This window comes from Pannonibacter sp. Q-1 (genome assembly GCF_054073275.1).
Map to the genome: position 1 here is coordinate 225,327 of NZ_JBSXNB010000002.1, position 227,802 is coordinate 453,128.

General features: G+C 63.5%; 200 protein-coding genes, 4 tRNA genes, 3 pseudogenes and 1 other annotated feature (2 of these 208 running past the window's edge). Of the genes and pseudogenes, 84 read left to right on the forward strand and 123 right to left on the reverse strand.

The features are described 5' to 3' along the window. Positions 1–1,438 carry the 5' portion of a BTAD domain-containing putative transcriptional regulator gene (locus tag ACVNHC_RS05005; RefSeq protein ID WP_457166604.1) on the reverse strand. 695 nt of this gene lie to the left of the window's left edge, so only the first 1,438 of its 2,133 coding nucleotides appear in the window; it begins with the start codon at positions 1,436–1,438; its stop codon lies off the left edge, out of view. Between the two features lie 331 nt (positions 1,439–1,769). Here ACVNHC_RS05005 and ACVNHC_RS05010 point away from each other — a divergent pair, with 331 nt between their 5' ends. After that, positions 1,770–2,036, forward strand: coding sequence for a hypothetical protein (locus ACVNHC_RS05010; RefSeq protein ID WP_072242675.1), 267 nt, complete (start codon positions 1,770–1,772; stop codon positions 2,034–2,036). Positions 2,037–2,302: 266 nt separating this feature from the next. On the opposite strand, the gene ACVNHC_RS05015 is transcribed toward ACVNHC_RS05010, so the two are convergent. Together ACVNHC_RS05015 and ACVNHC_RS05020 are read right to left on the reverse strand one after the other, a co-directional pair. After that, a tRNA-Arg gene (locus tag ACVNHC_RS05015) sits at positions 2,303–2,379 on the reverse strand. 139 nt (positions 2,380–2,518) lie between these two features. Further along, the gene (locus tag ACVNHC_RS05020; RefSeq protein ID WP_186393530.1) at positions 2,519–2,824 is read right to left on the reverse strand and encodes an ETC complex I subunit; all 306 of its coding nucleotides are present in this window, start codon (positions 2,822–2,824) and stop codon (positions 2,519–2,521) included. Between the two features lie 395 nt (positions 2,825–3,219). Between ACVNHC_RS05020 and ACVNHC_RS05025 the strand changes: the two genes are divergently transcribed. Beyond that, positions 3,220–3,447: a hypothetical protein gene (locus ACVNHC_RS05025; protein WP_055456773.1), complete on the forward strand. Its 228-nt coding sequence runs from the start codon at positions 3,220–3,222 to the stop codon at positions 3,445–3,447. Positions 3,448–3,596: 149 nt separating this feature from the next. Further along, positions 3,597–4,106, forward strand: coding sequence for a hypothetical protein (locus ACVNHC_RS05030; RefSeq protein WP_094461673.1), 510 nt, complete (start codon positions 3,597–3,599; stop codon positions 4,104–4,106). On the opposite strand, the gene ACVNHC_RS05035 is transcribed toward ACVNHC_RS05030, so the two are convergent. The 5 genes from ACVNHC_RS05035 to ACVNHC_RS05055 all read right to left on the reverse strand — a co-directional run bounded on the left by ACVNHC_RS05035 (position 4,066) and on the right by ACVNHC_RS05055 (position 7,492). Continuing rightward, complete coding sequence (locus tag ACVNHC_RS05035) at positions 4,066–4,767, reverse strand: hypothetical protein (RefSeq protein ID WP_457166605.1); 702 nt, start codon at positions 4,765–4,767, stop codon at positions 4,066–4,068. The genes ACVNHC_RS05030 and ACVNHC_RS05035 overlap by 41 nt on opposite strands. A gap of 202 nt (positions 4,768–4,969) precedes the next feature. After that, positions 4,970–5,046: transfer RNA gene (locus ACVNHC_RS05040), tRNA-Pro, on the reverse strand. A gap of 125 nt (positions 5,047–5,171) precedes the next feature. After that, positions 5,172–5,711 carry a DUF192 domain-containing protein gene (locus ACVNHC_RS05045; protein ID WP_457166606.1) on the reverse strand — a complete coding sequence of 180 codons (540 nt, stop codon included), beginning with the start codon at positions 5,709–5,711 and terminating at the stop codon, positions 5,172–5,174. 255 nt (positions 5,712–5,966) lie between these two features. Then, entirely contained in the window at positions 5,967–6,551 is a 585-nt protein-coding gene (locus ACVNHC_RS05050; protein ID WP_050471622.1) for a cold-shock protein, read from the reverse strand. 170 nt (positions 6,552–6,721) lie between these two features. Beyond that, positions 6,722–7,492, reverse strand: coding sequence for an SIR2 family NAD-dependent protein deacylase (locus ACVNHC_RS05055; RefSeq protein ID WP_457166607.1), 771 nt, complete (start codon positions 7,490–7,492; stop codon positions 6,722–6,724). A 152-nt stretch (positions 7,493–7,644) separates the two neighbouring features. Here ACVNHC_RS05055 and ACVNHC_RS05060 point away from each other — a divergent pair, with 152 nt between their 5' ends. The 3 genes from ACVNHC_RS05060 (at position 7,645) to ACVNHC_RS05070 (ending at position 10,247) form a co-directional block, all read left to right on the forward strand. Next, positions 7,645–8,085, forward strand: coding sequence for a VOC family protein (locus ACVNHC_RS05060; protein ID WP_050471624.1), 441 nt, complete (start codon positions 7,645–7,647; stop codon positions 8,083–8,085). 240 nt (positions 8,086–8,325) lie between these two features. Next, a tRNA-Glu gene (locus ACVNHC_RS05065) sits at positions 8,326–8,400 on the forward strand. Between the two features lie 278 nt (positions 8,401–8,678). Further along, entirely contained in the window at positions 8,679–10,247 is a 1,569-nt protein-coding gene (locus ACVNHC_RS05070; protein ID WP_457166608.1) for a caspase family protein, read from the forward strand. Between the two features lie 18 nt (positions 10,248–10,265). Here ACVNHC_RS05070 and ACVNHC_RS05075 read toward each other — a convergent pair whose 3' ends face one another. The 4 genes from ACVNHC_RS05075 to ACVNHC_RS05090 form a co-directional block, all read right to left on the reverse strand. Next, entirely contained in the window at positions 10,266–11,135 is an 870-nt protein-coding gene (locus ACVNHC_RS05075; RefSeq protein ID WP_457166609.1) for a DUF296 domain-containing protein, read from the reverse strand. 20 nt (positions 11,136–11,155) lie between these two features. Next, positions 11,156–11,914: an SDR family NAD(P)-dependent oxidoreductase gene (locus ACVNHC_RS05080; protein ID WP_457166610.1), complete on the reverse strand. Its 759-nt coding sequence runs from the start codon at positions 11,912–11,914 to the stop codon at positions 11,156–11,158. A gap of 26 nt (positions 11,915–11,940) precedes the next feature. Next, positions 11,941–13,560, reverse strand: coding sequence for an acyl-CoA synthetase (locus tag ACVNHC_RS05085; protein WP_457166909.1), 1,620 nt, complete (start codon positions 13,558–13,560; stop codon positions 11,941–11,943). 80 nt (positions 13,561–13,640) lie between these two features. After that, complete coding sequence (locus ACVNHC_RS05090) at positions 13,641–14,450, reverse strand: IclR family transcriptional regulator (RefSeq protein WP_457166611.1); 810 nt, start codon at positions 14,448–14,450, stop codon at positions 13,641–13,643. A gap of 270 nt (positions 14,451–14,720) precedes the next feature. Here ACVNHC_RS05090 and ACVNHC_RS05095 point away from each other — a divergent pair, with 270 nt between their 5' ends. The 5 genes from ACVNHC_RS05095 (at position 14,721) to ACVNHC_RS05115 (ending at position 19,264) form a co-directional block, all read left to right on the forward strand. Further along, the gene (locus ACVNHC_RS05095; protein WP_457166612.1) at positions 14,721–15,725 is read left to right on the forward strand and encodes a DctP family TRAP transporter solute-binding subunit; all 1,005 of its coding nucleotides are present in this window, start codon (positions 14,721–14,723) and stop codon (positions 15,723–15,725) included. Positions 15,726–15,846: 121 nt separating this feature from the next. Further along, a complete protein-coding gene (locus ACVNHC_RS05100; RefSeq protein ID WP_457166613.1) occupies positions 15,847–16,332 on the forward strand; it encodes a TRAP transporter small permease in 486 nt (161 codons plus the stop codon). Then, the gene (locus ACVNHC_RS05105) at positions 16,325–17,665 is read left to right on the forward strand and encodes a TRAP transporter large permease (protein ID WP_164477545.1); all 1,341 of its coding nucleotides are present in this window, start codon (positions 16,325–16,327) and stop codon (positions 17,663–17,665) included. Before ACVNHC_RS05100 ends, ACVNHC_RS05105 begins: the two co-directional genes overlap by 8 nt. A 75-nt stretch (positions 17,666–17,740) precedes the next feature. Continuing rightward, positions 17,741–18,610, forward strand: coding sequence for a polyphosphate kinase 2 family protein (locus ACVNHC_RS05110; protein ID WP_094461670.1), 870 nt, complete (start codon positions 17,741–17,743; stop codon positions 18,608–18,610). 189 nt (positions 18,611–18,799) lie between these two features. Then, positions 18,800–19,264, forward strand: coding sequence for a DUF2147 domain-containing protein (locus ACVNHC_RS05115; protein ID WP_457166614.1), 465 nt, complete (start codon positions 18,800–18,802; stop codon positions 19,262–19,264). Between the two features lie 74 nt (positions 19,265–19,338). Here ACVNHC_RS05115 and ACVNHC_RS05120 read toward each other — a convergent pair whose 3' ends face one another. The 6 genes from ACVNHC_RS05120 to ACVNHC_RS05145 all read right to left on the reverse strand — a co-directional run bounded on the left by ACVNHC_RS05120 (position 19,339) and on the right by ACVNHC_RS05145 (position 25,636). Next, a complete protein-coding gene (locus ACVNHC_RS05120) occupies positions 19,339–20,055 on the reverse strand; it encodes a glutathione S-transferase N-terminal domain-containing protein (protein ID WP_186393541.1) in 717 nt (238 codons plus the stop codon). A 108-nt stretch (positions 20,056–20,163) separates the two neighbouring features. After that, positions 20,164–20,505, reverse strand: coding sequence for a HigA family addiction module antitoxin (locus ACVNHC_RS05125; RefSeq protein ID WP_457166615.1), 342 nt, complete (start codon positions 20,503–20,505; stop codon positions 20,164–20,166). A gap of 9 nt (positions 20,506–20,514) precedes the next feature. After that, positions 20,515–20,979, reverse strand: coding sequence for a GNAT family N-acetyltransferase (locus tag ACVNHC_RS05130; RefSeq protein ID WP_050471635.1), 465 nt, complete (start codon positions 20,977–20,979; stop codon positions 20,515–20,517). 81 nt (positions 20,980–21,060) lie between these two features. Beyond that, entirely contained in the window at positions 21,061–22,542 is a 1,482-nt protein-coding gene (gatB, locus tag ACVNHC_RS05135) for an Asp-tRNA(Asn)/Glu-tRNA(Gln) amidotransferase subunit GatB (RefSeq protein WP_123194206.1), read from the reverse strand. Positions 22,543–22,724: 182 nt separating this feature from the next. After that, on the reverse strand, positions 22,725–23,063 hold the full coding sequence (locus ACVNHC_RS05140; protein WP_457166616.1) for an EscU/YscU/HrcU family type III secretion system export apparatus switch protein: 339 nt from the start codon (positions 23,061–23,063) through the stop codon (positions 22,725–22,727). Next, a complete protein-coding gene (locus ACVNHC_RS05145) occupies positions 23,060–25,636 on the reverse strand; it encodes a hypothetical protein (protein ID WP_457166617.1) in 2,577 nt (858 codons plus the stop codon). The genes ACVNHC_RS05140 and ACVNHC_RS05145 overlap by 4 nt, the downstream gene beginning before the upstream one ends. Positions 25,637–25,771: 135 nt before the next feature. On the opposite strand from ACVNHC_RS05145, the gene ACVNHC_RS05150 reads away from it, so the two are divergent. After that, entirely contained in the window at positions 25,772–26,026 is a 255-nt protein-coding gene (locus ACVNHC_RS05150; protein ID WP_208977399.1) for a DUF6455 family protein, read from the forward strand. A 27-nt stretch (positions 26,027–26,053) separates the two neighbouring features. Here ACVNHC_RS05150 and ACVNHC_RS05155 read toward each other — a convergent pair whose 3' ends face one another. From ACVNHC_RS05155 to gatC, 10 genes are all read right to left on the reverse strand, one after another. Beyond that, on the reverse strand, positions 26,054–26,356 hold the full coding sequence (locus ACVNHC_RS05155) for a hypothetical protein (protein WP_050471639.1): 303 nt from the start codon (positions 26,354–26,356) through the stop codon (positions 26,054–26,056). Positions 26,357–26,462: 106 nt separating this feature from the next. Beyond that, entirely contained in the window at positions 26,463–26,759 is a 297-nt protein-coding gene (locus ACVNHC_RS05160; RefSeq protein ID WP_122519998.1) for a type II toxin-antitoxin system RelE family toxin, read from the reverse strand. Continuing rightward, positions 26,749–26,994, reverse strand: a complete 246-nt coding sequence (locus ACVNHC_RS05165; RefSeq protein ID WP_050471641.1) for a type II toxin-antitoxin system Phd/YefM family antitoxin — start codon at positions 26,992–26,994, stop codon at positions 26,749–26,751. Before ACVNHC_RS05165 ends, ACVNHC_RS05160 begins: the two co-directional genes overlap by 11 nt. A 138-nt stretch (positions 26,995–27,132) precedes the next feature. Next, complete coding sequence (gene mdoH / locus ACVNHC_RS05170; protein ID WP_457166618.1) at positions 27,133–28,926, reverse strand: glucans biosynthesis glucosyltransferase MdoH; 1,794 nt, start codon at positions 28,924–28,926, stop codon at positions 27,133–27,135. Positions 28,927–28,931: 5 nt separating this feature from the next. Beyond that, the gene (locus tag ACVNHC_RS05175) at positions 28,932–29,291 is read right to left on the reverse strand and encodes a hypothetical protein (RefSeq protein WP_050471643.1); all 360 of its coding nucleotides are present in this window, start codon (positions 29,289–29,291) and stop codon (positions 28,932–28,934) included. A 32-nt stretch (positions 29,292–29,323) separates the two neighbouring features. Further along, on the reverse strand, positions 29,324–30,901 hold the full coding sequence (locus tag ACVNHC_RS05180) for a glucan biosynthesis protein (protein WP_244274434.1): 1,578 nt from the start codon (positions 30,899–30,901) through the stop codon (positions 29,324–29,326). Positions 30,902–31,153: 252 nt separating this feature from the next. Beyond that, positions 31,154–32,254 (reverse strand): NAD(P)/FAD-dependent oxidoreductase, encoded by a 1,101-nt coding sequence (locus ACVNHC_RS05185; protein ID WP_457166619.1) that lies wholly within the window; start codon positions 32,252–32,254, stop codon positions 31,154–31,156. Positions 32,255–32,325: 71 nt separating this feature from the next. Beyond that, entirely contained in the window at positions 32,326–33,279 is a 954-nt protein-coding gene (locus ACVNHC_RS05190) for a hypothetical protein (protein ID WP_457166620.1), read from the reverse strand. Between the two features lie 500 nt (positions 33,280–33,779). Further along, the gene (gene gatA, locus ACVNHC_RS05195) at positions 33,780–35,252 is read right to left on the reverse strand and encodes an Asp-tRNA(Asn)/Glu-tRNA(Gln) amidotransferase subunit GatA (protein WP_186393548.1); all 1,473 of its coding nucleotides are present in this window, start codon (positions 35,250–35,252) and stop codon (positions 33,780–33,782) included. A gap of 21 nt (positions 35,253–35,273) precedes the next feature. Further along, the gene (gene gatC / locus ACVNHC_RS05200) at positions 35,274–35,561 is read right to left on the reverse strand and encodes an Asp-tRNA(Asn)/Glu-tRNA(Gln) amidotransferase subunit GatC (protein WP_019966277.1); all 288 of its coding nucleotides are present in this window, start codon (positions 35,559–35,561) and stop codon (positions 35,274–35,276) included. Positions 35,562–35,961: 400 nt separating this feature from the next. On the opposite strand from gatC, the gene ACVNHC_RS05205 reads away from it, so the two are divergent. After that, complete coding sequence (locus tag ACVNHC_RS05205) at positions 35,962–36,597, forward strand: TetR/AcrR family transcriptional regulator (RefSeq protein WP_457166621.1); 636 nt, start codon at positions 35,962–35,964, stop codon at positions 36,595–36,597. Between the two features lie 3 nt (positions 36,598–36,600). Here ACVNHC_RS05205 and ACVNHC_RS05210 read toward each other — a convergent pair whose 3' ends face one another. Genes ACVNHC_RS05210 through ACVNHC_RS05220 form a run of 3 tightly spaced genes read right to left on the reverse strand, consistent with a single transcriptional unit; the run spans position 36,601 to position 41,321 of the window. After that, a complete protein-coding gene (locus tag ACVNHC_RS05210) occupies positions 36,601–37,755 on the reverse strand; it encodes an osmoprotectant NAGGN system M42 family peptidase (RefSeq protein WP_457166910.1) in 1,155 nt (384 codons plus the stop codon). A 2-nt stretch (positions 37,756–37,757) separates the two neighbouring features. Next, the gene (gene ngg / locus ACVNHC_RS05215) at positions 37,758–39,542 is read right to left on the reverse strand and encodes an N-acetylglutaminylglutamine synthetase (RefSeq protein WP_457166622.1); all 1,785 of its coding nucleotides are present in this window, start codon (positions 39,540–39,542) and stop codon (positions 37,758–37,760) included. Positions 39,543–39,545: 3 nt separating this feature from the next. Then, positions 39,546–41,321 carry an N-acetylglutaminylglutamine amidotransferase gene (locus ACVNHC_RS05220; protein WP_457166623.1) on the reverse strand — a complete coding sequence of 592 codons (1,776 nt, stop codon included), beginning with the start codon at positions 41,319–41,321 and terminating at the stop codon, positions 39,546–39,548. 84 nt (positions 41,322–41,405) lie between these two features. On the opposite strand from ACVNHC_RS05220, the gene ACVNHC_RS05225 reads away from it, so the two are divergent. Further along, complete coding sequence (locus ACVNHC_RS05225) at positions 41,406–41,897, forward strand: MarR family winged helix-turn-helix transcriptional regulator (RefSeq protein WP_457166624.1); 492 nt, start codon at positions 41,406–41,408, stop codon at positions 41,895–41,897. A 97-nt stretch (positions 41,898–41,994) separates the two neighbouring features. On the opposite strand, the gene ACVNHC_RS05230 is transcribed toward ACVNHC_RS05225, so the two are convergent. The 5 genes from ACVNHC_RS05230 to ACVNHC_RS05250 form a co-directional block, all read right to left on the reverse strand. Further along, entirely contained in the window at positions 41,995–43,221 is a 1,227-nt protein-coding gene (locus ACVNHC_RS05230; protein WP_457166911.1) for a M24 family metallopeptidase, read from the reverse strand. A gap of 333 nt (positions 43,222–43,554) precedes the next feature. Then, on the reverse strand, positions 43,555–44,409 hold the full coding sequence (locus ACVNHC_RS05235; protein WP_050471653.1) for an ABC transporter permease: 855 nt from the start codon (positions 44,407–44,409) through the stop codon (positions 43,555–43,557). Positions 44,410–44,420: 11 nt separating this feature from the next. Next, complete coding sequence (locus ACVNHC_RS05240) at positions 44,421–45,746, reverse strand: ABC transporter permease (RefSeq protein WP_208977398.1); 1,326 nt, start codon at positions 45,744–45,746, stop codon at positions 44,421–44,423. Positions 45,747–45,968: 222 nt separating this feature from the next. Next, positions 45,969–47,066 carry an extracellular solute-binding protein gene (locus ACVNHC_RS05245; RefSeq protein WP_050471655.1) on the reverse strand — a complete coding sequence of 366 codons (1,098 nt, stop codon included), beginning with the start codon at positions 47,064–47,066 and terminating at the stop codon, positions 45,969–45,971. A 76-nt stretch (positions 47,067–47,142) separates the two neighbouring features. Beyond that, the gene (locus tag ACVNHC_RS05250; protein ID WP_050471656.1) at positions 47,143–48,237 is read right to left on the reverse strand and encodes an ABC transporter ATP-binding protein; all 1,095 of its coding nucleotides are present in this window, start codon (positions 48,235–48,237) and stop codon (positions 47,143–47,145) included. 587 nt (positions 48,238–48,824) lie between these two features. On the opposite strand from ACVNHC_RS05250, the gene ACVNHC_RS05255 reads away from it, so the two are divergent. Continuing rightward, a complete protein-coding gene (locus tag ACVNHC_RS05255) occupies positions 48,825–49,529 on the forward strand; it encodes a class II aldolase/adducin family protein (protein ID WP_457166625.1) in 705 nt (234 codons plus the stop codon). A gap of 40 nt (positions 49,530–49,569) precedes the next feature. Further along, entirely contained in the window at positions 49,570–50,466 is an 897-nt protein-coding gene (locus ACVNHC_RS05260) for an ROK family protein (RefSeq protein ID WP_457166626.1), read from the forward strand. A 103-nt stretch (positions 50,467–50,569) separates the two neighbouring features. On the opposite strand, the gene ACVNHC_RS05265 is transcribed toward ACVNHC_RS05260, so the two are convergent. The 8 genes from ACVNHC_RS05265 to hutI form a co-directional block, all read right to left on the reverse strand. Then, positions 50,570–51,169: a HutD/Ves family protein gene (locus ACVNHC_RS05265; RefSeq protein WP_457166627.1), complete on the reverse strand. Its 600-nt coding sequence runs from the start codon at positions 51,167–51,169 to the stop codon at positions 50,570–50,572. After that, positions 51,169–52,716: a TRAP transporter large permease gene (locus ACVNHC_RS05270; protein WP_050471660.1), complete on the reverse strand. Its 1,548-nt coding sequence runs from the start codon at positions 52,714–52,716 to the stop codon at positions 51,169–51,171. The genes ACVNHC_RS05265 and ACVNHC_RS05270 overlap by 1 nt, the downstream gene beginning before the upstream one ends. After that, positions 52,713–53,213, reverse strand: a complete 501-nt coding sequence (locus tag ACVNHC_RS05275; protein ID WP_019966381.1) for a TRAP transporter small permease subunit — start codon at positions 53,211–53,213, stop codon at positions 52,713–52,715. Before ACVNHC_RS05275 ends, ACVNHC_RS05270 begins: the two co-directional genes overlap by 4 nt. Positions 53,214–53,591: 378 nt before the next feature. Continuing rightward, positions 53,592–54,692 carry a TRAP transporter substrate-binding protein gene (locus ACVNHC_RS05280; protein WP_050471661.1) on the reverse strand — a complete coding sequence of 367 codons (1,101 nt, stop codon included), beginning with the start codon at positions 54,690–54,692 and terminating at the stop codon, positions 53,592–53,594. 54 nt (positions 54,693–54,746) lie between these two features. Further along, positions 54,747–56,432, reverse strand: a complete 1,686-nt coding sequence (hutU, locus tag ACVNHC_RS05285) for a urocanate hydratase (RefSeq protein WP_457166628.1) — start codon at positions 56,430–56,432, stop codon at positions 54,747–54,749. 60 nt (positions 56,433–56,492) lie between these two features. Beyond that, positions 56,493–57,308: an N-formylglutamate deformylase gene (hutG, locus tag ACVNHC_RS05290; RefSeq protein WP_457166629.1), complete on the reverse strand. Its 816-nt coding sequence runs from the start codon at positions 57,306–57,308 to the stop codon at positions 56,493–56,495. A 324-nt stretch (positions 57,309–57,632) separates the two neighbouring features. Then, the gene (gene hutH / locus ACVNHC_RS05295) at positions 57,633–59,159 is read right to left on the reverse strand and encodes a histidine ammonia-lyase (protein ID WP_457166630.1); all 1,527 of its coding nucleotides are present in this window, start codon (positions 59,157–59,159) and stop codon (positions 57,633–57,635) included. Next, the gene (gene hutI, locus ACVNHC_RS05300; protein WP_457166631.1) at positions 59,156–60,367 is read right to left on the reverse strand and encodes an imidazolonepropionase; all 1,212 of its coding nucleotides are present in this window, start codon (positions 60,365–60,367) and stop codon (positions 59,156–59,158) included. The genes hutH and hutI overlap by 4 nt, the downstream gene beginning before the upstream one ends. A gap of 75 nt (positions 60,368–60,442) precedes the next feature. On the opposite strand from hutI, the gene ACVNHC_RS05305 reads away from it, so the two are divergent. Together ACVNHC_RS05305 and ACVNHC_RS05310 are read left to right on the forward strand one after the other, a co-directional pair. Further along, complete coding sequence (locus tag ACVNHC_RS05305; protein WP_457166632.1) at positions 60,443–61,867, forward strand: formimidoylglutamate deiminase; 1,425 nt, start codon at positions 60,443–60,445, stop codon at positions 61,865–61,867. A 52-nt stretch (positions 61,868–61,919) separates the two neighbouring features. Continuing rightward, the gene (locus tag ACVNHC_RS05310; RefSeq protein WP_374628332.1) at positions 61,920–62,654 is read left to right on the forward strand and encodes a GntR family transcriptional regulator; all 735 of its coding nucleotides are present in this window, start codon (positions 61,920–61,922) and stop codon (positions 62,652–62,654) included. Positions 62,655–62,669: 15 nt separating this feature from the next. Here ACVNHC_RS05310 and ACVNHC_RS05315 read toward each other — a convergent pair whose 3' ends face one another. Then, complete coding sequence (locus ACVNHC_RS05315; protein ID WP_457166633.1) at positions 62,670–63,377, reverse strand: metal-dependent hydrolase; 708 nt, start codon at positions 63,375–63,377, stop codon at positions 62,670–62,672. A 373-nt stretch (positions 63,378–63,750) separates the two neighbouring features. Then, the gene (locus tag ACVNHC_RS05320; protein WP_050471669.1) at positions 63,751–64,287 is read right to left on the reverse strand and encodes a hypothetical protein; all 537 of its coding nucleotides are present in this window, start codon (positions 64,285–64,287) and stop codon (positions 63,751–63,753) included. A 286-nt stretch (positions 64,288–64,573) separates the two neighbouring features. Here ACVNHC_RS05320 and ACVNHC_RS05325 point away from each other — a divergent pair, with 286 nt between their 5' ends. The 7 genes from ACVNHC_RS05325 to dprA all read left to right on the forward strand — a co-directional run bounded on the left by ACVNHC_RS05325 (position 64,574) and on the right by dprA (position 71,147). Further along, on the forward strand, positions 64,574–65,281 hold the full coding sequence (locus tag ACVNHC_RS05325; RefSeq protein WP_082676054.1) for a GntR family transcriptional regulator: 708 nt from the start codon (positions 64,574–64,576) through the stop codon (positions 65,279–65,281). A gap of 192 nt (positions 65,282–65,473) precedes the next feature. Further along, complete coding sequence (gene ruvX / locus ACVNHC_RS05330; RefSeq protein ID WP_457166634.1) at positions 65,474–66,001, forward strand: Holliday junction resolvase RuvX; 528 nt, start codon at positions 65,474–65,476, stop codon at positions 65,999–66,001. A 12-nt stretch (positions 66,002–66,013) separates the two neighbouring features. Further along, positions 66,014–66,940: an AEC family transporter gene (locus ACVNHC_RS05335; RefSeq protein WP_457166635.1), complete on the forward strand. Its 927-nt coding sequence runs from the start codon at positions 66,014–66,016 to the stop codon at positions 66,938–66,940. Between the two features lie 103 nt (positions 66,941–67,043). Continuing rightward, positions 67,044–68,000: an aspartate carbamoyltransferase catalytic subunit gene (locus ACVNHC_RS05340; RefSeq protein WP_050471673.1), complete on the forward strand. Its 957-nt coding sequence runs from the start codon at positions 67,044–67,046 to the stop codon at positions 67,998–68,000. An 11-nt stretch (positions 68,001–68,011) separates the two neighbouring features. After that, complete coding sequence (locus tag ACVNHC_RS05345) at positions 68,012–69,313, forward strand: dihydroorotase (RefSeq protein ID WP_457166636.1); 1,302 nt, start codon at positions 68,012–68,014, stop codon at positions 69,311–69,313. Positions 69,314–69,337: 24 nt separating this feature from the next. Beyond that, entirely contained in the window at positions 69,338–69,991 is a 654-nt protein-coding gene (gene plsY / locus ACVNHC_RS05350; RefSeq protein ID WP_058899982.1) for a glycerol-3-phosphate 1-O-acyltransferase PlsY, read from the forward strand. A gap of 16 nt (positions 69,992–70,007) precedes the next feature. Further along, positions 70,008–71,147 carry a DNA-processing protein DprA gene (gene dprA / locus ACVNHC_RS05355; protein ID WP_457166637.1) on the forward strand — a complete coding sequence of 380 codons (1,140 nt, stop codon included), beginning with the start codon at positions 70,008–70,010 and terminating at the stop codon, positions 71,145–71,147. 30 nt (positions 71,148–71,177) lie between these two features. On the opposite strand, the gene ACVNHC_RS05360 is transcribed toward dprA, so the two are convergent. Then, entirely contained in the window at positions 71,178–71,576 is a 399-nt protein-coding gene (locus ACVNHC_RS05360) for a RidA family protein (protein ID WP_050471677.1), read from the reverse strand. Between the two features lie 117 nt (positions 71,577–71,693). On the opposite strand from ACVNHC_RS05360, the gene ACVNHC_RS05365 reads away from it, so the two are divergent. Continuing rightward, the gene (locus ACVNHC_RS05365; protein ID WP_457166638.1) at positions 71,694–72,293 is read left to right on the forward strand and encodes a TetR/AcrR family transcriptional regulator; all 600 of its coding nucleotides are present in this window, start codon (positions 71,694–71,696) and stop codon (positions 72,291–72,293) included. Between the two features lie 153 nt (positions 72,294–72,446). On the opposite strand, the gene ACVNHC_RS05370 is transcribed toward ACVNHC_RS05365, so the two are convergent. After that, complete coding sequence (locus tag ACVNHC_RS05370) at positions 72,447–72,890, reverse strand: Rrf2 family transcriptional regulator (RefSeq protein ID WP_457166639.1); 444 nt, start codon at positions 72,888–72,890, stop codon at positions 72,447–72,449. Positions 72,891–73,044: 154 nt separating this feature from the next. Here ACVNHC_RS05370 and ACVNHC_RS05375 point away from each other — a divergent pair, with 154 nt between their 5' ends. The 6 genes from ACVNHC_RS05375 to rpmG all read left to right on the forward strand — a co-directional run bounded on the left by ACVNHC_RS05375 (position 73,045) and on the right by rpmG (position 80,952). After that, entirely contained in the window at positions 73,045–73,959 is a 915-nt protein-coding gene (locus tag ACVNHC_RS05375; RefSeq protein WP_457166640.1) for an NAD(P)/FAD-dependent oxidoreductase, read from the forward strand. 309 nt (positions 73,960–74,268) lie between these two features. Next, a complete protein-coding gene (gene topA, locus ACVNHC_RS05380) occupies positions 74,269–77,019 on the forward strand; it encodes a type I DNA topoisomerase (protein WP_457166641.1) in 2,751 nt (916 codons plus the stop codon). Continuing rightward, entirely contained in the window at positions 77,016–79,388 is a 2,373-nt protein-coding gene (gene rnr / locus ACVNHC_RS05385; protein ID WP_457166642.1) for a ribonuclease R, read from the forward strand. Before topA ends, rnr begins: the two co-directional genes overlap by 4 nt. A 2-nt stretch (positions 79,389–79,390) precedes the next feature. Continuing rightward, positions 79,391–79,858 (forward strand): DUF983 domain-containing protein, encoded by a 468-nt coding sequence (locus ACVNHC_RS05390; protein ID WP_457166643.1) that lies wholly within the window; start codon positions 79,391–79,393, stop codon positions 79,856–79,858. Between the two features lie 15 nt (positions 79,859–79,873). Continuing rightward, a complete protein-coding gene (locus ACVNHC_RS05395; RefSeq protein WP_457166644.1) occupies positions 79,874–80,620 on the forward strand; it encodes an NUDIX hydrolase in 747 nt (248 codons plus the stop codon). A 164-nt stretch (positions 80,621–80,784) separates the two neighbouring features. After that, positions 80,785–80,952, forward strand: coding sequence for a 50S ribosomal protein L33 (gene rpmG, locus ACVNHC_RS05400; RefSeq protein ID WP_019966402.1), 168 nt, complete (start codon positions 80,785–80,787; stop codon positions 80,950–80,952). A gap of 123 nt (positions 80,953–81,075) precedes the next feature. On the opposite strand, the gene ACVNHC_RS05405 is transcribed toward rpmG, so the two are convergent. Next, positions 81,076–81,363: a hypothetical protein gene (locus tag ACVNHC_RS05405; protein ID WP_457166645.1), complete on the reverse strand. Its 288-nt coding sequence runs from the start codon at positions 81,361–81,363 to the stop codon at positions 81,076–81,078. Positions 81,364–81,635: 272 nt separating this feature from the next. Between ACVNHC_RS05405 and ACVNHC_RS05410 the strand changes: the two genes are divergently transcribed. Both ACVNHC_RS05410 and ACVNHC_RS05415 read left to right on the forward strand, forming a co-directional pair. After that, positions 81,636–82,016 (forward strand): NHLP leader peptide family RiPP precursor, encoded by a 381-nt coding sequence (locus ACVNHC_RS05410; RefSeq protein ID WP_457166646.1) that lies wholly within the window; start codon positions 81,636–81,638, stop codon positions 82,014–82,016. Positions 82,017–82,039: 23 nt separating this feature from the next. Next, entirely contained in the window at positions 82,040–82,459 is a 420-nt protein-coding gene (locus tag ACVNHC_RS05415; RefSeq protein ID WP_457166647.1) for a hypothetical protein, read from the forward strand. A 51-nt stretch (positions 82,460–82,510) separates the two neighbouring features. Here ACVNHC_RS05415 and ACVNHC_RS05420 read toward each other — a convergent pair whose 3' ends face one another. The 5 genes from ACVNHC_RS05420 to ACVNHC_RS05440 all read right to left on the reverse strand — a co-directional run bounded on the left by ACVNHC_RS05420 (position 82,511) and on the right by ACVNHC_RS05440 (position 88,367). After that, positions 82,511–83,011 carry a DUF4405 domain-containing protein gene (locus ACVNHC_RS05420; RefSeq protein ID WP_457166648.1) on the reverse strand — a complete coding sequence of 167 codons (501 nt, stop codon included), beginning with the start codon at positions 83,009–83,011 and terminating at the stop codon, positions 82,511–82,513. Positions 83,012–83,176: 165 nt separating this feature from the next. Then, positions 83,177–84,469 (reverse strand): RsmB/NOP family class I SAM-dependent RNA methyltransferase, encoded by a 1,293-nt coding sequence (locus ACVNHC_RS05425; RefSeq protein ID WP_457166912.1) that lies wholly within the window; start codon positions 84,467–84,469, stop codon positions 83,177–83,179. 70 nt (positions 84,470–84,539) lie between these two features. Beyond that, positions 84,540–86,042: an IMP dehydrogenase gene (gene guaB / locus ACVNHC_RS05430; protein ID WP_019966407.1), complete on the reverse strand. Its 1,503-nt coding sequence runs from the start codon at positions 86,040–86,042 to the stop codon at positions 84,540–84,542. Positions 86,043–86,247: 205 nt separating this feature from the next. Continuing rightward, positions 86,248–86,994: an RlmE family RNA methyltransferase gene (locus tag ACVNHC_RS05435; protein WP_019966408.1), complete on the reverse strand. Its 747-nt coding sequence runs from the start codon at positions 86,992–86,994 to the stop codon at positions 86,248–86,250. Further along, entirely contained in the window at positions 86,991–88,367 is a 1,377-nt protein-coding gene (locus ACVNHC_RS05440) for a Ppx/GppA phosphatase family protein (protein WP_457166913.1), read from the reverse strand. Before ACVNHC_RS05440 ends, ACVNHC_RS05435 begins: the two co-directional genes overlap by 4 nt. 987 nt (positions 88,368–89,354) lie before the next feature. Between ACVNHC_RS05440 and ACVNHC_RS05445 the strand changes: the two genes are divergently transcribed. Both ACVNHC_RS05445 and ACVNHC_RS05450 read left to right on the forward strand, forming a co-directional pair. Continuing rightward, positions 89,355–89,428 (forward strand) — tRNA-Gln (locus ACVNHC_RS05445). 304 nt (positions 89,429–89,732) lie between these two features. Then, positions 89,733–90,832 (forward strand): IS3 family transposase gene (locus ACVNHC_RS05450; RefSeq protein ID WP_457166649.1). Its coding sequence is split into 2 segments (ribosomal slippage): positions 89,733–89,985 and positions 89,985–90,832, totalling 1,101 coding nucleotides; the frame shifts between segments, so codons are not numbered across the junction. A gap of 267 nt (positions 90,833–91,099) precedes the next feature. Here ACVNHC_RS05450 and ACVNHC_RS05455 read toward each other — a convergent pair. Together ACVNHC_RS05455 and ACVNHC_RS05460 are read right to left on the reverse strand one after the other, a co-directional pair. After that, positions 91,100–91,786 (reverse strand): hypothetical protein, encoded by a 687-nt coding sequence (locus ACVNHC_RS05455; RefSeq protein WP_457166650.1) that lies wholly within the window; start codon positions 91,784–91,786, stop codon positions 91,100–91,102. A gap of 157 nt (positions 91,787–91,943) precedes the next feature. Beyond that, positions 91,944–93,174: pseudogene (locus ACVNHC_RS05460) on the reverse strand (IS3 family transposase). Beyond that, positions 92,775–92,891: a sequence feature (AL1L pseudoknot), on the reverse strand. It overlaps the preceding pseudogene by 117 nt. Positions 93,175–93,344: 170 nt before the next feature. Between ACVNHC_RS05460 and ACVNHC_RS05465 the strand changes: the two are divergent. Beyond that, positions 93,345–94,622, forward strand: coding sequence for an IS110 family RNA-guided transposase (locus tag ACVNHC_RS05465; RefSeq protein WP_457166651.1), 1,278 nt, complete (start codon positions 93,345–93,347; stop codon positions 94,620–94,622). Positions 94,623–94,789: 167 nt separating this feature from the next. Here ACVNHC_RS05465 and ACVNHC_RS05470 read toward each other — a convergent pair whose 3' ends face one another. Then, a complete protein-coding gene (locus tag ACVNHC_RS05470; RefSeq protein ID WP_457166652.1) occupies positions 94,790–95,443 on the reverse strand; it encodes a hypothetical protein in 654 nt (217 codons plus the stop codon). Between the two features lie 10 nt (positions 95,444–95,453). After that, a complete protein-coding gene (locus ACVNHC_RS05475) occupies positions 95,454–95,840 on the reverse strand; it encodes a hypothetical protein (protein WP_457166653.1) in 387 nt (128 codons plus the stop codon). A gap of 147 nt (positions 95,841–95,987) precedes the next feature. On the opposite strand from ACVNHC_RS05475, the gene ACVNHC_RS05480 reads away from it, so the two are divergent. The 4 genes and pseudogenes from ACVNHC_RS05480 (at position 95,988) to ACVNHC_RS05495 (ending at position 102,092) form a co-directional block, all read left to right on the forward strand. Then, on the forward strand, positions 95,988–96,347 hold the full coding sequence (locus ACVNHC_RS05480) for a hypothetical protein (protein WP_457166654.1): 360 nt from the start codon (positions 95,988–95,990) through the stop codon (positions 96,345–96,347). Further along, on the forward strand, positions 96,335–99,544 hold the full coding sequence (locus ACVNHC_RS05485; RefSeq protein ID WP_457166655.1) for a CHAT domain-containing protein: 3,210 nt from the start codon (positions 96,335–96,337) through the stop codon (positions 99,542–99,544). The genes ACVNHC_RS05480 and ACVNHC_RS05485 overlap by 13 nt, the downstream gene beginning before the upstream one ends. A gap of 444 nt (positions 99,545–99,988) precedes the next feature. Further along, positions 99,989–101,140, forward strand: a pseudogene (locus ACVNHC_RS05490) (IS3 family transposase). A 304-nt stretch (positions 101,141–101,444) separates the two neighbouring features. Continuing rightward, on the forward strand, positions 101,445–102,092 hold the full coding sequence (locus tag ACVNHC_RS05495) for a hypothetical protein (RefSeq protein ID WP_457166656.1): 648 nt from the start codon (positions 101,445–101,447) through the stop codon (positions 102,090–102,092). An 81-nt stretch (positions 102,093–102,173) separates the two neighbouring features. Here the strand turns inward: ACVNHC_RS05495 and ACVNHC_RS05500 are convergent, their stop codons facing one another. Next, the gene (locus ACVNHC_RS05500; protein WP_457166657.1) at positions 102,174–102,860 is read right to left on the reverse strand and encodes a class I SAM-dependent methyltransferase; all 687 of its coding nucleotides are present in this window, start codon (positions 102,858–102,860) and stop codon (positions 102,174–102,176) included. 109 nt (positions 102,861–102,969) lie between these two features. On the opposite strand from ACVNHC_RS05500, the gene ACVNHC_RS05505 reads away from it, so the two are divergent. The 3 genes from ACVNHC_RS05505 (at position 102,970) to ACVNHC_RS05515 (ending at position 105,605) form a co-directional block, all read left to right on the forward strand. Further along, positions 102,970–103,455: an Rrf2 family transcriptional regulator gene (locus ACVNHC_RS05505; RefSeq protein WP_050471691.1), complete on the forward strand. Its 486-nt coding sequence runs from the start codon at positions 102,970–102,972 to the stop codon at positions 103,453–103,455. A gap of 49 nt (positions 103,456–103,504) precedes the next feature. Beyond that, the gene (locus tag ACVNHC_RS05510) at positions 103,505–104,419 is read left to right on the forward strand and encodes a LysR substrate-binding domain-containing protein (RefSeq protein WP_457166658.1); all 915 of its coding nucleotides are present in this window, start codon (positions 103,505–103,507) and stop codon (positions 104,417–104,419) included. A gap of 193 nt (positions 104,420–104,612) precedes the next feature. Next, on the forward strand, positions 104,613–105,605 hold the full coding sequence (locus tag ACVNHC_RS05515; protein ID WP_457166659.1) for an MBL fold metallo-hydrolase: 993 nt from the start codon (positions 104,613–104,615) through the stop codon (positions 105,603–105,605). 60 nt (positions 105,606–105,665) lie between these two features. Here the strand turns inward: ACVNHC_RS05515 and ACVNHC_RS05520 are convergent, their stop codons facing one another. From ACVNHC_RS05520 to ACVNHC_RS05530, 3 genes are all read right to left on the reverse strand, one after another. After that, complete coding sequence (locus ACVNHC_RS05520) at positions 105,666–107,468, reverse strand: NAD(P)/FAD-dependent oxidoreductase (protein ID WP_457166660.1); 1,803 nt, start codon at positions 107,466–107,468, stop codon at positions 105,666–105,668. A 124-nt stretch (positions 107,469–107,592) separates the two neighbouring features. Continuing rightward, the gene (locus ACVNHC_RS05525) at positions 107,593–108,666 is read right to left on the reverse strand and encodes a 2,3-butanediol dehydrogenase (protein WP_123194146.1); all 1,074 of its coding nucleotides are present in this window, start codon (positions 108,664–108,666) and stop codon (positions 107,593–107,595) included. Positions 108,667–109,039: 373 nt separating this feature from the next. Continuing rightward, positions 109,040–110,926 (reverse strand): sigma-54-dependent Fis family transcriptional regulator, encoded by a 1,887-nt coding sequence (locus tag ACVNHC_RS05530; protein WP_457166661.1) that lies wholly within the window; start codon positions 110,924–110,926, stop codon positions 109,040–109,042. Positions 110,927–111,555: 629 nt separating this feature from the next. On the opposite strand from ACVNHC_RS05530, the gene ACVNHC_RS05535 reads away from it, so the two are divergent. The 3 genes from ACVNHC_RS05535 to ACVNHC_RS05545 all read left to right on the forward strand — a co-directional run bounded on the left by ACVNHC_RS05535 (position 111,556) and on the right by ACVNHC_RS05545 (position 112,581). Continuing rightward, positions 111,556–111,765 carry a cold-shock protein gene (locus ACVNHC_RS05535; RefSeq protein ID WP_026355832.1) on the forward strand — a complete coding sequence of 70 codons (210 nt, stop codon included), beginning with the start codon at positions 111,556–111,558 and terminating at the stop codon, positions 111,763–111,765. A gap of 133 nt (positions 111,766–111,898) precedes the next feature. Beyond that, positions 111,899–112,123: a hypothetical protein gene (locus tag ACVNHC_RS05540; protein WP_050471696.1), complete on the forward strand. Its 225-nt coding sequence runs from the start codon at positions 111,899–111,901 to the stop codon at positions 112,121–112,123. A gap of 77 nt (positions 112,124–112,200) precedes the next feature. Beyond that, on the forward strand, positions 112,201–112,581 hold the full coding sequence (locus ACVNHC_RS05545) for a DUF6481 family protein (RefSeq protein ID WP_050471697.1): 381 nt from the start codon (positions 112,201–112,203) through the stop codon (positions 112,579–112,581). A 401-nt stretch (positions 112,582–112,982) separates the two neighbouring features. On the opposite strand, the gene ACVNHC_RS05550 is transcribed toward ACVNHC_RS05545, so the two are convergent. The 6 genes from ACVNHC_RS05550 to ACVNHC_RS05575 form a co-directional block, all read right to left on the reverse strand. Further along, the gene (locus ACVNHC_RS05550) at positions 112,983–113,708 is read right to left on the reverse strand and encodes a ribonuclease activity regulator RraA (protein WP_457166662.1); all 726 of its coding nucleotides are present in this window, start codon (positions 113,706–113,708) and stop codon (positions 112,983–112,985) included. A 9-nt stretch (positions 113,709–113,717) separates the two neighbouring features. After that, positions 113,718–114,617, reverse strand: coding sequence for a dihydrodipicolinate synthase family protein (locus tag ACVNHC_RS05555; protein WP_457166663.1), 900 nt, complete (start codon positions 114,615–114,617; stop codon positions 113,718–113,720). Between the two features lie 9 nt (positions 114,618–114,626). Continuing rightward, positions 114,627–116,369, reverse strand: coding sequence for an L-arabinonate dehydratase (gene araD, locus ACVNHC_RS05560; RefSeq protein WP_457166664.1), 1,743 nt, complete (start codon positions 116,367–116,369; stop codon positions 114,627–114,629). A 97-nt stretch (positions 116,370–116,466) separates the two neighbouring features. Continuing rightward, positions 116,467–117,984, reverse strand: coding sequence for a tripartite tricarboxylate transporter permease (locus tag ACVNHC_RS05565; RefSeq protein ID WP_050471701.1), 1,518 nt, complete (start codon positions 117,982–117,984; stop codon positions 116,467–116,469). 12 nt (positions 117,985–117,996) lie between these two features. Next, positions 117,997–118,554 carry a tripartite tricarboxylate transporter TctB family protein gene (locus ACVNHC_RS05570; RefSeq protein ID WP_457166665.1) on the reverse strand — a complete coding sequence of 186 codons (558 nt, stop codon included), beginning with the start codon at positions 118,552–118,554 and terminating at the stop codon, positions 117,997–117,999. A 134-nt stretch (positions 118,555–118,688) separates the two neighbouring features. Further along, positions 118,689–119,651, reverse strand: coding sequence for a Bug family tripartite tricarboxylate transporter substrate binding protein (locus ACVNHC_RS05575; protein ID WP_457166666.1), 963 nt, complete (start codon positions 119,649–119,651; stop codon positions 118,689–118,691). 173 nt (positions 119,652–119,824) lie between these two features. On the opposite strand from ACVNHC_RS05575, the gene ACVNHC_RS05580 reads away from it, so the two are divergent. Continuing rightward, the gene (locus tag ACVNHC_RS05580; RefSeq protein ID WP_457166667.1) at positions 119,825–120,508 is read left to right on the forward strand and encodes a GntR family transcriptional regulator; all 684 of its coding nucleotides are present in this window, start codon (positions 119,825–119,827) and stop codon (positions 120,506–120,508) included. A gap of 51 nt (positions 120,509–120,559) precedes the next feature. Next, the gene (locus tag ACVNHC_RS05585) at positions 120,560–121,234 is read left to right on the forward strand and encodes a GntR family transcriptional regulator (RefSeq protein WP_457166668.1); all 675 of its coding nucleotides are present in this window, start codon (positions 120,560–120,562) and stop codon (positions 121,232–121,234) included. 32 nt (positions 121,235–121,266) lie between these two features. On the opposite strand, the gene ACVNHC_RS05590 is transcribed toward ACVNHC_RS05585, so the two are convergent. Continuing rightward, positions 121,267–122,388: a GGDEF domain-containing protein gene (locus ACVNHC_RS05590; RefSeq protein ID WP_457166669.1), complete on the reverse strand. Its 1,122-nt coding sequence runs from the start codon at positions 122,386–122,388 to the stop codon at positions 121,267–121,269. 292 nt (positions 122,389–122,680) lie between these two features. On the opposite strand from ACVNHC_RS05590, the gene ACVNHC_RS05595 reads away from it, so the two are divergent. Continuing rightward, positions 122,681–123,826 carry a diguanylate cyclase domain-containing protein gene (locus ACVNHC_RS05595; protein WP_457166670.1) on the forward strand — a complete coding sequence of 382 codons (1,146 nt, stop codon included), beginning with the start codon at positions 122,681–122,683 and terminating at the stop codon, positions 123,824–123,826. 36 nt (positions 123,827–123,862) lie between these two features. Here ACVNHC_RS05595 and ACVNHC_RS05600 read toward each other — a convergent pair whose 3' ends face one another. The 15 genes from ACVNHC_RS05600 to ACVNHC_RS05670 form a co-directional block, all read right to left on the reverse strand. After that, on the reverse strand, positions 123,863–124,777 hold the full coding sequence (locus ACVNHC_RS05600; protein ID WP_457166671.1) for a hypothetical protein: 915 nt from the start codon (positions 124,775–124,777) through the stop codon (positions 123,863–123,865). 2 nt (positions 124,778–124,779) lie between these two features. Further along, on the reverse strand, positions 124,780–127,530 hold the full coding sequence (locus ACVNHC_RS05605) for a vWA domain-containing protein (protein ID WP_457166672.1): 2,751 nt from the start codon (positions 127,528–127,530) through the stop codon (positions 124,780–124,782). 14 nt (positions 127,531–127,544) lie between these two features. Next, positions 127,545–128,531: a hypothetical protein gene (locus tag ACVNHC_RS05610; RefSeq protein WP_457166673.1), complete on the reverse strand. Its 987-nt coding sequence runs from the start codon at positions 128,529–128,531 to the stop codon at positions 127,545–127,547. 166 nt (positions 128,532–128,697) lie between these two features. Further along, on the reverse strand, positions 128,698–129,651 hold the full coding sequence (locus tag ACVNHC_RS05615) for an AraC family transcriptional regulator (protein ID WP_457166674.1): 954 nt from the start codon (positions 129,649–129,651) through the stop codon (positions 128,698–128,700). 238 nt (positions 129,652–129,889) lie between these two features. Beyond that, positions 129,890–131,521, reverse strand: a complete 1,632-nt coding sequence (locus tag ACVNHC_RS05620) for a methyl-accepting chemotaxis protein (RefSeq protein WP_457166675.1) — start codon at positions 131,519–131,521, stop codon at positions 129,890–129,892. 331 nt (positions 131,522–131,852) lie between these two features. Next, positions 131,853–132,563: a substrate-binding periplasmic protein gene (locus ACVNHC_RS05625; RefSeq protein ID WP_082205804.1), complete on the reverse strand. Its 711-nt coding sequence runs from the start codon at positions 132,561–132,563 to the stop codon at positions 131,853–131,855. A 501-nt stretch (positions 132,564–133,064) separates the two neighbouring features. Then, complete coding sequence (locus tag ACVNHC_RS05630; protein WP_457166676.1) at positions 133,065–134,003, reverse strand: restriction endonuclease; 939 nt, start codon at positions 134,001–134,003, stop codon at positions 133,065–133,067. Between the two features lie 520 nt (positions 134,004–134,523). Continuing rightward, on the reverse strand, positions 134,524–135,912 hold the full coding sequence (locus ACVNHC_RS05635) for a restriction endonuclease subunit S (RefSeq protein ID WP_457166677.1): 1,389 nt from the start codon (positions 135,910–135,912) through the stop codon (positions 134,524–134,526). Further along, a complete protein-coding gene (locus ACVNHC_RS05640; protein WP_457166678.1) occupies positions 135,909–137,441 on the reverse strand; it encodes an N-6 DNA methylase in 1,533 nt (510 codons plus the stop codon). The genes ACVNHC_RS05635 and ACVNHC_RS05640 overlap by 4 nt, the downstream gene beginning before the upstream one ends. A 74-nt stretch (positions 137,442–137,515) precedes the next feature. Further along, a complete protein-coding gene (hsdR, locus tag ACVNHC_RS05645; RefSeq protein WP_457166679.1) occupies positions 137,516–140,917 on the reverse strand; it encodes a type I restriction-modification system endonuclease in 3,402 nt (1,133 codons plus the stop codon). An 80-nt stretch (positions 140,918–140,997) separates the two neighbouring features. Further along, a complete protein-coding gene (locus tag ACVNHC_RS05650) occupies positions 140,998–141,798 on the reverse strand; it encodes a phosphodiesterase (RefSeq protein ID WP_457166680.1) in 801 nt (266 codons plus the stop codon). Between the two features lie 123 nt (positions 141,799–141,921). Continuing rightward, on the reverse strand, positions 141,922–143,214 hold the full coding sequence (locus ACVNHC_RS05655; RefSeq protein ID WP_457166681.1) for an ABC transporter substrate-binding protein: 1,293 nt from the start codon (positions 143,212–143,214) through the stop codon (positions 141,922–141,924). A 41-nt stretch (positions 143,215–143,255) separates the two neighbouring features. Beyond that, positions 143,256–144,077, reverse strand: a complete 822-nt coding sequence (locus ACVNHC_RS05660) for a carbohydrate ABC transporter permease (protein WP_058900027.1) — start codon at positions 144,075–144,077, stop codon at positions 143,256–143,258. Further along, positions 144,077–144,931: a carbohydrate ABC transporter permease gene (locus ACVNHC_RS05665; protein WP_208982593.1), complete on the reverse strand. Its 855-nt coding sequence runs from the start codon at positions 144,929–144,931 to the stop codon at positions 144,077–144,079. The genes ACVNHC_RS05660 and ACVNHC_RS05665 overlap by 1 nt, the downstream gene beginning before the upstream one ends. Positions 144,932–145,005: 74 nt before the next feature. After that, entirely contained in the window at positions 145,006–146,166 is a 1,161-nt protein-coding gene (locus ACVNHC_RS05670; protein ID WP_457166682.1) for an ABC transporter ATP-binding protein, read from the reverse strand. Positions 146,167–146,562: 396 nt separating this feature from the next. Between ACVNHC_RS05670 and ACVNHC_RS05675 the strand changes: the two genes are divergently transcribed. From ACVNHC_RS05675 to ACVNHC_RS05685, 3 genes are read left to right on the forward strand one after another with little or no spacing between them, the layout of a single operon-like run. Further along, on the forward strand, positions 146,563–148,785 hold the full coding sequence (locus tag ACVNHC_RS05675; RefSeq protein WP_457166683.1) for a caspase family protein: 2,223 nt from the start codon (positions 146,563–146,565) through the stop codon (positions 148,783–148,785). Next, on the forward strand, positions 148,782–150,743 hold the full coding sequence (locus ACVNHC_RS05680) for a CHASE2 domain-containing protein (protein WP_457166684.1): 1,962 nt from the start codon (positions 148,782–148,784) through the stop codon (positions 150,741–150,743). Before ACVNHC_RS05675 ends, ACVNHC_RS05680 begins: the two co-directional genes overlap by 4 nt. Positions 150,744–150,782: 39 nt before the next feature. Continuing rightward, a complete protein-coding gene (locus ACVNHC_RS05685) occupies positions 150,783–151,505 on the forward strand; it encodes a hypothetical protein (protein ID WP_457166685.1) in 723 nt (240 codons plus the stop codon). Positions 151,506–151,567: 62 nt separating this feature from the next. On the opposite strand, the gene ACVNHC_RS05690 is transcribed toward ACVNHC_RS05685, so the two are convergent. Together ACVNHC_RS05690 and ACVNHC_RS05695 are read right to left on the reverse strand one after the other, a co-directional pair. Next, positions 151,568–152,464, reverse strand: coding sequence for a SphA family protein (locus ACVNHC_RS05690; protein WP_457166686.1), 897 nt, complete (start codon positions 152,462–152,464; stop codon positions 151,568–151,570). 441 nt (positions 152,465–152,905) lie between these two features. Further along, a complete protein-coding gene (locus ACVNHC_RS05695; protein ID WP_457166687.1) occupies positions 152,906–153,817 on the reverse strand; it encodes a LysR family transcriptional regulator in 912 nt (303 codons plus the stop codon). Positions 153,818–154,005: 188 nt separating this feature from the next. On the opposite strand from ACVNHC_RS05695, the gene ACVNHC_RS05700 reads away from it, so the two are divergent. The 10 genes from ACVNHC_RS05700 (at position 154,006) to ACVNHC_RS05745 (ending at position 162,788) form a co-directional block, all read left to right on the forward strand. After that, entirely contained in the window at positions 154,006–155,172 is a 1,167-nt protein-coding gene (locus ACVNHC_RS05700) for an alpha/beta hydrolase family protein (protein ID WP_457166688.1), read from the forward strand. Positions 155,173–155,175: 3 nt separating this feature from the next. Next, complete coding sequence (locus ACVNHC_RS05705) at positions 155,176–155,853, forward strand: EthD domain-containing protein (RefSeq protein ID WP_457166689.1); 678 nt, start codon at positions 155,176–155,178, stop codon at positions 155,851–155,853. Positions 155,854–155,855: 2 nt separating this feature from the next. Then, positions 155,856–156,803, forward strand: a complete 948-nt coding sequence (locus ACVNHC_RS05710) for a VOC family protein (protein WP_457166690.1) — start codon at positions 155,856–155,858, stop codon at positions 156,801–156,803. 12 nt (positions 156,804–156,815) lie between these two features. Beyond that, positions 156,816–157,184, forward strand: coding sequence for a Rieske (2Fe-2S) protein (locus tag ACVNHC_RS05715; RefSeq protein WP_050471724.1), 369 nt, complete (start codon positions 156,816–156,818; stop codon positions 157,182–157,184). Further along, a complete protein-coding gene (locus ACVNHC_RS05720) occupies positions 157,181–158,311 on the forward strand; it encodes an FAD-dependent oxidoreductase (RefSeq protein WP_457166691.1) in 1,131 nt (376 codons plus the stop codon). Before ACVNHC_RS05715 ends, ACVNHC_RS05720 begins: the two co-directional genes overlap by 4 nt. 75 nt (positions 158,312–158,386) lie before the next feature. Next, a complete protein-coding gene (locus ACVNHC_RS05725; protein ID WP_457166692.1) occupies positions 158,387–159,505 on the forward strand; it encodes an MFS transporter in 1,119 nt (372 codons plus the stop codon). Continuing rightward, positions 159,502–160,083: a cupin domain-containing protein gene (locus ACVNHC_RS05730; RefSeq protein WP_094462968.1), complete on the forward strand. Its 582-nt coding sequence runs from the start codon at positions 159,502–159,504 to the stop codon at positions 160,081–160,083. The genes ACVNHC_RS05725 and ACVNHC_RS05730 overlap by 4 nt, the downstream gene beginning before the upstream one ends. Before the next feature lie 41 nt (positions 160,084–160,124). Further along, on the forward strand, positions 160,125–161,102 hold the full coding sequence (locus ACVNHC_RS05735; protein ID WP_457166693.1) for a fumarylacetoacetate hydrolase family protein: 978 nt from the start codon (positions 160,125–160,127) through the stop codon (positions 161,100–161,102). Next, positions 161,102–162,034: an NAD-dependent epimerase/dehydratase family protein gene (locus tag ACVNHC_RS05740; protein ID WP_457166694.1), complete on the forward strand. Its 933-nt coding sequence runs from the start codon at positions 161,102–161,104 to the stop codon at positions 162,032–162,034. The genes ACVNHC_RS05735 and ACVNHC_RS05740 overlap by 1 nt, the downstream gene beginning before the upstream one ends. Beyond that, complete coding sequence (locus ACVNHC_RS05745; protein ID WP_457166695.1) at positions 162,015–162,788, forward strand: cyclase family protein; 774 nt, start codon at positions 162,015–162,017, stop codon at positions 162,786–162,788. The genes ACVNHC_RS05740 and ACVNHC_RS05745 overlap by 20 nt, the downstream gene beginning before the upstream one ends. A gap of 108 nt (positions 162,789–162,896) precedes the next feature. Here ACVNHC_RS05745 and ACVNHC_RS05750 read toward each other — a convergent pair whose 3' ends face one another. The 7 genes from ACVNHC_RS05750 to ACVNHC_RS05780 form a co-directional block, all read right to left on the reverse strand. Then, entirely contained in the window at positions 162,897–164,027 is a 1,131-nt protein-coding gene (locus ACVNHC_RS05750; protein WP_457166696.1) for a M20/M25/M40 family metallo-hydrolase, read from the reverse strand. Between the two features lie 75 nt (positions 164,028–164,102). Next, complete coding sequence (locus ACVNHC_RS05755) at positions 164,103–165,263, reverse strand: M20 aminoacylase family protein (protein WP_457166697.1); 1,161 nt, start codon at positions 165,261–165,263, stop codon at positions 164,103–164,105. 91 nt (positions 165,264–165,354) lie between these two features. Beyond that, the gene (locus tag ACVNHC_RS05760) at positions 165,355–167,025 is read right to left on the reverse strand and encodes an ABC transporter ATP-binding protein (RefSeq protein WP_457166698.1); all 1,671 of its coding nucleotides are present in this window, start codon (positions 167,023–167,025) and stop codon (positions 165,355–165,357) included. 4 nt (positions 167,026–167,029) lie between these two features. Further along, positions 167,030–167,917 (reverse strand): ABC transporter permease, encoded by an 888-nt coding sequence (locus ACVNHC_RS05765; RefSeq protein WP_058900045.1) that lies wholly within the window; start codon positions 167,915–167,917, stop codon positions 167,030–167,032. Then, the gene (locus tag ACVNHC_RS05770) at positions 167,917–168,858 is read right to left on the reverse strand and encodes an ABC transporter permease (protein ID WP_457166699.1); all 942 of its coding nucleotides are present in this window, start codon (positions 168,856–168,858) and stop codon (positions 167,917–167,919) included. Before ACVNHC_RS05770 ends, ACVNHC_RS05765 begins: the two co-directional genes overlap by 1 nt. 130 nt (positions 168,859–168,988) lie before the next feature. Further along, the gene (locus ACVNHC_RS05775; RefSeq protein ID WP_457166700.1) at positions 168,989–170,623 is read right to left on the reverse strand and encodes an ABC transporter substrate-binding protein; all 1,635 of its coding nucleotides are present in this window, start codon (positions 170,621–170,623) and stop codon (positions 168,989–168,991) included. A gap of 131 nt (positions 170,624–170,754) precedes the next feature. Continuing rightward, positions 170,755–172,287, reverse strand: coding sequence for a M81 family metallopeptidase (locus tag ACVNHC_RS05780; protein WP_457166701.1), 1,533 nt, complete (start codon positions 172,285–172,287; stop codon positions 170,755–170,757). Between the two features lie 137 nt (positions 172,288–172,424). Here ACVNHC_RS05780 and ACVNHC_RS05785 point away from each other — a divergent pair, with 137 nt between their 5' ends. Next, positions 172,425–173,237 carry an IclR family transcriptional regulator gene (locus tag ACVNHC_RS05785; protein WP_055457143.1) on the forward strand — a complete coding sequence of 271 codons (813 nt, stop codon included), beginning with the start codon at positions 172,425–172,427 and terminating at the stop codon, positions 173,235–173,237. A 20-nt stretch (positions 173,238–173,257) separates the two neighbouring features. On the opposite strand, the gene ACVNHC_RS05790 is transcribed toward ACVNHC_RS05785, so the two are convergent. From ACVNHC_RS05790 to ACVNHC_RS05840, 11 genes are all read right to left on the reverse strand, one after another. Continuing rightward, positions 173,258–174,679: an amidase gene (locus ACVNHC_RS05790; RefSeq protein WP_457166702.1), complete on the reverse strand. Its 1,422-nt coding sequence runs from the start codon at positions 174,677–174,679 to the stop codon at positions 173,258–173,260. A 74-nt stretch (positions 174,680–174,753) separates the two neighbouring features. Next, positions 174,754–175,713, reverse strand: a complete 960-nt coding sequence (locus tag ACVNHC_RS05795) for a LysR family transcriptional regulator (protein WP_457166703.1) — start codon at positions 175,711–175,713, stop codon at positions 174,754–174,756. Between the two features lie 69 nt (positions 175,714–175,782). Then, positions 175,783–176,571, reverse strand: coding sequence for a putative hydro-lyase (locus tag ACVNHC_RS05800; RefSeq protein ID WP_457166704.1), 789 nt, complete (start codon positions 176,569–176,571; stop codon positions 175,783–175,785). A 15-nt stretch (positions 176,572–176,586) separates the two neighbouring features. Further along, a complete protein-coding gene (locus tag ACVNHC_RS05805; protein WP_457166705.1) occupies positions 176,587–177,960 on the reverse strand; it encodes an amidase in 1,374 nt (457 codons plus the stop codon). Beyond that, positions 177,960–178,646, reverse strand: a complete 687-nt coding sequence (locus ACVNHC_RS05810) for a DUF2848 domain-containing protein (RefSeq protein ID WP_162544410.1) — start codon at positions 178,644–178,646, stop codon at positions 177,960–177,962. Before ACVNHC_RS05810 ends, ACVNHC_RS05805 begins: the two co-directional genes overlap by 1 nt. Positions 178,647–178,689: 43 nt before the next feature. After that, on the reverse strand, positions 178,690–179,973 hold the full coding sequence (locus ACVNHC_RS05815) for a TRAP transporter large permease (RefSeq protein ID WP_050471740.1): 1,284 nt from the start codon (positions 179,971–179,973) through the stop codon (positions 178,690–178,692). Then, positions 179,970–180,590, reverse strand: coding sequence for a TRAP transporter small permease subunit (locus ACVNHC_RS05820; RefSeq protein ID WP_050471741.1), 621 nt, complete (start codon positions 180,588–180,590; stop codon positions 179,970–179,972). The genes ACVNHC_RS05815 and ACVNHC_RS05820 overlap by 4 nt, the downstream gene beginning before the upstream one ends. Before the next feature lie 74 nt (positions 180,591–180,664). Beyond that, positions 180,665–181,711 (reverse strand): TRAP transporter substrate-binding protein, encoded by a 1,047-nt coding sequence (locus ACVNHC_RS05825; protein WP_050471742.1) that lies wholly within the window; start codon positions 181,709–181,711, stop codon positions 180,665–180,667. Positions 181,712–181,935: 224 nt separating this feature from the next. Next, on the reverse strand, positions 181,936–182,868 hold the full coding sequence (locus ACVNHC_RS05830; RefSeq protein WP_457166706.1) for a LysR family transcriptional regulator: 933 nt from the start codon (positions 182,866–182,868) through the stop codon (positions 181,936–181,938). A 56-nt stretch (positions 182,869–182,924) separates the two neighbouring features. Further along, positions 182,925–183,692: a response regulator transcription factor gene (locus tag ACVNHC_RS05835; RefSeq protein ID WP_050471744.1), complete on the reverse strand. Its 768-nt coding sequence runs from the start codon at positions 183,690–183,692 to the stop codon at positions 182,925–182,927. Next, positions 183,673–184,956 (reverse strand): ATP-binding protein, encoded by a 1,284-nt coding sequence (locus ACVNHC_RS05840; RefSeq protein WP_457166914.1) that lies wholly within the window; start codon positions 184,954–184,956, stop codon positions 183,673–183,675. The genes ACVNHC_RS05835 and ACVNHC_RS05840 overlap by 20 nt, the downstream gene beginning before the upstream one ends. Before the next feature lie 254 nt (positions 184,957–185,210). On the opposite strand from ACVNHC_RS05840, the gene ACVNHC_RS05845 reads away from it, so the two are divergent. From ACVNHC_RS05845 to ACVNHC_RS05865, 5 genes and pseudogenes are all read left to right on the forward strand, one after another. Beyond that, complete coding sequence (locus ACVNHC_RS05845; protein WP_457166707.1) at positions 185,211–186,227, forward strand: substrate-binding domain-containing protein; 1,017 nt, start codon at positions 185,211–185,213, stop codon at positions 186,225–186,227. A 149-nt stretch (positions 186,228–186,376) separates the two neighbouring features. Then, positions 186,377–187,825, forward strand: coding sequence for an ATP-binding cassette domain-containing protein (locus ACVNHC_RS05850; protein ID WP_457166708.1), 1,449 nt, complete (start codon positions 186,377–186,379; stop codon positions 187,823–187,825). Continuing rightward, a pseudogene (locus ACVNHC_RS05855) lies at positions 187,822–188,765 on the forward strand (ABC transporter permease); the annotation flags it as partial. The gene ACVNHC_RS05850 and the pseudogene ACVNHC_RS05855, both read left to right, overlap by 4 nt. A gap of 9 nt (positions 188,766–188,774) precedes the next feature. After that, positions 188,775–189,749 (forward strand): ABC transporter permease, encoded by a 975-nt coding sequence (locus ACVNHC_RS05860; protein ID WP_457166915.1) that lies wholly within the window; start codon positions 188,775–188,777, stop codon positions 189,747–189,749. Positions 189,750–189,757: 8 nt separating this feature from the next. Next, entirely contained in the window at positions 189,758–190,723 is a 966-nt protein-coding gene (locus tag ACVNHC_RS05865) for an SMP-30/gluconolactonase/LRE family protein (RefSeq protein ID WP_457166709.1), read from the forward strand. A gap of 126 nt (positions 190,724–190,849) precedes the next feature. Here the strand turns inward: ACVNHC_RS05865 and ACVNHC_RS05870 are convergent, their stop codons facing one another. Then, on the reverse strand, positions 190,850–191,968 hold the full coding sequence (locus ACVNHC_RS05870; RefSeq protein ID WP_457166710.1) for a serine hydrolase domain-containing protein: 1,119 nt from the start codon (positions 191,966–191,968) through the stop codon (positions 190,850–190,852). On the opposite strand from ACVNHC_RS05870, the gene ACVNHC_RS05875 reads away from it, so the two are divergent. From ACVNHC_RS05875 to ACVNHC_RS05885, 3 genes are all read left to right on the forward strand, one after another. Further along, entirely contained in the window at positions 191,967–192,218 is a 252-nt protein-coding gene (locus ACVNHC_RS05875) for a hypothetical protein (protein WP_162544275.1), read from the forward strand. The genes ACVNHC_RS05870 and ACVNHC_RS05875 overlap by 2 nt on opposite strands. 24 nt (positions 192,219–192,242) lie before the next feature. Next, entirely contained in the window at positions 192,243–193,136 is an 894-nt protein-coding gene (locus ACVNHC_RS05880) for a LysR family transcriptional regulator (protein WP_457166711.1), read from the forward strand. A 225-nt stretch (positions 193,137–193,361) separates the two neighbouring features. After that, a complete protein-coding gene (locus ACVNHC_RS05885; protein ID WP_457166712.1) occupies positions 193,362–194,276 on the forward strand; it encodes a DMT family transporter in 915 nt (304 codons plus the stop codon). A 251-nt stretch (positions 194,277–194,527) separates the two neighbouring features. On the opposite strand, the gene ACVNHC_RS05890 is transcribed toward ACVNHC_RS05885, so the two are convergent. From ACVNHC_RS05890 to ACVNHC_RS05915, 6 genes are all read right to left on the reverse strand, one after another. Then, a complete protein-coding gene (locus tag ACVNHC_RS05890; protein ID WP_050471752.1) occupies positions 194,528–195,532 on the reverse strand; it encodes a DctP family TRAP transporter solute-binding subunit in 1,005 nt (334 codons plus the stop codon). A gap of 78 nt (positions 195,533–195,610) precedes the next feature. Continuing rightward, positions 195,611–196,888 carry a TRAP transporter large permease gene (locus ACVNHC_RS05895; protein ID WP_058900060.1) on the reverse strand — a complete coding sequence of 426 codons (1,278 nt, stop codon included), beginning with the start codon at positions 196,886–196,888 and terminating at the stop codon, positions 195,611–195,613. A gap of 3 nt (positions 196,889–196,891) precedes the next feature. Next, positions 196,892–197,425 (reverse strand): TRAP transporter small permease, encoded by a 534-nt coding sequence (locus tag ACVNHC_RS05900; protein ID WP_050471754.1) that lies wholly within the window; start codon positions 197,423–197,425, stop codon positions 196,892–196,894. Positions 197,426–197,432: 7 nt separating this feature from the next. After that, complete coding sequence (locus ACVNHC_RS05905; RefSeq protein WP_371328558.1) at positions 197,433–198,599, reverse strand: fumarylacetoacetate hydrolase family protein; 1,167 nt, start codon at positions 198,597–198,599, stop codon at positions 197,433–197,435. A 568-nt stretch (positions 198,600–199,167) separates the two neighbouring features. Next, a complete protein-coding gene (locus ACVNHC_RS05910) occupies positions 199,168–199,881 on the reverse strand; it encodes a FadR/GntR family transcriptional regulator (protein ID WP_050471755.1) in 714 nt (237 codons plus the stop codon). A 32-nt stretch (positions 199,882–199,913) separates the two neighbouring features. Next, the gene (locus ACVNHC_RS05915) at positions 199,914–201,374 is read right to left on the reverse strand and encodes an FAD-binding oxidoreductase (protein WP_457166916.1); all 1,461 of its coding nucleotides are present in this window, start codon (positions 201,372–201,374) and stop codon (positions 199,914–199,916) included. 232 nt (positions 201,375–201,606) lie between these two features. On the opposite strand from ACVNHC_RS05915, the gene denD reads away from it, so the two are divergent. Continuing rightward, positions 201,607–202,593, forward strand: a complete 987-nt coding sequence (gene denD / locus ACVNHC_RS05920) for a D-erythronate dehydrogenase (RefSeq protein WP_162544775.1) — start codon at positions 201,607–201,609, stop codon at positions 202,591–202,593. Next, positions 202,590–204,374: an IlvD/Edd family dehydratase gene (locus tag ACVNHC_RS05925; RefSeq protein ID WP_457166713.1), complete on the forward strand. Its 1,785-nt coding sequence runs from the start codon at positions 202,590–202,592 to the stop codon at positions 204,372–204,374. Before denD ends, ACVNHC_RS05925 begins: the two co-directional genes overlap by 4 nt. Positions 204,375–204,597: 223 nt before the next feature. On the opposite strand, the gene ACVNHC_RS05930 is transcribed toward ACVNHC_RS05925, so the two are convergent. From ACVNHC_RS05930 to ACVNHC_RS05950, 5 genes are all read right to left on the reverse strand, one after another. Further along, positions 204,598–205,395 (reverse strand): metallophosphoesterase, encoded by a 798-nt coding sequence (locus ACVNHC_RS05930; RefSeq protein ID WP_457166714.1) that lies wholly within the window; start codon positions 205,393–205,395, stop codon positions 204,598–204,600. A 19-nt stretch (positions 205,396–205,414) separates the two neighbouring features. Continuing rightward, positions 205,415–206,242, reverse strand: coding sequence for an ABC transporter permease (locus tag ACVNHC_RS05935; protein WP_457166715.1), 828 nt, complete (start codon positions 206,240–206,242; stop codon positions 205,415–205,417). Beyond that, a complete protein-coding gene (locus ACVNHC_RS05940; RefSeq protein ID WP_122521228.1) occupies positions 206,239–207,060 on the reverse strand; it encodes an ABC transporter permease in 822 nt (273 codons plus the stop codon). Before ACVNHC_RS05940 ends, ACVNHC_RS05935 begins: the two co-directional genes overlap by 4 nt. 448 nt (positions 207,061–207,508) lie before the next feature. Next, positions 207,509–208,654 (reverse strand): ABC transporter substrate-binding protein, encoded by a 1,146-nt coding sequence (locus ACVNHC_RS05945; protein ID WP_197717595.1) that lies wholly within the window; start codon positions 208,652–208,654, stop codon positions 207,509–207,511. Between the two features lie 33 nt (positions 208,655–208,687). Next, a complete protein-coding gene (locus ACVNHC_RS05950; protein WP_094462952.1) occupies positions 208,688–209,746 on the reverse strand; it encodes an ABC transporter ATP-binding protein in 1,059 nt (352 codons plus the stop codon). 135 nt (positions 209,747–209,881) lie between these two features. Here ACVNHC_RS05950 and ACVNHC_RS05955 point away from each other — a divergent pair, with 135 nt between their 5' ends. From ACVNHC_RS05955 to ACVNHC_RS05980, 6 genes are all read left to right on the forward strand, one after another. Continuing rightward, positions 209,882–210,871 carry a LacI family DNA-binding transcriptional regulator gene (locus ACVNHC_RS05955; RefSeq protein ID WP_457166716.1) on the forward strand — a complete coding sequence of 330 codons (990 nt, stop codon included), beginning with the start codon at positions 209,882–209,884 and terminating at the stop codon, positions 210,869–210,871. 175 nt (positions 210,872–211,046) lie between these two features. Continuing rightward, entirely contained in the window at positions 211,047–212,348 is a 1,302-nt protein-coding gene (locus tag ACVNHC_RS05960; protein WP_457166717.1) for an NAD(P)/FAD-dependent oxidoreductase, read from the forward strand. Positions 212,349–212,361: 13 nt separating this feature from the next. After that, positions 212,362–213,252, forward strand: coding sequence for a DUF1365 domain-containing protein (locus ACVNHC_RS05965; protein ID WP_457166718.1), 891 nt, complete (start codon positions 212,362–212,364; stop codon positions 213,250–213,252). Between the two features lie 11 nt (positions 213,253–213,263). Next, positions 213,264–214,535 (forward strand): SAM-dependent methyltransferase, encoded by a 1,272-nt coding sequence (locus tag ACVNHC_RS05970; RefSeq protein ID WP_050471886.1) that lies wholly within the window; start codon positions 213,264–213,266, stop codon positions 214,533–214,535. A 129-nt stretch (positions 214,536–214,664) separates the two neighbouring features. After that, positions 214,665–215,474 (forward strand): transporter substrate-binding domain-containing protein, encoded by an 810-nt coding sequence (locus ACVNHC_RS05975; protein WP_457166719.1) that lies wholly within the window; start codon positions 214,665–214,667, stop codon positions 215,472–215,474. Positions 215,475–215,593: 119 nt separating this feature from the next. Continuing rightward, a complete protein-coding gene (locus ACVNHC_RS05980) occupies positions 215,594–216,370 on the forward strand; it encodes an amino acid ABC transporter permease (protein WP_058900859.1) in 777 nt (258 codons plus the stop codon). Positions 216,371–216,566: 196 nt separating this feature from the next. On the opposite strand, the gene ACVNHC_RS05985 is transcribed toward ACVNHC_RS05980, so the two are convergent. Together ACVNHC_RS05985 and ACVNHC_RS05990 are read right to left on the reverse strand one after the other, a co-directional pair. Then, complete coding sequence (locus tag ACVNHC_RS05985) at positions 216,567–217,364, reverse strand: SDR family NAD(P)-dependent oxidoreductase (protein WP_457166720.1); 798 nt, start codon at positions 217,362–217,364, stop codon at positions 216,567–216,569. Between the two features lie 554 nt (positions 217,365–217,918). Then, on the reverse strand, positions 217,919–218,566 hold the full coding sequence (locus ACVNHC_RS05990; RefSeq protein ID WP_055456264.1) for a ChrR family anti-sigma-E factor: 648 nt from the start codon (positions 218,564–218,566) through the stop codon (positions 217,919–217,921). Between the two features lie 295 nt (positions 218,567–218,861). On the opposite strand from ACVNHC_RS05990, the gene ACVNHC_RS05995 reads away from it, so the two are divergent. The 4 genes from ACVNHC_RS05995 (at position 218,862) to sseA (ending at position 223,104) form a co-directional block, all read left to right on the forward strand. Beyond that, positions 218,862–219,896: a cysteine synthase A gene (locus ACVNHC_RS05995; protein ID WP_058900072.1), complete on the forward strand. Its 1,035-nt coding sequence runs from the start codon at positions 218,862–218,864 to the stop codon at positions 219,894–219,896. Positions 219,897–219,912: 16 nt separating this feature from the next. Then, positions 219,913–221,397 carry a cardiolipin synthase gene (cls, locus tag ACVNHC_RS06000; RefSeq protein ID WP_050471769.1) on the forward strand — a complete coding sequence of 495 codons (1,485 nt, stop codon included), beginning with the start codon at positions 219,913–219,915 and terminating at the stop codon, positions 221,395–221,397. 93 nt (positions 221,398–221,490) lie between these two features. After that, positions 221,491–222,204 (forward strand): alanyl-tRNA editing protein, encoded by a 714-nt coding sequence (locus tag ACVNHC_RS06005; protein WP_123194094.1) that lies wholly within the window; start codon positions 221,491–221,493, stop codon positions 222,202–222,204. A 57-nt stretch (positions 222,205–222,261) separates the two neighbouring features. Then, entirely contained in the window at positions 222,262–223,104 is an 843-nt protein-coding gene (gene sseA / locus ACVNHC_RS06010) for a 3-mercaptopyruvate sulfurtransferase (RefSeq protein ID WP_123194093.1), read from the forward strand. An 81-nt stretch (positions 223,105–223,185) separates the two neighbouring features. Here the strand turns inward: sseA and ACVNHC_RS06015 are convergent, their stop codons facing one another. The 5 genes from ACVNHC_RS06015 to ACVNHC_RS06035 all read right to left on the reverse strand — a co-directional run. Further along, entirely contained in the window at positions 223,186–223,629 is a 444-nt protein-coding gene (locus tag ACVNHC_RS06015) for an META domain-containing protein (RefSeq protein WP_123194092.1), read from the reverse strand. A gap of 436 nt (positions 223,630–224,065) precedes the next feature. Then, complete coding sequence (locus tag ACVNHC_RS06020) at positions 224,066–224,869, reverse strand: amino acid ABC transporter ATP-binding protein (protein WP_050471773.1); 804 nt, start codon at positions 224,867–224,869, stop codon at positions 224,066–224,068. A gap of 69 nt (positions 224,870–224,938) precedes the next feature. Next, a complete protein-coding gene (locus tag ACVNHC_RS06025; protein ID WP_094462947.1) occupies positions 224,939–226,108 on the reverse strand; it encodes an amino acid ABC transporter permease in 1,170 nt (389 codons plus the stop codon). Positions 226,109–226,110: 2 nt separating this feature from the next. Beyond that, positions 226,111–227,322: an amino acid ABC transporter permease gene (locus tag ACVNHC_RS06030; RefSeq protein WP_050471774.1), complete on the reverse strand. Its 1,212-nt coding sequence runs from the start codon at positions 227,320–227,322 to the stop codon at positions 226,111–226,113. Between the two features lie 219 nt (positions 227,323–227,541). After that, positions 227,542–227,802, reverse strand: the 3' end of a protein-coding gene (locus ACVNHC_RS06035; protein ID WP_457166917.1) for an amino acid ABC transporter substrate-binding protein. Its footprint extends 738 nt past the window's final position; the window shows 261 of its 999 coding nt (coding positions 739–999); its start codon lies off the right edge, out of view; it ends in the stop codon at positions 227,542–227,544.

Genomic DNA, 227,802 nt, shown 5'->3' on the forward strand with positions numbered 1-227,802 from the left:
GATCACTCGCCTGCAGATCCTGCATGATGGCCAGAGCCTTGCGGTCGGCAGCGGCGTTGAACTCCCAGATCAGCGCATCTGCTTGGCACCAGCGGCCAAAGGGGCTGCGGCCCGGCCGCTGGCGCAGGCGCCCGATAATATGGCTGTGGATGCGGCTGACCGTGCGGTAGACGGCTTCGTGAAGCTCGTGGCTGGACCTGACCAGATCGAGATCAATCAGTTCATGAAAAGCGATCTGCCCGCTGGTCCGGTTCTCCAGCTGGATGCCAAGCCGGTTGAGCGTCCGGTCCCGGTGAAACCGCAGCAGGAAGCTGCCCAGATCCCCGCCATCCACGCGCATCGGGGCTATGCTGCCGTCACCCGCCCAATAGGCGGCCTCATAGAGCTCGAACGACCGGTAGGCCGAAAGCCCCGTCACAACCTCTTCCCGGACAGCGAAAGCCGTCTCATCTCCTGCCGTCTCGTCCCAGGCCATGCTCGAAATCGAAATGACCGGCAAACGCAGCTCGCCGGGGACAGCGGCCTCGATGCTGCCAGCAGCAGAAAACCGGCCAGTCTCGCTGCCGGCCGCCGGCGCCATGGCCGGGGGCGGCGCAGACGCGATCCTCTTGCCCGTGGGAAAGGCTATGACGCTTTGCTGGACGGTCTCTGCACCGGCGCCAGAGGTTTGCGCGGGCGCAGCCAGATGCCCCTCAGAGCCGGCAACATCCGGCACGTCCTCCAGCAAGCGGCGCGTTTCTGCCGAGGGCTCGATGTCGAGGAGATTGCGCAGCTCCCGGGCACAGTCCCTGAACTGCTGCTGTGCTTTCTCCTTCTGCCCCTGACGCAGAAAATGCCGGATCAGTTCCTGGTGCCCATATTCATTGGCCGGATCAAGCAACAGGAGAAACCGCGCCAGCCGCTCGCGCTTGACACAGGCAACATGGCCAATCCCCGTCCGGCTTTCTTCCAGAACCTCCGTGATTTTCTTGCTCAGGACCGAGCGCACCCGTGCCTGCTCAACGGCAAGCCATTCGCCGAATGCCGGGTCAAGCACATCAAAGCCATGCAGGAAATCACCGGCCCAGAGCGAGCTGATGCGGTCCAGTTCACCGGGATCGGCCCCGCCCACGCCCCGTGTCAGCACATCGATGTCGGTCTGGATGTTTTCACGCAACAGCGACAAGGTGGAAGGTGTTGCCACCACCAGCCGCATCCCCGCCTCTTTCTCGGCCTGGCGGATGTGACTGAGGGCCTGACGCAGGGACATGGCGGAACGGGAGCGGTCGCCGTCGCTCCACAGCAAGGCAGACAGCTCGCCGCGCGTCTCGGTTCCTCCGGGGCAGCGCACCAGATAGCCGAGAATAGCCAGGGCCTTTCGCGTCTTCAGGCTCAGCACCCTTCCGCTGCTGTCCTCAAGCTGCGGCACCCCGAGCGTCCTGAAAAACAACCTCGTCATGCTGTTTGTCCCACAATCATTCCGGATCAGAAGCAAGAAATTCCGCTGCAGACACCCCGCCCCTCAGCCGTTCCCTTGCTATTTTTCCTTATGTACTAGGATAGGTTTCTCAAAGCACCCGCACAACCTGCAACTCAAGAGTGCCGATTCTTCAGCATTACCGCAATCATAGTCAACCTATCACGTTCATTTCACGCTACAACCCGATGATCAACGTACCGGTGCCGTGGCAGGCTGGCTTTCAGTGAGCCGGGAAACCAGCTGCCGCCCAAGAACTGGGTATTTCACGCAAGGCCGGAGAACCGGTCAATATCAGAACGGTAGGTTGCACATGTCGAAAGCTGCAGGACTGACGAAGGCTGAAGCAGCCGCGGAAACAGTGCATGGCCATGAAGCCATGCAGGATATGTCTGCGGAGTCCCTCAAGCGCATGATCTATTTCACCCGCCGTGAAGCTGAAAAGGATGGCCGCACGTTCTGCGCCTATCTGCTGACCATGGCGGCCAACGCACTGGACGATGATGCTGCCGATGTGAACGAGGCGCTCAGGGCAAAGCTGTCGCCGGGTGATCTGCTGCGGAGCACGAAAGCGGGCTGAACAAGGTTCGCTGCCGTTCCCTGCCGGCTGACCGTCCGGACATGGCATCGCAGCCATTCTTCGCATCTCAGCCATTCTTCGTATCTCAGGCATTCTTCCCGGGGCAGGCCAGCGACTGTTGGCCTGCCCCGTTCGTTCGACGACGACAGCAGGCCGCAAAGCGGCAGCCCAAGGCGGCAGCGAACGCCTGCAGAGCAGACTCTAAGTCGCACCCCATTCCCGGAACGGTCGCACCTATAGCAAAATCAATCGGTTGGATAATGGTTTGGCGACCCCTGCAGGATTCGAACCTGCGACCATTCGCTTAGAAGGCGAGTGCTCTATCCAGCTGAGCTAAGGGGCCGTTTGCGCGGATCAAGCCGCGCGGGGCATGCCGGAGGAACGGCCTTGCCCGGTGTCGATTTCAAAACCCGCCCGGAAGGCGGGACGGGCGGTATCAGTGCCCAGATCTCATTGAGGCAGGCTTGATCTGGTCAGGCGCCTCAATGCGTCCAGGGTGCATGCCGGTCGAAGCGGAAATTGTCCGAATAGCTTGCACCGCGAATGGTGCGGTCCTTCGGCTTTTCCACCCGGTAGGCGATGCCCTTGCGCTGTGCATAGGTTTCGGCTTCTTCACAGGTTTCGAAGAAGAGACGCACCTGCTGCTTCATGTCGGAAGAGGAGGTGTAGCCCATCAGCGGATCGATGCTGCGCGCAACCTCGGGCTCATAATCGAGCACCCAACGCTGCGTCTTGGCCTTGCCCGACTGCATGGCCGTCTTCGCCGGCCGGTAGATTCGCGCCACCATTGTGTCTGTCCCGTCTCGCATACGTGCTGCAAGCTGCTGGTTTGCCGGAGTTTTCCAGGCTGCAGCGCGACCGCGGCGCTGCACCAGCCATTCATGGCTGTTTTCTGCGGGAACGGAGCGAATGTCAACATCACTTGCGCATCGCGGGGGCCGCACAACCGGTTTTGACACAGGCACCGGCACGCAGGACCGGCAGCTGAGGTCAAGCGCTGACGCGATTTGGCACAATTTGCAACCTTAGGGATCACTCTTGATTGCTATGACAGCTTTGAATCTGGACCTATTCTAACAACCGCACTCAAGGATTGCACTTGATGCTGACGCAATCGCGGCCCGGTATTCCGTTCCAGGCATACCTTCGCCGCGCTGAACCGGACTTGACTGGAAAGGCTGTCATGCCCCGCTTTGACGTGAACAGACTGCAGCATGAGCACAAGATGCCGGCCGGTAACCGGGCCGGGCGGCTGCATGCGGAAGCACAGCATCAGGATCTTGCTGTTCTCTGGGACATGATCCTGGCGGTCGATTACCATGCAGCGAGTGTTGATGCCCTGTCACCGGATGCCCGCGAGGACTTCTGCGATGTGATTGAGGTGCTGTTGCGTACTCTGGCGCAGGACTGACCCCGCCGGAAGCCATAGGTACCAGCACGCATCATCTTCACTTCACGCTTCCGTTTGCAGGATGACTAGGGCATCTTTGTCCGTACATATGCCCTGCGGCAGACGCCCCGAGCCGGGAGGCGCATGCCCCAAGAAAGTTGACAGGCCCGATGCTCGCCAGACCCCGACAGCTCTTTGCCGACCTTGGCAGCAGTGCGATCGAACGCGGTCTTGCAGACCCCCGGCTGTCTCAATTCTATGAAGACATGCTCAGGGCCGGCTCTGTCGCAGGGCCGGAGTTGCAGAAGCATCTGCCCTATCTCAGCCTCTGCGCATTGCCGGATGACAGCGGAACTGCACCGCCGATCGTCTATGCGGGGCGGCTTTCCTCGCAGGTCCAGCTTTTCGGCAGCGTGTGGAGCGAGCAGCCCGGCGAGGCGCTGGTGACACCGGATCCCGAACTTGAGCGGGCCGCGGCAGCGGGCTACCTGAGCGCTCTGGAAGCCGGCACCTATTATGGTTATGGCCGCACCGGTATCCGGCTGGGTGGACGGATGCATGACGTGGCCTATGAACGGCTGATCATGCCCCTGCGCCCAAGACCCGATTCTCCGGTGCGGATGCTGGCCTATTTCGGCGTCATTCAGGCTCTGGAGCCGCAAGGCCCCGCGCCAGCGTGACGAGATCGGCCCGCGTCGCCCAGACGAGCCAGTCATCGGGCCGGATATGGGCGGGGGCTGAGATCCAGTGCGTTCCGGACGGCGCAAAGTGCCTGTAGCCGACCCGCACACCGAAGCCCTTCATCGCATTGGCCTGCGCCATCAAGCCATAGAGATAGTCGGGTGACCATTTGAGCAGCGCCAGCAGAAAGCCGGTCTGCGTCAGCAATTCGGCAAGGCCCCTGCCCCGGATGTCCTTTCTCAGCCACAGATTGCCGTGATAGACGATCCGGCCCCGCATCCGGAACGCTTCTGCGGCATGAGCAGTGCCAAGTCTTGCGTCCGCATGCGGATCTTCAAACAGGCGCCGCTGCTGCTGCTGCCAGAAGGCAGCAAGGCTCCTGTCCTTCAACTCGTCAATCTTGGCGGCCTGAACGGACACAAGCTCGCCCCGCCCGTTATAGGCTCCCACCCAGAAGGCTAGGCTGGCGTGCAGATCGACGAAGCGGATGGAGAAGTCCTCCATCAGATAGCGGTCCTCGGTCCGGGACACAGCCTCTTCAAAGGCCTGAAAGTCCGTGCTTTCCTGCAAGGACAACCCTTGCTCCCGGATACGCCCCGTGAGGGCGGCGAGAGCGTCAGCGACGACAAGCGTCGGATCTTCTTGAAGTATCAAGGTCATGCGTTTCCCCATCATGCAGATGCCGCGAAACCGCAGCACAACCATGAAGCGATGAAGGGCGCAAAAAAGCGAGCTTTGCCTTGCATAAACCGGCCCGTGCGGCACCTGAGCCATTTCAAGGCGTGATGCGTCAGCATCGGAAGCCTTGGTATCAGGCGGGGAAACCCGGAAGCTTCAAAGAGTGCAGGCTGGGGAAAGAAAGTGGTCGGGGCAGCAAGATTCGAACTTGCGACCCTCTGCTCCCAAAGCAGATGCGCTACCAGGCTGCGCTATACCCCGACGTCCGGTATGTGTGCGGGTGTACCGCCTTCCCCTGCACAGCGTCAAGCCCGAAGGCCGGGACAATGACAGCCTCTGCGCAGTTGCGCACCGCCGGTTTCCGGCCCGGCACCCTGCAGCAAATCTCAGGGCTTGATGCTGGGTGCCGAGACCTTCTGGCCCGGCGCAAAATGCAGGCGTGCGGAGGTGCCTGCGATCACTTCCAGAACATAACGGGCGCTGCCGTCAGAGGAGACGATCTTCTCCGACAGAGGTTCCGTGTCCCTGGCGATGGAAACGATACGGCCCGTCTCATCAATGAAGATCATGTCGAGAGAGATATAAGTGTTCTTCATCCAGAAGAACTTCTCGCCGCTGTCCGGAAAGACAAAGAGCATGCCCGCATCCGCGGCCATTTCCTTGCGGTTCATCAGGCCCGTGGCGCGGTCTGCCTCTGTGGCGGCAATTTCCACGGTGAAGCTCTGCGGGCCCGCTGCGGTTTCCACCGTCAGCTGTTCGGTGGGCAGTCCGGCCGCCTTGGCAAAGGCAGCAACTCCCAGAACGATCATGCCGACCAGAATGGCCCTGACGGCGATCCCGAAGGCTCCACGCAGACACGGCGCCGGAACACCTGTGCTCCGGACGCTCAAGGCACGCAAAGGTGCCGTGAAGTGGGCGATACGCATTACTTCCCCCTCCATACTCATACGCAACTGGTACAATATCCAATCCTTCAAGGCCGGTACAAGGCCACCTCAGGAGATCAGTCTTATCGAAAGCATCGCTTCTTCTGGCGTATGTCTTCCAGCCGGGTTTGCCAGAACCTGGCCGCCCTGCCCTTTCATTTCGCCCCGCACCCTAGGTGCAAGGTGTTCCCGCCGGATTAACGGACGGATATTTCCTTTGCAGCGCAACAGAGAGACGCTCTGCAAAGGAAATCCTCAATGGGAGGACGGAATATGGGAGCCACTGCCGAGCGGACGGATTTCGGCAGCCATGCGGCCCTTCGGGCCCTGACCGAAGCGGACCTGCACTTCCTGGCCCGGACGCAGTTCCGTGATGCCGAAGCGGCGCAGGGTCTCCATATGGATGAAGATGTCTTCGGAGGTTTCGCCCTGCGTCAGGAAGCCGAAGCCCTTGACGCGGTTGAACCACTTGACGGTCGCCCGCTCGAAGCCGCTTTCCGGCACCACCTGCACATGGGTGCGCGAGGGCGGCAGCTGGGAAGGATGCACGGCGGTGGATTCGTCCATCGACAGAACGCGCAGGGCCTGAAGGCCGCGCGGCTTGTCGAGAACCTCGCAGACGACGCGGGCACCTTCATAGGCGGTCTGGAAACCGTCCCGGCGCAGGCACGTCACATGCAGCAGGATGTCCGGCAGGCCATCATTGTCCGGCACGATAAAGCCATAACCCTTGGCAATATCGAACCACTTGATCGTCCCGGCCAGCTCGATCACGTCGACGCCGGCGTCCTCCGCCATCGCCTCAATCAGCCGGGGATCCTGAGCCGTCTTAGCCCCCATGTGTCCAAGCCCCATCTCTGTGCCGCTTACGTCAGCTTCGGGTGAACCATCCGACTCACCGCTTACTGATTCCTAAGAAAAGGATAACACTCACAGGGGGCTCGGCCAGTGCCTTTTGTTAACAAACCACAACCTCTCAGTCTTTGCCCACTGCAATTGCGGCATACCTGTCAATTTTTACCGGATAACAGGGCATCAAAAGTCGCGGCAGCCGGTGTGCGGATGAGAAGAGAGGCAAGATCATCCAGAGGCCCGGGCTGCTGATTGACGATCATCATTTCTGCCCCGGCCTCAACTGCAATCTCCGGCAGGCGCGCTGCGGGATAAACCTGCAGCGATGAGCCAACCACAACAAAGACATCGGCCTCACGGGATGCCGCAACAGCCCGCTGCCAGGGCTCTTCCGGCATGGACTGGCCGAAGCTGATCACGGCCGCCTTGAGCAGGCCGCCGCAAACAGCACAGCGCGGGCTGCGGCCCGCACTCGCCAGCTCTTCCTGCGCCATCAGGTCTGCCCGCTGACCGCAGGAAAGACAGGAGGCATAGGTGCCATTGCCATGCAGTTCCACCAGCCTGTCCTCCGGCAGCCCTGCCCGCTGGTGCAACCCGTCGATATTCTGCGTGATGACCAGTTGCACCCGCCCGGCCTCTGCCTCCTGCGCCAGGGCAAGGTGGGCGGCATTCGGGCGGGCGCGGGTGAAATCGCCGTGAAAGATGAAGCGGCGGCGCCAGTCTTCCAGCCGCTGCGCCTTGTCTTCAATGAAATCAGCATATTGAACAGGCGCCATCCTGGACCATATGCCTCCCGGAGACCGGTAGTCAGGAATGCCTGACTCGGTTGAAATGCCGGCGCCGGTCAGGACAACAATCCGCCCGCCGCCGGAAAACACCTCCCGGAGCGCGGCCTGCGCAGCGGTCAGGTCATCAATCTGTCTTGGCATTGCGGTGTCTTGTCATTTTGCAGTCTGGCCGTCACGCTGGTTCCGTTCAACGAACAGACCCCGAGAGTGGCGCAAGGCTGCAGCCCATGGCAAGTCCTGGCCGAAAGCCGGCACGGCCTGTGCCCTCCGGGACATCAGATAAGGGAATCAAGATGCGCTACCTGCACACCATGGTCCGCGTGACCGATGTCGACGCCTCTCTCGACTTCTATTGCAACAAGATGGGCATGACCGAGGTCCGCCGCATCGAGAACGAGGGCGGCCGTTTCACGCTGATCTTCCTCGCGGCCGCCGGCGACGTGGAAAGCGGCAAGGCTCATGCCGCCCCGCTGCTGGAGCTCACCTATAACTGGGATCCGGAAACCTACACGGGCGGGCGCAACTTCGGCCACCTCGCCTATGAGGTGGACGACATCTATGCCTTCTGCGCCAGCCTGATGGACAAGGGCGTCACCATCAACCGGCCGCCGCGCGACGGCCGCATGGCCTTTGTCCGTTCCCCGGATGGCATTTCCATCGAACTTCTGCAGAAGGGTGCGGCCAAGGCACCGGCAGAACCCTGGTCTTCCATGCCGAATACCGGCAGCTGGTAAGGCCTTTCAGACCCTCCTTGCGAGGGTCAGCGGCGTAGCCGGGCAGGAAATCATGGCCTGAAATCAAGGCTGTGGATATTTTGCCCGGCAAAAAGGCGCGGATTTCCGCGCCTGCCACCCTCTTCCTTCAGCGCCTCGTCCGGACCTGTGGAAAAACATGCAAATACCCTCTTGCAGCCTCCGAACAATCTGCCTATAAGCCTCCTCACACGACGCGGCCCACACGGGCCAGACAGTCAAGCGCCCATCGTCTAGCGGTCAGGACGTCGCCCTTTCACGGCGAAAACAGGGGTTCGATTCCCCTTGGGCGTACCACTCTCCTTCTGGAGAGTGACGGTATAAAAGACGCTTCGGCGTCTTTTTTCGTTTCAAGATCCCCACTCTTTTCACTAGCATCTGACGGCAGACACATTGGGCAGGCGCCGGACCTTCCTGGCTCTGAGGCCTGTGAGTTGCAGGCCGGGCTGGTCACGCCAAAAAAGCAGATACCCGGCGCGGGGGGCGCTTGCAGGCATGCGGCCAGCCGTGGCAGAACTTTCCCAGTGAAAACCTGACGAACTGCCGGTTTCGCTTCCCTGCGAAAGGTCCTGAAGATGCTTGCGCGCGCGCTCACCTGTCTTCTCCTGATTCTGGCCGGCATCAGCCCGGCTTTGGCCAAGCGCGTGGCGTTGGTCATGGGCAACGGCGCCTATGTCCACACCGTCGCGCTTCCCAATCCGGCCAATGATGCGCGTGCCATGTCGGCCAAGCTCAAGGGGCTCGGCTTCGAGGTGGTGGCAGGCTATGACCTCGACTATCAGGCCATGCGGCGCACCGTTGCCGACTTCGCAAAGGAAGCACGCGGCGCCGATGTGGCGCTGCTGTTCTATGCCGGACACGGCATGCAGGTGGGCGGCACCAACTATCTCGTCCCCGTGGATGCGAAATTCGATGACGAAACGGCGCTGGACTTTGAAACCATCTCCGCCGACTTCGTGCTGCGCCAGATGTCCAATGACGTGAAGGTGCGGATGGTGTTTCTGGATGCCTGCCGCGACAACCCGCTGGCGCGCACGCTGGCCCGCTCCATGAATCCCTCCCGTTCGGCCGGTGTCGGAGCCGGTCTTGCCGAACTGAAACTGCAGGATCAGGGCGGCGAAGGCTCCGTCATCGCCTTTGCCACCAGCCCCGGTGACGTGGCACTGGATGGCACCGGCAGCAATTCGCCCTTCACCAGCGCCCTGCTGCGCCACATCGATGCGCCGGACACACCAATCCAGACCGTGATGACCCGCGTGACGGGAGACGTGTTCAAGGAAACCGGGCAGAAACAGCGTCCCTGGGTCAATGCCTCGCTGATTGGCGAAGTCTATCTCAACCGCTCTGCCGCACCGGCCAATGCCACTACGGAAACCACCGTCTCGCAGGATGCAGCAGCCGTAGCCTCCGGCACGGTGCCCGCCAGTGCCACCCTTGCCTGGGAGCGGGAGAAGGCGCTGTGGGATGCAGCGGCGGCTGGCGGCACGGTGGAGGACTATAACGTCTATCTGGCCGCCTATCCCACCGGCAGCTTTGCCGATTTTGCCCGCAACCAGATCAAGCGGATTGAAGCGGCCAATGCCCCTGCGTCCGGCGAGGTTGCAGCAGAAGACGGAACGGCAGACACGCAAGCGGAAGAGGAAACGGCCGAAGGCGCCAGAACACAAAAGGCCGTCACGGCCAGCGCCTCCGCCACATCAGACCCGACGGACGACGAAGCGTCCTGGTCCCGGGTCAAGCGCCGCGAAATCCAGCTGCGCCTGAACCTTGCCGGCTATGATTCGGGAACGCCGGACGGTGTCTTCGGCGCCCGCTCACGCGCTGCCATCAAGGAATGGCAGAGCTACAATGAGTATGAGCAAACCGGCAGCCTGTCCGAAGAGGAATATGACCTGCTGAAGGAACAGACGCAGACCGAGTTTCTGGCCGCGACGGCGCAGGAGCAGCGGCCGCAGCGCCAGTTCCAGCGCCCGCCGCAACAGGTGCAGCGCGGCACCACGGCCGATGGCTCCCCCATCTACGCCGTCGAGCCGGAGCGCCTGCCGCCGGGAGGCGCTCCCGAGCATGATCCCATGATTGATGCAGCCGGAGCGGCGCTTCTGGGCGGCGCCATTGGCGGCATTCTCAACGGCATCCGCCGCTGATCCTGGCCGGAGCGGCGCTCACGCCACTTCGGTCAGCAGCAGCTCGAAGGTCACGCAGACCGGGTTGCAGCCCTGCCGCAGGATGCCGGTGCTGATCGCCCCGTCCAGTCCAACAAGGGCGATGTCCAGGCATGTGCCCTGTCCGCGCCGCCAGGAGCCGGAGCGCACCAGAACTTCCGTGGCGTAGGACGAGACGGAAGTTCCGTCCTCGTAGTCCGCCCCCACCAGCGAGCCGATGCCATGCACCGATGCGGCGGCAAAGCCTGCCGCCTCGCAGGCCTCTGAAATCATGGCGCAGACATCCACATTGGGCCGGATGGTCAGCAGCAGGCCGCGGGCGCTTCCCGCCCTTTCCCGCTCGGCTTCGCCGGGTGCAGGCGGGGCAGCCTCAGGCGCAAACAGCGGAAAGTTGGTCTCGGCATCGGGCCGCGTCACCAGATGCGCGCCGGAAATTGCCAGCACATCCACCTCCACCGGCCCGGCAAGCTCCGCCTCGAAGGGCAGAAGATGCCCCATGGCCTCGGACCTGCCTGCGGGTGTCCAGATGCCGTGGCAATGGAAAAAAGGCGCCCCATCCCTCTGCCCCAGATGCAGCCCGGCCCGGGAGATCCGGCTGCCCGGCCCGCCCTCATGCGTCGCGCTGTACCAGGCGGCGTGGCTGTCATCAGGGCTTGCGGCGGGGATCACGTAATTCATCCGCGCCATGGCGACGTCTTCAAGGCAGGCATAACCCGCCGCATAGCCGGCATCTGCAAAGGCGCGGGCGAGTGTCGTAAGGACCGTCTCTCCGGCAGCAGGTTCCAGCGTCAACCTCAGCGGCCGCACCCGGCAGGGCACGGCAGCAAGGCGTTCCCTTGCCACCGGCCCCGGATGAACGATCTGGCGCATGGGTTTTCCGGCATCCGGCCTCATGCGGACAGCCCCGCCATGACGAAGCCGCCATCCACCGCCAGCACCTGGCCATTCACATAGGATGCCTCGTCCGAGAGGAGAAAGGCAACCGCGCTGGCCACTTCCTCCGGCTGGCCATAGCGGTGCAGCGGCACGCGCTTGTGCCATTGCTCGCGCACATCCGGCGTATGCACGGCCCGGGCCAGCGGCGTGTCGATCGGCCCCGGAGCCACCGCGTTCACGCGTACGCCGCAGGGGCCGAGTTCATTGGCCATCACCAGCGTCATCAGGTTCAGCCCGCCCTTGGACGCGCCATAGGCCGAGCGGCCCTTGTTGCCGCAGATGCCGGAGATGGAAGTGATGTTGACGATGGCGCCCGTTTCATTGCGCTCCAGCCAGAGCCGCGCCGCAGAGCGGCAGACGATGAAACTGCCCGTGAGATTGATATCGACCACCTTGCGGAAGTCCTCGACGCTGGTCTCCACGGCCGGACGGTCAAAGCCGATGCCGGCGGAGTTGACCACACCGGCTAGGCTGGTGGCGGCTGCGATGCGGCGCATGGCCGCCTCAACCGACGTTTCATCTGCAACGTTACAGACAATGCCGCGCTCTACCGGAATCTCCAGTTCCGCACAGGCGCCAGCCAGCGCCTCGGGCTTCAGGTCCAGAAGCCAGGGCTCGTAGCCGAGGCTCTGCAGCTTGTGTGCGGTTGCCAGACCGATGCCGGACGCACCGCCGGTGATGGCTACAGCCTTGGCCTTGCCTTGATCGCTCATCCCAGTTCCTCCCTTGTCTGTCCTGCTCAGGCTCCGGCATCCGGCGCGGGGATTTCACCCCGGCGCAGAAGTTCCTCCCGGATCATTTTCTTGGTGATCTTGCCATAGGCCGATTTGGGCATGGCCTCCCAGAACACGGTGATTTTCGGCAGCTTGTAGCGGGCGACCTTGCCGTCCAGCCAGCCGCGCAGATCAATGGCCGAAGGGTCCGCACCCGGCCGCGCCACGCAGACCGCAACGCCTGCCTCGCCCCACACCGGATCGGGAATGCCCAGCACGGCCGTCTCGGTGATGTCCGGATGCAGGAGGATCTTCTCCTCGATCTCGCGCGGATAGATGTTGGAGCCGCCAGAGATATACATGTCCGAGGAGCGGCCGGTGATGTAGACGAAGCCCTGCTCATCCATGTGGCCAAGGTCACCGGTGCGGAACCAGCCATTGCGGAAAGCCTTGGCATTGGCTTCCGGGTTGTTGAAATAGCCTGCGAAAACAGCCGGCCCGATGACGCAGATCTCTCCCGTCGCGCCCGGCGCCACCGGCTCGCCGTTCTCGTCCTGGATTTCCACCTGCATGCCGGTGCGCTCGAAGCCGCAGGTGCCGATGCGCGCCTCAGGTCCATCCTCCAGAACATGCAGGGCGGGCGGCAGAACGGTGATGTTGCCGGTCACTTCGCCGAGACCGAAATATTGCACGATCACCTTGCCGAGCTTTTCCAGCGCCCGTTTCTGGTCGGCCCGGTACATGGGCGCCCCGGCATAGATGACATACCGCAGACTGGAATGGTCGTACTGATCCGCCGAAGGGTCTTCCGCCAGCATCTTCAGGATGGTCGGCACGGTGAAGGCATTGGTCACTTTCCAGCGCTCCACCAGCGCCCAGATGCCCGGCACGTCGAGTTTTTCGGACGCAGGCAGGATCGTCTTGGCACCATGAGCCACCTGCGTCAGCTGATGCACGCCTGCCCCATGCGACAGCGGCGCCACGACGATGGAGGCATCCTCCGGCCCCGTCCCCGGCATCAGATCGCACAGGTGATTGGTGATGACGAAAGCCATCTGGCCATGGGTGAGGATCGCCGCCTTCGGCCGTCCGGTGGTGCCGGAGGTGAAGAAGAACCAGCATGGATCATCGCGGAACACCGGCACGGGCGCCTGTTTGCGGCCCATGTTGCGCGCGGTGATGGCGTCATAATCCTCGGCGAACTCCGATGCGCCGATGGAGATGACAAAGCTGAGTGAAGCTGCTTGCGCCCGGCAGGCGGCGGCGTGGGCGGGAAACTGCGCGCCGCAGATCATGCCCTTCGCGCCGCTGGCCGCCGCCAGATAGGCCACCTCCTCCGGTGACTGGCGGAAGTTGGCCGGAACCCAGACGGCACCGGCCCGGAAGCAGGCGAACATGGATTCGAACATCTGGTTGCAGTTGGCCGACTGGATCAGCACCCGGTCGCCCTTGCGAACGCCGAATTCATGCACCAGCGCATGGGCCATCGCCTCTGCGCGGGCCTCCATCTCCGCCCACGTCCAGTGCTGCTCCCCCCAGACAAAGCCGATGGCACCCGGATGGCGGCGGGCGGCCTGGGTGAGGAACTGGCTGAGGTTCATCACCCGCGTGGTGGCCGGAGCCACCCCGGCCGAAAGATCCTGCATCTGGCTTGTTCCTGTCACTTGCGCTTGTCCTCCCAAACAACGAACTGCGTGCCCGCCTCTCCTCAAGGCGGATGAAAAATTCAGGCGCTTATGGCCCGCACTGCGGCCTTTTGCTCCCGGCTGGCGAACATGGCAGCGAGCTTCTCCTCCACCCGCAGCACTTCCTCATGCAGGTATCCGGCCAGCTCCTGCTGGCGCGGCTCCTGCATGCGGCTGTCGATGGCCGCAATGCTCAGTGCGCCGATCACCTGCCCATCCGGGTGGCGCAAGGCAGCGCCGATGCCCCAGGAATTGGCAAAGATCAGCCCCGGATTGACCGAGAAACCGCGCTTGCGCGTCTCCTCAACCCGCTCAAGAATCCGCTCCGGCGGCAAGGCCGGATAGCGCTCGGCAAGGATCTGGGCATTCTCGGCCAGCACCTGCGCCACCTCCTCATCCGGCAACGCGGCGAGCATGGCCAGCGACCCGGCCCCCACACCAAGGGGATGCTCCTGCCCCGCCAGCAGCGCATGGGTGCGCACCGGATAGGCTCCCTCCTCCCGGTGCAGGCACACCGAAAACAACCCGCGCCGCAGCGACACGAAACTCGTGTCCTCCGAGCGGCGGGACAGGCGCCGCAGGCTCTCCAGGCAAATTTCCACCAGACTGAACCGCCGCGCCGCCATGATGCCCAGCACATAGGCCTCCGCACCCGGATAGTAGCGGCGCGTGACCAGGTCCTGCTCGACAAGACCGGCACGGATCAGCGCCAGCAGCAGGCGGCGCACCGTCGGCTTGTTGAGGCCGCTTTCCTCGACAAGCACGGACAGCGGCGCACCCGCTGCCGCATGCCGCCCCACCCTCGACAGAAGCGACAGGGCACGATCGACGCTTTGTGAGCCATTCAGCATCTGGAGGTTGCCATCAAGTGGTTCATATTATGGACCTTAAATCCGCCCTTTCTGCATCATCACAAAAGCCAGCTTATTTCTTCTTGCTCAAGAGCCGCAAGAGGCTATTGTCATGGAACGGATTGGACTTGCAGATGATCCACATTATGGACCTTTTGGCGATGCGGGAGGGAAACAGCAACGCCAAAAGGACCGGATAAAGCTGCAGGTAGCATGACGGCACGCTCACGGAACGAACATCGCTGAGCGGCAAAAAGTGGAGGAGAGACAATGAAGTTCGAGAAGCTGAACCGGCTCGCACTGACGGCCACCGTTGCCCTTGCAGCCCTCATGGGTACGGCATCGGCAGAAACCCTGCGCCTGTCGCATAACACCGGCGACGCCACGTCGTGGCACAAGGGCGCGGAAAAGTTCAACGAGCTGCTCAGCGCAGCGACCTCTGGCGCCTATGACGTCAAGGTCTTCCCGAACGCGTCCCTCTCTGGCGGCGACCAGATGAAACAGGCAGAGATGGTCAGCCGCGGCTTCCTCGACTTCGTCGTCACCTCGGCCATCAACGTGACGCCGCTGGTGCCGGAAATGGCGGTCTTCTCCCTGCCCTATCTCTATTCGGGCTACGAGGCCGTCGATGCGACCACGGACGGCGCGCCGGGCGAGAAGATGAAGGAAATCATGGCCACCCACGATATCATCGTGCTGGCCTGGGGCGAAAATGGCTTCCGCGAAGTCACCAACAACGTGCGGCCCATCAAGTCTCCCGAAGACATGAAGGGCCTGAAGATGCGCGTTGCAGGCCCGATGTATATCGACGTCATGAACGCCCTGGGCGCCAACCCGCAGCAGATGCAGTGGACCGAGACCTTCACCGCGCTGCAGCAGGGCGTCGTGGACGGACAGGAGAACCCGATCGGTGCCGTGATCATTCCCCAGCGCGTCTATGAGGTGCAGAAATACCTCTCCACCTGGCACTATTCCTATGACCCGGTCTTCCTCGGCATCAGCCGCAAGCGCTGGGAAAGCTTCGATGATGCCACCAAGGCCAAGGTCCAGCAGGCAGCCAGCGAAGCCATGGCCTATCAGAAGGACATCACCCGTCAGGCAACCGCCAGCGGCATCGAGCTGCTGAAGGAAAAGGGCATGGAAATCTATGAGCCCACGGCCGGGGAACTCCAGGTCTTCCGTGATGCCACGAAGCCGGCCTTCGACAAGTGGTCGGAGAAAGTCGGCCCCGAGCTGGTGAAGACCTTCACGGACACCATCGCCGCCAAGCAATAGGCAGCCCGTGCGGTGCGTCTGCCCCTTTGGCAGGCGCACCGCTCCCCCTCGCCTTGTGTCTGATCCCTGATCCGCCGGGCCTGCCCGGAGATCCGGTCTGCCAGCCGTGGAGCCCGTCCGCATGTCCTTCCTGCTGCGTGAGGCAGAAAAACTCATCTGCGCCGTCATCTTCGCCGGCATGACATTGCTTGGCTTCGTCAATGTGGTGGTGCGCTACGCCACCAGCTATTCCCTCGCCTCGACGGAAGAGATCCTGACGAACGGCTTCCTGCTGCTCACGGTGTTCGGCGCCGCCGTTGCTGCGCGCAAGGGCGACCATCTGGCCGTTACCCTGATCTACGAGATGGTGCCGCAACCGCTGCGCCAGGCAATGCTGATCTTCGCCACGCTCATGTCCGCCGTGCTGCTGGCCCTCTCGGCCAAATACACATTCGATCTCGTCCAGAGCCAGATGAAGAGCGGTGTGCGCTCCTACGCGCTGCAGATCCCGGCCTGGTATTACAGTTTCGCCCTGCCCATAGGCTTTGCCTTCATTCTGCTGCGCCACCTCCAGTACAGCCTGGACTGCTGGCGCACGCTCTGTGCCGAAGGAAAAGCCCATGCTTGAATTCTGGTCAGATATGGGCGCGGGCACGCAGATGATCGTGATCTTCTTCCTGCTGCTGGCCCTGCGCCTGCCCGTCGCCTTCGCGCTGGGGCTATCCGCCTTCTATGCCATGTGGTCCATCGGCTTCGGGCTGGAAATGGCGGGCGATCTCATCGCCACCGGCATCGCCAAATATTCGCTGCTGGCGATCCCCTTCTTCATTCTCGCCGGCACCCTGATGGGCAGCCTTGGCATTGCCGAACGGATGATCCGCTTCTTCCGCGTGCTCATCGGCGGCCTGCCGGGCGGCATGGGCATTGTCGGCACCACCGTCTGCCTGTTCTGGGGCGCAGTCAGCGGCTCGGGGCCTGCCTCCGTTGCCGCCATCGGCCCGCTGATCATCAAGGGCATGGAGGAGGACGGCTATCCGAAGGCCTTTGCCGCCGGGCTCGTGTGCACCGGCGCTGCGCTTTCCATTGTCATCCCGCCCTCCATCGGCCTTGTCATCTATGGCGTCATTGCCGAAGCCTCGATTTCGAGCCTCTTCATCGCCGCCATCATTCCCGGCCTGTTTCTCGGCCTGCTGATGCTCGCCGCCCTGCCCTTTGCGCGCAGCGGCGATGCGGCCAAGGGAGCCGAAGCACTGAAGCGCCTGCTGCCGGCCGATCCGGATGCAGGCCTGCCCTATGGCCAGCGCCTGCGCCGCTCCTTCGTCTCCAGCTTCTGGGGGCTGCTGACGCCGGTTGTCATCCTCGGCGGCATCTATTCCGGCGCCTTCACGCCGACGGAAGCCGCGCTCGTCGCCACCGTCTATGCCCTTCTCGTGGGCGGTCTCATCTACCGGACGCTCACCTTGCGCGGGCTCTACCAGTCGCTGGCCGATGCGGCCGCCTCCTCGGCGGTGGTGATGCTCGTCGTCACCTATGCCAGCCTCTTCGGCTGGGTCGTCACCGTGGATGATGTCATCGGCAAATATTCCGCGGCCCTTCTCGGCCTGTCGGACAATCAGTGGGTGATCCTGCTGGTCATCATGGCCATTCTGCTGATTGCGGGCATGTTCATGGATGCGGTGACGATCATGTTCATCTGCCTGCCGATCTTCCTGCCGGTGGCTCAGCATCTGGGCTGGGACCCGGTGTGGTTCGGCGTCGTGGTGATGATCAATCTCGCCATCGGCCTGTTCACACCGCCTGTCGGCATCAACCTCTATGTGGCCGCCAACATTACGAAACTGCCGCTGGAGCGGGTGGCGCAGGGCGTGCTGCCCTTCCTCGTCACCAGCCTCATCGGCCTTGCCGTGGTCTGCGCCGTGCCGGGCATGTCGCTCCTGCTGGTGGAATGGCTGAGACCCTGAGACAGCTGCCGCCTTGTTGCCTTTGACGGCAGCGGCAGTCATTGTCAGCCGGCAACGCAAATACGGGAGACCAGCATGGCCGGCAGTCAGGAAGAACGCGATTGGCTTGAATCCCTCAGGGTGAAGCCGGGCCAGAAGGTGGATCTGTCCGCACTGCCCACGGCAGACAAGCCCAACGGGCACGACAAGGACGCGGCAGAGGCGCGCACGGCGGAAGTCACGCAATCGCTCGCGCGGCTTCAGTTCCTGCTCTATGCGGACGCCCGCTCCTCCCTGCTTGTCGTGTTGCAGGGGCTGGATGCGGCGGGCAAGGACGGGACCATCCGCAAGGTCATGTCCGGCCTCAACCCGCAAGGGGTGAAGGTAACCTCCTTCAAGCAGCCGACGGCGCAGGAACTGGCGCATGACTTCCTCTGGCGCGTGCACAGGGCCGTGCCGGGCAAGGGCGAAGTCGGCATCTTCAACCGCTCCCACTATGAGGACGTGCTGGTGGTGCGGGTGCATGAGATGGTGGAGGAAAAGGTCTGGCGTGCCCGCTATGACCAGATCAACGCCTTCGAGCAGCTTCTGACGGCCAGTGGCACGCGCATTCTCAAGTTCTTCCTGCACATCAGCCCGGAAGAGCAGCTGGAACGCTTTGCCGTGCGGCTGACCGACCCCACGCGGCAGTGGAAGATCAGCGAGGCCGATTATACCGAGCGCAAGCATTGGGACGCCTACACCAAGGCCTATGAAGAGGCGCTGGAACGCACCTCCACCAAGGACGCGCCCTGGTACGTAATCCCGGCTGACCGCAAGTGGGTGCGCAACTTTGCCGTCGCAAGGATCATCGAGGAAACGCTTCTGTCGATGGACCTGAAGACGCCGAAGGTGAGTGTCGATCTGGAGGACATCCGCCGCCATTATCACGCGGCCGTTGCGGCTGCCGATGCTGAGGCCCGATGAACCTGTGCCATTGGAAACAGCTCATGCCCGCGTGGAACACGGGCATTTTCTAACCGCGAAAATTTAGCTGCCGCCTTCCCTAACGGCACGGCTTTTCAGCAGACAGGAAACAGCATAGCCTTCCCTTTGCGTAAAGGGCATCCAGCCTGTTTGAGGAGACAGCGGGATGCCACTGGGAGGAGACACGCAATGATGCTTTCACTTGTCCGCAACACATCAGCCCGCAGCCTGTCCGCAACGCTCGGCGGCGGCCTGATGCTGGCTGCTTCCCTGATGCTGATGCTTCCGGCCACCTCTGCTCATGCTGCGGATGCTTCAGGCGAATGGACGCGCCCCAGCGGTTCGTCGCGCATCAAGATCGGCCCCTGCGGCGGCAATCTCTGCGGTACCATCATCTGGCTGAAAGAGCCGCGCAACGACATCAAGAACCCGGATCCGGCCAGGCAGAGCAAGCCCCTGCTCGGCACACAGATCGTGCTCGGCATGAAGCCGACCGGCAAGGATGGTCAGTGGAAGGGCGAGGTCTACAATGCCGAGGACGGCAAGACCTACACGGGTTTCATCCAGATGGACGGCGCCGACAAGATGACGCTGGAAGGCTGCGTCATGGGCGGCCTCATCTGCAAGGGCGAAACCTGGTCACGGGTAAAGTGACGCCGTGATGTCTTGAACTTATGCAGGCCGGTCTATCCACTGAGAGACCGGCCCGCTCTGTCTGAAGTATGTCTTCAGCGGGCGCGCTGGCCGAACAGAACCTTCTGCGCGTCCTTGTCATCGGCCAGCGAAGCCTGACGCTCGCGTTCCTCACGGCCAACCGCAAGCCCGCGCTGCACGGCAGGACGCTCTTCCAGCCGGGCTTTCCAGGCCTTCACATGGGGGAACTCTTCAAGGTCCATGCCCTGGTTCTTCCAGCCCTGCGCCCAGCCAATGATGGCCATGTCGGCGATGGTGTATTCATCTGCCGCAACATAGGCGCGCCCGTCCAGCCGCTTGTTGAGAACGCCGTAAAGCCGGTGCGTCTCGTTGAGATAGCGGTCCATGGCATAGGGGATCTTTTCGGGCGCATAGATGCGGAAATGGTGGTTCTGGCCGAGCATCGGACCGAAGCCGCCCATCTGCCACATCAGCCACTCGTCCACCTCGACCCGCTTGCGCTCGTCTGCCGGATAGAACGCGCCGAACTTGCGGCCGAGATATTGCAGGATGGCGCCGGATTCAAACACGGAAATGGGCGCGCCGCCCGGCCCTTCCGGATCGACAATCGCCGGCATGCGGTTGTTCGGGGCAATGGCCAGAAACTCGGGACGGAACTGCTCGCCCTTGCCGATATTGACGTATTTCACCTCATAAGGAACGCCGAGCTCCTCCAGAAGGATCGAGATCTTCCAGCCGTTCGGCGTCGGCCAGTAATGCAGTTCGATGGGCGCAGTCTGGGTCACAGGCATCATGGGCTCCAGGCATGGTATCCGGTCGGGGGATCCAGTCAGGGGATCATTGCGGGCACGCGCCCGCTCTCACCTGCCAAGCTAGGCCAGCCGCTCCCGCCCGGCAAGTCATGCGTCCGGGATACCGCCTTCGTAACGGGTCACCATAATCTCGTTAGACTTCAGCCGCGTCCGCGCAATGTCGAAGCTGTTCTGCATGCGCATCAGTGTCTCCATCGAAACACCGAAGGCCTTTTCAATACGCAACGCCATCTCAGGCGATAGCGCGGCACGCTCGTTCAGAAGGGCCGAAAGCGCGGGCCTTGTCACCTCCAGCACCTTTGCCGCATCCGTTACCGACAATTTCAGCGGCTCAATTATTTCATGCTTCACAAACCCACCGGGATGCGCCGGTGTGTTCATGCGGATGCTCACTGTTGTACCTGTTCCTATTTCAACTGCCTCGGTCATCGCAGCACCTCAAAGCATCTTCTTGAACCCGAGATGGCTCTGCTCATAGCCTTCGCGCAGGTAGAAGCGGTGGGCATCGAGGCGGATGCGGTTGGAGGAAAGCTGGATCAGGGCAACGCCCCTCGCCCGCGCCAGAGCCTCGGCATGTTTCACCATCGCCTTGCCGATGCCTTGCCCTCGCATATCCGACCGCGTGTGGACGCTTTCAAGGCTCGCCCGGCCGCGGCCGCGAAAGGCCAGACCCTTCTCGAAGGTCAGCTGATAGGTGGCCAGAACCTCCTCACCGCTTGTCCCGCCGAGCACGACGTAGATGTCCGTTTCGGGTGCGGTCAGGATCTCATCGAAGGCGGCGCGATAGTCTTCCGGATCGCCGCTTTCATAGTTTTCTCTTGCGCCGACAGCACCGGCATTGATGATGGCGAGAATATCCGCCAGATGCTCAGAGCGCGCCTTTTCAATCCGGAACCCGTCCATAAACTCCACTCCACATGCAAACGCCCCGAACCATGGTCCGGGGCGCAGAACTTAAGAAACAGGCGTCATCACATGGCGCGATTACTCGATGCCGATCTTGGCCTTGAGCAGGTCGTTCACCGCCTGCGGATTGGCCTTGCCCCTGGATTCCTTCATCACCTGACCGACGAACCAGCCGAGCAGCGTCGGCTTTTCCTTGGCCTGGGCCACCTTGTCCGGGTTGGCGGCGATGATCTGATCGACGACGGCCTCGATGGCGCCAAGATCGGTCACCTGCTTCATGCCGCGCGCTTCCACGACAGCTGCCGGCTCGCCGCCCTCGGTCCAGATGATCTCGAACAGATCCTTGGCGATCTTGCCCGAAATCGTGCCTTCCTTGATCAAATCAATGATACCGCCGAGCTGGCCGGCATTCACCGGGCTGGTCTCGATGGTCAGGCCTTCCTTGTTGAGGCGGCCGAACAGCTCGTTGATCACCCAGTTCGCCGCCATCTTGGCGTCGCGGCCCTTGGCAACGGATTCGAAGAAGTCCGCCGACACCTTCTCGGCCACCAGCACGTCGGCGTCATAGGGCGTCAGGCCATAGTCCGCAACAAAGCGGGCCTTCTTGTCGTCCGGCAGTTCCGGCAGGTGCTGTGCCAGCTCATCGACATAGGCCTGCGTGAACTCCAGGGGCAAAAGGTCCGGGTCCGGGAAATAGCGGTAGTCATGCGCCTCTTCCTTGGAGCGCATGGAGCGGGTCTCGCCCTTCACCGCATCATAGAGGCGGGTTTCCTGATCGATGGAGCCGCCGTCTTCCAGAATGGCGATCTGGCGGCGGGCCTCATAGTCGATGGCCTGACCGACAAAACGGATGGAGTTGACGTTCTTGATCTCGCAGCGCGTGCCGAAACCTTCGCCCGGGCGGCGCACGGAGACGTTCACGTCGGCGCGCATGGAGCCCTGGTCCATGTTGCCGTCGCAGGTGCCCAGATACCGCAGGATGATGCGCAGCTTGGTGAGATAGGCCTTGGCCTCGTCCGCCGAGCGCAGGTCCGGCTTGGAGACGATTTCCATCAGCGCCACGCCGGAGCGGTTCAGGTCGACAAAGGACATGGTCGGATGCTGGTCATGCAGCGACTTGCCCGCATCCTGTTCCAGATGCAGACGCTCGACGCCCACTTCCACGCGCTCGTCCGGCATGTCGAGGATGATGACGCCCTCGCCGACGATCGGCTGCTTGAACTGGGAAATCTGGTAGCCCTGCGGCAGATCCGGGTAGAAATAGTTCTTCCGGTCGAACACGGACTTCAGGTTGATCTGCGCCTTCAAACCAAGGCCCGTGCGGATCGCCTGTGCCACGCATTCCTCGTTGATCACGGGCAGCATGCCGGGCATGGCCGCGTCAACGAGGCTGACATTCGCATTGGGATCATTGCCGAATTCCGTCGAGGCGCCCGAGAAGAGCTTGGCCTGGGAGGTCACTTGCGCATGGACTTCCATGCCGATCACGACTTCCCAGTCACCGGTGGCTCCCTTGATGAATTTTTTCGGATCGGGCTTGCGTGCCTCGACAATCGTCATCTGATCTCTAATCCTGTTCAAATTCCGGCGGGTTGCGCGTCTGCCGCACAGGCCTTTCCCGCCCGTTTCCGGAGGTCTGGCTGCGCCGGCGCACGCCCTTGTTGCCTAGACGGGATTTGCCCTGCCTGCAAGAGGGAGAGCCCGCCCGGCCGCTGGAAATTGCAGATGAAACCCGCCTGCCCTCACCCCGGCGGATTGGGGGCCTTGCCCTTGCGCAGGATGAAGCTGATCAGCACCGCCACCGCATGATAGAGCGCCTCGGGGATTTCCTCGTCCAGTTCCAGATGCGACAGGGCCTCGGCCAGCGGTGAGTTTGCCTCGACCGGGACCCCGGCCTCCCGGGCAATCTCGACGATCCGCTCCGCCACCGGCCCCATGCCCTTGGCCGAAACACGCGGGGCGCTGCGGTTGTCATAATGCAGGGCGATGGCGAGCTTGCGGGGCGGTCTTGCCAAAGTTTTTGACGGTGTTTTTGCCGCTGCTCCCTCCGGAGCGGCATCCGGCGTTTCGGGTTTCTTCATGAACTGCGGTCCAGCGGCAGAGGCGCAATGGCCGGAGCCGATTCAGGCTTTGCCCTCAGGATGCGCAGATCCTCCAGCTCCAGCCCTTCATCGGCAAAAAGCGCCGCCAAAGTCTCCCGGCGGCTGAGGAAACCGGCCAGCGTTTCGTCCTCGGCAGCGCGCAGCGTGACATAGCTGCTGGTGCCGCGCAGACCCGCCGCTGCCTCCACCAGCCCGCCTTCGGGCAGATCAAGGCTGAAGCGCACGCGCCATTCCGGCCCCTTGGGATCGGACGGCACATCAGGATTTTGCGGATCGCGCGAGATCCTGAGGCTGAGGACCCGCGACTGGCCGTCAATCAGCACCGGCAGATCCAGCGACACATCCACAGGCCGCGCCGCCGGTGCACCGGAGGACGTTCCGGCCGGGGCGCCCCCTGCCGCCGCGCCCGAAACGGCGCGGACCTGCCCGGCCTGGCCTTCCTGGGCGGTGCCCTTGCCCGCGGCCCGTGCCATGTCCCGGATCAGATATTCCGCCGCCATGCGTGAAACGGATTGCAGCCGCACCCGCTCGCCAACCTCGGCGCCGGTCTTTTGCGCCAGCGCCGTAGCCGTTTCCGGGTCAAGACTGGAGGGCATGCCCCCGCGGCCCGCCTGTGCCGCCCCCTTGCGGCCGGAGGGCAGTTGCGGCTGGGCGGCCAGCGCCTCATCGGCAAGGCCTGCGAGCCGCACCAGAAGCATGGTCAGGCCGTCGGTCTTTTGCGGCACATCTCCCTTGCGCTGCAGACCGACCGCCATGGCGCCGGTAGCGGATGCTGCCAGCCCGAGAACCGCATCCACCGCAGCCTTCAGTCTTGCCGGATCGGACAGGCTGTCCGCATCCGCCTGCAAGCCCTTCAAGGCTTCCACCAGCTTCTGTCCGGCCGGCGGAAGCGCAGCCTTGTCCAGTTTGCCGGCACTGGCCATGAGCGCAGACAGCACCGTGCGCGCCTGCGCCGGTTCGGCAAGCGCCGCCTTCAGCGCCTGCGGATCCAGCGCCCGCGCGGCTTCACCTGCCGCCGTCAAGGGTCCGGGGCCGCGCGCCAGCGCCTGAAGCTCCGCCTCCGTCTGCGCACCGGACAGGGAGGCACGAGACGGCGTGACGGCAGAGGCGTCTGCAGAAGACGCGGGCGCTGGCATTTGCCTGTTGATGCCGGAAGCGGAGCCAGCAGCGGCGGGGGAAGCAGCAGGGCCTGCGGTCTGCGCTGGTGCACCGGTGGCGGCTGCAGTTGAGGCAGCGGTACCGGCATTTGCCGCGGCTGACTGGCCAAGACCCGGCGCCATTTGAGGTCCAGCGCCAATGCCGGAAGCGGAAGCTGTGGCGGCCTGACCGGGAGCAGCCCCGGAAGGCACGGCCGCTCCGGCCGGCATTCCGGCGGCGGACGGGACTGCGGGCTTTGCCGCACCAACGCCCTCAGCGCCTACGGCGGCGAAACCCGCTGCGGCAGCGGCAGATGGTGGCGCGGACGGCAAGGATGGAGCTGGCGGCTGCCCGGACGATTGCGGGCCTGCTGCTTGACCTGCGGCCTGAGCTTGGGGCTGGCCTGGCACCGGATTGGCCGCCTGATTGGTTCCGGGCCCAACCGGCTGGCCCACAGTCTGACCCGGTATCTGACCTGGTATCTGGCCCGGTCCGGCAGAAGCTGAAGGAGCGGGCATTGTTCCTGCCGCAGACACCTGTGCGGGAGATCCGGCTGCTGCTGCTGCTCCTGCGCCGGCTGCCTGCCCCGAGCCCGGCGCAGACGGTGCCGTCCCCGAAGGTGCCGCACCTGCAACGGGTGCCTGAGCGGTTGGTTGACCACGCCCTGATGCGTCCGCGACTGTAGGTACTGGCGGCTGCGCACCTGCCTGCGGCGAAGGCTGAACGGCACCCTGTCCTCCAGCCGGAGCAGAGGCAGCAGCCTGCCCGCCCGCAGGCGAGCCGGGAGCAGCCGCAGAACCGGTTGCTGCTGCACTGGATGCTGGAGAACCGGAAGCGGGAGTGCCGGACGCAGAGGCCGCAGGGCCCGGTCCTGACGCAGCCGCCGGAGCGCTCGGATCCGCCTTCAGCAGCACAAAGGTGGACAGATCGACATTGGCCAGCACCGGCCGGGCCTGAGCCGTTCCGGTCTGAAGCGCGGCTTGTGCGGGTGTGGCGCCGCCTGCTGCCTGAGCCAGCGCGGCGGCGGATTTGAGCTGCTGGGCCTGAAGGCTTGCATCGGACGTTGCCTGACCGGGAGCAAGACCTGTGGCCGGGCTGGCACCTGCCCCTGCCCCACTGCTCTGCCCCGCATTCGCCTGCGGCTGGCCGCGCACCTGCAGCGCTGCTTCATCGGCGCTCACCTTCAGCCGCATTGCAGGGGCCGGCTGTTCCACCTCGATCAGCACCGGCGTTCCGGCGGGCAGCGGCAGATCCGCCTTCACGTCGAGCCGGGCAGAACCGACCACAAGCCGCATCATGCCCTCAGGCGCGCTGCTGACCACCTGACCGCGCAACTGCGCACCGGCGGGCAGCGCCTCAAGCGCTGGAGCCGCTGTCTGGGGAGCCGTCACCTGGCCGGTTGAAACCTGCGTCACCGCATGCGCCCTTCCCCGAATTTGCGCTCACTGACCCTCACATTGTTCGGCCTGGCTTGATCGGGGTCAAGGCGCAAAGCTGTTTGCCGGAGAAATATGAGCCAAATCCGGGGCTGCCCGGCAGGAGGAAGTTGCATGAGCTGGATGGACAGACTGAACGAACGTGCCGAACTGATGGGCCGCATGATGAGCGCCATCGGTGCCGTCAACAAGCCAAACACGGGTTTCAGCGGCGCAAATGACCTGCGCGTGGCAGCCACCCGCTGCCTCAGCTGCGGCCACACCAAGGAATGCCGCGAGTGGCTGGACGCGCATCCGGAAGGTGCCGCCCATGCCCCTGCGATCTGCCCGAATGCCAATCTCTTCAAGGAATGGGCCCGCTACGGCTGATCCATACCGCCTGGCAGAATGCGGACCTCAGGCCTTCTGCGCCTTGCGCCGGAAGACCAGATGCACCACCAGAGCCAGAATACCGCCGCCAGCAAACCGGAAGGGAAAGGCGGCGAGCGGACCTGCCTGCGCTGCAAACTGAGGCAGCCCGATGGAGCGCAGCAGCGCGTCAGCCATCAGCGAAAACACCGCTGCGGCAAAGGCCGCGATGATGATCTGACGCCGCTGGGCCGCAAAATAGCCCATGACCGCGCCGATCACGAGCGCGATCGGGTTGAGAAGTCCGGCGAATTCGAAAAGATCCGCCCACATGGCTGAAACATCAATCATGCGCGCACTCTAGCCCGCGATTGTTCCGCTGGCGAGCCTTTGCAGGGCCTGCGCGGCGTTTTCACACAGGCGGGGCATTGGATGTGACCACCAGGAGTTTCCGGCATCAGGCCAACCCCTTCCGCCTGTCTGATGCGTCCTTGTAGACTTCACTCCTGTCACGGCGGCCAACGGCCACCACAGTGACAGTTACCACGAGGTCGTCGACACGGTAGACAAGCCGGTAGCCTGCGCTGCGGAGCTTGATCTTGTAATGGTCCTGCAGGCCATGCAGAGCATCGCCCGGAACACGCGGGTTCTGCAGGCGCTCGGCCAGTTTCTTGCGCAGCTGAGCCCGGATCGTTGCGCCCAGTTTGTTCCATTCCTTCAACGCGGAAGGCAGAAACTGAAGCTCATAGCTCATCAAGTGAAACCCGAACCGGTGTCTCACCGGCACGGCTCTCGATGACCTTGACCAGCTCCAGATCATCCAGACGCTCGATCATCGTCTCGAACACGCTGGCTGGCACCATGTAAGCCATGATGCGGTTGTGATTGAGCACGGCGACCGTCTCTCCCTGCGCCTGTTCCAGCACAGCGGAAGGGCTTTTCTTCAGTTCGGAAACGCTGACGGCTACTTTCGCCTCGATACGCTGCATGAGAACACCTCCTGTCCGCACTCATTCAGGTATCATTTTTGGCACCTTTTTTCAACCTTTGGCACGGGGAACGCCTCCAACGAAAAAAGGCGCGGAAGCTGCCCCCGCGCCTTGACTGTCAAAAACTCACTGCCTGGCTCAGACCGCCTGCACGGCCTTGGCCGCAAGCGGCGTCGTGGGCGCATTGGCGCCAGCTTCCAGCGTGCGTTCCAGATCGGCGATCACCGGCTCCGGGGTCATCTCGAAAGGCGTGACGAACAGGCGGAGACGGCGGAAGGCCTGCCCCATCAGCACGGACGAGGTGAGAAACACGAGGATTGGCGCCAGCACCAGCGGCAGGGCAATCGGCATCAGCCAGAGCAGCAGGTCCGGTGTGTAATTATGGGCAAAGACCAAGGCGGCAGCCCCGCCGATCGCCATCCACCAGGTGGCCTTGATGCTGTCCCAGAAGGACATGGAGCCATCGGCACGGTCGGCTGCAGGCCAGCCGGAATCGGCCCCGAGCAGGATCTGCAGCACCGACCGGCTCTGGAACATCATATGCACCGGCGCCAGCATCGAGGTGAAGACAAGCTCCAGAAACGCCGTCAGCGTCACGCAGAGGGCACCGCCGAAGTTGCGGGAATCTCCGCGTACCAGCGCCCGCACCAGCAGGATGGCCTTGGGCAGGATCAGAAGCGCCACCACACCGAACAGCAGAGCCAGCGCCGTGGTCGTCTCCGGATGCGGGAACACCGGAAAGGGCGAGGACGCATCGAAATAGACCGGCGGCGGCGCGAACAGCGGCGCGGCAAGGCTGGCGATGATGAAGATCAGCCAGATCGGCGAGGACAGATAGGCGAAGATGCCCTGCAGGATCGAGATGCGGCTCCACAGGCGGAAGCGCGGTGCGATCAGCAGCCGGGCGTGCTGCAGGTTGCCCTGGCACCAGCGCCGGTCACGCTTGGCATAGGCGACGATATTGGCCGGAGCCTCCTCATAGGAGCCTTCCAGATCCGGGTCGACGCGCACGGTCCAGCCGTCACGGGCCAGCATCGCCGCTTCCACCGTATCGTGGCTGAGGATATGCCCGCCGAAGGGCGGCTTGCCGGTCAGCGCGCCCATTCCGCAGCTTTCGGCAAAGGCCCGTACGCGGATGAGCGCATTATGGCCCCAGAATGGGCCTTCCGAGCCCTGCAGTGCCGCCACACCCCGGGTGAAGACCGGGGAATAGAAGGCGGCCGAGAACTGCAGCATGCGGCCGAAGAGCGTGCTGAGACCGATGACCTGCGGCAGGGCCTGCAGGAGCCCCAGCTTCGGCTCGGCTTCCATGCGGCGCACCATCTCGACGATGGTCTCCCCGCGCATCAGGCTGTCGGCGTCCAGCACCAGCATGTAGGAATAGGCACCGCCCGACGTGCGGATGAAATCGGCGATATTGCCGGCCTTGCGGCCGACATTCGGACTACGGTTGCGGTAATAGAGATGCCCGCCCGCCTTGAGACTGATCAGGGCCGAACGGTAGGCCTCGTTTTCGGCAGCGACACTGGCCGCCTTGGTCGAGTCCGACAGCACATGCACATCGAAAAGATCGATGTAGCCGGCGGCTTCGATGGAGCGGTACATGGCTGCAATACGGGCGAAGACCGGCCCTGTGTCCTCGTTGTAGACCGGCACCAGAATGGCCGTGCGGCCCACGGGGCGGCCCTGCAGCACCGGCATCTGCGGCGGGGTGAAAAGCACGCCCAGCAGCGCAGTACAGGCACCCCAGGCCAGCCAGAATGCGGTGATGACGATCAGCGCGATGCGCAGGACGTCAACCCAGTCAAACCCGTCCGACTGAACCACCGTGCCAAACATGGAAGCGGCGGCAACCGTCAGGGTCGCCGCCAGCACGAAAGCTCCGATACGCCGGATTGCCACCGCGAGGCGGCTTTCCCCCGACCCGATCATGGATGTCAGCCCTCACCCACCGGAGGACGCGCGCCAAACAGGCTGCGTGCACCCGCAGCAGAGCGCAGCCACGCAGGCACCAGCCGTCCCTGCAGGTTATGCTCGGGCATCGCAAGCGCCACTTGCGGCTGCGGCAGAACAATACAGGACGCCACGAGACGCAGAGTTGCCGCATCGCTCTCCGGATGAGCCAGCAGCTCTTCCGCATCGCGCTCAAGACCCAGCAGGGCCAGCGTTTCGGCAACCGATTGCACGAGCACAGCATCCTCAACATCCGCCCGGCCCGTGTGGGCGCGGACAAACTCCAAACCAGCTGCAACCACTGACTGTTCAGCGCCTGCAGTAAAGTCTGTTTCAATCGACATAGAAGCCTCCTGGTCTCCCATTACAACTCCACTCATACCGTTTTGTTCCATTGGTACATCCAAGTCTCTGTCGCGGTCTTGCCGTCCAGGACAAGAGACAAGCTCATTTCAGACGGGCTGCTGTTGTCTTGCCTGTAAAGGTCAAAGATGAAGCGCCAGTGCCCCGGCTGCAGTTGCTGAAGCAGCGGATTGCGCACTTCGGCATTCTGCACCCAGAGTTTCGGTTCAATATTGGCGTCACGGCCAACCGGCATCAGCGGCCCGCCCCTGAATTCGACAACAAACTTGCGCAGGGCCGGATCATAATCCGAGGCCGCGCTGCCGCCGTGACCGGTGCGGGTATCGGTGATCTGCGCAAGCTCCGTGCCCGGTTCCGGCTCCCGGCCCCAATACATGCGGTAGCGGAACCGCAGCTCCGCCCCGGCCTTGGCCGGACCGGAGGGAATCCAGAAGGCTGCAATGTTGTCGTGGATCTCCTTCTGCGAAGGAATTTCCGCCAGCATCACATGGCCCTTGCCCCAATCATCCAGCGGCTCGATCCACAGGGACGGACGGCGCTCGTACTTGGCTTCCGTGTCCTGATAGTTTTCGAAATTCCGGTCCCGCTGGATCAGTCCAAAGCCCTTGATCTTTTCCGCTGAGAAGAAGGAGAGCCCGAGATTGCGCGGGTTCACCAGCGGCCGCCACTGCCGTTCACCGGAATCATGCAGGATCAGCAACCCGTCGCTGTCGTGAACCTCGGGGCGGAAATCGTCAAAGCCAAGCCGGTCATTCTCACCAAAAAGATACATGGACGTCAGCGGCGCAATGCCCAGCCGGTCCACATCTCCGCGCAGGAAAATGCGGGCATCGACCTCGACTTCCGTGTTGATTCCCGGCGTCACCACGAAAGCATAGGCGCCCGTGACGCGCTCGCTCTCCAGTTCGGCCCAGATCTTGAGGCTGTTCTGCCCCGGCTGCGGCCGCTCGATGAAGAAACGCGTGAAGCGCGGAAACTCTTCCGGCTTGCCGGCCGCCGTATCGATGGCAAGGCCGCGGGCGGACAGGCCATAAATCGACCCCTTGCCAAGCGCCCGGAAATAGCTGGAGCCCAGGAAGGCGATCAGTTCGTCCTTGTACTCGGGCCGGTTCAGCGGATAATGCAACCGGAAACCGGCGACACCCGGCAGGTCCTGCCCCTCGAAGTCCGCCGCATTGAGCGGCTCGCGGTATTCAAAGTCTGCGCCGGTGAAATGCAGCTCGCGCAGGTTCGGCCCATCCACCTCATAAATCTGGACCGGCTTGGTGTAGAGCCCGCCGGGAGGAAAGGCCTGCATCTCGTAGCTGACGCCAGCGTCGCGCCAGACTGCCTTGTCCGGCCGGAAGCGGATGGCCCGGTACTGGTCATAGTCGAGCGCGGCGAAGCGTTCCGGCAGCTCGGCCACAGTGCCATCGAAGGACTCACCCGCCTTCTGCCGCATCTGCTCGACAAGCGCTTCAAAAGAGAACGCGGGCGCCGGGGCACCACCGCCGGCCTGCGCAAAAGCCGTGCGCGGCGCGAGGCTCAGGGCTCCAGCGAGAGAGCCGAGACACAGCGAACTTGTCACAAGAAACTTGCGTCGATTGATCACGTTATTTGCCCGAGGAAAGTGGGTCACCAGCGCTGCAGGAAGGCCTTGGAGGTCGCATATAACACAAGGCGATGCGACAATAATATGAGATACTTAGGCCTCTCGTCCATAAAAATGCTGCAATGCGGCACCGTTTACCTCACGTTTTCTGAACACCTCGCAAAACAGGAATACCAAACCCTTAATCTGGTCTTCCTGCCCCTCTTTTTAGAAACGAAATGCGGCAGTAATTCGCAGAACGCCAAACAGCCTTCACATATCATTAACAATCAAGGCAACGCGGGCGCCAATCGCCAATGAAGCCGTCAATCCCGGCGATTCGATTCCGAGAAGATTCACAAGGCCGGCGATTTTGTGACCGGCCTCAGTTTCGATGAGGAAATCTGCGGAAGCCTCGCCTTCACCTGTCAGCTTGGGGCGAATACCTGCATAGTCAGGCAGCAGAGCTTCATCCGGCAGATGCGGCCAATAACGGCGGATTGCGGCGTAGAATCCGGCTGCGCGCGCCGGATCGACGCTGTAATCCTCCTCGCCGGTCCATTCCACATCCGGTCCGAAGCGCCCCTGCCCTGCCAGATCGAGCGTCAGATGCACACCAAGGCCGCCCGGCTCCGGCACCGGATAGATCAAACGCGAGAACGGCGGGCGGGCGGACAGGCGGAAATAGTTGCCCTTGGCCATGTGGAACGGCCGCTGCGGATAGCCGTCCAGCGTCGACAGCAGCCGCATTGCGGAGAGACCCGCACTGACCACGAGATGGCGGCAGGAAAGCCTGTACCCTTCCGGTCCTTCCATCAGCAGCTCGAAGCCGCCGCCGCTGCGGTGATGGATTGCGGCCACACAGCTGTGCAGCACCACCTGCCCGCCCTGCGAGGTAATGTCCCCTTCCAGCGCCTGCATGTAGCCGTGGCTGTCGAGAATGCCGGTGGAGGGCGACAGGAGCGCAGCCTCGCAGGCCAGTGCCGGCTCCAGCGCCTGCGCCTCAGCCCGCGTCAGAAACGCCAGATCATGAACGCCATTGGCGGCAGCGCGGGCGGCAATGCTCTCCAGTTCCGCCACCTGCTCATCAGAGGTTGCCACGATCAGCTTGCCGCAGCGCCGGTGACCGATGCCGCGCGCTGCGCAATAGGCATAGAGCCGGTTCTTGCCCTCCACGCAAAGTCCGGCCTTCAGGCTGCCTTCCGGGTAATAGATCCCCGCGTGAATGACCTCGGAATTGCGGGAGCTCGTCTCCGAACCGATCAGTCCATGGCGCTCCAGCACCAAGACCTCGCGCCCGCTTTCAGCCAAAGCACGGGCAGCGGCCAGCCCAACGGCCCCTGCTCCGATGACAACGGTATCAACGTCAAACACGGCCTTCTCCAGCTACGACAGGAATAAATCCGGCAGAAAGGCTGGCAGAAGACCGTGCTCAATTCACACCGTCAAGCCGAAAGGACATTCAGCCTTCCACCGAAGGCGGCATCAATCTGGGACCAGGGGGAGAAGATGCCATAGGTCCCGGCGCCGACGGCCGGCGTGCTGGCGGTTACATCGGTGTTGGAGCAGGAACCGACATTGATGCCGCAGAAGGTGACGTTGGTATTGGTTCCCACCTGCGTATAGACCGGCCCGCCGCTGTCGCCCTCTTCGGAGGCATAGGACGCCAGAACCTGATTGGTCAGGGTCTGCGGCTCGTCATATTCGCCCACGGCGAAGGTGACGCTGACGCCGGTGGCAGCCACCTGGCCCTGCTGCGGGGCGTCGTTGTTCATGCCCAGCATCTTTACATCAAGGCCGGGCACGATCACGTCATCCCCGGCGACAGCCGTCACGCGCAAATAGGGCCCGGCCGCCGTCCAGATCTCCCCCTTGGTGACGGCGGCAGCCGCAGTCTTGGCAACGAAGGCGGCATCGCAGCTGCCGGTCTTCCAGTTGGCAATCACCAGAACCTTGCCGATGTTGTCCTGCGACACCTTGCTGTTCTGATAGACGGTCGTGTTCGTCTTGCTGACCACATGCCCGGAGACGAGGACCCCGTGTTTGGGCGTGATGGAGCCATCATCATAGCTGCAGCCGATGCAGATGGTGCCGGTAAACTCCTGATAGCTGCGGTTCACCACCATCTGGATCCCGCCCACGACCGGGCGGATGCGGTTCTGATTGGACATGTGCCGGCGTGCCGTGAAGGGCTGCAGGCGCAGCGGCAGGCCGCAGGTGAGGTAGCGCAGGTGCGCGAAGGTTTCCTCAGACGGACCTTCGCTGAAATCGAGCCCGGCCGTCAGGACGCCGGTTTCCCAGTCCACATAGGCCAGCGTCAGCGGCAGGTGGCCGCGGCCACGGGTCTGCATGGCGGCGGTCACCGCGCCATGCGCCTGCATCAGATAGTCTTCGATCATCGCCGTCTCTCTCAAGATGCTCCCTATCCCTGAGGAGGAGACGCATCCGTGGGGGCTGGCGTGAAAGACGGACGGCAACACAGCCGGGACTCACCGCAAGGCTTTCGCGCAGGCCTCTACGGCTTAGACGAGCCGGACCTTGCCCGAGGCTTGCAGGGAGTGTCCCTCCCCCGAGAGACTTCGTCATGCCACGGCTTGATCGTGGCATCCATGCCGTTTCAGAAAAGCACACTACACGATCAGGCTAGTCAGACTGCAGAGATCCCGTCTCCTTCGTCTTCCCGGACGCAGCGAAGCGGAGATCCGGGACCGGTGAGCCAAGGCCTGCCGGCTATGAACAATGCGAACATGCAACAGGCACCCCGGCTCACCGGTCCCGGCTCGCGCTGCGCTTGGCCGGGGTGACGGTGGAGAGGAAAGAGGAAAAGGGCGTTCAAAAACAAACCCGCCGGGCTGCCCCGGCGGGTCTGATATCTCAGCCAGATACGCTCAGGCTGGTGTCACCACCAGCGGGCCGGGGTGAAGCGGCCGGCGGCCTTTTCGATCACGGCACCGGCCTGGAACAGGGTTTCCTCGCCGAAGGGGCGGCCGATCAGCTGCAGGCCGAGCGGCAGGCCGGTGGAGGACAGGCCCGCAGGCACGGAGAGGCCCGGCAGGCCGGCCATGTTCACCGTCACCGTGAAGATGTCGTTGAGATACATGGCGACCGGATCGGAGAACTCGCCCGGCGCAAAGGCGGCATCCGGGGTTGCCGGGGTCAGGATGGCATCAACGCCTGCTTCAAAGGCCAGATCGAAGTCGCGCTTGATCAGGGTGCGCACCTTCTGGGCCTTGAGGTAATAGGCGTCGTAATAGCCGGCCGACAGCACATAGGTGCCGATGAGGATGCGGCGCTGAACTTCCTTGCCGAAGCCTGCGGCGCGGGTGTTCTCGTACATCTCGACAATGTCCTTGCCCGGCACGCGCAGGCCGTAGCGCACGCCGTCATAACGGGCAAGGTTCGAGGAAGCCTCTGCCGGAGCAACGATGTAATAGGCCGGAAGGGCATATTTCGTATGCGGCAGCGAGATGTCGACGATCTCGGCACCGGCTTCCTTCAGCCAGGCGATGCCCTGCTGCCAGAGAGCTTCCACTTCTGCCGGCATGCCTTCGACGCGGTATTCACGCGGAATGCCGATGCGCAGGCCCTTCACGGACTTGCCGATGGCGGCCTCATAATCGGGCACCGGCAGATCGACGGAGGTGGTGTCCTTCGGATCGACGGAGGCCATGGACTTCAGCAGGATGGCACAGTCTTCCACCGTCTTGGCGATGGGGCCTGCCTGATCCAGCGAAGAGGCATAGGCGATGATGCCCCAGCGCGAGCAGCGGCCATAGGTCGGCTTGATGCCGACAGTACCAGTGAGCGCGGCGGGCTGGCGGATGGAGCCGCCCGTGTCGGTCGCCGTCGCGCCAAGGCACAGACTGGCGGCAACGGCTGCCGCCGACCCGCCGGACGAGCCGCCCGGCACCAGCGCCTGGGTGGAACCGGTCTTGCGCCAGGGGTTGACCACGTTGCCGTAGTAGGAGGACTCGTTGGACGAGCCCATGGCGAATTCGTCCATGTTCAGCTTGCCCAGCATCACCGCGCCATCGGCCCACAGGTTGGACGTGACGGTGGATTCGTAAGTCGGCTTGAAGCCATCCAGAACATGCGAGCAGGCCTGCGTGTGATCGCCCCTGGTGGCGAACAGGTCCTTGATGCCCAGCGGCAGGCCTTCCAGCGCGCCGCCTTCACCCTTGGCCAGCTTCTCGTCGGAGGCCTTGGCCATGGCGCGGGCCTTGTCCGCCGTCACGGCGACATAGGCGTTGATGGCGCCGTTGGAGCCCTCGATGGACGAGAGGAAGGCATCCGTCAGCTCGGCGGAGGTAAAGTCCTTGTTGCGCAGGCCGCGGCGGGCTTCGGCAAGGGTCTGATTGGTCAGATCGGTCATGATGTGATGTCCTTGCCCGGCTTATTCGACGACTTTGGGAACCATGAAGAAGTTGTCTTCGGTGGCCGGCGCATTGGCCACCACGTCAGCGGCATAGCCGCCATCGGTCACGCCATCGGCGCGCTTCTTCATCGTCTGTGCCACCACGGAGGTCAGCGGCTCGACGCCCTCGATGTTCACCTCGTCCAGCTGCTCGACGAACTGGAGAATGGAATTCAGCTCGCCGGTCATGCGCTCGGCATCCGCATCGCTCACCTTCAGGCGGGCAAGACGCGCAACGCGCTTCACCGTATTGATATCGACAGACATGGCGCTTCCTCGTGCCGGATGGTCTCATGAAACAGATGCCCCCTTATTCCGCTGCGCTTGTTCAAAGGCAAGGGTGGCCGGGGGTTGAGGATGGAGGCGGGATGAATTACGGTATGGAGGAATACCGCAATAAGACACATTGAGGTGCAGCCCGGATTAATGAGCGGATTTTCAGCGCAAGGTCTCTCCGCACCCCTCCCCCTGGTGGGGAGGGGTAAGGGGTGGGGGGGCTGGGAGCCCACAACCATCTGAAAGATAGATATTTTCTTGAAGAGACATCAAGAGGAACAGCTGCCTGAAATTAATAACTTTTCTGCCAAGCGGAAACGCTGTCCCCCCCCACCCCTCACCCCTCCCCACGAGGAGGAGGGGGGCTGAAAAGCCGTGCCAAAGCCCCACCATGACCCAGCCTCAAACCAACTCACCCTCCCCGCGTGGACGCCATCAGGATGAGGCGCTGACGGTCCGCATTCTGGATGCGGCGCTGGCGGCCGTTGCGGAGCATGGGCCCGATGGCGCAAGGCTGGCGGAGATTGCGCGGGCGGCGGGGACAAGCCAGCAGGCGCTGCAGCGGCGTTGGCCGGACAAGGCCGGGCTGATGCTGGCAGCGCTTGAGCATGGGCTTGCGGGGCTATCGGACCTGCGCGCCGGGCGGGCCGGATTTCAGCGCACCACGGCGGGGGAACTGGCGGCGTTCCTGAGCCAAGCCTGCCAGCGGCTGTGCGGAACGGTTCTGGGCCGGGCACTCGCCCGCCTGCCCCGCAACGCGCAAGGCTGCCCGATGGCGCGGCTCGTGGCAGGGCTGGAAGATGAATGGCGGCTTGCCCTGCGGCAGATGCTGATTGCCACCCCCTTTGAAGCCGCCCTTGCCGCCCGCATCGAACTGGTCACCGGCTTCCTGCGCCTGCAGACGGGAGCACCACAGCCGCCGCAGCAACGGCTGATCGAGGACACGGCAGCGCTGGTGCTCGGCCTGATTGCGCCTGCACAGCCGCAAAGCCCAGGCAGCGCGGAGGCTGCGCTGCCGGGGCTGTGAGGTCTATCCTTGCGGATGCGGCACGAGGTCGGGCCGCAGCACCTGCGGGGCTTCCTCCACCGGCTGACGGGTGAAGCCCTTCACACTCGAGAACTCCTGCGCATCGCGCTGGATCTCGACCGGGCTCAGCACATAGGCCGCCGCCAGTTCCGCCAGCGAGCGCAGCGCATGCATGTGGATGCGCTCATAGCCATGGCTGGCATCGACACCGAAGGTGGCCAGCGCCGTGCGCACATCCGCCCCTGCCTCCACAGCCGAAGCCGCATCGGAACGGTAGTAGCGGAACACATCCTTCTGGTAGCGGATGTCATGCTGGCGGCAGAGTTCCACCAGCTTGCGGGTCAGATGATAGTCGAACGGCCCGGTCTGGTCCGCCATGGCGATGGTGACGCCGAACTCGTCCGAATTCTGCCCCGGCGCCGTGGTGCCGTTGTCGATGGCAACCAGCGAAGCGATATCCGGCGTCAGAACGGCGCCTGCCCCGTGGCCGGTTTCCTCGGCGATGGTGAAGAGGAAATAGGTGTCCACCGTCGGAACGGAGCCGTCCTTTACCAGCGCCTTCAGCGCCGCCAGCATGACGGCAACGCCCGCCTTGTCATCCAGATGCCGCGAGACGATGAAGCCGTTGGGCAGGAACTCCGGCTGCGGATCCACCGCCACCATATCGCCGATTTCGATACCAAGACGGTGAAGATCGGTGGCCGAGCGGGACAGCGCATCAACACGGGCTTCCACGTGGGTCCAGCCGGTGGGCTGGGTGTCCACTTCCGTGTTGAAGGTGTGGCCGGACGCCTTCAGCGGCAGGATGGTGGCGCGGTAGGCGCCTGCGCCGGAAAAGATGGTCACCCGCGCCCCTTCGGCAAAGCGGGCCGACCAGTGGCCGACCGACACTAGCTCCAGCCGCCCGTTGGGCTTCAGTGCCTTCACCTGCGCCCCCAGCGTGTCGAGATGGGAGACGATGGCCCGGGCCGGACGCGGCGCCTCGCCCGGAAGCCGGGCACGGATTGCGCCGCGCCGGGTCATTTCATAGGAAATGCCAAGATCTTCCAGATAGGCACAGACCCAGCGCGCCACCTCATCGGTGAAGCCGGTGGGGCTTGGCACGTTCAGCAGCGCCATCAGCACCCGTTCCAGCTCCTCCACATCAATGGACGGCAGGCTCAAAGGTCACCTCCCCCGCGCCAGGCGGCCCGGACAGGCTGGGGCATGGACAGCGGAAACAGGAAATCGACGAAGCGCTCCGCTGTCGGCTGCGGCTCGTGATTGGCAAGGCCGGGCCGTTCATTCGCTTCGATGAAGTGATATTCCGGCTCGCGCGGGCTCTTCACCATCAGGTCAATGCCCGTAACCGGGATCTCAATGGCCTTTGCCGCCCGCACGGCTGCGTCAATCAACGCACCGTGGGTCTCGCCCGTCACATCATGGATGGTGCCGCCGGTGTGCAGGTTCGCCGTCCGCCGCACGCGCACGGTCACGCCCGCCGCCGGAACATCATCGAGAGCATAGCCTTCCAGCGCCAGACAGCGTTCGGTCTCCGCATCCATCGGGATGCGGGACTCGCCCCCCGTTGCCGCCGCCCGGCGGCGGGACTGGGCGGCGATCAGGTCGCGGATCGGCGTCGCGCCGTCGCCCGTGACTTCCGCCGGCTTGCGGATGGCAGCGGCAACGACCTTGTAATCGATCACCACCAGCCGCAGATCCATGCCCTCGACGCAGGCCTCCAGCAGAACATCGGCGCAAGTGTTGCGGGCAACGGCAATGGCGGCCATGGTTTCCTCAAGGCCGGTGAGGCCAATGGCGATGCCCTTGCCCTGCTCGCCGCGTGCCGGTTTGACCACCACCTTGCCATGGGCTGCAAGAAATGCCTTGACCGTTTCCTCATCAGTTGCCAGCGCCTGCGCCGGAACGCTGATGCCGGCCTGTTCCACCACACGGCGGGTGGCGGCCTTGTCATCGCAGATCGACATGGCAACGGCGCTGGTGAACTCCGACAGCGACTCCCGGCACTTCACCTGCCGCCCGCCATAGGAGAGGCGAAAGAATCCGCCCTCCGCATCGAGAATATCGGCGTGAATGCCCCGCCGCCGCGCCTCGTTGACGATGATCGCCGCATAGGGATTGAGCGCCGCATCCACCGCAGGCCCGGCATAGAGCGCCTCGTTGATGGTGTTCTTCTTCTTCACCGTGAAATAGGGCACGCGGGCAAAGCCCAGCTTCTCGTAGAGCTTTATGGCCTGCTCATTGTCATGCAGCACGGAGAGGTCCATGAAGGGCCGTCCGCGTCCCTTGAAATGCTCGGCCAGACGGCGCACCAGCGCCTCGCCTACGCCGGGAAACTTCGCCTTGGGCGACACGGCCAGGCACCAGAGCGAGGCCCCTGCAGCCGCGCCATCCGTTGCCCGGTCATGATCCACACCCATGGCGGTTCCGGCGATCTCGCCGGTTTCCTCTTCCTCGGCGACAAGCACAGTCACCGTCCGCGCGTCCATCTGTGACCAGAAGAAGTCGAGCGGCACAGGCACCATGCCGCGCTCGGCATAAAGCCGGTTCACGGCCTCAGCATCGGCGCGCGAGGAGGCGCGGCGGATGGTGAAGCCCGGGCGGCGGTTGCGGGCCGTGCGATAGGTCGCCAGATCCAGCCGGAACATATGCGAGGGATCGAGAAACAGATCCTGCGGGGCCGCCGCCAGCAGCACATGGGGATCGCGCACATAAATGGCGATGTCCCGCCGCCCCGGCACTTCGGCGAGCAGCGCCTCCACCAGCGGCTTCGGCTCGGCGAAGGTATCGCCAAAAATCAGCCGTCCCCAGCCGCAATCAACGCTCGCATCCGGGGCGCCGCCAGCCTCGTCCAGGCGTATGCCCGGCTTCAGCCCATGCTCACGCAGCCGCAGCAGCCGGTGGTCATAGGCCCGGCGCGGACGGTTCAGCTCAAGTTCGCTCATGGATCAGATTCCCTGTTCCTGCAGCCACATTTCGAGAAGGCCCACCTGCCACAGGGCAGAACCCCTGAGCTTCGTCAGGTGTTCCCTCGGCTCGGCCAGAAGCATGTCCGCATAGCGGGTGTTGAACAGGCCGCGCTGGCGCGCCGCCGGGCTGTGCAGGGCCTCGCGCACCATCTCCAGCGTCTCGCCTTCCAGGTATTTCAGCGCCGGAACGGGGAAGTAGCCCTTGGGCCGGTCGATCACATCCGCCGGGATCACCTTGCGCGCCGCATCTTTCAAGACGCCCTTGCCGCCCTGCGCCAGCTTGTGCCGGGCCGGAATGCGGGCGGAGAGCTCCACCAGCTCATGGTCGAGAAACGGCACCCGCGCCTCCAGGCCGAAGGCCATGGTGTGGTTGTCCACCCGCTTCACCGGATCGTCCACCAGCATGATGTTGGTGTCGAGCCTGAGCGCCTTGTCCACCGGATCGGCAGCGCCGGGCCGGGCGAAATGCTGCTCGACGAAGGCAAGGCTTTCATCGCGCTCCGGCAGATACTCCGGGTTTACCTGCTGGCGCAGTTCCGCATCCGTGCGGTCGAAGAAGGCATCCGCGTAGTCGGCCACCGGCTGGTTGGAGCCGGCCAGCGGCGGATACCAGTGATAGCCGCCGAAGACCTCGTCCGCCCCCTGCCCCGACTGCACCACCGTGATGTGCTTCGACACCTCCCGCGACAGCAGATAGAAGCCGATGTTGTCATAGGAAACCATCGGCTCGGACATGGCCTTCACGGCGGCGGGCAGCTCGGCGCGCATGTCGGCGGAGGGCACGAAGATCTTGTGGTGGTTTGTGCCGTAGTGGCGGGCAATCAGATCCGAGTAATGGAACTCGTCGCCCTTCTCGCCATTGGCCTCCTCGAAGCCGATGGAGAAGGTGGCAAGGTCCTTCTGCCCCTCTTCGGCCAGAAGGCCGGTGATGAGGCTGGAATCCACCCCGCCCGACAGGAGCACGCCCACCGGCACGTCGGCCACCATGCGGCGGCGCACGGCGGTGCGCAGGCCGTCCAGCACCATGTCGCGCCACTCTCCGGCGGACCGGGTCTCATCCGCATTGCTGCGTTCGAACTCCGGCTTCCAGTAGACATGATCGGAGAAGCTGCCGTTCACATCATAGGTGCGGATGGTGGCCGCGGGCAGCTTGCGCACGCCCTTCAGCACCGTGCGCGGCGCAGGCACCACCGCATGCCAGGTCATGTAGTGGTGAATGGCGACCGGATCGAGCGTGGTGTCGATACCCCCGCCCGCCAGCAGCGCCGGCAGCGTCGAGGCAAAGGCGAGGCGGCCCTTGCTTTCGGCCAGATACAGCGGCTTGATGCCGAAACGGTCGCGCACCAGATGCACCCGGCCCGTGTCGCGCTCATGCACCGCGATGGCGAACATGCCGTGGAACCGCTCCACGCAATCGCGGCCCCACTGGGCCCAGGCCTTCAGGATCACTTCCGTATCGCTGGTGGAGGCAAAGCGCTGGCCGAGCTTGCTCAGCTCTGCCCGCAGCTCCGCGTGATTGTAGATGCAACCGTTGAAGACCAGCGACAGGCCCGCGTCCCGGTCCTGCATCGGCTGGGCGCCGCGCTCGCTGAGATCGATGATCTTCAGCCGCCGGTGGCCGAGCGCAACGCGCCCCTGCTGGGTGACACCCATGCCATCGGGTCCGCGGGCAGCCATCGCGCGCGCCATCGCGTCCACGCGCCGCACATTCGCGTCGCCATCGCCAAAGACCACTTCTCCACACAAGCCGCACATATCCGGGCCGAGCCTCCATTTGCTATTATTGACCCGAAATATATAGGGCTCTAATCATTAGAGTTCAAATCATATGGACGCATCATGCCGCAGAACGCCGAAGCCACCCGTATTTTCAAGGCCTTGCGCCGCATCGTCCGCGCCATTGACCTGCGCTCGCGCGAGGTGGCGCGCACGGCAGGACTGACCATTCCGCAGATTGTGGTGCTGCAGGCGATCCGCGATCTTGGGGATGTGACAACGAAGGCGCTGTCCGTTCAGGCGGATCTGAGCGCGGCCACGGTGGTGACCATTCTGGACCGGCTGGAAGAGCGCGGGCTGGTGGCGCGGGAGCGCTCCGCCACGGACCGGCGCATCGTCCACGCCCGGCTGACGGAGGAAGGACGCACGCTGCTGGAACGCGCGCCCGCCCTGCTGGACGAGGAATTCGAGGCCCGCTTCGCCCGCAAGGACAGGGAGGCCCAGCAGACCCTCGCCAGCGCCATCGAGGAAATCGCCGCCCTCATGGACGCCCACCGCCTCGACGCAGCGGCTATTCTGACGACAGGCGAGATGACGGCGAAAGCGCCGGAGTGAGGCCAGATGTGCCTGACCGCGGAGGAGAGAAGCTTGAGCCAGCCATCTGGCACGGAAGCTCCTCTCCCCTTGATAACGAGCGCCAGGATGCGGGTGCTCACGCCCGGATGATGTTGTGCTCCGGGCCGAAGGGGAAGCCGGTGATGTTTTCGGCGCCAGAGTCCGTGACGATCAGGATGTCGTGCTCGCGGTAACCGCCCGCGCCCGGCATGCCTTCGGGGATCATGATCATCGGCTCCATGGAGACGACCATGCCCGGTTCCAGCACCGTGTCCACATCCTCGCGCAATTCCACCGCCGCCTCGCGGCCGTAGTAATGCGACAGCACGCCGAAGGAATGGCCGTAGCCGAAGCTGCGGTATTGCAGGAGGTCATGCTGGCGGTAGATGTCATTGAGTTCCATGGCAATGTCGCAGCAGCGGGCGCCGGGGCGGATCAGCTTCAGCCCGGCCCGGTGAACGTCGCAGTTCACCTCCCAGAGCTTCAAATGAGCGTCAGAGGCATGGTCGCAGAAGAGCGTGCGCTCCAGCGCGGTGTAATAGCCGAAAATCATCGGGAAGCAGTTGAGGCTGAGAATGTCACCCGCCTCGATCTTGCGGTTGGTGACCGGATTATGCGCGCCATCGGTGTTGATGCCGGACTGGAACCAGACCCAGGTGTCCATCAGTTCCACGAAGGGGAACGAGGCGGCGATTTCCCGCACCATGGCCTGCGTGCCCGCCAGCGCCACCTCATGCTCGCCAACGCCAGCGGCAACGGCTGCCGCGATGGCTGCACCGCCGATATCGCAGATGCGCGTGCCATGACGGATCAGCAGGTGCTCCTCGGCGCTCTTGATGGTGCGCATGCGCATCACCGCATCGCTCACGTCAACGAGTTCGATGCCGGGAAGCGCGGCTTCCAGCAGGGCCTTCAGGTCGAGCGACACATGGTCGAACTCGATGCCGAGCCGCTTCGGCTTGCGTCCGCCCCGGAAGAGGATTTCGGAGACCGCATGGAAATAATTGTCCTTGCGCCAGTCGGTATAGGTCAGCGCCGTGCCATGCACCCGCCGCCAGGGCTGGCCGCCATCAATGCCGGGCACCACCGCTGTTGCGGCCTCATCATCGACGATGAAACCGAAACGCCGGCCGAAGGCGCAATAGAGGAAGCCGGAGAAATAGCAGATGTTGTGGTAGCTGGTGAAAAGGCAGGCATCCACACCGAGTGCTTCCATGCGGGCGCGCAGCCGGTCCTGCCGGCCTTGCATCTCTCCTGCTGAAAACGGCGACCAGCTCTTTTCGCCGTTCTCGATCACCTGCAGCCGCATCATGTCTTCTGCCATATCCATCGCTCCATCTTGCCGAACCGGCCAGAACCGGATCTTGAAAGTCAGCTTCTGAAACCAGAACGGGCCGGCGTCCCGAATGGGAAGCCGGCCCGCCAGGCCTGAACTCAGTGCTGGAAGAATGCCCGGAACTGGCGTACCGCCCCGGGTCTCCAAAGAGCCTCAACAGGCCTTGGAGGAAGCATCATTCCAGCGATGTCGTGCCGCTCCGCTGCGCGGAACATGCGTTTGAATTTGCTTCAGTCTGCGTGATCCGGGCGCATCTGATCAAGCGGAGCAACGCGCCAAACACTTGTCAAAATGCGCCAGCTCCCGGGTCCGCCTGCCGCATCAGGCCGGTGTCACGCCGCGCAGCCGTTCCGACCGGCGGCGCAGCAGTTCCAGCACGCTGAGGAGAATGATCGACAGCAGCACCATGATCGAGGCGACCGCCAGAATGGTGGGCGAAATCTGTTCGCGCAGGCCGGTGAACATCTGCCAGGGCAGCGTCTTCTGACCGGCAGAACCAAGGAACAGCACCACCACCACTTCGTCAAAGGAGGTGATGAAGGCAAAGAGCGCGCCCGACACCACACCCGGCAGGATCAGCGGCATCTGCACCTTGAAGAAGGTGCGGATCGGCCCTGCCCCCATGCTGGCGGAGGCACGCACCAGGCTCTGGTCAAAGCCGACCAGCGTCGCCGTCACCGTGATGATGACGAACGGGGTGCCAAGCGCCGCATGAGCCAGAACCACGCCCCAATAGGTGCCCTGAAGGCCGATGCGGGAGTAGAAGAAATACATGCCCGCGGCCGAGATGATCAGCGGCACGATCATCGGCGAGATCAGGATCGCCATGATGGTGGAGCGGAAGGGCACATGGTTCTGCGACAGGCCGATGGCCGCCAGCGTCCCGAGCACGGTTGCAATCAGCGTCGCCGCCGGTGCGATGATGAAGGAGTTCCTCAGCGCCTGCTGCCAGTCCGGATTGGTGAAGAAATCCATGTAATGCTTGGTGGAATACCCATCCGGATCCAGCGCCAGCATGGCGGGCGTGAAGGTGAAGAAGTTCTCCGCGTTGAACGAGAGCGGAATGATGGTGATGATCGGGAAGATCAGGAAGAAGAAGATCAGCGCGCAGATCGTGCGGAACGTGTAGTGCCACGCGATCTGGCCCGCCGATGCGTAAGGAGGAAGGGATGACATGGTTTCTCTCCTTACCCGAGCTTCACATTGTCGATGCCGACGATCTTGTCATAGACATAGAACAGCACCATCACGGCCAGCAGCAGCAGGGCACCGAGCGCAGCGGCCAGCCCCCAGTTGAGTGACGTTGAGATGTGATAGGCGATGCGGTTGGAAATGAAGATGCCTGAAGTGCCGCCCACCAGCTCCGGCGTGATGTAGTAGCCGATGGCCAGAATGAAGACGAGCACCGCCCCTGCCCCGATACCGGGCACGGACTGGGGGAAATAGACCCGCCAGAACGCCGTCCAGTCATTGGCGCCCAGCGAGCGTGCCGCCCGCATGTAGGACGGAGAGATGGTCTTCATCACCGAATAGAGCGGCAGGATCATGAAGGGCAGCAGGATATGCGTCATGGCGATGATCGTGCCGGTGGCATTGTTCATCATCACGAGGCGTCCGTCATTGCCGATCAATCCCACCCAGACCAGAAGATCGTTGATGACGCCCTGTTGCTGCAGCAGAACCTTCCAGGCGGAGGTGCGCACCAGAAGGCTGGTCCAGAACGGCAGAAGCACCAGGATCATCAGCAGGTTCGACGTGCGCAGCGGCAGCTGCGCCAGCAGGAAGGCCACCGGGTACCCCAGAAGGACGCAGGTCAGCGTGATGGCGATGCTCATCATCAGCGTGCGGCCGAAGAGCATGATGTAGATGCGCTCATTCTCCGGCAGCCGCTCGTAGCCGTCCGGCCCCTTCCTGGCATCGACCGCTGCCAGGAAATAACCCGGCGTATAGGATCCCGAATAGCGCTTCAGCGTGGTCCAGATATCAAGCCGGCCCCAGTCCTTTTCAGCAGCAATCATCTGACCCTTGATGTCAGATCCCTCCAACTGCTCAACAAGACGGCCTGACCTTCGCATCAGGCTCGACATGCCCGAGGTTTCATAGTTGAGCCGGGTGCCGAGGCGGGTATGCGTCTTGGCCGCCACGGCCTCCTTCAGGTCTTCAGCGAGAGCGGCAAAGACCGGCTCGCCGGGCAATTCGCCCGAAGCCGGTTGCCAGTCCTCCAGTGCCACGACTGTGCGCGGCAGCGTGTTGGGCACGATGCTGTTGTCGACCGAGCGCAGCAGCATGTCGAAGATGGGTGCTGCGAAAGTCAGCAGGATGAAGAAAAGCAGCGGCGCGATCAGGATGAAGGCGCGCATTTTCTCGCGGCGCAGCGCCCTGGCAAGGCTCGCCTTCAGCGGGCGGCCATCCTGGGTCAGCACGGGGCCTGACGGAGCAGCCTCGCCCGTCCGTGATCCGCTTGGTCCCGCTCCGCCTGTCAAGGCTGCGGCTGGCGCATCGGCAATGGTCATGGGTTCCGGAAATCCAGCTTGAGTATCTGTTCGGGCCATAGATCCGGGGCAGAAGCACGCCCTGCTGTTCCCCGGTTCCGGCCTTGGCCTTGGCTTTGGCCTCAGCCCTTGCCGGCCTGCCGGACGGCGGCCTCAGCCGCACGGCAGACCAAGGGCGTGAAAGGTGCCGGATAGCTGCGTCTGGCGCAGCCATCCGGCACATCAACGGGCTTGGAGCCGGGCTTACTTGGTCAGCCAGACCTGGAATGCGGCTTCCACCTCATCCTGGTTGTCGGCCCACCACTCAATGTTGTTGACCAGATAGTTCTTCTGGTTTTCCGGGTTGGTCGGCATGTGCGGCGCCATCTCGATGCCGAGGTCGGCATGCTTGCCGACGAGCGGCTGAGACGAGGCGCGGGCCGGGCCGTAGGAAATGTACTTCGCCTGATCCGCCAGACGCTGGGTGTCGGTGGCGAACTTGATGTATTCCTTGATGAGCGGCAGCTTGTCTTCCGGCACATCAGCGGGGATGATCCAGCCGTCGAAGTCAAACACCTGCCAGTCCCACAGCATGGCAACCGGCTGCTTCTGCTCCTCGATCACCGAGAACAGGCGGCCATTGTAGGTGGAGCCGATCACCGCTTCGCCGTCGGCAAGGCGCTGCGGCGTCTCGGCACCGGCCGACCACCAGATCACGTCCTTCTTGATGGTATCGAGCTTGGCCAGTGCCTTCTGCAGCCCTTCGGGCGTGGACAGGACCGTGTAGAGGTCGTCCTTGGCCACGCCATCACAGAGCAGCGCCCATTCGAGGTTCTTCTTCGGGCGCTTTTCCAGGCTGCGCTTGCCCGGGAAGTTTTCCGTGTCGAAGATGTCGCACAGGCTCGTGGGCACCTTGCCGTTCCAGGCGGCCACATCCGTGCGGTAGCCGAAGGTGGTGGAGAACACGATCTGCGGAATGAAGCACTTGTTGATCAGCGACGGGCCGAAGTCCGCAGTAGCAGAGGTGCCATCTGGAGCGGCGGCCAGCCATTCGTCAAAGTCGATCTCCATGGCCAAGCCTTCGTCGCACAGGCGCTGGCTGTCCGGGCCTTCCACGTCGACCACGTCCCAGGTCACGTTGCCGGCCTCGCTCATGGCGCGCAGCTTGGCGACTGCCTCGTTGGACGATTCATCATTGATGATCTTCACGTCCGGACGCAGTTCCATGAAGGGCTTGTGATAGGCGTTGTTCTGCGACGTCGAATAGGCGCCGCCCCAGGACACGATCGTCAGATCCGCGGCGCTTGCGGCGCCAGCCGACAGAACAATGGCCGAAGCCATAAGTGTGCTTGCCAGTCTCATTAGTGCTGCTCCCCTTTTTTGAGCATTGGGCCGGTTGCCGGCCAATCAGGTGCAGGCTGTTCCGCCTGCCCGTATATTACGCAACGGCATCGAGTGCCTTGCAATCCTTCTTCGCCCAGCCGATCGGCACGGTGCTGCCGGCTTCAAGCTGGCGCCGGTCGGCGCGGTTGCGCACCTTGACGATGAATTCGCTGTTGCCGCAGACCGTCATGCGCACGCGGATATGGTCGCCGAGATAGATCAGCTCCTCGATCCGGCCCTGCAGCATGTTGTCCATGGGCTTTTCCGGCGCCAGTTCGACGCGTTCCGGGCGCAGCGACACGGTGGTGAAATCGCCTGTGCCGCCCACATTCACCTTGTCTGCCAGAAGCCGGGTGCCGTCAGGCAGCATCACCTCGCAGGAGCCATTGTCCACCGAGGCCACGGTGCCGTTCAGCTTGTTGTTCTCGCCAATGAACTGCGCCACGAAGGAATTCTGCGGCTCTTCGTAGAGCAGGTCCGGCGTCGACAGCTGCTGGATGATGCCGTCATTGAACACGGCCACCCGGTCCGACATGGTCAGGGCTTCGGTCTGGTCATGGGTCACATAGACCACGGTGACGCCGAGATTTTCGTGGATGTGCTTGATTTCATACTGCATCTGCTCACGCAGCTGCTTGTCGAGCGCGCCCAGCGGCTCATCCATCAGCACCAGTTCCGGATCAAAGACCAGGGCGCGGGCCACGGCCACACGCTGCTGCTGGCCGCCGGACAGCTGGGCCGGGCGGCGGGAGCCGAGCTTGCCCAGTTCCACCATCTCCAGCGCCCGCTTGACCTTGGCCTCCTGCTCCGCCTTGGCCATGCCGCGCACCTGCAGCGGAAAGGCCAGGTTTTCAGCCACGGTCATATGCGGAAAGAGGGCATAGTTCTGAAACACCATGCCGATGCCGCGCTTGTGCGGCGGCACCTTGTTGATCGGCTTGTTGTTCAGAAAGATTTCGCCGTGCGTTGCGGGCTCGAACCCGGCCAGCATCATGAGGCATGTTGTCTTTCCGGACCCGGAAGGCCCGAGCATCGTGAGAAATTCCCCGGGAGGAATATCCAGATTGAGATTTTTGACGACGAGACTTTCACCGTCATAGCTTTTCTGGACATTCTCGTAACGGACTGACGCCCCTCGATTTTTCGCCATCTGTTCCCCAATTGCGATGCGGGCGGCTTTTTATTTTATGCCGCTCACGCATTTATTGCCGGGACCATGCCCCGGCGAACCCCGTCGCGATGACCTCTTGAACCGTCATCTCGAACGCTAGGAAAGCAAAAAATCGGACATAACAAAAGGGGGCATTTGGAATTTTTTGAACGTTTTTTATTCAGGACCGAAGTCAATATTTGCGCACATCCAATTACGCAGGAAAATTTTTCCCAGAACTCGCCGTTGCAGCCCGAACCATTCCGGCGCCGCTTGTAATCTGGAGGATTTCCGCCCAAAACCGCTGCCTGACGAAAAGGCAGGCGCAGGCATCCCTCGCAACCTGCACAGGGAAGCATCAGGAACGGGCAATCACGTGCAAGCCTCAAAGCGCCATGGACCCGCCTGAATGCGACACTTCATCCGGCACCTCATCCGGCACCTTCATCCACCTTCCGGCCGGCCGTCTGCTGGTTTTTCTGTCCCTGCCGTACCGCGCCAATGCTTTGCGCAGCTTGCCCGGCCCTTACAGCGCGGCTTAAATGCCGCCCGTGAGTGAAAGCTCTGAGAGGATTCGGGTTCCGGTCATGCAGCACGAACATGGCACTTCCGCGCTCCGGCAGGCGGTCATCGGCACGGCTCGGGCGCTGGTCGCGCGCGGCCTGACGCGCGGCACCTCGGGAAACGTGAGTGCCCGCTGCGAGGACGGCTTTCTCATCACTCCTTCCGGGCGGCCCTATGAGAGCCTGACGCTGGATGACATCGTCTTCATGGACATGGAAGGCGGCTATCATGGCAGCGTCCTGCCCTCTTCCGAATGGCGGATGCATCTCGACATCTACACCGCCCACCCGGATGCCGGCGCCGTGGTGCATTGCCACTCGCCGCGGGCAACGGCGCTCGCCTGCCTGCGCCGCCCCATTCCGCCGTTTCATTACATGATCGCGATTGCGGGCGGTGATCACATTGCCTGCTCGGCCTATGCCACATTCGGCACCCGCGCCCTGTCAGAAGCCATGCTTCAGGCGCTCGGACCCCGCCGCGCCTGCCTTCTCGCCAATCACGGCCAGATCGCCTATGGCCGGGATCTGCCGAAGGCGCTGGCCTTGGCCGAAGGCGTGGAGGAACTGGCCGACCAGTATCTCTCGGCCCTCTCCGGCGGCGAGCCTGTGCTGCTGTCTGCCGGGGAGATCGAACGGAACATCCGGAAGTTCAAAAACTATGGCAAGCAGCCGGGGGACCTTGACCCGGATGCGGGCGATGCCTTTGAAATGCCGCTGCAACGCGCCTGAGGCGTCCTTGCAGTGCAAAAAATGACGGACGGGAGCACTCATGCGGCTTGGAATTGACTGGGGCGGCACCAAGATGGAAATCATCGCGCTGGATGACAGCGGGATGGAGCTTTACCGCGAGCGGATGCCGACACCGCGCGACGACTATGCCGCCTGCATCGAGGCCGTGGCCCTGCTGGTGGTCCATGCCGAAAAGGCAACCGGGTTGACCGGCACGCTGGGGCTCGGGATTCCCGGCTCCATCTCGCCGGGTACCGGCCTCGTCAAAAACGCCAATTCCACCTGGATGAACGGCATGCCGCTGGACAAGGATCTGGAGGCCCGTCTTGGCCGTCCGGTCCGCATCCAGAATGACGCCAATTGCCTTGCGGTCTCCGAGGCGACAGACGGTGCAGGCGCGGGCGCGCATTTCGTGCATGCCATCATCATCGGCACCGGCTGCGGTTCAGGGATCGCCATTGATGGCAAGGCCCATCGCGGGGCCAATGGCATCGGCGGCGAATGGGGCGCCATCCCCGTGCCGTGGATGAAGGAAGAGGAATATCCCGGCCCCGAATGCTGGACCGGCCACCGCGGCACGATCGACCGCTGGTGCTCGGGCACGGGCCTTGCCCTCGACTACCGCACGGCAACGGGCCGGGACCTGAAGGGCTACGAAATCATCGCCGCCAAACGGGCCGGGGAAGCCGAAGCCATCGCGTCCTACGAGCGCTATGTCAGCCGCCTCGCCCGTGCCATGGCCATGTCTGCCAATCTCATGGACCCGGATGTCTTCGTGCTCGGCGGCGGCATGTCGAACGTGGACGAGCTTTACACCGACCTTCCCCCCGCCATGGCACCCTATATCTTCTCCGACACTTACGGCGTGCCGATCCGCAAGGCCGTCCACGGCGACAGCTCCGGCGTGCGCGGCGCGGCCTGGCTGTGGAACGATTGAAGGCTGAGAACCTCCCCTGCCCGCTGTCGCGGCTGAAGTGAGACCGAAGTCCGGGACGGCAGCGTGTGGGCCTCAGGTGGAGATGACCTGAGGCCGCGCACTGTCACGCCACGGGCACAAGCCGCGCCAGACATACTGTCCCGTCACCACCGAAGATCAGCGGTGCATCTTCTTCATCTGCAATGACGAGACAATCGCGCGGCTGAAGCGTCTCTCCGCCGCTCTTGGCCAAGGCAACGGTGACGCGGCCCGATACGCAGACCAGCGCGATGGTTCCCCCTGCGCCGGGAGCGGGGCATTCGAGACCGTTGCCCTCCTCAAGCGTCAACCGCTCCATGGAGTGACGAAACACTCCGCGCCGGGTCATGACGTTGAAATCCAGCACCGGGCCATCGATGAGGCGGCCCGTGACGGGAACGCCGCCGTCGAAGCTGGTGAAGACGCCGGGCGTGCTGAGGACGGTTTCTCCTTCAGCGCAGAAATCGAGGCCGATGCCTGCCCCGTCCACCAGCGCCAGCGTCCGGTCAATGCCGGTGAAAGCCGAGAACGGGCCATCACTGGCAACCTCGGCCATGGAGAGCCGCCAGCCGAAGTCTTCAAGCCCGGCCGCTTGCGGGAAGACGGCGAGTTCATGCGTGATGCCGCCGCCGTTCTTCCAGGGCATGGCCCGCGCCATGCCCCAGCGGATGAGATGCACTGCCATCAGAACATCGCCTTCGGCAGGAAGGTGGCGATCTGCGGCAGGAACCAGATCAGCGCCATGGCGAGGATCTGCAGCAGGATGAAAGGCACGACGCCCTGATAGATCATGCCCGTGGTGACTTCCTTGGGCGCTGCCCCGCGCAGATAGAACAGGGAGAAACCGAAGGGCGGTGTCAGGAACGAGCTTTGCAGGTTGATGGCGATCAGCACCGCCAGCCACACCGGATCGTGCCCCATGAGGATCAGCGGCGGGATCAGCAGCGGCAGCAGGATGACGGCGATTTCCACGAAATCGAGGAAGAAGCCGAGCACGAAGATGAAAGCCATGGCAAAGATCAGCGCGCCCGTGGGCCCGCCCGGCATGGCCGCCAGAATATTGGCCACCCGGTGCTCGCCGCCGAGGCCGACGAAGACCAGCGAGAAGAAGGACGCCATCAGGATGGTGGCGAAGATCATCGAGGTGACCACCATGGTCTGGGTCAGCGCCGGGATCAGCGTGCGGGCGCCAAAGGACTGGCGCAGCGACACGGCAACGGCGGCAAGGCCGGTCAGGGCGAGCAGCGCATAGGCACCCGCCACCGTATATTCCAGCGCCCCGGCGTCCGAGCGCTGCAGGCGCACCGGATAATATCCGGCAGCCAGCACCAGCACGAAGAGCGCGATGGCACCGCCGAGGATCAGCCGCTTCGGGCCGCCCTGCTTGTAACCGGCGAGCAGAATGGCGCCGATGGCCCCGACGGACGCGGCCTCGTTGGGCGAGGCAACGCCGAAGAGCACGGCGCCCAGCACCGCGACGATGAGGATGACGGCGGGCAGGATCGCGCCCATCACCTCGCCGCGTGTGGCCTTGCGGTCCAGATCCTTCATGGCCGGTGCATCTGCGGGCACCAGCCAGGCGCGCAGCAGCACATAGAGCACATAAAGCGCCACCAGCAGCAGCCCCGGCAGCAGCGCGGCGGCAAAGGTCTGTCCGACGGAAATGGTCTCGATGGAGAACTTGCCCTGCTTGTATTGCGCCTGCTGGAAGGCGGAGGACATGACATCGGCGAGAATGATCAGCAGCGTCGAGGGCGGGATGATCTGGCCGAGCGTGCCGGAAGCGCAGATGAGACCGGCCGACAGGCGCGGATTGTAGCCGTTGCGCAGCATGGCCGGCAGGGCGATCATGCCCATGGCCACCACCGTTGCGCCGACGATGCCGGTGGAGGCGGCCAGCAGCGCGCCGACCAGCACAACGGAGACGCCCAGCCCGCCGCGCATGGAGCCGAACAGGCGGCCCATGGTTTCCAGCAAGTCTTCGGCAATGCGGCTTTTTTCGAGGATCACGCCCATCAGCACGAAGAGCGGAATGGCCGTCAGCACCGGATTGGTGAGCACCGCGAAGAATCGCTGACCGAGCGCGCCCATCAGCGACAGGTTGAAGTCACCCAGCGCAAAGCCGAGCAGCGCAAAGCCCGTCGCCACACCGGCAATAGTGAAGGCAACCGGATAGCCGAGCAGGATGAAGCCGATCAGCGCGGCGAACATCAGGATATCAAGCGGGATCATGCGGCGCTCCGCAGCTTGAGGCAGTCACGCAGGAAGGCGGCAAGGCCCTGCAGCAGAAGCAGGACGCAGAACACCGGAATGAGGCTCTTCAACAGGAAGGAGGCGGGGATGCCGCCGACGGAAATCGGCCCTTCCAGAATGGCCCAGGAGCGCTGCACGCTGGGCCAGGAGTAGACGAGCAGCATGACGAGCGAGGCGCCCAGCAGCGCCACATGGCCGAAGAGATCGATCACCGCCTGCCCGCGCGCCGTCATGCGGGCGTAGTAGATGTCCACCCGCACATGGCCGTTGACCATCAGCGTGTAGCCTGCCCCCAGCATGAAGACGCTGGCATGCAGATAAAGCACGCCCTCATTGAGGAAGATCGAGCTGTAGCCGAACACATAGCGCAGCAGCACAATGACGAACTGCAGCAGCACCATCGCCAGCGCGAACCAGATCGTCACCGCGCCCACTGCCCTGCTGACCCAATCCAGAGCCCTGGCAAGCCGTTCCATTCCCTCTTGTCCCCTGCTGCTGCGGGCGTTTGCCGCCCTGATCATATTTGCTTTCGCTTCACCTTCGGCCGTCATCCCCGCTCGGACTTGAGGGCTCTATCCGGGAAAGTGACCCGTCCGCCCCCTTGAGGGTAGTGTTTACAACGGACTGCCAGTCAGGCTCCAACTCCTCTCCCCCCTTGAGGGGGAGATGCCCCCGGCAGGGGGCAGAGGGGGGTAACGGACTGTCCGCTCATATGAGAGGTGATGCCGTATTGAAGCGCCGTTACCCCCCTCTGTCTGCTGACGCAGACATCTCCCCCTCAAGGGGGGAGAGGGATGCTGCGGCACTTTGGAAACGCCCCGGCGCGGCTTTTACCCCGCGCCGGAGGGGATGGCTCAGCCGTAGTTGTAGTCGAGGCCGCGGGCGTTCATCTGGCCAGCGTCCGCATAGGGCATGTATTCGACCATCAGCTTGCGGTACTCAAGGAAGCTTTCGGTGATCTTGCGCACCAGCTCGTCATTGCTTTCGCGCAGCTCCTTGACCACCTCGCCCATGGCATTGCCCATGGCGATGACGATCTCGTCCGGCAGCTTGCGCACGGTGACGCCATGGTTGGCGGTCAGCTCGCGCAGGGCCAGGGCGTGCTTGGTGTTGTACTCGGTCAGCACCGGGTTGTAGAGGCTTTCGGCCGCATAGGCGACCGCCTGCTTCAGGTCATCCGGCAGGGCTTCCCAGGCCTTCATGTTAACCGCGCATTCTTCCGCCGAACCCGGCTCGCCGACGCCCGGCGCGTAGTAGTTCTTGGCCACCTGCTGCAGGCCGAGGGCACTGTCAGACCAGGGGCCGATGAACTCGCCCGCATCCAGCGCGCCGGACTGCAGCGCCTGGAACATGGCCGGTCCCGACATGGCTTCCACCGCCATGCCCAGCTTGGCGCAGACTTCCGAATTGAGGCCGGTGGTGCGGTACTTCAGGCCCTTGAGGTCATCAACGGAGCTGATCTCGTTGCGGAACCAGCCGAACCACTGCGGGCCGGAGTTGCCGCACAGGAACGGCTTCAGGCCGAAGCGGCCATACATCTCGTCATAGAGCGCCTGACCGCCGCCCTGCATCAGCCAGCCGATCTGCTCGATGGCGGTGAGGCCCAGCGGCTGGGAGCCAAACAGCAGGATGCCCTTGGACTTGGAGCCCCAATAGGCCGGAACGGCGTGGTAGATCTCCGCCGTGCCTTCTGCCACGGCATCGAACACGCCGGGACCGGGGACGATTTCGCCGGCGGCGAAAAGCTCCACTTCCAGACGCCCGCCCGACAGGGCGGTGATGCGGTCTGCCAGCATCTGGGCGGCAACGCCCGGACCCGGCAGATTCTTCGGCCATGCGGTGACCATGCGCCACTTGGTGATGCCCTGAGCAATGGCCGGGGTGGCAAGGGCTGCGCCCGTTGCCGTTGCCGCCGCACCGATGCCCGCTGCCTTGAGGAAGTCACGTCTTTGCATGTCAGTTCTCCATCCTGCTGGTTCCACTCATGAAATGCCTGCTTCTGATTTTTTTCAATCTTTCAGGATCGCAGGCAGGTTAAGTCCGTTCTCGCGGGCGCAATCGAGGGCGATCTCGTAGCCTGCATCCGCGTGGCGCATGACGCCGGTGGCCGGGTCGTTCCACAGCACATTGGCGATCCGCCGGTCTGCCGCTTCCGTGCCATCGCAGCAGATCACCATGCCGGAATGCTGCGAGAAGCCCATGCCGACGCCGCCGCCGTGATGCAGCGACACCCAGGTGGCGCCTGACGCAGTGTTGAGCAAAGCATTCAGAAGCGGCCAGTCGGACACGGCGTCCGAGCCGTCCTTCATCGCTTCGGTCTCGCGGTTGGGCGAGGCAACGGAGCCTGAATCGAGGTGATCACGCCCGATGACGATGGGCGCCTTCAGCTCACCGTTGCGCACCATTTCATTGAAGGCAAGGCCGAGCTTGTGGCGCAGGCCAAGCCCCACCCAGCAGATGCGGGCCGGCAGGCCCTGGAAGGCAATGCGCTCGCGCGCCATGTCCAGCCAGTTGTGCAGGTGGGCATCGTCCGGGATCAGTTCCTTCACCTTCTGGTCGGTCTTGTAGATGTCCTCCGGGTCGCCCGACAGCGCACACCAGCGGAACGGCCCGACGCCGCGGCAGAACAGCGGGCGGATATAGGCAGGCACGAAGCCGGGGAAGGCAAAGGCATTTTCCAGCCCCTCGTCCTTCGCCACCTGACGGATGTTGTTGCCATAGTCGAGGGTCGGCACACCGGCGTTCCAGAAGTCGACCATCGCCTCCACATGCACCCGCATGGAGGCACGCGCGGCCTTTTCGACGGCCTTGGGATCGCTCTCCTGCTTGGCGCGCCATTCGGCAACGCTCCAGCCAGAGGGCAGATAGCCATGCACCGGATCATGGGCCGAAGTCTGGTCGGTGACGATATCCGGGCGCGGGCCGCCTGCCTTCATGCGCTTGACCAGTTCCGGGAACACATCCGCCGCGTTGCCGATCAGCGCCACGGATTTCGCCTCGCCCGCCTTGGTCCAGCGGTCGATCATTGCCAGCGCCTCGTCCAGCGAATGGGTCTTTTCGTCCACGTAGCGGGTGCGGATGCGGAAGTCGGCGCGGGTCTCGTCGCACTCCACCGCAAGGCAGCAGGCCCCGGCCATGACGGCGGCCAGCGGCTGTGCGCCGCCCATGCCGCCAAGGCCGCCGGTCAGGATCCACTTGCCCTTGAGATTGCCGCCATAGTGCTGGCGCCCGGCCTCCACGAAGGTTTCATAGGTGCCCTGCACGATGCCTTGCGTGCCGATGTAGATCCACGACCCCGCGGTCATCTGGCCGTACATGGCCAGGCCCTTCTTGTCGAGTTCGTTGAAATGGTCCCAGGTGGCCCAGTGCGGCACGAGGTTGGAATTGGCAATCAGCACGCGCGGCGCATCCGCATGGGTGCGGAACACGCCCACCGGCTTGCCGGACTGAACCAGCAGCGTCTCGTTGTCTTCCAGCGCCTTCAGCGCCGCGACGATGCGGTCAAAATCATCCCAGGTGCGCGCCGCCCGGCCAATGCCGCCATAGACCACCAGCGCATGCGGGTTCTCGGCCACATCCGGGTGCAGGTTGTTCATCAGCATGCGCAAGGGCGCTTCCGTCAGCCAGCTTTTGGCATTGAGCGTGGTGCCGGTGGGCGGGAAAATATCACGCTGGTTATGGCGGGGATTGGTCATGTTTCCTCTCCGGATCATGTTATTTCATTGGACTTGCAACAAACAGGAAGGACGGCGGCCTCAGCCGCGCCAGCTGCCTGACGCGATGGTTTCGAGAATGGTCTTCAGGATGGGCCGCAACCGCCCTGCCCGCGCCTCGTCATAGGCGTAAGGCGGCAGTTCGGTGGTAAGATGCGTGGACTGCGCCAGCTCCATCTGGATGGCGTGGAAGCCTTCGTCCGGGCGGCCATAGTGGCGCGTCGTCCAGCCGCCCTTGAAGCGGCCGTTGACCACGCTGCGGTAGCCCTCTGCTTCCCGGCAGATATTGGCGACAGCCTCTGCCATCGCAGGCGCGCAGGATGTGCCTTCCACCGTGCCGATGTTGAAATCCGGCAGCGTTCCCTCAAACAGGAACGGAATGTTGGAGCGGATCGAGTGGCAGTCATAGAGCACGGCAAAGCCATGAATGGCATGAACGCGGTGCAGCTCGGCCTCCAGCGCCGCATGATAGGGCGCGTGATAGGCCAACCGCCGCCGCTCGATCTCCGCCGCATCCGGTGCTTCCAGCCAGATGTTTTCGCCATCGAAATCGGTCAGGGACACAAGACCGGTGGTGTTCTGCCCCGGATAGAGGCTTGCGCCATCCGGCGGGCGGTTGGCGTCGATGACATAGCGGTGGAAGGTGGCGGCAACGGTGGTCGCGCCCGGCAGCAGCCCGGCGTAGAGCCTGTCCACGTGCCAGTCCGTATCGCTCAGCACCAGCCCGCGCGCATTCAGCTTCGCACGGATCTCCGCCGGGACGAAAGTGCCCGAATGCGGCAGCCCCAGAACCACCGGGCTGTCCCCGCGCTCCACCGTCACGGGCGATGCCGGAACGGCCTGATTATCCTGCGTCATCTGCGTTCAACCCTTCCCTGTGACCGTTCGTTCCGTTCATCTGTTTTCCGTTTTGGCCGTTGCCAGCGCCCTGGTTTCTGCTGTCATCCCCGCGAAGGCGGGATGCCCCCAAGGCACAGTCTCCAAGCCCCCCTCCCCCTCGTGGGGAGGGGCTGGGGGTGGGGGGAAAAGCCTTTCAATTCTGGGCGAGGCACTCGCACCGTAAAACCACCCGTCTTTCTGGCATTTCCAGGGTTCGGCCTCAGAGCCCCCCCACCCCTACCCCCTCCCCACGAGGGGGAGGGGCGCGGAGAGGCCTTGACTGCAAAACCCGCAGCCCCCCCCTTACGGCCGGAAGTCACCGATTCCCGCCGCAGCAACGAATGCCCCTTCCCGCACCAGAGCAGCAGCCGCTTCGATATCGGGCGCGAGGTAGCGGTCTTCCTTCAGCGCAGGCGCATGGCCGCGCAGCATGGCGATGACGGCCTGAAGCCGTGCCGAGGTCTTCAGCGGGGCGCGGAATTCGATGCCCTGCGCTGCACACAGCGCCTCGACGCCGAGGATGACCGAGAGATTGCCGTTCATCCGCAGCAGCCGCCTTGCGCCATGGGCTGCCATGGACACATGGTCTTCCTGATTGGCGGAGGTCGGCGTGGAATCCGTCGAGCACGGGGTCGCCAGATGCTTGTTCTCGCTCATGAGCGCCGCCGTCGTCACTTCGGCGATCATGTAGCCCGAGTTGAGCCCCGGTTCCGGCGTCAGGAACGGCGGCAGGTCGTGGCTGAGCGTGGGGTCAACCATCAGCGCCACGCGCCGCTGGGCAATCGCGCCGATTTCGGCCACGGCCAGCGCGATCTGGTCTGCCGCGAAGGCCACCGGCTCGGCATGGAAGTTTCCGCCCGAGACAATGCGTCCCTCGCCCAGCACCAGCGGATTGTCGGTCACCGCATTGGCTTCGGTTTCCAGCGTCCCGGCAGCAAAGCGCAGGAGGTCCACAGACGCGCCCAGAACCTGCGGCTGGCAGCGGATGCAGTATGGGTCCTGCACGCGGGTATCGCCTTCCCGGTGGCTTTCGCGGATGGCAGAGCCTTCCATCAGCGCCCGCATGCGCTCGGCCACCTCGATCTGGCCGCGATGGCCGCGCAGGGTATGGATTTCCGGCTGCAGCGGCGCGGTCGAACCCATAATGGCGTCGGTGGACAGCGCCGAGATGACCATGGACGAGGCCGCATTGGCCCAGGCGCCGAACAGGCCGATGAGCGCCAGCGCGGTGGAAAACTGCGTGCCGTTGATGAGCGCCAAGCCTTCCTTCGGCCCAAGAACCACGGGCGTCAGCCCTGCCCGCTTCAGCGCCTCGCCGCCCGGCAGGCGCTCGCCCTCGTAAATGGCTTCCCCAGCACCGATCATCGCCGCCGTCATGTGGGCGAGCGGAGCCAGATCGCCGGAGGCGCCGACCGAGCCCTGCGAAGGCACGACAGGCGTCACGCCCTTGTCCAGCATATCCTCGATGAGGGCAATCACCTCCCAGCGCACGCCCGAAGCGCCCCGCCCGAGGCTGAGCAGCTTGAGCGCCATCATCAGCCGTGTGGCAGCCCGGTCCAGCGGCTCGCCCACACCGCAGCAATGGGAGAGGATGAGATTGCGCTGCAGCGTTGCCGTATCCTTGGCCGCGATCTTCACCGAAGCGAGCTTGCCGAAACCGGTGTTGACGCCGTAGACGCCAACATCCCCGGCAGCAGCGGCGGCGATGACGGCGCTGGCCGCTTCCACGGCGGGACGGGCCGAGGGGGCAAGACGGGCGGGCAACTCCTCCCGCCAGAGCTGTTCCAGCTGCTCCAGCGTGGTCTTGCCGGGCGTGAGCACGAGGGTCATTCCGAGCCTCCGAAGATACGGGCATGAAGGGGGTTGAAACCGAAGCGATAGGCGAGTTCCGCCGGGCTATCGGCATTCCAGATGGCAAGATCGGCTCGAAGACCGGGGGCGATGCGCCCGCAGTCCGAAAGCCCCAGCGCCCGCGCCGCGTTGACCGTGACACCGCGGAGCGCTTCTTCCACGGTGAGGCGGAAGAAGGTGCAGCCCATGTTCATGGTCAGCAGCAGGGAGGTCAGCGGCGACGTGCCGGGGTTGCAGTCGGTTGCCAGCGCCATCGGCACGCCGTGGGCGCGGAAGGCGGCGACCGGCGGCACCTGCGTTTCGCGGATGGCATAAAAGGCGCCGGGCAGCAGCACCGCCACCGTGCCGGAGCGGGCCAGCGCCGCCGCGTCGTCATCGGTCGCATATTCCACGTGATCGGCAGAGAGCGCGCCATAGTCCGCTGCCAGCTTCGTGCCGCCCATATGCGACAGCTGCTCCGCATGCAGCTTCACCGGCAGGCCGAGGCGGCGGGCCTCATCAAAGACCTTGCGCATGGAAGCGACGGAAAAGGCGATGCCTTCACAGAAGCCATCCACCGCATCCACCAGCCCCTCCGCCGCAGCATGGCGCAGACCCGGAAGGCAGACCTCATCGAGATAGGCCTCCTCGCGGCCCTTGTACTCGGGCGGCAAGGCATGAGCACCAAGATAGGTGGTGCGCACCCGCACCTTGCGTTCGCTCGCAAGGCCTCGCGCTGCGCGCAACATCTTCAGCTCGGTTTCGATGTCGAGGCCATAGCCGGACTTGATCTCCACCACAGCCACGCCTTCGGCCAGCAGCGCATCAAGGCGCGGCAGCGCCGAGGCCACAAGCTCCGCCTCGCTGGCAGCGCGGGTGGCCGAGACGGACGAGACGATGCCGCCACCGGCGCGGGCGATTTCCTCATAACTCGCCCCCTCCAGCCGCATCTCGAACTCCCGCGCCCGGTGGCCGCCATGGACAAGATGCGTGTGGCAGTCGATGAAGGCCGGGGTCACCAGACGCCCCTCAAGATCCTGTCGCGCATGACCGGAGAAAGCTGCCGGAAGATCTGCTTCCGGCCCCGCCCATTCGATGCGCCCATCGCGGATCGCAACAGCGCCGCGCTCGACAAGGCCATAGCCACCCGCCTCCGGCAGGGTGACGAGCCTTGCGTTGGAAAGAAGGGCCGGACCGTGAAGTTCCATCTTGGTTTCCCCTGAAGTTCGGTTTATTTATGTATGTACATAATAGCCCTGTCAATCAGCAAAGGCGGCGAAAGAATGAGCAGCGCAAAAAACGGAGAAACTCCGGCAAGTGGCGGAAACCCGTCTTTCGCAGCGCAGGTTCTGTGGGCGGAGCAGGCGCTTTTGCCCAATGGCTGGGCAAGCGGCGTGACTGTGCATATCGCCGCGGATGGCAAGGTGAGCCATGTGGCCGCCGGAACGCAGCCCGAACAGAATGCCATGCGCCTTGGCCTGCTGCTGCCTGCCCCGGCCAACCTGCATTCCCACGCCTTCCAGCGCGCCATGGCCGGGCTCACTGAGCGGCGCGGACCGGATCCGCGGGACAGTTTCTGGACCTGGCGCCAGCTGATGTTCCGCTTTCTCGACCAGCTGACGCCGGAAGACGTGGAAGCGATCGCCGCCTTCGTGCAGATGGAGATGCTGGAAGCGGGCTACGCTACCAATGTGGAGTTCCACTACCTGCATCACCAGCCGGGCGGTGAGGCCTATGCTGACCTTGCCGAAATGTCCGCCCGCATCGCCGCGGCGGCTGCCACATCCGGCATCGGCCTGACGCTGCTGCCAGTGCTCTATCAATATGGCGGCTGCGACAGGCGGGCGCTGGGGGCGGGCCAGGTTCGCTTCGGCAATGACATGGACCGCTTCGCCACGCTGGTGGAAGGTGCCGAAGCTGCCCTTGGCGCCCTGCCCGCCGATGCCCGCGTCGGCATTGCCCCGCACAGCCTGCGCGCCGTCTCCGCCGAAGACCTCTCCCGCGCCGCCGCCTTGCGCCCGCATGCGCCGCTGCACATGCATCTGGCGGAGCAGATGGCCGAGGTGGAAGAAGTGAAGGCCCATCGCGGTGCAAGGCCGGTGGAATGGCTTCTGGCCAACCAGCCGGTCGATGGACGCTGGTGCCTGATCCACTGCACCCAGATGGAAGAGGCCGAAACGCTGGGCCTTGCCGCGACAGGTGCGGTCGCGGGCCTATGCCCCATCACGGAATCGAGCCTTGGCGATGGCATCTTTGACGGCGTGCGCTTTGCTGCGGCAGGCGGGCGCTTCGGCATTGGATCGGACAGCAACATCCGCATTTCACTCACCGAAGAGCTGCGCACCCTCGACTATTCCCAGCGCCTGCGCGACCGCTCGCGTGCCGCCCTCGCAACGGCGGAACGGTCTACAGGCCGGGTGCTGATCGAGGAGACGGTCCGGGGCGGCGCACAGGCGGCAGGCCGCAAGACGGGTGAGATTTCCCAGGGCTTTCTTGCAGATCTGCTTGCGCTGGACACGGAAGATGCCAACATGCTGGGCCGCAGCGGCGACACCGCCCTCGACAGCTGGATCTTTGCCGGAGACGACCGGATCGTCAGCGACGTCTGGGCCGCTGGGCGGCATATGGTCAAGGGCGGCCGTCACGTGGCGCGGGACAATATCAGGCAAGCCTACATGCGGACCATCCGCAAGCTGAAAGACGCCTGACCGGGGAAACCGGACACGTGAAAACCGGACATATGAAAACCTGGTATGGGGAATGACAAAGGCAGACGCAAACAGGCCCGCAGCTTCCAGGGCAGCTGCGGGGAACATTACCTGGCAGTCCATTCAGGCGGAGGCGCTGCGGCGCATTCATGACCGGGAATGGGCGCCGGGCAGTCTGATCCCGCATGAGGAGGAGCTTGCGGCGGAGTTCGGCTGCGCGCGAGCCACCGTCAACCGGGCCCTGCGGGAACTGGCCATCCTCGGCATGCTGGAACGCCGCCGCAAGGCCGGAACGCGGGTGCCGCTCAATCCCGTGCGCCGCGCCACGTTCCAGATCCCGGTCATCCGGCAGGATGTGGAGGCCAAGGGCATGGATTATGCCTATCAGCGGCTGACCCTCGGCACAAAGCCCCTGCCCGCGGCCATCGCGGCAGCCCTGTCACTGGAGCCCGGCACGCCCTGCCTGCATGTCACATCCCTGCATATGGCGGACGGCAAGCCCTATTGCCAGGAAGACCGCTGGATCAACCCGGCGGTCGAAGGCGCCGGAGCGCAGGATTTCGTGACCATCAGCCCCAACGAATGGCTGGTGCAGAACATTCCCTTCTCGCGCGGCGGCATCGATTTTTCCGCCACCAGCGCCAGCCCGATCCTCGCCGACATGCTTCAGTGCAAGCCGGGCGAGGCCCTCTTCGTCATGGAGCGCACCACCTTCTCCGGCGACATGCCCGTCACCGCCGTGCGGCTGACCTATGCGCCGGGGCACAAGGTCAGCACAGCGATCTGACGGGACGCGCCAAGATCAGAGCGTCAGCGCTTCGCCCGCCTTCGGCGCCTTCACCGTGGCTGCCTTGGCACCCATCGCGGCGATGAAACCCTCTGCCGACTGATCCACCATCGGGAACGAAGCATAGTGGCAGGGAATGACGGTCTCGAAATCAAAGAATCGGCTGCAGGCGAGCGCGGCGGCCTTTGCGCCCATGGTGAAGCGGTCGCCAATCGGCACGAGGCCGATTTTCGGCTGATGCAGCTCGTTGATCAGCGCCATGTCGCCGAAAACATCCGTGTCTCCCATGTGATAGAGCACCTTCTCGCCGGGCGCTGCCAGGACGATGCCATGCGGATTGCCCATGTATTTGAGCCCGTCGCCATCCTGACTGGTGGCGGAGGAATGGATCGCCTGCGTCAGCGCCACCTTGAAGGGCCCCACATCCACCATGCCGCCGGCATTCATCGGGTTGATGTTCGAGATGCCCTTGCCCGACAGCCACACGCAGATCTCGAAATTGGCCGTCACCTGCGCCCCGCTCGCCTTGGCAATCGCCACCGTGTCACCAATGTGATCGTCGTGGCCATGGGTCAGCAGGATGTGGGTCACGCCGGCGCTGGCCTGTTCCACGGTCAGACCGGCGGGAAAGCCCGGGTTGCCGGTGAAGAACGGGTCGATCAGGATCACCGCATCCTTCACCTCGATGCGGAAGGCGGAATGTCCAAGCCAGGTCAGTTTCATTGCAATGCTCCAGACTGAGGGCGGCCCCGGACGGGACCCGGACCGGCGGAGCGCGCATAGGCAGACCTTCGCAAGCAAAGGCCAGGCCGCAACGCGCCATCAGCCCGGAATATAAGCCGCCCTGCCCGGACAGCAACCTCCGAGGGGGCCTCACCGGCAACTCAACGGACTGCTGGCCCTTGAAAAAGAGCGCGGAAAATGCCATTATTTATCGCATAAGGATACCAGATCGACTGTGAGGTTCCTTCCGCTGCCTAGGCAGTCCAACCGGTATGGTGGATAAGGCGAAAGCTGAAGAGATTGTCGAGATTGCCAAGGGACCGTTCGAATGAACTGGTCCCTTTGGTTTTATCTGATCCGCGAGTTTCTCCAGTTAACGGTACTTCGGCTTGCTGCCTCGCAGAGCGTGATCAATCGCTGCCGCGAATTTAATCCGCATCCCTTTTGACGGTTGCGGTGCCCGATAGGCACTTTCGATCCGCATCACCAGACTATGGCGGCAGCCCCCAATCTTGCCGCGGTCCTTTTTCAAGGTAAAAAAGGCCGTGTAGGCCACACCATCAATAAGCGCTGAAGCGTTGTAAACACCGTAGTTCCGATCGGCAGGTGTCCAATAGAGACGGTGCGAGGCCAGATCTGAAAGCATATCGGGCAGAATCTGGGACAGCCTGAACCGTTCCGCATCAAATATACGTGCAACAGCACCATCCATCATCAGGCAAGCTGGCGCGCCATGCAGCGCCTGATCATAGCGCGCGCTCCAGCAATGTGATGAATAGACAAGCTTGATGCCGATTGTATCGCCCTTCGGCAACGGGACCTGCATCACGTGAGGTCTCAGATGCGGAACATCTATGAACCGGTCGTCGATGACCGTCGCCGTCACTTCTTTTCCATCCGGCGACGTCATAGATCCATCAGCAGTCAAGACAAAGCGTAGCAAGCGAGCGATCCGGCATTCGTCTGCCCCTGCGCGGGACGGACAACAAGCACAATTCCAGATACACATACATGTGCATCACTACCCGGCGCCAGAAAATTGATCCCCTGATCCATCATCACCGGAATGCCCATCTGCCAGACCTCCTTCCTGCTTGCCGAAACACCTCCGCTGTGCGAGCACTTGCGCCATGTGGCGGCAGGTCCGGCCTGACTGTCTTTCCGGCACTTATCCTTGATGATGCAGCAACGGCCCCATGACCCAGAACTCCTCGCAGGACACCTCACAGGACACTTCACAGGACACTGGCACCACCGCCCCGGGCGGGCAGAAGCAACTGCACAGCGCGGTCATTGCCCGTCAGCTGGAGAACGAGATCATTGCCGGTGAGTTGAAGGCAGGCAGCAGGCTGGACGAAATTGCCCTGGCCGAACGGTTCGGCGTGTCCCGCACGCCGGTGCGTGAGGCGCTGCATATCCTCGCCTCCCGCCATCTGGCCGAGCGCGTGCCCTATCGCGGCGTGATCGTTGCCAGCATCACCCGCGAGCGCATCGACCAGCTGTTCGAGGCCATGGGCGAAATCGAGGCGACCTGCGGCCGCTTTGCCGCCGAGCGCATGAGCATGAGCGAGCGGGCGGCGCTGGAGACCTTGCATCTCGAAATGGTGGAGATGGCGGAAACCTCCCTCTACGAGGCCTATGAGGACGGCAACACCCGTTTCCACACGCTCATCTTCGAAGGCACCCACAACGATGAGCTGATCCAGATCGCGCATGGGCTGCGGCTGAAGCTCGCTCCCTTCCGCCGCTCGCAGCTGCGGGCCGCCGAGCGGATGAAGAAGTCCAACGAGGAACATGCCCTCATCGTCAATGCCATCATCGAACGGAACGCAAAGGAAGCCGAGCGCGCCCTGCGCCGCCATCTCGTCAGCGCGGCAAGGGCTGTTCTGGAGCACATGACCTAGCGATTTCAGATAATTCGGATGAATATCTCATTGTTTGAGTCAAGCGGACCGGCGCCCTCACTCCATGCAAATACGAATATTTACAGCTGCTTATGCCTGATATTTGAGATCTGATCTCAGGTGGGCAGCCGTAGCGGCACACCAGCCCTCTTCCTCTGGCTTTGGGCCACGGCACCTGATACACGCCAGTCCATGGCAAACGACCCCACGCTTCCGCTTGAAGACTTCATCGCCGCAGTTGCTCCCGGCAGCCGGCTGATCGGCCTTGACCTTGGCACCAAGACCATCGGTCTGGCGCTGTCGGACATTGGCCGCGGCATTGCCACGCCGCTGGAAACGATCCGGCGCGAGAAATTCACGCTGGATGCGCAGAAGCTGCTAGGCATCTGTGAAAAGCAGGGCGTGGGCGGGCTGGTCATGGGCCTGCCGCTCAACATGGATGGCAGCGAGGGCCCGCGCGTGCAGGCGACCCGCGCCTTCGTGCGCAATCTGGCAGAGAAGACGCCCCTTCCCATCGCCTATTGGGACGAGCGCCTGTCCACCGCCGCCGTCACCCGCACGCTGATCGAGGCGGACCGCAGCCGGGCCCGGCGGGCGGAACTCGTCGACAAGATGGCCGCCGCCTACATCCTGCAGGGCTTCCTCGACCGGCTGGGCTATCTGCAGCAGGCGGAGGAAAAGCCCCGGCGCACCTTCACCATCATCGATGACGCAGACTGACGGCCGCCGCCCATGCTGATGACGCTGAGCGCCCTTCTGCCGGTCATTCTGGTCATTGCCTGCGGCTACGGCGTGGCGCGGACGGGGCTCATCACTGGTGATCAGTGGCGCGGCGTCGAGCGGCTGGCTTATTACGTCCTGTTTCCGGCCGTGCTGTTCCGCACCATTGCAACGGTCGACTTCTCGAAGCTGCCAACCTTCGGTATGGGGTTCTCGCTGATGGGGGCCATTCTGGCTCTGGCGGCGCTGCTGCTGGTGATCCGTCTGCCGCTGGAGCGGGTATTGGGCATTCCCGGCCCGCGTTTCACCTCGATCTTTCAGGGCACCTTGCGCTGGAATGCCATGATCGCACTGGCCATTGCCGGCAGCGTCGTGGGCGAAGACGGGCTGGCCATCCTGGCCATTGCCATGGTCTTCATGATCCCGCTGCTGAACGTGCTGAGCATTCTGGTGCTGTCGCATTATGCCAGCGGCAATCCTCCGGGAGCGGCCAAGATCTGCAAGGATCTGGCGCTCAATCCCTTCATCGTTTCCATTGCGGCCGGCATCCTTGTGAACCTTGCAGGCCTGCCCCTGCCGGATGCGGTGGACTCCACTCTTGCCATTCTCGGCAGCGCCTCCCTGCCCATCGGCATCATCTGCGTGGGCGCGAGCCTTGATCTTTCCTCCCTGCGCCGCCCCGGCCCTGCCCTTGCGCTCGGCACCTTCCTGCGCCCGCTGCTGATGCCGCTGGCGGCCTATGGCTTCACACTGCTGTTCGGTGTCACCGGCACGCCTCAGCTGGTGGTGATCATCGCCAGCGCCGTGCCGACCGCCAGCAACGCCTACATTCTTGCGCGGCAGATGGGCGGCGACGCCAAACTGATGGCAGAGATCATCACGCTGCAGACACTGGCCGCCGCCGTCACCATTCCGGCAGCCCTACTGATTTTTGGCTGAGCGGTCAAGAATCGGCCCCGCATGTGGACAGGCCGCCCGGGAGCACCCGCAAGGCCATTCCGCGCTTGTAGACTCGCGGAACAAGGCCTATCCAGTTCATTCGATGAGCGCACAAGAAAACCATCGAGCAGGCCTTTTCCCCCATCGTCATTTGCTGGGCATGGAAGGCCTTCAACCCCAGGACATCCTCGGCCTTCTGGACCGGGCGGATCAGGCTGTCGAAGTCTCCCGCCAGGTTGAAAAGATCCGGCCGGTGCTTCGTGGACGCACCCAGATCAACCTGTTCTTCGAGGCCTCGACGCGGACGCAATCGTCCTTCGAGATCGCGGGCAAGCGCCTTGGCGCGGATGTGATGAACATGCAGGTCTCCGCTTCTTCGGTGAAGAAGGGCGAGACACTGATCGACACCGCCGCGACACTTAACGCCATGCACCCGGATATCCTCGTCGTGCGCCACCATGCGGCAGGCGCGGTGCATCTGCTGGCGCGCAAGGTGGGCTGCTCGGTGATCAACGCCGGTGACGGCCAGCACGAGCATCCGACGCAAGCGCTGCTGGATGCGCTGACCATCCGCCGCCACAAGGGTAAGATCGCCCGGCTGACGGTCGCCATCTGCGGCGACATCCTGCATTCGCGCGTGGCCCGCTCCAATATCATCCTGCTGAACGCGCTCGGTGCCAGGGTGCGCGTGGTCGCCCCCTCCACCCTGCTGCCCAGCGGCATCGACCGGATGGGCGTGGAAGTGTTCCGCGACATGAAGGAAGGCCTCAAGGGCGCCGACATCGTCATGATGCTGCGCCTGCAGCGCGAGCGCATGAACGGCGCCTTCATTCCGTCCGTGCGCGAGTATTACCGCTATTACGGGCTTGATGCGGAAAAGCTGGCCTATGCCAAGGAAGATGCGCTCGTCATGCATCCCGGCCCGATGAACCGGGGCGTGGAAATTGACCCGGCGGTGGCCGACGGGCCGCAGAGCCTCATCCGCGAGCAGGTGGAAATGGGCGTGGCCGTGCGCATGGCCGTGCTGGAAGCCCTCGCCGCCCATCTGCCGAACCAGTAGGAGCCTGACCCGTGGCCCAAGACACTCCCAAGCCCCTGGTTCTCAAGAATGCCCGGGTGATCGACCCGGCACGCGGCCTTGATGCGGATGGCAGCGTGATCATCGCGGACGGCACCATTCTGGCCGCCGGTCCCGAAGCGCAGAACCAGGGCGCGCCCTATGGCGCCGAGATCATCGACTGCGACGGCGCCATCGTCGCCCCCGGCCTCATCGACATGTGCGTGTCGGTGGGCGAACCCGGCCACGAGCACCGCGAAACGCTGGCCAGCGCCAGCGAGGCGGCAGCCGCGGGCGGCATCACCACCATCGTCACCATGCCCGAGACCGATCCGGTGATCGACGATCCGGCACTGGTGGACTTCATCCTGCGCCGCGCCCGCGACACGGCGGTGGTCAATGTCCGGCCCATGGCCGCCCTCACCAAGGGCCTTGCCGGGCAGGACATGACCGAAATCGGCCTGCTGCAGGAAGCCGGTGCCGTCGCCTTCACCAACGGCCACAAGTCCGTCCGCAATGCGCAGATCATGCGCCGGATCATGACCTATGCGAGGGACTTCGGCGCGCTGGTCGTGCATCACACGGAAGACCCGGACATGACCGGCGGCACCATGAATGCCGGTCTCAATGCCTCGTGGAAGGGGCTGTCCGGCGTGCCGCGCGAGGCCGAGATCATCATGATCGAGCGGGACCTCAGGCTCGTCGGCATGTCGCGCGGGCGCTATCACGCCAATCTCGTCTCCACCTCCGATGGCGCCGCCGCCATCCAGACCGGCAAGGACCGGGGGCTGGACGTGACGGCGGGCGTGTCCATCAACCATCTCACGCAGAACGAGAACGACATCGGGCCCTACCGGACCTTCTTCAAGATGTCCCCGCCCCTGCGCGACGAGAACGACCGCATGGCCATGGTGCAGGCGGTGGCCGATGGAACGATCGACATCATCTGTTCCAACCATGACCCGCAGGACGTGGAAACCAAGCGGCACCCCTGGGCGGAAGCCGAGGACGGGGCGATCGGCCTCGAAACCCTGCTGGCCGCCGCGCTGCGGCTCTATCATGCAGGCGACATCGGCCTTCTGCCGCTGCTGCGGGCGATGACGCTGAACCCGGCCAACCGGCTGGGCCTTGACGCCGGCCGCCTCACGGCAGGCGCACCGGCGGACGTGATCGTCTTCGACCTTGACCGGCCCTGGGTGCTGGAAAAGAAGGCCATCCGCTCCCGCTCCAAGAACTCGCCGTTCGAAGATGCGCGTTTCTCGGGCCGGGTGCTCACAACCATTGTTGCAGGCCGCAAGGTCTACGATTACGCTTGACGCAACACCACCGGAGATAAACGCGTGGACACCGCGCCTACCTTTGATCTGGCCCCGCATCTGATTTTTGCCTCCCTCGCCCTTGGCTATCTGCTGGGCTCGATCCCCTTTGGCCTCGTCATCACCCGCATGGCGGGCCTCGGCGATATCCGCAAGATCGGCTCGGGCAACATCGGCACCACCAATGTGCTGCGTACCGGCCGCAAGTCGCTGGCGGCGGCAACGCTGCTGGGCGATGCGCTGAAGGGCACCGTGGCGGTGCTGATTGCAGGCCATTTCTTCGGCCCCTCCGCCGCCATGCTGGCCGGTCTTGCCGCGTTCATTGGCCACATCTTCCCGGTCTGGCTGGGCTTCAAGGGCGGCAAGGGCGTGGCGACCTATCTCGGCATCCTGCTCGGCCTCAGCTGGCAGGCGGGCATCGTCTTCGCGCTCAGCTGGATCCTCGCCGCCTATCTGTTCCGCTTCTCCTCGCTGTCGGCCCTCATCGCCAGCCTCATCAGCCCCATCGTGCTGGTTCTGCTGGGTCAGATGCAGCTCGCCCTCGTCTTTGCGCTGCTGACTGCCTTCCTGTGGGCCAAGCATCACGAGAATATCCGCCGGCTTCTGAGCGGCACGGAATCGAAGATCGGTTCCAAGGCCAAGGCCCCAGCGGCGGAAGGGGCAGACACACCATCATGAAGACAGACACACCATCATGAAGACTGGCCCGCAGCCCGGCAGAACGATTGTCCTGAGCGACCGTCAACGTCTCGCCTGGCTGCGGCTGATCCGCTCGGAAAACGTCGGCCCGGCCACATTCCGCAGCCTCGTCAACCATTGCGGCTCGGCGGAAGCGGCCATCGAGGCCCTGCCCGACCTGTCCCGCCGGGGCGGCAAAACCGCCATCCGCATCTGCTCAATGGCCGATGCAGAAGCCGAACTCGAAGCCCATGCCCGCGCCGGGGCAAGGCTCATCGCGATGGGCGAGGCAGACTATCCCCCGCACCTGCGCCACATCGATGGCCCGCCGCCGCTCATTTCCGTGCGTGGTGGAAGCTCTGCACTCGCCAATCCCAGAGCCCTTGCCATCGTCGGGGCGCGCAACGCCTCGCTGGCAGGCCGCAAGTTTGCAGCACAGCTTGCCGGAGAACTGGCGGAGGCCGGCTTCACCATCGTCTCCGGCCTGGCCCGCGGCATTGATGCTGCCGCGCATGAGGCCTCTCTGAGACTTGGCACCGTCGCCGTGTTTGCTGGCGGGGTGAATGTGCTCTATCCGCCCGAACACGCCAGCCTGCTGGAGCGGCTGCTGGCGTCAGGCGGCAATGCCATCAGCGAAATGCCCTTCGGCTGGAGCCCGCGCGGGCGCGACTTTCCCCGCCGCAACCGCATCATCTCCGGCCTGTCGCTGGCGGTGATCGTGGTGGAAGCGGCCAAAGGCTCCGGCTCGCTGCACACCGCCCGTTTCGCGCTGGAGCAGAACCGGGAAATCCTCGCCGTCCCCGGCTCGCCGCTTGATCCGCGCTGCGAGGGCTGCAATCACCTGATCCGTCAGGGCGCGCAGCTGATCACCTCCACCGCCGACATTCTGGAAGCCATCGGCAACCGCGCCGCCCCCGACCTGCCGCCGGACCTGGACCTTGAGGAGCCCTCCTGGGAGGGTCCGGACGGCAACCTGCCGGAAGACAGCGCCCGCGCCCGCCTCATCGAGGCCCTCGGCCCGACGCCGGTCGGCATCGACGAACTCATCCGCGACACCCGCCTCTCAGCCCGCGCCGTGCATGTGATGCTGCTGGAACTGGAACTCGCCGGGCGGCTGGAGCGCCACTCCGGCCAGAGGGTCAGCCTGACGGGGTAACGCCAGCGCTTGAGGGATGGCAGGCCCGGGTCACGCAGTGGCGGGTATGCGGGCGATGACCTTGATCTCGAAGTCAAATCCCGCAAGCCAGTTGACGCCGACCGCCGTCCAGTTCGGATAGGGAGGCTCGGGGAAAACCTCGCTCTTTATCTCCAGAAAGATCCCGGCCTGCTTTTCCGGATCGGTGTGGAAGCTTGTCACGTCCACGATATCGGCAAATCCGCAACCGGCTGCAGCAAGCACAGCTTCGAGATTGGCAAAGGCCAGGCGGACCTGCTCCCGGTAGTCAGGTTCGGGGCTGCCGTCGGCGCGGCTGCCGACCTGACCCGATACGAACAGAAGATCGCCGGACCGGATCGCGGCGGAATAACCATGGGCCTCATAAAGGGCATGGCGGTTCGCAGGGAAAACAGGGGTGGGAGTTGTCATGGCTTTGTCCTGACCGGCGCAGACCTTCACAGGCCCGCGGAATTGAGATACGTTGCGTATGTGTAACTCACATACGCGGCGTATGTCAACGCATTTGCGCACCGGAAGCCAGAAACAATGACGCAAAGCCCACGCAGAACCCGTTCCTCGATGCTGGAAGAGACTCGCATCAAGCTGATTGCAGCGGGCCGCCGCGCCTTTGCCGAAAAGGGCTTCGCGGCATCTTCGATGGATGACCTGACGGCGGCTGCGGACCTGACGCGCGGCGCCCTCTACCATCACTTTGGTGACAAGAAAGGGCTGCTCGCAGCTGTCGTGGCTGAGATCGATGGCGAATTGGCCGGGCGTGCGCGGCGCGCGGGGGCTGCGGCCGGAACCGGATGGGCCGCTCTCGAAGCACAAGGGGCGGCCTATATCGAGGCAGCGCTGGATCCCGAGGTTCAGCGCATCGTGCTTCTGGACGGCCCCGCATTTCTAGGTGACCCTTCGCAATGGCCGAGCCAGAGCAGCTGCCTCGAAGAAACCCGCACCGCGCTCGCCGCCTTGTCCGGGGCGGGCATCCTGAAGCCTGTCGACCTTGAGGCCGCTGCCCGGCTGCTCAACGGAGCAGCCCTGAATGCCGCGCTCTGGGTCGCTTCCAGCGACGATCCGGCCGGGACCCTGCCCAAGGCGCTTGAGGCCTTCCGGCATCTCGCATCCGGATTGCTGGCAGAGTGAGCAGCGGGCACGGCTGAACGGCAGGCCCGCCCCTCCTGCCGCCTGCGCCGGAACTATGCGCCAGCAATGGCACCGCGACTGTTGCGGGAGAGAATACAACGGAGAAAAATCCCGCAGATCCCGTACCCAGGTGAATGCCCGGCCGGGAGACCGTCAGTCGCAGCGGCCCGCATCCGGCTGGCCGCGGGCCGGAAAGAGTTTGGCAATATCGGCCAGCGTCACCCCGGCAAAGCGCGACAGGAGCAATTCCTCGGCTTCGGCGAAGACATCCTTCAAGGTCTCGTTCACGGCCTGTTCGATCGGGCAGCCCGGCATGTCATAGGCGGGGCCAAGAGCAAAGACGGAAGGCTCACCAACGGCCCGGTAGATGTCGAGCAGCGTCAGTTCCTCCAGCGGCTTTGTCAGCGTCCAGCCCCCGCCATGGCCCTTTTCCGAGCGGACATAGCCCTGCTCGCGCAGGCCCGCCATGGTGCGGCGGATGACCACCGGGTTGGCGTCGAGCATGCGGGCGATCATGTCCGATGTCATGGCACCGCCGTGATGGCCCATATGGATCATCACATGCAGCATTCTGGATAGCCGGCTGTCATGCCGCATCCCGGTCCCCCTGCCCAAATTCATGAACGACCCAAGGCCTTCACATGGTGTCCGATACCACGCCAGTGGAATCATGTCACAATAAAAGTTTCATGACTATTGACCCTCCGCATTCTCGTCACTTATGTTGTGTCGAGAGATCGAGGAGCAAATCATGCACAATCCAGTTTACGACGTCATTGTCATCGGCGGCAGTTATGCGGGCCTTTCCGCCGCCCTTCAGCTCGGCCGCGCCCGGCGCAATGTGCTCGTCATTGACGAGGGAAAACGCCGCAACCGCTTTGCCAGCCATTCGCATGGCTTCCTGACACAGGATGGGATCGACCCGGCCAGGATCGCAGCGGATGCGAAGGCGCAGGTGCTGAAATACACGACGGTGAGCTGGCTTCCGGCACGGGCGGACAGCGCCAGGCGGGCCGCGATGATCGATGCCTCGGGTGCGGGCTTCGAGGTTCTCGCCCATGGCGAACGCCATCGCGCGCGCCGGCTGCTTCTGGCGACGGGCGTCCGGGACATCCTGCCGGAAATCCCCGGCCTTGCGGAGCGCTGGGGCAAGTCTGTGTTCCACTGCCCCTATTGCCACGGCTATGAACTGAACCAGGGCGAGATCGGCGTCATCGCCGGGTCCGAACTGTCCATGCACCACGCCCTGATGCTGCCCGACTGGGGGCCGGTTACATTTCTGCTCAACGGAGCCTTCGAGCCGGATGCGGAACAGCTTGAAAGCCTGATGCGGCGCGGCGTAACTATCGAGCGCAGTCCCATCGAGACAATCATCGGCCATGCCGGCGTCAAGCTGGCCAGTGGGCGTAGCCTGACATTCTCCGGCCTGTTCGCTCTCGCGCCCTTCGAGATGGCCAGCAGCATCCCGGCTGAACTCGGCCTCGATTTCGAGCAAGGCCCCATCGGACAGGTGATCAAGACGGACCCGATGAAGGAGACCAGCCTGCCCGGCGTTTTTGCCTGTGGAGATGCGGCAAGACCGATGGCTTCCGTTGCACTTGCCGTTGGCGACGGAAACCTCGCCGGCGCCGCGCTGCACCGCTCCCTGCTCTTTGGCAGCATTTAATTCAGCCGGGCAGCCGATGACGGGCAAGCTGCAGCCTCCGCAAACAGGGCAGCGCGGAACACTCGAAGCTGACTTCCCCATCACCCTCGTGGCAATTCCGGCTCATGGCGGCGGTTCCGCCGGGCCGGTCAGTCAAACACCGTTCCAGACTCAAACAGCCAGAATCACAAGCGTGGCTTGACCTTCTGTTCACAAACGGTCATTTGACAGGCGGCTTGCGATCCTTGATCGTTGCCGGGGGAACAAGAATTTGCAGCGGAAACGGCCGGACAATCTGGTCACGGCCCGCTCACCAGCTTCTGGATTGTGATGAACATCGTCATTGTGGAATCGCCGGCCAAGGCCAAGACGATCAACAAATACCTGGGATCGGACTATCACGTTCTGGCGTCCTATGGTCACGTGCGCGACTTGCCGGCGAAGGATGGCTCCGTCCGTCCCGACGAGGACTTTGCCATGATCTGGGAGGTGGACAGCAAGTCCCAGAAGCGGCTCAACGAGATCGCCAGCGCCGTGAAGGGCGCAGACCGCCTGATCCTCGCAACTGACCCGGATCGCGAAGGAGAGGCGATTTCCTGGCACGTGCTGGATGTGCTGCAGAAGAAGAAGGTGCTCAAGGACATCCCGGTCGAGCGCGTCGTCTTCAACGCCATCACCAAGCAGTCGATCCTGGAGGCGATGAAGAACCCGCGGCCGATCGACACACCGCTGGTGGATGCCTATCTCGCCCGCCGTGCGCTCGATTATCTCGTCGGCTTCACCCTCTCCCCCGTCCTGTGGCGCAAGCTGCCGGGCGCGCGCTCTGCCGGACGTGTGCAGTCCGTGGCGCTGCGCCTCATCTGCGACCGGGAAATGGAGATCGAAACCTTCGTCAAGGAAGAGTACTGGTCGATCCTCGCCAGCCTGAAGACGCCGAAGGGTGACGGCTTCACCGCCTCCGTGGTGGGCTTTGACGGCAAGAAGCTCGGCCGCCTCGACATCAAGACCGAAGAGCAGGCGCAGACCATCAAGCGCATGCTGGAAGGCGCCAGCTACCGGGTGGAGAGCGTCGTCTCCAAGCCCGCCAAGCGCAACCCGCAGCCGCCCTTCACCACCTCCACGCTACAGCAGGAGGCCTCCCGCAAGCTCGGTTTCTCGGCCTCGCGCACCATGCAGGTGGCGCAGAAGCTTTATGAGGGCATCACCCTCGGCGGCGAGACCACCGGTCTCATCACCTATATGCGTACCGACGGCGTGCAGATCGCGGGCGAAGCCATTGCCGCCGCCCGCCGCGTCATCGGCAGCGACTTCGGCGACAAATACGTTCCCGAAAAGCCGCGCTTCTATTCCTCCAAGGCCAAGAACGCCCAGGAAGCGCACGAAGCCGTGCGCCCGACCGACCTTGGCCGGCGCCCGCGCGATGTCGCCCGTTTCCTCGATCCCGATCAGGCCCGGCTTTACGAGCTGATCTGGAAGCGCACCATGGCCAGCCAGATGGAATCGGCCGTGCTGGAGCGCACCACCATCGATATCGACGCCAGCGGCTCCGGCAAGCATGCTGCCCTGCGCGCAACCGGTTCCGTTGTCCGCTTCGACGGCTTCCTGGCGCTCTATCAGGAGGGCCGCGATGACGACGAGGACGAAGATTCCCGCCGCCTGCCGGCCGTGGACGATGGTGCGCCGCTGAGCCTTGCCGCCGTTGACGGCAAGCCGGGCATTGATGCCAGCCAGCATTTCACCACGCCGCCGCCGCGCTACACGGAAGCCAGCCTCGTCAAGAAGATGGAAGAGCTGGGCATCGGCCGTCCTTCCACCTATGCCTCGACGCTGCAGACCCTGCGCGACCGCGAATATGTGGATCTCGACAAGAAGCAGCTGGTGCCACAGGACAAGGGCCGCATCGTCACGGCCTTCCTCGAAAGCTTCTTCTCCCGCTATGTGGAGTTTGACTTCACCGCGAGCCTTGAAGAGCAGCTCGACCGGATTTCCGCCGGCGAACTGTCCTGGCGCGAGGTGCTGGCCGCGTTCTGGCGCGATTTCTCCGCCGCCGTGGACGAGACCAAGGACCTGCGCGTTGCCCAGGTGATCGACGCGCTGAACGAGCTGCTGGCCGCCCATATCTTCCCCGTGAAGGAAGAGGGCAAGGACCCGCGTGCCTGCCCGTCCTGCGCCACCGGCCAGCTGTCGCTGAAGGTCAGCCGCTTCGGCGCCTTCATCGGCTGCAACAACTATCCCGAATGCAGCTACACCCGCCAGCTGGCACGCGGTGCCGAGGGCGAGGATGGGGAAGCGGCTGCCGATGGTCCGAAGGTGCTGGGCACTGATCCGGCCACCGGGCTGGATGTCTCCCTGCGCACGGGCCGTTTTGGCCCTTACGTGCAGCTTGGCGAGGAGGCCAAGCCCAAGCGCGCCTCCCTGCCCCGCGGCTGGTCTGCGGCAGATATCACGCTGGACAAGGCCTTGCAGCTTCTGTCCCTGCCCCGCGAAATCGGACCTCATCCGGAAGACGGCAAGATGATCTCGGCCGGTATCGGGCGCTTCGGCCCCTTCGTGCTGCATGATGGCACCTATGCGAACCTTTCGTCCGCCGATGAGGTGTTCTCGGCCGGCATCAACCGCGCCGTCGATCTTCTGGCGGAAAAGCGCGCCAAGGGTGCCCGTGGCCGGGCGGCTCCTGCCGCGCTGAAGGAACTGGGCGAGCATCCCGATGGCGGGCCCATCACCGTGCGCGATGGCCGTTACGGGCCTTACGTCAACTGGGCCAAGGTCAACGCCACCCTGCCCAAGGGCAGTGATCCGCAAGCCGTGACGCTGGAACAGGCGCTGGAGCTGATTGCGGCCAAGGGCGGCAAGAAGGCTGCAGCCAAGAAGCCGGCCGCAAAGAAGGCCGCCACCACCAAGAAGGCTGCCCCGAAGAAAGCTGAAAAGGCTGAGGACGGCGAAGCTGCGCCGAAGAAGGCGGCAGCCAAGAAGACCACGGCAACCAAGGCAAAGACCGCAACCGCCAAGACAGCGGCAGCGAAAGCGCCTGCCAAGAGCAGATCCAAAGCCGGCAGCACTGCCGCAGACGAGGCCAATTGACCACGAAACGCCCCCATGGCGGCGGCGGCGCATCCGATCAGCGCCCCGCCCGCCCCCGCAAGAGCGCAGCAAAACCCGGCGGCAGGGCCGCAAAACCGGCCAAGACGCCGGGCGCCTTTCCCTCGCGCGAGGACATCCTTGCCTTTGTCGCGGAAAATCCGGGCAAGGCAGGCAAGCGGGAGGTGGCGCGCCATTTCGGCATCGTCGGCGCCGCCCGCATCCAGCTGAAGCGCATCCTCAAGGATCTGGCCGAGGAAGGCGTCGTCGAAAAGCGGCAGAAGCGCCTGATCCGCCCCGGCGACCTGCCGCCTGTTTTCGTGGTCTATATCAACGCCCGCGATGCCCATGGCGAATTGCTGGGCGAGCCCGTGAACTGGGACGAAGAGGCGGGCGCTCCGCCGAAAGTGCTGGTGCTGACGGGCCGCGACACACCGCGCGGCGCAACGCCGGGCATTGGTGACCGGGCGCTGGTGCGCCTTGCAGACCTTGATCCCGGCCCGGAAGCCGCCCACGCTGCACGGGTGCTGAAGCTGCTGGAACGCCAGCAGGGCGCCATTTTAGGCATCCTGCGCGAGCGCGCCGGGCACATGCCGCCCTATCTGGAGCCGATCGACCGCAAGCAGCGCGAACTCGACATCGACACCTCCGACCTGAAAGAGGCGGTGGATGGCGATCTCGTCAGCGTCGAGATCACCCGCATCGGCCGCTACGGCGCGCCCAAGGCCCGGATCGTGCGCCGCTTCGGCTCGCTGAAGTCGGAAATGGCCGTTTCCGAAATCGCGCTGCAGAGCCATGGCATTCCCCACGTCTTCCCCGCTGCCGTCGAGCTGGAGGCAGAGCGCGCCCAGCCGGTGACGCTGGGCAAGCGCGAGGACTGGCGCAAGATCCCCTTCATCACCATCGACCCGGCAGACGCCAAGGACCATGACGACGCGGTCTATGCGGAATCCGACGAGGACCCGGCCAACGAAGGCGGTCATGTGGTCTTCGTCGCCATTGCCGATGTCGCCCACTATGTGCGGCCCGGCACGGCACTGGACCGGGAGGCGCATCTGCGCGGCAACTCGGTGTATTTCCCGGACCGGGTGATCCCGATGCTGCCGGAGCGCATCTCCAACGATCTGTGCTCGCTGAAGGAGGGCGTCGACCGCCCGTCCATGGCCGTGCGCATGGTCTTCGACAAGACCGGCCGCAAGATCGCCCACACCTTCCACCGGGTGCTGATCCGCTCTGCCGCAAAACTCTCCTATCAACAGGCGCAGGCGGCGATCGACGGCCAGACGGATGACAAGACCGGCCCGCTGCTGGAGCCCATCCTCAAGCCCCTGTGGACGGCCTATGCCTGCCTCACACTCGGCCGCGATGCCCGCGAGCCGCTGGATCTCGATCTGCCGGAGCGCAAGATCAAGCTGAAGGCGGATGGCACGGTCGATTACGTCTTCATCCCGGACCGGCTTGATGCGCACAAGCTGATCGAGGAGTGCATGATCCAGGCCAACGTTTCGGCTGCCGAAACGCTGGAAAAGCGGAAAGTGCCCCTGCTCTACCGCATCCATGATGCGTCGAGCCCGGAGAAGCTGCAGTCGCTGAAGGACTTCCTGTCCACGCTCGGCATGAAGCTGCCGTCCGCCGGCGGTCTGCGGCCCGCCACCTTCAACGGCATTCTGGCCAAGGTGAAGGACACGCCGCAGGCCCATCTCGTCAACGAAGTGATCCTGCGCTCGCAGGCCCAGGCCGAATATGCGCCGGAGAACATCGGCCACTTCGGCCTCAACCTGCGCCGCTATGCCCATTTCACCTCGCCCATCCGCCGCTATGCCGACCTTATCGTGCACCGTGGACTGATCCGGGCGCTGGGGTTCGGCTCCGATGGCCTGCCGGAGGAAATCGGCGGCAAGCTCGCGGCCATCGGCGCGGAAGTCTCCGCCGCCGAGCGCCGGGCCATGCTGGCCGAGCGGGATACCATCGACCGGCTGATTGCCCTGTGGATGAGCGAGCGCGTCGGTGCGCGCTTCACGGGCCGCATTGCGGGCGTCGTCAAGTCGGGCATGTTCATCAAGCTGGATGACACGGGCGCGGATGGCTTCATCCCGGCCTCGACCATCGGCCACGACTATTACCGCTATGACGAAGCGTCGCATGCTTTGATCGGCGAGAGGACTGGCGAAACCCACCAGCTTGGTGACAAGGTGGAGGTCGAGCTGGTGGAAGCTGCCCCCTTTGCCGGAGCCTTGCGCTTTGCGCTGCTGAGCGAGGGGCGCATCACCGCCAAGGGCGCACGCCGGAAGGGCGGCTCATCAGGGCCGGGCGGGCGCAGTTCACCCGCCCGCAAAGGCGGCTTCACCCCGGGACGGAGGGGGAAAAGGTAATCATGGGCTTGCAGTATCTGACGGGGGGAGGCCCTGAGGGGCCTGTTGCCGCGAAGCCGAAACGCAACGTGGGCCAGTCGATCCTGCGCGGCTTTTCCTGCCGCTGTCCGGCCTGCGGAGAGGGGAAGATCTTCACCGGCTATCTGACGGTGAACCCGGCCTGCAATGTGTGCGGCGAGGAGCTGCATCACCAGCGCGCCGATGACGCCCCGCCCTATTTCACCATCACCATCGTCGGCCACATCATCGTGCCGGCCATGATGGCGGTGGAATTTGCCTGGCGTCCGGCCGTGTGGATCCACATGACCCTGTGGCTGCCGCTGACCCTCATCCTTTCACTGGGCTTCCTGAGGCCAGTCAAAGGTGCTCTGATCGGGCTGCAATGGGCGCTCTACATGCATGGTTTCGACCCCGAATCCATCGAGGACCTACCCGAACCGGACCCCGCTGCCAGCCATCGCAGCCCCTGAGAAGCCGAGCCTGACATGAGCGACGAAGGCCTTGCCGCCCTCCACAAGGAAGCCCAGACGCACACGGGCCACGCCTATATCCGCCCCAAGGATGCCTCGACGCTGCTGATCCTCGACCGCAGCGGCAGCGCCTTGCGCGTGCTCATGGGCAAGCGCCACCAGCGCCACACCTTCATGCCGGGCAAGTTCGTCTTTCCCGGCGGCCGGGTGGACCCGGGCGATTCCCGTGTGGCCGTTGCTTCCAGCTATCATCCGGAAGTGGAGCGCAAGCTCGCCGTGCTGCCGAAGGGCGGCAAGCTGACGCCCTCGCGCCTCAAGGCGCTTGCGGTGGCCGCCGTGCGCGAAACCTACGAAGAGGCTGGCCTCTTCATCGGCCGCCAGACCGGGCGCCAGTGGCCCGCAAAAGGCGATTTTCAGGCCTTCTCCGACCGGGGCATCGAGCTGGACCTTTCGCCCGTGCGCATGGTCGCCCGCGCCATCACGCCGCCGGGCCGCTCCCGCCGCTTCGACACGCGCTTTCTGGCCGTCTTTGCCGATGGAATCGCTGACCGCCTGCCGCAGGGCACCGGCCCTTCGGGGGAACTGGAGGACATCGCCTGGCTGACGCTGGAGGAAACGCGCGATGCGGACCTGCCCATCATCACCCAGAAGATTCTCTCTGACCTTGCCGAAAGGCTCGCCCACGACCCGGATCTGGCGCCGCAAACGCCGGTTCCGCTCTATTTTGCGCGTGGAAACGGCTTTGCCCGGGAGCTGATCTGAGCCATTGCCGGGGATTTTTGCGGGGAGCCCGCGCCAGAGCTTGACTTTGGCTGGCTTATGAGTAGTTTGCGCCCTGATTTCGTGACACCGCAGCGAACTCAAAGGGCGCCAGAGACTGGCCGCATTGAGCGTTTGCCGGACTAACCAGAACAGGATCGAAGGCTATGGCCAAGGCGACCACCATCAAGATCAAGCTGCTTTCCACCGCTGACACCGGTTTCTTCTACGTGACCAAGAAGAACTCCCGCACCATGACCGAGAAGATGTCCATGCGGAAGTACGACCCGGTTGCCAAGAAGCACGTCGAGTTCAAGGAAACCAAGATCAAGTAATCCGCGCTGCTCCGCCTGACATGGCAGAGCGCAGGACATGATCTTCCTTCAAGAAGCCCGCAAGGTATCACCTTGCGGGCTTCTTGGTGTTCGCACGCTCTCTTCCGTCATGCCATGACTTGATCATGGCATCCATGCCCTGCCCTCCCTGCACGGCGGCGTGTTGTGGAACACTTGGCGGACTGCCTGCATGGAAAGCCCACGGAATGGATGCCATGGGCGAGCCATGGCATGACGGAAAGAGAGGGCGCGGTGCATTGCCTCAAGAGGAACATCGGCAGGTGCGTTGACCGCCTTGGCAAGCATGGCCATGGAGGCTTCACCATCGCTATCCGCCAGGCACCGCCTCGCGGGTTTCTTGCTGTTTGTACGCTCTCTTCCGTCATGCCATGACTGGATCATGGCATCCATGCCCTGCCCTCCCTGCACGGCGGCGTGTTGATGAAAACTCTGGCGGTTTACCTCCAGGAAAAGTCTACGGAATGGATGCCATGGGCGAGCCATGGCATGACGAAAAGGGAGGGCGCGGTGCATAGGGTAGAGGCTGCAAAGTGAGGCCCCGGGGGCTATTGTATGCTGGACCTTTGAAGGTCCGCCTGCCGGAACTTTCAAGGTCCATTTCCCCCGCTCGGGCGTTCTGCGGCTAGCTTGCCTTCATCACCTGAGGAGAAGGATCGCCAGCCATGAGCGTGAAACCGGTCAGCAACCGCATCGAACTTGAAGCCGCCATCCAGAGCAAGGCGGCAGAGGACGCCGCCTTCCGGGCAGCCCTGACGGCCAATCCGGCCGCCGCACTGGAAGCTGCCTTCGGCCTTGCCGTACAGCCGGGCATCAGTATCCGTGTCATCGAGGAAAAGCCGGGCGAAGTGGCGCTGGTGCTGCCTGCGGGCGCAGGTGAGCTTTCCGGCAAGGATCTGGAAGCCGTCTCCGGAGGCTATGCCGTGAATGCGCAGGTGACCGATGCCGTCACCCAGAGCAACGTCAAGCATCCCGGCGGCGGCAGCGATCCGATGGGCTGGGGTGGCAGCGTCTATTCTACCCGGTTCCCCTTCTTTCCCCGTTGATTCACCCTTGAAAGAACAACGTCATGACAACGCCCCTACCCGCCCGCCTTGCCTGTGAAGCCCTGCTGCGTGAGAAAGCAGCAGGAGACGCAGAATTTCGTGCAAGGCTCGTCAGCAACCCGGCTGAAGCCGTAGGTGAAGCCTTCGGACAGGCGCCCAAGGACGATCTGACCTTCCGCGTTATCGTGGAAGAGCCCGGTGAGGTGGTGCTCGTGCTGCCGCCCCTGCCCGGGGAACTGTCCGACGCACAGCTGGCAGCCGCATCCGGCGGTTACACCCTCACGATCAACAATTCGGGTAGTGGCAGCTCTGGCTTCTTCATCTTCCAGAAGGGCCCGCAGACCGGCGGTCCCGCGTCTATTGCATGGTCCACATTGCCGGGCGGCTCAGGCGCCGGCACAAGCTTTACCTGGAACATCAATTACGGCACATCCTGGTGGTGAGCCAGCCGGTGCGCGGCTGCCGTGATGCGCCGCGCACAGATCACATACCGGTCAGGGAGCCGTGACTGCCTTCGCCATCATGGCCATGGGCGCCTCCCCGCGGCTTGCTGCAAGGCTGGAGAGCGTATCCGAACCGGAAGCGCCTGTGATGCCAGCCGCCTCAAGCCTTGCGATCAGCGCAGCCTCCTCAAGGCCCAGAACCGGCGCCACAGCCGACAGCGGCGCGCTCTGGACCGCCTTCACCATCGCCATGGCCGGATTGCCGCTGCGCCCCGGCCCGGTCAAGGCTTCTGCTGCAAAGAACCCGCCTGCGGCAAGACTGCCCGCCAGCGCCAACGGCATCGCGGCACGGCGGAAATAGCCCAGCATCGGCTTCCAGTTGCGCCACAGGTGAACGGCCACAGGCGCCAGCAGCACCATGGACAGAACTTCATGCATTTCGTGGAAGAGGCCGGACTGCCAGCCGAAGAAGAGAGCCACACCTGAAATGGTGGAAACGAGGAACAGCCCGGCGGTCAGCGGGGTTGCCCATCGGAAAAGAAGATCGCGCATGACTGGAAACCTTTGGCTATCGGGCAGCGCCTGATCGCGGCTGCCCTTGGCTCCGGATTCCATAGCACCGGCACCTGTCCGTGCGCGTATCCAATTGTAACGATACGTAATCAAAGGGATGCCGCCGCGAAGATCTCAACATCCGCGCGGCGGGTCCTGTCAGGTTCAAGCCGTACGGCGCACCACGGAGACGAAGAAACCATCCGTCGCGGTCGAGGCCGGGGTGAGCACCAAATGCCCCTCAGCCGTGACATGGGCCGGCAGCGCCTTGCCCGGGAGCACGGCCTCGAAGGAGGCCACGGCAGAGCCGCGCGTAAAGCGGCTGTCACGCGCCAGAAAGGCCTCGATCTGGCCACCGTTTTCCTGCGGCAGCAGCGAACAGGTGGCATAGACCAGCCGCCCGCCCGGCTTGACGAAACGCGACGCCGTGTCCAGCACGCGGGCCTGATCTTCCATGCGCTCGCCAAGGGCCTTTTCGGTCAGGCGCCACTTGGAATCAGGCCGCCGCCGCCACACGCCCGTGCCGGTGCAAGGCGCATCGACGAAGACCAGATCCATCTGCCCTTCCAGATCCTCCAGCGAGGAGAACTTGGGATCACGCACCTGCACATTGCGCGCCCCCGCACGGGCGAGACGCTCGTGAATGGGGGCAAGGCGCAGCCGGTCGGAATCATAAGCGTAGATCTGGCCACGGTTTTCCATGAGGGCCGCGAGCGCCAGCGTCTTGCCGCCGCCACCGGCGCAAAGGTCCAGCACCTGTTCGCCGGGCTTCGGCGCTGCGATCAGCGCGGCCAGCTGGCTTGCCTCGTCCTGCAGCTCGAACCAGCCCTTGCGGTAGCCCTCTTCCGCCTGCACATGCGGCATGCGGGCAGCGCCGGGGCGCGGAGCGATGCGCAGGCCCTGCGGCGACAGGCCGGTTTCCACCGCGCCCTCTTCGCCAAGGCGCTTGAGCACCTTTTCGCGCGTCGCCTTCAGCGTGTTGACGCGCAGATCAATCGGCGCACGGGCGGCCAGCGCCTGCCCTTCGGCAACAGCTGCCGCGCCAAAGGCGTCCGTGAACATCGGCCACAGCCATTCCGGAACATCTGCGGTCACATGGTCCGGCGCGGGCTCGTCCCGGTCCGTGGAGAGGAAGGCAATTTCCTCTTCGCTCAAGGCTTCGGGGGCATGGCGGTCATCGGCCAGCACCTCAGTGAGGCGCGGCACCCCCTGGCCCCAGAGCCGGGCATAGGTTGCCAGCGCCAGCGCGCGCGGGCTGCCAGAGCGCATCTGCCAGCCGAGGCTGAGCTGATGGCGCAGGGCATCAAACACCAGATTGCCGATGATGGTGCGGTCGCCCGACCCGGCAAACCGGTGGGCATTGCCCCAGTCCTTCAGGGCCTCCTGCACCGGGCGGCGGCGGCTTTCCACCTCACCCAGCACCTCGATCGCCGCTGCAAGGCGTCCGCCGTCCTTCATCATGCAACTCCGGTTCCGTTGTCCTGCGCGGGGCTTCATGCTCCTGCGCAGGACAGTGTCAGTCAAATGCTCAGATATTCGTCGGGTAGTTCGGGCTTTCGCGCGTGATCGTCACGTCATGGGCGTGGCTTTCGCGCAGGCCGGCACCGGTGATGCGCACGAAGCGGGCCTTTTCCTGCAGCTCCGGGATCGTCTTGGCGCCAACATAGCCCATGGCAGCGCGCAGGCCGCCGGCAAGCTGATGCAGCACGCTGGAGAGCGGGCCCTTGTACGGCACCTGACCTTCGATGCCTTCCGGCACCAGCTTCAGCGTGTCACGCACTTCCGCCTGGAAGTAGCGGTCGGCCGAGCCGCGCGCCATGGCACCAACCGAGCCCATGCCGCGGTAAGCCTTGTAGGAGCGGCCCTGATGCAGATAGACCTCGCCCGGGCTTTCCTCGGTGCCCGCCAGCAGCGAGCCGATCATGGCCGCCGAAGCGCCGGCGGCCAGCGCCTTGGCCAGATCGCCCGAATACTTGATGCCGCCGTCGGCAATGACCGGAACGCCCTGCTTGGTGGCTTCGTCGCAGGCTTCCAGAATGGCGGTCAGCTGCGGCATGCCGACACCGGCAACGATACGGGTGGTGCAGATGGAGCCCGGCCCGATGCCGACCTTCACCGCATCCGCACCGGCATCGATGAGCGCCTTGGTGCCGTCGCGGGTGGCGACGTTACCGGCCAGAACCTGAACGCCGTTGGACAGGGCCTTGACCTTGCTGACCATTTCCAGCACGCGGGCCGAATGGCCGTGGGCGGTGTCCACCACCACAAGGTCGACACCCGCATCGATCAGGCGCTCGGCCCGCTGCATGCCTTCTTCGCCCACGCTGGTGGCGGCGGCAACGCGCAGGCGGCCCTGCTCGTCCTTGGTGGCATTGGGGTTGAGGTGGGCCTTTTCGATGTCCTTCACGGTGACAAGGCCGATGCAGTTATAGGCATCGTCCACCACCAGCAGCTTTTCGATGCGGTGCTGGTGCAGAAGGCGCTTGGCTTCTTCCTGGCTGACGGTATCGCGCACGGTGACGAGGTTTTCCCGCGTCATCAGCTCATAGACCTTCTGGCCCGGATTGGTGGCAAAACGCACATCACGGTTGGTGAGCACGCCCACCAGACGGCCCGTGACCAGACCGCCGCTGCCGCCATTCTCCACCACCGGAATGCCGGAAATGCCATAGGCCTTCATCAGGTCCAGCGCATCCTTGAGGGTGGCGTCCGGGCCGATGACGACCGGGTTCACCACCATGCCGGATTCGAACTTCTTCACCTGGCGCACCTGCTCGGCCTGCTGGTCGAGGGTGAGGTTGCGGTGCACCACGCCGATGCCGCCGGCCTGGGCCATGGCGATGGCAAGGCGGGCTTCCGTCACCGTGTCCATGGCGGAGGACAGGATCGGCAGGTTTAGTTCAATCCCACGGGTGATGCGGGTGCGCACATCGGTCTGGCCCGGCATGACTTCCGAATGGCCCGGCATCAGCAGGACGTCATCAAAGGTCAGCGCATCAACGCCGGTGGTCGGAACGAAAAATGAAGCCATGGCCAATTCCCCTTGAGTTGAAATGCCGGAACCCGCCAGCCCTTGGGAAGGCGGCGGCGGCAGGATGCGCTTCGGCAATGCCGGAGAAGTTGGCGCGGGTGAATAACACGCAGGTGACAGGTTGGGAAGGGCAAACAAACAAGCTGTGACAAATGGATGATTGGAGCCGTCTTCCATTCGGGCACACCGCAGCCCTGCCCGGACCTCAGTCCTCCCCGTCTCCTTCGCCCTCAATCAGGCGCGGATCGCGGGAGGCGGCGCGATTGCCCCGGAACCCCTTGGCGACCACGTAAAGCTCCGGGCTTTCCTTGCGGCTGGCCGGCGGCTTGATGTGGGCGACGGAATCAAAGGACTTCTTCAGGTCGGTCAGCAGCTGATTCTCTGTGCCGCCCCGGAACACCTTGGCAAGGAAAGCCCCGCCGGGTGCCAGATTCGTCAGTGCGAAATCAATCGCCACCTCGAACAGATGCGTGGTGCGCAGATGGTCGGTCTTGCGGTGGCCCGTGGTGGGCGCCGCCATGTCCGACAGCACCAGATCCGGCTTGTGCCCGCCAAGAGCCGCAATCAGCGCGTCCGGGGCGTCCTCATCAAGAAAATCCTTCTTCAGCAGCACGACGCCCGGCAGATGGTCCATGTCGAGATAATCGATGCCGACGACCAGCGGCTCTTCCGGCGTGGACTTGACCACATCGGCCAGCACCTGACACCAGCCGCCGGGTGCCGCACCCAGATCCACCACGCGCAGGCCCGGCCGCAGCAGGTTGAGCTTCTCGTCGATTTCCAGCAGCTTGTAGGCCGCCCGCGACCGGTAGCCGTCGATCTTGGACCGGCGGACATAGGGGTCATTGAGGTGGCGCTCCAGCCAGCGCGTGGAGGATTCCTTGCGCTTGGCCGCCGTCTTCACCCGCACATGCAGGCCGCGATCACCCGCTCCGCGCTTGCCGCCTGTCATGATCTTCCTTTCTGGCCCTTGTGGCCGCGTCCGCCGCGGGACCATACGCCATCCGCAGCCATCAGTTCGGTCAGAATGCCCTCGCGCAGACCCCGGTCGGCGACGCGCAGGCGCGCACAGGTCCAGCGGCGGCGGATGGCTTCCAGAATGGCGCAGCCCGCCAGCACCAGATCGGCCCTGTCCGCACCGATGCAAGGGTTCTCCACCCGCTCCCGGTAGGACATGTCGCGCAGCTTGGCAACCATGGCCGACACATCCTCATCCGCCAGCCAGGCTCCGTCCACACGGCGCCGGTCATAGCGGCGCAGGCCGAAATGCACGCCCGCCAGCGTCGTCACCGTGCCGGACGTGCCCAGCATGTGCATGTTGCTGGAGGCCATCGCCTCGCGGAGCCCGGCGCCAAGCGCCGAGCCATCGAGATGGCTGCTGACATCATCGATCATCGCCTCGAAGACTTCATGGCTCACGTCCATGCCGCCGTGGCGCTCCGCCAGATTGACGACGCCCACCGGTAGCGACACCCAGGCGCGGATGAAGCGCGTCAGCGCATAGCCGCGCGCCCCGCCCCGGTTGCGCAGATCCAGCCAGACGATTTCCGACGAGCCGCCGCCGATATCGAACAGCAGCACGCCGTCCGCATCCCGATCCACCAGCGAGGCACAGCCCGCCACCGCCAGCCGGGCTTCCGTTTCCCGGTTGACGATTTCCAGCGCCAGCCCCGTTTCCCGCTGCACACGGGCGATGAACTCCTCGCCATTTTCCGCCGCGCGGCAGGCCTCCGTCGCAATCAGGCGCGAGCGGCGCACGCCGCGCTCGGCCAGCTTGCGGTGGCAGCTGTCCAGCGCCTCGATGGCGCGCTCCATGGCCGCATCGCTGAGGCGGCGGCTGGCGCCCACCCCCTCGCCCAGGCGCACGATGCGCGAATAGGCATCAACGACGCGAAAGCCGCGTTCGTCCGGTTTGGCAATCAGCAGGCGGCAGTTGTTGGTGCCAAGGTCAAGCGCGGCATAAAGATCGCCGTCCGCGTCAACGGAACGCCCTGCCTCATGGCCGGAGCGGCGCACCTGCGGCAGGTCATGGCCCCGCTGGGGGCGCGAATGGGAGCCCGGCTCCACAGCCTGCCGGGCGGCATTGTGAGCAGCCGGGTGAGCAGCCGGCTCCCCGCCAGCCTGATCAGGCCCCGAAGCCCCGCGCGCAGCCGGATGGGCGGATGCAGAATGCGCGCCGCGCGCCGCACCGCGCCCGCGCCGCCGCCTGCGGCCACGCCCGCCCGCCCCGTCCGTCTCTGCGCCGGCATGGGCCGCCTGCCCCGTTGCAAGATGGCCCGCCTCGTTTCCGGTGCCGGAACCGGAAGACTGCGGGCTGTCCAGCAGCTGATGGGAAGGCTGACCTGAAGATGGCCCTGAAGACGCCCCAGCAGCTGCTCCAGCGCTCCGTCCCTTGAAACCGGGGCGCCCGCCACGGGCATGCCGCGGCTGGTTGCCAGAACCGGAAGCAGAACCCGGGCCTGTTTGCCCGTTCCGCCCGCCATGACCAGCCCCCGCCTGCCCGCCCTGCGGACTGGAGGCAAAGGAACCAGCCGCCATGGAACCGCCAGCTCTGGAACTGGCGGCTTGCTCTGCACCGCCACCGGCAGGACCATCCTCGCCCTGAAGGCAGGCGCGCCGCTCGGCGCGGTTGGGCCGCTGATCGGCGCGCGGACGGCGCCTGTGCTTCTTCTTTGCCGGACGCGGCCCCGAAGACGTTTCCGCCTGCGGTCCGGGCGCAACTGGCCCGTTCTCGATTCGCTTCTGGGCGCCGCCCCTGCCCTTGGAACGGCGCTTCTTGCGCGGGCCCTTGCCGGACCGCGCATCCTGAACCGAAGCCGCACCAGCCTGCCGCTCCCGTGCCGGGGCAGCCTCCTGACCGTGCTCTTCCACCTGAATGCCCTTCTGCGCCGGCGCCGGTCACCCAGGAGGAGCCCCTCAAGAGGACAGCGCGCGCAACAAGATAATGTTGGGCAAAGTGTATCAGCTTGCCTGCCGCAGCGCAAAGGCGGCAAAGCGCAAGAGGCAGGAAAGACGCAAGGACAGCCCGGGGCCCCTCAAAACCGGCCGGCAAAACCCGGACGAAGCATCCTCAGGGCGGACCGCCGCCGGCCGGTCACGGCGGCGGATATGGCACCGCAAAAACAGGACAGTTTCCGGGAACCCGGTTTCCGGGCCGGATTCCGCCATTTTTCCAAGCGCTTGAGATCATTCATCCACAGGCGCACAGCCGTTTCATTTTTTTGCCGTTCCCCAGTTGATCCCCCGCCCCCAAGCCGCTATAAGCCCCCTCATCGCAGCGCCACCAAGCGCCGCCCGCCAAAAGGCGTCTACTGGGGAATAGGTTAACGGTAGACCCACGGACTCTGACTCCGTTAGTCCTGGTTCGAATCCAGGTTCCCCAGCCATCATCTAATTTACTTATTTTTCAAGCACTTGAACAACCGGCGCATACCGCTGCCGGAACAGTTTTCCGGACCACTTTTCCGGATTAGTCCGCCCCTGGGCAAGCGGCAGTCACGCTCTGCATCTCCTTTCCCGTTACAAATTCCATCAAGTCCCGTTCGGGATGATTTTGGCATGCCGTCTGACCTTGCCCGCAGATTTTATCCAGTTTTGCATTCGATCCCGTTGACGTGCTTCCCGATTTTCGAAGCGTTCTGAGCTGGAATTTTCCAATTATGATCCCGTTGACGGGAGAAGGAGAGTTCCATGAAGAAGTCGAAATTCTCGGAGGCGCAGATCGCGTTCATCCTGCGCCAGGCCGATGAGGGAACGCCAGTCGCAGAGGTTTGCCGAAAGGCCGGTATCAGCGATGCGACGTTCTACAACTGGCGCAAGCGCTACGGCGGGATGACGCCCTCGGAGGTCAAGCGGATGCGCCAGCTCGAGGACGAGAACAACCGGCTCAAGAAGATCGTCGCAGACCTGACACTCGACAAGGCCATGCTGCAGGACGTGCTTTCAAAAAAGCTCTGAAGCCTGTTCGCCGCCGTCGTCTTGTCGATGAGGTCCGTCAGGACTGGAAAGTGTCGATCAGGCGGGCTTGCGCCTGCCTGCGGAGCGATCCTTCACTCTATCACTACAAGTCGAAGCGCGGCGACCAGGCTGCCTTGAAAGCCAGGATCAAGGAGATCGCTGCGACGCGGGTGCGCTACGGCTATCGGCGCGTCCATGTGCTGCTGCGCCGGGAGGGATGGCCCGTGAACGCCAAGCGAATCTATCGCCTCTACAAGGAGTTGGGCTTGCAGATACGCAATAAGACGCCAAAGCGGCGGGTGAAAGCGAAGCTGAGCGAAGACCGGACTGAGGCCATGCATTCCAATGATGTATGGGCCATGGACTTCGTTCACGACCAATTGGCGACCGGCCGCAAGATTCGTGTGCTGACCGTCGTTGACACCTTCTCGCGCTTCTCGCCGGTGGTCTATCCACGGTTCAGCTATCGCGGCGAGGATGTCGTGGGGACGTTGGATCGCGCCTGCCGGCGCATCGGCTACCCGAGGACAATCCGGGTTGACCAAGGATCCGGGTTCATCTCCCGAGACCTTGACCTGTGGGCCTATCAGCGTGGCGTCGAACTGGACTTCTCCCGGCCCGGCAAGCCGACCTACAACGCGTTCATCGAGTCGTTCAATGGCAAGTTCCGCAGCGAATGCCTCAACGCCCACTGGTTCCTGACGCTTGACGATGCCCGGTCGAAGATGGAGGAATGGCGTAAGGACTACAACACAGTCCGCCCGCACAGCGCGATCGGCAACAAGTCGCCGATATCGCTCTTGAAAGGCTCATCAGCGGCTTCCGCCCCCTGAGCCAGAAACCCCGGAAGTTCCCGCCCGGGGCGATCCAAAGACGGGGAGCACTTCAAGAAGGCGGAAGGTGGAAGCCTGAAACTGAGTCCTCAGCTGTTTTGAGGAGCATGTTGGACTTTGCGGCGGACGAACTCCACTCGCCGTATATTCTTGAGTTACTTTACGACGACCAACGCGTTAGACTGGAAATAGAGTGTTCGCGCATTCAGGTGGTCAGTTTGTTGGCAAGCCTGAAACTCATGGAATGAACGCATTGTTGCGCGTCCCCTAAGTCGATGGCTTGCCAGCCAAGACACGAAAAATGAAACCGGGTTCGGAGTATTGCTCTTCCACGTGCGTGCGTGCAAGTCGCCGTGGATTGACTCGATCACGATGGGCGCGCTGCAGCGGCTCCACATCCAGTAAGTCGATAACAGATAGCCCATCCTCAGTCTGAAACGACGGTATAGCCTTCGCGACCTCCGCCTTATACGTTTTGAACCATTCGTCCCAAGTCAGTACCTGCTCATCAAGAAGCTCAGCGACCTCAAGTCCAGCCTCCGACTTCATTGTCGATTCCGCAAATTCGGCAAATCGATCTGAAGCTTTCTCCAACAACGCCATATCCAACGCGGTCAAAGGGTACCGTCCACCATTCTGGTCCACCTCAGAAAGAATTTTGCCGAGACAGAATGCAAAGGCATGTGAGTTGGAGAGCATCTTGTCAGCGTCGTGCAAGCTGATACCTCTCGCGAGTGAGATCGCCGCGATAGACATTTTGTAAGGACGAAAGCCGTTCCTTCCATCGAGAAGTACAGCAAATTCCTCCCAGGCTTGAGCCACCAGCGTGTTGGCCGTCTTCGCTGCATCGCCTTCAAACATAAAAGCTCGTGAAGCTTCTTCTAGAAGGTTTTGGACCACGACAGCTGCTTCGCTCTTCTTGTAGTTGTCCTTGATGCTTTTGAAAATGCCCATCGAGGTTTTTCCGAAATTACTGAGATTTCAGAGGCATGAAGCGGTCCTCTTGCCATACCTCTGGTGCCACTGAGGGCTCCGCAGATCAAGCCCTGGATCACTTTAGCGCACAGATTCTTGAACCGCGCCGGATTTACCGGAGAACGTTTGGATTAAGTTATGCGGCCATGGCTGGCGCATCCAGCATGGTGTAGTATCGTTCTTCTGCCTCGGCGGGCGGAATGTTTCCGATGGGCTCCAGAAGGCGGCGGTTGTTGAACCAATCGACCCATTCGAGCGTGGCGGACTCCACGGCTTCGAAGTTGCGCCACGGTCCCCGTCGATGGATGACTTCGGCTTTGTAAAGACCGTTGATCGTTTCAGCGAGAGCGTTGTCGTAACTGTCGCCAACGCTTCCGACAGAGGGCTCTATGCCCGCCTCCGCCAGTCGTTCGGAATAGCGAATGGATACCTATTGCGAGCCGCGGTCGGAATGATGAACCAGCCCGCCGCGATGAACGGACCGCCGATCATGAAGCGCCTGGTCGAGGGCATCGAGAACGAAACCCGCATGCGCCGTCCGGCTTGCTCGCCAACCGACGATACGGCGAGCAAAGGCATCGATCACGAACGCGACGTAAACGAAGCCCTGCCAGGTCGCCACATAGGTGAAATCTGAAAGCCACAGCATGTTCGGTGCGGGCGCGAAGAAGTGCCGGTTCACCCGGTCGAGCGGGCACGGCGCGGTCTTGTCGCTGATCGTCGTGCGGATTGGTTTGCCGCGAATGACGCCTTGAAGCCCCATCATTCTCATAAGCCGAGCGACGGTGCAGCGAGCGATGTCGTAACCTTCTCGCTGCAACTGCTGCCAGACTTTCCGCACGCCATAGACCTGGAAGTTCTCGTTGAACACCCGGCGTACCTCAACCTTCATAGCGATATCGCGCCGGGCGCGTGCCGACAGGCGGTCCACGTCCGTGCGCTTGGCAACAACTTCATAATAGGTGGACGGGGCAATCGGCAGCAGTCTGCAGATCGGCTCGACCCCGAGCACCAAACGGTGTTCGTCGATGAAGGAAATCATCGCTTCAGTGGGCGGTCGAGCTCCGCCATCGCAAAATATGCAGAAGCCTTCCGCAAAATCTCATTGGCCTGACGAAGCTCGCGGTTCTCCCGCTCCAGAGCCTTCATCTTCTCCGCCACGTCACTCGGCAAACCTGCACGCTTGCCGCTGTCGACTTCGGCCTTCTTCACCCATTCATGCAGCGTATGCGCCGAGCAGCCGATCTTGGCGGCTATGGAAGATACTGCAGCCCAACGGGATGAATGTTCGGCTTCATGCTCGTCACCATTCGAACCGCGCGGGCACGGACTTCAGGAGAGAATTTGTTCGTCGTTTTGCTTGTCATAGACCCTACTTCTCACGAGTTGGGGTCTCAGGCAAACCCGGTACGGTTCAGGGACCTGTGCCCCGGCAGGAGGCCGTGGTGGATGCCTTGTGGGGAGTCCGCGCCATCGAGCGCCAGTACAGGGATCGGCAGGCATCGCGGCGGCTCGAGGATGACTTGAGGAGATCGTCATGGACGAGGATCGGCCGGACTGGTTCGTGGGCGTCGACTGGGCATCGCAGACGCACCACGTTGTTCTCATCGATGCCCGCGGCCGCAAGATTGCCGAGCGTGGCTTTCCTCATGGCGGGGAAGGCATGGCGGAGATGACGGCCTGGATCGGCAGGCACACGGGAGCGGCGCCAGCGAAGGTCCCCGTGGCCATCGAGGTGCCGCATGGTCCCGTCGTCGAGGGGCTGATGGAGCGTGGCTTTCCCGTCCACGCCATCAACCCCAGGCAGCTCGACCGCTTCCGCGACCGCTTCTCGCCCGCTGGCGCCAAGGACGACAGCCGGGACGCGGAGGTGCTGGCGAGTGCGCTCAGGACCGATCCGCGCTGCCTCCGGCGCCTGGAGCCACTCGACCCGGCCGTCGTGGAATTGCGCGAGTGGTCGCGCATCGCCGAGGACCTGCGGCATGACCGCAACCGGCTCGGCAACCGCGTCCGCGAGCTTCTCTGGCGTTACTATCCGCAGATGCTGGAATTGACCGATGACGCCGCTGCGCCCTGGTTCCTGGAGCTCTGGGCGCTCGTTCCAACACCCGGCAAGGCTGCCCGCGTCCGCGAGCTCACCGTCGAGCGGCTCTTGAAGAAGCATCGCATCCGCCGCATCTCCGCGGCCGAAGCCCTCGGCCGGCTGCGTGCACCCGCGCTGACTGTCGCGCCCGGAACGCAGAGTGCTGCGGTGGACCATCTGGCATCCGTCGCCAAGCGGCTCCAGCTCGTCAATCGCGAGATCGCAAGCGCCGATGACCGCCTCGACCGGTTGACCGCCCGCCTCGCCAGGGACGGGGACGGGGCCGGAGAGGGGGACGGCCGGGAGACCGGGCCGGGGCAAATCCCTGAGCAGCATGACGTGACGATCCTGCGAACCTTGCCGGGCGTCGGAAGGATCGTCATCGCCACGCTGCTCGCAGAAGCTTACGAAGCCCTGCGGCGAAGAGATTATCACGCTCTGCGATGCCTGTCCGGCGTCGCACCCGTCACCCGGCGCTCCGGCAAGAGCCGCATCGTCGTCATGCGCCAGGCCGCCGATGGCCGGTTGCGAAACGCCGTCTACCACTGGGCACGCGTCGCCACCCAGCACGACCCGGTCAGCCGCGGCAAGTACACCGCCCTCAGAAAACGAGGTCACAATCACGCGCGCGCACTCCGTTCCGTCGCAGACCGTCTCCTCGCCGTCGCATGCGCCATGCTCACAACAGGAACGGCCTTCAACGCAAATCACGCCACGAAAGCCACTTGCTAAATGGTGGGGAGTCCCCCCCCCGCTGGCGTCTCCAGCCAATCTCAAACACGGTCATTTGTCACTGAGTGCACGCCAAGCATCAAAGCCGTTTACGCCAATATGCCCGTAGAGATACTTCGCGATACGCATCGCTCCACCATAAGTTCTTTTTTTGGGGAGGGTGCGATCTAGAATGCTGCGGTTGAAGTCTTCTTATGCTCACAGAACGCTGCGACAAGTGAATCTACCTTGTCTCCGTAGCCACTGTAGCCATTCACCTGCCGCAATGCGGCATACGCCCGGAAATAACTCCAAAATGTCAACAACTCGCTGTCGAAGTACTTGACAAGCACATCACTGTCACAGAGGCCGGAACTCTCGCAGGTCGACATCCTTGAAAAGAACTGCACAATGGTCTTTAGGCCCCTTTCTAACGACTTGCTCTTCATGTCGTCACCGGTGACGATTTCCTCTGTCCATTTCTGGCCGAGGTTAAATTTTGCTAGGGTAATAGCCTCCGGCGAGAGATCAGCGGGCAGGGTTTCGCCTGCGATTCGCCGTTCTTCGACGAATAACGACAGATCATCGTAGGCGCTTGACAGACCCTTCTCTGTCCATTCTTGAACGAATGCAAGTGACCGTCCGCGCTTTAAGTCTTCATTCGAATTAACATATTGCTGGTAAGCTAGGATGGCGACGATGATCACAGCAATATTGGCGATGATAGAGACGATCTTAGCAGTCTTGTCCAAACGGCCCGACTGCGATCCACCCACTTGGGCTTCCGCCGATTTGGTGGCAGCATCGCCGAGACTTTGAACAAAATTGATAAGGTTGAGCATGGTCGCAAGCCTACCGGCATTGATCTCGAAGGACGAAAATCGCGACAGGCGTCCAGTTGACATCTTGAGCGTTGACCAGCGATCGCAAGCAGACAAGTCTCGGCTGATCAAGAAGTAGTGACAGCGTTGGTTCTGCTGGCTTCACCGCCCCGTCAGGAATGGATTGCCCGCCGCGCATCGTTGCAACTGAAGCGCCGGAACAATCCAAGAGGCTTACCAGGACAGCGGATGCCTTCGTCCTCTCCAGATTGCTAATTTCGCCATCGATCTTCTCGGCAAGACAGTCAGCGAGATCACGGGTCAGAACCACCTTGTTGGTGCAATAATCGCAGTTCGCGCTTGCGTGATCCGACAACAAGGCGGCAATCACCGCGGATGTGAGCATCAGTTTGAGCATTGCCTATACCAAAAATATTTAGCCCTTGAGATCTGCACTGCTTTCATTCAGATTTTCATCTATGCCAGTCTCAAGGGTGTAGTCAATGATGATCTGCTCGCAATATGGAAATATCATTCGCGGCTCACACGCACTCAGGAGAATTGAATGAAACGTAGCGCTACCGCAGCAGTATTGTTGCTATTGGGCCAAACATTCGCATTTGCTGACGGGGTCGGGATCGGAGCTGGCCAAGACGAGACGGGGAAGATCTTTTTTGTCTTCGCCCATGGCAAAAACTCGCAGGACGCTCTCGACAAGGCAAGAGAACTCTGTATCGCCAAATACCAGAATTGTGCGCCTCTGGTACAGTACGATGAAGGTTGCGTGACACTTGTTGCCGGTGCGTCGCAATCCGGCGTCCAGATCTTCCAGGGTGCTACGCGGCAGGAGGCGCTGATGTCTTGCTCGATTGGTGGCGCCGATTGTGTCCCTCCGCTGAAATCGATCACTGAATGCGTCCGATAAGGAAAAAGTCCGTTGGCGTTGTTAAGACCATCTTGTGCGCGTCGGCTCTCGCGCTGAGCACGATTGGCGCTTCAGCGGCCGACACAAAAGGCGTTCAGCGACTAAACGACGAGGTTCTCCAGCTCATCTTCTCCCATGACTACAAGGCTGCCGAAATTGCTGCCAGAAAAGCGGTTTCCGCAGCCAGAAGCGCGGACGTCAAAAGCGACGATTATCAATTTGCACATCTTAACCTTGCAGCAGCCCTCATCGCGCAGGGCAAGGCGGTCGAGGCGAAGGCAATCCTCTCTGCACTGATCACCGTCGCCTTCGAGGCGGATGCCGCCGACAACATCAAGGTTCAAGCGCTTGCGATGATACTGCAAATACGCACGTCCGACGCAATCGATCCGGGCAGGCTCGACTATCTCAACAAAATAATCGACACGGGCGCTAAGCTCTGGGGGGCCAATTCGCCAAACTTGACGGGTGCGCTGGTCGAGCGGAGCATAGTCGAATACACAATCGGCAACGGCGAGGCCTGCGTTAAGGATGTACAAAGAGTAATCTCTATCCGTGAACTGTCTGCGGATCCCCCTCAGCCTGACGATTTAGCATTGCAAAACAATCTATCACTGTGCCTTTTGCGCGCGGGCCGCCACGACGAAGCAATCAACGGATTTCATCATCTTGTCGCGGAAACAGGTAGATTGTACGGCCCGGACGACGAACGGACTTATAAGAGCCAGAGTGATCTTGGTTTCGCGCTCGAGAAAAGCGGCCAAGTTTCTAAGGCTGCGGAAGTGGCTGCAGATGTCTTGCAGAAACGCCTCAAGCGTGCTGGCCCCGACGACACGGGGACACTGATCAGTATGATCAACCTCGCTTCGGCCAATCAGCAAATCAACCGCCTTGGCGAGGCTGAACGAATATATCTCGATGTGATTGCAGTTTACGATCGCGGACGGCAGATCGACGTCTGGAAGCAAAGTGCACTACAGGGACTTGCCAGCCTGTACACAACTGTCGGCCACTATGATGAGGCGAAGAAATATCTAGAGATAGGAGATCGCGAGCTCGATCAGCTCAATGCGAACGATATCGACATATCGCTGCGTACAGGAGCGCGCCAACATTGGGCCAATCTTTACCAAGCGATTGGGGAAACTGATATGGCGGTGGCTACCCTCAAGAAGATCGTCGAGGCGAAGCGCGATTCCAGCACCTCGCCGAAGGAAATCGCCACTGTTTACGGAAATCTCGCGACACTCGCCTTCTTCCGCAATGATATGACCGAAGCCAGACGTTACGCGCAGCTTGCGCTTGATGTCGATGAGGCGAACGACATCAACGACTTCGAGACAAAGATTCGCTACGCTAAGATACTTCTGCACGATGGCGATCAAGAGAAAGCTCGCACGCTGCTTGAGACCTGCTTAGCTGAGGCACGCTCGCGCCTTGGTTCCGATCATGCGCAGACCGCCTCGATTGCCAATACATTGGCCGTGATCTCACTTCTTAGAGATGAGCGAGCAGGTGCCTTAAGGTTGCTAGCCGCCAACGTCCGCAACCTGAGCCTCTATGAAAGCGGTGACGCGGATGCCGGAATGACGGGCGCAGGCGGCTCCGCGGTTATCGAGGCCGGCAATATCGCGATCGCGGGCGCGATGCGACAATTGGATCCCGAGTTTGCCGAACTCGCAGCCGAATTTGTTCTGAATTACAAGGCGCGTATCGGCAATGTTGACGCAGGATTGCGGCGGGTCGTATCCTCAATCAGCTTCGATCAAAGCTACTCTGACGCCTTTCGGACCTATATCAAATCGCGCGACGATTTCATTCTTGTTTCGAAACGGGTTGTGGCAGGGGATATGACGCTTCTCGTCCGGCTGCGTCAGCTTCAAAACGAGCTGTCGTCTGCGAAGGCTGCCCTCGAAACTCTCGCACCGCTATCAGCCGCGAGCATGGATGATCCCTATGTGTCGCCTACCGACATAGCAGGGCGAATGTCGGATCGCACTGCGCTCATCGAGTATTTTATTTATTCTCCAAATGCGGCAAGCGACACTTGGCAAGCCGAGCGTGCACAACGCTTCGGTGCGATGGTCCTGAGGGCAGACCGTAAGGAACCGATCTTCATCGATCTTGCATCCACCGAGGATGTGCAAGAGTTGGTCTCGCCGTTAAGCGCAACTTTCTCAGACACCTCTGGCAATCGAAAGCTTACAACAGCGCTCTATGATCTTTTGATTGCTAAGCTTCTGCCATCACTTTCGTCCGTAGATCATTTATTCATTTCAACAGCGGGCGTACTCGGGGCTGTGCCGTTCGACATGCTCATGGATCAGCAGGGCAGACGGTTTATTGACAGCAGTATCAATTACCGCTTCGTCGTCAGTGGTAGGTTCGTCGGTCAGAACAAAGCAAGTGCCAATTCCGGCGGAAGGGAGCTCGTTGTATTTGGCGGCGCGGACTTCGATGCGATCGGCGACAAAAGGATGAGTCCAGCAATCGTTGCTGCCAACATCTCGGAAGGCTCCACCTTTATCCCGACTCGCTCCGCGCGAACACTGAGCGGATTTGTGCCTTTGCCCAGCACGCAAGTCGAAGTCGGCGTGGTTGCTGAGACCTGGAAGGAAAAGTTCGGCGCCTCGGCCAAGGCCTATATCGGTGAACAGGCTTCAGAAGCAAACTTGCGTCAAATTGGTTCGCCTCGGGTTCTGCATCTTGCTACCCATGGCATTACCATGACGTTAAAGCGGACAGACACGCTGCTGCCCTCGCTGCAAGTAGCTATAGCATTTTCGGGCGCCAATCATGCACTTGAGAACGATGGCGAGGCTGACGGAATTGTCTTTGGCTATGAAGTCGAGCAACTGGATTTGCGAAAAACCGAACTCGTCGTACTGTCTGCCTGTGAAACCGGGATTGGCGTTTTCAGTAATTACGAGGGAGCCATTGCCGTTGAGCAGGCTTTCCGTCGCGCGGGTGCCAGAGCGGTACTATCAACTCTACACCCGATCTCGGACGCTTACACGACGCTATTCATGAGGGACTTTTACGTTACATGGCTCGGTATGGAAAAGCCCGATGCAGACCAGGCGCTCCGCGAGGTCAAGCTATCCTGGCTTCATTCAGACAATGAAGCGCAGCGGGATCCAAGACTCTGGGCGCCTTTCGTCATCGTTAGTCAGACGGGAGCTGCCCTGGCACCCTGATGGGAGCTTGAAGTCTTAATTGTTGCAGTTGTTGCAAACACGTCTGCCGTTCTGACGCAGACTCGATGGTTCTCTTGCGAAAGATCGCGTCTGCCTAGTGAATTTAGCTTGGCGGTAATGGGACTCTGTTCAGCAACACAACCAAGGCGGTGGGTCCCAGAGGTCCTAGAATTGGCTTTTGGCGTCCGATATGACGGAGCTTTGCTGCCCTGCGCAAAGGCTAACCTCACCTCCTGCTCTGCGTTCCCGAGCGGAAATTATTGCCGCTATCCCGCCATGTTGACGTCGGCCCAAAGCCACGGCACACAGATGGTTTCCACGGTCGCTCGCGGCGGTAAAATTTAGGGAAATCAATGGATATTTTGAGCTCCCCCCTGAAAATCGGACAGTGACGGAAGCTACGATCTGACGTTTGCTGGTCTCCAAGAACGAGGAGATCAGACCATGAAGAAGCGCAGGAACCATGACGCTGGATTCAAGGCCCGCGTGGCGTTGGAAGCCGTGAAGGGCGAACGCACGATGTCGGAGCTGGCTGCCGAGTATGGCGTGCATCCGGCCATGATCCACCAATGGAAGAAGGCGCTGCTTGACGGGGCTGCAGATATCTTCGAGCGCGGGGCGCAGAAGCCCGCTGAAGTGGACGAGGAAACGGTCCGGTCATTGCACGCGAAGATCGGGGAACTGGCCGCCGCCAACGATTTTCTGTCCAGAAAGCTCAAGCTCTGGACCGGAAAGTGAGGCGCGGGATGATCGAGAAGAACCATCCTGGCTTGTCGGTGGGCGCGCAATGCCGCCTGCTGTCGATCTCGCGCTCGTCGTTCTCCTACGAACCGCAGGGCGAGACGGCGATGAACCTCGCCCTGATGCGGGTGATCAACAGCAGTTCCTCGAAACCCCGTTCTACGGCGTTCGGCAGATGACCTGGCACCTGCAGAACGAGGGCCATGCCGTGAATCAGAAGCGCATCCGGCGGCTGATGCGGCTCATGCGCCTGATGCCGATCTACCAGAAGCCCGATACCAGCCGGCCCGCGAAGGGACACAAAACCTATCCCTATCTGCTGGGCGGGCTGCGGGTTGAGCGGCCTAATCAGGTCTGGTGCGCCGGCATCACCTATCTGCCCATGTGCCGGGGCTTTCTCTATCTGGTGGCCGTCATGGACTGGTTCACGCGCAAGGTGCTGGCCTGGCGCATCTCGAACACGCTGGAGGCCGACTTCTGCGTCGGAGCGCTGAACGAGGCGATCCACAAGTTCGGCCCACCCGGGATCATGAACACGGATAGTCATACGATCGAAGCCAGTTCACGTCCTTCGCCTGGACCGACCGGCTGAAACGGGCCGGCACCCGGATCTCGATGGATGGCAAGGGGCGCTGCCAGGACAACATCTTCATCGAGCGCCTGTGGCGATCCCTGAAGTATGAATGCGTCTATCTGCACGCCTGGGAGACCGGATCGCATGCCAAGGCTGGCGTCGGGCGCTGGATCACCTTCTACAATCACCAGCGGCCTCACTCCGCCCATAGCGGACAGCCGCCCGCCGTGGTTTACTTCAACACCATTGAAACCGATCAGCAGGTGCAGGCAGTAGCTTAAATCAGCCGGCAATCGGTCCAAGGATCGGGGAGTGGCACATTTTTTAAGTTATTGAAATTATTTAAGCCCCCTCCCAGCGAGTTTCCTTTATAGATCAAACGCCTGAACTGATCCAATCAGGGTTATTGGCGACTACCAGAAATGGGAATTTTTGGCAGTGGTAACAATTTGAAGAAATCAATTGAAACTCGCTGTTTGGCGATGGAAACACTTTAAAAATCTTCGTAGCCTCTGTGTATATATCTAGCCATTTTCGACATTTCCTCATAATGTGAGTAGAGTTTTCGAAAGGGTTAATTCACCCATGGATTACGCTAACTACGTAACAGCGTTCGCAACCGTGGCCATAGCAGTTCTCACACTTGTACTATGGCTTGAAAATCGTACATTGCGCAAAGCCGGGTCTTCCCCCGAACTCGTCGCCTACCTTTCACCTCATCCGGATGGTCATGGTGGGATCGAGTTCGTCTTGGCAAATGTCGGAAGGGGGCCTGCTTTCGACGTAACATTTGAGCTTATCCACGACGAAGGAGACTTCGAGGCACACGAAGTCTTGGTGGTAAACGATCGAGATCGAATGCCCATCTCGGTCATCCCTCAAGACGCTCAGCAACGTGCTCTGTTTGGGATTAGTTTTGTCCTCTATGGAATATCGGCGGACAAAGACATCGGCCCTCTCAAACCATTCGAGGTTTGCATTCGCTATTCGGATATCTCTGGCAAGAAGCTGTCCCGGAGACGTAGAATCGACATTCGCCAGTTTGCTGGCCTGCGCGGACTTCTCTCCCATTCAAACGCAATTAGGATCGCAAATTCCCTGGCGTCCATCGACAAGCATCTTGCGATCATATCAAGACAATCCGAACGCTTCTCGGCATTCGTCGATACAACTGAAATCAAGGACAGGGTGAAACAAATGCGGAAAGGGGATCCGTTTCCGAATGAGGACTAGACGGTAGCGCTGCGTGTCCTGAAACGGTAATTACCTGACAGTCAGCCCTCCCCTTGGGTGCGGCCATGACAAGACCACGCCTCATCCCCCTTCTGCACTCATGGCCCAGCCGCGGAAGGACAGGGCGGCGTAGAAGAGAGCTGGGGTCTTGAAGCCGGCTTCCCGGAAACAGTCTTCTTCTTCCGCCGGAGAGAGCAGCGGCAGGCGCTCCGCCATGGCTTTGGCCGAGGCGGCGGCCTTGTGAGGATCCGCGGTTGTGCCTGCGGCAAAGGCGGCGGAACGGGCCAGCCAGGTTTCGGCTTCGCCGCCGGGGCTGGTGTGGTGAGCCGCAACGAAAATGCCGCCCGGCTTGAGGCGGCTGCGAACATTCCGCAAGGTCTGCAGCCTTTCGGCTCTGCTGAGGAAATGCAGCGTCAGAAGGCAAACGGCCCCATCAAAAGGGCCTTGGGGGACGTCAACGGCGGTGCCCAGAATGAGTTCCGCCCGCTCCGCGCAGTCAGAGAGTGTCTGCCGGGCGATGTCCAGCATGGCGGGCGATGGATCGACACCCGTGAACCGCCAGTCCGGCTGCGCCTGCGCCATGGCCCGGATTTCCAGCCCGCCGCCTGCCCCCACCACCAGAATGTCTGCTGCGCGGCGAGCCTTTTCGGCAATGAGCAGCGCCGTCATCTTGTGAAGATCCGCCAGTCCCGGCACCTTACGGGGCGTATCGCGCAGGTAGGAGGCGACGGCGGCCGGGTCCATGAAGGAATTGGGCGTGCGGGTCATGGAGCATCCTTTCATGCAACTTCAACTGATACATAACATGGCATTCCCTCACGTATCAACAACTGATACATGTCATGCAGCCGCATGACGACCGGTGCAGAGGCAGGTGATGAACAAGGACACGAGGCTTTCGGACGTGCTGCATGTGCTGCTGCACATGGGACAGGTCGAAGAACCATTGACCTCGGAGGTTCTGGCCCGGAGCATGGGCACCAACCCGGCCGTCTTCCGCAGGACCATGGCCGGACTGCGCAAGGCGGGCTATGTCACCTCCGGCAAGGGCCACGGCGGGGGCTGGCAGCTGGCCCGGCCGCTTGGCGAGATCACGCTGCTTGCCGTCTATGAGGCGCTCGGCCGGCCGGCGCTTTTCGCCATCGGCTCCCGCAGCGCCCATCCCGGCTGCATGATCGAACGAAACACCAATGCAGCGCTGGCCGGCACACTGCACAATGCGCAGAGCCTGCTGCTTGCCCGGTTCGCCGAAGTGACGCTGGATCAGCTCATGCCCCAGCCACAGGAAGCGTCCTCCGGCGCGTGCGGCAACGGAGCGCCTGCTGCCGGGGGCGCGGCTCTTCCCACCCTGAAGGGGGCCTGATCTGGCCCCGCAGATGCGGCCAGTGCACGAGACTTGAAGGAAGTATCAGATGCTGCGGGACATGAGCGACACACTGGCCTTCATCGAGGTTGCCGAGCGGGGCAGCTTTACGGCGGCGGCCGAAAGCCTGCGGACATCCAAGGCACGGGTCAGCAAGAAGGTGCAGGATCTGGAGCAGCGGCTGGGGGTCAAGCTTTTCCACCGCACCACCCGCACCATCCGGCTGACAGAGGCCGGGACGATCTATTTCGAACGGTGCCGGGGCCTCGTCCGCCTCATTTCCGATGCGGAAAGCGCCGTCGAACAGGTGCATGGCACGCCGTCAGGCTGGCTCAGAGTAACAGCGCCGCACTGGCTGGCCACCAGAACCCTCGCCCCGCTTCTGGCCGGGTTTCGCGAAACCTATCCGCAGGTCAAACTGCAGCTGCTGCTCGACCACGGCATCAGGAACATCGTGCAAGAGAACATCGACGTGGCCTGCCGCCTCTGGAACGGCCAGATGCCGGATTCCAACCTCGCCGCCCGGCGTCTCGCCGACATCGGCACGGGCCTTTACGCTTCGCGGCACTATCTGGAACGGCGCGGCACGCCCGATCATCCCTCGCAATTGAAGGACCATGACTGCCTCGTGACGCAGCTGTTCTACGGCAGGCCCGAACATTCCTGGCCGCTGATGGCGCAGAATGATGTTGCCGATTATCCGATCAACCCGGCGGTTGTTGCCTCGGACCCGGAAGCCTTGCTGGAGTTTCTGGTCAGGGCGCAAGGCATTCAGCTGACAAATCCCTATCTGGTGCGCGCCGCGGTGGAGGCCGGCGAGGTCGTCCGCATCCTCCCGCAATGGTCCGGCCCGGACGCCACCTTGTATGCGGTCAGAGCGGGCGGCCGGGTTCAGCCTCTCAAGGTGAGAGCCTTCATCGACTACCTGACGGAGCATCTTGGCGAAGTCCTCCAGTTGCCCTGACCCACCGGAAAACACCGCCCGGGAACGCCGCCCGGGAGCGCCGCCCGCCGAAGAGCGATTGTAACCGGATTCTTGACAGTGAGATCCAGCTTCACCGGCTAATCCCCGGCACTGCCAGCCCCTAGCTTCACCCGGCACACGCTGCATGGCCCTGAAGGGCGCAGGCAGCGTCATTGTTCCGACGGAGCTTTTCATGAACAGCATCACGAGACGGGGCGTCCTGAAGGGCGCTTCGGTTCTGGTCACAGCCGCAGCGCTTCCCAATCTCCCCTCCTCCGCCTTCGCGGCGGCGCCAAAGCAGCATTTCCAGGCACCCGGCTTTTACCGGATGGCGCTTGGCGATCTGGAAATCACGGCCCTTCTGGACGGCACGCTGCCGCTGCCTCTGCCGCAGATGTACCGGGATGTCATGGCGCAGGACGCAGCCGAGCTGCTCCGCAGGGCATACCGGGACATTCCGACCGACACATCGGTCAACGCGTTTCTGGTCAATGATGGCGCGCGGCTCGTCCTCATCGATGCGGGCACCGGGCACTATCTGGGTGCAGAAGCCGGGCATCTGATGTCCAATCTCGAGGCCTCAGGCTACACCGCTGCCCAGGTCGATCATGTCATCCTGACCCATGTCCACACAGACCATACCGGCGGGCTCGTCCGCGATGGCAAACCCGTGTTCGAGAATGCAACCCTTCATGTTCCAAAGCGTGAGCTGGACTTCTGGCTGGAAACGCCCGCAGAGGCGCGGCCTGAAGGCCTGAACTCGCAGCTTTTTCAGGAAGCGGAGGAGTGCCTGCGGCCTTATCTGCAGCAAGGCCGGGTGGCGGCCTTTGAAGATGATGCGGAGGTCATCGCGGGCTTCCGCTCGATCCTGCGGCCCGGACATACGCCCGGCCACAGCTCCATCGTGGTGGAAAGTGGCGGCCGGAAGCTGGTGTTCTGGGGCGATATCACCCATGGCGATATCGTTCAGTTCAAACAGCCGGAGGTGACCATCGAGTTCGATGTGGACGGGCCTGGCGCCGTTGCCTCCCGCAGGAAAGCCTTCGCCGAAGCCGTCAGCGAAGGATACCTCGTTGCGGGCGCACACATCGCGTTCCCCGGGATCGGGAATGTCCTGCAAGAGGGGCAGCACTACGGCTGGATCCCGGTGAACTACTCGGATGGCGAGGGCGGGATCGTCAAATAGCTGTCTGCCATTCCAAGGCGCCCGGGGTGCGGGCGCCTTGGATCTCAGGAGTGGTCCGGATCAGGACAGGTGATGCGGCTTGGTCATCCCGTAGACCGGGGTGTCGAGGCCGGCGTGCCGGGCTTTCAGCTGCAGCGAGAGATATTGCGAATAGTGGCGGGACTGGTGCAGGTTGCCGCCGTGGAACCACAGCGCCTCCTGCTGCACCGGCTTCCACATGTTGCGCTGCTCGCCTTCCCAGGGGCCGGGGTCCTTGGTGGTGTTCGAGCCAAGCCCCCAGCACTTGCCGACCTTGTCCGCCACCTCGCGCGAGATGAGATCGGCGGCCCAGCCGTTCATCGAGCCGTAGCCGGTGGCATAGACCACCAGATCGGCGGGAAGCTCCGTGCCATCCTTCAGCACCACGGCGGTTTCGGTCAGATGCGACACGTCCACGCCGGACTTCAGCTTGATCGAGCCGTCGATGACGAGATCGCAGGCGCCCACGTCAATGTAGTAACCCGAGCCGCGGCGCAGGTATTTCATGAAAAGGCCGGAACCATCATCACCGAAATCAAGCATGAAGCCGGCCTTTTCAAGCGCCGCGTAGAAGTCTGCATCCTGCTCGCGGATCTTGTCATAGATCGGGATCTGGAACTCATGCATGATGCGGTACGGCAGCGAGGCGAAGATGAGATCGGCCTTGCGGGTCGTCATGCCGCCCTGCACCGCACGCTCGGAATAAAGGTCGCCGAGGCCGATTTCCATCAGCGAGTCCGACTTGACGATATGGGTGGAAGAGCGCTGCACCATGGTGACATCGGCGCCCGCTTCCCACAACGCGGCGCAGATGTCATGCGCCGAATTGTTGGAGCCGATGACCACCACCTTCTTGCCGGCATAGGCATCCGGCCCCGGATGCTGCGAGGAATGCTGCTGTTCGCCCTTGAACACGTCCTGTCCGGGGAACTTCGGCACATTGGGCTTGCCGGACATGCCGGTGGCCAGCACCAGCTGCTTTGGCCGCAGCACCACTTCCGCTCCGGCGCGGTCGACGATGACGGTCCACTCGCCGGTCTTCTCGTCATAGTGCGCGGACTTGGCCGTGGTGGAGCCCCAGTAATTCAGCTCCATCACCCTAGTGTACATCTCCAGCCAGTCGCCCACCTTGTCCTTGGGCGTGAAGACGGGCCAGTTCTCCGGGAACGGGATGTAGGGCAGATGGTCGTACCAGACCGGATCATGCAGGCAGAGCGACTTGTAGCGCTTGCGCCAGCTGTCCCCGGGCCGCTCGTTCTTTTCGATGATGATGGCCGGCACACCCAGTTGGCGCAGGCGCGCGCCAAGGGCGATGCCGCCCTGCCCGCCGCCGATGATCACCACATAGGGCTGCACAGAGTAGCCAAGTTCGGCCGTCTCTGCCTCGCGCTTTTCCTTCCAGGTCTTGCGGTTGCGGTCATGCCCATGTTCGGCGCCCATGGGGCGGCGGAAGCCCTTTGGCTCCTCATGGCCCTTCAGCTCACTCATGGTGGTGAGCAGGGTCCAGATCAGCCCGTCCTTGAGGCGGATATGGCCATAGCCGCGCGCCGCGCCGGTTTCGAATTCGAACCAGCCTTCGGTGACACCGCCCGTCTCGGATGCGGCCTCCTTGCTGTCCTGCACGAAGCCGGAGGGTTTGATGGCGGCCAGCTGGCTGGTGAGCATGCTGCGGATCTCGCCGTGGCCTTCCAGCGTCTTCAGGTTCCAGGTGAAGGTCACAAGGTCACGCCAGTAGCACTCGGCCTGAAACAGGTTCACGGCGGCTTCTATGTTGCCGCTCTCCAGCGCCTGGCCGAGCTTGGCAAGGACGGTATCGATCTTCGTTGCGGGGCTGGTATCAAGCATGTCATCTCCTCCATGAGTGCTTGGGGTTTGCAAGGCGGCATGCCCCCGTTGCGGGGGCGCGCCGGGATCGAACCGGCCGGCGCCGCCCAGGCTCCTCTCCCGGGCAGGCGCAGGCCGGTGATCATTATTTCGACAGGTCGATCAGGATCTTGAGCTGCGTGCCTGCCGGATCGAGCAGCACGTCGAAGCCTTCCTTCACCGCCGTGTCGAGCGTGATGCGCTTGGTGACGATCTTCGTGGCCGGCAGCAGGCCGGAGGCGATCAGGCGGATGACGCGCGGCCAGTAGTGGGTCGGATAGGCCCAGGAGCCCTTGATCTCCAGATCACGGAAGGTGACCTGGAACCAGTCGAGCGGGTTGTCATGCGGATGCAGGCCCGTCTGCACGACAACGCCCTGCTTGCGCACCGCATCGGCGCAGGCCTTCAGCGCGTGTTCATTGCCGACGCATTCGATGGCCACATCACAGCCCACCTGCCCTTCGGTCAGCGAGCGGACCACATCGCCCACCTTGTCGCGCTTGGGGTTGATGGTGATGACGCCGGGCAGCACCCCCTTGGCCAGTTCCAGCCTTGCATCGTTGAGATCGGAGACGAAGAGCTGCGTGGCACCGGCAGCGCGGGCGGCAAGCAGCGTCAGCATGCCGATGGGGCCCGCGCCCGTCACCAGCACGCTGTTGCCCGCCGTCACCCCGCCCCGGTCGCAGGCATAGACGGCAACCGCCGTGGGCTCGACGAGCGCGGCTTCCTCATCCGTCATTTCATCGGGGATTTTCTGGACATTGTACTCGTTGACGAGAGCGGCCTCCGCCATGCCGCCACCATCCCAGCTGAGGCCGACAAGGGCGAGCTGCGGGCTGAGGTGGAACAGCCCGCGGTCGGCGAAGTAATCGCCCGAACGCGGCATGACGAGCGGCTGGATCGACACCCGGTCGCCGGGAGCAACCGAAGTGACACCGTCCCCCACGGCTTCGACAACGCCGCCGAATTCATGGCCGAGAACCTGCGGGCCATGGGCGCCGGTGAAGGGATGCGGCTCGGTGGGAATGAAGATCGGGCCGTAGCTGTATTCGTGCAGATCGGTGCCGCAGATGCCAACGAACCGGTTGCGGACGAGCACCTGTCCCGGTCCCGGCTTTTTCGGCTCGGGAATGTCCTCAAGCCGCAAATCCTTGGCTGCATGAAATCTGAGCGCGCGCATGTTTCCTCCTGTGGCTGCTTCTTGATGCCAGGGGGAATTGCAACGGCCGTGCCAGCGCAGACGGCGGAAAGGCAGATTGAAAATGCAGGATTTTCAGCGCTTGCGGCGTCGGCAAGCGCCGCAGGTGTGGCGCAACAGCTGTGGCACAGGCCACAGTGCGGCGGCTGATCGCAAGGCGCTGCGATGCAGACGGACCGGCATTCGTGATATCCGGCGCAAGCCTCCGCGCCGCGCGTCAGCCTCACCGCTCTGCAAGCGGGTGGGTCCCTGATCTCCGCTCCGCTGCGTCCGGGACGGCGCCCCGAGTGTGGCGCGGCTCGGGCAATGCCGCACTCGCGCCCATCACAGGCTCCGCCCCCCTAATGCGCCCCCCCTAATGCGGGCGGCCGATGCCCAGGCGCCTCATCCGGCGATGCAAGGTGGTGCGGTCGATGCCGAGCCGCCGTGCAGCTTCAGAGACATTGCCCTTGCAGGCGGAGAGCATGGCGCGCAGTTCGTCCCCGTCATTGCCTTCTGCGATAGCATGGGGCGAAAGGGTCAGCTGCTCCGGCAGGTCCTCCACCCCGATCACGCCATCCTCGCAAAGGGCAGCGGCAAAGGCGATGGCATTGTCGAGCTCGCGGATGTTGCCCGGCCAGGAATGGGCGAGCAGCAGCACTCTGGCCTCCGGCGAAAGCCGCAAGGGGCGGCCCCCGGCGGCATGCTTTTCAAGGAGCCGGGCGAGCAGCCAGGGAAAGTCCTCCCGCTCGGACAGCGGCGGCAGCGGCAGAACGGCGGCGTTCAGCCGGTAATAGAGATCCTCGCGGAAACGGCCTGCCGCAACAAGGGCTGCCAGTGGCCGGTGAGAGGCGGAGATGACGCGGAAGCTGATCTTGCGCGGCACGGAGCCGCCCACGGGCAGCACCTCGCCTTCCGCCAGCACCCGGAGCAGCCGGCTCTGCGCCGCAAAGGGCATGTCGCCGATTTCATCCAGGAACAGCGTGCCGCCGCCCGCCTCCTCCACCAGCCCCTTGCGCCCCTTGGCAAGCGCTCCGGTGAAGGCGCCCGGCGCATAGCCGAACAATTCGCTCTCGATCAGCTGTTCGGGGATGGCAGCGCAGTTGACGGCGACGAACCGGCCGGAAACGCCGCTGACCTCATGGATGATCCTCGCCAGATGCTCCTTGCCGGTGCCCGTCTGCCCCTGAAGCAACACAGGCAGGCGCGAAGGCGCCAGCTTCATGACCTTGCGCCGCAGGCTGTCCATGGCCGGACAGGCGCCGCCCAGCCGGCTCAGCGCGGGCAAGGCACGCGGCAGGCGGGCCGCCGGCTGGCCTGCAATGCGCTGCTGCGGCTCGATGGCATGGGCATAGAGGAACGCGCCGCCGCGCAGGGCAATCCTGCGGTCCTGCGGCAGGCTGGCCCGGGTCAGCGAAGCCAGTTCGCCAAACTCCGCGTCAAAGAAATCCGTGACCAGTTGCCCCAGCAGCAGTTCGGGCCTGCGCCAGTCGAGACCACGCGAGGCGGCCAGAAGCTTTGCGCCGCCATGCGTCATGCCGGTGATGCGCCCTGCCCCGTCAACGGCAATCGCCGCTTCCGGGTCCACATCGAGAAACTCCGGCGCTCCGGCAAAGCGCAGCACCAGATCGTGGCGGCTGCTGGCCATCAGGTTGGCCAGCTCGATCCGCCGCACCGTGGAGGACACCAGATGGCGGGCCATGTTCTGGCTGGCCTTGAGGATCGGCGAGCTGAGCAGCGAAATGTCGAGAACGGCCGCAAGCGCGCCCTGCGTGTCATAGATCGGCGCGGCCGTGCAGGAGAGCGGCGTGTGGGTGATGTCGAAATGGTCGGTCTGGTGGATCGTCAGCGGCTCGCCGGTGGTGATGCAGGCCCCAACCGCACAGGTTCCGGCGCGCGGCTCGGACCATTCGGAGCCCAGATAAAGCCCTGCCTTGCGCAGGTTGTTGTTGAAGGACGGATCGCCCAGAAACTCGACGGTGACGCCCTGCCGGTCGGAAAGAAGCAGGACATAGTTCTGCTCCGCCACCTGCCGGTAGAGCCGCTCCAGACCGGATCTTGCGATATGCACCAGATCCTCGGCCTGCTGCCGGTGCTCGCGCAGCCGCGTCTCGGAGACGATCACCGCCTCCCGCGCCTTAGCCGGATCAAGCTGATAGGTCTCGAGGCAGCGCCGCCAGGAGGCGACGACCACGGCATCCCTGCCGGTGTTGCTGCCCTGCCCGACGCGCTCGATTTCCTTGATGTGATCGGAAAAGCCCATCAAATCACCAGCCCCTCCGGACTGCCTCCCGTGATCTTTGGCCCGATCATAGCCGGGATTGTCTGAACTGCCTAATCATCGCAGCCCCATCCTCTGGCCCCGTCAGAACAGGACACAACCCAGCTCAGAAGAGCCCAGACTGCTCACAAATCTCCGGCCTCTCCATCGTCATCCTCGGCCTTGTGCCGAGGATCTAACCAAATCAATGACTTACAGATGGCCGGGACAAGCTGGCCATGACGAAAGAGAAGAATTCCTGCTTTGTCATCACCCCCAGCTCAGAAGGGCCATGGCTGGCGCAGCCGGTGAGGAAGCCGCGGCCCGGGATCACGAATCTAAGCCCTTTGCAGGGATAAAATGCTTGCACCAGGTTCGAAAACGGAAAGATTCAAAACTGTTTTTCCGGCTGAAACCCTGCGTATTTTTGCTCCAGCTCATGTTTTTCAAAAACAAAAATTGACAAACCGGCGCGCAACTCGTATGTATTTTTCATCGATATCTTTTTTGCTGAGCTTTGGTTATCACGCGGTCAACATCGCGCTGAACGAACACTCCCTCTAAAGCATCGTTATCACCGCTTGCAGGCCTCCGGGCTTGCGGCTTTTCTCTATGCTATGAAAGGGTTCATCATGACCACTGGCACAGTAAAATGGTTCAATTCCACCAAGGGTTTCGGTTTCATCGAGCCTGACAATGGCGGCCCGGACGCCTTCGTCCACATCTCGGCCGTCGAACGGTCCGGCATGCGCGAAATCGTGGAAGGCCAGAAGCTTTCCTATGACATGGAGCGCGACAACAAGTCGGGCAAGATGTCTGCCTGCAATCTGCAGGCCGCCTGATAGATCCGGGATCTGCTTTCCCTTGACCACGGATGTACTGGCATTGCCGAAAGCATGAGACCAAACAAGGTCAGGCAGTTTGCCTGGCCTTTTTTGTTGCCCGCAGCAGCGGGCAACGTCCGGAAGGATCCCCATGACCGACAAGCACAGCAAGTCCCGCCAGCAGGCAGAAACGGCCTTTGGCCGGGAACAGTCGCAGTTCTTTGCCCGCACCCGTGCCTTCGAAGAACTGGACGCGATCACCGCCGCGCGTGACGAAAAGACCCTGAGACTGCGGGAAGCACGGCTTGCCAGGGAACTGAGCGAGAGTCTGGCAGTTGCTGCCAAGTCTCCCGCCAAACGGACCAAACGAACCTGACCGCGGGGCCCGCTGCACCGGCAGCTGGTGACCTTGCATGAAAAAGCCAAGGCGGAACCGCCAGATGGAGTGAAGACTTGAGAGACATGACGAACAACGGCCATTCCGGCCGCCGCAGCACCGCTTCCGACGCGAAGGCAGCCCTTGTGCAGGCTTACCGCGCCGCAAAGGAAGCAGCCGGACCGGAGCGCGAAGCAAAGCAGGCCGAGCGGATCAGGATCGCGGAAGCCCGTGATGCACGCCGGGCCGAACGCGCACAGGCAAAGCTGGATGAACAGAACCGGGCCGCGAACGAAGCCGCCCTCAAGGCCGCCGAAGCGGAGGCCGCAGCCAGAGCCGAAACCGAAGCGCGCGAACTGGCCGACAGGAACCGCGCTGCCCGCGTTATGGAAGACGAAGCCGCCCGCAAGGCCGAGCGTGACCGGCGCTACGCCAACCGGAAAGCCCGTCAGGCCTGACGCTCTCCGAAATTCCTCTTCCTTCATACCAGGGCTTCCGGTGCGGAGGCATCATGGGCCTGACCCGTTCTCAATGGGTGAAGCTTATCGGGAATTGATATAAGCCCCGGTGCGCAAGCGGCGCCGGGGCCCGATGCAAGCCGTTCCGCTCACCCGCGCCCGCCGCCCGCGATGGCGGCCTTTGCGCGCCTTGCCTTCAGATACGGCCATATGATGCTGAACAGAGCCAGTGCCGGCAGCAGCGCCGAAACCGGCCTTGTGAAGAAGGCCAGCACGGCTGCATGCAGGTCCCGATGGGGCCCACCTTTGCCGCTCCGCAGGCTGAGCCTTATACCAAGGCTTTCGATGCTGAAGCATCACGCCTTGAAATTGCTCAAGCGCCGCACGGGCTTGACCGGCTCTCAGCGCCCGGTCTTCTCGCGCCATTCGGCGTATTTGGCGAGGTTCTCTTCCTTCGTCGCCGGATAGAGGCCGATGATCGCAGCCCCTGCCTTCACCTGCTCCAGAACAAAGTCCTCGAAGCTCTCCATGCCGGTGCATTCATCGGCAATCTCGTCGGCAAGATGAGCCGGAATGACCATCACGCCATCGCCATCGCCGAGCATCACGTCACCGGGAAACACCGGGGCGTCGCCGCAGGAAATCGGCACGTTGAGGTCAAGGGCCTCGTGCAACGTCAAATTTGTCGGAGCGCTGGGGCGCTGGTGATAGGCAGGCATATCGAGTTTGCCGATACCTTCCGCATCCCGGAAGCCGCCATCGGAGACAACGCCTGCGCAGCCGCGCATGGCAAGGCGGGTGATCAGGATCGATCCGGCAGAGGCAGCGCGTGCGTCCTTGCGGCTGTCCATCACGAGCACGAAGCCCGGCGGGCAGGTTTCCATCGCCACCCGCTGCGGATGATCGGCGTTGCGGAAGACGGTCAGCGGATTGCGGTCCTCGCGGGCCGGGATGTAGCGCAAGGTGAAGGCCTGCCCGACCATTGTCTCTCCCTTCCAGTTGATCGGGGAAACGCCCTGGACGAACTGGTTGCGCAGGCCGCGCTTGTACAGCGCCGTGGCGACGGAGGCGGTCGAAACCTTCTTCAGTTTCTCGCGTGTTTCATTGGAAAGGACATAACCGGTCATGATGACACCTCAGAGCAGATTGTTGTCTGACAGAAAGCGGTTGAGACGTTCGGACTGCGCCTTGGTCAGAGGCCATGCGGATGGCGGGCGCGTGGGGCCGCAATCCAGCCCCTGGACAATCAGGGCGGACTTGACGCCGGTGACATTTGTCCCTGCCATTTCCTCGGCGCGAATGTCCTCGAACACCTTCATGCCGGCGATGAGCGCGTTGGCTTCAGGGTAATTGCCAGCCTCCAGCGCCGCATGGATGGCCATGGACCGCTCCGGCCAGACATTGATGAGGCCAGAGGTGAAGCCACGCGCTCCGACGGCATAGAAGGTGGGCGCCCAGACCTCGGCAAGCCCGCCGACCCAGACGATTTCCGGATCGCAGGCCGCCTTCGCTTCGGCCAGGCGCAGCGGGTTGGGCGTGGCCCATTTCACCCCTCTCACGCCCGGCAGGGCGCAAAGGCTGGCGATGGCTGCCGTGCCGATGGCATCGTTGCGCAGATAGAGCATCATCGGCAGGCCGCCGGAGGCATCCTCGAGCGCCTTCAGATAATCCACGATGCCGCGCGGCGCGACGAAGGGATCAGGCGGCTGATGCACCATGAGCGCAGCCGCACCGGCTTCCGCCGAAACCTTTGCCAGCCGCACCGCATCCCGGATGCCGCGCCCTGCTCCGGCGAGCACCGGCGCACGGCCGCCAACCATGGCCACAACCTCCCGCACCATGGTGCTGGCCTCGTCCGTGGTCAGGGCGTAAAACTCACCCGTGTTGCCATTCACCACCGGCATATGGACACCGGCGCCAAGGGCCCGGTCAATGACGGGAAGGAGCCGCCGGGGGGCGATGTCCCCCGCCTGATCGTAGGGCGTGACCAGAATGCCGGAGATGCCGGTGAGTGCCTGAGCGAGCGTAGCCGCCATGTCTGCCTCCTAGTAAATGTCCGGCTCACCGGCCGCGCGTCCGAAGCCGCGCTCAAGAAAATCAAAGTCGCAGCCCTTGTCGGCCTGCGTCACGTGTTTGGAGAACATCCAGCCCCAGCCCCGCTCGAACCTGGGCTCCGGCGCGACCCATTCGGCCCGGCGGCGCTCAAGCTCGGCGTCATCCACCAGCATGTCGAGGCGGCGCGCAGGCAGATCGAGGCGGACGGTATCGCCATTGCGCAGCAGCGCCAGCGGCCCGCCGATATAGGCTTCCGGCGCAGCATGCAGCACGCAGGCGCCATAGGATGTGCCGGACATGCGGGCATCGGAGATGCGCAGCATGTCGCGGTGGCCCTGCTTGATCAGTGCCTTGGGGATCGGCAGCATGCCCCATTCGGGAAAGCCGGGGCCGCCGAGCGGGCCGGCATTGCGCAGCACCAGCACATGGTCCGGCGTCACGTCGAAGGTCTCGTCATCGACGGCTTTCTTCATTTCGGGATAGCTGTCGAAGACCAGCGCCGGGCCTTCATGCACATGGAAGCGCGGATCGCAGGCCGCCGGCTTGATAACCGCGCCGGACGGGCACAGATTGCCGCGCAGAACCGCGAGCGAACCCTCATGATAGACCGGGTTGGAAAGCGGGCGGATCACGTCGTCATTGTAGACTTTCGCGCCTTCCAGGTTCTCCCCCATGGACTTTCCGGTCACGGTCATTGCATCGAGCGCCAGCCGGTCGCGGATCTGCGCCATCAGCGCCCGCAGCCCCCCCGCATAATGGAAATCCTCCATCAGATAGTCCTTGCCGGACGGGCGCACATTGGCAATCAGCGGCGTGACACGGCCCAGTTCGTCGAGATCATCGAGCGTCAGATCGACGCCTGCGCGCCGGGCCATGGCGATCAGATGCACCACGGCATTGGTCGAGCAGCCGGTCGCCATCGCCACGATGGCGGCGTTGCGCACCGAAGCCGTGGTGACGATCTGGTCCGGCGTCAGGTCTTCCCACACCATCTCCACGATGCGGCGGCCGCATTCTGCCGCCATGCGCTGGTGGCCGGAATCAACCGCCGGAATGGAGGAGGCGCCCGGCAGCGTCAGCCCCATGGCGTCGGCGATAGCGGTCATCGTGCTGGCCGTTCCCATGGTCATGCAGACGCCCGGAGAGCGGGCGATACCGCCCTGCACGCCGGTCCATTCCGCGTCGGAGATATTCCCGGCGCGCCGCTCGTCCCAGTATTTCCAGGCATCCGAGCCGGATCCCAGATGCTGTCCGGCATAGTTGCCGCGCAGCATTGGCCCTGCCGGGAGATAGATCATCGGCACGCCAGCCGTCAGGGCGCCCATCACCAGCCCCGGCGTGGTCTTGTCGCAGCCGCCCATCAGCACCACGCCATCCAGCGGATGCGAGCGGATCATCTCCTCCGTCTCCATCGCCAGCATGTTGCGGTAGAGCATCGAGGTCGGCTTGGTGAAGCTTTCATCGACCGAGAGCGACGGCATCTCGACGGGGAAACCGCCTGCCATCAGCACGCCACGGCGCACATCCTTGGCCCTCTCGCGGAAGTGCGAGTGGCAGCTGTTCAGCTCCGACCAGGTGTTGAGGATGCCGATCACCGGACGGCCAATGAACTCTTCCGGCGCATATCCGAGCTGCATCATGCGGGAACGGTGGCCGAAGCTGCGCAGGTCATCAGGCGCGAACCAGCGGGAGGAACGCAAGGTTTCGGGGGTTTTTCTGGGCCGCGGGGTCATTCTGGCGTCCTTTTTTAGTCTATGCTTGTTTGTGGCGATGGGGGGCGTGCAAAGGAGACGGCGGCATCACCTGCTGCAGGAGAGTTTTCAGCCATGCTCATGCCCCCTCACCTGCAGTCCGGCGGGGCGCGGGCCGGATGCCGCGATAGATCTGCCAAAGCACCGACAGCGCCGCAAACCCGAGGAAGGTTGCCGATATCGGATTGGTCAGGAAGCCGGTGAACTCCCCTTGCGAAAGCTGCAGCCCCCGGCGGAAGTTGGTTTCCGCCATCGGCCCGAGAATGAAGCCGATGATGAAGGGCGCTGTGGGAATGCCAGCCTTGACGAAGGCGTAACCAAGCAGGCCGAAGCCCAGAACCGCCCAGACATCAAAGATGCGGCTGGCGAGCCCAAAGGCACCCACGACACACAGAACCAGGATCACCGGTAACAGGATGTGCTTGGGGATGGCCAGAAGCCTGATGAACACCCGCAGCCCGTAGAATTCCACCACCAGCATCATGATGGCCGACAGCGTCAGCGCCGCAAAGATCGTGTAGACAAGCGGGCCTTGCGTGATGAACAGCATCGGCCCCGGCTGGATGCCGTGGATCATCAACCCGCCCAGCAGGATGGCAGTCACGGCATCGCCGGGAATGCCGAGCGTCAGAAGCGGAATGAGGGCACCGCCGATGCCTGCATTGTTCGCGGTCTCCGGCGCAACGATGCCTTCGATCGAGCCCTTGCCGAACTTCTCCGGCGTCTTCGACCGGCTCTTGGCAGCGATATAGGCGAGAATGTTCGACGTACCCGCGCCAATGCCCGGCAGAATGCCGATGCCGACACCGATAAGCGCCGAGCGGAAGGCGTTGGGGATCTGGCCAAGGAATTCCTTCACGCTGAAGCCAAAGCCGCGGATGCCTTTCATCACCGGCATCACGATCTTCTCGGCAGACCTTGCCCGGCCAGCCTCCGCCACCTTGATCACCTCGGCAATGGCGAACATGCCGACAAGGACGGTGAGGATCGAAAACCCGGCGTTGAGTTCCACCTGTCCGAAGGTGAAACGGCGGATCGCCTCCACCGGGGCGATGCCGACCGTTGACACGGCAAAGCCAAAGAGACCGGAAAAGATGCCGGTTACCATCGACCCGCTGGAGAGGCTGGCAATCAGCGTCAGCGAAAAGACAGCGATGGCGAAATACTCATGCGGCCCGAAGGACAGGGCCACCCTTGCAAGCGACGGCGCAATGAACATCAGCGCGGCGATCGAGAAAATCGTGCCGATGAAGGAGAACACGATGGCGACGCCCAGAGCCTTTGCCCCCTCGCCCTTCTCCATCATCGGACAGCCGTCGAATGTCGTTGCAATCGAGGACGGCGTGCCGGGGATCTTCAGCAGGATGGCTGAAATCAAGCCGCCCGACGTCGCCCCGACAAAAAGCGCCACCAGCAGCGACATGCCCGCCGCAGGGCTCATGCCATAGGTCAGAGGCAGGCACAGGGCGATGGCCATGACAGCGGTCAGCCCCGGCACGGCGCCAAAGATGATGCCAACCACGACGCCGGCAGCAATCAGCAGGACGAGTTGCGGCTGAAAGACATTGGCAATACCGATTGCGATCATATCAAGCATCAGACCGCTCCTTCAGGGCATGAGGCGGGCAAGCGGCCCGGCCGGCAGCATCAGGTTGAAGCCCTGGCGGAAGACCACATAGATCGTCAGCGAGATGCCGATGGCGAGCGCGGCATGCATGAAATGCGGCCTCGGCCGGCCTGCGGGGCTCAGCAGGGAAAACTGCAGGAAAAGATAGAAGGCAGCCGAAATGGCAAAGCCCAGCGGCCGCATCAGAGCGATGAAAACCGCAATGAGAGCCAGAGAAACGCCAACGGTGAGATAATCGGGCCGCGCGCGGCCGGCGGCCTGTCCGCCGCCCTCCTCATCAGACGCCGCAGCGCCAATGGCCGGGTTTTCATCTGCGCAATCTTCTGCGCAATCTTCCGGTGCCAGCGCCCCTTTCGCACGCAGGCTGAGCACCAGATGAATGGCACCCAGCAAGATCATCCCGATCGAAAGGGCATAAGGGACGAACGCGGCGTCCACCGTCCCGCGGCGCGGCAAACCTGCCGTCATGTAGAAAAATGCAAGACCAGCGCACAGCATGCAGACGCCGGTCAGAACATCCTTGTTCCGGCCCAGAGACATGGCTCCCCTCCCGTTCCGGCAGTCAGGCAGCACCCGGTGTTCCGGAGGCATCCCGGCCTGACTGCACACTTCCATCAGCAGATTGCACGGCACCGGCAGATCAAATCCGCCGGATGCCCTTCTCCCATGTGCAATCAGCGCGCAGCCTGCAGCGCTTCCCTGTACTGCATGTAGTTCTCGCGGATGGCGTTGAGCCGCGTCTTCGCCTCGTCCTGGCTGTAGTAGCTCACCGGCTGGCGGAAGCCCTGCTCCAGATCCTTCGCATACTCGGGGATCTCAACGATCTTTGCCGCGATTTCGTCCATCTTGCTGACGATGGCCGGATCCGTGCCCTTCGGGAAGGCGATGATATAGGGGTTGTTCATGACGAACTGTGCACCCTGCTCCACGAAGGTCGGAATCTCGCCGAGGAGCGGATTGCGCTCCTGGTTCGGCTGGCCGAGCACATTCATCTGGCCGGCGGCGTGATAGTCCTTCACCGCGCCATAGGCGATGCCGGCGACATCAATGCGCCCGCCCAGAAGCGAGGCAATCTTCTCCGCAGCTGAACCGGTGTCGACGATACGCATTTGCGCACCGGTTTCCTTGGAGAACAAAAGGCCCTGCAGGTGCGAGTAGCCGCCAAGCTCCGTTCCGTAGATGACGGCAGCAGGATCCGCCTTGGTCTTTGCCAGCAGTTCATCCATCGTCGAGATGCCGGACTGCTCGCTGGTCACGAAGACTGCTCCCTGGTCAATGGCCGGAATGCAGCAGATCTCGAAATCATCGATGCCATAGTCGGCAAGGCCGGAGACCTCCGTCACGATCAGATGCCCGGTGTGGCCGAAGAGCATCGTGTAGCCATCGGGATCGGCATCACGAACCGAGGAAGTCGCGATGGTGGCTCCGCCGCCCGGCATGTTGGTGATGACCATCTGGCTGCCCGTCACCTGTTCGAAATACTTGGCAAAGGTGCGGGCGTTGAAATCGGTGTCACCGCCGGGGCTGGCACCGATGATGACGTTGATGGGACGCGACGGCCAGTCGCCCTGCGCTGCAGCAGGTCCTGTGGCCATGGCAATGGCTGCGACAGACATCGCAAAAATAGCTGATCTCACCACTCTCTCCTCCCTAAATCGCAGGCCGTGGAACGCCCGCTATTGATGCACTAATATATTTGTGTATCAGTGACAACCCTGAAATCCGGCAAGCGGGACAATCGGGCCGGGAAAATGTATCAATCGGTCCAGAGAATCTGAGTGGTGACGGCAGCATGGCGCGGCGGCGGACAATGACGGACGAGGTCTATGACGAACTGCGCAGGCAGATCGTCGATGTCGAGCTGCTGCCCGGCTCCACCCTTCCCGAACGGGCCATCTGCGAACGTTTCGGCATCAGCCGCACCCCCTTGCGCGAAGCGGTGCTGAGGCTGGTGCAGAGCGGCCTCGTCACCGTTGCGCCCCAGCATGCCACTTTTGTTGCGCCGCTGGATGCCGCCGCGATCCGCGAGGCGCATTTCCTGCGCGACAATCTGGAACCGGCCGCCCTTCGCCTGCTCTGCGAGGCCGGAAACCTTGACCTGTCCAGCATGGAAGAGATCCTGCTTGAACAAAAGCTGCTGTTGTCGCGCGGCGATCTGTCGTCCTTCCTGCCGCTGGATGACCAGTTTCACCGGCAAATCTTCAAGCTGGCCGGGCTGGAGGGCGTGTGGTCGATCATCCACGCGAAGAAGGCGCATCTCGACCGGGTGCGGCATCTTCAGGCACCGCAGCCGGGCAAGATCCCGCGCCTGATCGAAGAGCACGAGGCCATTCTGAACGCCGTGCGGAACCGGGATGCCGCAGCTGCGGGGGCGGCCTTGCGCAGCCATATCTCGGGCGCCATCCTCTACATTGCCGAACTGGAGACACAGCGGCCCGAACTGTTCCGTTTGCCGGATGCCCGCGCCGCATCCGCCGGGGCCGGACAGGAATGACCGCATGCCGCCCCCGGCCGCCGCGACAGTGCTTGAGAAAATGAGGTGATCATGCAGCCAACCCGCCTGGCCGCGGCGCAACACCCGGCGCTCGAGCTTGCCGAAGACATGCGCCAGCGCATCGTCAGCCTGGAGTTGGAGCCCGGGCGCAGTCTGTCACGCAAGGAGTTGCAGGACCATTACGGCGTCAGTTCAACGCCCGTGCGGGACATGCTGCTGAAGCTGCAGGAAGACGGGCTGGTGGAGATTTTCCCGCAGTCACGGACGACCGTCAGCCTGATCGATCTCGAACAGGCCCGCCAGGCGCATTTCCTGCGCAGTTCCGTGGAATGCGCACTTCTCCGGCAACTGGCCGCAAGGCCGGATCCCCTGCTGATCGAAGCGCTTGAAACCATCCTGCAACTGCAGGAAAAAAGCGCCCCGTCCGACCTTGCAACCTTTGCAGCGCTCGACAAACGCTTTCATCAGGAGCTGTTCGTCTCGGCCAGGATGATGCATGTCTACGGGGTCATCCGCCGGGAGAGCATGCACATCGACAGGATCCGCGCCCTGCACCTGCCGGTGGGCGGCAAGGCAGCCCAGATCCTGCGCGATCACCGGCAGATCATCGGCTGCCTCAAGGCTGCGGACCCGGCACAAGCCGCCGAGGCCATGAGCGCGCATCTCTCGCAATCCATCGCCATTGCCGGCGACCTGCGCAACACCATGCCGGCCTATTTCCGCTGAGGGGAGCAATACCAGCTCACCGGGGTCTGATATCAGCCGGCGTTGAAGAGCACCGCCTTGTCGCGGCCGCGGTGTTTGGCAAGGTAAAGCGCCTCGTCGGCCTTGTGCCGCAAGGCGCGGGCGTCTTCCGTCCCGGTCCAGACCGCTATGCCAAGACTGGCGCTGGTGGTGATGGTGTCAGCGCCGGGGTTGAACGAAAGGGATTTCACGGCAAGCCGGATCTGTTCGGCCCCTGCAAGGGCGGTCTCTTGCGTCTGGCCGCGCAGGAACAGGCAGAACTCCTCGCCTCCGAGGCGGCCCAGAAGCGCGCGCGGACCGGCGGCGCCTGCAATCGCCTGCGCCACGCCGGTCAGCACAACATCTCCGGCCTCGTGGCCGAAACGGTCGTTGATGCTCTTGAAATGGTCGATGTCCAGCATGATGAAGGCGTCACCCGGCTGCAGGTGCTGCGGCAGCGACGCCAGGAAATGCTGCCGGTTCGGCACGCCGGTGAGCGCGTCGGTGTTGGCCAGACGCTTCAGCTTGGCCTCCGCCCGGTCCTGCACCAGCAACACCACGAAAAGCGCAATGGCGAACTGGCAGATGATCAGCATGAAGAAGGACTGGCGCGGATCGGGCAGGCCGAATTCCGGGGCTCCCAGCGCCAGCGCCGCCAGACCGGCGAACACGATGGACGTCAGTAGCGCCCCCAGCAAGCCGAAGCGGGCCGGCAGACGGTCCCGCAGATAATCCCGGAAGATGACCAGCGCAGCGGCGGCCAGATAAACGGCAGTGGTCAGATTGAACAGCACAGCCCGCACGGTATTGTCCGCGTACCACTCCATTCGCCAGACCAGAAGGACGAGCGCCAGCGCGGCGGCACCTGCTGCCCAGTCCCCCACCCACCGGCGGCGGCTGCTCAGTTGCACCAGCCCCGCAGCAATCAGCGCATATCCGCCTGCCCCGGCTGTAAAGCTGCCCATCGTCCACGTGACGAAGGCCACCAGCCCCTGTTCCCCCCACCCGGCCAGTGTCGAGCCAAAGGCAAGCACCGCAAAGCCCGCTGCCAGAAAGTCCAGTCCCGGTTCCTGCGACCGGCAGCGCATATAGGCAAAACAGACCGCCCCAACCATCAACGAGGACTTGTAGAGCAGGAGAACCGTCGCAAGATCCATCTTCAATCCGGGAACCAGCCAAACATAGTTCAGCGGATACTGCAGAAGAGCTACTTTTGAGTGAACCGGCGATGTGGCCAGGCATGCTGACGTAAATGCAGTTTCCGTTGAATGCAGCCTGCCGTACGCAGATCAAGCCCGTAACACATATAAATATTACAAGTCCTGATCGCTCTGCATTTCAGATAAACGGACACCAAAAAGGCAGGAAAGCCTTCACACTTGCGCATTATCCAAGACGGACAAACGGTGGGCGAACACAAGCACACCATGCTATCATGGCGGCATGACGATGAACGGCGCAGCATTTTTCCTGATGGTGAACTTCGCTGTCGCCCTGTCGTTCAGCGCCGTCTTCTTTGTCACCGCCCGGCGCAGCCAGTTTCCTCTTGCGGCAAGATGGATTGGCGCGGGATTTTGTGTGGCCTCACTCTCGGCCCTGTGCGAACTGCTCGTCGCCTATGCGGGGCCGCCCCGGCTGTGGGCGCTGGGAGCCTTTGCGTCGGTTCTGTTCGGGCTAACCATGATGACGGCCGGGATCGGCGAAATGTACCGCCGCCGGATCGATGCCAGGGGCATTGCCATCTTCCTCTCCGCAAGCCTCTTTCTCGGTTACATCATTTATGATCTGCCACGAGGCACGCCGCTTCACGCTTTCCTTTATCAGGCGCCCTTTGCCATCACGGTGCTTGCTGGCGCCCTTGTCGTGTTGTCCGCTCCGCACCGCACGGGGCTTGACCGGTTTCTCGGCCTCCTGCTGCTGGTCACCGGCCTGCATTTCCTGGCCAAGGCCGGGCTGGCTGTCGTCTTCGGAGCCGGCAGCACGGCCAAGGACTATGTTCACACGAACTATGCGCTCATCTCGCAGAGCCTGACGGCTGTCCTGATGGTCGCGACAGGTTTGACCCTGCTGGCGAAACTCGTTCTCGAGATCATGGCCCTGCAGCAGACGCAATCAGAGCTCGACAGTCTGTCGGGCCTTGCCAACCGGCGCGGATTTGACCGGCGTGTCGATACTCTGCTGCGCGAGGATCCGCATGGTCCCCACGCCATCATCCTGTGCGATCTGGATCATTTCAAACAGATCAACGACACGTTCGGCCATCATGCAGGCGATGCCGTGATCAGGGGTTTTGGCGAGCGGCTGCGCGCCTGTGCGGGGATCAAAGCTGTGGCCGGCCGCATGGGCGGGGAGGAATTCGCCCTGTTCCTGCCGGGAACGAATATCGATGCCGCCGTCCAGATTGCGCAGCGCTTGCGGCTGGAGGTCATGTCTCTGCCGGACCTGCCGCATGGCCTCAAAGTGACTGCCAGCTTTGGCGTTGCGCCGGTGCCCTTCCAGACCAGCCTTGCGGAGGCCTGCCGCCTCGCCGATCAGGCGCTTTACAGAGCCAAGAATGCCGGACGGAACAGGGTCAAGCTGGCGGCAGCCAGTTAGCCCAACCGCCAGCCCCCATATCATGGCCGAAGCTTCTCAGTCTCCGACTCGCACCCAAGCGTTGCGGCTGATCATACGGCAGTGAGCTGTATTGCCCATGACAGCCGCAGCTTCCTTCGGCAAAACGATCTGCAGGGTCGAAACATGATCGATCTGCGCCCTGCTTTTGACCGTCAAGTTCCAGTTCAGCTTGCTGCCTGCCCCCTGCCCCGCCGGAATCTGATCAAACAACTGCGGGAAGACTTCCGTTTGCCAGCTGTCAGTTCCTGCGTTACGCCAGACGACAGGGCTGCTCCCCCCTGCAGACAGGCTACGGGTTATCTCAAGTTGATCAGGATGGAACGGCACCTTGAATTCCAGCCTCCGTGGCGCGGTCAACTCTGATGGCAGGGCGGCGGGAGACTGGGGAAACGCGTGCTGTATCATTGGCGGGCAGCCTTCAAGGCGCGTTTCGCCAAGCCTAGCTTGCCAGAGACCGGAGAGCGGTTGCGGGCCATGACCGGCTTCCCCGGGGAAAAGCTCGATCGGCCTGTCCGGGAATGGGTCAGGGTCAGGGAAAAGCTCGATGGGATTGAAAGGCTTACCGCCGGGCAGGAGCACCAGCTCCACATCCTGGGGGGCGCAATTGTCCGGTCCGCCATAGCGGAAAGCCGTGTCTGCGCCGAGCAGTACCATCGCGTCCGTCAGCGGCAAGCCCCCCTGTCGGGAAAGCCAGTAGCCGGTCCGGTTCGGCACGTCGACAATCAGCGTTGCAAGCCCGTCCGGCGCGGTGCCAAACAGAGCCTCCAACTCACCGGTCAGATTGCGATCGGGCGACAGATAAGACGGCGTTCTATCCGCGCCGATCACGACCACCGGAGGGTGGCACGCCTCTGCTGCCACTGGCACCAACGCAAGACCGAGACCGGCAAGGAGCAGACAGTGAAGATTGCGTGAAATGGAAATGGACATGGTCAGCGGCTCCGCAGGATTGAGAGAACCGTATCGAGGGTCGCCGCATCAACTTGAACGGCGGACGGCAACGCCCTGGACGGCGTCGATCCACCGGAGAAATTGGCCGCGATCAGGTCCATCTCCTGTGTCGAGATATATGGCGTGAATTCGCACAGTGCGCCGAGCGGTGTTTGCCGGCATGCTTCACCGCCGTCTTTGTTCAGCCCGGCCAGCTTGAAGTTGCCGCCGCCGTCCTGGTCGAAGAACCAAGTGCCTAGCCTGCCATCAGCCAGTGGCCTTGCCACCTCAACCGACCAGCCCGCCGGCAGCTTTCCGGCGAATGCAGGATTTTGCTGCTCGAAGGTGCAATCCTCATTGCCGCAGCGGCGCAGAACCTCTCCGGTGGTCAAGGTGACTTGCAGCTTTTGCAGGTCACGGGCCAGCGCTTCGTCAATCCGGTCCGGGTCAGTGCACAATTGCCCGGCACGGGTCAGGAAACACCCCCGGTCACCCTGCGGCCAATCGGCCGGGTTGAGCCAGAGCGAATGGGCAGACCCTGCCTGTTCGGCAAACTCGGCACGCGGCAACGGCGATGCGGGTGTCACATCCGCCACCCAGTTTTCCGGCAAATCGAAAGACAGACCGGTGGCGGCATCGCGCATGCTGCAGCCGTCAGCGGTCCTGTCTCCGGGCAGGCAGCGGTGGGGATAATCCGCAAAGGCCTTGCCGCCTGCCTCCCTGCCGTTTTCGCAAGCATCAGGGCCATGGCCTTGAGCATCTGCGCAGCCCGGCGCGGCAGGTGCTGACGCCTGAGACGGATCCCATTTCAGCGTGACGCGGACCAGCTGAAAGGCCGCCAGCACCTGCGGATCGGCGCTCTCGAACATGCAGAAGGGGCCAAGGGCGCCCGCATCCTCGCAGGGCCCGTTCATGGCCACCCACTGGCGCGGCCCAAGCACCAAAGCGTCACCGGAACCGTGCCGGAAGAAAGTGACCCGCGGCGGAAAACTCTCACCTGCGGCCTGTGCGCCGGTTGTGTATCCCTCTGTCGTGGGCTGATCGGTCCACCAGCCGGCCGGCAGCAGGAAGGAAAGACCGGTCGCACCATCTGTCACGGGGCAAGGCGCAGGCCCGTCACAGGAATAGACCACATCCTCTTTTGCACCTGTTGCAGAACCGGCATCCGCCACCTTTTGCCTGCCTTGCGTCTCGCCTTCCGTTTTGTCCAGCTTGCGGACCTCAACCGGGATACGGGCGAATTCGGCATATTCACTGGCGGCGTTATACCCCATGTAAACAAGATCGTAGGTTCCCGGCTCTGAGGGGGCGAGCAGGGGTTCACCGGCGGCCAGTTCACTCAGGCTGCGCCCCCAGTCGTGCCGGCCGTCTCCCTGCCAGATTTCAACCCGGTCGAGGCGCAGCTGGCGGCCCTGTGTTTCAACCGCGATGGGCGCACCGGGAGCTGCAGCAGACGGCGCTGTAAGGATCACGGCCGGATCAGCCGCAGCATCGATCACCATCTCGTCGAGGACTTCGCCGCCCCAGGTTTCGAGCCTGAGCAGATACTGACCAGGCGCATCGAGGTTGATACCGGCGTCCTTGCCCCCTTGCGAGCCTTCGACCGTGCTGTAGGTGATGACCCCATCGGAACTGGTGCTGCCCACCGGATAAAGCCTCAGAGCAAGAGCTGCACCGCCTGTTTCTGTTCCTTCAACGCTCACGCCGAGGTCAATCTGCACGCTCCCCACGGCATAAGGGCCCCGGTTGATCATGCCCGCCTTGCCAGGCTGATATGCCGGTTCTTCAAGCGGCCGGACAAAGAGGATAGCATCCGGTTTGAACCCGGAGACCCAGCCGTCTTCCGGCGGATAGACGGCCCAGTCCATCTCGGTCGAATAGCTGTAAAGGCGGCAGCGCGGCTCTTCGACGAAATAGCTGCCGGGCGGTTCGAACATCCAGGCTGCGGCTGCAGCATCCGCCTCCGCCAGGGCGCGGCAGTCCTCTGCCGTGCCGGTGCGGGGAAAATCCGGCTGGCCGGGTGCGGCAGATTCTGCGCCAATCGCCCCGCCCGTTGCTTGAAGCTGGATGGCAGGCATCAAGGGCTTGCCCGGGAAATGGGTGTTCGCCTTCGGCGGCTCCATGCTGATGGCCTCGGTCAGGGCGCTGACCAATTCGCCCGCATTGGCCGCCTCGATGTAGCGCCCGCCGGTGTTTTCAGCCAGGCACGCCACCTGAGCGCCCTCCTCCTTCGTCAGGCCGAACCCCACCACATGCGCGGTGAAATTGACGCCGGCCGCCTCCAGCTCGGATGCCAGTGCGCAAGGGTCGGCCTCGCAGGTTTCCAGCCCGTCGGTGACAAGGACAACCGTGGCGCTTTCCTCGCCATAGCGCAGCGCCTCCGCCGCCTGGCGCACGGCAGCCGAAAGCGGCGTCTTGCCGAGAAACCGCATGGCATTGACCGCATCGACAATCGCAGGGCCCGTGCCCTGTCCGGGCGGCACCAGAAGCTCGATGTCGCTGCAATTGCCCTTGGTCCGGTGGCCATAGGCCAGCAGCCCCAGTTCCTGCTGCACAGGGATGCCTTGCACCACCCTGGCCACCGCCTCGCGGGCGATCTCAAGCTTGGCCCGCCCGTCGATCTGGCCCCACATGGAGCCGGAGCCGTCCATGACGATGATGGTGCGCGGCGCCTCCTGCGCCGTGGCAGCCAGTGGCTGGCAGACGGCGGATGCCGCCAGCAGGACTGCGGTTCTGAGTTGGATGCTCTTCATCACCGGTAATCTCCTCATGCGGATGCAGCGGTGGAGCGGGCAGCGCCAGCGCGTCCTGACGCCCAGTCGCGCGCCTTGCCGCCAATCTCCCTGAACTTGCCCGACAGATCCTGCAGCCGGGCACGCCAGGCCGGATCCGGCACCTGTCCTTCGGTTGTTCTGAAAAACACCTGCATCATGCAGGTGATGGCCAGCGGCTCCAGCAGCGCCGCCTTGAAGGCCCAGGCAAAGAGAATGGCAAAAACGAGGCCACCCGCGCTGAGCGCGCCGGGCATCAGATAGACAAGGGCGGCCGCCGGGGCGAGCGCCAGCAGAAACACCACGAAGGACAGGCCATAGATCATCACGGCCAGCCAGGCGGCGTTGCGGAACATGGTCTTGTAGTTCTGCCCGTAAAGCACCAGCGCCTCTTCCGCCGAGGCCCAGGGATTGGCCGCGCGGGTGCGCATGGCGTGGGCAAGGATCACCTCGTCCGTGAAGCCAATGGCGACTTTCAGGAAGTTGCGCAGCAGCCCCGCCGCCGCCTGCAGGCCGGGAATGGGCAGAAGCGAAGCAATGCCCTCGATCAGCCCGGCGATGGCGGAAATCACGCCCTTGACCAGCTGGTCGATGCCGAAAAGCAGGCTGGCCTGCGCAAAGCGCTCGCGCACCATGCGGCTGCCATAGGCCACCTGCCCTTCCCCATCCGGCAGGGACCGGCCGTCCATCAGCTCGACCAGAACGGCAATATGCCCGGCCTTGACGATGTAGAGCACATATTCGCGCAGCAGATAGAGCACCGCCGCCACAAGGCCAAAGCCGGCAATGCCCCCCAGCGCCGTGCTGGAGGCCAGGAAATCCTCATCACCCAGCTGGCCGGCACCATAGCCGATGGCCGCGCCCGTCCCTGTTGCGATGACATAGGCGCAGGCCATGCCGAAATAGACGGCCATGCGGAAAAGAAGAAAGGGCGCGGTGCGCGCCATGAGTGCGAAGGCACCTGTCAGGCTGAAATCCCACATCCGGAACATCCTCGAATGGCCATGCAGACCCTGCCCGCCGGCAAGGAGGCAGGCAGCTGCATCGTGAAAAAAGACTAGGATGAGCGGCCGGGGCCGTCTTGGGGCCCCCGGCACTTGTTTGCGGGGACTACGGCACAAACATGGGCCAATCTCCCTGCATATGACCTTAGAACCGGTGCGCCCGCACATCTCTTGGGGTCATGCCATAGGTCTGGCGGAAGCGGGCATTGAACCAGGACAGATCACCGAACCCGGCCTCCAGGGCAATCTGTGCAATGTTGAGATGCTGACAGGCCGGATCCGTCAGCATGCGGTGGGCCATGGCAAGGCGCCGTGCGGCCACATAATCCCGGAAGGACGTGCCCTCGCGCTCGAACAGAGCCCGCACATAGCGCGGGGAGAGGCCGAGGCGCGCGGCGACCCTGTCCGCGCTGAGGCCGGGCGTCACGAGGCTGCGCTCGATCTCCGCCTTCACCTGTTTCAGCCGGGCGGCCCTCAGCCCCCGTCCGGCGGCCGCCTCTGCTGCCTCCCGTGTGGCGCCAAGGGCCATCAGCGCCAGATCCTGCACATGCGCCACGCATTGCGCCGCCTCTTCAGGGGCAAGCGCGGGCAGTTCGTCATGCAGCATGCGGGCATAGCCGAGAAACAACCGCCATTGCGGCGTCAGCGGCGCGGCGCGGCGCAGCACCGCATCGAGCCCAGCCGCCGCCGGCCCCAGATGCACCCGGGGGATGGACACATAGATGCCCTCCATATGCTCCCCGCCAAAGCGCACGGTGCCCGGCACATCGCCCGGATCGGCATAGACGAGGCCCGGACGCAGAGTTTCCTCGCGCCCGCCGGTCTGCAGGATCGTGCCGCCGCCAGCGAGCGGGATGTGGAACATCACGTCATCGCTGCAATCGGCCGCGTGGCTCTGGCTGCGCACCGCAGTGGAGGCGGAATGCCGCCCGTGACCCACGATAAGTCCCGGCATCACGGCAATGGATGTTTCGGAGTGAAAGTCCTGCCGGTCATCGGGGATGAAGTCCACCTTGGTTATATTGGCGACCACGTTGCGGAACTCTTCCACACGCCGCGTGCGGCTGAAGTCTTTCGACCGTATCGACAGGATCGCCATGCTTCCCCCCTCCCCGCAGAACCGCCAGCCCGGCTTTCTGCTTGAAAGGACCATAGCAAATACGGGAGCGTGCCACCTGTGACGAAAGTCACGCTTGGGAAGCTGCGCGCAGGATCTTCACGGCCTCCCGGAGCATTCAGAGCGGTTCTGTAGGCCGCAAGAACAACCTCTGCCTTCAAACATGCATCAGGCTCCGGAGCCGGCCCCGGAGCCTGTAACATTGCGTGTCTGCGCTAGATCATGCCGCGCTGACGCGGCGCAGGAAATCGTCAATGTTGCTGGCCAGAAGGCGGGTCTTCTCGGAGACATCGCCCGAGGAGCGCGACACATCGGCCGCGGCCGAAGAGGTCTCCTCGACCGCATGCTTGACGCTGGTCATGTTGACCGTGATCTCGCGGGTCCCGGAGGCCACTTCCTGCACAGAGTTGCTGATCTCGGTGGTGGCCAGCCCCTGCTGCTCCAGCGAACGGGAAATAGCATCGGTATATTCGTTGACCCGGACCATGGTTCTGGCAATTTCGTCGATCGCCGCCACGGAGCCGGTCGAGGCATCCTGAATGGCCGTGATCTGGGCCGCGATCTCTTCGGTGGCCTTCGACGTCTGGGTTGCCAGATCCTTGACCTCGGCGGCCACGACCGCAAAGCCCCGGCCGGCATCGCCAGCGCGCGCGGCCTCGATGGTGGCATTGAGGGCCAGCAGGTTGGTCTGTTCTGCGATATCCTGGATCAGCTGCAGCACGGCGCCGATCCGCTGGGCGGAGGCGGCAAGACCGGCCACCTGCTGGTTGGCGGAAGCTGCCTTGGAATTGGCCGCGGAGACAACCCCGCTGGTGTCTGCGATCTGGCGCGAGATTTCGCCAATGGAAGCCGACAGCTCTTCCGCAGCCGAGGCAACGGTCTGCACGCTGGCATAGGCCTGCTCGGTTGCGGCGGCGACAGAGGCTGTGCGGCTCGTCGTATCTTTCGACATGCCGAGCAGCTGGTCGGAAATCTGCGCCATGGCAACAGTGGACTGTTGCACCGGCTCAAGCAGCTGGCGCGAGTCATTGCGGAAACCGGCGATCAGCGCTTCGAGCACAGCCTGGCGCTCGCGCTCTTTCTCATAGGCGGTGGCCTGCGCGCCCTCAAGTTCGCGCTGGCGCTGGCCATTGTGCCGGAACACTTCCACGGTCTTGGCCATCTGGCCCAGTTCATCGGCCCGGTCGAGGCAAGGCACCTCACAGTCGAGCTGGCCATCGGCCAGCGTCAGCATGGTGCGCGACAACTGGGCAATCGGCTTGGCAATCCGGCGGATCAGGAAGAACAGGCACAGCGACACGATCACGATCGCAGCCGCCGTCAAAAGCAGAGAGGTTGTCAGCGCCTCGGTCCGTGCGCTGGTGACGAACTGACGGTCAAACGCTACATAGGCATTGCCGATCCGGGTCTGGCTGCCGCCATCCTCGCGCACAATCGGCTTGATGCCGACAATATATCCCGGCGTTACGATGAATTTGGTGCTGCCATCATCGGCGGGCGCCTGCTCTGCCTCCGGCACATTGTCCAGCAGATCCTGGCCGCTGGCCCCGGACCGGTCAATCACGGCGAAGATGGAGCCGCTTTCCTCCCGCACGACGGCCCAGGAGAAGCGGGGATTGTCCAGAAGCGGCCTCAGAACGGTCCTGGCCAGTTCCGCATTGAAGTCCCAGATTGCATTGCCGAGGGCGAGATTTGACAGCTCGGTGCTCAGCTGGATCTCGGACCGGAAGGACGCCTCCACCGTATCAATCTGCTTGGTGCTGGCGACGTAGGAGAACCCGGCGAAAGCCACCGCAACGACCGCCACGACCGGCGCAATGGTGGCAAATTTTACGGACTGCCAGAACTTCATGGTAGATCCCCATCTGAATTCGCAGCATTGTTACTTATACTGACGAATGAAGTCTTAATTCTGCAAGCGGATACAGATAATTGTTTCCAGATATCAAATATTGAAATGAGAAAACCGCCCCGCCGGGCCGCACAAGTGCCCGGCCTCTGCGTCAGCCGCAACAATATCCATGCACCTGCCTGACCTTCGGCCGCTTCATCCTTGCATCCGGGGCGTGAGGTGGGGACGCTCAATCAACGCCCCACCCCGGCAACGCCGGTCAGGAAACGCCACGCCGGGTCAAAGACAACAGGCCCCGGCAGCAGGAAACCAGCAGCCGGGGCCTTGCGCTTCACAGACCGCCGTCAAAGGCATCGCGTGCCTTGCGGCCCTCGTCCGAGTTCTTGAAGCAGATATGCAGACCATGCTCCTTCAGCAGCACATCATTGAAGGAAAGCTTGGCAGCAACGGCGGACACCTGCGGATCGGTCTTGGCAAGATGCTCGAAGACCAGCTTGTCGACCACCGCGGCATCCGTGCGCCCGCCGGCGGCCTTCAGGATGTTCTGCACATCACTGTCCGCCTCATCGACCTTGATCTCGCCCTTTGCGGCCATGGCATCGAACTGCTCTTCGTTATTGTAGCCGCGCACCACGCCGATCTTGTAGGCCTTCAGATCATCCAGCGATTTCCAGGTGATGGGCTTGTCTGCAAGCTGGATGAACCCGACAGGGCTGATGCCGAAGGACTTGGAGAACAGGCAGCGGCTGCCACCCTTTTCGGCATCGGAGTCAGAGCTGTAATATTCCGGGAACACCCCGATCCAGGCCGGATCTTCCGCTGCCATCTTCACGGCGCGGTTCCACGGAAAGACCGCCACTTCCGCGCTGTGACCTGCCTTTGAGAAGGTGTTCTTCACCGCCTCAGGGCTGGTGCCAGAGCCGTCAGCCATGACATAGGGCGGCCATTCCAGCGTGGTCAGCTTGTAGGAGTCGGCCAGCACCGGCGATGCAGCAAGGAGCAGGGAGGCGGCGATTCCGGTCTTCAGCAAGGTGGTCGGCATAGTGTCTTCCCCGTATTGGAAAATGCAAATGCAGCGCCCCTGTCCCTTTGTCTCTAGCGCATCAGTTCAACAGCAGCCCTGCGAAGAGGACGCTAGACTTACTCCGTTAAAATTCAGCAAACGACTCAAACATCAAAAGAAATGCGCGGCCCCCTCCATAGAGAAAGCCTTAAATTTTAGTCATACAAATATTATTAGCCGTGTAATGTAAAAAGTATTTCGAGAATTTATGGGCAAATTGTGATCCAGCATCACCGCGCGGCGATCATGCCGCGACGGCAACCGGCCAAGCCCGCGCGGCACCTCAGCAAATTCAAGGCGTGATGCGCCAGCATCTCAGCCCCTGGCATCAGCCCCTCTGTCGGCGGGGCAGCTGTTTCCGGGCTCTTGTTTCCAGGGTTTTGTTTCTGGGGTTTTGTTTCCGGGCTTCATCGCCTGTCTCAAAAAAGCCCCGCTGACGCCACAGCCAGCACATGCCCCGCCACCTGCCGCAACAACGCCTCACTCCTCCCCGAAGAAATCCTCATCCAGCCGCTTGAACTCGACCGTCCGGTAGCCTCTGACGCCAACGCCGTGCTCGATCATCAGGTCGGCCAGCTCCTGCCCGTCGATGAGGATCACCCGCTGCGCAAGATGGCGCACGTAGTCGCGGGCGGGCTGGCTGAAGCTGGAGGTGGTGACGAACACGCCCTTGGTGGCGCCAAGACCAACGAGACTGCCGACGAAGCCGTTCACATCCGGGCGGCCAACGGGATTGCCGGGGGCATAGCGCTTGGCCTGCACATAGATGCGGTCAAGGCCGAGCCGGTCCTCGTTGACCACGCCGTCCACGCCGCCATCGCCGGAGCGGCCAAGCTGCGCGGCGGCATCCTTGTGGCTGCCGCCATAGCCCATGGCCACCAGCAGATCGACGATCAGCTGCTCGAAGAAGGCCGGGCTGTTGGCGAGGATGCGCTGCAGCAATTCATCCCGCAGCTCCGCCGTCATGGCCGCATGGGCCGCGTCGATCTGCTCTTCCGGTGTGGCAGGCGAAGCGGCGGCCTCAACAGCAACCGCCCCCGGCGCGCCCGCCGCGTCTTCCCCGCTGGAGCTGCCACGCCCGTTCTCATAAAAGGCGCGGAATTCCGGATCCTGCATCAGCATCGCCAGGGTGATCTGCTGCGGAGCGCCGGCCAGCAGCGCCCTGCCCTTGTCCGAGGCCACAAAGCGCCCCCGCACGGGCGAGACGATCAGTCCGGCCTTGCTCATGTAAAACTTCGCCCAGTGAATGCGGTTGTGCAGCACCCGCTGTCGCCCGCTCGGCAGCATCTCCTCCTGCTCCTGCGGCGTCAGCCCGAACTCACCGGCAATACGCCCGGCCGCATCCGCCACCCGCGTTTCACCTTCGGCAGCAAGACGCAGGACGGGCAGCATGAGGGTCTGGTAATCGGGGATGGTCATTGCGAAGTCAGACGCTCCTCAAAACGTTCCTATATCCGGCACGGCTGGTGGCTGTCTCAATGACCACCGGCTTTCTTAAATTCCTTTCGTAGCTCTCTTAGAGCTTTATGGTCGTTGACAAAGCAAGATCTCTCCTCTTTCGTCATGGTCGGGCTTGTCCCGACCATCTGCAAGCCATTGATTTGGTTAGATCCTCGGCACAAGGCCGAGGATGACGATGGAGAGGCCGAAGGTTTGTCAGCAGTCTGGTAGCTCTCTTAGAGCTTTCTTAGAATGTTCACGCTTCGTCCGAAAGGCGCCATTCAGGCGCCGTCTTGGATCCCGCATTATGGATCCGCCCCTTCATCCGTAAGTTGCTCAAAAGATTGCTTATTTTGGACTTCTTCTGATTTAGGCCGAGAGCGTCGCTGAGTTTACCCAAAAAGAGGTCATCAATTTCCTTTCTTGAAGCGCGTCCGAACGGCAGCTAAAGGCAGGCCGATGACGATGGGAAGCCGTGTGGCGAGGTCACACAGCGTTGTCACGCCTTTCTTCCCCGTCCCCGCTTCACCTTCGGCGCCGCATCGCGGGAGGCGCGGATGCGGGCGAGGAGGGTTGTGGCGGGTTCGTCGTTTTCGTCCTGGGGCACCAGTTCGCCGCGGAAGGCCTTGGCCAGGACCGCCTCATCCAACCGCCCCACCAGCGCCAGCGCCCGCTTCGCCTCTGCCGCCAGCCGGTCGATCTTGGCGAAGGCGGATTCGATGCGGCGGACGATTTCTGTTGCCTCTTCAAAGGGCGGAACCGGCACATTCATAGCGGAGAGTTTCGACTTGCTAATGGATGCGAGGTTCGTCGTCTGCTTCCCCTCGTCGAAAAAGTGCTTTTGCCCAAATTCATTGGCGTAATAGGACAGGAAGCGCGGGGGAACCGCGCCGGAAGCCAATCTCACGCGAAACACATGGTTCTGATGGATGCAGTCGTGGATTTGCCCATCCCAAACCCAGCCCCGCCCGAGCTTATCTCGATCACCACCTTCATTCATAAGCACATCGCCCTCTCGGAGCAGCAGAGCGTTGGCCTCTTTGGCAGTTACCTTGATCGTCTTGATCTCCCTGAGATCGAGCCAGCCCCGCTGCACGTTCGCAACGCGCAGATAGGGCAACTCCAACAACGGCTCGTCCGGCCTGCGCTTCTTGCCTAACGTGATCCCGGACTTGATGTCGGCAATTTCGCCAAGTTGCATTTGTTTCCAATGCGCCGGATGGCTAGCACTTCTGTTGCCATCAGGCTGAGCAAATTGGGTCGAAGTCAACGCCCCGCTGAACGCCTTGCTGAGCACGGCCTGTTTGTAGCGGGAGACGAGGGTTTCGATGCGGGTGAGTTCGGTGCGGGCGCGGGCGGATTTCGCGTTCAGCGCCTCCAGCTTGGCCACGATGCGCTTTTGTTCGGCCAGGGGTGGGAGGGGCAACGTTGTCGCAATGATCCCCGCTCGATTTAGTTCGACTTGGTTTGTCGTCCCAGACTGCATGTCGACGATCGCAGCCTGAACGCCTGGTGACTGGATGAAGCGGTGCAAGAATGTGCCCGTCACCGCGCCATTGGTACGTAGAATGGTGACATGACTGTCTACGACAGCCCGATCCGCCGTCTGTAATCCCTTGAATAGCGCAGCTCTTCCGATGGTGCCGGTTCCCGTAGAGTTCCACAGCACATCATCGGGAGCGAGAAATCGCTCTTCAGTCCACGATGACCATTGCTCGGGGTCAACATACTTCAGATACCGTTCGTCAATCCCGGCCCAGCGGACGCACTTCTGATTAATGACAGGAAGTGCGCTGCTTTCAACGTACTTCGGGGACTTCCCTCGCTGGATGTAGTTGCAGACTTCGCCAATTTTCGCCTCAACCCACCCCTTCGGCAGCCCGCTCATTCCACTGCCTCCGGCAGATCGCCGCCGAGTTCGGTGGAGAGGGCTTCGATTTCCAGCATGGCGGCCTGCAGGTGGCCGAGGATGGCGGCGGCGATGTCGTCGGGCTCGGTGAGGCCGTCTTCCGCCTCTTCCTCCGCCTCACGCAGCCAAGGGATGTTGAGATCGTCATCGCGTGCGGCAATGTATTCGCGGGTGAACATGCGCCAGCGGCCGGCCTCGCCCTCGTCCGGGCCGCGCTGCGCACCATGGGGACTGGTGCCGAAGGCCTTTTCAAATCCTTCGAAATGATTTTCCGTCAGCGGCGTGGTCTTGCCGAATTTCGGCATCTGCGCCCGCAGGTCATAGATCCAGACGGCCTTGGTGTTGCCGGTCTCGCTCGTGCCCCGGGTCAGGAAGATGACATTGGTCTTCACCCCTTGCGCATAGAAGATGCCGGTGGGCAGGCGCAGGATGGTGTGCAGGTCGCACCAGTCCATCATCATCTGCCGCAACGCCTTGCCGCGCCCGTCCTCGAACAGCACATTGTCAGGCACGACGATGGCCGCCCGCCCGCCGGGCTGCAGCGCACGGATGCAATGTTCCACGAAGGGCAGCTGATAGGAAGAGACGGTGGCCGTGACCGTCAGGTCATCGCGCGTCGGCGCCCCGCCCGCCGGGCCGAAGGGCGGGTTGGTGAGGATGAGGTTTGCCCGGCCCAGCTTCGTGCCCTTGTCCGACAGGGTGTCGCCCAGATGCACATGCTCGCTGTCGATATCATGCAGGTAAAGGTTCATCAGCAGCAGGCGCAGGGTGCCCGGCACGTTTTCCATGCCACGGATCGCCTGCCGCTTCTGCCAGGCGGCCTTTTCGCCAAGGTCGAAATAATCGTCCGTGCGGGCGCGCATGTAGCGGTCTGCGGCGATGAGGAAGCCGCCGGTGCCTGCCGCCGGGTCCTGGATCACCTCCCCCGGCTGCGGCTGCATGAGGCGGACCAGAAGCTCGATCAGCACACGCGGGGTGAAATACTGCCCCGCACCGCGTTTCGTCTCTTCCGCATTCTTCTGCAGCAGGCCCTCGTACAGATCACCGAACTGATCGCGCTCGTCCGAGAACCAGTCCAGCTCGTCAATGGCAGTGACAAGGGTGGCAAGGTTCTGCGGCTCGCGGATGAAGGTGGAGGCGCTGTCGAAGATCTCCTGCACCATCTCCGGCAGCGGCCGCGCATCGGCATAGCGCTTGCGCTCTTCCGGCGCGGCATTGTCCGCAGGCACAGGCACCAGTTCATCATCGCGCCCCAGCCGCACGCTGGAATTTCCGAGCGTGACCAGAACGTCCCGGTAATGGCGCAGCTGCGGCAATCCGCTGGCCTTCGCCAGATCCGCCCAGCGCATGCCCTTCGGCAGGCTGCCCGTCTCGCGGTTGCGCTCGGCCATCATCTTCAGGAACAGCAGATAAGTCAGCTCCGTGACATATTGCTGATAGGTGATGCCGTCCTTGCGCAGCACGGTGCAGAGGCGCCAGAGTTTCTGGACGATAGCATTGGCGTTCATGACGGGCTTTCCGGTTCGCTTGGCGGGTGTGTGTTTGTAGCGGGCGGCGGGCGCGGGTCAACAGGCTGCCCGCCTCACGCGGCAGAAGGTCCCCATATGGCTTCGTTGAAGGCGTGCAGCACCTCGTCCAGCGCGCCGTCAAATTCCTGCGAGATGCGCTGGAAACCGCCTTTGTCGGCAAAGCTGTCCTGATCCAGCATCACCGGATCGGCCACGGGCCTGTCCTTCAAGGCACGGCCAATGCGGCGCAGCCACTCCTTCTGCTTCGCCGTCCAGCTGCGCGAGGCCTCGATCCTGCGGATGGCATTTTCCACTCGGGTGGCATAGGGCACCAGCGGATCGCCCAGCGCGGCCTGCCGCACGAAGCCGATGATATGGGCGGCGATATCGGCATTGCGTGCCCGGCCATAGGCGGCGCGCAGCATGCTTTCGGAGTAGTTGTGCTCGTCCAGCAGCCCCGCCAGTTCGGACAGCTCCTTGCGGGTCAGATCACGCGGGCGCTGGGTCACGGCGATCAGCGCCGGAACCTGGTTCATGTTCTCCCGCACGAAACGCTCGAAGCCGGTGATGTAATCCTCGGGCGTGGTGTTGCGCCCGAAGATTTCCTCAATGCGCAGCAGCTCGTCCTCATGGGTGGAGATGAGCATCCCCTCCCCCTGCGCCACCGGCGGCCGCTCCAGCAGCGGCACGGCCTGCGGATGGGCCTCGAACCAGTCCTGCAGCGCCCTGCCGGAGAGGCTTGCCAGATGCTGCAGCAAGGTATCCGGGCTCTCCCCCGTCACCCGCTCGAAGCTCTCCTGCGTTTCCCTGTCCATGCGCTTGAGGCGCGCCCGCATGCGCATGATCACCTGCCCCGCCACCCAGTTGCGGTCTTCTTCCGTGGGCGCGTTCTCAAGGTCAGCCAGAAGCTGGCCCAGCGGAACATCCGGCCTTACGGCCACGGGCCGCATGTCCGATGTTTCCTGCAGTTCCGCATAAAGATCGACCGCATCGAAAATGCGGAAATGCTCCTTGCCGATATCAGGGCAAAGCCGTGTCGCCCGGCCGATCATCTGGTCATAGAGAATGCGGCTTCTCACCCGGCGCACGAAGACCAGATTGCAGATTGAGGGCACATCAACACCGGTGGTCAACAGATCCACGGTCACCACGTATTTCGGCTGGGGATCGTTCTTGAACTTCAGGATCTTTTCCTCAACCCGGTCAACCTTTCCGGTGATCTTGGCGACCATCCCGTGCGGAATGGCATCCCTGCCGTATTCCTCCTGCAGTTCCTCCACCAGAAGCCGCTCGATATCATCGGCGTGGCTGTCACGGGCCGCAAAGATCAGCGTCTTGCCCGGTTTGGACGGGGGAATCTCGGTTGCGATGGCCCGGCAAACGATCCGATTGAACGCTTCGGAGTGGACCCGCCTGTTGAAGTCGGCCAGATCATAGTCATGCTCCACATCATCGGGCAGCTCGAACAGGTCGATCTGCCCCGTGCGGCGGTCGATGATCTCGACCTCCTCGCCGCCCTCAAAGTGGATACCCGCCTCAGCCAGCGCTGTTGTGATGCGCCGGGGCGGCAGATAATCGATCAGATAGCCCTCCACGACGGCCTGCCGGTAGCCATAATGGAACACCGGGTGGCCGAAGATCTCGCGGGTGTGCAGCGCAGGCGTTGCTGTCAGCGCCACTTTCACCGCATCGAAATGGTCCAGGATCTGCCGGTAGGCGGACTGGTAGTCATCAATGTTACGGAAGCCGGCTTCACTCTCGCTCAACTCCGCATCCAGCGTGTAGCCCCGGTGGGCCTCATCCACGATGATGCAGTCAAAGGTGCCGGGCGTCAGGCGCCTTGCCGGGTCTGGCTCGTTGAGAATACGGGCAATCATCGACTGCACGGTTGCCACCTGCACCCGGTCCTCATCCGCAGGCTGACGCGTATCGAGGCCTGAAACCTTGTAGATCTGCGAAAAGTTGAGCATGCCTTCGATTTCGGTGGTGTCGAGGGCATCACTCGTCTGCTTGCCAAGCGTCTTGCGGTCAACAAGGAAGAGGATACGGCGGAAGCGGTTGTGCTTCAAAAGCCGGTACATCAGCGCAATGGCCGTGCGCGTCTTTCCGGTTCCCGTCGCCATGGAGAGGAGGATCTCGCGCTGTCCACCGGCAATAGCCTCCTCCACTGCAGCAATCGCCTTCTCCTGATAGGGCCGCAGCCGCCCATGGCCGAAACTGTCTTCGGCAAGCCCGAGCGCAGCGGCGTCCACATCCGTACGCAGCTTTTCAAGAAGGTCCTTCGGGGTAAACCAGCTTGGCATGGCCAGCGGATGGTTGGTCTGCCGCCGGACATCCCTGTACCAGATACCCGATCCGGCCAGCCACTGGCGCAAGAACGGGCGGCCATTGGTGGCAAAGACAAACGGCACCCGGAAAGGCTCATCCAGACCATATTGCCAGGGATCATCCGCAGCCAGCATTTCAGGGCTCAGCCGAATATGGCGGGCATAACGCTCGGCCTGAGACAGGGCGGACTGCACATTCACCGCCTCCCGCTTGGCTTCGACCACGCCCACGCAGGTCAGGCCGCAAAACAGTGCGTAGTCGGCAGAGCCGCTCTCCGCCGGCCATTCGGCGATGGCAAGGTTGCGCCCCTCTTCCGGCCTTGTGCCCTTCGAATAGCGCAAGGCCATGGAATCGGCTTCCCATCCGGCATCCGACAGCTGCACGTCAATCAGTTGGCGGGTCTGGCGTTCGTCCAGTTCCAGCCTGTTTGCCGCTTCCATGCCCGCCTGGCGGAATGCCAGAAGCGTTGCCTGCGGCTGGGCAGCAGCATCAGACTGCAGTTCCTTGAGCCTCGATGCCAAAGCCGCCTGATTGGCCTCAAGCTCCATGGCCGTCTGCTCCCAGACCGCGCTTTCCTCTACCGCCTGCCGGGCCATCTCCTGCGCTGCAAGGCGGGCCTTTTCCAGCTCTTCAGCAGACGCATGGGCCGCTGCCAGTTTCGCTTCGGCGTCCTGCACCTGCTGACGCAGGGCCGCCAGCTCGGCCAGTGTGGCCGCGTCGGTTTCTCTTGACGCGCGTGGCGGCACAAAGGGGCCGGGGTTGAACCCGGCGTCCCGCCCCCAGGTTCTGCGGTACCACACACCCAGCGCATGACAGAACCGCAGCGCAGACAGAGCATCAGATGGAGAACCGCCAATACCGTGGGCAGCCTCGTTACCGGCCTTTCTGACCGCATGGAAAATGCCGGCAACATCCCTCGGCAGTATCTGTTCAGCGGCAAGCCTGCGGATCAGGTCCACCTGCAGCTCCCGGAGAGCCGGATCATAAAGCCCTGAACGCGCCGCGATCTCTTTGGCCAGATACTCGCCGAACTGGCGGCTCTTGATCAGAGACGTGTTGGCATCATCTGCAAAGAAACGTTCGGCCAGCACACCCAGGCGGTGCAGTTCCGGACTGATATTGCTCAGATGATCAAAATTAACCGACACCGCCAACCTGCCCCCTGCCTAGCGCATTGACTTCAATACGATATCAGGAGTTGTGTGATCAAGCAGCAATCATCTCCCCCTCACGGCCCCTCGCACCGCGCTGCGCGGCTTGTCGGCACTTGTGATGTCTCGGCGGTGTAGGCGCGCAGGCCGTGCTCGTCGAGGAGGAGGATGCGGTAGGTGGGGTTGCCGCCGGTCCACCAGGGGCATGGGTCGGCAAGGTCGGTGATGAAGCGGTGGCCGGTGGCCTGGCCGGAGCTGTAGGCGATGCCGTTGGCTGCCGTGCCTGCCATGGGGATGTGGATGTGGCCGAAGACGATGTGGCGCACGCCGCCCGGATGGGTGCCGAGGCGCTGCATCAGCGCGCCGTCATCATGCAGGCCGATATTCTCGAAATGGCCGATGCCGCAGTCAAACGGCGGGTGATGGATGAAGACGGTGACGGGCACATCCCCTGCCCCGGCCAGCGCCTCATCGAGAAAGGCCATGCGGTCCGCACCATAGAGCCCGCCGATCATGCCGGCTTCATGGGTGTCCAGAAACAGCAGCCGGCCATGGTCCGTATCCTTGAAGGACTGGACGAAGCCCTGCCCGTCCACCGGATGCTCCGGAAAGGCCTCGCGGAATTCCGGGCGGCGGTCGTGGTTGCCGATCAAAAGGCGCAGCTCGAAGGGCACGGGCGCCAGGATCTCGCGCAACAGCGCATAGGCTTCCGGATCGCCGTGGTTGCACAGGTCACCGGTGATGACCATGAGGTCCGCATCGCCATGGCGGGCGAGAATGTCCTCGACGGCAAGGCGCAGCTGGCGCTCCGGGTCAACCCCGTTCACCACCGCGCCGGGGGGCATCAGGTGGGTGTCGGTGAGCTGGATGATTTTCATGGAAACGGTCCTGAGGAGGGATGCAAGGGGCAAGAAAAGGCTGCGGGAAACAGCCCCCCGCAGCCTCAATGGTCAATTGGCTGTGCCCGGCTGCCGCAAGACGCAGCCCGCCGGGAGAAAGCGTCACTTCATCAGGGCGTTGGTCTGATCAACCACCTGCTTCAGGCCGTCTTCCGGCGTCAGTTCGCCGCGCATGACGGCGCCGATGATGTCGCGCTGGGTGCGCCAGATGCGGACGGAATCGCCGCCCGGATAACCGGCCCAGGGCATGGAGCGGTCGGCCTGCAGGGAGGCGGTCTTCACGTTCGGCTTCTCGGCATAGAAGGGTGCGAGGAACTCCGGACCGGTGGCCAGTTTGTTGGTCGGCAGATAGCCGGTGATGCGCACGATGGTGTCCTGCGCCTGCGGGCCGGTGATCCACTTCAGGTACTTCCAGGCCGCGTCCTGCTTGGCCTTGTCCTGCGTCAGGATCACGGCGGAGTTGCCGCCGGTCGGCACGCCGCCGGTGTCCTTGTTGTCCAGCGGGAAGGTGGCGGTCTTCAGCTCGAAGCGGTCACCCACCAGGCCTTCGATGGTCTGCACGTGGGCGGGCGTGGAGAAGATGAAGCCGGTGAGGCCTGCGCCGAACTGCTGGCGCGACTGGTCCCAGTCCAGAAGGTTCTGGCCGCCTTCGGTAACGAAACGGCGGGTCAGCTTCAGGGCGTTGAGGCCGATCTCGTTGTCGAAGGCAACGGTCTTGGTTTCCGCATCAACCAGACGGCCGCCCTGCTGGAAGATCAGCGCCTGCCACAGCCAGTCATCCGGCCAGCCGTTGATGTCATAGCCCATGCCGGCGATCTTCGGGTCCATGGCGTGGATCTTCGCGGCCAGTTCGATCAGGCCTTCGAAGGTGTCGGGCATCTTGTCCGGGTCGCCGCCGGCCTTCTTCACCAGATCGGCGTTGATGTAGACGATCGGCGAGGAGGCGTTGACCGGCAGGCCATACTGCTTGCCGTCGATCTGGCCGAGCGCGGCCATCTTCGGGCTGTAGTTGGCGTCGAGGAAGGCCTGGCCGCCTTCGGCTTCGATGAAGGGCGTCAGATCGGTGATCTGGTTGCGCGGGGCCAGCGTGTGGACGAGTTCCGCCGTCAGGTTATAGCCGGAGAAATAGACATCCGGCAGGTTGCCCGTCACGGCGGCGCGCAGCACCTGCTGCTGGCCTTCGTTGTAGCCGGCGGCGGGGGCGAGGAAGTTGATCTTGATGTCCGGATTGTTCTTCATGAACTCATCGGCCAGCGGCTGATGGAACTTGGTGAAGCCCGGCAGGTTGTAGAGCACGTCGAGCGTGATCTCATTGGCAAGGGCAGGCTTGCCAAGCCCGGCCATGGCAAGGCCGAGGGCAAGACCGCCGAGGGCGGTGCGGCGAGTGATCTTCATGACAGTCTCCGGATGCGGTTGGGAGGAGGAGAACGGCCGGGTCATTTGACGCCGGTCATGGTGATGCCCGCAATGAAATGGCGGCGGGCAAGGAGGAAGCACAGCACCATGGGTGCGGTGATGAGGGTGGCACCGGCCATCAGCGCGCCGTAGTTGGCGCCCGTCTCCGCATCGGCGAAGAACAGCATGCCGAGCGGCGGCGGGGCGAGATTGACGTCGGTGACGACGATCATCGGCCAGTAGAGATCGTTCCAGTGGGCGACGATGGAAAAGACCGAGAAGGCGGCAAGCGAGGGCAGCGAGCCGCGCAGCACCAGACCCCAGCAGATTTCCATCTCCGAAAAGCCATCCATGCGGGCGGCCTCGATGATTTCGTCCGGATAGCTGCGGAAGGACTGGTGGAAGAGGAAGATGGCGAAGACCGACAGGAAGAACGGCAGCATCATCGCAAAGTACGTGTTGAGCATCTTCGTCCAGGCGAGGCCGACGAACAGCGGCAGGGCCAGCGCCTGAATGGGCACGCAGAGCGCGGCGATGACGAGGCCGAGCAGCAGGCGGCGGCCCGGAAAGCGGAGCTTGGCCAGCGCATAGGCCGCAGGCACCGCCGTCAGGATCTGCACGATCAGGATGCCGCCGCAGACGATGGCGCCGTTCAGCATGAAACGCGCCATGGGCACCTGGCTGGCGGCGCGGGAATAGTTCTCCGCCCCGTCGAACTGGTCGGGGAACGGCCAGAGCGAGACGTTGAAGATCTCTGCAGGCGGGCGGATGGAGGTCAGCAGCATCCAGTAGAACGGCAGCAGCATGAAGGCTGCGCCAAGGGCCAGAACCAGATGCGGGGCAAAGCGGCGGAGAGCGGCCATCAGTAATGCACCTTCCGGTCCATGTGCACCGTCTGCCCGATGGACAGCACCAGCACGATTGCAAGGAAGATCAGCGTCAGCGCGGCGGCATAGCCGGTGTTGGAATATTCGAAGCCTTCGAGATAGAGCGCGAAGAGCAGCGTTTCGGAACCGAAGCGCCCCTTGGTCAGCACGGCCACCGTCTCGAACACCTTGAAGGCGGAGATGGAGGTGGTGACCACGACGAAAAGCGTGGTCGGCCCCAGCATCGGCCAGGTGACGGTGAGAAACCGGTCCAGCGGCGAGCGGGCGCCGTCCAGCCTTGCGGCCTCGTAAAGGTCCTGCGGAATGGCGGTGAGACCGGCCAGAAACAGCACCATGTTGAAGCCCAGCACCTGCCAGATGCCGATGATCGCCATGGACGGGATCAAGAGCGCCGGATCGGAGAGGAAGGACACGGGCGAAAAGCCCAGCCACTTGATCGCCGCATTCACCGGGCCGATGGAAGGATGCAGCAGGAACTGCCAGACGGTGGCCATGGCGACGAGCGTTGCCGTGACGGGCAGGAAATAGGCGACTTCCCAGAAGCTGCGGCTGCGCTTGCGGGCATTGACCAGCAGCGCCGCACCAAGTCCCAGGCCGACGCCGAAGGGGATGACCAGCGCCGCATAAAGTGCGGTGTTGCGCAGCGCCCGCATGAACACCTGATCGGAGAAGGCCTGTGCAAAATTATCAAGGCCAATGAAATGAAGCGACAGCGCACCCAGCCGGTAATCCGTGACGGAAAACCCAGCGAGAATGATGACGGGCAGAATGTAGATGCCGAGCAGCAGCAGGCTGGCGGGGGCGGCAAACATCAGCCCGCGCATCATCATCTGCCGTTCACGGCGGGTACGGCGGCGCGGCACGGGCGCGGCATCGCCGGTCTCAAGGCCGAGGCTGGTGACGCTCATGCGGCCGCCCTCCCCTGCGTTGCGGTTTCCCGGCGCAGGCCATCGGCACCGAAGACATGCAGCCGCTCCGGCGCGAAAGCGAGGTGCAGCATGCCTTCCGCAGAGACGGCCAGCGGCACGGCGGCGGACTGGCGGAAGGTCAGGACGAGTTCATCGTGTCCTGACAGCGCACAGCTGACATAACGGTCGGCGCCATGCATCTCGGCCCGCAGCACGCGGACGGAAAGACCCTCGGATGCAGGTTCCTGATCCACAGGCACCAGGTCTTCGGGGCGCAGGCCGATGGTGGCGGTTTCCGCCCCTTGTGCGGCCACCTGCAGGCCCAGATCCTGCCCCAGCGCATGCACGCGGCCTTCGGCCGTGATTTCGGCCGGCAGCAGGTTGATCGCCGGCATGCCGATGAAACGGGCGACGGTCAGCGTCGCCGGGCGGCGGTAGAGTTCGTCCGGCGTGCCCAGCTGCTCGATCCGCCCTTCCGACATCAGCGCGATGCGGTCCGACATGGTCATGGCTTCGATCTGGTCGTGGGTGACATAGATGAAGGTCGCGCCCAGCCGCCGGTGCAGGGCCGCCAGTTCCTCACGCATGTGGGCGCGCAGCTTGGCGTCGAGGTTCGACAGCGGCTCATCCATCAGGAAGGCCGAAGGAGAGCGCACCAGCGCCCGGGCAAGCGCCACACGCTGGCGCTGGCCGCCGGAAAGCTGGGCGGGCCTGCGGTCCAGCAGGTGGCCGATCTGCAGGGTTTCGGCGGCGTCCTCGACAGCGGCGGAGATTTCGGCAAGCCGCGCCTTCGGTGCCATCAGGCGGCCCACCAGCGGCAGGCGGGCGGAAGCTGGCAGACGGCGCATGCGCAAGGGGGTGGCGATGTTCTGGCGCACGCTCATGTGCGGATAGAGCGCGTAGGACTGGAACACCATGGCAAGGTTCCGGTCGCTCGGGTCCATGCCGGTCACATCCGAGCCGCCGATGTTCACCTTTCCCTGATCCGGCGTCTCCAGCCCGGCGATGACCCGCAGCAGCGTGGACTTGCCACAGCCGGAGGAGCCGACCAGTGACAGAAATTCACCCGGACGGATGGACAGATCGATGCCCTTGAGCACGCTTTCGCTGCCAAAGGTCTTGCGGATTCCGGAAAGTTCGACTGCTTGCGGCGACATCCTGCGCTCCCTGTTCAGGGGCGCATATGCAAGTCTCCATATGACAGATTGACGAAGACTTGCTGACCTTTTGATGACTTAAGCAAATTTAATCAGAGATTTTATCCGCATGTAATCAGGATTGATCATAGGGATAAGCAGGAGTTATGGCTTTGCGTACCTTCGATTGCTTACTTAGACGGCATAAAAACCTGATACCATCTAACCTCTAACGTAACCCGGCTGAATCTGTGCAAGGCGGAGGATGAGGGCGGCAGTCCGTGACAGGCAGCACATCTTGCAAGACAGGTTGCTGTAAGATCATTGCCCGCAGGTTGCCTTTGCTGCTCCCGGCGGATTATCCAGAAGGCAGCAACACGGGCGCCATTTCGGGCATCATTCCGGGCAGGACAGACGATGAGACAAGCTGACAGCGGGTCGCGGAAGATGATGGCAGAGCCCGCCAGACTGGTGCCTGGGATGATGGCCGTTCTGGTTCTCTGCCTCACGCTGCTGGGTGCGGTGGCTCCGGCACGGGCGCAAGACACGGCCAGCCGCCTCGCGCTGGTGATCGGCAACGCCGCCTATGACAGCCCTGCCCTGCCCGCCCTGAAAAACCCGGCCAATGATGCGGCGCTGATTTCCGGCAGCCTCAAGGCGGCAGGCTTTGAGGTGATGCTGGTGATGGATGCGGATCTGCGCGGCATGAAAGCGGCGGTGCGCGACTTCACGGCAAGGCTCAAGGCCGCGCCCTCCGGCACGCTGGCGGCGGTCTATTACTCCGGCCACGGCTTTGCCGCCGGCGGGCGCAATTATCTGGCCCCGCTCGGCGCGGACCTGCGCGAGGAAGTGGATGCCGAGTTCGAGGCGCTGCCGGTGGACTGGGTGCTGGCGGCGGTGGAAGAGGCCCATGACGGGCCGAACATCATCATCCTCGATGCCTGCCGCAACACGGCGCTGACCCGCTCCGCAGGCGGCAGCGCGGGCGGGCTGACGCTGCTGACGGGCACGCCGCGCGGCAGTTTCATTTCCTTTGCAACGGCTCCCGGCAGCACGGCAGCAGATGGCCGGGGGCTCAACAGCCCCTATTCGGCGGCGATTGCCCGGGAGCTTCTGGTGCCCGGCGCCAGCATCGAAACCGTGTTCAAGCGCGTGCGGCAGGATGTGGTGACGGCAACGGACGGAGCGCAGGTGCCGTGGGACCATTCTTCGCTCACCACCGACATCATCCTGATGCCCACCGCAGACAGCGCGGATGCAGCAGGCGCTACTCCTGCACCGGCGGCCACCGCCGAGGCGCTGCAGCAGGAACTGGTGTTCTGGAACGGGGTAAAGGACAGCCGCACCTCTTCTGATTATGAAGCCTATCTGGAGCGCTTTCCCGCTGGTGCCTTTGCCGAGCTGGCGCGCATGCGCCTTGCCAGCCTGCCTGCGGCAGATGCCGGGCAGATCGAGCAGCTTTTCGCCGCCCTGCAAAGCCGCTCGCTGCTGGTGGAAAATCCGCAGCGCCCGCATGAATTCTACGCCAACGCCCGCCTGCGCGAACTCAAGGGCGATTATCCGGGCGCGCGGCAGGACTATCTGAAATATTTCGCCTTCGGCGAGCCGCAGATCGATCCGCACCTGCGGTTTCAGGCGGTGCTGAAGGTGCAGGAGGGCCGCGCCGGAGCGCGCGAGGTCTACCGTGCGCTTTCCGCCGGACGGCGCGATCCGGCAACGCTGTTTGCCTCGATCCTGCTGGAGGAGCGGGACGAGCGGGTGCGCCGGCTGGGCAGCTTCATAGAAGCCTATCCGGATTTCGGCCCGGCACTCTATGAACTTAGCCTCGATTATTCGCAGAGCCGCCTCGGCCAGCAATCTCTGGCCGACAAGACGAGGGAAAAGGATCTGCTGACCCGTTTCGTTGAGGCGGCGGATCAAGGCAAGGTTCTGCGCTACTTCATTGATCAGCAGATGGCCGCCAGCTGGCTGGAGGATGCCCGCAGCCGTCTTGCCGCGCTTTCGGCCATGAGCGATGCGGCCATGGCCAATCCGCTGCAGCTGTCCGCCACCCGCAGCAATCAGGGCTGGCTGATGACGCTCTCCATCGCCGACAAGGCGCGGGAAATCTTCGTGCGTCTGCCGGGCGGCGAGTTCCGCTCCACCGGCGTCATGAGCGGAGCGATGGACCCGGCCACCGGCCAGCCCCTGCCCTATCCCGGCTTCGAGCTGCCGGGCTCTGCGTCCGCCATGGACATCGAGGTGCAATACACCAACCTGCGCGGCGAGACGCAGGGGCCCTATACGCTGCATTTCGATCCGGACACGGCGCTGATTGCGGGGCAGAAGGACATTCTCGAGCGTTTCTGGAACAGCTGGATTTCCTTCGGCGGCGGGCGGGAGCAGCTGGCCTATTTCACCCATCTGATCAGCTACCGCTGCGCGCTGTCCGGTGTGCGCTACGGCATCAACAAGGACGAGCCGGACCTGGCCTTCGACACCGGCCCCTGTGACCCGGACAATCCCCATGCCGTGCCCCGCTCCGGGCCGGGATCGGATGTCTATCTGCAGGTGCCGCGCAGCACCGCCTACATCACCGTGCAACTGACCTACAAGGACGGCACCCGCTCGGACGTGCGCCGCTTCGACGCGCCCAGATGACCATGGGCCGCGCCAGCAAACCCGCACTTGCGGGCCCAGTGCAGCGCAGGCTGGCGCCGGTTCTGGCTGCCTGCCTTGCGCTCATTCTGGTGCTGCCCGTGGCCACAAGGCTGGAGCCGCGCCTTGGCGATGTGATCCTGTTTGCCGGTGGCGGAACCGCTACGGAACGGCGCGAGGATATCGTCATCCTCACCATCACCGAGGAAACGCTGGCCGCCTTTCCCTACCGCTCGCCCATCGACCGGGGCTTTCTCGCGGCCCTGATCCGGCGCATCAGCGCCACCGGCCCCAAGGCCATCGGCATCGACATTCTGTTCGACGGCCCGAGCGACCCGGTGAAGGATGCCGATCTGCTGGCTGCCATCGACGATGCGTCAAGCCCGGTGATCCTGGCTGTTGCCAGCGATCTCAACGACCTGACGCCGCAGCAGCGGCTTTATCTCGGAAATTCGGTCAGCGGGCGCGGCCATGGCTCCATCGTGCTGCAGCGCGATGATTCAGATGGCATCGTGCGGCATCTGCCCTTTCCGCAGGACCGGGACGGCGCACCGATCACCACCTTCACGGCAGCACTGGCCGCCGAAGCAGCCGGAACGCCGCCGCCGCGCGGGCGCATTCTCTATCAGGCGCCGCAAGGCCCCGGCCTCACCGCCTTTCCGCAATATCCGGCCCACACCGCTGCACTGCTGCCGGATGAGTGGCTTGCCGGGAAATACGTGCTGATCGGCACGGACCTGCCGCATCTCGACCAGCATCCGGCGCCGATGGTGTCCCTTGCCGGCACCGAAGGCGGCACGGTGCCGGGCATCGCCATCCACGCCCATATTCTGGCGCAGGTGCTGGAAGGCCGCAGCCTGCCTGCCCTGCCGCTGGAATTCGGCCTCATGCTGGCTGCCCTTGCGGCGGCCGCCACCGTCACCGGCTTCACTCTGACGCAGAAGCCGGGCCGCTTCTTCCTCGTGCTTGGCCTTGCCGCATTTGCCTGTCTTGCCGTGTCTGCGCTGCTGCTGCGCCTGCAGATCCTGCAGCTGCCCGTGCTCACCCCGCCTGCCGCCGCGATTGCCGCCGCGCTGCTGCTTGCCCTGTTCCGCTGGCGCATCGACCGGTCGGAGCGGGCGTTTCTCAACACCGCCTTCTCCCGCTATGTCAGCCCGCAGGTGGTGCAGCGGCTGACTTCGGGGCGGCTCAGCCTCGCCCTTGGCGGGGAAAAGCGCACGGTCACCTATGTGTTCACGGACCTTGAGGGCTTCACCACCCTGTCGGAGCAGCTAACGGCGGATCAGGTGGCCGCAATCCTCAACCGCTATCTGGACCGCATGTGTGACCTCTTCGTCAGCCACGGCGCCACCATCGACAAGCTGATCGGCGATGCCGTGGTCGGCTTCTTCGGCGCACCGGAGGAAGACCCGGAGCAGAGCCTCAAGGCCGTGAAGCTGGCGCTGGCGGTGGATGCCTTCTGCGAGGGCTTCCGCAAGGAGATGGCGGCGGAGGGCATTCCGCTCGGCGTCACCCGCATCGGCCTGCACCGGGGTGAGGCCGTAGTCGGTAATTTTGGCGGTAGCCGGTTTTTCGATTATACAAGCATCGGTGACACGGTGAACACCGCCGCCCGGCTGGAAGGCGCCAATAAATATCTGGGCACGCGCATCTGCGTCAGCGCCGCAGCTGCGGCCCACGCACCGGGCCTCACCTACCGGCCCATCGGCGACCTGGTGGTGAAGGGCCGCGCGGAACCCTTGCCCTGCGTCGAGCCTTTGAGTGGGGCGGAGGCCGGGGCGGAGTGGATGGCGGCCTATGCCGCCGCTTTCGCCTTGCTGCAGCAAGAAGAGGCGGAGGCGGCGCGGCAGGGATTTGAATCGGTGCTGCGCCTGCGCGGTGATGACGGCCCCTCGCGCCTGCATCTGGCGCGCCTCGGGCAAGGTGAAACGGGTACACAGATCGTTCTGGGCGGCAAATAACCTGCGCCCGGTTGGATTGAGAGCAGGATGAGGTTCGGCATGTTCCGGCAGATGATGATCGCGGCCCTGTTGAGCGGGGCAACCGCAGCGCCAGCGCTGGCGGACATGATTGTGGTTGCCGCCAGCGGCCCCGCCAGCCTGCAGCCGGGCGACCGCATTGCCGAAGGCTCCAGCCTGAAACTGCCTGATGGCGCAAAACTCACCGTTCTTTTCCAGTCCGGTGAAATGAAACGGATCGAAGGCCCCTTTGACGGCAAGCTGGATGCCGCCCCGCCGGTGGAGCGCCCCTTCAGCGGCTGGGATGCGGTGCGCAAGTTCCTCGGCGCTGGCGGCCAGACATCGGAAGTGCTCGGCGCCTCGCGCAAGACGGACAGCAGCCTGCCGGACCAGCCGGGCATCTGGCTCGTCAGCATCGACAGCTCCGGCGAACGCTGCACCCGCAAGGATGAACTGACGTTCTGGAGGCGGGACGCGGCAGAGGCCCTGACCGTTACCCTGCGCAATCAAGCAGGCAAGGCGTCAGACCTCAACTGGCCGGCGGGCAGCCACACATTCACCGCCCCTGCCACATTCCCCGTGACCGACGGCGCGCTGGCGCTTTCGGCTGGCTCCGCCTTGCGCAAGTTCGGCCTCAAGGTGCTGCCGCAGGATCTGGAAGATGCCTATCCCGGTGCCGTGCTCGGCTGGCTGCTCGACAGCGGCTGCACCCGCCAGGCCTCCGCACTCATCTCCCGCGTCCATGAGGGAGAGCCGCTGGAGTGAGGCAAAATGCCGGGCACTGAGGCCCGGCATTCTTGTGGAAAATTGTCTGCAGCTGCGTGCAATCAGAACTTCGTGGCAAAGTTGAACCAGAACGTGTCGCCCTGCGCCCGGTTCTCGGCAATCACATCATGCTGCCAGGAACCGCTGAACTGCAAACCGGGGTTGAAGGCGTAGGTCACTGACGGACCAATCGCAAAGCCCTTGCCACGATGCCCGTCTGCTGCGGCCGCCGGGCTACTGTCATCGGTCAGCTGCTGCAGGTAGTAACCTACGGCACCGATCTTCAGCTTGTCGAAATTCCAGCCGACGGCATAATCGATGACCATCTCGTTGCCGGACGTGTACTTCGTATCGTTGTTCTCGGTGTTGAAAATGAACCTCAACGTCGAGGCAACTTCGAGGCCCTGCGGATCGGTGTAATGATAGCCAAGGGTCGGCTGGACGGACCAGTGATTGACGCCGATATTGGCGAACTTGGACGAGTCGTAAAGCCCGGTTGGAGCGGCAACATCGACACCGGCCACAAACGAATGCTTGTCCTTATGCCAGACCAGACCAAGAGTTCCGGAAACATCCGCAAGGCCGAAGCGCGTGTCATTGCCAATGGGAAGCGTCATGTCGAGATTGACGAGCGGCACCACGACCTGCCCCCAGACCTTGGCACCGCCAATATCCAGATTGCTGACATAAAGGAAGCGCATGGTTTCGGCGATTGCGCTGACCTTGAAATCGATCGGAATCTTGTCGCCGCTGCCGTTGTTAAGCCGGTCCGAATGGAAGTAGCTTGTCTGTGACAGGAAATAAAGCCCCGGAAATGGCGGAATTCCAGCTGCAAAAAACTGCGCCGAACCAGGCGAATATTGCGTATTGCCATTTTCAGCGGCACCTGCCTCCCCAACCGCAAGTGCAATCATCATCATACCGAACAGGGAACGGCCCGCGATACCAGTCTTTTTCATTCCATCCTCCTCACATGGACGCAAAGCTGCACTGAATGCCGGGAGTGTGGAGAGGACGGCAGGTGGCCGGCCCTGCATCTGCCAGGGCCCGCGCTGGATCGTCAGATGACGGCAATAAGATGCCGTTGCCGCCGCTGATCACGGCAGACTGAAATCCGGAAACCTGCTGGCCTCCGGCATTGATCCAAAGAATTGCCCCTCCCCAACGCCGCCCTGACATCGGTCAGAACCGCCCTGGCATTCCGGCCCGCAGGTTTCACGCCTCCCATGAGGTCCTGCAGGCGCCCAATCGTTCACTAGCGGCAGCTATGAACTATGTAAAATTATCATTCGGAATAGAACGTATTTATCCAGGAAATACTTGGGCGCCGATCTATTCAGTCCGGCACGGCCTCCTCATGTTTGACTCCGGGAGGCTGACGCATCACGCGCCGGAAGTGCTCAGGCCCCATGTACCTCGCGGGTAGCGGCTGCCAGTTGTTCACGCACCCAGACCAGCGCCGGATCCCGGCTGCGGTAGCTGTGCCACTGGACGGACTGTTCCAGCAGCGGCAGATCAAAGGGCAGTGCGGCGATCCTGATGCCGCCCAGTCTGCACATGCGCTCGGCCAGACTTCTCTGCACCAGTGCCATCCTTTGCGTTCCGCGCACCAGTGGCGGCAGGGAACTGAAGGCAAAGGTCGTGACATCAATGCGGAATGTCAGCCCCAGTTGGCCACAGACCATCTGCGCAAAGCTCACCCCTCCGTTGGGCGGCTGCATGACCACATGCCCCAAGGACTGAAACATCTCCATTGAAATAGCCCCCTCCACCAGCGGCAGGTCCTCACTGACCACACAACAGAGAGGCTCGCTGTAAAGCGCCTCTGCGGGATGACTGGAGGAACAGAAGGCCGTTGGCGCCACCAGCAGATCTGCCTCCCCCCGCTCCAGCAGCACATGCGGAAAATTCTGCTGCGGCTTGAAGTGAAACTGCATCGACGGCGCAAGCCTTGCTGCACGCTCGATAAAGGCAGGCATGATGGTGTGAAGGGTATAGTCCGAAACGACAAGGCTGATACTGCGGGTGCTGTCCTGCGGCTCGAAGGACGGGGTGGCCACCACTGCCGCCTCGATGCGTACGATGATATCGCGCAAGGGCTGCTCCAGCGAGACAGCCAGCGGTGACAGTTCCATGGACCGGCCAACCTGGATCAGCAGCGGATCATCGAAGTAGCCCCGCAGGCGGCCCAGTGCGTTACTCATGGCGGACTGGGTGATGAACATCTCTTCCGCCGCCCGGCTGACATTTCGCACCCGGATCAGCGTGTCGAGCGCCGCCAAAAGATTGAGATCAAGATTTTTGAAACGCACATACCCCTCCCTTGGTATTCATCTCATCAATACAAATCATTCATCAAAGCAATTTTGTAAACGCATTTCACTCCGCTAAGCCAGATGACGGGAGGAGGCAACGCAGCGCGGACGGACGGTACCAGCGCGGCGCAAGGCATCTCCCGTGGGCAGGCACCGCAAGACGTGCTGCCATGTGAGGAGAGCAGATGTTCAAGTATTTTCCATCCAACTATCCCTGGAACCTCTCGGTCAACCTGTCGATCGAAATGGGCGCCCGGATGGGTGAGATCGAGGAAATGTGTGCGCCGCTGCAGGACGCAGCCAAGGCACCCGATGCAGCCGGAACCCAGGCTTTCCGCGAAACATGGATCCGCATGGCGGACAAGCTTGTGTCCCTGGCGGATGAGGACGAGGCGGCTGGCCGTCTCATTTCCGCCGGTGAAAAGCTGATCCGGGCCGCCAATTACATGCTGACCGCCGAGCGCCTTCTGGCTCACGGCTCGGAAGGCCGTGTGGCGCTCTACCAGCGGTTTCTCGCAGCATTCGAAAAGGGGCTGAATCTGTCCGGCTCCACCTGCCGCCGGGTGGAAATCCCCTATGAGGGAACGCATCTTTCGGCGCTTTACGTGCCTGCCGAAGGCGTATCCGGCCCTGCCCCGCTGCTGGTTCAGGTCAATGGCCTCGACAGCACCAAGGAAATGAAATTCCTCGTCGGCCTGCCCGCATGGCTTGCAAAGCGCGGCGTTGCCTCGCTGATCGTCGATCAGCCCGGCACCGGCGAAGCCCTGCGCCTGCAGGGCCTGACGGCCCGTTTCGACAGCGAGCACTGGGCCTCACGCGTCGTTGACTGGCTGGAGACGCAAGGGAAGATCGACCCGAAGCGCATCGGCATGGAAGGCGTTTCGCTCGGCGGCTATTACTGCCCGCGCGCCGTCGCCTTCGAGCCGCGCTTTGCCTGTGGCGTCGTCTGGGGCGCCAATCATGACTGGCGCGACGTACAGAAGAAACGCCTTGCCAAAGAGGGGAACTTCCCCGTTCCCCACTACTGGGGCCACGTGATGTGGGTCTGGGGCGCGAAGGACATGGACGAATTCATGGCAATTGCCGAAAACGTCCATCTCAATGGCATCCTTGACCGTATCCGCGTGCCCTTCCTCGTCACCCATGGCGAAAAGGACAGCCAGATCCCGCTGCACTGGGCGCATGAGACCTTCAACCAGCTGGTCAACAGCCCGAAGCGCGAGCTGAAGATCTTCGACGAGCGCACCGGCGGTGTGCAGCATTCCAGCTTCGACAATTCTGCCAATGCCGGAGCCTATATCGCCGACTGGGTTGCCGAAACGCTTGGCGGGCGCACCGCTTCGGGGAGCTGAACCATGGTCAAGATGATGATCTGCGGACGCAGGCGCAAGGATCTGACCCTTGCAGAACACCGCGAACACATGAAGGACATTCATGGCCGCCTGGTGCTGGATTATATCGCAGCCTTCCCGGACCAGGCACCGCGACGCTACGTCCAGAACCATGCCTTTGACGGCATTTATCCGGGCGGCGTCAGCATGCCGCCCGCCTTCGCCATGGGCCTCGATTTCGTGACGGAAGTCTGGGCACCTGACCTTGCATCGCTCAAGGCCTCGCGGGAGACGGAGTTCTACAATACTCACCTGAAGCCCGACGAGCCGCTTATGGTGGACACGGACACCGTCTTCGGAATGCCTTGTGCCGAAGAGATTTGCATTCCGGTGCAAGAGGGCGGGACCGCCTTCAAGGTCTTCCTCGCCTGGCACGGAACAGCCCCCGATGACGAGGGGCTTGCCACCGCCGTTGCCAAGTGCAGGCATCAGTTGCTGGGCCACTTCCGCAACACCGCTCTCGTTCCCGTACCGGTGCAGGTCATTGAGGAATTCTGGCTCGCCCGCGAGGAAGACGCCATCGATCTCGCGCAGACCTGCCGCGATGTGATCCGCCCGCAAACCGGAACATTCACCCTGACGGTTGCCCGTGAGTTCATTCTTCACGCAGGCAGCACTCAGGCCACGACAGGACAGATCTGATCATGAACATCATCGGCCCCGATTTTCTCGTCTTTGGCGTCGACAATGTTGCCGCCTGCAGCGAATACCTGACCGCCTTCGGTTTGAAACCGGTGGATGTGACACCCGAAGGCGGCCTGTTCGAGGCGCTGGACGGCACTGGCATCATCGTCCGTCACAAGAGTGACCCCTCACTGCCCCCGGCGCTGCCGACCTCGAACATGCTGCGTCAGCAGGTTTACGGCGTCTGCGCAGCCGAAGACATCGACGCCATCGAGGCGGAACTGTCGAAGGACCGCCGCGTCACCCGGCTGGCAGACGGCTCAATCGAGACGAAGGACGATCACGGCTTCGAGCTGAAGTTCCAGGTCACCATCCGCCGGCAGCTGAACATGCCGGCCGAGAAGATCAACGCCCCCGGCGCTCCGGCACAGCGCAAACCGAACGAAATCGGCGTCTGGGAAGAGATGCCTGCCCTGCCGCGCTCGCTCAGCCACGTGGTGCTTTTCGTGCCGGATATCGATATTGCCACCAGCTTCTACGGCAACCGCCTCGGCTTCGTCATCACCGACATTCTGTCGGGTGCTGGCCCCTTCATGCGGCCGAAGGCGAATGACGATCACCACACGCTCTTCTTCATCCGTACCCCGGACTACATGAAGGGCTGCGAGCATCTCGCTTTCCATATGGGTGGACCGACCGAGCTGATGGTGGCCGGCACACGCTTCGTCAAGAAGGGATACCAGAGCTTCTGGGGGCCCGGACGCCACAAGTTCGGATCGAACTGGTTCTGGTATTTCAACAGCCCCCTCGGCTGCCATTTCGAATATGACGCCGACATGGACAAGCACGACGACACCTGGGTCGCACGTGAGACGCCCATGAGCGCGGAAGCCTCGCAGATCATCCTGTTCGAGATGCGCGAGAAGTGGGCACCCATGGGCCCGCCCCCCGGCGCAGGCAAGCCCTGACAGGCGGCCGGGATGATGACGGGAGGTCTGTTCCTGTGCCGGGAAGAGGAGATCGCAGAGGGAGAAGCCAAAGGCTTCGGCCCTCTCGGCAGCTACCGGCGCAAGATCATCGTTCTGCGCCATCAGGGGGCATTGCGCGCATGGCTCGATTCCTGCCCGCATTACTCCACCGGCACGCCGATGGCATGGAAGACCGACGCCTATCTGAATGGCGAGGGGACACATCTGGCGTGCCACTCTCACGGCGCGCTGTTTGATATGGACACGGGAGAATGCGTGATCGGCCCCTGCCTTGGGCAGCAGCTGACACCGGTAAGCATCGCAGTGACCCCGGCGGGGGAGATTTTCGCCGAGGACCTGCGGGAGGAGAAAGCAGAATGAATTCGGGCATCAAGAAGGCGCTTGTCATCGGTGGCGGCTTTTCCGGCATGACCGCAGCCCTGCAATTGTCGCGCAACGGGCTGGCGGTTGACCTCGTGGAAATCGATGCAGGCTGGCGGTCCTATGGCGCAGGCATCAGCCTGCATGGCTCCACCCTGCGCGTCCTGAACCAGCTCGGCCTGCTGGACCGGTTTCTCGAAGAGGGCTTTGCGACGGATGGCGTGCAGATGCGCGGCCCCGATGACGCGGTTGTAGCCCGCATTCCGACACCGCGCGTTGCAGGACCGGAGATCCCCGGTGGCGGCGCCATCATGCGCCCGGCACTTGCTAAGATCCTGTCCGAAGCGGTGCGGGCTTCCGCCACCAATGTGCGCCTCGGCATCACATTCACGGAGATTTCCGAGGATGCCGAAGGCGTCACCGTTACCTTCACCGATGGCAGTTCGGACCGTTATGATCTGGTCATCGGTGCCGATGGCCTTTATTCGGCCACCCGGCAGACCGTATTCCCGGATGCTCCGCGCCCCCGGTTCATCGGCCAGGCTGTCTGGCGTGCGGTACTGCCCTGTCCGGAAGGCATCGAGACGGTGACCATGTGGATGGGGCCGAAGCTGAAGGCGGGGATGAACCGGGTGACAAAGGACACGGTCTATCTCTTCCTCACCGAAGACCGCCCGGCGAACACGCATGTTCCGGCGGAAACCTTCACCGCCACATTGCGCGCCCTGCTGGAGCAGTTCGCTTCCCCCATCCTGCGCAAGGTAGCCGCCGAACTGTCGGACGGGCACCAGATCATCTACCGGCCGCTGGAGCAGCTTCTTCTGCCCCGCCCCTGGCACAGAGGCCGCACGGTGCTGATCGGCGATGCGGTTCACGCAACCACGCCGCATCTGGCAGCGGGGGCCTGCATCGGCATCGAGGATGCCATGGTGCTGGCCGAGGAAATTGCTCAGGGCGAAGACCTGTCATCTTCCCTTGCCGCCTTTGAGGACCGGCGCTGGGAGCGCTGCCGGATGGTGGTCGAGAACTCGGGCCGCCTCGCCGATATTGAGGTCAATGGCGGCAGCCGCGAGGAGCATGCCGCCATCATGCAGGTTTCCATGAAGACGCTGACGGAAGCCATCTGAATGACTGATTGATCTGCCGCGCCCGGAGGAATGGACGGAGAGGGTGCGGCAGGTCTGCCAAATGTGGAGGGGAATATGTCTGGACAGAAGTTTGGCGCGGCCGCTGTGGCCGCGCTGGTGATAGGTCATTTCTCGGGAATGCTCGATCTGATCGCCCTGCCCGTCTGGGTGGGCGCGCTTGTCGAGCGCTATGGCTTCAGCCCGCAGGAGGCAGGCGCTCTGGCCACCTTGTTCCTTCTGGGCGCAGTCGGTGCCAGCATGTTCTGCGCACCGCGCTTCAACACCTTCAATCAGCGCCTTGTAACCGTGGCCGGGTTTGGTGTAGCTGCCGCTGCGTTCTTTCTGGCCTCGCTCCAGACCGGCTTCGTGCCGCTTGCCATCCTCCATATCATCTCGGGCATTGCCGTCGGCATGGCCCTGTCGATGGTGCATGGCACCATGGGCCGGACGGCCAATCCGCACCGGCTTATCGCCATGGCAGGCATCGCCCTTGGCCTCTTTGCCATCATTCTGCTGGCCGGCATCCCGCAGTTGCTCATCGCCAGAGGCGGGCCGGTCCTGTTTCAGGTTTTCGGCGGCATCATGGCATTCGCGGCGCTCAGCTGCGCGCTCATGTTCCGCAACCCGGACAGGATCGAAGAGCAGGCAGCCGTTCCCTTCAGCCGCGCCATCTGGCTTTCCATTTTCGGGATCAGCCTGATGACCTTCAATCAGGCCATGGTCTTCTCCTTCGTGGAAGTTATCGGCAAATCACGCGGCTTTTCCGCTGAAAGCGTGCTTGGCGTGCTGATTGCCCTCGGCTTTGTCAACTTCATCGTGCCCTCACCGCTTGCCGTGTTCCTGCAGACACGCGTTCCGGCAACGCTGGTCACCCAGGCTGGCCCTGCAGTTCAGGCCGTGCTGGCCATCATCGTCACATGGGCAACGGCGCTTGAAGTCTGGGCACCTGCGGCTGCCGTTTTCGTGGCGGTGCAGATCTTCACCCACACCTTCGCTTTCGGACGGCTGGCGCAGCTTGATCCGACGGGCCGCGCCGTCGCCGCAACCCCCGCCATGCTCATGGTCGGCGCGGCCCTTGGCCCGGTGGCCGGCGGCGTTCTGGGCGGCAATTTCGGCTACGAGGCACTCGGCATTGCTGCCGTCGCAGTCAGCATTCTTTCCATCCTCTTCTTCACCAAGGCAAAAGCAGCATGACGAACCTTCCCCCGATCACCCGTATCGTCACCGGCCACACGGAAGATGGACGCGCCATCATCACCCAGAATGGCCCCCTGCCAACCGTGGTCGAAATTGCGGCCATCCCCGGAACCGTATTTCACGAGGTCTGGGCTACAACGAGCTCGCCTGCCCCTGTTTCGAACGGTGAAGACCCGACACTAGGCCCCCTCACCCTGCCGCCACCGCCGCACGGCACCCGGATCCGCTTTGTCGACATCCCGCCGGACACGGAGGATTTCCTCAAGACCGGGGCAGCCGTGATGGACAATGCCTTCGAGCAGCTCGGCGACAAGGCCGCCTCCACCGTACGGCAGGACTCGCCCCATCCGCTGATGCACCGGACGGAGTCCATCGACTACGGCATTGTCATTGACGGCGAATTGACGCTGATCGTCGATGATGGCGAAGCGGTTCTGAAGCCGGGAACCGTGGTCATCCAGCGTGGAACCAACCATGCCTGGGCCAACCGGTCGGGCAAGGTCTGCCGGATGCTGTTCGTGCTGATCGGAGGAACCTATGATCCTGCGCTCGCGGAAAGCCTCAAGGACAAGTGACAATTCCCCGCGCTCTTCCCTGAACCAAGAGAGAGACCAGAATGAAGCTCGCAACCTATCATGACGGCACCCGGGACGGTCAGCTCTGGATCGTTTCAAGAGATCTGAAACGGGCCCTTCCGGCCACAGGCATAGCCGCGTCGATGCTCGCAGCCCTTGAGGACTGGGACAAGGCTGCCCCCCTTCTGGCGCTGGCCTATGACCGGCTGAACGCAGGGGATGAGCCCTTTGCCACGCCCTTCACCCCCGAGCGCTGCCTCGCGCCGCTGCCGCGTGCACCGCAGTGGCTGGACGCATCCGCTTTCCTCAATCACGGGCGGCTGATGGACAAGGCTTTCAACAATCCGCCCAACCCGGATTTCGAAACCATTCCCCTGGTCTATCAGGGCGCGAGCGATGACTTCCGGGGGCCGCTGGCACCGGTCGAATTCCCGGACGAGGCGCTGTGCATCGACATGGAAGGCGAATTCGGCGTGCTCCTGTCCGATGTGCCCATGGGCACAAGCGCGCAGAAGGCGCTCGATCACGTGCGGCTGCTGGTGCAGATCAACGACTGGTCGCTGCGCGCCGCCGGCCCGCGCGAGATGCGTGCCGGTTTCGGCTTCCTGCAGGCCAAGCCCTCCACCTCCTTTGCGCCGGTTGCCGTGACGCCGGATGAAATCGCACCGCACTGGCACGATGGCCGCGTGAACCTGCAGCTTTTCGTGGAAATCAACGGCCGTGAAGTGGGCCGGGCGAATGGCCGGGAGATGCACTTCTCCTTCGCCGAATTGATTGCGCATTGCACGAAAACCCGGCGCCTGACGGCAGGCACCATTCTGGGCTCCGGCACGGTTTCCAACGAGGACCGGGCCGCTGGCTCTTCCTGCATTTCCGAGATCCGGGTGATCGAGATGCTGGACGAAGGCGCGGCACGCACCCCCTTCCTCTCCTTCGGAGACAAGGTGCGGATGGAAGCGCGCCTGCCGGATGGGTCCAGCCCCTTTGGCATCATTGATCAGCAGGCGGTGAAGGCCTGATGCGTGTTCTCATCACAGGGGCAAACGGCTTTCTCGGGCGTGGGCTGGCGGCTCGCGCGGCCCAAAGCCTCAAGGGACTGAGCTCTCTCACCCTGACCGACCGCGTCCCGGCGGCCACAGCTCCGGCAGGCGCCCTGAACAAGCCCGGAGACCTTTCCGATCCGGCCTTTCTCGATGACCTGCTGGCCCCCGGCTTTGATCTCGTCTTCCATCTGGCCAGCATTCCCGGCTCTGCCGCCGAGCAGGAACCGGAGGCTGGCAACCGGGTCAACCTTCTCGCGCCCATTGCTCTGGCCCGTGGCGTGGCGAAGGCTTCTCCCGGTGCCCGGTTCGTCTTCGCGTCGTCCATTGCCGTCTACGGGCAGACCGGCGATGCGCCAGTGAACGAAAACACGGCAACCGCGCCAGCGCTGACCTATGGCGCGCACAAGCTGATGACGGAGATCCTGCTCAGCGACCTGACGCGGCGGGGCGAACTCTCTGCCGTCAGCCTGCGTCTTCCGGGCATCGTCGCACGCCCCCGGCAGGAGAGCGGCCATGGCTCGGCTTTCATGAGCCTGCTGTTCCACCACGCAAGCGCGGGCGAAGACTGGAACTGCCCGGTCCCCGGCAGCAGCACCTGCTGGTGGATGTCACGCGAGGCAGCTACCAGTGTGATGATCCATGCGGCAAGCCTTCCCGCAGGCAGCGCCAGCGTGATCCAGCCCCCGGCCCTGCACGCCACGGTGCAGGAGGTGGCAGAGGCCGCAGCACGGGTTACCGGCAAGCCATCCGGTACCCACTGGGGAGACAACGAGACCTTGCGCCGCATCTTCGGCGCCATGCCGCCGCTCGATGCCAGCCGCGCCCTCTCCCTTGGCTTTGCGCCAGCAGAAACCCCGGAAGCTCTCGCCAGAGCCGCACTTTCAGGAGTTGCCGATGAAGATCGTTGACCTGTCCGTTACCATCGAAAACGATGTGCCCGCCGACCCGCCGGGTCTTGGCCCGAAGATCACCTACACGGACCACGCTGCGGGCGCCGAAGAGGTGAAACGCTTTTTCCCCGGCCTCGACATCAGCGAGGTTCCCGGCGGCGAGGGCTGGGCTGTGGAGCAGATCACGCTCAGCGCCCATGCAGGCACCCATCTCGATGCCCCATGGCATTTTGCCTCGACCATGAACAAGGGCGAGCGGGCCTGGACCATTGAGGAAGTGCCGCTTGACTGGTGCATCCGCCCCGGCGTGAAGCTGGACCTCAGGCATCTGCCGGACGGATACGTTGCCACCGCTGCCGACATGGAAGCTGCCGTCAAGGCCAGCGGCCATGAGCTGCAGCCCTTTGACATCGTCCTGGTCAACACCGCCGCCGGTGCCGCCTATGGCACACCGGCCTTTCTTGGCCGTGGCTGCGGCATCGGGCGGGAAGCCACGCTCTGGCTGATGGAACGGGGCGTGCACATTGCCGGTACCGATGCCTGGTCGTGGGATGCCCCCTTCCCCGTTACCGCCAAGCGCTTTGCCGAGACCCGCGACGCAGGCCTCATCTGGGAAGGGCACAAGGCCGGACGGGAAGGCATCTTCATGCATATGGAGAAGCTGACACGTCTGGACGAATTGCCGGCCTCCGGCTTCACCGTCTCCTGCCTGCCGGTGAAAATCCGGCGCGGCTCCGCCGGCTGGTGCCGTGCGGTCGCCATCTTCGATTGATGCCTGACTTTCACTGATCCAGACTTTCACTGATCCAGACTTTCACTGATGCCAGACTTCTGCTGACGGCTGATGCCCCGGCGGGCTTGTCCGCCGGGAGCGCGGCTCTCAGGACAGCCGCAGGAACAGGCCGGCGCAGAGCTTGGCACGTTCGGCGAGGCTGTCGATCAGGATGTGCTCGTTCAGCGTATGCAGCCCGGCGCCGCGTACCCCGATGGAATCGAGCGTCGGGATGCCGAGGGCGCCGGTGAAATTGCCGTCCGAGCCGCCGCCCGCGCTGGCATGGCTCATTTCGAAGCCGACTTCTGCGGCCAGTTCCCGTCCGATTTCATAGAGCGCCAGCGTGCCTGCATCGGGCTCCCACACGGGCCGGGTGACGCCGCGCGTCACCTCGATGATCACCTCGCCGCTGTCATCATTGAGCGCCAGCATCCGCTCCACGCCTGCATCGAGGTCCGCCTGCCGCTTGGCCATGGACAGCACCTGCCCCTCGCAGAGGGACGAGACGCAGTTGACCCACTCTCCGCCCCGGACGATGCCGACGCTGAAGGTGCAGTCCTCGCCCGTCATCGCCTCGATTTCCAGCACCTTGCGGGCCATGGCGGCAATCGCCGAGCGCCCGTCCTTCAGCGCCCAGCCCGCATGGCTGGGGCGTCCGATGGTGCGCAGGTTGAAGCGGGCGATGGCATAGCGCCCTGTGACGCAGCCGCCATCCTCCCGCGCCGGTTCCGGCACCAGCACATAGCGGTTCCGCAGGGCCTCCATCTCGATGAGATCACGCGTCGAGGGCGTGCCGACCTCTTCGTCGGGGGTGAAGAGCACCGTCACCGGCAGCGGCGTGGTGAGCCCGGCGCGGATGATCTGGCGCAGGGCCTCAACGGCCACGTAATTGCCGCCCTTCATGTCCTGAATGCCAGGCCCGTAAGCACGGTTGCCCTCAATGCGGAACGGCAGCTTTTCCAGCGTGCCGACGGGATGCACCGTATCCATGTGGCCGCTGACGAGAATGCCGGGCTTGCCCTTGTCCGGATGCGGCAGGCGGGCGCGCAGCGAGCCACCAAAACCCATCCGCCCCGGAATGCGCTCGATATCCGCGCCAAGCGCTGCCAGCTCATAAGCGGCGAGATCCATCATCCGGTTGAGGGCGGCCGCGTCATGGGTGGGGCTTTCGCATTCCACCCAGGGGCGCAGGCCCTTGATCATTTCATTGCTGTCGAAAGGTAAGTCCGTGAAGCGCATGGCCTGCTCCCGGCGGTTCTGCGTGAAGGGATGAGGTTGAGGCTGAGCGTCAGGCCGCCAGATCAGGCCGCCAGATCAGGCCGCAAGCCGCCGTTCGGCAATGCGGGCATAGATGCTGGCGCCCACCGGCAGGATGGCGTCATCCAGCACGAAGCCCGGATTGTGCACCGGCACGCCGCCGCTATGGCCGACGGTGCAATAAGCCCCCGGCACGGCCAGCAGCATGTCGGCGAAGTCCTCGCTGGCGGGCACCAGATCCACCTGATCGGTGACGAGATCGCCGCCGACAATTTCGGCTGCCGCTTCCAGGTAAGCCGCACTCAGGGACGGATCATTGCGCAGCACCGAGAATACGGGCCGCAGTTCCGGCGTGATGGTGACGCCGAAGCTGGTGGCATAACCGGCACAGAAGGCCTCGATCCGCTCATGAATGAGATCGCGCACGCCATCATCGAAGTAACGGATCGTGCCGGAGATGACCGCGTGATCGGGAATGACGTTATAGGCAGTGCCGGAATGGATCTGCGTCACCGACAGGACCGCCGGCTGCACCGGCTCCACATTGCGGCTGACAATGCTCTGCAGGTTCTGCACCAGCGAGGTGGCGACGATGATCGGGTCCTTGGCGTGATGCGGTGCCGCGCCGTGGCTGCCGCGGCCCTGAATGGTGATGTCGAAGAAGGTGGAACCGGCCATGGCCACGCCGGGGCGCACCGCCACCCGGTTCGGCTGCGCCAGCGGGTTGTTATGCATGCCGTAGACTTCATCGCAAGGGAACCGGTCGAACAGCCCGTCTGCCAGCATGGCCCTTGCGCCACCCAGCCCCTCTTCGGCCGGCTGGAAGATGAAGACCACGGTTCCGGCAAAATCCCGCGTCTCGGAGAGATAGCGCGCCGCCCCCAGCAGCATGGTGGTGTGGCCGTCATGACCGCAGCCGTGGAACTTGCCCGGATGGGTGGAGCGGAACGGCAGGTTGGTGTGCTCGTCCATGGGCAGCGCATCCATGTCGGCGCGCAGGCCAATGGTCCGGCCCTCCCCCTTTGCCCCTTTCAGCACGCCGACGACGCCGGTCTGGCCGATGCCCCGGTGCACCTCAAGGCCCCACTCCTCCAAAAGGCTGGCGACGATGCCGGACGTGCGCTGCTCCTCGAAACCGATTTCCGGGTGGGCGTGGAAGTCATGGCGCAGCGCCGTCAGCTCCTTGGCATAACCGGCGATTTTCTCGATGACGGGCATGGGTCAGTCCTCTGACAGATGAAATGAAACGGAAAGGGAAGAAGTAGCCGGGGCGGCTGCGGGTGCCCCGGCTGCTGCTGGCGCCAGAGCCTCAGGAGGCCAGCGTCAGCTCGCGGAAGTTGGCAAAGTCCCAGTTGCGGCCAGGCGCCGCCTCGATGAGGGAACGGGTGTAGGGATGTTTCGGATGGGCCAGCACCTCGCCCGCAGGCCCGTGTTCCACCACCCTGCCCTTTTGCATCACCAGCACATCGTCACAGATCTGCGCCGCGACGCGCAGGTCATGGGTGATGAACAGGATGGCGATGCCGAGCTTGGCCTGCAGATCCTCCAGAAGCTTGAGCACCTGATCCTGCACCGACACATCCAGTGCCGATACGGCCTCATCAGCCACCAGCACATCGGGCTCCATGGCGATGGCCCGGGCGATGGCGATGCGCTGGCGCTGGCCGCCGGAGAACTGGTGCGGATAGCGGTCCACCGCATCGGCGGGAAGGCCGACAAGCGCCATCAGCTCGCGGGCGCGGGCCATGGCCGCGTCCTTGTCCTGACCAAGATTCAGCGGCCCCTCGATCAGCGAGCGCCCTACCGTCCAGCGCGGATTGAGCGAGCGGAACGGGTCCTGAAACACGATCTGGATGTGCTTGCGGTGCGGGCGCAGCTTTGCGCGCGGCATGCTGGCGATCTCAAGCCCGGCCACCTTGATGCCGCCGCCGGAGGGATCAATCAGCCGCATGACGCAGCGCGCCACGGTGGACTTGCCCGAGCCGCTTTCGCCGACGATGCCGAGGGTGCGGCCCGGCGCGATGGCGAAGGCCACATCCTGCGCCGCCCGGGTCGGCTCCCGGTTGAGCAGCCAGCCGGAGGTGCCATAGACCTTGGCAAGGTTCGAGACTTCCAGCACCGGCGGCTTGCCCTCCACAGCCGCGCGCGGCGGGCGCGGTGTCAGGCTGGGCACGGCCTTCAGCAGGCGGCGGGTGTAGTCATTCTTCGGGTTGCGCAGAAGCTCCGCAACCGGCGCATTCTCAACCATTTCCCCGTGCTTCATCACCTGCACCGTGTCGGCGATCTCGGCCACCACACCCATATCATGGGTAATGAACAGAACGGCCGTGCCGTGCTTTTCCTGCAGTTCCGCGATCAGCGACAGGATCTGCTTCTGGGTGGTCACATCCAGAGCCGTGGTCGGCTCGTCGGCGATGAGCAGCTGCGGCTCCAGGATCAGCGCCATGGCAATCATGATGCGCTGGCGCTGGCCGCCGGAGAGCTGATGCGGATAGGACCGGTAGATCCGCTCCACATCCGGCAGATGCACCTGTTCCATGATGGCAAGCACGCGCTTGCGCTTTTCACCGGCCGGCAGCTTCGTGTGGGTGTCGAGCACTTCCTCGATCTGCTGGCCGACCCGCATCACCGGATTGAGCGCGGTCATCGGCTCCTGGAACACCATGGAAAGATTGCGGGCGCGCATGTCGCGCATCTGCTGCGGCGAAAGCTTCAGAAGGTCGGTCTCGCCAAGCAGGATGCGCCCGCCCGTCACCTCCAGCGCGTTCTTCGGCAGAAGCCCCATGGTGGCAAGCGACGTGACGGATTTGCCCGAGCCGCTTTCCCCCACAAGGCAGACGGTTTCGCCCGCTCGGATCGTCAGGGACACACGGTCGAGGATCGGACGGAAGTCCGGCGCGGCAGTGGGAATGCGGACGGTGAGGTTGTCGATGGTGAGAACCGCCGGAGCGCCCTCGAAGGATCTGGACTTGAAGATCACAGGCTCAGCCCTCCCTCTTGCGCAGGCGCGGATCCAGGAGATCGCGGGCCGTGTCGCCAAGCAGGTTGATGGACAGGATGCACAGGGACAGCATCAGCCCCGGCCAGAAGATCAGCGAGGGCTTGAGCTGGAAATGCATCCGCCCCTCGGCCATGATGTTGCCCCAGGTGGGAATTTCCGTGCTGACGCCCGCGCCCAGGAAGGACAGGATCGCTTCCGTCAGGATGGCCGAGGCGCAGATGTAGGTGGCCTGCACGGTCAGCGGCGCCAGCGTGTTGGGCATCAGGTGCTGCCACAGGATCTTCGGCATGGAAGACCCCAGCGCCACCGCCGCCTCCACATAGGGCTCCTCACGCACGGACAGGACGACGGAGCGCACCAGCCGCACCACGCGGGGGATTTCCGGAATGGTGATGGCGGCAATCACCGACCACAGGCTCGGGCCGTTGAGGGCAACCAGAGCGATCGCCAGCAGGATCGACGGGATCGCCATCAGGCTGTCCATGATCCGCATGATGATCGCATCCGCCAGCCGGAAGAAGCCGGAGACAAGGCCGATGGCAAGGCCGATGAGCACGCTCGTTACCGCCGCACCAATGCCGATGAACAGCGACACGCGGCCGCCCATCATGACGCGGGAGAAGAGATCGCGGCCGAAGGCATCCGTGCCCAGCAGGTTGCTTTCCGAAGGGCCCTTCAGCCGGTTCAGCGCATTGATCGCCAGCGGATCATGGGGAATGTAGAGCGGCGCCAGCAGCACCGCGACGGCGATGATGGCCAGCACAATGGCCGCAACCATCGGCCCGCCGCCGAGCTTGCGGACTTTCGCCGGCAGGGACAAAAGCCGCAGGACGGGCTGCAGCCGGGATACGGGATCAGAAGAAGCTGACATCAATACCGGATCCTCGGGTCAAGAAAGCTGTAGGCAACGTCGATCATCAGGTTGATGAAGACGTAGATGGCACTCGTCAGCAGGATCATCGCCTGGATGACCGGATAGTCACGGGCAAGGATCGCATCGACGGTGAGCCGGCCGATGCCGGGGATGTTGAAGACGCTTTCCGTCACCACCACGCCGGAAATGAGCAGCGCGAAGCCGGTGCCGATGATGGTCAGGATCGGCACCGAGGCATTGCGCAGGGCGTGGCGGAACAGCACCGCCTTTTCCTTCAGCCCCTTGGCCCGCGCGGTGCGGATGTAATCCTCGCCCAGCACCTCCAGCATGCTGGCCCGCGTCATGCGGGCGATGAGCGCTATGTAGATCGTCGCCAGCGTCAGGCAGGGCAGAATGGCGCGGGTGAGGAACTTGCCGAAGTCCTGCGAGGGCGGCGTATAGCCCTGCACCGGCAGCCAGCGCAGCTGCAGGGAAAAGACCTGAATGAAGAGATAGCCGATGACGAAAACCGGGATGGAGAAGCCCAGCACCGAAAAGGCCATCACCGCATAATCCGTCCAGGTGCGGTGCCGCCAGGCGGCCAGCACACCCATGGGAACAGCGATGAGCACGGCCAGAATGATGGTCATGACGGCGATGTTGATCGTCGGCCAGATGCGCTGTGCGATGAGATCGGTCACCGGAACATTGGAAATGAGTGAAATGCCGAGATCACCTTCCGCAAGGTGCCCGGCCCAGGTGATGAACTGGGTCAGCAGCGGTTCATTGAGGCCAAGCGAGGTGCGGATCTTCTCCAACTGCTCGGGCGTTGCCGCATCACCGGCAAGGATGGCTGCCGGATCGCCCGGCGTCAGGCGCAGCAATAGAAAAACAAAGATGGCGACACACAACACGACCGGAATGACGGCCAGAATGCGCCGGAGGATGTAACCGATCATCGGCAGATGCTCCCTTCCCTTCGGGCGGTGAGAGCGGCGCAGGTCCTGCCCTTTGCAAGGCAGTCCCGCCGCTCCCGATGAGCCGGGGCCGCGATGGACGGTCCCGGCAGCCGTTCAGACGGCGGGAGGATCAGTCTTCCTTCTTCATGTTCCAGAACACCGGCACCGGCGAGGGGATCATGTCCACCAGCTTGACCGAGCGTCCCTGCGGGGTGAGGTACTGGCCGAGCGGGATGTAGTTCACCACGTCCATGGCATGAGCCTGGATCTTCTTCGCCACTTCCACCTGCTCTTCTGCGGAACCGGCCGCGATGAAGTCCTTGCGCAGCGCCTCCAGCGGCTCATCCGTCGGCCAGCCGAACCAGGCCGCATTGCCGCGGCCATTGAGCATGGGGTTGATCAGCGGCGAGGCAATTTCCGGCACGGCCCAGTTGGTGAAGAACAGGTTCCAGCCGCCTTCGGACGGCTTGGACTGGCTGGCACGGCGGGTGACCAGGGTCTGCCAGTCCATCGGCTGCAGATCGACGGTGAAGCCCGCATCACGCAGCGCCTGGGCTGCCACCACCGGCTGGGCGGAAATGGCCGGCACGTCGGTCGGCTGCATCAGCACCACGGGCGTGCCGTCATAGCCGGACTCGGCCAGGAGCTTTTTCGCCTCTTCGATGTTGCCGCCGCTGATGAGGCTTTCCGCCCCGGTTTCATCGGCCAGCGGCGTGCCGCAGCCGAACAAGGCGCCGCAGATCTTGTAATAATCCGGATTGCCGATCAGCGTCGCCAGCACCTGCTCCTGACTGATCGCCATCATGGCCGCCTTGCGCACCTTCACATTGTCGAAGGGCGGGTAGAGGAAGTTCATGCGGCCCATGGTCTGGTAGCCGAGCGGATCGCGCAGCTCCGACAGCACATCGTCATTGCCCTCCAGCAGCGGCAGCAGATCAACCGGCACCTGCTCCATGTAGTCGATTTCGCCGGAGGACAGCGCATTCACCGCCGTCTGGGCATCGGGCATGGTGATCCATTTCACCTTGTCCACATGGACGGTCTTGCCACCGGCCATCCAGCTGGACGGCTCGTCGCGCGGCACATAATCGGCGAATTTCTCGTAAGTGACGCTGACGCCGGGCTGGAATTCGGATTCCACGAAGCGGAACGGGCCGGAGCCGATGAAGCTCTTGATCGACTCGGACGCCGGAGTGGCGGCAACGCTCGCCGGCATGATGAAGGGCGGCAGGGCCGACATCTTCGCCAGAGTCTCGATCAGCGGTGCATAGGGCTCCTTCAGCTGCCAGACGAGCGTCTTGTCATCGGCAGCTGTCAGGCTGCCGGTCACGTCGAAGATGAGCTGACCGCCGGAATCCTTCTGGCCCCAGCGCTTCAGCGAGGCCACGGCATCTTCCGCCGTCACCGGGGCGCCATCGTGAAACTTCAGCCCGTCGCGCAGGGTGAAGGTGTAGGTCAGCTTGTCATCGGAGATGGTCCAGTCCGCCATCTGCGGCCTGGGCGTGAAGTCCTCGTCCACGGCGATGAGCACATCGTAGATCATATAGGCATGATTGCGCACGATGTGGGCGGTGGTGATGACCGGATCGGTGACACGCAGGCCGGAATGCATCACGGCGGTGATCACCTTTTCCTGCGCCATGGCGCTGCCGGCCAGCAGCGTTCCGGCAATAAGACCGGCGGCAAGGCGGCCAAGGCCCGTCAGGCGGCGCGGCCGGCTCTCAGCCTTCAATCTGCTTACGACCCCAGTTTCAACACTCAGCATGTTCGTGAACCCCGTCTGGTTGGTTGTGATGATGCTTCGTTGGTGCCGGCCTGTTTTCCGGCCGGTTGTGATCTGCTCTGCTTCTCCTCCCATCCGCTCCCGCAAGCCTGTGGAGCGAACTTCATTTCACTTCAGATGTTTGCTGTCGTTGCAGCTGTTTCATTGGCCATGAAGGCAGGTCCGCAGGGCGTCAGCCGGATGCCCGGCTTCAGGTTGCGGAAGGGCAGATCGCTGGCGTAAAGCGCCATCGGCCCCGGCGAGCGGGCGACGAGAATGGTCTCGGCCACCGGCTCGAAATCGGCACGGAAATGCACCGAACTCTTGTTGACGAGAATGGCTTCCTGCGTCGGTTCAATGCCAACGAAACGGTACATGGCGAGGTCCGCCATCTGCACCTTGCGGCTGGCCAGCACCACGCGCACGCCGCCGATGGAGACACAGGCCGAAAGACCCAGATCCATGTGTGTGTGGCCGAAGAACGGGCCACCGGCCATGAAGCTGCCGTCCGACAGGCGCTCCACCTTGAAGGTGCCGGTGAAGGGTTCATCGCCCGCGACACCGGAGCGCCCGCCGAGGGTCAGCGTCACCTCTGCCCCCTCGCCTGCCGCATGCGCAGCTTCTGCTGCCTCCGGATCGACCATCAGGCCGAGCGAGGCGCGCGAAACACCTGCGCGCACCAGCGCCGCCAGCATGCCGGCGGTGTTGGAATCCCCGCCCGCGCCGGGATTGTCCTGCGTGTCGGCAATGACGACGGGCCGGGACGCAGAAGCTGCAATCCGCAGTGCTTCGGCAATGGCCTCCTCGGGCTCATAGGCCCTGCCCTGGAACGCAGGCTCTGCCGCCAGAATATCCGCCACCAGCGTATCCGCCGCCGCATCGGCTGCGGTCAGCTCTTCCGCATAGGTGATGACGGAGGGGGCGCAATCCTTGAAATCGGCGGCCGGGAACCCGGTCAGAAAGGATGTGCTGGCAACAGCCCCGCCTTCCAGACCGGCCACACGGGCATAGAGGCTTCTGGCCGGTTCCAGTCCGGTGCATTGCCAGGGGATGGGAATGAGGAAGGGCAGCTGGCGGAAGGCCTTGGCAAGGCGCTTGCCCGATTGCATCAGCCGGTCAAGCTGCACCGCCGTGCGCCGGCCGGTTTCGGCCATGTCCACATGTGGATAGGTGCGGTAGGCGACGAGTACGTCGCTCTCCTCCACCATGCGGGTGGTGACATTGCCGTGCAGGTCAAGGCTCGCAGCGATGGGCAGATCCGGGCCGGCCACCTTGCGCAGGCGGGCGAGGATCTCCCCTTCCCCGTCATCCAGATGCTCGCAGACCATGGCGCCATGAAGATCGATATAGAGCCCGTCGAGCGGCCCAGCGGCGGCAAGCCGCTCGCACAACTCGCCAAGGATGGCCTCGAAAGCGGCCTTTTCGACATGGGCAGACGGAATGGCCACGGTCCACAGCAGCGGCACCAGCTCCCACCCGGCCTCACGGGCGTAATCCACCGCTCCGGCAACGCCGATGTTGATGCCGGGGCAGCGGTCAAGGATCTCCTGCCCCCATGAAATCGGCATGTGCCCGCCACCTTCGGCGAAGTGAGCCAGCGTCGCACGGGAGGGGGCAAAGGTGTTGGTTTCGTGCAGGAAACCGGCAACTGCCACGCGCCTTGTCATCCGTCGTCTCTCCTTGCACCCAATCAGGAAATTTCACGGCTTGCTTCGCGATATCGCTGTGCAATACACTTGTATTGATTATGCTGACCCAGTTAACCACTGAGGTCAATGTCAAAACACATGCAATCCGGAGCCTCATGAGCCCAAAATTTTTGCGTTCTATCTTCGGCCCGCCGGTCCGTCAGGACGAGACCTGGGAAGATCCGCTGTTCATCCAGTCGGTTGGCCGGGCCATGCAGGTGCTGTCCGCCTTCCATCAGAGCGAAAAGCCGATGTCGCTGCAGGACCTGGCGGATCAGACCGGCCTCACCCGCAGCGCCGTGCAGCGGCTGGTGTTCACGCTGAGGCATCTGGGCTATGTCACCCGTGACCCCGACGACACCGGCTATGTGCCGGGCCTGCGCATCCTTGATCATTCGCTCGATTTCCTGCGGCTCAACCCGGTGGTGGTCAAGGCAACGCCCGTGCTGCTGGAACTGCGGCGGCAAGTGCGCGAGCGTGTCGATCTCAGCCTGTGGGACGGCTTGCGCCTCGTTTATGCGAGCCGCCTGCAGAGCAAGCGGGAGATCCTGTCCTCGACCATGGTCGGCCACAGCGTGCCGCTTTTTTGCACGTCCGGCGGCTGGGCCATTCTCGCCCGCCTGCCCGAAGCCGAGTGCGAGGAGCTGATTGCCCGCTCCAACCGCGTGCCGGTGACGCCGCAGACGATCACCGATCCGGCGGTCCTGATGGAGCGCGTGGCCGAAACCCGGCGCAACGGCTATGCGCTGGCGCTGGAGCAGATCCTGACCGGCGAAATCGCCATCGGCGCAGCCATTCTTGGCGCCTCCGGACGTCCGGTGGCCGCCATCCACGTGGCGGGCTCTCTCGCCGAATGGGAGCCGGAGGACTTTGCCCGTCAGGTTGCGCCGCTGGTGATCCAGGCGGCGCAGACCATCAGCCGGGGCTGAGTTTCCGGCCACCCCTGCCCTCACGGTTTCGGCCAGGAGCTGATGCCCCCGGTCCAGCTTTCAAAGACGCGGGCAACCGACAGAACCCTGAGATCAGCAAAGCGCGGACCGATGATCTGCAGGCCGATGGGCATGCCCGAAACCGAGAAGCCGCAGTTGATCGAACAGGCCGGGTTGTCGCCCATGTTCCAGGGCACGGTGAAGGCAATATGTTCGAAAGGCAGCGAGGGATCGTTGGTCGGCCCCGCCCATTCCGCCGGAAAGCTGACCACAGGGTTGACCGGCGAGATGATGAGATCCAGCCCCTGAAACACCTGCGCCGTGGCTTGCCGGATCGCCAGCATCTGGTCAAAGCCCGAAGCAGCGCGTGTGGCAGGCAGGTCCTTTGCGCCTGCCGCCCAGTCCAGGATGAAGGGCAGGATCTTTGCCTGCCGCTCCGGCGTATAGGTTTCCATCAGTGCCCAGAAGCGCGCCCGCCAGAAATCATCAAGCCCGTCCAGCATCTGCCGGGTCAGGAAGCCCTCCACCGGGATGATGTCAGCCCCCGCATCCTCGAAACGATGGGCGGCGGCGAGGACGGCGGTGCGGATTTCGCCATCCACCGGCAGGCCGCAGCCCGCATCCAGCATGAGACCGATCTTCATGCCGCGCACGGAAGCGGGCGGCACGTTCCAGTCCAGATCTTCCGGCGGCAGCGACGTGGCATCGCGCCAGTCCGGGCGGCTGATCGAGGCCATCAGCAGCAGCGTGTCATCCACCGTCGGCGTCATCGGACCGGCGCAGCGGCCCGGATAATAGGGATAGACCGGCACACGGCCCTGAGACGGCTTGTAGCCGATGAGCCCGGTCCAGCCGGCCGGCAGGCGGATGGAGCCGCCGATGTCCGTGCCGATATGCAGCGGGCCGTAGCCTGCAGCTCCTGCCGCTGCCGCGCCCGCGCTGGAGCCGCCGGGGTTCTGCGTCAGATCCCAGGGGTTACGGGCAAGGCGGTGCAGGCTGGAGAGACCGGAACTCAGCATGCCGAAGTCAGGGCATGTGGTCTTGGCATAGAAGATCGCGCCGTCCTCGCGCAGCCGCGCCGTCAGCGGCGCGTCTTCGGCGGCGGGCGTCATGTCGGCAGCAGCGGTGCCAGTCGTCACCGGATCGCCCTTCATGGCGAGGTTGTCCTTGATGCTGACAGGCATGCCATCCAGCGGGCCAATGGGTGCGCCCTTGACCCAGCGGGCTTCAGATGCCCGCGCCGCCCTCATCGCTTCATCGGGACGGAAATCATAAAGAGCGCAAACCCTTGGCTCACGATCTTCAATTCTTGCGATAAGCGCCGCCATATACTCGGCAGGCGAGAGACTGCCCGCCTTGAAGGCCGAGAGCACGCTGCGGGCCGGAAGGGACAGAACCTCATCTTCCGGGCGCACCCGCTCGTCCGCATCCACCATCGCCATGCCTGCCTCCTGTGCGCTCACATGCCGTCATCCGCATGCCATGGCCTCAGGCTGCACGACTTTGCAGCGCACACTCAACGAAGATCTTGAGTGCTCCGTGTTGCGCAAACCGTTGCACTGGAGGCCAAAGAAGAGCCAAACCGGACGCGCAGCAGCCGTTCCAGCGACGCAGCAAAGCGGCTGGCGGCGAAACTCAGCTGGCGTTCCGGCGAAAGACTGAGCTGCAGTGCCGTGTCGATGGCGGCATCTGCGGCCAGCGGGCGGGCAACGAGGCTGCCGAGTTCCAGATCGCGGATCACCGCAATCTCCGGGAGAATCAGGATCGCAGCCCCCAGCCGGGCGAGTTCCTTCTGCACGGTCAGCGAGGCCGTGGTGAAACTGACGGAAAGCGGATCATGCCCTGCGGCCCGCAGCCGTGCCTCAAGCGCCGCGCGGGCACTGTAGGATGTGTCCGGCACCGCCAGCGCGTGGGTGGTGAGCGCATCCAGATCGAGGCTTTTCAGCGCGGCGGCCGGATGATCGGGCGCAAGAATGGCCGCATGGCGCACCGGCACACGGACACGCGCCGTCACGCGCGGGTCGTCCGGCGAGAACAGGGTCAGTGCCATGTCCGTATCGCCGCGCACAATGGCGCTCATGGCCTCGCGCGCGGAGGTTTCCTGCACGGTGACGCGGATCGCCGGGAATTCCTTCGAGAAGGAAGCAAGCGCTGCCGCCAGAATGGAGCCGCCGGTGGCGCCATTCACATGCACGCTCACCTCGCCCCGGCGCAAGCCGCGCAGGTCATCAATCGCCTGATTGGCCTGATCGAAGGCGCGGATCGCCGTCTTCAGCCGGGCCGCCACCACTTCGCCCGCCGCCGTCAGCTCGATGCCGCGCGCACCGCGCTCCACCAGTTGCACGCCGAAATGATATTCGAGATTGTCGAGCTGGCGGCTGATCGCCGTTGGCGTCACACCAAGGTTCTGGGCGGCCTGCCGGATCGACCGGCAGCGCACCAGTTCGTTGAAATAGGTGATCGCCTGAAGCTGCATTGCGCCCTGCCCTCATGTGCTGCCGAAGCAGTCCTCAGGATGGCATGACGGGCGCCGCAAAGGCCAGCCTCACATCAGCGAGGCATTGGGAATGTCGGTCACCAGCATGTGGCCCGGCGCATGGGTGATGCAGAACTCCGGCTTCACACGGGCAATCGCCGCCTGCGGCGTCACCCCGCAGGCCCAGAACACCGGCACCTCGCCTGCCTGCACGCTCACCGCATCGCCGTAATCGGGGCGGGAGAGATCGGCAATGCCGATCTGTGCCGGATCGCCGATATGGATCGGGGAGCCATGGGCAGCCGGCAGGCGCGAGGTGATTTCCACCGCCCGCACCGCATCCTTCGGGCTCATCGGCCGCATGGAGACCACCACGGGGCCGGAGAAGCGCCCGGCGGGAACCGTCTCGATGCTGGTGCGGAACATCGGCACGTTGCAGCCTTCCTCGATGTGGCGGATGCCGATGCCTGCCGCCAGCAGCGCCTCTTCAAAGGAGAAGGAGCAGCCGATAAGGAAGGACACCAGATCATTGCGCCACCAGTCCTCGACGCTCTGCGGCTCGGCCACCAGCTCCCCCTTCTGCCACACGCGGTAGCGCGGCAGGTCAGTGCGGATGTCGAGATTGCGGCCAAGGGCCGGGATCATCGGATCGCCGGTTTCCGACACGCCGACCAGCGGGCAAGGCTTCGGGTTGCGCTGGCAGAACAGGAGGAAGTCATAGGCCAGATCCTGCGGCAGGATGGCGAGATTGGCCTGAATGAACCCCGGTGCCAGATTGGCAGTCGGGCCGCACAGGGCACCCGTGCGGGCGGCCTGCCGGACATCGAAGGGGCTGGTGAGAAGGCTGGTTGCGGTCATGCCGGTATCAATCGGTTAGGCGGTTATGGCGGCAAGCGCCGCCTCGATGGAAAGGCCGAGGGCCAGGATCTTGCGGTCCTGCATCTGCGTGCCGGCAATCATCAGCCCCACCGGGGCTTCACCGGCCGCATGGCACGGCACCGACAGGGCACAGCCATCGAGGAAGTTGATCATCGTCGGGTTGCGCAGGATCAGGCCGTTGGCCGCAAAGAAAGCCGCGTCATCGGCCTCAAGCGGGGCAATCTCCGGCGCGATCACCGGCACGCTGGGCAGGATCATGGCATCGAACGGGGCGACGCGGGCCTCGACGGCGGCCTGCCAGGCCTTGCGGCTGGCGAGCGTGTCCAGATAATCCGCCGCCGAAATCTCCCGCCCGCGCAGGATGCGCTGACGCACCCGCTGGTCATAGCTGTCACCCGCCTTTTCGAGCAGCGCCCGGTGCCAGTGCCAGGCTTCGGCGGCGATCAGCCCACCCTTGGCGTTGATCGTGGCAAGCTGCGCGAACTCGGGGATCTCGATTTCCGTGATCAGTGCACCAGCCGCTTCCAGCAGCTTGCGGGCGCGGGTAAAGGCAGCGCTGACGGTTTCGTCCATGTCCGACAGCACGACCGTGGTGGGGACGGCAAGGCGGACCCCGGCGAGCGGCAACGCTTCACGCACATCCTCGCCGCTGCCGGAGAGCACCGCGTCGATGACGGCACAGCAGGCGACGCTGCGGGCAATCGGGCCGATGGAGTCGAGCGAGGTGGACAGTGGCACCACGCCTTCGGCAGGCACACGGCGGGCGGTCGGCTTGAAGCCGGTCAGCCCGCAAAGCGCCGCCGGAATGCGGATGGAGCCGCCGGTATCCGTGCCGATGGCAGCCAGCGCCATGCCATCGGTGACCGACACCGCAGCGCCGGAAGACGAGCCGCCGGGAATGCGCCCCGTGGCGCGGTCATAGGCATTGCGCGGCGTGCCGTAATGCGGGTTGATGCCAAGGCCGGAGAAGGCAAACTCGCTCATGTTGGTGGTGCCGGTGATGACGGCACCTGCCGCCACCAGCCGCGCCACCACGGGGCAGTCTGCGGTTTCAGCTTCGGCATCCTTGAGCGCGATGCTGCCGGCAAGCGACACTTCTCCGGCGATGCCGAAGAGATCCTTCACCGAGATGGGCAGCCCTTCGAGGGGCGAGCGCACATGTCCGGCAGCACGCACGGCATCCGAGGCCTCCGCCAGCTTGCGGGCGCGGGTATCATTGCGCCGCACGAAGGCACGCGCCCCTTCGCCTGCCGGGTCGTTGATGCGCGCCAGCGCCTCATCCGTCAGGCTGGTGGAGGTCACGGTTCCTTTCGCCAGAGCATCGGCTGCGGCGGCAAGGGTCAGGCGGGAGGTCTCGGGGTTTGTCATCAGGCGATTTCCGGCAAGGTTTCGATGGAATAGCTGTGCGCGATGGTCCTGTTCAAAACCGGATCATGCAACTCCATTCTGAAGGCTTTCGACGGACGGATGCCGCCGATGGCCCCAACCGTGCCGCAGACCATGCCGGAGCCCGGCTCCAGCATGTCGTTGCCGCCCGAATACCCGGCAATCAGATCCTGCGGGCTGCGCAGGGAGGCGAGCGTGCCTTCCTGATAAAGCACCTCGGCGCCGTTCTCCTCGATGAAGGAGCGGATTATCAGCTGGTCCCAGTGCGGGGCCACTTCAGCGAAGGGCCAGGCGCGGTCTGCTACCGGCTTGGCGCAGATCTGCTTGGACAGGGCGACGCTGTGGGATTCCAGCTTGCGGTCGGTGTGGTCGGAAGCGATGGAGACGAACAGCTCATCACCTGCACGGAACACGAAGGTTTCGACCTCACCCGAGGTCTCCTCGCCCACCACCTGGATGGTGTCCGCCTGCACCAGCGAATTGTCGGAGCAGCGGTAATAGAGCGGCACGGTGCTGGGGCGCGGCACGCCGATGGCAGCCAGTTCCTCGATGTGATGCTCGATGGCGTGGATGTCGCGCCCGGCCCAGCCGGCAACGATGAGGTCAGAGATGCTCACCTCAAGGCTCGACGGGGCCTTGAGGGTTTCAACGGTGAAGGACAGTTTCATGTGTCTTGTATCCGGATGGAATGGTCGAGTTACCGGGGGGCCGTCAGCCGGCCAGCCCCGGCAGGTAAAGGGCGATTGCGGGGAAGATGGCGAGCAGGACGATCAGCACGCCCATGGAGACGACGAACGGCAGGCTGCCGATGATCACCGGCCCCATGGAGCCGCTCTTGCGCAGGCTATGCACCACGAAGAGATTAAGCCCCACCGGCGGTGTGATCAGGGCCGCTTCCACCAGCACGATGATCAGGATGCCCACCCACAGCGGATCGAAGCCGAGGGCAAAGAGGATCGGCGTCACGATCGGGATGGTGGTGATCATGATCGACAGGGATTCCATGAAGCAGCCGAGGATCAGGTAGAAGATCACGACGACCGCAATCATCTGCATCGGCGACAGGCCAAGCCCCTTGATCGAATTGGTGATGGCATCGGTGATGCCGGCCGCCGACATGATGAAGTTGAGGAAGCCCGAGGCGATGATGATCAGGAGGATCATCGCCGAGGACTTCATCGTGCCCTCGATGGCGGTGGCCAGCATGGAGAGGGTCAGCCGGCGGAAACATGCGGCAAGGATCAGCGCTCCCAGCACGCCCAGCGCGGCGGCTTCCGTCGGGGTGGCGATGCCGGCATAGATGGAACCGACAACCAGCACGAAGATGGCCAAGGGCGGTGCCAGATGCACGAGGCTGGCAAAGCGTGCGCCCCAGGCGCCCTTCACCCGCTCCCCGCCCCAGCGCGGGACCAGAATGCAGCCGGCGATGATCGTCAGCATGAACAGGCCGGTGAGGAGGAGGCCCGGCAGAATGCCCGCGAGATAGAGCTTGGGCACGGACGTATTCGTCAGCACGCCGTAGAGCACCATGTTGATCGACGGCGGAATGAGAATGCCGAGCGTGCCACCAGCCGCAATGCTGCCGAGGAACAGGGGCTCGTTGTAGCCATAGCGGCGGATCTGCGGAATGGCGACGGTGCCGACCGTGGCAGCGGTGGCGACGCTGGAACCAGAGGTCGCGGCGAACAGGGCCGAAGCGCCGATATTGGCATGCATCAGGCCACCCGGCAGCCAGGAGAGCCACAGGCTCATGGCGCTGTACATGCGCTCGGCAAAACCGGCACGCAGCAGGATTTCCCCCAGCAGGATGAACAGCGGAATGGCGACGAGCAGAAACTCGTTGTTGGTGCTCCAGGCCATTTCGCCCATGGCCCGCGTCAGCGGCAGCATGGAATAGAGCGGGTCCAGAATGAGCCCCAGCACGCCCAGCGCCGCAGCGACGGGAACGGACAGGCCGATGAGGACCAGAAGAATGATGAGCGTTGTGGCGATCACTTGCGCTCTCCCTGAATGAGGCGTTCGCCCTGAGCCGCTTCTTCCTCGGCTTCTTCCTTGGTGGAGCGCATGCCGGCCACCAGCTTCACCGTCTCGAGGTCACCGGTGACGAGTGCGACGGAGGAGCGGATCAGCATCAGCGCGAGGATGAGGCACATGAAGACAAGGCCGCCGAACCACAGGCCCTGCGGCAGGGCGAGCGGCGTTCCGAGCGGGGTGTTGGCGCGCGAGCCGTAGATCCACGACTGGGCCACCACGTCATAGGCGTAGAAGGTGAGGTAGCCGATGAAGATGCCCATGCAGACCAGCGACAGCCAGTCGAGCAGCGCCGAAACGCGCACCGGCAGATGCTGGTAGAGCACATCCACCCGCACATTCGCCCGCTGCAGCACGCCATAGGCGAGCGACCAGGACGTGCTGATGGCAAAGGCATAGCTGGACAGTTCGTCCGAACCGCCGATGGTGATGCCGAACAGCTTGCGGACGATCACGTCATAGGAAATCAACAGGACGCTGGCGATGGTCAGCGCACCGCTCGCCAGCACGGCACAGCGCGCCGCGGTGTTGGCGAAGCGGTAGGCACCCGCAAGAACGGGAAGAGATCCGGAAAGGCCCATGTCTCACGGCTCCAATCAAAAAGGGACAGGGCGGAACCCCGGCTGCAGTGAGGCCCCGCCCTGTCAGTCTCACATTACTTGGCTGCGGTCAGGTTCATTTCCTTGCCAATGGTGGCATTGAAATCAGCAACGCAATCATCCGAGCAGCGGGCCGCCCACTGCGGCAGGATCTTGGTCTTCAGCGTCTCGGCCAGAAGCGCCTTGTCCTCATCGGACGGCACCACCAGCGTCATCTTGCCCTTCACCTCGAGGGTGCAGGCATCAGCGCCGGTGTTGCAGTCGAAGCCCTGCTGGGTCTGCTCATCGGCAGCGGCCCAGATGTCATCCATCAGGGTGTTCATGTTTTCCTGGATGAAGGCCTGCACCTTCGGGTCCAGCTTGTCCCAGGCGCCCTGGTTGACCGCATGGATCTGCTGGTTCCAGTTGATCGGCAGCGCCAGAAGGTGGGTGGAGACTTCATACCACTTGGCCGAATAGCCGGAGAGCGAACCGGTGATGGCGCAGTCCACCACCTTGTTCTGCAGGGCCGGAACCACTTCGCCGAAGGCCATGGTCACGCTCGCGCCGCCAAAGGCTTCCACGAACTCGGCCTGAGTGCGGCTGGAGGTGCGCACCTTCTTGCCGGCCAGATCCTTCAGGCTGTTGATCTCGGCGTTGCAGAACAGCACCTGCGCCGGATAGGTGGAGATGCCCAGCAGCTTCACGCGCGAGCCTTCGCCGTAGAACTTCTCATAGACCGGCTGGAAAGCGGCGGTCACCTTGCGGGCGGTTGCCACGTCAGGCGCCAGACCCGGCAGGTCGATGGCTTCGTTGATCGGGTTGTCCGAGGCGAAATAGGACAGGGTCGCGGTGCCGAATTCGATGGCTCCCTGGGACATCAGGCGCATCAGTTCCGGGCCCTTCACGCCCATCTCGTTGAAGCCCTTGATGGTGGCCGTCACCTGGCCGCCGGACTTCTCCGGGATCGTCTTTTCCCAGAACGGCTGCTCGAACTGCTGATAGGCCGTCAGGTTGCTGAGGCCGCCGACGACATGCAGCTCCGTCTTCGGCAGGTCCTGCGCGAAAGCGGAGAGCGAGGTGGAGGCGGCAAGGAATGCGGTCGTGAGGGTGAGGAGTTTCATGCTGCGGTCCCTTCTGCTGGATTTCGTCACAGCGCCGCACACAAGAAACAGCTGGCTTCACCGGAGATATAAAAACAGGGCACGCCTGTTCCGCTTCACCGGGTGCTTTACACGTCCAGTCCGTTCCCTTGCATGCAGCTTATAGCGCTGTCTTGTCCGCTATAGAACGATGACGGAAACCCGGCTGTCCAATCGTATGTTTGGAAGCGTGATATAAATTTTATTTATGTCTCGGCGTCAGTTCCAGGCACTTGCACAGTTTCTGTGCCTGCCTCCCCCGCAGCCACCTGCTGCGCCATGCGGGCAATCACCCGGGCGGCATAACTGTCCGGCCCGTCGATCCAGGTGGCGGTGAAATTCAGGTCCTGCAGCGGGTCCGCGACCACATCGAGGATTTCCAGCTCCCCGCGCTCCAGTTCGGCGCCAAGAAAGATCGGCGTGATCACCGCCGTGCCGATCCCGTCCTGAACCATGCGCACGATCATGGACAGGGACGCGCAGCCATACATGCGCGGAGACGGCACCCCTTCCCGCCGCAGCATGTCCCGCACCTGCCGGTAGGGCGCGCTGTTGGAGGCATAGGTGATGACCGGCAGGCGTGTGACCTGCTCCAGCGTCAAGGGCCGGGCTCCGAGGTCCAGCCCGGCCTTGGCGACCCAGGACAGGGGATAGGTGCAGAGCGGCCGGTTCTCCATCCGCGCCTCCAGCACCGGCCCCATCATGAAGGCGAGGTTGAGGCGGCGGCTCATCAGATGCGCCTTCAGCATCTCGCTGCTGTCCACCTCGATTTCCAGCGTCAGCGCCGGATAGGCGCTGTGCACCTCGGCAATGAGACGCGGCAGCCAGGTCTGGACGATGGTCTCCGCCACGCCGATGTGGAAACTGCCGCTCATGGTGGTCTGGTCGCGGGCGGCCTGGATGATGTCATTGCGCGCCTGCATCATCCGCTCGGCATGGGCGAGCAGCTCATGCCCCTTGGCGGTGAGGCGCACACCGCGTGCGGCGCGCTCGAACAGCCGCACGCCCAGCGCCCCTTCCAGCGAGGCAATGCGCTGCGAGACGGCAGGCTGGGTGGTGCCCAGCTTCTCGGACGCCGCCCGCAGGCTGCCGAGAGCCGCAGCCCAGAAGAAGGTTTCGATGTTGCGCAGATCAATCACGGCATGGCCCAGGACGGAGAGGAGTAGGGCATGATACTCCCTGCGCCCGTGCGATCCTACTGCGGATCCGGCAATTCCACCGTATGCGCCTGCCGCTCCAGCCGCTGCAGCCAGTGCGAGAGATCGGCCTCAGCCCGCTCCAGCGCCGTATGGTTGAGCAGCTTGCGCAGGAACGCCATGGTCACGGCACGGGCGCGCAGGTTGAAGGCGGCCTCCCCGCCGCCCGCACCATCCGGTGCGCTCTGGTAGACATCCAACTTCTCGTAAATGCTCTGCAGCCGGTTCTGCACGCTGCGCAGGGACAGGCGCCTGCGCCGGGCGATCATCCTGTCCGTCAGACCGAGGGCGATATCGACCAGCACCTCATATTCGGATTCGCTCAGGCCCTGCGCCGCGCTGCTGCCACGCTGCTGCAGGCCCCAGACCTCCCGGTCGATGACGATCTGCGCCTCGATGAAAATCGACCGCAGCGCGAGGCGCAACCGCTCCTCGGAGGCTGATTTGAGCACATAGCCATAAACCGCGCCCTTGGGCACGATCCGCGCAATGCCGCGCACATTGGCCTCATCCGCATAATTGGACCAGAACAGAATGCTTGTGCCGGGCCGCTCCTGCCAGATGGCCCGCGCCGCCTCGATGCCGTTGCGCGGGCTCATCTGCAGATCCATGACGATCCGCTCCACCTTGTGCTCGCGGGCCAGCTGCTCGCCGGACTGGCCATCGCCGGCCTCGATCACCTGCCCGCATTCCGGCAGGGCTGACAACACGGCCTCATGCAGATAGGCCCGGTGCAGGGCGTCATCCTCAACGATCAGCAGCTTCATGATGCTCCCCTTCGTGATCGCCCGTCTCTGCGGTCTCCCCGCTGCTGACTTGCGGCACCGGCGGCAAGGGCAGGATGACACGCACATAACTGCCCCTGCTGCCCGACCCGCAACTGAAACTGGCTGCGATCAGGCTCGCCCGTGTCTGCATGTTGCCAATGCCAGTTCCCTTGTTCAGGCGCCCCGCCTTGAGGCCAATCCCGGTGTCGGATACTTCCAGATAGAGCTGTGCCTTCTCCTGCCAGATCCGGACCGTGATACGGCTGGCCTGCGAGTGGCGCACCGCATTGTTGATGGCCTCCTGCGCGATCCGGTAGAGCGCAAGGCTGACAGGCGGCGGCAGCGAGGCCAGTGCGCCGCCAGTCGCATCCTCCATGGCCCAGCGGATCGACAGGCCGCTGTCACGCACGGCCCGGCCGAGATGGGTTTCGATCGCTTCCGCCAGACCAAACAGCTGCAGCACCGAGGGCCGTGCCTGCTCGATGATCTGCCGCAGCTCCTGCATCGACTGCTGCAGGCTGAGGCTCAGCGGCTCCAGCATCGCTCCGGACACGGGTCCCGACAGGCTGAGCCGCTCAAGCCGGCGGGCAATGCGCGTGAGATCGGCCAGCGTCTGGTCATGCAGCTCCATGCCGATGCGCTGGCGCTCGGCGTCCAGCTCTTCGGTCAGCTGCCTTGCCCCCTGCCGCAGCGTCTCTTCCCGCACACGGGCCTCTGCCTCGATGATGGCAAGCTTGCGCGCCTCTTCGGAAGCCCGCAGGGCATAGAAATAGGGGGCGATCAGATCCGCAATCAGGCAGGCGCGGTCCAGATCCTCCTGCGTGTAAACATCCGCCTCCAGCCGTGAGCAGGACAGAACGCCAATGGTCTCGCCATGCACCTTCAGCGCCGCATGCAGACGCGCCCGCAGCCGGTGCTCGAGGATGGGCGCGGCAAAGGCGCCCTCGAAATGAAAGCGCGGATCGGTGCAGGCATCGCCCGTCAGCATCGTGTCGAAGGCGCCCTCCAGCATGTCGCGCAAGGGGCTGAAGCGGATGCTCGCCGGCGGCCTGCGGCTCCAGTCGGTCGCAAGGCCGCTTTCATAGGCGATGTGGAATGTACTGCCCGGCGAAATGATGCAGACATCCATATGGTCGTGCGGGATGACGGCCTTGATTTCCTTGGCCACCGCATCTATCGCTGACTGGAAGTCCAGCCGTCCGGCCAGAAGCCGCGAAATGCGCACATACTGCGCCAGCTGGGCTGCCGATTGAAGATCCGGCATCTTGTCCTCCCGGCGGCCCTCCCCGGCCTGCCCGTCTCCCACCATAGCCATGCAGGCCCCCGGTTCGTCCTGCGGATTCCCGCAAATGATATGCGGTTTCCCGCAAGTCCGCTTCACCCATCCGCCTGTACAGCCATTTTCATTTCCGGCATCCTTCTTGCCGCTGGACAGGTTTTCCAGAAACAAAATTTCCGGCACGGGCTGTTGAGGAGCGGCCCCGGAAATTGCCTGATACGGCTCCAGGGAGTGAGACAATGACATTCAGGACATTCATCATGGCCTCCGTGGCCGTGACATGCGCGGCCATGCCCATGGCGTCACACGCGGACACCTCGGACAAGAAGATCGCCCTGTCGAACAACTACGCAGGCAACTCCTGGCGTCAGGCGATGCTGACGAGCTGGGAAAAGGTCACCTCCGAAGCCGTGAAGGCCGGTGTTGTTGCCGCTGCCGATCCGTTCACCACCGCCGAGAACCAGGCAACCGAACAGGCCGCGCAGATCCAGAACATGATCCTGCAGGGCTATGATGCCATCGTCCTCAACGCTGCCTCCCCGACCGCCCTTAACGGTGCGGTGAAGGAAGCCTGCGATGCCGGCATCATCGTTGTTTCCTTCGACGGCATTGTCACCGAGCCCTGCGCCTGGCGCATCGCCGTCGACTTCAAGGAAATGGGCCGCGGTCAGGTGGAATATCTGTCCAAGCGCATGCCCGATGGCGGCAACCTGCTGGAGATTCGCGGCCTTGCCGGTGTCTTCGTCGATGACGAAATCTCGGCGGGCATTCATGAGGGCGTGAAGCAGTTCCCGCAGTTCAAGATTGCCGGCTCCGTGCATGGCGACTGGGCGCAGGACGTGGCGCAGCGCGCCGTTGCAGGCATTCTGCCGAGCCTGCCGGAAATCGCCGCCGTCGTCACTCAGGGCGGCGACGGCTATGGCGCAGCTCAGGCCTTCGAGGCCGCAGGCCGCCCGACGCCGGTGATCATCATGGGCAACCGCGAAGACGAGCTGCAGTGGTGGAAGAAGCAGAAGGACGCCTCCGGTTACGAGACCATGTCCGTCTCCATCGCCCCCGGCGTCTCCACCCTCGCCTTCTGGGTCGCCCAGCAGATCCTCGACGGCAAGGACGTGAAGAAGGATCTCGTCGTTCCCTTCCTCAGCATCAGCCAGGACACGCTGGAAGAGAGCCTTGCCACCACCCAGAAGGGCGGCGTTGCCAACGTGGAATATTCGCTGGAAGACGCGCAGGCCGTGATCGCGGCAGCCAAGTAACGCCAAGGCCCTGAGATGCTGATGCATCAAGTGACCTGCTCAAGCGCCGCACGGGCTTGAGCAGCGCTTCCCCTGCCGCCGCCCATTCTGCAAGGGCCATGCGGCGGCAGGGCTGTCTTTTCCCGAGTTTCAGGACGGTTCAAACAAGCATGACCGGAAACAGCCTGGTGGCGCGCGTAAGCGGCGTAAGGGTCCAGTTCGGAGCCGTCACGGCACTGGATGGTGCCGGCCTCGACATCTGCGCAGGTGAGGCCATCGGCCTCGTCGGTCACAATGGTGCGGGCAAATCCACCATCGTCAACGTGATCAATGGCTCGCTGACACCGCAGGAAGGCACGGTGGAACGGGGCGGCACGGCTCTGGAGGGCGTTGCGGGCGCGCGCGAGGCGGGTATCCGCTGCGTCTTTCAGGAACTCTCCCTCTGCCCCAATCTGACCATCGCCGAAAACGCCCGGCTGATGCATGCCGGGCTGAAGGGCATGGGCTGGCGGCGGCGCGCCGAAGGACTGATGCGGCGCCAGCTGGATGCCATCTTCCCCGGCAACCGCATCCCCACCGGGGCCACGGTCAGCAGCCTGTCCATCGCCGAACGGCAGATGGTGGAAATCGCCCTGAACTTTCTTGCCGTGACGGGCAAGCCAAGGCTCGTCATTCTCGACGAGCCGACGTCCTCGCTCGACGCCGGACTTGCCGAACAGCTTCTGGCCTATCTGAAAACCTACGTTTCAGAAGGCGGATCCATTCTTTTCATTTCACATATTCTGGGCGAGATCCTGTCCCTGTCGAGTCGCATCGTGGTGATGAAGGATGGCCGCGTGACTGCATCCCGGCCTGCGGAGCAGTTTACCGCGCGCAGCCTTGTGGAGGCCATGGGCAGCGTGGTGCGCGACAGCCAGGCCGCAGGCTCAGCCCCCCGCAAAGGTGATGCCCCCATCGTGCTCAGCCACCGCCCGAAGGATGGCAGCCCCGCTTTCGAGGCGCGCAAGGGCGAGATCATCGGCCTTGCCGGCCTCGCCGGCCACGGCCAGACGCGGATGCTGCTGGCGCTCTATGAGGCGCAGCGCAGCAACTGGCTGCCGTCGTTCCGGGACAGGATCGCCTTTGTTGCAGGCGACCGCTCGCTCAATGGCACGTTTCCGCTGTGGAGCATCCTGCGCAATCTCACCATCAGCAGCCTGCCCGGCCTCTCCCGCCTCACCGCCATCAGTGCCACCCGCGAGGCCGCGCTCGGGGCCGAGTGGAAGCAGCATATGGCGGTGCGCACGCCGGACATGGGCAATCCCATCCTGTCACTCTCCGGCGGCAACCAGCAGAAGGTGCTGTTTGCGCGGGCGCTCAGCACCGCGGCTGACGTGGTGCTGATGGATGACCCGATGCGCGGCGTCGATATCGGCACCAAGCAGGATGTCTATGCCATCCTGCGCCGGGAGGCAGAAGCCGGGCGCACCTTCGTCTGGTATTCGACCGAGATGGACGAAATCTGCCTGTGCGACCGGGTCTATGTGTTCCGCGACGGGGTGATTGCGGCCGTCCTTGAGGGCAGTGACATCTCGGAAGACAATGTGCTTGCCGCGTCCTTCTCCGGAGAAACCGCATGAAGATCTCCTCCGCCGAAGCCCTGCGGCTGCTCATTCCGACCGTCTCACTGGCCGTGCTGCTGGCTGCCGTCTTCTACCTGCAGCCGCGTGCCATGAGCTACACCGGCCTCAACCTGCTGTTCAATCTGGCGGTGCCCATCGCCCTTGCCACCATTGCGCAGATGATCATCATGGCGGTGAACGACCTCGATCTGTCGATCGGCACCTTCGTCAGCTTCGCCGCCTGCGTCACCGCCGCCTTCATGCCCGAAGCGCCGCTGACCGCAGGCCTGATCCTTGGCGGCGCGGTCTGTGTCTATGCGCTGACAGGCTTCATCATCACCCTGCGTGATCTGCCCTCCATCGTCGTCACGCTCGGCATGAGTTTCGTCTGGGGCGGGCTTGCCGTGCTGATCCTGCCCGCACCGGGCGGCTCCGCGCCGGAGTGGCTGCGCGGGCTGATGACGGCCAAGCCGCCTTTCGTGCCCATGGCCATCATTGCAAGCCTGGCCGTCGCGGCGCTGGCGCATGTCATCGTCATGCGCTCCACCTTCGGCGTCGCCATCCGGGGTGTTGGTGGCAACAGCCGGTCCGTCGCCCGGGCCGGATGGTCTGTGCTGCGGCTGAAGGCCGGGGCTTATGCGCTTGCCGCGGTCTTCGCTATTCTGGCAGGCATGGCGCTTGTCGGCCTCACCACGTCAGCCGATGCCAATATCGCCCTGCGCTATACGCTGCTGTCCATCGCCGGGGTGATCCTGGGCGGCGGCGAATTCACCGGCGGACGCGTGTCGCCCATCGGCGCGGTCATCGGCGCGCTGACACTGACGCTCGCAGGCTCGTTCCTCTCCTTCCTGCGCATCTCGCCTGACTGGCAGATCGGCGCACAGGGCGCGATCCTGATCATCGTGCTGGGCCTGCGCCTTCTCTTCAACGCCCGCCAGAACGGCGGCAAAACCGGAGGCGCCCGGACATGAGCCAGCCTGCCAGTCCCGCCCGCACCGCATGGACGCCGGCCAGCCTCCTGCGCCCATGGATCTGGTCCTTCGCCGCCGCCTTCCTGACCTGGGCCACCACCCTCGCCTTCACCGGCGGCGCGGGCGTGGGCGGGCTCAGTCAGGCCGCCCTCACCTTCGCGGCCTTCTCTGTGATTGCCGGTCTCGGGCAGATGTTCGTTATCACCCTTGGACCGGGCAATGTGGACCTTTCCGTCCCCGCCACCATCACGCTCGCTGGAACCGTGTCCATGAAGATCATGGATGGACAGGATTCCCTGGTTCTGGCCGGTCTTCTGGCAGCAATCCTTGTTGGCATCGCCATCGGCATTGCCAACTACGCCCTGATCAAGCTGCTGCGCATTCCCCCGATCATCGCCACCTTGTCGATGAGCTTCATCGCCCAGTCGGCGGCCATCTGGTACAATCGCGGCATCCGCATCAAGCCGCCGGAACTGCTGGCGCAATTTGCCACCGGCACCACATCCGGCATTCCCAACATGGCACTGGCGGCGCTGGCGCTCACCCTGCCCGCCTGGTGGCTGCTGGAGCGCACGCTCTACGGCCGCTGGATCTCGGCCATCGGCCAGAGTTCCTTTGCCGCGCGCATGGCCGGAATTCCCGTCGATGGCACCCGCTTCGTCACCTATGTGCTCTGTGCGGTGCTGGCCTCGGTCTGCGGCTATCTGCTGGCAAGCTTCTCCGGCGGGGCGGCGCTCAACATGGGCGCGGAATATCTGCTGGCCTCGATTGCCGTGGTGGTGATCGGCGGCTCGGCCGTGGCAGGCGGCAACTCCAATGTGCCGGGCATCTGGGGCGCATCGCTCTTCATGTTCCTGGTGGTGTCGATGCTCAACACCTACGGCTTTGGCGCAGGCCCGCGTCTTGTCCTCACCGGCCTCATCATCATCGCCGTCATCATCGCCGCCAGCCGCCCTGCGGCGGGGCGCTGACAGGTCCCATGCAACGGAAGATCCAGACCATGACCTCTCCTTACGAGATCATCGACCCGCGGTTCCGCAACCTGATCGTCCCCAGCGCCGCGCTTGAAGAGCTTTTCAGCGGCTGCCGCTGGGCGGAAGGACCGGTCTGGTTTGCCGATCTCGGCTGCCTCCTGTTCAGCGACATCCCGAACGAGCGGATGCTGCGCTATGTGCCCGAACCGGGCGCGCAGGCCGGAACAGGCTCAAACCCGGGCGCCGCAATTTCCGTCTTCCGGGCTCCTTCCGGTTTTGCAAATGGCAACACCCGCGACCGCGAGGGCCGGCTGGTGACCTGTGAACATGGGGAGCGCCGCGTCACCCGCACCGAAGCCGATGGCAGCCTCACGGTTCTGGCCAGCCAATTCGAGGGCAAGCGGCTGAACTCGCCCAATGATGTGGTTGTGAAATCAGACGGCAGCATCTGGTTCTCAGATCCCACCTACGGCATCCTGTCCGACTACGAGGGCTACAAGGCCGAGCCCGAACAGGCGGCGCGGCGGGTCTACCGGATAGATCCGCAGACCGGTGAGGTCAGCGCCGTGGTGGATGATTTCACCCAGCCCAACGGCCTGGCCTTTTCACCGGACGAGCGGCGGCTCTACATCGCCGAATCCGGGGCAAGCCACGATGCCTCCGTGCCGAGCCAGATCCGCGTCTTTGACGTGGTGGACGGGCGCAGGCTGGAGAATGGCCGCGTTTTCTGCAAGCTGGACTGCGGCCTGCCGGACGGTTTCCGCCTCGATACGGATGGCAATCTCTGGACCAGCGCCGGAGACGGCGTGCACTGTTTCGCCCCCGACGGCACTCTGCTGGGCAAGATCCGGGTGCCGCAGACGGTTGCCAACCTCACCTTCGGAGGGCCGCGCCGCAACCGGCTGTTCATCACGGCAACCCGCTCGCTTTACGCCGTCCATGTCACGGCGACCGGGGTGCAGATGCCCTGACGCGGGCTGTGTCCGCCGCTCTCCCCGCCCCTTCTCCCGGGTCATGAAAAAACCGCATCGCAGGGGGCGATGCGGTTCTGGAGGTTGGGGGGCACGCTGTAAAACCGCGTGTCCCTCTGCTGCAGGTTACTTCGTCAGCTTATCGGTGATCTGCTTGAACAGAGCCAGATTGGGTTCGTCATGACCAACCGGGTCCGGCGAAGCGGTCGCCTTCATGATGACCAGATTGTTGGTGGGATCGACGTAGATATACTGGTGGAACAGGCCGAGAGCCGAATAGGCGTCGCTCTCCGGGAAGGTCCACCACTGGTACTGATAGCCCAGTTCTTCCTCCGGCCCGGCGGGCTCGTTGCCCTCGGACGGCACCGTGGCTTCCTTCACCCAGTCAGCCGAGACAACCTGCTTGCCGTTGGATTTGCCCTGATTGAGGAACATCAGGCCGAAACGGGCATGATCGCGGGCGGTGGCGGCAAGGCCTGCGCCGAAGAACTCGCGGCCAACGGAAGGCGGCCCGTCCATGATCCAGTAGGCGTCATTTGCCATACCGGCCGGCTTCCAGAGCTTTTCGGACATGTATTCGGCGCCGGTCTTGCCGACAGCCTTTTCGAGGATGCAGCCCAGCACGCTGGTGTCGAGCGTGGCGTAGTTGAAAGGCCGCTCCGCCGCATTGGCGCCCGGCTTGGATTCCTTGGCGGCATAGTCGCACCAGCGGTACTTGTAGCCAACGAGGGAATTGTCATGAACGGTGGTCAGCTGGGTGTCGCTGCCGAATTCATAGACCTCCAGCCAGTCCACGCCGGAGCGCATCTGCAGCAGGTCGCGGATGGTCGGCCCGTCATAGCCGCTGCCCTTCATCTCGGGCAGATAGTCGGTCACCTTGTCGTCGAGGCTCTTGATATGGCCATCGGCCAGCGCAAGGCCGATCAGCGTCGAGACATAGGACTTGGCGACCGAGAAGGTCAGAAAGCGGGTGTTCTCGTCGCTGCCATTGCGGTAGGTCTCGTAAACGAGGTTGCCGTCCTTCAGCACGACCAGTGCATTGGTGTGGGTCGCTTCAAGCGCACCTTCCAGATCCAGCTTGGCCTCTCCAATCGTGTACTCGCCCTCCAGCGAGACAGGCATGGACGGCAGCGGCTGCACTTGCGACCCTGCGGCAACGGTCCGGGTCGCGAACATCTGGTCCATGTGCTGGAATGTCAGGTAGTTCAGCGCCGGGTTCAGCATGTTGGCGCGGGCATTCACCATGGTCGGTGACAACCATTTCGCATCATTCTGGTCACTGGCCGATGCAGCCGCCGGAAGGCTCATCAAGGCCATGGCCAGTATTGCCGGGATTTTTTTGAATTCAGTTCGCGACACAAGCTTCCTCCCCTGGTCTGCCGCTCCGGGAACAGAAGCGGCACCGAACCCGCGCGTCTTCGCGCCTGCGGTTGTTCGTTTGGCCATTCAGGCATATTGGCAAAAATCAAAACAGACACATAATGTTGCCACCTGACAACCAAGAGAGTTCACCCCGCCCGTGAAGACACAGCAGCTCAAGGCGCTCGTCGCCCTCGCCGACAAAGGCTCCATCCGCGGTGCAGCGCGGGAGATGGGGCTGTCCCAAAGTGCGCTGACCAAGATGCTGCGAGAACTGGAAGCGCAGACCGGGGCGGCGCTGCTGCTGCGCGCCTCGCACGGCACGCAGTTCACCCCCGCCGGCAAGGCGCTGATGACCCACGCACGGCTGATCGTGGCGACCATGCGCCGCGCGGAAGAGGAGGTACGGCGCATCTCCGGGCAGACGGTGGCCACCGCGCGCATCGCGGTGACACCTGTGGTGGCCGCGACGAAGCTCGGCGGCATCATTCATGAATTCCAGCGCCGCCACCCGGAGGGGCAGCTGGAGGTGGAATCCGGCACGCTGGGCAATATCGTGCCCCGGCTGCAGGACGGTCAGCTGGACCTGGCGCTTGGCATTGCCGTGCCAAATGCCCTGCCGGCGGATCTCGCCTTCTTCTCTTTCGCTGAGGTCCAGATTGCGCCGGTCACCGGCTCAACCCGCTTTGCCGGCCGGCAGGTCTCCTGGGAGGAACTGGCGCAGGAGCGCTGGCTGCTCAATCCGGCCCCCGGCAGCGCCGATCAGGCAACACTCGACTGGCTGGCGGCAAAGGACGTCACCCTTGCCCATCCGCCAACCCTGTGCCGCTCTCCCTTCCTGCTCGCCGCCCTGAACCGGTCAACGGATCTGATCGCCTTCTGCCCCTTGCGCATCCTTGATCATGCCTTCTGGGGCCAGGACCTGCATGAAATCAGCGTGCCGGATCTGCCGCCGCCGATGCAGCTCGGCGTGCTGACCCGCAAGCACACGCCGGCCTCGCTGGTCTCCCGCGATATCATCGATATTTCGACCCGGCTGCTCCAGACGCTCTGAACGGAACAAGGACCTGTTTCTTCGCAAAAAACAGCGGCAAGCTGTGGACCAACGGCGGAGATTGCGTGCACTTTTTTGCGGCAGATGGCATTCTCGGAGGCAGGTTCCGTGACTGGTCAACAGCCGCCCGCCCCACTTCTGGCGGCCTCGCGCGGACCCTGCTTTTCACCGCATCATACCCGGCCGCTTCAGGCAGCCAGAATCCCGGCCACAAGGACCCTCAACATGACTTCCACGAGCGCGGCCGTTCATCGTCTTGGCGGGATTGCAGGACCTGCCATCATGCTGCTCGGCATGTTCCTCTTTGCGCTGAACGACGCCATGGGAAAATGGCTCGTCGCCAGCTACAGCGTCGGCCAGGTGGTGCTGATCCGCAGCATCGCGGCGCTGCTGATCCTCGCCCCATTTCTCTGGATATCTGGCCTCAAGCCGCTGCTCAAGCCGGAGCGGCCGGGCATGCAGGCGGCCCGTGTGGCTTTTTCCACCTTCGAGCTTTTCTGCTTCTACTATGCCGTCACCTATCTGCCGCTTGCAGACGTAATGACCTATTGGCTGGCGGCGCCGATCTATGTGGCCGCGCTCTCCCCCTTCCTTCTGGGTGAGAAGGTGGGCTGGCGGCGCTGGAGCGCGATTGCGGTGGGCTTCATCGGCGTCATCATCGCGCTCAATCCGTCGAGCGCCATGTTCACCCCGCCCGCGATCCTCTCGATCGCCGGAGCTGCCGCCTTTGCCTTCATGATGCTGTCCGGCCGCAGCCTGCGCGGCACGCCGGACAAGACGCTGGTCTTCTTCCAGACGGCAGGCGCAGGGCTTGCCGGGCTTGTCATGGCCCCGTTCGACTGGCGCCCTATCGCCTCGATGGAAGATGCGCTGCTGCTGTCCCTGCTCGGCATCGTCGCCATGACCGCCCATATCATGGTCAACCGCGCCCTGAAGATCTCGGATGCGGCCACGGTTGCGCCGCTGCAATATACGCTGCTGCTGTGGGCTGTCGTCTTCGGCTGGTATTTCTTCGGCGACCTGCCCAAGCCCAGCATGATGCTTGGTGCAGCGCTCATCACCGGCGCCGGACTGTTCATCTTCTTCCGCGAACAGAAGCTGAAGAAGCGCGATCAGGTGCTGCCCGCCATTCCGGAGTGAGGGGCCGGAGTAATACCAATGCTCGATGAGCTTTTCTCATCGAGCATTGCTCAAGCCCGTGCGGCGCTTGAGCATTTTCGAGGCGTGATGCGTCAGCATCGAAAGCCTTGGTACAAGCAGCCCGAATGAGCGGCAAAACAAACGGAAAAGACCCGCAACGTTGCCGCTGCGGGTCTCTGCGCTGAACTGCGGCGGATGGGGCACCGCAGTCCGGGGGATGGGTCAGGAGGGGCGTGTCCCCTCCTTCAGGATCAGCCGCGGATCTTCGCCAGTTCCTGCTGCACGCGCTCGATCACATCGGCACCGATGGTGTCCTTGTGCTTCTCGTAGACCACCTGAGACTTTTCGAGCATGCGCTTCTGCTCGTCCTCGCTCAGGGTGTTGAACTTGACGCCTTCGGCCTGGATCTTCTCCAGCGAGGTCTGGTTCAGTTCACGGATCACCTTGCGCTCTTCGTCGCGGCCAACGATGGCACAGTCCCTCAGGGCAGCCTGCTCATCTGCGGTATAGCTGTCGAAGATCGGCTTGGAGAACAGGAACAGGAACGGCGTATAGGCGTGGCGCGTCTCGCTGACATATTCCTGCACCTCGTAGAACTTCGAAGTGTCGATGGTGACATAGGGGTTTTCCTGCGCATCGATGGTCTTGGTTTCGAGCGCGGAGAAGACCTCGCCAAAGGCCATGGGCGTGGCATTGGCGCCGAAGTTCTGGAAGGTGTCGAGGAAGACGTTGTTCTGCATCACGCGCACCTTCATGCCCTGCAGATCCTCCCACTTGGTGACAGGACGGCTGGAGTTGGACAGGTTGCGGAAGCCGTTTTCCCAATAGGCGAGATTGACGAGACCGGCCTCGGCCAGCTTGCCATTGAGGAACTCGCCGAACTCACCGTCCATCACGGCATCGGCTTCCTCGTTGCTGGCAAAGAGGAACGGCAGGTCGAAGACGCCGAGCGCCGGAACGATGCCGGCCAGCGGCGAGGACGAGGTGACGACGGCTTCCTGAACGCCGGCACGCAGGGCCTGGGTTGCCTGCAGGTCGCCGCCGAGCGCGCCGCCCCAGAAGGCGGTCAGCTTCAGCTTGCCGCCGGACTTTTCGTCAAGGCAGGCCTGCATGGCATTGATGCCGTTGCCGACCGGATGGTCCGCATTGATGCCATTGGACACCCGCATGTTGCGGTCATTGAATTGCGCCGATGCCGGAACAGCGGCGGTGGCGGCAAACACCACAGCCGTGGTGGCGAGAAGCAGTTTCTTCATTGTCTCTTCCTCCCTTTTCATCAAGTCTTTCCGGCGGCAGCCACTCCTCTGGCCTGCCGCCGTATGGGTACAGGGCACCTAGTGCAGCCAGGACAGCGGCACCAGCACCAGTTCCGGGAACAGGATCAGCAGCAGCAGCACTGCGATCTGTGACAGCAGGAAAGGCATGACGCCTGTCACCACCTTGCCGAGCGGCACCTTGGACACGCCGCTGACCACGTTGAGCACCACGCCAACCGGCGGCGTGATGAGGCCGATACAGGTGTTCATGACGAAGAGAACACCGAAATAGACCGGATCAATGCCCGCCTGCTTGACGATGGGCATCAGCACCGGCGACAGGATCAGGATGGTGGGTGCCAGATCCAGCGCCGTGCCCACCACAAGCACCAGCATCATCATCACCAGCATCAGCAGCTTGGGCTGCTCGATCAGCGGGGCAATGTGGCGGGTGATCTCTGCCGGAATGTTCGCCGCCGTGATCAGCCAGGCCGACACCAGCGCCGCCGCGACGAGGAACATGACGATCGAGGTCGTCTTCGCCGCCCGCAGGATGACGAAGTAAAGATCGGCGACCTTCAGTTCCCGGTAGACGAAAAGCCCGACCATCAGCGCATAGAAGGCGGCAATCACCGCCGCTTCCGTCGGCGTGACCACTCCCATGCGGATGCCGCCAAGGATGATCACCGGCATGCCCAGCGCCCAGGCGGCACGGCCCGTTGCCGCAAGGCGGACGGACATGGGCTGGCGCGGCAGCGTCTCGACCTTGGACTTGCGGACAAGGAAGGTCCAGGTCAGGGCCAGGGCGCAGCCCATCATGATGCCCGGCACGATACCGCCCATGAACAGCTTGGTGATCGACACATTGGCGGCCACGCCGAAGATGATGAAGGCGAGCGACGGCGGAATGACCGGGGCGATGATGCCGCCCGCCGCCATGAGGCCGGCCGAGCGCGGCACGTCATAGCCTGCGCGGGCCATCATCGGCACCAGGATCGCGGCCAGAGCCGCCGTATCGGCCGCTGCCGACCCGGACAGGCTGGCCATGATGATCGCCGCCACGATGGCCACGAAGCCGAGGCCGCCGCGGATATGCCCGGCCCAGGCCAGCGCAAAGTCGATGATGCGGCGGGACAGGCCGCCGGAGTTCATCAGTTCACCGGCCAGAATGAAGAAGGGAATGGCCAGCAGCGTGAAGGTGTCTGCGCCGGAGATCATGTTCTGCGACACGATCTGCGTGTTGAACATGCCCATGTAGGACATGAGGATGACGCCGCAGAACATGAGCGCGAAAGCGACCGGCACACCGATGGCCATGGAACCCAGCAGGGAGCCGATGAAGACGAGAAGCGTCATGTGTCAGTGCTCCATCAGCTTGGCAGGGTCCGCGTGCTCACCGGCGAACACGGCGATTTCCTTGTCCGTGGTGCGGCCCAGCAGGATGCGGATGAAGCGTTCCAGCGAAATCAGGAACATGCCGCCACCGGTGAAGAAGCCGATGCCATAGACCCAGATCATCGGCATGCCGGTGACGGGGGCTGCCATGGAGGCATTGATGGGGAACTGCTTCCAGGTGCCCCAGAAGAAGATGGCGGAACAGGTCATGATGATGATGTTGACCAGCGCCATGCAGAAGAGGCGCCCGCGCCGGGAGAAATGCACCACCAGCGTCTCGATGCCGAGATGGGAGTTTTCCCGGAAGGTCACCACCGCACCGATGAAGGTGAGCCAGACGAAGAAATACCGCGCCAGCTCTTCCGAGACGACGAGGCCGGAATTCATGCCGTAGCGCAGGACCACATTGACGAAGACCATGACGGCCATGGAGGCCAGCAGGAAAACGAGCACCGCTTCCAGCGCGCGGTAGAAGAGACGGGTGAGGGTCGCGATCATGAGCCCCTCACACCTTGTCCGCCAGCCCGCGGCGGGCAAGGTTGCGGAACAGCTCACGCAGGCCGAAAGTCCATTCCGGGCAGGCATCCGTGCGGTCGATCCAGTTGATCAGGCGCCCCAGCTTCGGCGTGTGGATCTCCACCCGGTCGCCAATCTCGTGGGTGAAGCCCTGCCCTGCCCCGCGCCGGTCCTTCACGGGGGCAAACATGGTGCCGAGGAACAGCACAGCCCCGTCCGGATACTGGTGATTGCGGTTGCGCAGCTGGCTGACCAGTTCCTCCGGCGAGCGGCTGATGGCTTCCATCGGGCTTTCTCCCGTCATGACGAACCCGTCCTCGCCCTCCACCAGCAGCGACACCCGCACCTTGCGCAGGTCATCGATGGTGAAGCCCTCGTCGAACAGGCGGATGAAGGGGCCGATGGCGCAGGAGGCGTTGTTGTCCTTCGCCTTGCCGAGCAGCAGCGCCGAGCGGCCCTCCACATCGCGCAGGTTCACGTCATTGCCGAGGGTGGCGCCGAGGATCACGCCGTCCGAGCGAACCGCCAGAACCACTTCAGGCTCCGGATTGTTCCACTCGGAAATGGGATGAATGCCCGCCTTTGCGCCGCAGCCGACCGACGACATGGGCTGCGCCTTGGTGAAAATTTCCGCATCCGGGCCAATGCCCACTTCCAGATACTGCGACCACAGGCCCATGTCCTGCAGCAGCGCCTTGACCTTGCGGGCTTCTTCCGACCCGGCCTTGACGCCGCGCAGGCTGCCGCCCAGCACCGGGGCCAGCCGCTCGCGGATCTCCAGCGCGCGGGAACTGTCGCCCTTGGCCTGTTCCTCGATCACCCGCTCCAGCATGCTGTCGGCAAAGGTGACGCCTGCCGCCTTGACCGATTGCAGATCGATGGGCGCCAGCAACTGTCCGGCGCTGCCATCAAGGAACGCATCCAGCGGCCCCAAATCCGGCAGGCCAGACGCCTGCTTCAGCCGTGCGGCGATCTCCGGCATTTCAAAAAGGGAGGAAACGGTGGCGGCAATGCCTGTCAGGTTGAACACCTGCCCATCGCGGATCAGCACCGGGCAAGGCCCGTCTTCCGCTTTCGACCAGACGCGGCCAACGAGCACGGCGTCCTGCGCATCGGCAGGCAGAATTCCAGATGCAGTAACAACTTGACCGGCCACCAGTGCCCTCCTCCCCAATTCCCCGGACAGCAGGCCAGCGCCTCCACGCGCATTGCTCCTGCCATGCCCTGCCGGATTGTCTGGATGTCAGACAATCACATTAATGAGTCTTAGCAACATGACGCCGGGCTTGTCCAGCCTGTGGCAGCGCCTGTCCGCAACAACAGCGAAGATGTGCAAACACCCTGCGGGTTCCCGCAGGTGAGGCCTTGCCCCAGGACATCAAGAGCTTGCCGAAGCGCAGTCTAAAAATGGAGGCCTTATTCAGGCGAAAGACTGCCCCGGCCTCTCTGCCACGCCTTCAACGGCAGCCTGCAGCCCATTGCTCTGCATCACAGCACGCGCCGGGCTTCGCACAGGCCAACCATTTCGTCATGCCATGGCCCCGACCATGGCATCCATTCCATGACCTTGCCGCACCTGACAAGCGGCGAATTTCCCCACACCTAAAAGCAAACAACATCTGAACCGCAAGGGCATGGATGCCATGATCAAGTCATGGCATGACGAAACATTAAGTTCACGAACGCGAAATCTACTGCCTGAGCTGCGGACAGAGAGATATGCGTCAATAAATCTCGAGATTGAGCGCGATGCGGCTTGCAGCGCCCGTTAGATGCTGGCGCATGGCGGCGCGGGCCGCCAAAGCATCCCGGCTGGCGATGGCATCACGCACGGCCACATGTTCGGCGATGGTGGTCTCGACGATCTCTTCCAGCACGGCGCTGGCCCGCGCCGCATTGATCGCAAGACTGATGCGCTCGGCGATGAAGCCGATGAACATGCCGAAATAGGCATTGCCCGTGGCATCGGCGACGGCCCGGTGGAAGGCCAGATCGGCAATGATGCCCTGCTCCGTCCACTTCTCCGCCCCGGTCATCTGCGCCAGCGCCTCGTCCAGCCGGGCGAGGTCTTCGGCTGTATGATGCAGGGCGGCAAGTCCGGCCGCCTCGATCTCCAGCGGCAGGCGCAACTGGAACAGGTCGCGGAAGCTCTCCCGGTCGTCCAGATCGTTCTGGGCAATGCGGATCGGACGCGCCTGCGGCTCGGTCACGAAAGCACCGACGCCCTGCCGCGTTTCCACCAGCCCCTCGTTGCGCAGCTGGGCAATGGCCTCCCGCACAACCGTGCGGCTGACGCCGAGGGTCTTGGCCAAAGCATGTTCCGTCGGCAACCGGTCACCGGGCTTGATCCGGCCTTCGCTGATGTCGCGGGCGATCTGGGCCGCAATGCGTGCGGGCAGATGTTCACTGCGCCGGATCTGTTCCATGCCGATGGCCATTCCCTGTCCTGTCTTCTGGGCGATCAGCGCCTTTACCCCGAAACCCCGGCCAAATTCAATTGGCAGCCGGGATTCATGATGCCTTGCGGGTCGATTGCCGCCTTGATGGAGGTCAGGAGCTGACGGTTTCCAGGCTGCAGCCGCGCCTCGAAGTCAGGCTTCTTCAGCCGGCCGATGCCATGTTCGGCGCTGATCGAGCCGCAAAAGCCGTCCAGCACGGCGTTGAGCACGGTCTTGGCCTGATAGATCCGTGCATCCGCCTCTTGCCTTGTGAGCCCTGCAGGCGGCAGCACGTTGAGATGCACGTTGCCATCGCCCACATGGCCATAGGACACGCAGGTGCAGTCGGGCAGCGCCGCATGGATGGCAGCTTCCGCCTCGCGTACGAAATCCGGCACGCGCGACAGGGGCACGGAGACATCCGTGCGCAGGTGCCGCCCGCGTTTCGCCTGCCCCTCGTTCATGCCCTCGCGGAAAAGCCAGAGAGTGCGCGCCTGCGCCTGCGAGGCAGCAACCACCCCGTCCACCACCAGCCCATCGGCCATGACGCCCTCAAGGAATCGGCTCATCAGATCGTCCACATCGACGAGCCCGGAGCCGGAAATCTCCATCAGCACATAGGCCGGATAGTCTGCGGCCATGGGCATGGGCAGGTCCGGGATAGCCTCCTGCGCCAGGGTGAAAGCCAGCGGCGGCATGAATTCGAAAGCCGACATCAGGTCGCAGCAGTCGCGCCGCGCCCGGCGGTAAAGCCGGATGGCATCCTCCAGCGCATTGAGCCCCAGCAAGGCGGTGGCCACCTGATCCGGCTGCGGCAAGAGCTTGACGGCCACGGCGGTGACAACGCCCAGCGTGCCTTCCGCGCCGATGAAGAGCTGTTTCAGGTCGATGCCCCGGTTGTCCTTGCGAAGGGCGGAGAGGCCATCGAAAATGCTGCCGTCCGGCAGCACCACCTCAAGCCCCAGCACCAGTTCCCGCATCATGCCATAGCGCAGCACGTTGATGCCCCCGGCATTGGTGGAGACATTGCCGCCGATGCGGCAGGAGCCCTGCGCCCCCAGCGCCAGCGGAAAGAACAGGCCAGCCTCGGCCACCTTGTCCTTGAACTCCGACAGCACCGCCCCGGCCTCGACCACGGCGGAAAAATCATCGGCATCAAGACGGCGGATGGCGGTCATCCGCTCAAGGCTCAGCACCACCTGCCCTGCCGGATCATCCGGCGTTGCGCCGAGCACCAGCCCGGTGTTGCCCCCCTGCGGCACGAGGGAAAGCCCCAGCGCGGCCACGGCCTTCACCGCCCGCGTCACATCTTGCGTGGAGCGTGGCCGCAGCACGGCGACGGCGCCGGTTTCCACATCCCCGTGCCAGTCGCGGCAGTAGCGGGCCACGTCAGCGCCCGTCAGCACCATATCCGCGCCAAGCGCATCCACCAGCCTTGCCGCCACGGCTGCGCATGTGGCTTCAGGCTGGTCTGTTCCCTGCGGCTGTTCCATCACATCCGTCATTGTTCCGGTCCCGTCTGCCGCCATGGCGCGATGCCGGTCTTCACCACCGGGCGCCTGTGCAGACAATCACTCTGGCTGTTTTCAAATCCATCATATAAGGTTATCAGACAACCTTACAAATGGTTTCCACAGACTGCCGCACACCGGTCCGGCGGCGCTGCGGATGGAGGAAAGGCAGCCTCTCAAGCGGCTGCAATTGAGGATGCGGAGGAGAGAGCGCATGCATGTTCTGATCATTGGTGCAGCTGGAATGGTGGGCCGCAAGCTGGCTGAGCGTCTGGCAAGGGATGGCCAGCTGGGCGGCAAGGCGGTGGACCGGATGACGCTGGCCGATGTGATCGAGCCCTCCGCTCCCGCAGGCTTCTCCGGTCAGGCAAAGCTGGAGACGGCAGACCTCTCCGTCCCCGGCACCTCGGAGCGGCTGATTGCAGACCGCCCGGACGTGATCTTCCATCTTGCCGCCATCGTATCGGGTGAAGCCGAACTTGATTTCGACAAGGGCTACCGCATCAACCTTGACGGCACGCGCTATCTCTTCGACGCCATCCGCCTCGCCCACGGGGCAGACGGTTACTACCCGCGCATGGTCTTCACCTCGTCGGTCGCCGTCTTTGGTGCGCCCCTGCCCTATCCCATCTCCGACGACTTCCACACCACGCCGCTGACAAGCTATGGCACGCAGAAGGCGATCTGCGAGCTGCTGCTGTCCGACTATTCCCGCCGCGGCTTCTTCGATGGCGTCGGCATCCGCCTGCCGACGATCTGCATCCGCCCCGGCAAGCCGAACAAGGCCGCCTCCGGCTTCTTCTCCAACATCCTGCGCGAGCCGCTCATCGGCGAAGAAGCCGTGCTGCCGGTGCCGGAGGACATCCGCCACTGGCACGCCTCACCGCGCTCGGCCGTTGGCTTCCTGCTGCATGGCGCCACCATTGACACCGGCCTCGTCGGCCCGCGCCGCAATCTCTCCATGCCCGGCGTCAGCGCCACGGTGGGCGAGCAGATCGAGGCCCTGCACCGCATTGCCGGCGAGAAGGCCGTGAAGCTGATCCGCCGCGAGCCGGACGAGATGATCATCCGCATGGTCTCCGGCTGGGCCCCCGGCTTCGAGGCCACCCGCGCCACGGCGCTTGGCTTTACTGCCGAAACCTCCTTTGACGAAATCATCCGCGTCCACATCGAGGACGAGCTGGGAGGCCGCATCGCATGAGCGGTGACAGCAAGCCCGCCCGCCGCCTGCGCTCGCAGGACTGGTTCGACAATCCGGACCATCTGGACCTGACGGCGCTCTATCTGGAACGTTTCATGAATTATGGAACGACACCGGAAGAGCTGCGCTCGGGCAAGCCCATCATCGGCATTGCCCAGTCCGGCAGCGATCTCAACCCCTGCAACCGGCATCACATGGATCTGGCCAAGCGCGTGCGCGACGGCATCCGCGATGCGGGCGGCATTCCCATCGAGTTTCCGACCCATCCGCTGTTTGAGAACTGCAAGCGCCCGACGGCGGCGCTGGACCGGAACCTTGCCTATCTCGGTCTGGTGGAAATCCTCTACGGCTATCCGCTGGATGGCGTTGTGCTGACCACCGGCTGCGACAAGACCACGCCCTCCGCCCTGATGGCCGCATCCACCGTGGATATTCCGGCAATCGTCCTGTCCGGCGGGCCGATGCTGGATGGCTGGCATGACGGGGAGCTGGTGGGCTCGGGCACTGTCATCTGGCGCTCGCGCCGCAAATATGGCGCGGGCGAAATCACCCGCGAGCAGTTCCTGGAAGCGGCGCTGAGCAGCGCCCCTTCCATCGGCCATTGCAACACCATGGGCACGGCGCTGACCATGAATTCCATGGCCGAAGCGCTCGGCATGTCGCTGACCGGCTGCGCCGCCATTCCCGCCGCCTACCGGGAGCGCGGCCAGATGGCCTACCGCACCGGACGGCGGGCGGTGGAACTGGTGCTGGAGGACATGCGCCCCTCGAAGATCCTGACGCGGGAGGCCTTCCTCAACGCTGTGCGGGTGAACTCCGCACTCGGCGGCTCCACCAACGCCCAGCCGCATCTGATGGCCATGGCCAAGCACGCGGGCGTTGATCTGAGGCCGGAAGACTGGCAACTGCACGGCTATGACATTCCGCTTCTGGCCAATGTGCAGCCGGCCGGCGCCTATCTCGGCGAGCGCTTCCACCGGGCGGGCGGCGTTCCGGCCATCATGTGGGAGCTGATGCAGGCGGGCAAGCTCGACACAGACTGCCTGACCGTCACGGGCCGCAGCATGGGCGAAAACCTTGACGGCTGCGAAGCCACCGACCGCGAGGTCATCCGCCCCTACGCCAGCCCGATGAAGGAGCGCGCCGGGTTCCTCGTGCTGAAGGGCAATCTCTTCGACTTCGCCATCATGAAGATGAGCGTCGTCTCGGAGGATTTCCGCAAGCGCTATCTGAGCGAGCCGGGCCGCGAAGGCATCTATGAAGGCAAGGCCGTGGTCTTCGACGGTTCGGAGGATTACCACGCCCGCATCAACGATCCCGCGCTCGGCATCGACGAACGCACCATCCTTGCCATCCGGGGCGCAGGCCCGCTGGGCTGGCCGGGGTCGGCGGAAGTGGTCAACATGCAGCCGCCCGATCATCTGCTGAAGCGCGGCATCACCAGCCTGCCGACCATCGGCGATGGCCGCCAGTCCGGCACGGCCGACAGCCCGTCGATCCTCAATGCCTCGCCCGAAAGCGCCGCTGGCGGCGGCCTTGCCTTCCTGCGCAGCGGCGACACCATCCGCATCGACTTCAACACCGGCCGCTGCGACATGCTGGTGGATGAGGCGGAGATCGAACGCCGCAAGGCCGAAGGCATCCCGCCGGTGCCGCCCTCGGCCACGCCCTGGCAGAAGATCTACCGCGAAACGGTCACCCAGCTCGCCGATGGCGCCACCATCCGCGATGCCGAAACCTTCCGCGGCCTCGCTGCCACTCCACCGCGTCACAACCACTGACACGGTGGGTGCACACGCACGGTGTCACCCCGGCCAAGCGCAGCGCGAGCCGGGGACTACTCACTTGCAGAGCAATGCCGCTGTCCGGAGCCTCGCGGCAGGCTCCGCCACTAGGCTTCACCTCACCGCCACAACTTTGCCGCTCAGGGTCCGAGTAGTCCCCGGATCTCCGCTTCGCTCTCGTCCGGGGCGACGCTCAGTTTGGGGCGCGGCTGCCCCCTCCTCACCCCAGATCAATCATCCGGGGGCTGGTGATCACGCCGCCGAAGCCGGTGATGTGGTGGAGCCAGTAGACATAGGGCTCTGCGGACAGCGGCGGTTCGCTGGTCCAGCCGAGGCCGGGGGCATATTGGAAGGCAGGGCTGCCGGCGATGGCGCCGAAATGGCCGGCAAAGCTGGTGATCAGCGGCCGGTGGACATGGCCCGTCAGCAGGCGCAGGTGGCCGGGGAAACCGGCCAGAAGCGTGCGCAGCTCGTCTCTTCCCGCCGTCAGCGTCATCCAGTCCCAGGCGGGTGAGGCAAGGCCGAAGGGCGGGTGATGCAGCATGAAGAAGGTGACGCCGGAGGTGGTCTCTTCCCGCGCCTTTTCGTCGGCCAGACGGTCGGCCAGCCAGCCAAGACGTTCAGCGCAAAGCTCCCCCTCGACCTTGCCCGGAATGATCGTATCAAGACCAATGACACGGATGCCCGTGTGCACCATGTCGAAGTTGAGGAACGGTTCCGGCGTGAAGGGAATGGTGCCCGAAAAAGCCGCACGCATGGCATCGCGCCGGTCGTGATTGCCCGGCACCACCAGCACGGGAGCATCAAACCGGGCCAGCATCTGCCGCGCCAGCGCATAGTCTTCCGCGCTGCCGCAGTCGGCCAGATCGCCGGAGATCAGCACCAGATCCGGCTGCGGCGTCAGGCTGGCGGCGTCGGCCAGCACCTTTTCCACCGCCGCCACCGTATCGGGGCGCGGATGGGCGCTTTCCTTGTCTGCGGCAAAGAGATGGAAGTCGGAGAAATGAAGGATGTACATGCCCTGAAAGGTCTTTCAGTCAGCGGCCGATGCGCGAGAGCACATCCGCCTTCAGGAAGCGTTCGATGACCAGCATGAAGCCGACGGAGGGGATCAGGAGGATCAAGGCGGTGATGGCGGCGATCTGGTAATTGCCGCCCATGCTGGCGTTGAACATCAGGATCGGCAGGGTCGAGATATCCGGCGCACCGACGAAATAGGTGCCGGTGAATTCGTCGATGCTGTCGAGGAAGACGAAGATTGACGCGGCCATCAGCCCCGGAAAGGCCTGCGGCAGGGTGATGTCACGGAAGGTGCGCAAGGGTCCTGCCCCGAGGTTGCGCGCCGCTTCCTCCATGCTGCGGTCCACGGCGCTGAAGGAGGCCGTGGCAATCCACACCGCATAGACAAGACCGGGCAGCGAATGCACCAGCACCACGCCGAAAAGCGTGCCGTTGAGCCCGAGACCGTAGAAGATCGCGGCGATGTTGACGAAGATCGGCAGCGACGGAAAGGCCTGCGGCAGCAGGAAGATCAGCATGATGAAGCTGCGGGCGGGCAGCGCCAGCCGCGCCAGCGCATAACCGGCCGGAATGGACAGGGCCATCGAGAGGCCGACGGTCGCCGCCGCGATGGAGACGGAATTCCACAGCGACTCCCACGCCCCCGCACGCGGCCGGAACACCCGGCCCCAGAACTCGAGGCCCCAGCGGGTCGGCCACTGGTTGGGATAGAACCACTGTTCGGCAAAGGCCCAGATGGCAAGGTTGGTCAGCGGCCCGAAAACGATGAAGGCGACAAGCCCCATGGCAAGGGCAAGGCCGAGGGTGGCGCCCGCCTTGCGGGCCAGGAGTGAGAGAGAGGTCATTGGCCTGCCTTTGCCTTGAGCGTCATGCGCAGGTAAGCCCAGGCCGCCACTGCCGTCAGCAGATAGGAGAAGAGGCCGAGCGCATTGGCGACGGCATAGTCGCCGTAATAGGTGACCCGGTGGGCCATCATCGCAGTCATCATGGTGGGATTGCCGGAGATCAGCATGGCGGGCACGGAGAGCACCGACATGATGGTGACGAGCGACAGCACCAGCGCCACCAGCAGCTGCGGGCGCACCTGAGGCAGCACGATATCGAACAGGCAGCGCAGCCGCCCTGCCCCGAGATTGCGCGCCGCCTCGATGGTGGAGCGGTCGAGCGAGGCCATCGCTCCGGCCAGCAGCAGCGTGACGAAGGGGATCTGCTTCCAGGCAAAGGTCAGCACCAGGCCGCGCCAGTCGAGCAGGCTTTGCGCCGCCGCAGCATCCAGCACCCCGGCATCCACCAGCAGCGTGTTCAGCATGCCGTTGCGCGCCAGGAACGAGCGCGCCGTCTGCCCGGCGACGATGAAGGGAATGAACAGCGGCCAGCGGTAGAGCCAGCGCAGCAGCGGCACGGCCCAGCGGCTTTCGCCCAGCGTCAGATAGCCGGCGATGGCGATGGAGGCGGCTGCAATCAGCGCCAGCGAGCCAAGCGCCACGAGAATGGAGAAGATGATATCGCCGCTGTAGAACTCCAGCGCCTTGGCGATATTGGCCGTCGAAAAGCTGCCATCGCCATCCTGAAAGGCGGTGACGAGCGAGCGCAGCAGCGGCGCGGCATAGAGCAGGCCGATGGCCGTGAGCGCAGGGGCAACGAGCAGCAGCCCGGCACCCATGCCAGCCCAGCGGCTGAACAGCCCGCTCGCGGCGGTCTGTCCGGTCCGCAGCGTGTCAGCGGCAGAATGTGCAGTCATGAGGCATTTCCTCTGGGCCGGTTTGTCCGCACTGCGGCCCCGGCCTGTTCCCTGAAAGGCAGATGCCCGGCCCGGCGGGGAGCCGGGCCAGACGGGATTGGAAGAATGGCTGCGGGAGGGGCGCAGGTCAGACTGACGGCTAGCTTCCAGTCTCTCCTGTCAGCAAGCTTCCAGTCTCTCCTTCGTCATCCCGGACGCAGCGAAGCGGAGATCCGGGACCGGTGAGCCAAGGTCTAGCGGCCTTGGCCTCCGGGAGCAATCAGGATGCACCCCGGCTCACCGGTCCCGGCTCGCGCTACGCTTGGCCGGGATGACGCCGGTCAGGAAACCCTTTGATCCGAACCGCCGGTGCCCCGCCGCACGTCACCCCTTACTTGGCGACGTTCTTCTCGTAGGCTTCCAGAATGGCCGCGAAGTACTTGGCCTGCGGCATGGACCAGCCGCGCTCGGCCAGCGTTTCCGGGGTCACATCGGCAAACAGGCGGTTCCATTCGGCGTCCGTCAGCTCGCTCTTGACGTTCTGCGGATCGATGCCGGGGAACCAGTTGAAGCGGCGCACGATGCCGTCCGCCTGCACAGCCGGGCTGGTGGCGAAGGCGATGAACTCCTTCGCGAGTTCCGGCTGCGCAGCCTTGGCCGGCACCGTGTAGTACATCGGCTGGCCCGGCATGCCCGGCGACAGGATCATCAGCTTCAGGTTCGGGTTCAGGCGGCCATCGGCAACCCAGGTGTAGAACATGTCCATCCACACCGGGCCCATGGCGATTTCGCCGCGGTTCATGGCATCCAGCGTACCGGCGTTGCCCGGCGTCATGACAACGCTCTGGTTGAAGTCGCGCAGCGAGGTGAGCGCGGGCTCCCACTTGGCAGCGGCATCGTCAGCCCACGGCCCGTTGCGGATTTCGTCAGCCGCGCCGGAGAAGGCATACATCCAGCCGAAGACGAAGCCGACGCCGGCCATGCCGCCGGTGATGCCGTTGTAGCCGAACTTGCCCGGGTTCTCCTTCACCCACTTGGCCAGTTCCTCATAGGACTGCGGCGGGTTGGCGATCACGTCCGGATTGTAGGCGATGGCGATCTGGCTGTGGAACATCGGCATGACATAGCCGGAGACATTCACGCCAAGCGAGTTTTCAGCCGTTTCGCGGGTGACGAGCTTGGCGGTGGCGAGACCATCACGGTAGCTCGACAGCAGCTTCTCCTCGACCATCTTGCCGGCCATGCGCTGATGCACGACGGCGACGTCCACATCCCACACGTCCTTGCCCTTCTGGGCGTCGATCTTTTCATAGATCGCCTGGCTGCCGCCATCGCCCGGGCCGGTGCCAACCGCGCGCACGGTCACGCCCGGATGGGTCTCCTCGAACTTCGGTCCGAGGTAGTCGTTGATGTAATCCACCATGTTGGTGTCACCGGCGGTGATCACCGTCAGGGTCTGGGCCGACACGCTGGTCGCCAGAGCCGTCGTGAGGGTCGTGGCTGCCAGCATGCTGGCAAGGGCAATCCTGAGTTTCATGACTGTCTTCCCTGAGGTTCGTGAGTGGGAAAATTAGTGCCGTGTCTCCAGCACAGCCCCGTGGAGCGTGCCCTGAAGCAGGCGGTTTTCGGCATCGAAGCTCATCAGCATCGATGCCGGAACGGTGAGGGACGCATCAGCGCCCGCAGCAATGGGCACGGGCGAGCAGCCCGACAGGCTCTCCCCGGCAGAATCAATCGTGATCTGGTAGGTGCCGCCCGCATAGGCGCAGGCACTGACCTGCCCCTTGCGCAACAGCGCCGGACCTTCGGGCAGAACCTCTGCCGAAGTGAACGCGCGTGCAACTTCGGTGCGGAACCCGGCAATCTTCGCAGACGCCGCAACCGGATCGCCATGGCGGAAGGCCGTGACATTGCCGACACCGAGAAACTCAGCCGCCTCAAGATCGGCCGGGGCGCTGTACAGCTCTTCGGGGCTCGCCACCTGCACGATCTGCCCCTTGCGCATCAGGACGATACGGTCGGCCATGGCCAGCGCCTCGTCCTGGTCGTGGGTGACCATGATGGTGGTGATGCCGACCTTCTGCTGCAGGCGGCGCAGCTCGCCGCGCAGGCTGCGGCGGATGGAGGCGTCGAGGTTCGACAGCGGCTCATCCAGAAGCAGCAGCGGCGGGTCGATGATCAGCGCCCGGCCCAGAGCCACGCGCTGGCGCTGGCCGCCGGACAGGCTGGCGACGGCGCGGCCGCCATAGCCCTCAAGGCCCAGCAGCGCCAGAACCTCCTCTGCCCGCCGCTCCCGTTCGGCCTTGGGCAGGCCGCGCAGCTTCAGCGGATAGGTCAGGTTGCCGGCGACCGACATATGCGGCCACAGGGCGTAGGACTGGAACACCATGGCGGTCTGGCGCGCCTCGGGCGCAAGACCGGCGATGGAGCGTCCGCCCACGGTGATATCCCCTGCGCTCAGCGGGGCGAACCCTGCGATGGAGCGCAGCAATGTTGTCTTGCCGCAGCCTGAAGGGCCAAGCAGGCAGGTAAAGGTGCCCGCTGGCACCTCCAGCGAGATGCCGTCGAGAATGAGAGACTGCCCAAGGCGAATGGACACCTCCTCCAGTGACAGCGCTTCAGTTCCCATGGGGACCTCCTCCGATTGAAAGCGCGTTCAATCTATGTTCAGTGCATGACGGTTTTATGTCAACTCCATTTGCAAAGAGCCGTTTTTTGTGCGATGCAAAGTATGAACGCGTTTGCAAGTTGAGCCGGAGAAGGAATGCGCGTCACCGCCGATGATGTTGCCGAAGCCGCAGGCGTCTCCCGCGCCATGGTTTCCCGCGCCTTCACGGAAGGGGCGCCGATTGCGGCCCGCAAGCGCGCCCATGTGCTCGCGGTGGCAGAATCCCTCGGCTACCGGCCCAACCGCATTGCCCGCGGCCTCACCGGCAGCCAGACCGGCCTCATCGCCCTTGTCGTCGGCGCCGTCTCCCGCCCCTATGAAGCCTGGCTCCTGGAAACCATGAGCCGGGAAATCCGTGCGGCCCGCAACTGGCCGCTGCTGCTGCAGGTGCAGCCGGGCGATGAACTGGACAATGCGCTGGAAGACGCCCTCGCCTATCAGGTGGACGGGGCGATTGTTGCCGCCGGATCGGTCAGCCCGGCACTGGCCGAACGCTGCCGCAACTCCGGCGCGCCGATTGTCATGGTCGGGCGCATCATGCCGGGCGGAGATACGGATGCCGTGTGCTGCGACAACCGGCTGGGGCTGGAGCTGCTGGTGGATCATCTGGCATCAAGCGGCCGCAAAAAGCTCGCATGGATCGGCGGCACACCCGAAACCTTCTCCAACATCGAGCGGCACGACGGGCTGATGCAGGCACTGGCCCGGCGCGGCATGAAGCTCTTGGCCGCACGTCAGGGCGACTATTCCGTCGACAGCGGCCTTGCGCAGGCCCTCACCCTGCTGACGGCGCCGGAAAAGCCCGATGCCATCCTCTGCGGCAACGACGCCATGGCCCTTGGCGCCATCGCCGCCGCCCGCCGCCTTGGCCTCAGCGTGCCCGGTGATGTGGCCATCGCCGGTTTTGATGATATCCCGGCCGCCGCGTGGGAGCCCTATCAGCTGACCACCGTGCGCAATCCGGTGCTGGAAACCACCCGCGAGGCGCTCCGCCTCCTGCGCCATCGCATTGATGGCCACGGCGAAGCCGGCAGCGCCGAAATCGTCCGCCTCGCCCCGGAACTGGTCATCCGCCAGAGCGCCTGAGGCGGAACGGGCCTCTTCGTTGCTCTGGCAAGGCCTGTCTTCTCCCCTCCCCGCACAACAAAAATTCCTGTCCGTGATCCGCCCGCTTGGGCGCAGCGTAAGATCTCGCAATACAAGGCATTTCCCCGCTGCCCCCACCTTTGGGACACCCCGTCCCGCATGACAAGGATACAGAATGCGGATTGCAGTCATCGGTTCCGGTATCTCGGGCAACAGCGCAGCCTGGGCCCTCAGCGGCCATCACGACATCACCGTTTACGAAAAGCGCCTGCGCCCCGGCGGGCACAGTGCCACGGTCGATATCGATTACGATGGCGCCGCCATTTCGGTGGACACGGGCTTCATCGTCTACAACGAGCTGAACTACCCGAACCTGACCGCCCTATTTGCCCATCTGGGCGTTGCCACCGAAGCCAGCGACATGAGCTTTGCCCTGTCGGTGGATGCCGGCCGGCGTGAATGGGCCGGCACCAACCTGCGCACCATCTTCGCCCAGCGGCGCAACATGGTCTCGCCGCGCTTCCTGTGGATGCTGCGCGAGATCCTGCGCTTCAACCGTCAGTGCGCCGCAGATCTGGCCTCGGGCTATCTGACGGGCATGAGCCTTGGCGATTACATGCGCGCCCGCAAGTTCTCCGCCGCCTTCATTGAAGACTACCTGGTGCCGATGGGCGCGGCGATCTGGTCCACCCCGGCCTCCGAAATGCTGGCCTTCCCGGCCGCCTCCTTCGTCTCCTTCTTTGAGAACCACCGTCTGATCAACTTCGACCGGCCGCAGTGGCGCACGGTGTCCGGCGGCAGCCGCAACTATGTGCAGCGCCTGCTGGAGCCGCTGCGCGGCCACGTGCGCCTCGGCTCGCCCGTCACCAGCGTCCGCCGGGCTGAGGGCAAGGTGCATGTGCGCGATGCCTCGGGGCACGAAGACATGTTCGATCACGTCATCCTTGCCAGCCACACGGACCAGACGCTGGCCATGCTGGATGATGCGAGCGACGACGAGCGCCGCATTCTCTCGGCCATCCGCTACCGGCCCAACACGGTCTATCTGCACCGGGACGAAAGCCTGATGCCCAAGCGCAAGAGCGTCTGGGCGTCCTGGAACTATCTCGCCCGCACCGGCTCGGCGGAAGGAACGGATGTGGCCGTGTCCTACTGGATGAACCGGCTGCAGAACATCGACACCAGCCGCCCGCTGTTCGTCACCCTCAATCCCCCGCATGAGCCGCGCGAGGATCTGACCTTCGCCCGCTTCACCTATGACCATCCGCAGTTCGATGCAGGCGCGCTGGCCGCGCAGCAGCAACTCTCACGGATACAGGGCGTGGCCAACACGTGGTATTGTGGAGCCTGGCAAGGGCATGGCTTCCATGAGGACGGTCTTGTTTCCGGCCTCAAGGTTGCCACTGCCCTTGGCGCGAAACTTCCCTGGCGCTCTGCGGCGGCTGGCTCGTCCGGCCTCGCGGAAGCTGCCGAGTAAGGCAGGACGCAACATGGCGGCGCACAGAAAGACAGACGGGCACGGCCAGACCCGCGTGAGCGGGAATGGCCCGGCCCCGGCGGAGGCAGCAAGCCTCTATGCCGGACAGGTCATGCATGCGCGCATGAAGCCTGTGCCGCACCGCTTCAGCTATTCCGTCTTCAGCCTGCTGATCGATCTGGACAGGCTGAAGGACGCCGGCCGGCAGAGCTGGTTCTTCTCGCACCGCCGCTTCAATCTTCTGTCCTTCCACGAGAAGGACCATGGCCCCCGTGACGGCTCGGATCTCAGGGCGCATGTGGACCGGCTGCTGGCGGAGAAGGGCGTGGCCCGCCCCGCACGTGTCCTGTTGCTGTGTTATCCGCGCATGCTGGGCTACGTGTTCAACCCGCTCAGCGTCTATTACGCCTATGACGGCGAAGGCACGCTGACCGGCATCGTCTATGAGGTGCGCAACACCTTCGGCGACCTGCACACCTATGTGGCGCCCGTGACAGTGGATCAGGTGAGCGAGGCGGGCATCCGGCAGACGCAGGACAAGCAGTTCTACGTCTCGCCCTTCCTCGACATGGTGCAGACCTATCATTTCCGCATGATGCCGCCGGGGGAGACCGTGCGCGTGCGGATTCTCGAGACGGACCCGGACGGCCCTTCGCTGGCCGCGACCTTCCACGGCCATCACAACAGTTTGACCGGCCGCGTCATCCTGCGCGAATGCCTGAGGATGCCGTTCATGACCCTCAAGGTCATGGGCGGCATTCATTGGGAGGCCTTGAAGCTTTGGCTCAAGGGGATACGTTTTCATTCAAAGACATCTGCCACCGCAGCTGCGGCAGGCAGCGGCGCGCAACAGGCCAAAAAGGCAAACGCGCCCGCAGATACTGAAGTTTACGGGAAAGCCTGATGGAGACCGACATGTCTTTAGCCTCCTCTCTGCCCTCCCCGGCCAATGCCGGATCGCAGCAGGTCATTCATCTGACACAGGCGAACGCCCGCGAGGTGCTGTCGGGCCTGCCGCGCTTTGTCCGCATGGGCATGCGTATCGTGCTTGCCCTGCGCTATGGCGTGCTGACAATCACGACACCGGACGGTCAGGCCTTCCGCATCGAGGGCAAGGAACCGGGGCCGGTGGCGGATCTCTTCGTCCATGACTGGCGCTTCGTGCGCATGGCCGCAGAAGGCGGCGATGTGGGCGTGGGCGAAGCCTTCATGGCCGGATACTGGTCCAGCTCGGACGTCACCACCTTCCTCGAACTTTTCTGCGTCAACCGGGATGCGACGGTGGAGAAGCTGCAGGGCAGCCCGCTGTTCCGCCTGGCCGTCACGCTGCGCCACTGGTTCAACCGCAACACCCGCAAGGGCTCGCAGCGGAACATCTCGGCGCATTACGACCTTGGCAACGCCTTTTACCGGGAATGGCTCGACCCTTCGATGACCTATTCCTCGGCCCTGTTCGACGAGAGCACCGCCTCGCTGGAAGAGGCACAGCGCAAGAAATATCTGGCTCTGGCGGAGGCCACCGGCATCAAGCCGGGCCACAAGGTGCTGGAAATCGGCTGCGGCTGGGGCGGCTTTGCCGAATTTGCCGCCGGCGAGATCGGCGCCAATGTGCGCGCCCTGACCATTTCCCGCGAGCAGTACGACTATGCCCGCGAACGCATCTTCAAGGCCGGTCTCAATGACAGGGTGGAAGTCGTCTTTCAGGATTACCGCGATGAAACCGGCGTTTACGACCGGATCGCCTCCATCGAAATGTTCGAGGCGGTCGGCAAGGAATACTGGCCGGTCTATTTCAACAAGGTGTCGTCCTGCCTGAAGCCCGGCGGGCTTGCGGGTCTGCAGATCATCACGATCCAGGACACCATGTTCAAGGACTATGCCCGCCGCCCGGACTTCATCCAGCGCTACATCTTCCCCGGCGGCATGCTGCCGCCTCCCGGCAAGCTGCAGGAAATCGGCGGACGGCAGGGTCTGAAACTGTCGGCGGAGCGCATCTTCGGTCAGGACTATGCCCGCACCCTCGCCGAGTGGCGCGAGCGCTTCCGCGAGGCATGGCCGCGCATTTCCCCGCTCGGTTTCGACGAGCGCTTCAAGCGGCTCTGGGAGTTCTATTTCCATTACTGCGAGGCCGGCTTCCGCTCCGGCAACATCGACGTGCGCCAGATCGTCTACGCCAAAGCGGGCTAAGGCAGCCGCCTTCCGGGCAGAAGAGGTTTTCTGTCCGGATATATCCCCTCTGGCTGTATGGCGCTTGCCGCAGCCAGCCTTCACGGCTAACAGTCGGGAACACGTTTCACGTCAACGGGAGCCTGACCCATGACCGCCCTTCTGCCGCGTTTCGCCCGCCTTGCCGCCCTTGCCCTGTCGGTTCTGCCCTTCACCGGCGGCCTTGTCCAGGCCGCTGAACTGCCGGATCTGGGCGGCCGGGAAATCGCGGTGCTGACGGAAAATGCCTATCCGCCGCTGCAGTTCATGGACAACAGCGGCAAGGCCGTGGGGTGGGAATATGACGCGGTTGCGGAGATCGCAAAGCGGCTCAACGCCAGGGTCACCTATCAGAACTCCAGCTGGGACGCGATGATCCCTGCCATCGCCGCCGGGGAATATGATTTTGCCATGAACGGCATCACCATCCGCGACGACCGCAAGGACAAGGTGGATTTCTCCGATCCCTACATGCGCTCGGAAATGGTGATGCTGGTGCGTGCCGATGAAGCCCGGTTCTCCGATGCCAAGGGCTTTGCCGCAGATGCCGGGCTGCTGATGGCCGCCCAGCCGGGCACCACGCCCTTCTATGTCGGTGTCTACGAAGTGCTCGACGGCGACGAGGCGAACCCGCGCATCAAGAAATTCGAGACCTTTGGCGCCGGCGTTGCCGCGCTCCGGGCTGGTGACGTGGATCTGGTTCTGACCGACAGCACGGCGGCGGAGGGCTATGTCTCCACCTCCAATGGCACGCTGAAGATCGTGGGTGAGAAGCTGGGCACGGAAGACTTCGGCTTCATCTTCCCGAAGGGCTCGGATCTCGTTGCCCCGGTCAATGCCGCCATCGCATCAATGAAGGCAGATGGCACCATTGACGCGCTCGATAAGAAGTGGCTGCTCGACTACAAGATGGGCCAGTGAACCTGATGCCCGCCGGAGAGCCGTGAAGAATGGGACCCGCCCGCCCGAAGCCGCGCGCCAGACATATCCCCGGCGGCCGTTCGCCCTCTTCGCCCGAGTTTCCATGGTGGCTCGCCGCCATGGGGCTGCTGATCGTCTATGCCTTCGTGCAGGCGCTGGCCGATGCCCAGCAGGCGCAGGTGCTGTCTACCCTGTCGCGGGGCATCGGCATCACACTGATGGTCACGGCCACGGCCTTCACCGGCGCCTCGCTGCTGGGGCTGCTGCTGGCGCTCGGCACCTTGTCGCGCTTCACCGTGATCCGCCAGTTCGTCCGCTTCTATGTGGAACTGATCCGCGGCATTCCGATCATCGTGCTGCTGCTCTACATCGCCTTTGCCGGTGTGCCGCTGCTGGTGGAAGGCTGGAACTGGCTCGCCGGGCACCTCGGCCTTGGCGAAGTCAGGACGCGTGATGTCTCCCTGCTCTGGCGTGCCGTTGCTGCGCTGATTCTTGCCTATTCCGCCTTTCTGGCGGAGGTGTTCCGGGCCGGTATCGTCTCGATAGCCCCCGGTCAGGTGGAAGCGGCCAAGGCGCTTGGCCTTACCGGCTGGCAGCGTTTCCGTCTGGTCATCGCGCCGCAGGCCCTGCGCGTGGTGCTGCCGCCTTTCGGCAATGATTTCATCGCCATGCTGAAGGACAGTTCCCTCGTCTCGGTTCTGGGCGTCACCGACATCACCCAGCTCGGCAAGGTCGCAGCGGCGGGCAACTTCCGCTATTTCGAGACCTACAATCTCGTCGCGCTGATCTATCTGTCAATGACCGTCACCCTCTCCGTCGCCCTGCGCCAGCTCGAACACCGCCTGCGCTGGCGGGACAAGCCGGGCAGCGGCGAAGCGCAGGGCGGGCAGATTTAGGTTATGGTGCCCATAATCCACCCACCTCTCCATCGTCATCCCGGCCAAGCGTAGCGCAAGCCGGGACCGGTGAGCCGGGGTGCAAGTTGGTTTAAAGAAACATGGCCGAAAGACTTCGGCTCACCGGCCCCGGATCTCCGCTTCGCTTTCGTCCGGGGTGACGATGGAGAGATACGGGCTGGAGCTAAACATCCCCTCACCGCCCCTTGCGGCTCCAGCCGGTGGCTCTGGCGACAAGCGGGAAATAGAGGCTGTAGGGCAGAAGCCGCAGAAACTTGAGCTGCCGCACGAAGGCCTTGGGGAAGGAAATCTCGAAGCCCTTGCGCGCCCGCAGCCCCGCCACAAAAGCCTTGGCGGCCTCTTCCACCGGCATCAGATGCGGCATGGGGAAAGGGTTTTCCTTGGTCGCAGGCGTATCGACAAAGCCGGGCGAAACCACCTGAATACGGATGCCCACCCGGTCGAGATCGAACTTCAGGCTCTCGGCCAGATTGATCAGTCCGGCCTTGGTCGCCCCATAGGCGGCCGAGGTGGGCAGGCCGCTGTAGCCCGCGACAGAGGCAACAATGGCGATCTGGCCGCGCCCCCGCCCCTTCATGGCGGCAATCGCGGGCAGCACCACATGCACGGTGCCCTTCAGATTGACATCGAAGGTCTGCGCGTAAGCCTCTGCAGAACCATCAAGACCATCGACCGGAATGTAAACACCGGCATTGGCGATGACGAGGGCAAGCGGCGCAAGCTGCGTCTCGATGCCTGCAGCAATAGCCGCCATGGCGGCCGCATCCGTGACGTCTCCGGGATAGGCGTGGATCGATCCGGCAAGGCCTGCAGCCTCCCCGGCAAGGCTCTCGAGCGCTTCAGCCGAACGGGCCGTCACCGCAACCTTGAAGCCCGCCCGCGCCAGCTCCAGCGCCACCGCCCGGCCGATGCCGGAACTGGCGCCCGTGATCCATGCCGAACCGTCCGAGGGGGTTGCCGTATAATCTGTCACCTGAAACTCCTGTGTCTGGAGTTTCTACGGACAAGGGCGGGCTGTGGATCTGGTTGGGGACCGCTTCCTCGCCACTCTGACCGCCCCGGCCTCACCTGGAACGCACTTGTTCGTGGAGGAGAGAATGTAGCTGGCAAAGGTGCGGTACTGCGGGCCTGCTAGCGCGAACGCAAATCCATAGACCGTTCATTCCGGCTTCGAGCCGTGACCTGTCAGGGAGGCACCATCCGGAACAACCGGCCACTCACTTTCCAGCAGCCTCTCATCTCGTCATCCCTGACGAAGCGCAGCGGAGATCAGGGACCGGTGAGCCTGGGTCTATCCTGCTGCCGACCTGAACCAGCCAACGCCCCGGCTCACCGGTCCCGGCTCGCGCTACGCTTGGCCGGGATGACGATGGAGAGGCTGGAACGCTGGAGCCACCGCCCGGGAGGCATGGAGGCCATCACACAAAAGCATGTCCCCGCTCAAGGCGGGGACAGCGCGGAAGGGCTATGACGCTCTGACTTTCAGCAGCACCGCAGTGAAACGGGCATACTTACCCTGCCCCGCCTTCACATCCGCATGAAGGGAGCAATGAGGCGGCCAAGCGGGCCAGTCAGCCTCAGGTGGCCTTCGGTGACGGCAAAGCAGATGCAGTCTTCATCGTCATCGGCAACGGGCTTGTGATCGACGTGATCATCGGCAAAGGCGAGATCGCCGCGCACATAATGGCCGTCAGCATCCGAGAAGCCGCCCTGCAGCACGAGCGTCAGTTCCTGGCCGTCATGGGTGTGCGACGGCACGGCGCGGCCGGCCTTGATCCACAGGAGGCTGGCGGTGCAGCCATCCATTTCGCCGAACTTGAATTCCTTCACGCCCGGCATCAGGCTGCGCCACTTCAGGCCGTCCAGCGTGTTGCGGCCCAGCAGGCCGCGCAGGCTGGACGGAAGACGCGGATCGAAGGACTCGCACGGCTGAATGCGCCGTTCCGGCATGGCCGGAAGGCCGAGAATGGCCTCAAGACGGGCATCCCGGCTGGTCAGTTCCACCGGTGCGGTGGTGTCCAGCTCCGCTCCGGCCAGCGCCTCGAGCGAGCGGACATAGCCGCGGTGGCGGGGCGAGAGTTCCAGATGAGACGATACGAGGACGCGCGCGGGTTCTGCCAGCCTTCCGGCGACATATCCTGCCAGCAGTTCGTCCAGTCCAGTGGTAGTTTCCATTAAAGTGCCTGGTGCCATCTTTTGAGTGAGCAGCTTTTCCTGCTCTACGGCGGTCTTTGGTGCCCGGATCACGTCTTTCTGCGTGTTAGTAAGGAAACCTAGATAAACTGCCCCTTCCCGGCAAGATGCCACCGGGGCCAAGGCGGGGGTTTTCCGTTTCCATTTAAGCGAAGATGCAGAAAAACCTTCCACGCATGACAGGTCAGATTGCAGCCGCGTCACTTGATCCCGCGCCTTTGGACCATTAGCTTGCGCACAAGCCGTTTCAACCAGAAAACAGTAACACCGGATCACCATGACCCTTTATTCCTCCGCCGTCGAAGCCATCGGCAACACCCCGCTCATCCGCCTCAACCGGCTTTCTGACGAGACGGGCTGCGAGATCCTGGGCAAGGCGGAGTTCATGAACCCCGGCCAGTCGGTCAAGGACCGTGCCGGCAAGCAGATGATCCTGGAGGCCGAAGCGCGTGGCGACCTGAAGCCCGGCGGCCTGATTGTCGAAGGCACGGCCGGCAACACCGGTATCGGGCTTGCGCTTGTCGCCCGCGCCCGCGGCTACCGGACCGTCATCGTCATGCCGGACAGCCAGAGCCAGGAAAAGAAGGACATGCTGCGCCTAGCGGGCGCCGAACTCGTCGAAGTGCCGGTGAAGCCCTTCTCCGACCCCAACAATTATCAGCATGTCGCCCGCCGCCTCGCCGAAGACCTGGCAAAGAGCGAGCCCAACGGCGTGCTCTTTGCCGACCAGTGGAACAACCTCGACAACCGCAAGGCCCATTTCGTCAGCACCGGCCCGGAAATCTGGCGCGACACGGACGGCAAGGTGGATGGCTTCATCTGCGCCGTCGGCACCGGCGGCACACTGGCAGGCACCTCCACCTATCTGCGCCAGCAGAAGAGCGGCATCGTCATCGGCTGCGCGGACCCGCGCGGGGCGGCGATGTATTCGCTCTTCACCACCGGCAAGGCGGAATCCTCGCCCGGCGGCTCCGTGTCGGAGGGCATCGGCCTTGGCCGCGTCACGCCGATCATCGAGGACATCAAGGTGGACAAGGCCTATCTGGTGACCGATGAGGAAGCCATGCCGCTGCTGTTTGATCTGGCGGAGAATGAAGGCCTCCTGCTCGGCGGCTCCAGTGCCATCAACATCGCCGGTGCGGCCCGTCTTGCGCGGGATCTCGGCCGCGGCCACACGGTCGTGACCATCCTGTGCGACCACGGCTCGCGCTATCAGTCCAAGCTCTACAATCCGGACTTCCTGCGCTCCAAATCCCTGCCGGTTCCGGCGTGGCTGGAGAGCCGGTCCGGGCTGAAGGCGCCTTTCCTGTGAGATAAGGATCACGCCCATGGGGGGCGCTGCCACGTCCATCGGCAGGGACGTCCTTACGGATGTCAGTCTCGCCGATACGATCCTGAACAATCTCGGCATCATCGCCGCGGTTACGGCAGCGCTTTACACCCTTGCAGCCATCTGCGCCGTGCGGGAAGTGATGAACAGCCGCACGGCGCAAGGCACCATCGCCTGGCTCTTGTCGCTGTTCTTCCTGCCCATCCCCACGATCCTGCTTTATCTCGTCTTCGGCTGGAAGCAGTTCGATGACTATGCCGATGTGCAGCGCAAGATGGGCCGGGACGAGCGCAGCCGCCGCGCCCGGCAGATCGGCATCGCCGACAAGGCCGCGACCACGGACTGGCAGGTGCTGTCACGCGTCGCCAACCTGCCCTTCATTTCCGGCAACCGCTGCGAATTGCTGATCGATGGCGATGCCACGTTCTCCTCGATCCTGCAGGGAATTTCCGAGGCCAGAACCGTGGTTCTGGTGCAGTTCTTCATCGTGCGCAGCGATGTGCTGGGCCGCACGCTGGCCGACCTGCTGATCGAGAAGGCCCGGCAAGGCGTCCGGGTCTACTTCCTTTATGACGAGATCGGATCCAAGGGCCTGCCCAAGGCCTATATCCGGCGGCTGCGCCGGCACGGCATTCACGTCTCGGGCTTCAACGAAACGCATCACTATCTGCGGATCCTGGGGCCGATGCGGATCAACTACCGCAACCACCGCAAGGTCGTCGTCGTGGACAACCGGCATGCCTGGGTCGGCGGGCACAATGTGGGCGATGAATATCTGGGCAAGGACCCGGATTTCGGCCACTGGCGCGACACCCATGTAAAGATCAGCGGCCCGGCAGCACTCGGCTGCACCCTCTCCTTTGCCGAGGACTGGCACTGGGCCTGCGGCGAACCGCTGGATTTCTTCTCGCCCGGCCCCTACGAGTCCCCCGGTGACGAAGCCGTCCTTGTGATGCCGACGGGCCCGGCCGACCCGCTGGAAGACTGCTCCATCGCCTTCACCGAGGCGATCTCCCGTGCCCGCCACCGGCTGTGGATCGTCAGCCCCTATTTCGTGCCGGGGCCGGACGTGCAGACGGCGCTTTATGCAGCGGCCATGCGGGGCGTCGATGTGCGGGTGCTGCTGCCGCAGAAGGCCGACCACCGGCTGGTCTGGCTGGCCAGCCACGCCTATGCGGATGACATGGTGAACCACGGCATCAAGGTCTACCGCTATCTCGAAGGCTTCCTGCATCAGAAGGTCGTTCTGGTGGATGACGAGCTGGCGTCGGTCGGCACGGTGAATTTCGACAACCGCTCCTTCCGGATCAATTTCGAAATCACGCTCTGGTTCACCAGCCCCGGCTTCATCGCCCAGATTGCGGCCATGCTGGAGGAGGATTTTGGCCGCGCGAGGCAGACCGGACCGGATGACCTCGACAAGCGCTCCTATGCCTTCCGGGTTCTTGCCCAGAGTGCCCGGCTGTTTTCGCCGATCCTCTAGGGTCCCGGTCATTTCAGGTCCTCTCAAGCCTTGCAGCAGCGGCAAAGCATGCTACCGTGCGGCCCCGCCTTGTCCGATACCGGAGCCTTTCAGATGACCGAGCCCCTTTTCCGCGATGATTCCTACCTGCGCAGCTGCGAAGCGCGGGTGGTGGAAATTACCGGAGATGGCGCCATCGTGCTGGACCGGACGGTGTTCTACGCCACCAGCGGCGGCCAGCCCGGCGACAGCGGCTATCTGGAGCGCGCCGACGGCAGCCGGGTTGCCATCACCACCGCCCTTTATGCAGACGGCAAGACCGGCCACCGGCACATTCCCGCGGCCGGAGAGGCCCTGCCGGAGGCAGGCGAGGCCGTGAGCGTGCATGTGGACTGGACGCAGCGCTACCGTTTCATGCGCATGCACACCGCCCTGCACATCATCTGCGCCGTGCTGAAGACCAAGATCACCGGCTGCCAGATCGGCGCCGAGGAAAGCCGCATCGACCTTGATATTCCCGAGCCGCCGGAGCGCGGCGCCATCGAGGCTGCGATCCGCGAAGCAATTGACCGCGACATGGCGATCAGTACCGAATGGATCACGGATGAAGAGCTGGATGCCAATCCGGGCCTCATCAAGTCCATGAGCGTCAGCCCGCCGCGCGGCAACGGCAAGGTGCGCCTCGTGCGCATCGGCGAGGATTTCGACCTGCAGCCCTGCGGCGGCACGCATGTGTCACGCACCTCGGAAATCGGCCTCGTCGAAGTGACCAAGCTCGACAAGAAGGGCAAGCTGAACCGGCGGATCCGCATCCGCCTTGCTGATTGATCCCTTTCCCAGAAACAGACCAGAACCAGACCCGCCCCTGCAGCACCGGAGACCGGCATGAACCGCCCGCCCCTCGTCAATACCGAATGGCTCGCCAGCCGTCTTACAGCACCGGATGTTCTGGTGCTGGATGCCTCCATGCACCTGCCGGGCACGGGCCGCGATGCCAACGCGGAATACTTGGCCGAACATATTCCCGGCGCCATCCGCTTTGACATCGACACCATCGCCGACAAGGCAAGCCCCCTGCCCCACATGCTGCCGCAGCCGACGGCTTTCTCGTCCATGATGCGCAAGCTGGGCGTGGGCGACGGCATGACGCTGGTGTTCTACGACACGGTCGGCATCTACTCCGCCCCGCGCGGCTGGTGGATGCTGAAGACCATGGGGGCAGAGCGTGTCTTCATCCTCGACGGCGGCCTGCCGAAGTGGAAGTCCGAGGGACGGCCGGTGGAAGACGGCAAGGTGACACGGCCGGAGCGCCACTTCACCGCCCGCCTTCACAATGGCGCCGTGACGGATATCGAGGCCATGCGGGCGATCGTGGACAGCGGCAGCCGCCAGGTTCTGGACGCCCGCGCCGGCGCCCGCTTCCGCGCCGAAGTGAAGGAGCCGCGCGAGGGCCTGCGCTCCGGCCATATGCCCGGCGCCTTCAGCACACCCTTCACCGAACTTCTGAACGCGGACGGCACGATGAAGTCCAACGGGGATCTCAGCCAGGTCTTCCTGGACGCTGGCGTGGATCTGTCGCGCCCGGTGACCACCTCCTGCGGCTCCGGCGTCACCGCGGCGGTCATCACTCTCGCCCTCACCCTGCTCGGCCACAAGGATCTGAGCCTCTATGACGGCTCCTGGAGCGAATGGGGCAGCCTGCCGGACACGCCCGTCGTCACGGGGTGACTACAAGGCTGAACTGAAAAAGACAGAAGGCCCGCGTCAGAGACTGACGCGGGCCCTTGTTTTCAGCACGGGTTGCCGGGCTCACATCAGCGACAGGCGCAGCACCGGTTCGGAATTGGCGTTGAGCAGCGTCAGGGAGCCCCGCTCCCCCCGGTAATCGACGGCCGCATGGACGGCTTCGACGAATTTGCGCTCCTGATCCATGATGGCAGGGGCACAGGCCTTGCGGGTGACCGCCAGCGGGCCGATCTTCAAAACGCCGCCACTCTGGCGGACCTGCCCGAAGATGGTGTTGCAGCCGCCGGAGCCCGCAACGGTTCCAGCTTCCTCGATCTGCAGGATACTGTCCGCGCCGCTCTGCGGCACCTCACCCTGAATTTCCTCCACCTTCCATTTGCCCACCAGATCGAAGGGCAGCCCGCGATCCTGTGCGGCGGCAGGCTGAAAAGCCATCAGCGCCAGCGCGGTGGCAGCGCAGGCTCCGGTTTTGGCAGCAAGGTGGCGAAAAGTTCCAAGAACAGTCATGCGTCGAACAACCCTCTCATACCAAGGCTCCGGGATGCTGGCGCATCACGCCTTGAAAATGCTCAAACGCCGCAGGGGCTTGATCAGATCCCGATGAGGCAAGCTCACCGGGATTTCGTATAAGGCATGCAATAACGAGCGGCCGGTGATTTCCGCGCTCCAGAATGCCCCAAGCCCGATAATGCAAAGTAAACCGGCAGGCATTTCCGCAAGACATGACTTACAGGCTGTTTACGGCAAATTCTTGAAAACGAATTTCGCAAGATAGCGAAAGGCATAGCGCTTTCGCGATGCTCCTTATTGTAAAAATACACAATCGTCTTTTCTTCAGGGGAACATTCACCGTCACATAAAAACAAGGCCCCGGACCTTGCGGTCCGGGGCCTGATTTTAACCTGCGAGCTGCGGCCGGAAAACCGGTCCGCGCTATTGCGGATCAGTGATGCAGGATCTGGCTCAGGAACAGCTTGGTGCGCTCGTGCTGCGGATTGAGGAAGAACTGCTCCGGCTCGTTCTGCTCCACGATCTGGCCGGCATCCATGAAGATGACCCGGTTGGCGACCTTGCGGGCGAAGCCCATTTCGTGGGTGACGCAGAGCATGGTCATGCCTTCTTCGGCAAGGCTGACCATCACATCCAGCACTTCCTTGATCATTTCCGGATCGAGCGCTGAGGTCGGCTCATCGAACAGCATGATCTTGGGGTTCATGCAGAGCGAGCGGGCAATGGCCACGCGCTGCTGCTGACCGCCGGAGAGCTGGCCCGGGTACTTGTGCGCCTGCTCGGGGATCTTCACCCGGGTCAGGTAGTGCATGGCGATTTCCTCGGCCTGCTTCTTCGGCATCTTGCGCACCCAGATCGGCGCCAGCGTGCAGTTCTCAAGGATCGTCAGATGCGGAAACAGGTTGAAGTGCTGGAAGCACATGCCAACCTCACGGCGGATCTCGTCGATCTTCTTCAGGTCATCGGTCAGTTCGATGCCATCGACGATGATCTGGCCTTTCTGATGCTCTTCCAGACGGTTGATGCAGCGGATCATCGTCGACTTGCCGGACCCTGAAGGCCCGCAGATGACGATGCGCTCGCCGCGCATGACCTTCAGGTTGATATCGCGCAGCACGTGGAAATCCCCGTACCACTTGTTCATGCCGATGATCTCGACCGCCACATCCGTGTCGGACACGGTCATCTTGCTGCGGTCAACGGCGATTTCGACTTCGGAGACTGCGTTCTCACTCATGGGTTTACTCCAGAATATCCAGGGATCGGAGGCGGCGCGGAGATCCGCGCCAGCCTGTCAACGGTCGCTCTAGCGTTTATGGCCCGTGTTCAGCCGCCGCTCCATGTAGATGGAGTAGCGCGACATGCCAAAACAGAAGGCAAAGAAGATCACGGCAGCAAACAGATAGCCTGTACGGCTGGTGACCGGCGTTGCCCAGGTCGGGTCTGTGAACGAGGACTGGATCTGGCCCAGAAGGTCGAACATGCCGACGATCAGCACCAGGGTCGTGTCCTTGAACAGGCCGATGAACGTATTCACGATGCCCGGAATGACGAGCTTGAGCGCCTGCGGCAGGATGATGAGACGCATCATCTGCCAGTAGCCCAGGCCGAGCGCCTTGGCGCCCTCATACTGTCCTTTGGGAATGGCCTGCAGGCCGCCGCGCACCACCTCCGCCATATAGGCGGCGGAGAACAGCGTCACACCAATCAGCACGCGCAGGAGCCGGTCGAAGGTGATGCCTTCAGGCAGGAACAGCGGCAGCATCACGGAGGACATGAACAGCACCGTGATGAGCGGCACACCGCGCCAGAACTCGATGAACATCACCGAGAACAGCTTGATGACCGGCATGTTCGAGCGCCGCCCCAGGGCCAGCAGAATGCCGATGGGAAGCGATGCGGCAATACCGGTCACCGCAATCACCAGCGTCACCAGCAGCCCGCCCCACAGGGAGGTCGAGACCACCGGCAGGATGACGTTGCCGCCGATGGAAAGCCCTGTCAGCAGATAGTAGGCCGCGATGGGAAGCCCGACGATGAACAGCACCGCGTTGATCCGCTTGTAGGGCACCGAGGGGATCGCCAGCGGAATGAGCAGCGCCGCGAAGAGCACAAAGACAATATCCACCCGCCAGGTCTGGGCCGCCGGATAACGGCCGTAGATGAACTGCGGGAAATACGCCTTCACATAGGCCCAGCAGGCCCCGACAACCTCGCCCGAGCCTTCCGGCACAAGACAGGCATTGCGGTTTTCACCGGTCCAGACTGCGGTGATGAGGGCAAACTCGATCAGCGGCTTGATCAGGGAATAGGCGATCAGAATGCCGATGAGGGTGAGAATGGTGTTGCCGATGGAGGAGAACAGGTTCGTTCTCACCCAGCCGATGGCACCAGCGGTCGAAACCGGAGCCGGAAGAAGCGGAGCCTCCTCCGTCCGGATGTGAAATGCAGATTTGGTTTCAGCCATGGTGTTCATCCTTACCGCTCCACCAAAGCCATCTTCTGGTTATACCAGTTCATGAAGGCCGATGTGATCAGGCTGAGCGACAGGTAGACCGCCATCCAGATCGCAATAACCTCGATCGCCTGGCCGGTCTGGTTCAGCACCGTACCGCCAAGGGACACGAGGTCGGGGAAGCCGATCGCAACCGCGAGCGAAGAGTTCTTCGTCAGATTGAGATACTGGCTGGTGAGCGGCGGAATGATCACGCGCATGGCCTGCGGGATGATCACCAGCCGGAGGGTCGGCGCATTGCGCAGGCCCAGGGCATTGGCTGCCTCGGTCTGGCCGTGGCTGACCGCCTGAATGCCGGCACGCACGATTTCTGCAATGAAGGCCGACGTATAGATCGCCAGCGCCACCGTGAGGGCCAGGAACTCCGGAATCAGCGTCATGCCGGTGCCGAGCGTGAAGCCCCGCTGCAGCAGCGGCCCGGTGTCGTTGAAGACCGGATGGCTGAACGAAACGGGCATGCCCGATGCCAGATAGGCCACCAGCGGCAGGCCGATGATCAGGCCGAGAGCCGTCAGGAACACCGGAAACTGCTGTCCTGTCGCCTCCTGGCGCTTGCGGGCCCAGGTCTTGATCACCGCAACGGCGGCAATGGCAATCAGCAGAGCAATGCCGATCGCCGAGGAGCCCGGCTCGAACACCGGCTTGGGCATCCAGAGCCCTGCGATGTTCAGATGGATCGCATCAAACAGCGACCACCTGTCCCGCTTGTCCGGGACTGACCGCAGAACGGCGAAATACCAGAAGAAGATCTGCAGCAGCAGCGGAATGTTGCGCAGGACTTCCACATACCAGTAGGCCAGCTGCGAGATGACCCAGTTCTTCGACAGGCGGGCAACGCCGATGAGGAAGCCCAGGATGGTCGCGCAGAGAATGCCGATGACGGCAACGAGCAGCGTGTTCAGGAAGCCCACCAGCAGGGCGTCCCCGAAAGTGGAGGTCTCCGAATAGTTGATCAGGCTCTGGGATGTGCCAAATCCTGCAATCCGGTCAAGAAATCCGAAGCCCGATGCAATTTTCTGGCGCTGGAGATTGGCGATCGTGTTGGTCACGATCACATAGCCCACGGTCACAAGGACCGCCACCAGCAGCAACTGAAAGAAAATACCTCGAACATGCGGGTCGTTGACCAGCGACCCTCTCGAAGAGGATGCTGCGCCGTTATCCCGTGTTGTCATATTGCCTCGCCAACCAATGACGCACCGGTGCTCTTGTAGCGGCACCTGTGATGCGTTGCCGTTCTCCAGACCCCGTCGACAGAGATACGGCAGTTTTCCCCTGATGCCGGTTGCTGCATTTTGCAGTCTTTACCAGCACCGTCATTACGCAAATCCCGGCCAGCTTGCACCGGCCGGGACGCAGATCCGGGGCTCCCGAAGGAGCCCGTAAAGTCTGGCTTAGCGGACCGGCGGGGCGTACTGCAGGCCGCCCTTCGTCCACAGGGCATTCAGGCCGCGGGCGATGCCCAGCGGGGTGTCCGGACCGACGTTGCGGTCGAAGGCTTCACCGTAGTTGCCCACGCCCTTGACGATGCTGACAGCCCAGTCGTTGCCAACGCCCAGCTGCTGGCCGTAGTCACCTTCAACGCCGAGCAGGCGCTTGATTTCCGGATTGTCGGAGGACTTCATCTCTTCGACGTTGGCCGAGGTGATGCCCAG

What these genes read in the sequence shown, in the direction of transcription:
- ACVNHC_RS05245 (WP_050471655.1), bottom strand. Translation starts at nt 47,066, where the DNA reads ATGAGACTGGCAAGCACACTTATGGCTTCGGCCATTGTTCTGTCGGCT.
- ACVNHC_RS05095 (WP_457166612.1), top strand. Translation starts at nt 14,721, where the DNA reads ATGAAGTTCGAGAAGCTGAACCGGCTCGCACTGACGGCCACCGTTGCC.
- ACVNHC_RS05080 (WP_457166610.1), bottom strand. Translation starts at nt 11,914, where the DNA reads ATGAGCGATCAAGGCAAGGCCAAGGCTGTAGCCATCACCGGCGGTGCG.
- hutU (WP_457166628.1), bottom strand. Translation starts at nt 56,432, where the DNA reads ATGACCAATCCCCGCCATAACCAGCGTGATATTTTCCCGCCCACCGGC.
- ACVNHC_RS05825 (WP_050471742.1), bottom strand. Translation starts at nt 181,711, where the DNA reads ATGAAACTCCTCACCCTCACGACCGCATTCCTTGCCGCCTCCACCTCG.
- ACVNHC_RS05850 (WP_457166708.1), top strand. Translation starts at nt 186,377, where the DNA reads ATGACCGGAAACAGCCTGGTGGCGCGCGTAAGCGGCGTAAGGGTCCAG.
- ACVNHC_RS05580 (WP_457166667.1), top strand. Translation starts at nt 119,825, where the DNA reads ATGACGGACGAGGTCTATGACGAACTGCGCAGGCAGATCGTCGATGTC.
- ACVNHC_RS05705 (WP_457166689.1), top strand. Translation starts at nt 155,176, where the DNA reads ATGGTCAAGATGATGATCTGCGGACGCAGGCGCAAGGATCTGACCCTT.
- ACVNHC_RS05890 (WP_050471752.1), bottom strand. Translation starts at nt 195,532, where the DNA reads ATGAAGAAACTGCTTCTCGCCACCACGGCTGTGGTGTTTGCCGCCACC.
- ACVNHC_RS05750 (WP_457166696.1), bottom strand. Translation starts at nt 164,027, where the DNA reads ATGCGCTTCACGGACTTACCTTTCGACAGCAATGAAATGATCAAGGGC.
- ACVNHC_RS05715 (WP_050471724.1), top strand. Translation starts at nt 156,816, where the DNA reads ATGATGACGGGAGGTCTGTTCCTGTGCCGGGAAGAGGAGATCGCAGAG.
- cls (WP_050471769.1), top strand. Translation starts at nt 219,913, where the DNA reads ATGGGGGGCGCTGCCACGTCCATCGGCAGGGACGTCCTTACGGATGTC.
- ACVNHC_RS05925 (WP_457166713.1), top strand. Translation starts at nt 202,590, where the DNA reads ATGAGCGGTGACAGCAAGCCCGCCCGCCGCCTGCGCTCGCAGGACTGG.
- ACVNHC_RS05110 (WP_094461670.1), top strand. Translation starts at nt 17,741, where the DNA reads ATGGCCGGCAGTCAGGAAGAACGCGATTGGCTTGAATCCCTCAGGGTG.
- ACVNHC_RS05775 (WP_457166700.1), bottom strand. Translation starts at nt 170,623, where the DNA reads ATGCTGAGTGTTGAAACTGGGGTCGTAAGCAGATTGAAGGCTGAGAGC.
- guaB (WP_019966407.1), bottom strand. Translation starts at nt 86,042, where the DNA reads ATGGCTTCATTTTTCGTTCCGACCACCGGCGTTGATGCGCTGACCTTT.
- ACVNHC_RS05740 (WP_457166694.1), top strand. Translation starts at nt 161,102, where the DNA reads ATGCGTGTTCTCATCACAGGGGCAAACGGCTTTCTCGGGCGTGGGCTG.
- ACVNHC_RS05950 (WP_094462952.1), bottom strand. Translation starts at nt 209,746, where the DNA reads ATGGGAACTGAAGCGCTGTCACTGGAGGAGGTGTCCATTCGCCTTGGG.
- ACVNHC_RS05265 (WP_457166627.1), bottom strand. Translation starts at nt 51,169, where the DNA reads ATGGCAGTGCATCTCATCCGCTGGGGCATGGCGCGGGCCATGCCCTGG.
- rpmG (WP_019966402.1), top strand. Translation starts at nt 80,785, where the DNA reads ATGGCCAAGGCGACCACCATCAAGATCAAGCTGCTTTCCACCGCTGAC.
- ACVNHC_RS05975 (WP_457166719.1), top strand. Translation starts at nt 214,665, where the DNA reads ATGACCGCCCTTCTGCCGCGTTTCGCCCGCCTTGCCGCCCTTGCCCTG.
- ACVNHC_RS05835 (WP_050471744.1), bottom strand. Translation starts at nt 183,692, where the DNA reads ATGAAGCTGCTGATCGTTGAGGATGACGCCCTGCACCGGGCCTATCTG.
- ACVNHC_RS05475 (WP_457166653.1), bottom strand. Translation starts at nt 95,840, where the DNA reads ATGCTCAAACTGATGCTCACATCCGCGGTGATTGCCGCCTTGTTGTCG.
- ACVNHC_RS05785 (WP_055457143.1), top strand. Translation starts at nt 172,425, where the DNA reads ATGAGCCCAAAATTTTTGCGTTCTATCTTCGGCCCGCCGGTCCGTCAG.
- ACVNHC_RS05535 (WP_026355832.1), top strand. Translation starts at nt 111,556, where the DNA reads ATGACCACTGGCACAGTAAAATGGTTCAATTCCACCAAGGGTTTCGGT.
- ACVNHC_RS05255 (WP_457166625.1), top strand. Translation starts at nt 48,825, where the DNA reads ATGCAGCACGAACATGGCACTTCCGCGCTCCGGCAGGCGGTCATCGGC.
- ACVNHC_RS05725 (WP_457166692.1), top strand. Translation starts at nt 158,387, where the DNA reads ATGTCTGGACAGAAGTTTGGCGCGGCCGCTGTGGCCGCGCTGGTGATA.
- ACVNHC_RS05515 (WP_457166659.1), top strand. Translation starts at nt 104,613, where the DNA reads ATGAACAGCATCACGAGACGGGGCGTCCTGAAGGGCGCTTCGGTTCTG.
- ACVNHC_RS05405 (WP_457166645.1), bottom strand. Translation starts at nt 81,363, where the DNA reads ATGGATGCCATGATCCAGTCATGGCATGACGGAAGAGAGCGTACAAAC.
- ACVNHC_RS05525 (WP_123194146.1), bottom strand. Translation starts at nt 108,666, where the DNA reads ATGCGCGCGCTCAGATTTCATGCAGCCAAGGATTTGCGGCTTGAGGAC.
- ACVNHC_RS05795 (WP_457166703.1), bottom strand. Translation starts at nt 175,713, where the DNA reads ATGCAGCTTCAGGCGATCACCTATTTCAACGAACTGGTGCGCTGCCGG.
- ACVNHC_RS05230 (WP_457166911.1), bottom strand. Translation starts at nt 43,221, where the DNA reads ATGGCAGAAGACATGATGCGGCTGCAGGTGATCGAGAACGGCGAAAAG.
- ACVNHC_RS05615 (WP_457166674.1), bottom strand. Translation starts at nt 129,651, where the DNA reads ATGGCGATCCTGTCGATACGGTCGAAAGACTTCAGCCGCACGCGGCGT.
- ACVNHC_RS05845 (WP_457166707.1), top strand. Translation starts at nt 185,211, where the DNA reads ATGACATTCAGGACATTCATCATGGCCTCCGTGGCCGTGACATGCGCG.
- ACVNHC_RS05995 (WP_058900072.1), top strand. Translation starts at nt 218,862, where the DNA reads ATGACCCTTTATTCCTCCGCCGTCGAAGCCATCGGCAACACCCCGCTC.
- ACVNHC_RS05735 (WP_457166693.1), top strand. Translation starts at nt 160,125, where the DNA reads ATGAAGCTCGCAACCTATCATGACGGCACCCGGGACGGTCAGCTCTGG.
- ACVNHC_RS05030 (WP_094461673.1), top strand. Translation starts at nt 3,597, where the DNA reads ATGCTCGCCAGACCCCGACAGCTCTTTGCCGACCTTGGCAGCAGTGCG.
- ACVNHC_RS05530 (WP_457166661.1), bottom strand. Translation starts at nt 110,926, where the DNA reads ATGGGCTTTTCCGATCACATCAAGGAAATCGAGCGCGTCGGGCAGGGC.
- ACVNHC_RS06005 (WP_123194094.1), top strand. Translation starts at nt 221,491, where the DNA reads ATGACCGAGCCCCTTTTCCGCGATGATTCCTACCTGCGCAGCTGCGAA.
- ACVNHC_RS05520 (WP_457166660.1), bottom strand. Translation starts at nt 107,468, where the DNA reads ATGCTTGATACCAGCCCCGCAACGAAGATCGATACCGTCCTTGCCAAG.
- ACVNHC_RS05035 (WP_457166605.1), bottom strand. Translation starts at nt 4,767, where the DNA reads ATGACCTTGATACTTCAAGAAGATCCGACGCTTGTCGTCGCTGACGCT.
- ACVNHC_RS05755 (WP_457166697.1), bottom strand. Translation starts at nt 165,263, where the DNA reads ATGCCCGTCATCGAGAAAATCGCCGGTTATGCCAAGGAGCTGACGGCG.
- ACVNHC_RS05505 (WP_050471691.1), top strand. Translation starts at nt 102,970, where the DNA reads ATGAACAAGGACACGAGGCTTTCGGACGTGCTGCATGTGCTGCTGCAC.
- ACVNHC_RS05420 (WP_457166648.1), bottom strand. Translation starts at nt 83,011, where the DNA reads ATGCGCGATCTTCTTTTCCGATGGGCAACCCCGCTGACCGCCGGGCTG.
- ACVNHC_RS05105 (WP_164477545.1), top strand. Translation starts at nt 16,325, where the DNA reads ATGCTTGAATTCTGGTCAGATATGGGCGCGGGCACGCAGATGATCGTG.
- ACVNHC_RS05935 (WP_457166715.1), bottom strand. Translation starts at nt 206,242, where the DNA reads ATGACCTCTCTCTCACTCCTGGCCCGCAAGGCGGGCGCCACCCTCGGC.
- ACVNHC_RS05395 (WP_457166644.1), top strand. Translation starts at nt 79,874, where the DNA reads ATGAGCGACGAAGGCCTTGCCGCCCTCCACAAGGAAGCCCAGACGCAC.
- hutH (WP_457166630.1), bottom strand. Translation starts at nt 59,159, where the DNA reads ATGACCCTCGTGCTCACGCCCGGCAAGACCACGCTGGAGCAGCTGGAA.
- ACVNHC_RS05570 (WP_457166665.1), bottom strand. Translation starts at nt 118,554, where the DNA reads ATGTCTCTGGGCCGGAACAAGGATGTTCTGACCGGCGTCTGCATGCTG.
- ACVNHC_RS05190 (WP_457166620.1), bottom strand. Translation starts at nt 33,279, where the DNA reads ATGATCGAAGACTATCTGATGCAGGCGCATGGCGCGGTGACCGCCGCC.
- ACVNHC_RS06025 (WP_094462947.1), bottom strand. Translation starts at nt 226,108, where the DNA reads ATGAACACCATGGCTGAAACCAAATCTGCATTTCACATCCGGACGGAG.
- ACVNHC_RS05900 (WP_050471754.1), bottom strand. Translation starts at nt 197,425, where the DNA reads ATGATCGCGACCCTCACCCGTCTCTTCTACCGCGCGCTGGAAGCGGTG.
- ACVNHC_RS05375 (WP_457166640.1), top strand. Translation starts at nt 73,045, where the DNA reads ATGCACAATCCAGTTTACGACGTCATTGTCATCGGCGGCAGTTATGCG.
- ACVNHC_RS05425 (WP_457166912.1), bottom strand. Translation starts at nt 84,469, where the DNA reads ATGAAGGACGGCGGACGCCTTGCAGCGGCGATCGAGGTGCTGGGTGAG.
- ACVNHC_RS05025 (WP_055456773.1), top strand. Translation starts at nt 3,220, where the DNA reads ATGCCCCGCTTTGACGTGAACAGACTGCAGCATGAGCACAAGATGCCG.
- ACVNHC_RS05410 (WP_457166646.1), top strand. Translation starts at nt 81,636, where the DNA reads ATGAGCGTGAAACCGGTCAGCAACCGCATCGAACTTGAAGCCGCCATC.
- ACVNHC_RS05480 (WP_457166654.1), top strand. Translation starts at nt 95,988, where the DNA reads ATGAAACGTAGCGCTACCGCAGCAGTATTGTTGCTATTGGGCCAAACA.
- ACVNHC_RS05675 (WP_457166683.1), top strand. Translation starts at nt 146,563, where the DNA reads ATGAGACAAGCTGACAGCGGGTCGCGGAAGATGATGGCAGAGCCCGCC.
- ACVNHC_RS05010 (WP_072242675.1), top strand. Translation starts at nt 1,770, where the DNA reads ATGTCGAAAGCTGCAGGACTGACGAAGGCTGAAGCAGCCGCGGAAACA.
- dprA (WP_457166637.1), top strand. Translation starts at nt 70,008, where the DNA reads ATGAAGACTGGCCCGCAGCCCGGCAGAACGATTGTCCTGAGCGACCGT.
- ACVNHC_RS05960 (WP_457166717.1), top strand. Translation starts at nt 211,047, where the DNA reads ATGCGGATTGCAGTCATCGGTTCCGGTATCTCGGGCAACAGCGCAGCC.
- ACVNHC_RS05020 (WP_186393530.1), bottom strand. Translation starts at nt 2,824, where the DNA reads ATGGTGGCGCGAATCTACCGGCCGGCGAAGACGGCCATGCAGTCGGGC.
- ACVNHC_RS05495 (WP_457166656.1), top strand. Translation starts at nt 101,445, where the DNA reads ATGGATTACGCTAACTACGTAACAGCGTTCGCAACCGTGGCCATAGCA.
- ACVNHC_RS05160 (WP_122519998.1), bottom strand. Translation starts at nt 26,759, where the DNA reads ATGAGCTATGAGCTTCAGTTTCTGCCTTCCGCGTTGAAGGAATGGAAC.
- ACVNHC_RS06020 (WP_050471773.1), bottom strand. Translation starts at nt 224,869, where the DNA reads ATGAGTGAGAACGCAGTCTCCGAAGTCGAAATCGCCGTTGACCGCAGC.
- ACVNHC_RS05155 (WP_050471639.1), bottom strand. Translation starts at nt 26,356, where the DNA reads ATGATTGATGTTTCAGCCATGTGGGCGGATCTTTTCGAATTCGCCGGA.
- ACVNHC_RS05165 (WP_050471641.1), bottom strand. Translation starts at nt 26,994, where the DNA reads ATGCAGCGTATCGAGGCGAAAGTAGCCGTCAGCGTTTCCGAACTGAAG.
- ACVNHC_RS05655 (WP_457166681.1), bottom strand. Translation starts at nt 143,214, where the DNA reads ATGAAGATCACTCGCCGCACCGCCCTCGGCGGTCTTGCCCTCGGCCTT.
- ACVNHC_RS05250 (WP_050471656.1), bottom strand. Translation starts at nt 48,237, where the DNA reads ATGGCGAAAAATCGAGGGGCGTCAGTCCGTTACGAGAATGTCCAGAAA.
- hutG (WP_457166629.1), bottom strand. Translation starts at nt 57,308, where the DNA reads ATGACGCAGGATAATCAGGCCGTTCCGGCATCGCCCGTGACGGTGGAG.
- ACVNHC_RS05275 (WP_019966381.1), bottom strand. Translation starts at nt 53,213, where the DNA reads ATGGAACGGCTTGCCAGGGCTCTGGATTGGGTCAGCAGGGCAGTGGGC.
- ACVNHC_RS05455 (WP_457166650.1), bottom strand. Translation starts at nt 91,786, where the DNA reads ATGGGCATTTTCAAAAGCATCAAGGACAACTACAAGAAGAGCGAAGCA.
- ACVNHC_RS05670 (WP_457166682.1), bottom strand. Translation starts at nt 146,166, where the DNA reads ATGTCGCCGCAAGCAGTCGAACTTTCCGGAATCCGCAAGACCTTTGGC.
- ACVNHC_RS05690 (WP_457166686.1), bottom strand. Translation starts at nt 152,464, where the DNA reads ATGAAAAAGACTGGTATCGCGGGCCGTTCCCTGTTCGGTATGATGATG.
- ACVNHC_RS05910 (WP_050471755.1), bottom strand. Translation starts at nt 199,881, where the DNA reads ATGGCCATCGGCATGGAACAGATCCGGCGCAGTGAACATCTGCCCGCA.
- ACVNHC_RS05540 (WP_050471696.1), top strand. Translation starts at nt 111,899, where the DNA reads ATGACCGACAAGCACAGCAAGTCCCGCCAGCAGGCAGAAACGGCCTTT.
- ACVNHC_RS05510 (WP_457166658.1), top strand. Translation starts at nt 103,505, where the DNA reads ATGCTGCGGGACATGAGCGACACACTGGCCTTCATCGAGGTTGCCGAG.
- ACVNHC_RS05235 (WP_050471653.1), bottom strand. Translation starts at nt 44,409, where the DNA reads ATGTCATCCCTTCCTCCTTACGCATCGGCGGGCCAGATCGCGTGGCAC.
- ACVNHC_RS05320 (WP_050471669.1), bottom strand. Translation starts at nt 64,287, where the DNA reads ATGACGTCGCCGGATGGAAAAGAAGTGACGGCGACGGTCATCGACGAC.
- mdoH (WP_457166618.1), bottom strand. Translation starts at nt 28,926, where the DNA reads ATGATCGGGTCGGGGGAAAGCCGCCTCGCGGTGGCAATCCGGCGTATC.
- ACVNHC_RS05335 (WP_457166635.1), top strand. Translation starts at nt 66,014, where the DNA reads ATGCTGATGACGCTGAGCGCCCTTCTGCCGGTCATTCTGGTCATTGCC.
- ACVNHC_RS05205 (WP_457166621.1), top strand. Translation starts at nt 35,962, where the DNA reads ATGACCCAGCCTCAAACCAACTCACCCTCCCCGCGTGGACGCCATCAG.
- ACVNHC_RS05680 (WP_457166684.1), top strand. Translation starts at nt 148,782, where the DNA reads ATGACCATGGGCCGCGCCAGCAAACCCGCACTTGCGGGCCCAGTGCAG.
- ACVNHC_RS05555 (WP_457166663.1), bottom strand. Translation starts at nt 114,617, where the DNA reads ATGGCGGCTACGCTCGCTCAGGCACTCACCGGCATCTCCGGCATTCTG.
- ACVNHC_RS05625 (WP_082205804.1), bottom strand. Translation starts at nt 132,563, where the DNA reads ATGCCGACCACCTTGCTGAAGACCGGAATCGCCGCCTCCCTGCTCCTT.
- ACVNHC_RS05360 (WP_050471677.1), bottom strand. Translation starts at nt 71,576, where the DNA reads ATGACAACTCCCACCCCTGTTTTCCCTGCGAACCGCCATGCCCTTTAT.
- ACVNHC_RS05315 (WP_457166633.1), bottom strand. Translation starts at nt 63,377, where the DNA reads ATGAAACTGACCTGGCTTGGACATTCCGCCTTCCGCATCGAGGTGAAG.
- ACVNHC_RS05150 (WP_208977399.1), top strand. Translation starts at nt 25,772, where the DNA reads ATGAGCTGGATGGACAGACTGAACGAACGTGCCGAACTGATGGGCCGC.
- ACVNHC_RS05465 (WP_457166651.1), top strand. Translation starts at nt 93,345, where the DNA reads ATGGACGAGGATCGGCCGGACTGGTTCGTGGGCGTCGACTGGGCATCG.
- ACVNHC_RS05635 (WP_457166677.1), bottom strand. Translation starts at nt 135,912, where the DNA reads ATGAGCGGGCTGCCGAAGGGGTGGGTTGAGGCGAAAATTGGCGAAGTC.
- ACVNHC_RS05270 (WP_050471660.1), bottom strand. Translation starts at nt 52,716, where the DNA reads ATGATCCCGCTTGATATCCTGATGTTCGCCGCGCTGATCGGCTTCATC.
- ACVNHC_RS05120 (WP_186393541.1), bottom strand. Translation starts at nt 20,055, where the DNA reads ATGCCTGTGACCCAGACTGCGCCCATCGAACTGCATTACTGGCCGACG.
- hutI (WP_457166631.1), bottom strand. Translation starts at nt 60,367, where the DNA reads ATGGAACTTCACGGTCCGGCCCTTCTTTCCAACGCAAGGCTCGTCACC.
- ACVNHC_RS05895 (WP_058900060.1), bottom strand. Translation starts at nt 196,888, where the DNA reads ATGACGCTTCTCGTCTTCATCGGCTCCCTGCTGGGTTCCATGGCCATC.
- ACVNHC_RS05390 (WP_457166643.1), top strand. Translation starts at nt 79,391, where the DNA reads ATGGGCTTGCAGTATCTGACGGGGGGAGGCCCTGAGGGGCCTGTTGCC.
- ACVNHC_RS05875 (WP_162544275.1), top strand. Translation starts at nt 191,967, where the DNA reads ATGGTCGGTGACAACCATTTCGCATCATTCTGGTCACTGGCCGATGCA.
- ACVNHC_RS05415 (WP_457166647.1), top strand. Translation starts at nt 82,040, where the DNA reads ATGACAACGCCCCTACCCGCCCGCCTTGCCTGTGAAGCCCTGCTGCGT.
- ACVNHC_RS05075 (WP_457166609.1), bottom strand. Translation starts at nt 11,135, where the DNA reads ATGCGCCAGATCGTTCATCCGGGGCCGGTGGCAAGGGAACGCCTTGCT.
- ACVNHC_RS05605 (WP_457166672.1), bottom strand. Translation starts at nt 127,530, where the DNA reads ATGAAGAGCATCCAACTCAGAACCGCAGTCCTGCTGGCGGCATCCGCC.
- ACVNHC_RS05820 (WP_050471741.1), bottom strand. Translation starts at nt 180,590, where the DNA reads ATGGGCCTTTCCGGATCTCTTCCCGTTCTTGCGGGTGCCTACCGCTTC.
- ACVNHC_RS05800 (WP_457166704.1), bottom strand. Translation starts at nt 176,571, where the DNA reads ATGACCGCAACCAGCCTTCTCACCAGCCCCTTCGATGTCCGGCAGGCC.
- ACVNHC_RS05870 (WP_457166710.1), bottom strand. Translation starts at nt 191,968, where the DNA reads ATGGTGAATGCCCGCGCCAACATGCTGAACCCGGCGCTGAACTACCTG.
- ACVNHC_RS05435 (WP_019966408.1), bottom strand. Translation starts at nt 86,994, where the DNA reads ATGACAGGCGGCAAGCGCGGAGCGGGTGATCGCGGCCTGCATGTGCGG.
- ACVNHC_RS05585 (WP_457166668.1), top strand. Translation starts at nt 120,560, where the DNA reads ATGCAGCCAACCCGCCTGGCCGCGGCGCAACACCCGGCGCTCGAGCTT.
- ACVNHC_RS05780 (WP_457166701.1), bottom strand. Translation starts at nt 172,287, where the DNA reads ATGACAAGGCGCGTGGCAGTTGCCGGTTTCCTGCACGAAACCAACACC.
- ACVNHC_RS05860 (WP_457166915.1), top strand. Translation starts at nt 188,775, where the DNA reads ATGAGCCAGCCTGCCAGTCCCGCCCGCACCGCATGGACGCCGGCCAGC.
- ACVNHC_RS05650 (WP_457166680.1), bottom strand. Translation starts at nt 141,798, where the DNA reads ATGAAAATCATCCAGCTCACCGACACCCACCTGATGCCCCCCGGCGCG.
- ACVNHC_RS05260 (WP_457166626.1), top strand. Translation starts at nt 49,570, where the DNA reads ATGCGGCTTGGAATTGACTGGGGCGGCACCAAGATGGAAATCATCGCG.
- ACVNHC_RS05640 (WP_457166678.1), bottom strand. Translation starts at nt 137,441, where the DNA reads ATGAACGCCAATGCTATCGTCCAGAAACTCTGGCGCCTCTGCACCGTG.
- ACVNHC_RS05125 (WP_457166615.1), bottom strand. Translation starts at nt 20,505, where the DNA reads ATGACCGAGGCAGTTGAAATAGGAACAGGTACAACAGTGAGCATCCGC.
- ACVNHC_RS05940 (WP_122521228.1), bottom strand. Translation starts at nt 207,060, where the DNA reads ATGGGTGCCGGGCTGCTGCTCGTTGCCCCTGCGCTCACGGCCATCGGC.
- sseA (WP_123194093.1), top strand. Translation starts at nt 222,262, where the DNA reads ATGAACCGCCCGCCCCTCGTCAATACCGAATGGCTCGCCAGCCGTCTT.
- ACVNHC_RS05090 (WP_457166611.1), bottom strand. Translation starts at nt 14,450, where the DNA reads ATGCTGAATGGCTCACAAAGCGTCGATCGTGCCCTGTCGCTTCTGTCG.
- ngg (WP_457166622.1), bottom strand. Translation starts at nt 39,542, where the DNA reads ATGAGCGAACTTGAGCTGAACCGTCCGCGCCGGGCCTATGACCACCGG.
- ACVNHC_RS05325 (WP_082676054.1), top strand. Translation starts at nt 64,574, where the DNA reads ATGACCCAGAACTCCTCGCAGGACACCTCACAGGACACTTCACAGGAC.
- ACVNHC_RS05810 (WP_162544410.1), bottom strand. Translation starts at nt 178,646, where the DNA reads ATGAAACTGTCCTTCACCGTTGAAACCCTCAAGGCCCCGTCGAGCCTT.
- ACVNHC_RS05550 (WP_457166662.1), bottom strand. Translation starts at nt 113,708, where the DNA reads ATGACCGGTTATGTCCTTTCCAATGAAACACGCGAGAAACTGAAGAAG.
- ACVNHC_RS05565 (WP_050471701.1), bottom strand. Translation starts at nt 117,984, where the DNA reads ATGCTTGATATGATCGCAATCGGTATTGCCAATGTCTTTCAGCCGCAA.
- ACVNHC_RS05365 (WP_457166638.1), top strand. Translation starts at nt 71,694, where the DNA reads ATGACGCAAAGCCCACGCAGAACCCGTTCCTCGATGCTGGAAGAGACT.
- ACVNHC_RS05175 (WP_050471643.1), bottom strand. Translation starts at nt 29,291, where the DNA reads ATGTCGATTGAAACAGACTTTACTGCAGGCGCTGAACAGTCAGTGGTT.
- ACVNHC_RS05055 (WP_457166607.1), bottom strand. Translation starts at nt 7,492, where the DNA reads ATGCCAAGACAGATTGATGACCTGACCGCTGCGCAGGCCGCGCTCCGG.
- ACVNHC_RS05220 (WP_457166623.1), bottom strand. Translation starts at nt 41,321, where the DNA reads ATGTGCGGCTTGTGTGGAGAAGTGGTCTTTGGCGATGGCGACGCGAAT.
- ACVNHC_RS05240 (WP_208977398.1), bottom strand. Translation starts at nt 45,746, where the DNA reads ATGACCATTGCCGATGCGCCAGCCGCAGCCTTGACAGGCGGAGCGGGA.
- ACVNHC_RS05885 (WP_457166712.1), top strand. Translation starts at nt 193,362, where the DNA reads ATGACTTCCACGAGCGCGGCCGTTCATCGTCTTGGCGGGATTGCAGGA.
- ACVNHC_RS05045 (WP_457166606.1), bottom strand. Translation starts at nt 5,711, where the DNA reads ATGCGTATCGCCCACTTCACGGCACCTTTGCGTGCCTTGAGCGTCCGG.
- ACVNHC_RS05590 (WP_457166669.1), bottom strand. Translation starts at nt 122,388, where the DNA reads ATGGATCTTGCGACGGTTCTCCTGCTCTACAAGTCCTCGTTGATGGTT.
- ACVNHC_RS05310 (WP_374628332.1), top strand. Translation starts at nt 61,920, where the DNA reads ATGACAAAGGCAGACGCAAACAGGCCCGCAGCTTCCAGGGCAGCTGCG.
- ACVNHC_RS05600 (WP_457166671.1), bottom strand. Translation starts at nt 124,777, where the DNA reads ATGTCCATTTCCATTTCACGCAATCTTCACTGTCTGCTCCTTGCCGGT.
- ACVNHC_RS05485 (WP_457166655.1), top strand. Translation starts at nt 96,335, where the DNA reads ATGCGTCCGATAAGGAAAAAGTCCGTTGGCGTTGTTAAGACCATCTTG.
- ACVNHC_RS05765 (WP_058900045.1), bottom strand. Translation starts at nt 167,917, where the DNA reads ATGTCAGCTTCTTCTGATCCCGTATCCCGGCTGCAGCCCGTCCTGCGG.
- ACVNHC_RS05115 (WP_457166614.1), top strand. Translation starts at nt 18,800, where the DNA reads ATGATGCTTTCACTTGTCCGCAACACATCAGCCCGCAGCCTGTCCGCA.
- ACVNHC_RS05915 (WP_457166916.1), bottom strand. Translation starts at nt 201,374, where the DNA reads ATGGAACAGCCGCAGGGAACAGACCAGCCTGAAGCCACATGCGCAGCC.
- ACVNHC_RS05955 (WP_457166716.1), top strand. Translation starts at nt 209,882, where the DNA reads ATGCGCGTCACCGCCGATGATGTTGCCGAAGCCGCAGGCGTCTCCCGC.
- ACVNHC_RS05720 (WP_457166691.1), top strand. Translation starts at nt 157,181, where the DNA reads ATGAATTCGGGCATCAAGAAGGCGCTTGTCATCGGTGGCGGCTTTTCC.
- ACVNHC_RS05225 (WP_457166624.1), top strand. Translation starts at nt 41,406, where the DNA reads ATGCCGCAGAACGCCGAAGCCACCCGTATTTTCAAGGCCTTGCGCCGC.
- ACVNHC_RS05700 (WP_457166688.1), top strand. Translation starts at nt 154,006, where the DNA reads ATGTTCAAGTATTTTCCATCCAACTATCCCTGGAACCTCTCGGTCAAC.
- ACVNHC_RS05140 (WP_457166616.1), bottom strand. Translation starts at nt 23,063, where the DNA reads ATGAAGAAACCCGAAACGCCGGATGCCGCTCCGGAGGGAGCAGCGGCA.
- ACVNHC_RS05370 (WP_457166639.1), bottom strand. Translation starts at nt 72,890, where the DNA reads ATGCGGCATGACAGCCGGCTATCCAGAATGCTGCATGTGATGATCCAT.
- ruvX (WP_457166634.1), top strand. Translation starts at nt 65,474, where the DNA reads ATGGCAAACGACCCCACGCTTCCGCTTGAAGACTTCATCGCCGCAGTT.
- ACVNHC_RS05610 (WP_457166673.1), bottom strand. Translation starts at nt 128,531, where the DNA reads ATGTGGGATTTCAGCCTGACAGGTGCCTTCGCACTCATGGCGCGCACC.
- ACVNHC_RS05685 (WP_457166685.1), top strand. Translation starts at nt 150,783, where the DNA reads ATGTTCCGGCAGATGATGATCGCGGCCCTGTTGAGCGGGGCAACCGCA.
- denD (WP_162544775.1), top strand. Translation starts at nt 201,607, where the DNA reads ATGCATGTTCTGATCATTGGTGCAGCTGGAATGGTGGGCCGCAAGCTG.
- ACVNHC_RS05990 (WP_055456264.1), bottom strand. Translation starts at nt 218,566, where the DNA reads ATGGAAACTACCACTGGACTGGACGAACTGCTGGCAGGATATGTCGCC.
- ACVNHC_RS05970 (WP_050471886.1), top strand. Translation starts at nt 213,264, where the DNA reads ATGTCTTTAGCCTCCTCTCTGCCCTCCCCGGCCAATGCCGGATCGCAG.
- ACVNHC_RS06015 (WP_123194092.1), bottom strand. Translation starts at nt 223,629, where the DNA reads ATGACTGTTCTTGGAACTTTTCGCCACCTTGCTGCCAAAACCGGAGCC.
- ACVNHC_RS05730 (WP_094462968.1), top strand. Translation starts at nt 159,502, where the DNA reads ATGACGAACCTTCCCCCGATCACCCGTATCGTCACCGGCCACACGGAA.
- ACVNHC_RS05280 (WP_050471661.1), bottom strand. Translation starts at nt 54,692, where the DNA reads ATGCAAAGACGTGACTTCCTCAAGGCAGCGGGCATCGGTGCGGCGGCA.
- gatA (WP_186393548.1), bottom strand. Translation starts at nt 35,252, where the DNA reads ATGACCGATCTGACCAATCAGACCCTTGCCGAAGCCCGCCGCGGCCTG.
- ACVNHC_RS05965 (WP_457166718.1), top strand. Translation starts at nt 212,362, where the DNA reads ATGGCGGCGCACAGAAAGACAGACGGGCACGGCCAGACCCGCGTGAGC.
- ACVNHC_RS05790 (WP_457166702.1), bottom strand. Translation starts at nt 174,679, where the DNA reads ATGGCGATGGTGGATGCGGACGAGCGGGTGCGCCCGGAAGATGAGGTT.
- ACVNHC_RS05945 (WP_197717595.1), bottom strand. Translation starts at nt 208,654, where the DNA reads ATGAAACTCAGGATTGCCCTTGCCAGCATGCTGGCAGCCACGACCCTC.
- ACVNHC_RS05595 (WP_457166670.1), top strand. Translation starts at nt 122,681, where the DNA reads ATGAACGGCGCAGCATTTTTCCTGATGGTGAACTTCGCTGTCGCCCTG.
- ACVNHC_RS06030 (WP_050471774.1), bottom strand. Translation starts at nt 227,322, where the DNA reads ATGACAACACGGGATAACGGCGCAGCATCCTCTTCGAGAGGGTCGCTG.
- ACVNHC_RS05710 (WP_457166690.1), top strand. Translation starts at nt 155,856, where the DNA reads ATGAACATCATCGGCCCCGATTTTCTCGTCTTTGGCGTCGACAATGTT.
- ACVNHC_RS05805 (WP_457166705.1), bottom strand. Translation starts at nt 177,960, where the DNA reads ATGACAAACCCCGAGACCTCCCGCCTGACCCTTGCCGCCGCAGCCGAT.
- ACVNHC_RS05620 (WP_457166675.1), bottom strand. Translation starts at nt 131,521, where the DNA reads ATGAAGTTCTGGCAGTCCGTAAAATTTGCCACCATTGCGCCGGTCGTG.
- gatC (WP_019966277.1), bottom strand. Translation starts at nt 35,561, where the DNA reads ATGTCTGTCGATATCAATACGGTGAAGCGCGTTGCGCGTCTTGCCCGC.
- ACVNHC_RS05085 (WP_457166909.1), bottom strand. Translation starts at nt 13,560, where the DNA reads ATGCAGGATCTTTCGGCCGGGGTGGCTCCGGCCACCACGCGGGTGATG.
- ACVNHC_RS05865 (WP_457166709.1), top strand. Translation starts at nt 189,758, where the DNA reads ATGCAACGGAAGATCCAGACCATGACCTCTCCTTACGAGATCATCGAC.
- ACVNHC_RS05980 (WP_058900859.1), top strand. Translation starts at nt 215,594, where the DNA reads ATGGGGCTGCTGATCGTCTATGCCTTCGTGCAGGCGCTGGCCGATGCC.
- ACVNHC_RS05130 (WP_050471635.1), bottom strand. Translation starts at nt 20,979, where the DNA reads ATGGACGGGTTCCGGATTGAAAAGGCGCGCTCTGAGCATCTGGCGGAT.
- ACVNHC_RS05840 (WP_457166914.1), bottom strand. Translation starts at nt 184,956, where the DNA reads ATGCCGGATCTTCAATCGGCAGCCCAGCTGGCGCAGTATGTGCGCATT.
- ACVNHC_RS05470 (WP_457166652.1), bottom strand. Translation starts at nt 95,443, where the DNA reads ATGCTCAACCTTATCAATTTTGTTCAAAGTCTCGGCGATGCTGCCACC.
- ACVNHC_RS05500 (WP_457166657.1), bottom strand. Translation starts at nt 102,860, where the DNA reads ATGACCCGCACGCCCAATTCCTTCATGGACCCGGCCGCCGTCGCCTCC.
- araD (WP_457166664.1), bottom strand. Translation starts at nt 116,369, where the DNA reads ATGACCCCGCGGCCCAGAAAAACCCCCGAAACCTTGCGTTCCTCCCGC.
- ACVNHC_RS05930 (WP_457166714.1), bottom strand. Translation starts at nt 205,395, where the DNA reads ATGTACATCCTTCATTTCTCCGACTTCCATCTCTTTGCCGCAGACAAG.
- ACVNHC_RS05050 (WP_050471622.1), bottom strand. Translation starts at nt 6,551, where the DNA reads ATGGGGGCTAAGACGGCTCAGGATCCCCGGCTGATTGAGGCGATGGCG.
- ACVNHC_RS05660 (WP_058900027.1), bottom strand. Translation starts at nt 144,077, where the DNA reads ATGGCCGCTCTCCGCCGCTTTGCCCCGCATCTGGTTCTGGCCCTTGGC.
- ACVNHC_RS05305 (WP_457166632.1), top strand. Translation starts at nt 60,443, where the DNA reads ATGAGCAGCGCAAAAAACGGAGAAACTCCGGCAAGTGGCGGAAACCCG.
- ACVNHC_RS05100 (WP_457166613.1), top strand. Translation starts at nt 15,847, where the DNA reads ATGTCCTTCCTGCTGCGTGAGGCAGAAAAACTCATCTGCGCCGTCATC.
- ACVNHC_RS05070 (WP_457166608.1), top strand. Translation starts at nt 8,679, where the DNA reads ATGCTTGCGCGCGCGCTCACCTGTCTTCTCCTGATTCTGGCCGGCATC.
- topA (WP_457166641.1), top strand. Translation starts at nt 74,269, where the DNA reads ATGAACATCGTCATTGTGGAATCGCCGGCCAAGGCCAAGACGATCAAC.
- gatB (WP_123194206.1), bottom strand. Translation starts at nt 22,542, where the DNA reads ATGACGATTGTCGAGGCACGCAAGCCCGATCCGAAAAAATTCATCAAG.
- ACVNHC_RS05340 (WP_050471673.1), top strand. Translation starts at nt 67,044, where the DNA reads ATGAGCGCACAAGAAAACCATCGAGCAGGCCTTTTCCCCCATCGTCAT.
- ACVNHC_RS05630 (WP_457166676.1), bottom strand. Translation starts at nt 134,003, where the DNA reads ATGACCATCCCCGATTACCAGACCCTCATGCTGCCCGTCCTGCGTCTT.
- ACVNHC_RS05060 (WP_050471624.1), top strand. Translation starts at nt 7,645, where the DNA reads ATGCGCTACCTGCACACCATGGTCCGCGTGACCGATGTCGACGCCTCT.
- ACVNHC_RS05770 (WP_457166699.1), bottom strand. Translation starts at nt 168,858, where the DNA reads ATGATCGGTTACATCCTCCGGCGCATTCTGGCCGTCATTCCGGTCGTG.
- ACVNHC_RS05665 (WP_208982593.1), bottom strand. Translation starts at nt 144,931, where the DNA reads ATGATGATGCGCGGGCTGATGTTTGCCGCCCCCGCCAGCCTGCTGCTG.